207 protein-coding genes, 4 tRNA genes and 1 pseudogene (2 of these 212 only partly in view) are annotated in these 230,686 nt (G+C 57.9%); 68 read left to right on the forward strand and 144 right to left on the reverse strand.

Annotated features, from left to right (window positions below; all coding sequences use genetic code 11):
- Positions 1-2,980, forward strand: partial view of a bifunctional proline dehydrogenase/L-glutamate gamma-semialdehyde dehydrogenase PutA gene (gene putA / locus LRR79_RS12485; RefSeq protein ID WP_231757532.1) — the 3' portion only. 179 nt of this gene lie to the left of the window's left edge; 2,980 of the gene's 3,159 nt are visible here — the last part of the coding sequence; its start codon lies beyond the left edge, outside the window; it ends in the stop codon at positions 2,978-2,980.
- A gap of 66 nt (positions 2,981-3,046) precedes the next feature.
- Here the strand turns inward: putA and LRR79_RS12490 are convergent, their stop codons facing one another.
- The 7 genes from LRR79_RS12490 to LRR79_RS12520 form a co-directional block, all read right to left on the reverse strand.
- Positions 3,047-4,897 (reverse strand): purple acid phosphatase family protein, encoded by a 1,851-nt coding sequence (locus tag LRR79_RS12490; protein ID WP_231757533.1) that lies wholly within the window; start codon positions 4,895-4,897, stop codon positions 3,047-3,049.
- A gap of 224 nt (positions 4,898-5,121) precedes the next feature.
- Positions 5,122-5,517, reverse strand: coding sequence for a glycine zipper family protein (locus LRR79_RS12495; protein WP_231757534.1), 396 nt, complete (start codon positions 5,515-5,517; stop codon positions 5,122-5,124).
- 224 nt (positions 5,518-5,741) lie between these two features.
- Positions 5,742-7,058: an SAM-dependent methyltransferase gene (locus tag LRR79_RS12500; RefSeq protein WP_231757535.1), complete on the reverse strand. Its 1,317-nt coding sequence runs from the start codon at positions 7,056-7,058 to the stop codon at positions 5,742-5,744.
- A gap of 54 nt (positions 7,059-7,112) precedes the next feature.
- Positions 7,113-7,850 carry a DUF1365 domain-containing protein gene (locus tag LRR79_RS12505; RefSeq protein WP_231757536.1) on the reverse strand — a complete coding sequence of 246 codons (738 nt, stop codon included), beginning with the start codon at positions 7,848-7,850 and terminating at the stop codon, positions 7,113-7,115.
- The gene (locus tag LRR79_RS12510; protein WP_231757537.1) at positions 7,850-9,130 is read right to left on the reverse strand and encodes an NAD(P)/FAD-dependent oxidoreductase; all 1,281 of its coding nucleotides are present in this window, start codon (positions 9,128-9,130) and stop codon (positions 7,850-7,852) included. The genes LRR79_RS12505 and LRR79_RS12510 overlap by 1 nt, the downstream gene beginning before the upstream one ends.
- Positions 9,130-9,918, reverse strand: coding sequence for an SDR family NAD(P)-dependent oxidoreductase (locus tag LRR79_RS12515; protein ID WP_231757538.1), 789 nt, complete (start codon positions 9,916-9,918; stop codon positions 9,130-9,132). The genes LRR79_RS12510 and LRR79_RS12515 overlap by 1 nt, the downstream gene beginning before the upstream one ends.
- Positions 9,911-10,360 (reverse strand): nuclear transport factor 2 family protein, encoded by a 450-nt coding sequence (locus LRR79_RS12520; protein ID WP_231757539.1) that lies wholly within the window; start codon positions 10,358-10,360, stop codon positions 9,911-9,913. The genes LRR79_RS12515 and LRR79_RS12520 overlap by 8 nt, the downstream gene beginning before the upstream one ends.
- A gap of 197 nt (positions 10,361-10,557) precedes the next feature.
- Between LRR79_RS12520 and LRR79_RS12525 the strand changes: the two genes are divergently transcribed.
- The 3 genes from LRR79_RS12525 to LRR79_RS12535 all read left to right on the forward strand — a co-directional run bounded on the left by LRR79_RS12525 (position 10,558) and on the right by LRR79_RS12535 (position 13,338).
- Positions 10,558-11,178, forward strand: coding sequence for a sigma-70 family RNA polymerase sigma factor (locus tag LRR79_RS12525; protein WP_231757540.1), 621 nt, complete (start codon positions 10,558-10,560; stop codon positions 11,176-11,178).
- An 18-nt stretch (positions 11,179-11,196) separates the two neighbouring features.
- A complete protein-coding gene (locus tag LRR79_RS12530) occupies positions 11,197-11,892 on the forward strand; it encodes a ChrR family anti-sigma-E factor (RefSeq protein WP_231757541.1) in 696 nt (231 codons plus the stop codon).
- A 141-nt stretch (positions 11,893-12,033) separates the two neighbouring features.
- Complete coding sequence (locus LRR79_RS12535) at positions 12,034-13,338, forward strand: IS4 family transposase (protein ID WP_407665250.1); 1,305 nt, start codon at positions 12,034-12,036, stop codon at positions 13,336-13,338.
- Between the two features lie 43 nt (positions 13,339-13,381).
- On the opposite strand, the gene LRR79_RS12540 is transcribed toward LRR79_RS12535, so the two are convergent.
- Complete coding sequence (locus tag LRR79_RS12540; protein WP_231757543.1) at positions 13,382-16,906, reverse strand: indolepyruvate ferredoxin oxidoreductase family protein; 3,525 nt, start codon at positions 16,904-16,906, stop codon at positions 13,382-13,384.
- Between the two features lie 223 nt (positions 16,907-17,129).
- On the opposite strand from LRR79_RS12540, the gene LRR79_RS12545 reads away from it, so the two are divergent.
- Positions 17,130-17,612 carry an Lrp/AsnC family transcriptional regulator gene (locus LRR79_RS12545; RefSeq protein WP_231757544.1) on the forward strand — a complete coding sequence of 161 codons (483 nt, stop codon included), beginning with the start codon at positions 17,130-17,132 and terminating at the stop codon, positions 17,610-17,612.
- 60 nt (positions 17,613-17,672) lie between these two features.
- Here LRR79_RS12545 and LRR79_RS12550 read toward each other — a convergent pair whose 3' ends face one another.
- From LRR79_RS12550 to LRR79_RS12570, 5 genes are all read right to left on the reverse strand, one after another.
- Positions 17,673-19,907 (reverse strand): M3 family metallopeptidase, encoded by a 2,235-nt coding sequence (locus LRR79_RS12550; protein WP_231757545.1) that lies wholly within the window; start codon positions 19,905-19,907, stop codon positions 17,673-17,675.
- Between the two features lie 377 nt (positions 19,908-20,284).
- Entirely contained in the window at positions 20,285-20,962 is a 678-nt protein-coding gene (locus LRR79_RS12555; RefSeq protein ID WP_231757546.1) for a glutathione S-transferase family protein, read from the reverse strand.
- Between the two features lie 63 nt (positions 20,963-21,025).
- Positions 21,026-22,450 (reverse strand): class II 3-deoxy-7-phosphoheptulonate synthase, encoded by a 1,425-nt coding sequence (locus LRR79_RS12560; RefSeq protein ID WP_231757547.1) that lies wholly within the window; start codon positions 22,448-22,450, stop codon positions 21,026-21,028.
- 38 nt (positions 22,451-22,488) lie between these two features.
- Positions 22,489-23,685 (reverse strand): amino acid aminotransferase, encoded by a 1,197-nt coding sequence (locus LRR79_RS12565; RefSeq protein WP_231757548.1) that lies wholly within the window; start codon positions 23,683-23,685, stop codon positions 22,489-22,491.
- Positions 23,686-23,780: 95 nt separating this feature from the next.
- Positions 23,781-24,314 (reverse strand): MarR family winged helix-turn-helix transcriptional regulator, encoded by a 534-nt coding sequence (locus LRR79_RS12570; protein ID WP_051686858.1) that lies wholly within the window; start codon positions 24,312-24,314, stop codon positions 23,781-23,783.
- A 329-nt stretch (positions 24,315-24,643) separates the two neighbouring features.
- On the opposite strand from LRR79_RS12570, the gene maiA reads away from it, so the two are divergent.
- Positions 24,644-25,291, forward strand: coding sequence for a maleylacetoacetate isomerase (maiA, locus tag LRR79_RS12575; RefSeq protein ID WP_231757549.1), 648 nt, complete (start codon positions 24,644-24,646; stop codon positions 25,289-25,291).
- A gap of 1 nt (position 25,292) precedes the next feature.
- Here maiA and LRR79_RS12580 read toward each other — a convergent pair whose 3' ends face one another.
- Together LRR79_RS12580 and LRR79_RS12585 are read right to left on the reverse strand one after the other, a co-directional pair.
- On the reverse strand, positions 25,293-26,285 hold the full coding sequence (locus LRR79_RS12580) for a mechanosensitive ion channel family protein (RefSeq protein WP_231757550.1): 993 nt from the start codon (positions 26,283-26,285) through the stop codon (positions 25,293-25,295).
- Between the two features lie 12 nt (positions 26,286-26,297).
- Positions 26,298-27,221, reverse strand: coding sequence for a 2OG-Fe(II) oxygenase (locus LRR79_RS12585; RefSeq protein WP_231757551.1), 924 nt, complete (start codon positions 27,219-27,221; stop codon positions 26,298-26,300).
- A 377-nt stretch (positions 27,222-27,598) separates the two neighbouring features.
- Here LRR79_RS12585 and LRR79_RS12590 point away from each other — a divergent pair, with 377 nt between their 5' ends.
- Positions 27,599-28,129: an LEA type 2 family protein gene (locus LRR79_RS12590; protein ID WP_231760025.1), complete on the forward strand. Its 531-nt coding sequence runs from the start codon at positions 27,599-27,601 to the stop codon at positions 28,127-28,129.
- 55 nt (positions 28,130-28,184) lie between these two features.
- Here the strand turns inward: LRR79_RS12590 and LRR79_RS12595 are convergent, their stop codons facing one another.
- From LRR79_RS12595 to LRR79_RS12605, 3 genes are all read right to left on the reverse strand, one after another.
- On the reverse strand, positions 28,185-28,547 hold the full coding sequence (locus tag LRR79_RS12595) for a hypothetical protein (protein ID WP_231757552.1): 363 nt from the start codon (positions 28,545-28,547) through the stop codon (positions 28,185-28,187).
- A 67-nt stretch (positions 28,548-28,614) separates the two neighbouring features.
- Positions 28,615-29,169 carry a sigma-70 family RNA polymerase sigma factor gene (locus LRR79_RS12600; protein ID WP_231757553.1) on the reverse strand — a complete coding sequence of 185 codons (555 nt, stop codon included), beginning with the start codon at positions 29,167-29,169 and terminating at the stop codon, positions 28,615-28,617.
- A gap of 13 nt (positions 29,170-29,182) precedes the next feature.
- A complete protein-coding gene (locus LRR79_RS12605; protein ID WP_231757554.1) occupies positions 29,183-30,082 on the reverse strand; it encodes a DUF6249 domain-containing protein in 900 nt (299 codons plus the stop codon).
- Between the two features lie 242 nt (positions 30,083-30,324).
- Here LRR79_RS12605 and LRR79_RS12610 point away from each other — a divergent pair, with 242 nt between their 5' ends.
- Both LRR79_RS12610 and LRR79_RS12615 read left to right on the forward strand, forming a co-directional pair.
- Positions 30,325-30,954 carry a DUF924 family protein gene (locus LRR79_RS12610; protein ID WP_231757555.1) on the forward strand — a complete coding sequence of 210 codons (630 nt, stop codon included), beginning with the start codon at positions 30,325-30,327 and terminating at the stop codon, positions 30,952-30,954.
- Between the two features lie 136 nt (positions 30,955-31,090).
- Positions 31,091-31,387 carry a YebG family protein gene (locus LRR79_RS12615; protein ID WP_231757556.1) on the forward strand — a complete coding sequence of 99 codons (297 nt, stop codon included), beginning with the start codon at positions 31,091-31,093 and terminating at the stop codon, positions 31,385-31,387.
- A gap of 98 nt (positions 31,388-31,485) precedes the next feature.
- On the opposite strand, the gene LRR79_RS12620 is transcribed toward LRR79_RS12615, so the two are convergent.
- The 3 genes from LRR79_RS12620 to LRR79_RS12630 are packed head-to-tail and all read right to left on the reverse strand — an operon-like array spanning position 31,486 to position 34,630.
- Positions 31,486-31,878 carry an MAPEG family protein gene (locus LRR79_RS12620; protein ID WP_231757557.1) on the reverse strand — a complete coding sequence of 131 codons (393 nt, stop codon included), beginning with the start codon at positions 31,876-31,878 and terminating at the stop codon, positions 31,486-31,488.
- Positions 31,878-33,173 carry an amidohydrolase family protein gene (locus LRR79_RS12625; RefSeq protein ID WP_231757558.1) on the reverse strand — a complete coding sequence of 432 codons (1,296 nt, stop codon included), beginning with the start codon at positions 33,171-33,173 and terminating at the stop codon, positions 31,878-31,880. Before LRR79_RS12625 ends, LRR79_RS12620 begins: the two co-directional genes overlap by 1 nt.
- The gene (locus LRR79_RS12630) at positions 33,173-34,630 is read right to left on the reverse strand and encodes an amidohydrolase (protein ID WP_231757559.1); all 1,458 of its coding nucleotides are present in this window, start codon (positions 34,628-34,630) and stop codon (positions 33,173-33,175) included. The genes LRR79_RS12625 and LRR79_RS12630 overlap by 1 nt, the downstream gene beginning before the upstream one ends.
- 188 nt (positions 34,631-34,818) lie before the next feature.
- On the opposite strand from LRR79_RS12630, the gene LRR79_RS12635 reads away from it, so the two are divergent.
- Complete coding sequence (locus tag LRR79_RS12635; protein WP_231757560.1) at positions 34,819-36,456, forward strand: hybrid sensor histidine kinase/response regulator; 1,638 nt, start codon at positions 34,819-34,821, stop codon at positions 36,454-36,456.
- A gap of 26 nt (positions 36,457-36,482) precedes the next feature.
- On the opposite strand, the gene LRR79_RS12640 is transcribed toward LRR79_RS12635, so the two are convergent.
- On the reverse strand, positions 36,483-36,812 hold the full coding sequence (locus LRR79_RS12640; RefSeq protein WP_231757561.1) for a hypothetical protein: 330 nt from the start codon (positions 36,810-36,812) through the stop codon (positions 36,483-36,485).
- Between the two features lie 196 nt (positions 36,813-37,008).
- Here LRR79_RS12640 and LRR79_RS12645 point away from each other — a divergent pair, with 196 nt between their 5' ends.
- Complete coding sequence (locus LRR79_RS12645; protein ID WP_231757562.1) at positions 37,009-37,380, forward strand: YchJ family protein; 372 nt, start codon at positions 37,009-37,011, stop codon at positions 37,378-37,380.
- 177 nt (positions 37,381-37,557) lie between these two features.
- On the opposite strand, the gene LRR79_RS12650 is transcribed toward LRR79_RS12645, so the two are convergent.
- On the reverse strand, positions 37,558-39,024 hold the full coding sequence (locus tag LRR79_RS12650) for a hypothetical protein (protein WP_231757563.1): 1,467 nt from the start codon (positions 39,022-39,024) through the stop codon (positions 37,558-37,560).
- Between the two features lie 356 nt (positions 39,025-39,380).
- Here LRR79_RS12650 and LRR79_RS12655 point away from each other — a divergent pair, with 356 nt between their 5' ends.
- The gene (locus LRR79_RS12655) at positions 39,381-40,106 is read left to right on the forward strand and encodes a pseudouridine synthase (protein WP_231757564.1); all 726 of its coding nucleotides are present in this window, start codon (positions 39,381-39,383) and stop codon (positions 40,104-40,106) included.
- Between the two features lie 200 nt (positions 40,107-40,306).
- Entirely contained in the window at positions 40,307-41,365 is a 1,059-nt protein-coding gene (locus LRR79_RS12660; RefSeq protein WP_231757565.1) for an alpha/beta fold hydrolase, read from the forward strand.
- Positions 41,366-41,438: 73 nt separating this feature from the next.
- On the opposite strand, the gene LRR79_RS12665 is transcribed toward LRR79_RS12660, so the two are convergent.
- The 3 genes from LRR79_RS12665 to LRR79_RS12675 form a co-directional block, all read right to left on the reverse strand.
- Complete coding sequence (locus LRR79_RS12665) at positions 41,439-43,193, reverse strand: hypothetical protein (protein ID WP_231757566.1); 1,755 nt, start codon at positions 43,191-43,193, stop codon at positions 41,439-41,441.
- Between the two features lie 101 nt (positions 43,194-43,294).
- Complete coding sequence (locus LRR79_RS12670; protein ID WP_231757567.1) at positions 43,295-43,540, reverse strand: DUF6482 family protein; 246 nt, start codon at positions 43,538-43,540, stop codon at positions 43,295-43,297.
- Between the two features lie 99 nt (positions 43,541-43,639).
- Complete coding sequence (locus tag LRR79_RS12675; protein ID WP_231757568.1) at positions 43,640-44,440, reverse strand: ATP-grasp domain-containing protein; 801 nt, start codon at positions 44,438-44,440, stop codon at positions 43,640-43,642.
- 438 nt (positions 44,441-44,878) lie between these two features.
- Here LRR79_RS12675 and LRR79_RS12680 point away from each other — a divergent pair, with 438 nt between their 5' ends.
- Entirely contained in the window at positions 44,879-45,544 is a 666-nt protein-coding gene (locus LRR79_RS12680) for a hypothetical protein (RefSeq protein ID WP_231757569.1), read from the forward strand.
- Between the two features lie 173 nt (positions 45,545-45,717).
- Positions 45,718-46,197 carry a hotdog fold domain-containing protein gene (locus LRR79_RS12685; protein WP_231757570.1) on the forward strand — a complete coding sequence of 160 codons (480 nt, stop codon included), beginning with the start codon at positions 45,718-45,720 and terminating at the stop codon, positions 46,195-46,197.
- Positions 46,198-46,518: 321 nt separating this feature from the next.
- On the opposite strand, the gene LRR79_RS12690 is transcribed toward LRR79_RS12685, so the two are convergent.
- Positions 46,519-46,902, reverse strand: a complete 384-nt coding sequence (locus LRR79_RS12690) for a hypothetical protein (RefSeq protein WP_231757571.1) — start codon at positions 46,900-46,902, stop codon at positions 46,519-46,521.
- A gap of 185 nt (positions 46,903-47,087) precedes the next feature.
- On the opposite strand from LRR79_RS12690, the gene LRR79_RS12695 reads away from it, so the two are divergent.
- Positions 47,088-47,414 carry a hypothetical protein gene (locus LRR79_RS12695; RefSeq protein ID WP_231757572.1) on the forward strand — a complete coding sequence of 109 codons (327 nt, stop codon included), beginning with the start codon at positions 47,088-47,090 and terminating at the stop codon, positions 47,412-47,414.
- Positions 47,415-47,446: 32 nt separating this feature from the next.
- On the opposite strand, the gene LRR79_RS12700 is transcribed toward LRR79_RS12695, so the two are convergent.
- From LRR79_RS12700 to LRR79_RS12765, 14 genes are all read right to left on the reverse strand, one after another.
- Positions 47,447-48,478 carry an RES family NAD+ phosphorylase gene (locus LRR79_RS12700; RefSeq protein WP_231757573.1) on the reverse strand — a complete coding sequence of 344 codons (1,032 nt, stop codon included), beginning with the start codon at positions 48,476-48,478 and terminating at the stop codon, positions 47,447-47,449.
- The gene (locus LRR79_RS12705; protein ID WP_231757574.1) at positions 48,471-48,914 is read right to left on the reverse strand and encodes a sce7725 family protein; all 444 of its coding nucleotides are present in this window, start codon (positions 48,912-48,914) and stop codon (positions 48,471-48,473) included. The genes LRR79_RS12700 and LRR79_RS12705 overlap by 8 nt, the downstream gene beginning before the upstream one ends.
- Complete coding sequence (locus LRR79_RS12710) at positions 48,901-49,398, reverse strand: sce7725 family protein (RefSeq protein ID WP_231757575.1); 498 nt, start codon at positions 49,396-49,398, stop codon at positions 48,901-48,903. The genes LRR79_RS12705 and LRR79_RS12710 overlap by 14 nt, the downstream gene beginning before the upstream one ends.
- 12 nt (positions 49,399-49,410) lie before the next feature.
- The gene (locus tag LRR79_RS12715) at positions 49,411-50,250 is read right to left on the reverse strand and encodes a sce7726 family protein (protein ID WP_231757576.1); all 840 of its coding nucleotides are present in this window, start codon (positions 50,248-50,250) and stop codon (positions 49,411-49,413) included.
- A 228-nt stretch (positions 50,251-50,478) separates the two neighbouring features.
- Positions 50,479-50,555, reverse strand: a tRNA-Pro gene (locus tag LRR79_RS12720).
- A gap of 137 nt (positions 50,556-50,692) precedes the next feature.
- Positions 50,693-51,058, reverse strand: a complete 366-nt coding sequence (locus LRR79_RS12725; RefSeq protein WP_043315902.1) for a MerR family transcriptional regulator — start codon at positions 51,056-51,058, stop codon at positions 50,693-50,695.
- Positions 51,039-51,344, reverse strand: coding sequence for an integration host factor subunit alpha (gene ihfA, locus LRR79_RS12730; RefSeq protein ID WP_043315900.1), 306 nt, complete (start codon positions 51,342-51,344; stop codon positions 51,039-51,041). Before ihfA ends, LRR79_RS12725 begins: the two co-directional genes overlap by 20 nt.
- Before the next feature lie 132 nt (positions 51,345-51,476).
- Positions 51,477-53,861 (reverse strand): phenylalanine--tRNA ligase subunit beta, encoded by a 2,385-nt coding sequence (pheT, locus tag LRR79_RS12735; protein ID WP_231757577.1) that lies wholly within the window; start codon positions 53,859-53,861, stop codon positions 51,477-51,479.
- Positions 53,862-53,941: 80 nt separating this feature from the next.
- A complete protein-coding gene (gene pheS / locus LRR79_RS12740; protein WP_231757578.1) occupies positions 53,942-54,955 on the reverse strand; it encodes a phenylalanine--tRNA ligase subunit alpha in 1,014 nt (337 codons plus the stop codon).
- Positions 54,956-55,181: 226 nt separating this feature from the next.
- Entirely contained in the window at positions 55,182-55,541 is a 360-nt protein-coding gene (gene rplT / locus LRR79_RS12745) for a 50S ribosomal protein L20 (RefSeq protein WP_010131381.1), read from the reverse strand.
- Between the two features lie 36 nt (positions 55,542-55,577).
- Complete coding sequence (gene rpmI / locus LRR79_RS12750; protein WP_010131383.1) at positions 55,578-55,772, reverse strand: 50S ribosomal protein L35; 195 nt, start codon at positions 55,770-55,772, stop codon at positions 55,578-55,580.
- A 141-nt stretch (positions 55,773-55,913) separates the two neighbouring features.
- A complete protein-coding gene (gene infC / locus LRR79_RS12755; RefSeq protein WP_231757579.1) occupies positions 55,914-56,441 on the reverse strand; it encodes a translation initiation factor IF-3 in 528 nt (175 codons plus the stop codon).
- Between the two features lie 52 nt (positions 56,442-56,493).
- The gene (gene thrS / locus LRR79_RS12760) at positions 56,494-58,428 is read right to left on the reverse strand and encodes a threonine--tRNA ligase (RefSeq protein ID WP_231757580.1); all 1,935 of its coding nucleotides are present in this window, start codon (positions 58,426-58,428) and stop codon (positions 56,494-56,496) included.
- 207 nt (positions 58,429-58,635) lie between these two features.
- Positions 58,636-58,712, reverse strand: a tRNA-Val gene (locus tag LRR79_RS12765).
- Between the two features lie 207 nt (positions 58,713-58,919).
- Here LRR79_RS12765 and LRR79_RS12770 point away from each other — a divergent pair.
- Positions 58,920-59,891, forward strand: coding sequence for a DMT family transporter (locus LRR79_RS12770; protein WP_231757581.1), 972 nt, complete (start codon positions 58,920-58,922; stop codon positions 59,889-59,891).
- A 7-nt stretch (positions 59,892-59,898) separates the two neighbouring features.
- On the opposite strand, the gene uvrB is transcribed toward LRR79_RS12770, so the two are convergent.
- On the reverse strand, positions 59,899-61,908 hold the full coding sequence (uvrB, locus tag LRR79_RS12775; RefSeq protein WP_231757582.1) for an excinuclease ABC subunit UvrB: 2,010 nt from the start codon (positions 61,906-61,908) through the stop codon (positions 59,899-59,901).
- Between the two features lie 232 nt (positions 61,909-62,140).
- Here uvrB and LRR79_RS12780 point away from each other — a divergent pair.
- Both LRR79_RS12780 and LRR79_RS12785 read left to right on the forward strand, forming a co-directional pair.
- A tRNA-Asn gene (locus LRR79_RS12780) sits at positions 62,141-62,216 on the forward strand.
- Between the two features lie 105 nt (positions 62,217-62,321).
- Positions 62,322-62,397, forward strand: a tRNA-Asn gene (locus tag LRR79_RS12785).
- A gap of 153 nt (positions 62,398-62,550) precedes the next feature.
- Here LRR79_RS12785 and LRR79_RS12790 read toward each other — a convergent pair.
- The 13 genes from LRR79_RS12790 to gyrA form a co-directional block, all read right to left on the reverse strand.
- Positions 62,551-64,557: a polysaccharide biosynthesis protein gene (locus tag LRR79_RS12790; RefSeq protein WP_231757583.1), complete on the reverse strand. Its 2,007-nt coding sequence runs from the start codon at positions 64,555-64,557 to the stop codon at positions 62,551-62,553.
- Between the two features lie 81 nt (positions 64,558-64,638).
- The gene (locus tag LRR79_RS12795; protein WP_231757584.1) at positions 64,639-65,373 is read right to left on the reverse strand and encodes an MraY family glycosyltransferase; all 735 of its coding nucleotides are present in this window, start codon (positions 65,371-65,373) and stop codon (positions 64,639-64,641) included.
- A 405-nt stretch (positions 65,374-65,778) separates the two neighbouring features.
- Entirely contained in the window at positions 65,779-66,078 is a 300-nt protein-coding gene (locus LRR79_RS12800) for a ComEA family DNA-binding protein (RefSeq protein WP_231757585.1), read from the reverse strand.
- A gap of 170 nt (positions 66,079-66,248) precedes the next feature.
- Positions 66,249-66,959, reverse strand: coding sequence for an orotidine-5'-phosphate decarboxylase (gene pyrF, locus LRR79_RS12805; RefSeq protein WP_231757586.1), 711 nt, complete (start codon positions 66,957-66,959; stop codon positions 66,249-66,251).
- A gap of 52 nt (positions 66,960-67,011) precedes the next feature.
- Complete coding sequence (lapB, locus tag LRR79_RS12810) at positions 67,012-68,202, reverse strand: lipopolysaccharide assembly protein LapB (RefSeq protein WP_231757587.1); 1,191 nt, start codon at positions 68,200-68,202, stop codon at positions 67,012-67,014.
- A 1-nt stretch (position 68,203) separates the two neighbouring features.
- On the reverse strand, positions 68,204-68,512 hold the full coding sequence (locus LRR79_RS12815) for a lipopolysaccharide assembly protein LapA domain-containing protein (protein ID WP_231491409.1): 309 nt from the start codon (positions 68,510-68,512) through the stop codon (positions 68,204-68,206).
- A 97-nt stretch (positions 68,513-68,609) separates the two neighbouring features.
- Positions 68,610-68,918, reverse strand: coding sequence for an integration host factor subunit beta (gene ihfB, locus LRR79_RS12820; RefSeq protein ID WP_043315886.1), 309 nt, complete (start codon positions 68,916-68,918; stop codon positions 68,610-68,612).
- Positions 68,919-69,058: 140 nt separating this feature from the next.
- Positions 69,059-70,738 carry a 30S ribosomal protein S1 gene (gene rpsA, locus LRR79_RS12825; protein WP_231757588.1) on the reverse strand — a complete coding sequence of 560 codons (1,680 nt, stop codon included), beginning with the start codon at positions 70,736-70,738 and terminating at the stop codon, positions 69,059-69,061.
- 177 nt (positions 70,739-70,915) lie between these two features.
- Positions 70,916-71,593: a (d)CMP kinase gene (gene cmk / locus LRR79_RS12830; RefSeq protein ID WP_231757589.1), complete on the reverse strand. Its 678-nt coding sequence runs from the start codon at positions 71,591-71,593 to the stop codon at positions 70,916-70,918.
- Positions 71,594-71,670: 77 nt separating this feature from the next.
- Complete coding sequence (locus LRR79_RS12835; RefSeq protein ID WP_231757590.1) at positions 71,671-73,929, reverse strand: bifunctional prephenate dehydrogenase/3-phosphoshikimate 1-carboxyvinyltransferase; 2,259 nt, start codon at positions 73,927-73,929, stop codon at positions 71,671-71,673.
- A 15-nt stretch (positions 73,930-73,944) separates the two neighbouring features.
- Positions 73,945-75,048 carry a prephenate dehydratase gene (gene pheA, locus LRR79_RS12840; RefSeq protein ID WP_255874472.1) on the reverse strand — a complete coding sequence of 368 codons (1,104 nt, stop codon included), beginning with the start codon at positions 75,046-75,048 and terminating at the stop codon, positions 73,945-73,947.
- A 47-nt stretch (positions 75,049-75,095) separates the two neighbouring features.
- Entirely contained in the window at positions 75,096-76,175 is a 1,080-nt protein-coding gene (gene serC, locus LRR79_RS12845; RefSeq protein WP_231757591.1) for a 3-phosphoserine/phosphohydroxythreonine transaminase, read from the reverse strand.
- A gap of 192 nt (positions 76,176-76,367) precedes the next feature.
- Positions 76,368-78,941, reverse strand: a complete 2,574-nt coding sequence (gene gyrA / locus LRR79_RS12850; protein WP_231757592.1) for a DNA gyrase subunit A — start codon at positions 78,939-78,941, stop codon at positions 76,368-76,370.
- Positions 78,942-79,181: 240 nt separating this feature from the next.
- On the opposite strand from gyrA, the gene LRR79_RS12855 reads away from it, so the two are divergent.
- From LRR79_RS12855 to murQ, 5 genes are all read left to right on the forward strand, one after another.
- Positions 79,182-80,543 carry a TRZ/ATZ family hydrolase gene (locus LRR79_RS12855; RefSeq protein WP_231757593.1) on the forward strand — a complete coding sequence of 454 codons (1,362 nt, stop codon included), beginning with the start codon at positions 79,182-79,184 and terminating at the stop codon, positions 80,541-80,543.
- Positions 80,544-80,748: 205 nt separating this feature from the next.
- A complete protein-coding gene (ubiG, locus tag LRR79_RS12860; RefSeq protein WP_231757594.1) occupies positions 80,749-81,453 on the forward strand; it encodes a bifunctional 2-polyprenyl-6-hydroxyphenol methylase/3-demethylubiquinol 3-O-methyltransferase UbiG in 705 nt (234 codons plus the stop codon).
- Between the two features lie 18 nt (positions 81,454-81,471).
- Entirely contained in the window at positions 81,472-82,137 is a 666-nt protein-coding gene (locus LRR79_RS12865) for an HAD family hydrolase (protein WP_231757595.1), read from the forward strand.
- A 53-nt stretch (positions 82,138-82,190) separates the two neighbouring features.
- On the forward strand, positions 82,191-82,946 hold the full coding sequence (locus LRR79_RS12870; RefSeq protein ID WP_231757596.1) for a YciK family oxidoreductase: 756 nt from the start codon (positions 82,191-82,193) through the stop codon (positions 82,944-82,946).
- 131 nt (positions 82,947-83,077) lie between these two features.
- The gene (murQ, locus tag LRR79_RS12875; protein WP_231757597.1) at positions 83,078-84,061 is read left to right on the forward strand and encodes an N-acetylmuramic acid 6-phosphate etherase; all 984 of its coding nucleotides are present in this window, start codon (positions 83,078-83,080) and stop codon (positions 84,059-84,061) included.
- A 92-nt stretch (positions 84,062-84,153) separates the two neighbouring features.
- Here murQ and LRR79_RS12880 read toward each other — a convergent pair whose 3' ends face one another.
- Complete coding sequence (locus tag LRR79_RS12880; protein ID WP_231757598.1) at positions 84,154-84,486, reverse strand: hypothetical protein; 333 nt, start codon at positions 84,484-84,486, stop codon at positions 84,154-84,156.
- Between the two features lie 174 nt (positions 84,487-84,660).
- On the opposite strand from LRR79_RS12880, the gene LRR79_RS12885 reads away from it, so the two are divergent.
- From LRR79_RS12885 to LRR79_RS12900, 4 genes are all read left to right on the forward strand, one after another.
- Positions 84,661-85,131, forward strand: coding sequence for a hypothetical protein (locus LRR79_RS12885; RefSeq protein ID WP_231757599.1), 471 nt, complete (start codon positions 84,661-84,663; stop codon positions 85,129-85,131).
- 367 nt (positions 85,132-85,498) lie between these two features.
- The gene (locus LRR79_RS12890; RefSeq protein ID WP_231757600.1) at positions 85,499-86,650 is read left to right on the forward strand and encodes a sigma-70 family RNA polymerase sigma factor; all 1,152 of its coding nucleotides are present in this window, start codon (positions 85,499-85,501) and stop codon (positions 86,648-86,650) included.
- A gap of 118 nt (positions 86,651-86,768) precedes the next feature.
- Entirely contained in the window at positions 86,769-87,392 is a 624-nt protein-coding gene (locus LRR79_RS12895; protein WP_231757601.1) for an acyloxyacyl hydrolase, read from the forward strand.
- A 208-nt stretch (positions 87,393-87,600) separates the two neighbouring features.
- Complete coding sequence (locus LRR79_RS12900; protein WP_231757602.1) at positions 87,601-88,650, forward strand: glycosyltransferase family 4 protein; 1,050 nt, start codon at positions 87,601-87,603, stop codon at positions 88,648-88,650.
- 71 nt (positions 88,651-88,721) lie between these two features.
- Here the strand turns inward: LRR79_RS12900 and LRR79_RS12905 are convergent, their stop codons facing one another.
- Positions 88,722-89,903 (reverse strand): glycosyltransferase, encoded by a 1,182-nt coding sequence (locus LRR79_RS12905; RefSeq protein ID WP_231757603.1) that lies wholly within the window; start codon positions 89,901-89,903, stop codon positions 88,722-88,724.
- Between the two features lie 231 nt (positions 89,904-90,134).
- Here LRR79_RS12905 and LRR79_RS12910 point away from each other — a divergent pair, with 231 nt between their 5' ends.
- Positions 90,135-91,082, forward strand: coding sequence for a TraB/GumN family protein (locus LRR79_RS12910; RefSeq protein WP_231757604.1), 948 nt, complete (start codon positions 90,135-90,137; stop codon positions 91,080-91,082).
- Positions 91,083-91,364: 282 nt separating this feature from the next.
- Positions 91,365-92,618, forward strand: a complete 1,254-nt coding sequence (locus LRR79_RS12915) for an OprO/OprP family phosphate-selective porin (protein WP_231757605.1) — start codon at positions 91,365-91,367, stop codon at positions 92,616-92,618.
- Positions 92,619-92,696: 78 nt separating this feature from the next.
- Here LRR79_RS12915 and LRR79_RS12920 read toward each other — a convergent pair whose 3' ends face one another.
- Positions 92,697-96,287, reverse strand: a complete 3,591-nt coding sequence (locus LRR79_RS12920) for an indolepyruvate ferredoxin oxidoreductase family protein (protein WP_231757606.1) — start codon at positions 96,285-96,287, stop codon at positions 92,697-92,699.
- A 267-nt stretch (positions 96,288-96,554) separates the two neighbouring features.
- On the opposite strand from LRR79_RS12920, the gene LRR79_RS12925 reads away from it, so the two are divergent.
- Entirely contained in the window at positions 96,555-97,025 is a 471-nt protein-coding gene (locus tag LRR79_RS12925) for an Lrp/AsnC family transcriptional regulator (protein ID WP_010131435.1), read from the forward strand.
- A 103-nt stretch (positions 97,026-97,128) separates the two neighbouring features.
- Here the strand turns inward: LRR79_RS12925 and LRR79_RS12930 are convergent, their stop codons facing one another.
- Positions 97,129-97,638, reverse strand: a complete 510-nt coding sequence (locus LRR79_RS12930; protein WP_231757607.1) for a shikimate kinase — start codon at positions 97,636-97,638, stop codon at positions 97,129-97,131.
- Positions 97,639-97,661: 23 nt separating this feature from the next.
- Positions 97,662-98,384, reverse strand: coding sequence for an acyltransferase (locus LRR79_RS12935; protein ID WP_231757608.1), 723 nt, complete (start codon positions 98,382-98,384; stop codon positions 97,662-97,664).
- A 202-nt stretch (positions 98,385-98,586) separates the two neighbouring features.
- Here LRR79_RS12935 and LRR79_RS12940 point away from each other — a divergent pair, with 202 nt between their 5' ends.
- The gene (locus tag LRR79_RS12940) at positions 98,587-99,216 is read left to right on the forward strand and encodes a class I SAM-dependent methyltransferase (protein WP_231757609.1); all 630 of its coding nucleotides are present in this window, start codon (positions 98,587-98,589) and stop codon (positions 99,214-99,216) included.
- Here LRR79_RS12940 and LRR79_RS12945 read toward each other — a convergent pair.
- The 16 genes from LRR79_RS12945 to LRR79_RS13020 form a co-directional block, all read right to left on the reverse strand.
- Complete coding sequence (locus LRR79_RS12945; RefSeq protein ID WP_231757610.1) at positions 99,145-100,320, reverse strand: prenyltransferase/squalene oxidase repeat-containing protein; 1,176 nt, start codon at positions 100,318-100,320, stop codon at positions 99,145-99,147. The two genes, LRR79_RS12940 and LRR79_RS12945, sit on opposite strands and share 72 nt — an antisense overlap.
- Entirely contained in the window at positions 100,317-101,099 is a 783-nt protein-coding gene (locus LRR79_RS12950) for a class I SAM-dependent methyltransferase (RefSeq protein WP_231757611.1), read from the reverse strand. Before LRR79_RS12950 ends, LRR79_RS12945 begins: the two co-directional genes overlap by 4 nt.
- Positions 101,099-102,505 (reverse strand): glycosyltransferase family 4 protein, encoded by a 1,407-nt coding sequence (locus LRR79_RS12955; protein ID WP_231757612.1) that lies wholly within the window; start codon positions 102,503-102,505, stop codon positions 101,099-101,101. Before LRR79_RS12955 ends, LRR79_RS12950 begins: the two co-directional genes overlap by 1 nt.
- A gap of 249 nt (positions 102,506-102,754) precedes the next feature.
- Positions 102,755-103,567 (reverse strand): OmpW/AlkL family protein, encoded by an 813-nt coding sequence (locus LRR79_RS12960; RefSeq protein ID WP_231757613.1) that lies wholly within the window; start codon positions 103,565-103,567, stop codon positions 102,755-102,757.
- A 389-nt stretch (positions 103,568-103,956) separates the two neighbouring features.
- Positions 103,957-105,342 (reverse strand): glutamine synthetase family protein, encoded by a 1,386-nt coding sequence (locus tag LRR79_RS12965; RefSeq protein WP_231757614.1) that lies wholly within the window; start codon positions 105,340-105,342, stop codon positions 103,957-103,959.
- 89 nt (positions 105,343-105,431) lie between these two features.
- Entirely contained in the window at positions 105,432-106,781 is a 1,350-nt protein-coding gene (locus tag LRR79_RS12970; RefSeq protein WP_231757615.1) for an aspartate aminotransferase family protein, read from the reverse strand.
- Between the two features lie 382 nt (positions 106,782-107,163).
- Positions 107,164-108,381, reverse strand: coding sequence for a cyanophycinase (locus LRR79_RS12975; RefSeq protein ID WP_231757616.1), 1,218 nt, complete (start codon positions 108,379-108,381; stop codon positions 107,164-107,166).
- A 125-nt stretch (positions 108,382-108,506) separates the two neighbouring features.
- Positions 108,507-108,914, reverse strand: a complete 408-nt coding sequence (locus LRR79_RS12980) for a helix-turn-helix domain-containing protein (RefSeq protein ID WP_231757617.1) — start codon at positions 108,912-108,914, stop codon at positions 108,507-108,509.
- Between the two features lie 13 nt (positions 108,915-108,927).
- Positions 108,928-110,100 carry a beta-aspartyl-peptidase gene (gene iadA, locus LRR79_RS12985; RefSeq protein ID WP_231757618.1) on the reverse strand — a complete coding sequence of 391 codons (1,173 nt, stop codon included), beginning with the start codon at positions 110,098-110,100 and terminating at the stop codon, positions 108,928-108,930.
- Positions 110,101-110,118: 18 nt separating this feature from the next.
- The gene (gene yfcC, locus LRR79_RS12990; protein ID WP_231757619.1) at positions 110,119-111,630 is read right to left on the reverse strand and encodes a putative basic amino acid antiporter YfcC; all 1,512 of its coding nucleotides are present in this window, start codon (positions 111,628-111,630) and stop codon (positions 110,119-110,121) included.
- Between the two features lie 81 nt (positions 111,631-111,711).
- The gene (locus LRR79_RS12995; RefSeq protein ID WP_231757620.1) at positions 111,712-114,585 is read right to left on the reverse strand and encodes a TonB-dependent receptor domain-containing protein; all 2,874 of its coding nucleotides are present in this window, start codon (positions 114,583-114,585) and stop codon (positions 111,712-111,714) included.
- Between the two features lie 730 nt (positions 114,586-115,315).
- Positions 115,316-116,722 carry a Type 1 glutamine amidotransferase-like domain-containing protein gene (locus tag LRR79_RS13000; RefSeq protein ID WP_231757621.1) on the reverse strand — a complete coding sequence of 469 codons (1,407 nt, stop codon included), beginning with the start codon at positions 116,720-116,722 and terminating at the stop codon, positions 115,316-115,318.
- 229 nt (positions 116,723-116,951) lie between these two features.
- A complete protein-coding gene (locus LRR79_RS13005) occupies positions 116,952-117,260 on the reverse strand; it encodes a DUF6122 family protein (RefSeq protein WP_231757622.1) in 309 nt (102 codons plus the stop codon).
- Positions 117,260-117,934 carry a GntR family transcriptional regulator gene (locus LRR79_RS13010; RefSeq protein WP_231757623.1) on the reverse strand — a complete coding sequence of 225 codons (675 nt, stop codon included), beginning with the start codon at positions 117,932-117,934 and terminating at the stop codon, positions 117,260-117,262. The genes LRR79_RS13005 and LRR79_RS13010 overlap by 1 nt, the downstream gene beginning before the upstream one ends.
- 77 nt (positions 117,935-118,011) lie before the next feature.
- The gene (locus LRR79_RS13015; protein WP_231757624.1) at positions 118,012-119,124 is read right to left on the reverse strand and encodes a hypothetical protein; all 1,113 of its coding nucleotides are present in this window, start codon (positions 119,122-119,124) and stop codon (positions 118,012-118,014) included.
- 65 nt (positions 119,125-119,189) lie between these two features.
- Entirely contained in the window at positions 119,190-119,630 is a 441-nt protein-coding gene (locus LRR79_RS13020; RefSeq protein ID WP_231757625.1) for a VOC family protein, read from the reverse strand.
- An 88-nt stretch (positions 119,631-119,718) separates the two neighbouring features.
- On the opposite strand from LRR79_RS13020, the gene LRR79_RS13025 reads away from it, so the two are divergent.
- Both LRR79_RS13025 and LRR79_RS13030 read left to right on the forward strand, forming a co-directional pair.
- Positions 119,719-120,897 carry a hypothetical protein gene (locus LRR79_RS13025; protein WP_231757626.1) on the forward strand — a complete coding sequence of 393 codons (1,179 nt, stop codon included), beginning with the start codon at positions 119,719-119,721 and terminating at the stop codon, positions 120,895-120,897.
- A 68-nt stretch (positions 120,898-120,965) separates the two neighbouring features.
- Positions 120,966-121,691, forward strand: coding sequence for an SIMPL domain-containing protein (locus LRR79_RS13030; protein WP_231757627.1), 726 nt, complete (start codon positions 120,966-120,968; stop codon positions 121,689-121,691).
- 91 nt (positions 121,692-121,782) lie between these two features.
- Here LRR79_RS13030 and LRR79_RS13035 read toward each other — a convergent pair whose 3' ends face one another.
- From LRR79_RS13035 to LRR79_RS13045, 3 genes are all read right to left on the reverse strand, one after another.
- Positions 121,783-123,123 carry a metal-dependent hydrolase family protein gene (locus tag LRR79_RS13035; RefSeq protein ID WP_322790433.1) on the reverse strand — a complete coding sequence of 447 codons (1,341 nt, stop codon included), beginning with the start codon at positions 123,121-123,123 and terminating at the stop codon, positions 121,783-121,785.
- Positions 123,124-123,266: 143 nt separating this feature from the next.
- Entirely contained in the window at positions 123,267-126,050 is a 2,784-nt protein-coding gene (locus LRR79_RS13040) for a M16 family metallopeptidase (RefSeq protein WP_231757628.1), read from the reverse strand.
- Between the two features lie 266 nt (positions 126,051-126,316).
- The gene (locus tag LRR79_RS13045; protein WP_231757629.1) at positions 126,317-127,405 is read right to left on the reverse strand and encodes a Glu/Leu/Phe/Val dehydrogenase dimerization domain-containing protein; all 1,089 of its coding nucleotides are present in this window, start codon (positions 127,403-127,405) and stop codon (positions 126,317-126,319) included.
- A 368-nt stretch (positions 127,406-127,773) separates the two neighbouring features.
- On the opposite strand from LRR79_RS13045, the gene LRR79_RS13050 reads away from it, so the two are divergent.
- The 7 genes from LRR79_RS13050 (at position 127,774) to LRR79_RS13080 (ending at position 134,804) form a co-directional block, all read left to right on the forward strand.
- Positions 127,774-129,723, forward strand: a complete 1,950-nt coding sequence (locus tag LRR79_RS13050; protein WP_231757630.1) for a VacB/RNase II family 3'-5' exoribonuclease — start codon at positions 127,774-127,776, stop codon at positions 129,721-129,723.
- 145 nt (positions 129,724-129,868) lie between these two features.
- Complete coding sequence (locus LRR79_RS13055) at positions 129,869-131,341, forward strand: aminoacyl-histidine dipeptidase (protein ID WP_231757631.1); 1,473 nt, start codon at positions 129,869-129,871, stop codon at positions 131,339-131,341.
- A gap of 100 nt (positions 131,342-131,441) precedes the next feature.
- Positions 131,442-131,909 (forward strand): Cys-tRNA(Pro) deacylase, encoded by a 468-nt coding sequence (gene ybaK, locus LRR79_RS13060; RefSeq protein WP_231757632.1) that lies wholly within the window; start codon positions 131,442-131,444, stop codon positions 131,907-131,909.
- A gap of 58 nt (positions 131,910-131,967) precedes the next feature.
- On the forward strand, positions 131,968-132,606 hold the full coding sequence (locus LRR79_RS13065; protein ID WP_231757633.1) for an HAD hydrolase-like protein: 639 nt from the start codon (positions 131,968-131,970) through the stop codon (positions 132,604-132,606).
- Positions 132,607-132,649: 43 nt separating this feature from the next.
- The gene (locus LRR79_RS13070; RefSeq protein ID WP_231757634.1) at positions 132,650-132,961 is read left to right on the forward strand and encodes a YceK/YidQ family lipoprotein; all 312 of its coding nucleotides are present in this window, start codon (positions 132,650-132,652) and stop codon (positions 132,959-132,961) included.
- A gap of 130 nt (positions 132,962-133,091) precedes the next feature.
- Complete coding sequence (rdgC, locus tag LRR79_RS13075) at positions 133,092-134,084, forward strand: recombination-associated protein RdgC (protein WP_231757635.1); 993 nt, start codon at positions 133,092-133,094, stop codon at positions 134,082-134,084.
- Positions 134,085-134,279: 195 nt separating this feature from the next.
- Positions 134,280-134,804, forward strand: coding sequence for a DUF4136 domain-containing protein (locus tag LRR79_RS13080; RefSeq protein ID WP_231757636.1), 525 nt, complete (start codon positions 134,280-134,282; stop codon positions 134,802-134,804).
- 234 nt (positions 134,805-135,038) lie between these two features.
- Here LRR79_RS13080 and gndA read toward each other — a convergent pair whose 3' ends face one another.
- On the reverse strand, positions 135,039-136,559 hold the full coding sequence (gene gndA, locus LRR79_RS13085; protein ID WP_231757637.1) for an NADP-dependent phosphogluconate dehydrogenase: 1,521 nt from the start codon (positions 136,557-136,559) through the stop codon (positions 135,039-135,041).
- A gap of 277 nt (positions 136,560-136,836) precedes the next feature.
- On the opposite strand from gndA, the gene LRR79_RS13090 reads away from it, so the two are divergent.
- Both LRR79_RS13090 and LRR79_RS13095 read left to right on the forward strand, forming a co-directional pair.
- A complete protein-coding gene (locus LRR79_RS13090) occupies positions 136,837-137,361 on the forward strand; it encodes a PH domain-containing protein (RefSeq protein ID WP_231757638.1) in 525 nt (174 codons plus the stop codon).
- Positions 137,362-137,431: 70 nt separating this feature from the next.
- Positions 137,432-137,890, forward strand: coding sequence for an esterase/lipase family protein (locus LRR79_RS13095; protein WP_231757639.1), 459 nt, complete (start codon positions 137,432-137,434; stop codon positions 137,888-137,890).
- Positions 137,891-137,896: 6 nt separating this feature from the next.
- On the opposite strand, the pseudogene LRR79_RS13100 reads toward LRR79_RS13095, so the two are convergent.
- Positions 137,897-139,200 (reverse strand): annotated as a pseudogene (locus LRR79_RS13100) (IS4 family transposase).
- A 178-nt stretch (positions 139,201-139,378) separates the two neighbouring features.
- Here LRR79_RS13100 and LRR79_RS13105 point away from each other — a divergent pair.
- From LRR79_RS13105 to LRR79_RS13115, 3 genes are all read left to right on the forward strand, one after another.
- A complete protein-coding gene (locus tag LRR79_RS13105; RefSeq protein ID WP_231757640.1) occupies positions 139,379-139,645 on the forward strand; it encodes a hypothetical protein in 267 nt (88 codons plus the stop codon).
- A 118-nt stretch (positions 139,646-139,763) separates the two neighbouring features.
- Complete coding sequence (locus tag LRR79_RS13110; RefSeq protein ID WP_231757641.1) at positions 139,764-140,267, forward strand: DUF4832 domain-containing protein; 504 nt, start codon at positions 139,764-139,766, stop codon at positions 140,265-140,267.
- A 15-nt stretch (positions 140,268-140,282) separates the two neighbouring features.
- Positions 140,283-141,239, forward strand: a complete 957-nt coding sequence (locus tag LRR79_RS13115) for a mechanosensitive ion channel family protein (protein WP_231757642.1) — start codon at positions 140,283-140,285, stop codon at positions 141,237-141,239.
- Positions 141,240-141,244: 5 nt separating this feature from the next.
- On the opposite strand, the gene LRR79_RS13120 is transcribed toward LRR79_RS13115, so the two are convergent.
- The 11 genes from LRR79_RS13120 to cysM all read right to left on the reverse strand — a co-directional run bounded on the left by LRR79_RS13120 (position 141,245) and on the right by cysM (position 153,523).
- Positions 141,245-142,252 carry a tryptophan--tRNA ligase gene (locus LRR79_RS13120; RefSeq protein ID WP_231757643.1) on the reverse strand — a complete coding sequence of 336 codons (1,008 nt, stop codon included), beginning with the start codon at positions 142,250-142,252 and terminating at the stop codon, positions 141,245-141,247.
- Between the two features lie 85 nt (positions 142,253-142,337).
- A complete protein-coding gene (locus LRR79_RS13125; protein WP_231757644.1) occupies positions 142,338-143,447 on the reverse strand; it encodes a tRNA-queuosine alpha-mannosyltransferase domain-containing protein in 1,110 nt (369 codons plus the stop codon).
- Positions 143,448-143,475: 28 nt separating this feature from the next.
- Positions 143,476-144,360, reverse strand: a complete 885-nt coding sequence (locus LRR79_RS13130) for an NAD(P)-dependent oxidoreductase (RefSeq protein ID WP_231757645.1) — start codon at positions 144,358-144,360, stop codon at positions 143,476-143,478.
- A gap of 62 nt (positions 144,361-144,422) precedes the next feature.
- Positions 144,423-145,223, reverse strand: coding sequence for an undecaprenyl-diphosphate phosphatase (locus tag LRR79_RS13135; protein ID WP_231757646.1), 801 nt, complete (start codon positions 145,221-145,223; stop codon positions 144,423-144,425).
- A gap of 22 nt (positions 145,224-145,245) precedes the next feature.
- Positions 145,246-145,974 carry a tRNA (adenosine(37)-N6)-threonylcarbamoyltransferase complex dimerization subunit type 1 TsaB gene (gene tsaB / locus LRR79_RS13140; protein WP_231757647.1) on the reverse strand — a complete coding sequence of 243 codons (729 nt, stop codon included), beginning with the start codon at positions 145,972-145,974 and terminating at the stop codon, positions 145,246-145,248.
- Between the two features lie 268 nt (positions 145,975-146,242).
- Positions 146,243-147,013: a hypothetical protein gene (locus tag LRR79_RS13145; protein WP_231757648.1), complete on the reverse strand. Its 771-nt coding sequence runs from the start codon at positions 147,011-147,013 to the stop codon at positions 146,243-146,245.
- 281 nt (positions 147,014-147,294) lie between these two features.
- Positions 147,295-148,308 (reverse strand): ferrochelatase, encoded by a 1,014-nt coding sequence (hemH, locus tag LRR79_RS13150; RefSeq protein ID WP_231757649.1) that lies wholly within the window; start codon positions 148,306-148,308, stop codon positions 147,295-147,297.
- Positions 148,309-148,549: 241 nt separating this feature from the next.
- A complete protein-coding gene (gene adk / locus LRR79_RS13155; protein WP_231757650.1) occupies positions 148,550-149,203 on the reverse strand; it encodes an adenylate kinase in 654 nt (217 codons plus the stop codon).
- 250 nt (positions 149,204-149,453) lie between these two features.
- Entirely contained in the window at positions 149,454-150,284 is an 831-nt protein-coding gene (gene mazG, locus LRR79_RS13160) for a nucleoside triphosphate pyrophosphohydrolase (protein WP_231757651.1), read from the reverse strand.
- A gap of 30 nt (positions 150,285-150,314) precedes the next feature.
- Positions 150,315-152,567 (reverse strand): GTP diphosphokinase, encoded by a 2,253-nt coding sequence (gene relA, locus LRR79_RS13165; protein WP_231757652.1) that lies wholly within the window; start codon positions 152,565-152,567, stop codon positions 150,315-150,317.
- A gap of 53 nt (positions 152,568-152,620) precedes the next feature.
- Positions 152,621-153,523 (reverse strand): cysteine synthase CysM, encoded by a 903-nt coding sequence (gene cysM / locus LRR79_RS13170; RefSeq protein WP_231757653.1) that lies wholly within the window; start codon positions 153,521-153,523, stop codon positions 152,621-152,623.
- 225 nt (positions 153,524-153,748) lie between these two features.
- On the opposite strand from cysM, the gene LRR79_RS13175 reads away from it, so the two are divergent.
- Positions 153,749-156,664, forward strand: coding sequence for a response regulator (locus LRR79_RS13175; protein ID WP_231757654.1), 2,916 nt, complete (start codon positions 153,749-153,751; stop codon positions 156,662-156,664).
- Positions 156,665-156,687: 23 nt separating this feature from the next.
- Here LRR79_RS13175 and recO read toward each other — a convergent pair whose 3' ends face one another.
- The 7 genes from recO to LRR79_RS13210 all read right to left on the reverse strand — a co-directional run bounded on the left by recO (position 156,688) and on the right by LRR79_RS13210 (position 163,898).
- Positions 156,688-157,458, reverse strand: a complete 771-nt coding sequence (gene recO / locus LRR79_RS13180; protein ID WP_231757655.1) for a DNA repair protein RecO — start codon at positions 157,456-157,458, stop codon at positions 156,688-156,690.
- A 17-nt stretch (positions 157,459-157,475) separates the two neighbouring features.
- The gene (gene era / locus LRR79_RS13185; protein WP_231757656.1) at positions 157,476-158,387 is read right to left on the reverse strand and encodes a GTPase Era; all 912 of its coding nucleotides are present in this window, start codon (positions 158,385-158,387) and stop codon (positions 157,476-157,478) included.
- Positions 158,388-158,470: 83 nt separating this feature from the next.
- Entirely contained in the window at positions 158,471-159,151 is a 681-nt protein-coding gene (gene rnc, locus LRR79_RS13190; protein ID WP_231757657.1) for a ribonuclease III, read from the reverse strand.
- Between the two features lie 3 nt (positions 159,152-159,154).
- The gene (locus LRR79_RS13195) at positions 159,155-159,607 is read right to left on the reverse strand and encodes a DUF4845 domain-containing protein (RefSeq protein ID WP_231757658.1); all 453 of its coding nucleotides are present in this window, start codon (positions 159,605-159,607) and stop codon (positions 159,155-159,157) included.
- 24 nt (positions 159,608-159,631) lie between these two features.
- Positions 159,632-160,405, reverse strand: a complete 774-nt coding sequence (gene lepB, locus LRR79_RS13200; protein WP_231757659.1) for a signal peptidase I — start codon at positions 160,403-160,405, stop codon at positions 159,632-159,634.
- A gap of 96 nt (positions 160,406-160,501) precedes the next feature.
- Positions 160,502-162,307, reverse strand: a complete 1,806-nt coding sequence (gene lepA, locus LRR79_RS13205; RefSeq protein WP_231757660.1) for a translation elongation factor 4 — start codon at positions 162,305-162,307, stop codon at positions 160,502-160,504.
- A gap of 190 nt (positions 162,308-162,497) precedes the next feature.
- Positions 162,498-163,898 (reverse strand): DegQ family serine endoprotease, encoded by a 1,401-nt coding sequence (locus tag LRR79_RS13210; protein ID WP_231757661.1) that lies wholly within the window; start codon positions 163,896-163,898, stop codon positions 162,498-162,500.
- A 204-nt stretch (positions 163,899-164,102) separates the two neighbouring features.
- On the opposite strand from LRR79_RS13210, the gene mpaA reads away from it, so the two are divergent.
- Positions 164,103-164,852: a murein tripeptide amidase MpaA gene (gene mpaA, locus LRR79_RS13215; protein ID WP_231757662.1), complete on the forward strand. Its 750-nt coding sequence runs from the start codon at positions 164,103-164,105 to the stop codon at positions 164,850-164,852.
- 39 nt (positions 164,853-164,891) lie between these two features.
- On the opposite strand, the gene ycjG is transcribed toward mpaA, so the two are convergent.
- The 5 genes from ycjG to rpoE all read right to left on the reverse strand — a co-directional run bounded on the left by ycjG (position 164,892) and on the right by rpoE (position 169,288).
- Positions 164,892-165,872, reverse strand: a complete 981-nt coding sequence (gene ycjG / locus LRR79_RS13220) for an L-Ala-D/L-Glu epimerase (protein ID WP_231757663.1) — start codon at positions 165,870-165,872, stop codon at positions 164,892-164,894.
- A 207-nt stretch (positions 165,873-166,079) separates the two neighbouring features.
- On the reverse strand, positions 166,080-166,553 hold the full coding sequence (locus tag LRR79_RS13225) for a SoxR reducing system RseC family protein (protein WP_231757664.1): 474 nt from the start codon (positions 166,551-166,553) through the stop codon (positions 166,080-166,082).
- A gap of 16 nt (positions 166,554-166,569) precedes the next feature.
- Positions 166,570-167,607, reverse strand: coding sequence for a MucB/RseB C-terminal domain-containing protein (locus tag LRR79_RS13230; RefSeq protein WP_231757665.1), 1,038 nt, complete (start codon positions 167,605-167,607; stop codon positions 166,570-166,572).
- A gap of 70 nt (positions 167,608-167,677) precedes the next feature.
- The gene (locus LRR79_RS13235) at positions 167,678-168,376 is read right to left on the reverse strand and encodes a sigma-E factor negative regulatory protein (protein ID WP_231757666.1); all 699 of its coding nucleotides are present in this window, start codon (positions 168,374-168,376) and stop codon (positions 167,678-167,680) included.
- A gap of 297 nt (positions 168,377-168,673) precedes the next feature.
- Entirely contained in the window at positions 168,674-169,288 is a 615-nt protein-coding gene (rpoE, locus tag LRR79_RS13240; RefSeq protein ID WP_231757667.1) for an RNA polymerase sigma factor RpoE, read from the reverse strand.
- Between the two features lie 156 nt (positions 169,289-169,444).
- Between rpoE and nadB the strand changes: the two genes are divergently transcribed.
- Positions 169,445-171,088, forward strand: coding sequence for an L-aspartate oxidase (nadB, locus tag LRR79_RS13245; protein ID WP_231757668.1), 1,644 nt, complete (start codon positions 169,445-169,447; stop codon positions 171,086-171,088).
- A 17-nt stretch (positions 171,089-171,105) separates the two neighbouring features.
- Here the strand turns inward: nadB and LRR79_RS13250 are convergent, their stop codons facing one another.
- On the reverse strand, positions 171,106-171,486 hold the full coding sequence (locus LRR79_RS13250; protein WP_231757669.1) for a protein YgfX: 381 nt from the start codon (positions 171,484-171,486) through the stop codon (positions 171,106-171,108).
- A gap of 103 nt (positions 171,487-171,589) precedes the next feature.
- Positions 171,590-171,835: an FAD assembly factor SdhE gene (locus LRR79_RS13255; protein WP_231757670.1), complete on the reverse strand. Its 246-nt coding sequence runs from the start codon at positions 171,833-171,835 to the stop codon at positions 171,590-171,592.
- Positions 171,836-172,011: 176 nt separating this feature from the next.
- Here LRR79_RS13255 and ygfZ point away from each other — a divergent pair, with 176 nt between their 5' ends.
- Positions 172,012-173,073, forward strand: a complete 1,062-nt coding sequence (ygfZ, locus tag LRR79_RS13260) for a CAF17-like 4Fe-4S cluster assembly/insertion protein YgfZ (RefSeq protein WP_231757671.1) — start codon at positions 172,012-172,014, stop codon at positions 173,071-173,073.
- A gap of 52 nt (positions 173,074-173,125) precedes the next feature.
- Here the strand turns inward: ygfZ and ung are convergent, their stop codons facing one another.
- The 5 genes from ung to LRR79_RS13285 are packed head-to-tail and all read right to left on the reverse strand — an operon-like array spanning position 173,126 to position 176,626.
- Positions 173,126-173,848 carry a uracil-DNA glycosylase gene (gene ung / locus LRR79_RS13265; protein ID WP_231760028.1) on the reverse strand — a complete coding sequence of 241 codons (723 nt, stop codon included), beginning with the start codon at positions 173,846-173,848 and terminating at the stop codon, positions 173,126-173,128.
- 40 nt (positions 173,849-173,888) lie between these two features.
- On the reverse strand, positions 173,889-174,473 hold the full coding sequence (locus LRR79_RS13270) for a uracil-DNA glycosylase family protein (RefSeq protein ID WP_231757672.1): 585 nt from the start codon (positions 174,471-174,473) through the stop codon (positions 173,889-173,891).
- Positions 174,474-174,475: 2 nt separating this feature from the next.
- On the reverse strand, positions 174,476-175,510 hold the full coding sequence (locus tag LRR79_RS13275; RefSeq protein ID WP_231757673.1) for an esterase-like activity of phytase family protein: 1,035 nt from the start codon (positions 175,508-175,510) through the stop codon (positions 174,476-174,478).
- Positions 175,511-175,560: 50 nt separating this feature from the next.
- Positions 175,561-176,043, reverse strand: a complete 483-nt coding sequence (locus tag LRR79_RS13280; protein ID WP_231757674.1) for a YajQ family cyclic di-GMP-binding protein — start codon at positions 176,041-176,043, stop codon at positions 175,561-175,563.
- Positions 176,044-176,089: 46 nt separating this feature from the next.
- Positions 176,090-176,626, reverse strand: coding sequence for a YaeQ family protein (locus tag LRR79_RS13285; protein WP_231757675.1), 537 nt, complete (start codon positions 176,624-176,626; stop codon positions 176,090-176,092).
- A 96-nt stretch (positions 176,627-176,722) separates the two neighbouring features.
- Here LRR79_RS13285 and LRR79_RS13290 point away from each other — a divergent pair, with 96 nt between their 5' ends.
- The 4 genes from LRR79_RS13290 to LRR79_RS13305 are packed head-to-tail and all read left to right on the forward strand — an operon-like array spanning position 176,723 to position 179,703.
- Positions 176,723-177,367 (forward strand): LemA family protein, encoded by a 645-nt coding sequence (locus LRR79_RS13290; protein ID WP_231757676.1) that lies wholly within the window; start codon positions 176,723-176,725, stop codon positions 177,365-177,367.
- A 21-nt stretch (positions 177,368-177,388) separates the two neighbouring features.
- Entirely contained in the window at positions 177,389-178,138 is a 750-nt protein-coding gene (locus LRR79_RS13295) for a TPM domain-containing protein (RefSeq protein ID WP_231757677.1), read from the forward strand.
- Positions 178,139-178,180: 42 nt separating this feature from the next.
- Complete coding sequence (locus LRR79_RS13300) at positions 178,181-178,789, forward strand: TPM domain-containing protein (protein ID WP_231757678.1); 609 nt, start codon at positions 178,181-178,183, stop codon at positions 178,787-178,789.
- Positions 178,790-178,830: 41 nt separating this feature from the next.
- On the forward strand, positions 178,831-179,703 hold the full coding sequence (locus LRR79_RS13305) for a PDZ domain-containing protein (RefSeq protein WP_231757679.1): 873 nt from the start codon (positions 178,831-178,833) through the stop codon (positions 179,701-179,703).
- 79 nt (positions 179,704-179,782) lie between these two features.
- Here LRR79_RS13305 and lysS read toward each other — a convergent pair whose 3' ends face one another.
- Positions 179,783-181,276 carry a lysine--tRNA ligase gene (lysS, locus tag LRR79_RS13310; protein ID WP_231757680.1) on the reverse strand — a complete coding sequence of 498 codons (1,494 nt, stop codon included), beginning with the start codon at positions 181,274-181,276 and terminating at the stop codon, positions 179,783-179,785.
- Positions 181,277-181,542: 266 nt separating this feature from the next.
- A protein-coding gene (gene prfB, locus LRR79_RS13315) for a peptide chain release factor 2 (RefSeq protein ID WP_231757681.1) occupies positions 181,543-182,638 on the reverse strand; the annotation gives its coding sequence in 2 pieces (ribosomal slippage) (positions 181,543-182,565 and positions 182,567-182,638; 1,095 coding nt in all).
- Between the two features lie 251 nt (positions 182,639-182,889).
- On the opposite strand from prfB, the gene LRR79_RS13320 reads away from it, so the two are divergent.
- Entirely contained in the window at positions 182,890-184,011 is a 1,122-nt protein-coding gene (locus tag LRR79_RS13320) for a pectinesterase family protein (protein ID WP_231757682.1), read from the forward strand.
- A gap of 48 nt (positions 184,012-184,059) precedes the next feature.
- On the opposite strand, the gene LRR79_RS13325 is transcribed toward LRR79_RS13320, so the two are convergent.
- The 12 genes from LRR79_RS13325 to ffh all read right to left on the reverse strand — a co-directional run bounded on the left by LRR79_RS13325 (position 184,060) and on the right by ffh (position 195,904).
- On the reverse strand, positions 184,060-184,581 hold the full coding sequence (locus tag LRR79_RS13325; RefSeq protein ID WP_231757683.1) for a hypothetical protein: 522 nt from the start codon (positions 184,579-184,581) through the stop codon (positions 184,060-184,062).
- A gap of 45 nt (positions 184,582-184,626) precedes the next feature.
- On the reverse strand, positions 184,627-185,259 hold the full coding sequence (locus LRR79_RS13330) for a LysE family translocator (protein WP_231757684.1): 633 nt from the start codon (positions 185,257-185,259) through the stop codon (positions 184,627-184,629).
- Positions 185,260-185,269: 10 nt separating this feature from the next.
- Positions 185,270-186,178, reverse strand: a complete 909-nt coding sequence (locus LRR79_RS13335; protein ID WP_231757685.1) for a DMT family transporter — start codon at positions 186,176-186,178, stop codon at positions 185,270-185,272.
- Positions 186,179-186,247: 69 nt separating this feature from the next.
- Positions 186,248-187,978 carry a single-stranded-DNA-specific exonuclease RecJ gene (gene recJ / locus LRR79_RS13340; protein WP_231757686.1) on the reverse strand — a complete coding sequence of 577 codons (1,731 nt, stop codon included), beginning with the start codon at positions 187,976-187,978 and terminating at the stop codon, positions 186,248-186,250.
- 80 nt (positions 187,979-188,058) lie between these two features.
- Positions 188,059-189,450: a threonine synthase gene (gene thrC / locus LRR79_RS13345; RefSeq protein ID WP_231757687.1), complete on the reverse strand. Its 1,392-nt coding sequence runs from the start codon at positions 189,448-189,450 to the stop codon at positions 188,059-188,061.
- A 79-nt stretch (positions 189,451-189,529) separates the two neighbouring features.
- Entirely contained in the window at positions 189,530-190,837 is a 1,308-nt protein-coding gene (locus LRR79_RS13350) for a homoserine dehydrogenase (RefSeq protein WP_231760029.1), read from the reverse strand.
- Positions 190,838-191,145: 308 nt separating this feature from the next.
- On the reverse strand, positions 191,146-191,901 hold the full coding sequence (locus LRR79_RS13355; RefSeq protein ID WP_231757688.1) for a DsbC family protein: 756 nt from the start codon (positions 191,899-191,901) through the stop codon (positions 191,146-191,148).
- A gap of 310 nt (positions 191,902-192,211) precedes the next feature.
- Complete coding sequence (rplS, locus tag LRR79_RS13360; RefSeq protein WP_043315728.1) at positions 192,212-192,565, reverse strand: 50S ribosomal protein L19; 354 nt, start codon at positions 192,563-192,565, stop codon at positions 192,212-192,214.
- A 78-nt stretch (positions 192,566-192,643) separates the two neighbouring features.
- Positions 192,644-193,411, reverse strand: a complete 768-nt coding sequence (gene trmD, locus LRR79_RS13365; RefSeq protein ID WP_231757689.1) for a tRNA (guanosine(37)-N1)-methyltransferase TrmD — start codon at positions 193,409-193,411, stop codon at positions 192,644-192,646.
- Positions 193,411-193,977, reverse strand: coding sequence for a ribosome maturation factor RimM (gene rimM / locus LRR79_RS13370; RefSeq protein ID WP_231757690.1), 567 nt, complete (start codon positions 193,975-193,977; stop codon positions 193,411-193,413). Before rimM ends, trmD begins: the two co-directional genes overlap by 1 nt.
- Before the next feature lie 39 nt (positions 193,978-194,016).
- On the reverse strand, positions 194,017-194,256 hold the full coding sequence (gene rpsP, locus LRR79_RS13375) for a 30S ribosomal protein S16 (RefSeq protein WP_043315722.1): 240 nt from the start codon (positions 194,254-194,256) through the stop codon (positions 194,017-194,019).
- A 220-nt stretch (positions 194,257-194,476) separates the two neighbouring features.
- Complete coding sequence (gene ffh / locus LRR79_RS13380; protein WP_231757691.1) at positions 194,477-195,904, reverse strand: signal recognition particle protein; 1,428 nt, start codon at positions 195,902-195,904, stop codon at positions 194,477-194,479.
- A gap of 192 nt (positions 195,905-196,096) precedes the next feature.
- On the opposite strand from ffh, the gene LRR79_RS13385 reads away from it, so the two are divergent.
- Complete coding sequence (locus LRR79_RS13385) at positions 196,097-196,900, forward strand: cytochrome C assembly family protein (RefSeq protein ID WP_231757692.1); 804 nt, start codon at positions 196,097-196,099, stop codon at positions 196,898-196,900.
- Positions 196,901-197,004: 104 nt separating this feature from the next.
- Positions 197,005-198,273, forward strand: a complete 1,269-nt coding sequence (locus LRR79_RS13390) for an HlyC/CorC family transporter (RefSeq protein WP_231757693.1) — start codon at positions 197,005-197,007, stop codon at positions 198,271-198,273.
- Between the two features lie 15 nt (positions 198,274-198,288).
- Here LRR79_RS13390 and rnhB read toward each other — a convergent pair whose 3' ends face one another.
- From rnhB to rpsB, 15 genes are all read right to left on the reverse strand, one after another.
- On the reverse strand, positions 198,289-198,915 hold the full coding sequence (gene rnhB, locus LRR79_RS13395; RefSeq protein ID WP_231757694.1) for a ribonuclease HII: 627 nt from the start codon (positions 198,913-198,915) through the stop codon (positions 198,289-198,291).
- Positions 198,916-198,931: 16 nt separating this feature from the next.
- Positions 198,932-200,059 (reverse strand): lipid-A-disaccharide synthase, encoded by a 1,128-nt coding sequence (gene lpxB / locus LRR79_RS13400; RefSeq protein WP_231760030.1) that lies wholly within the window; start codon positions 200,057-200,059, stop codon positions 198,932-198,934.
- A 41-nt stretch (positions 200,060-200,100) separates the two neighbouring features.
- Positions 200,101-200,880 (reverse strand): acyl-ACP--UDP-N-acetylglucosamine O-acyltransferase, encoded by a 780-nt coding sequence (gene lpxA, locus LRR79_RS13405; protein WP_231757695.1) that lies wholly within the window; start codon positions 200,878-200,880, stop codon positions 200,101-200,103.
- Positions 200,881-201,063: 183 nt separating this feature from the next.
- Positions 201,064-201,501, reverse strand: coding sequence for a 3-hydroxyacyl-ACP dehydratase FabZ (gene fabZ, locus LRR79_RS13410; protein ID WP_043315703.1), 438 nt, complete (start codon positions 201,499-201,501; stop codon positions 201,064-201,066).
- A 90-nt stretch (positions 201,502-201,591) separates the two neighbouring features.
- Complete coding sequence (lpxD, locus tag LRR79_RS13415; protein ID WP_269455084.1) at positions 201,592-202,650, reverse strand: UDP-3-O-(3-hydroxymyristoyl)glucosamine N-acyltransferase; 1,059 nt, start codon at positions 202,648-202,650, stop codon at positions 201,592-201,594.
- 16 nt (positions 202,651-202,666) lie between these two features.
- Complete coding sequence (locus tag LRR79_RS13420; RefSeq protein WP_231757696.1) at positions 202,667-203,182, reverse strand: OmpH family outer membrane protein; 516 nt, start codon at positions 203,180-203,182, stop codon at positions 202,667-202,669.
- A gap of 120 nt (positions 203,183-203,302) precedes the next feature.
- On the reverse strand, positions 203,303-205,876 hold the full coding sequence (gene bamA / locus LRR79_RS13425) for an outer membrane protein assembly factor BamA (protein WP_231757697.1): 2,574 nt from the start codon (positions 205,874-205,876) through the stop codon (positions 203,303-203,305).
- Positions 205,877-206,072: 196 nt separating this feature from the next.
- A complete protein-coding gene (gene rseP, locus LRR79_RS13430) occupies positions 206,073-207,431 on the reverse strand; it encodes an RIP metalloprotease RseP (RefSeq protein WP_231757698.1) in 1,359 nt (452 codons plus the stop codon).
- Positions 207,432-207,440: 9 nt separating this feature from the next.
- Positions 207,441-208,697 (reverse strand): 1-deoxy-D-xylulose-5-phosphate reductoisomerase, encoded by a 1,257-nt coding sequence (ispC, locus tag LRR79_RS13435; RefSeq protein WP_231757699.1) that lies wholly within the window; start codon positions 208,695-208,697, stop codon positions 207,441-207,443.
- A 40-nt stretch (positions 208,698-208,737) separates the two neighbouring features.
- Positions 208,738-209,583: a phosphatidate cytidylyltransferase gene (locus LRR79_RS13440; RefSeq protein ID WP_231757700.1), complete on the reverse strand. Its 846-nt coding sequence runs from the start codon at positions 209,581-209,583 to the stop codon at positions 208,738-208,740.
- Between the two features lie 73 nt (positions 209,584-209,656).
- Positions 209,657-210,418, reverse strand: a complete 762-nt coding sequence (gene uppS, locus LRR79_RS13445; RefSeq protein ID WP_231757701.1) for a polyprenyl diphosphate synthase — start codon at positions 210,416-210,418, stop codon at positions 209,657-209,659.
- Positions 210,418-210,975, reverse strand: coding sequence for a ribosome recycling factor (gene frr, locus LRR79_RS13450; protein WP_231757702.1), 558 nt, complete (start codon positions 210,973-210,975; stop codon positions 210,418-210,420). Before frr ends, uppS begins: the two co-directional genes overlap by 1 nt.
- Entirely contained in the window at positions 210,968-211,708 is a 741-nt protein-coding gene (gene pyrH, locus LRR79_RS13455) for a UMP kinase (protein ID WP_043315683.1), read from the reverse strand. Before pyrH ends, frr begins: the two co-directional genes overlap by 8 nt.
- A gap of 449 nt (positions 211,709-212,157) precedes the next feature.
- Positions 212,158-213,021: a translation elongation factor Ts gene (gene tsf, locus LRR79_RS13460; RefSeq protein WP_231757703.1), complete on the reverse strand. Its 864-nt coding sequence runs from the start codon at positions 213,019-213,021 to the stop codon at positions 212,158-212,160.
- Positions 213,022-213,153: 132 nt separating this feature from the next.
- The gene (gene rpsB / locus LRR79_RS13465) at positions 213,154-213,903 is read right to left on the reverse strand and encodes a 30S ribosomal protein S2 (protein ID WP_231757704.1); all 750 of its coding nucleotides are present in this window, start codon (positions 213,901-213,903) and stop codon (positions 213,154-213,156) included.
- Between the two features lie 509 nt (positions 213,904-214,412).
- On the opposite strand from rpsB, the gene map reads away from it, so the two are divergent.
- The 8 genes from map (at position 214,413) to LRR79_RS13505 (ending at position 225,064) form a co-directional block, all read left to right on the forward strand.
- Entirely contained in the window at positions 214,413-215,183 is a 771-nt protein-coding gene (gene map, locus LRR79_RS13470; RefSeq protein ID WP_231757705.1) for a type I methionyl aminopeptidase, read from the forward strand.
- Positions 215,184-215,251: 68 nt separating this feature from the next.
- On the forward strand, positions 215,252-217,987 hold the full coding sequence (locus LRR79_RS13475) for a [protein-PII] uridylyltransferase (RefSeq protein WP_231757706.1): 2,736 nt from the start codon (positions 215,252-215,254) through the stop codon (positions 217,985-217,987).
- Between the two features lie 39 nt (positions 217,988-218,026).
- A complete protein-coding gene (dapC, locus tag LRR79_RS13480) occupies positions 218,027-219,214 on the forward strand; it encodes a succinyldiaminopimelate transaminase (protein WP_231757707.1) in 1,188 nt (395 codons plus the stop codon).
- Positions 219,215-219,267: 53 nt separating this feature from the next.
- Positions 219,268-219,921: an endonuclease III gene (nth, locus tag LRR79_RS13485; RefSeq protein WP_231760032.1), complete on the forward strand. Its 654-nt coding sequence runs from the start codon at positions 219,268-219,270 to the stop codon at positions 219,919-219,921.
- Between the two features lie 37 nt (positions 219,922-219,958).
- Positions 219,959-220,303, forward strand: a complete 345-nt coding sequence (locus LRR79_RS13490; protein ID WP_407665252.1) for an ArsC family reductase — start codon at positions 219,959-219,961, stop codon at positions 220,301-220,303.
- A 50-nt stretch (positions 220,304-220,353) separates the two neighbouring features.
- Positions 220,354-221,385 carry a 2,3,4,5-tetrahydropyridine-2,6-dicarboxylate N-succinyltransferase gene (gene dapD, locus LRR79_RS13495; RefSeq protein ID WP_231757709.1) on the forward strand — a complete coding sequence of 344 codons (1,032 nt, stop codon included), beginning with the start codon at positions 220,354-220,356 and terminating at the stop codon, positions 221,383-221,385.
- 398 nt (positions 221,386-221,783) lie between these two features.
- Positions 221,784-222,911: a succinyl-diaminopimelate desuccinylase gene (gene dapE, locus LRR79_RS13500; protein WP_231757710.1), complete on the forward strand. Its 1,128-nt coding sequence runs from the start codon at positions 221,784-221,786 to the stop codon at positions 222,909-222,911.
- 191 nt (positions 222,912-223,102) lie between these two features.
- A complete protein-coding gene (locus LRR79_RS13505; protein ID WP_231757711.1) occupies positions 223,103-225,064 on the forward strand; it encodes an alpha/beta hydrolase family protein in 1,962 nt (653 codons plus the stop codon).
- 171 nt (positions 225,065-225,235) lie between these two features.
- On the opposite strand, the gene LRR79_RS13510 is transcribed toward LRR79_RS13505, so the two are convergent.
- The 3 genes from LRR79_RS13510 to LRR79_RS13520 all read right to left on the reverse strand — a co-directional run bounded on the left by LRR79_RS13510 (position 225,236) and on the right by LRR79_RS13520 (position 226,990).
- Positions 225,236-225,634, reverse strand: coding sequence for a hypothetical protein (locus LRR79_RS13510; protein WP_231757712.1), 399 nt, complete (start codon positions 225,632-225,634; stop codon positions 225,236-225,238).
- 7 nt (positions 225,635-225,641) lie between these two features.
- A complete protein-coding gene (locus LRR79_RS13515) occupies positions 225,642-226,193 on the reverse strand; it encodes a flavodoxin (RefSeq protein WP_231757713.1) in 552 nt (183 codons plus the stop codon).
- Positions 226,194-226,474: 281 nt separating this feature from the next.
- Positions 226,475-226,990: a Spy/CpxP family protein refolding chaperone gene (locus tag LRR79_RS13520; protein WP_231757714.1), complete on the reverse strand. Its 516-nt coding sequence runs from the start codon at positions 226,988-226,990 to the stop codon at positions 226,475-226,477.
- A 270-nt stretch (positions 226,991-227,260) separates the two neighbouring features.
- On the opposite strand from LRR79_RS13520, the gene LRR79_RS13525 reads away from it, so the two are divergent.
- From LRR79_RS13525 to LRR79_RS13535, 3 genes are all read left to right on the forward strand, one after another.
- On the forward strand, positions 227,261-227,965 hold the full coding sequence (locus LRR79_RS13525) for a response regulator transcription factor (RefSeq protein ID WP_231757715.1): 705 nt from the start codon (positions 227,261-227,263) through the stop codon (positions 227,963-227,965).
- 3 nt (positions 227,966-227,968) lie between these two features.
- Positions 227,969-229,378 carry an ATP-binding protein gene (locus LRR79_RS13530; RefSeq protein ID WP_231757716.1) on the forward strand — a complete coding sequence of 470 codons (1,410 nt, stop codon included), beginning with the start codon at positions 227,969-227,971 and terminating at the stop codon, positions 229,376-229,378.
- A 151-nt stretch (positions 229,379-229,529) separates the two neighbouring features.
- Positions 229,530-230,228 carry an SRPBCC family protein gene (locus tag LRR79_RS13535; RefSeq protein ID WP_231757717.1) on the forward strand — a complete coding sequence of 233 codons (699 nt, stop codon included), beginning with the start codon at positions 229,530-229,532 and terminating at the stop codon, positions 230,226-230,228.
- Between the two features lie 69 nt (positions 230,229-230,297).
- Here LRR79_RS13535 and rluB read toward each other — a convergent pair whose 3' ends face one another.
- Positions 230,298-230,686 carry the 3' end of a 23S rRNA pseudouridine(2605) synthase RluB gene (gene rluB, locus LRR79_RS13540; RefSeq protein WP_231757718.1) on the reverse strand. 481 nt of this gene lie beyond the right edge of the window, so the window shows 389 of its 870 coding nt (coding positions 482-870); its start codon lies off the right edge, out of view; its stop codon occupies positions 230,298-230,300.

The raw sequence follows: 230,686 nt of genomic DNA on the forward strand, positions 1-230,686 counted from the left end.
CAGCAAGCGCGGGACACTAGACGCGTTTCTGCAGCAATTTGGACTTTCCAATAAGGAAGGCGTGGCACTCATGTGCCTGGCGGAATCCCTGCTGCGCGTACCGGATGCTGATACTGCAGACAAACTGATCGCCGAGAAAGTTCACTCCGGCAACTGGTCCAGCCACCGCGGTCAGTCGGACTCCCTGTTCGTCAATGCCTCCACCTGGGGGCTGATGCTCACCGGCAATATCGTCGAGCTGGACCCGGACATCACCGAAAAGCCTTCTACCTGGATGAAGCGCCTGGTCAGCCGCATGGGCGAACCCATGGTGCGGACCTCCATGATGCAGGCAATGAAGATCATGGGCGGCCAATATGTGTTGGGGCGCACCATCAAAGAAGCGCTGAAGCGCGGCCCGGCGGAAAACGCCCCCGGTACCCGCTTCTCCTTCGATATGCTGGGCGAAGGCGCGCGCACCATGGCCGATGCGCAGCGTTACTACGACGCCTATATGATGGCCATTGAAGCGATCGGTGCGGATAATACCAGGCGCGATTCATACGGAGATGCGGTGGAAGCCAACGGCATCTCCATCAAGCTTTCCGCCCTGCACCCCCGCTACAGTGAACTGCAGCGGGAGCGCGTCATGAGCGAACTGCTGCCCAAGGTGAAGGCACTGTGTGCAGCGGCAGCCAAGTACGACATGGGCCTCAATATCGACGCGGAAGAAGCGGAACGCCTGGACATCTCCCTGGATATTTTCGAGTCCCTTGCCCGCGACCCGGAACTGGCCAAGTGGCAGGGGCTGGGTTTTGTATTGCAGGCCTACCAGAAGCGCGCGCCACACGTTGCTGACTGGCTGATTGCACTGGGGCGGGATACCGGTCGCAAACTGATGGTGCGACTGGTAAAAGGCGCCTACTGGGACACCGAAATCAAACATGCCCAGCAAATGGGACTGGCGGACTACCCGGTTTATACCCGCAAGTGCCATACCGACCTCTCCTATCAGGTCTGCGCCAAAAAACTGCTGGATGGCCGCGATGCCATCTATCCGCAATTCGCCACCCACAACGCCTACACCGTTGGCCTGATTCTCGAGCTCGCCGGCGATGGCAACAACTACGAGTTCCAGCGGCTGCATGGTATGGGGCACCTGCTCTATGACCAGATTGAAGCGGTCCATGGCAAGCGCGTGCCGGTTCGGGTTTACGCTCCCGTGGGCGCGCACAAAGACCTGCTACCGTACCTGGTGCGTCGCCTGCTGGAAAATGGCGCAAACAGTTCCTTCGTCAACCGCTTTATGGATGAGAAGACGCCGGTGGAGGAGCTGGTGCAGGACACCCTCAAACAAAGCGAAGCGTGCAACCCCTACCGGCACCCGGAAATTCCCGTGCCTGCAGATATCTATCTCGGCCACGAGCCGCTGCCGCGGAAGAATTCAGCCGGTATCGAGCTTACCGATCCCTGCGCAGTGGAACCGCTGCTGCAAGCCGTGGAAGCCACACAGGATAAATCCTGGAGTGGCGGGCCGATTATTGATGGCACCGCCGCCGCAGCCGATCTACCGGTTGTAAACCCGGCCACCGGCGAAACCGTGGGGCACACCGCCAACGCCAGTGAAGCCCAGATCCAACAGGCGTTTGCATCCGCCGCAGAGCACCAGCGCGCCTGGAACCGCCTCGGTGGAAACGCCCGGGCAACGATTCTCGATAAGGTAGCGGATCTGTACGAACAGCATATGGATGAGCTGGTGGCAATGATCTGCCGCGAAGCCGGCCGAACACTGAACGATGGCATTTCCGAAGTACGCGAAGCCGTGGATTTCTGCCGCTACTACGCCAATGGCGCGCGCCAGCATTTCAGTACACCCACAGTGTTACCCGGGCCGACCGGCGAGAGCAATGAGCTGAGCCTGTGTGGTCGCGGTGTGTTTGTGTGCATCAGCCCCTGGAACTTCCCGCTTGCCATTTTCACCGGCCAGGTAGTTGCCGCCCTTGCCGCCGGCAACGGCGTGCTGGCAAAGCCCGCGGAACAGACACCGCTGATTGCCGCCCGCGCGATCCAGCTGATGCACGAAGCTGGCGTGCCGGGAGAAGTACTGCACCTGGTAACCGGCACGGGTGCCGCGGTTGGCAAACCGCTACTGGACGACCCGCGGGTGGCCGGTGTTGCCTTTACCGGCTCCACAGAAACCGCCAAGCACATCAATATGCAACTGGCCGCGAAAGATGGCCCGATCGTACCGTTGATTGCGGAAACCGGTGGCCAGAATGTGATGATCGTGGACTCCACTGCCCTGCCCGAGCAGGTGGTCGACGATGTCATTCAGTCCGCCTTCCTCAGCGCCGGCCAGCGCTGCTCCGCACTGCGGATTCTGTGCGTGCAGGATGTGATAGCAGACAATCTCCTGAACATGCTCAAAGGTGCCTGCGAAGAACTGACCCTGGGCGACCCGGCCAGACTGGAGACCGATATTGGCCCGGTGATTGATGAGAAGGCTCTGGGACTACTGGAGAAGCATCGCGAGCGCATGGCTCAGGAAGCCAAGCCACGGTTTTCCTTTGACCCGGCCAGACAGCCGGCCAGCGGCACTTTCTTTGGCCCGCAGGTGGTGGAAATTGAGGACTTCAACCTGCTCAAGCGCGAAGTATTCGGCCCCTTCCTGCATGTGGTGCGGTTCAAGGCAGAAGAGCTGGAAGATATGATCCAGCGGATCAATGCCACCGGCTACGGCCTGACCTTCGGCCTGCACTCTCGCATCGAAGGGCGCGCCGGCGCCATTTTCAAACGGGTGGACGCGGGCAACTGCTACGTAAACCGGGACATGGTTGGTGCCGTTGTTGGGGTCAACCCGTTCGGCGGTATGGGGTTGTCGGGCACGGGCCCCAAAGCAGGTGGCCCGCACTACCTGTTCCGTTTCGCCAACGAAAAAACCAAGACCATCAACACGGTCGCCACGGGTGGTAATACCCAGCTGTTTACACTGGGCCAGTAAACCCAAAAAAAAGCCCGGGGAGCTACTGCTCCACCGGGCCTTTTTTTGGTGAGCGCGAGACAGCGCTCACCGGTTTACCTGCACAGCACCTGCAGGTTTCAACAGAGAAAACTGATCAATCACCTTCCCCTGATCACTGATCGCACGGTATTCCAGTGAACCGCTTTGCGGATCCACATCAATGACCTGGTACGTCCGGGTGTTTACCGCACCGAAGGCCGCAAACTCCGGCAATTCCTGCTCGTACATCTTGGTCCCGGATACCGCCACCAGGTAGATGGTGCCCTGCTCGCCCTCCGCCACCGGCTCGTTTCCACGCATGGGCACCGTGCGCATATACGCGTGGTCATGCCCCTGGAAGGCAATATCCACATTGTGCTTATCGAAAATCGGGCCCCAGGTATCTCGGATCGACTTATTGTCGCGACCTTCGCGGGAGGCATAGAACGGATGGTGGTAAATCACCACCTTCCAGCGAGCATCGCTCTCCCCCAGCACCCGGTCCAGCCAGTCCACCTGTAATTCAGGCTCTACCAGGTGATAGTTGGAGTCCATCACTACGACAAGCAGATCCTGATACGTCACATGATAGGTGCGACCCGGGTCGAGCTTGCTGCTGCCGTTGTCCGGCAACGCGAACTGTCTGAGATAGAGAGTCGGATGTCCACCGTGACTGTCATGGTTGCCCAATGCCGGCACCACCATGGAACGATCGAACACAGAACTGCCCTCATGGAAGAACTGATCCCAGTTGTCCTGCTCTTGACCGTGGTCAATCAGGTCTCCGGCGATCATATAGAACCGCGCATGGGGGAACTCGAAATCCGCCTGGCGGATCAGCTGCCCCCAACGGTCCAGCCCATTCTGCGGGTCTCCCAGATAGACAAATGAAAACGGTTCACTTGGCGTCGCAGCGGCGGTACGGAATTCCCGGGGCTCCGTCCAGTGCTTCCCATTGTCTGTACTCACCGCATAGAGATAGTCGGTCGCCGGCTTCAGTCCCTCCAAAGCGACACGGTGCAAACGCACCACCGGGTCATTCACCACCTGACGGGTGCGAAGTTCCGAGAAACTGGACTTCTTGCGCATTGCGCCCTGCGCACCGCGAGCCAGGACATCGGCCTTTGGCGCCACCCACAGCAACCCCTGATCCACACTGTCATCGGTACGCCACTGCACGGTCGCACTGGTCGCCGGGTCACCCTGCCAGGTCAGCTGCAGATGATCGGGACGAGCCGACGATGGGTAGCGAGTTTCACGGAAATACCCCACAAAGCGGGAAACCAGCTCCCAGCTCTCGAAGCTGCGCAGTACCGGGAGCCCAGCCAGTGTTGACGGCAAGGTATTGAAATAGTCGTTGTCATCGATAAACGGCCTGCCGCCAATCTCGGCAATTTCCACATCCACCGCGGGCGTCAGCGGGGTAATCGATACCGCCGAGCGCCCGTGTGCCGGTGCGGCAAAAACGAGATATGGCTTGAGTTCCCCCGACAGACTCGGCACCCCTAAGCGAACCTCCCCTGCAGGCACCGCTTTGGACCATACGTGATAGGGATCCTCCTCATCCACGATAAAATCCAGCTCCCCACGCCGGGTAAACTGCTGGTCCACAAGCCAGAATGGGGTTTCCCCATATGAAGCATCAAATGCGACATAAATCACCGCATTGCGATCCACCTCAAATCGGGAGAATGCCGTACCGAGATAACGCCGCTCATCGGCAGTGAGAAAGTCCACCACCGACTCCGGTGTCAGAGCGATACGCTCCGCCGGTGACAGCGCCCGTGACATGCGGTCGATGATATGGGATACCCGCTCCTCCAGTTCGTCGTGAACGTTATCCGGGCTATCCGCTGCCACAGCCACCGTAGAACAGAGCAGCAACAGAGCCACAATCAGGTTAGAAAATAAACGCATAGAACCCCCCAAAAATAATGCGCAGATTCTAACGACATATTCGCGAAGGTGGCGTCAGGGATATGAATTTTTCATGGCAATTTGGTGACAGAGGGCGGAACCGAAGGCGGCGGCGCAACGAAAGATACGCACGCAAAAAAGCCGGGCATATAGCCCGGCGCAACATCCTGTGGTTTGCCGAATTACGAAACCACTGATTTCGCCCGATAGGGATTAATCAGGAGCTAGTTCAAGACGCGATACCCTCTTCCACGCAGGCAATTACGGGCGATAGCCCTCTCTTCTGCATGGGCACTACCTACACCGCTGACACCGCCAATCAGCCCGCCCGCGGCGGCGGCACCGGCGGCAGCACTACTGGTATCACCAATGATCGCCCCCAGAGCACCGCCCAGGAGTGCGCCACCGGCGGCGCGGGTGAATCCTCTGCGGCCCGCGTCATTGCGCGCGGCCATTGACATGGTTTTGCAGTCCGCCAGATCCAGCTGATATTGCCGCATATTGACGCCCTGGGTATCGATTACGATATCGCCTGCGCCGTACACCTGTTCCTGCTGGCTGGCACAGCCAAAAAGCGTGGCGGCACTAAGGCCTGCAGCGGCCATAAGTCGGAATTTCATTGGCGCCCCTCTTCACATTTTGTCGCCCGTGTCCTCTTAGGTTTAGACCAGCGTGGAAGATCGCGCCACGGTGGACTGGTAGTGAATTGCTATAAGGACACATGCGCTTAGAAGAGAGTGGCAAAAGAGGACGTGGCAGAAAAGGCGGACGGGCTGCAGAGGGGACCGAAGGCCCCTCCGGGTCTTGGTAGTGAGGCTGAGGGGCTGGCGAGTCACATAATAAGTCAGCGCAAGTCCGGCAACTTTCGGCAACGGGGCTTGGCAAAGGTGAATTGCGCGGTGCTGATCGCCCTTTCCAGGAATCCTCCTTCGCAATAGCACAGATAGAAATCCCACATGTTGATAAAGCGCTGATCAAACCCCTGCGCCCGGATTTCGTCGAGATGCTCGAAGAATTTGTCGCGCCAGGATGCGAGCGTTTTTGCGTAGTCGAAGGTGATATCGTCCAGACCGACTATCTGCATATCGGTATGCTCGGCGATATTGTTTGCAACTACCTGATTGGATGGCAGGCAGCCACCGGGAAAAATGTAACGCTGGATAAAATCAACGCTGTTTTTGTAAGATTCAAAGCGCTGATCCTGGATGGTGATGGCCTGCATCACCATAATGCCGTCGTCTTTCAACAACGCACTGCAACGGCTGAAAAAGGTTTTGTAGTACTGGTGCCCTACAGCTTCGATCATCTCAATGGACACGATCTTATCGTACTGTCCTTCCAGCTCCCGGTAATCTTTCAGTAACAGGGTGATGTGGTCCTGCAACCCCTCACGCTGCACCCAGGCTTTCGCGTATTCATATTGTTCCCGGGAAATCGTGGTGGTCGTCACGCGACACCCGAAATGCTTGGCCGCGTACACCGCCATCCCCCCCCAACCGGTACCGATTTCCAGTAAGTGATCTGTGGGCTTCAGCTGCAACTTTCGGCAGATCCGCGCCATTTTGAATTGAGAGGCCTCGGTCAGGCTCGCGCTTTCTGAAGGAAAAACTGCGCTGGAATACAACATGGTGGGATCGAGAAAAAGACCAAAAAAGTCGTTTCCGAGATCATAATGCGCAGAGATATTCTTCCGGGAACCGCGCAGCGAGTTCGCATTCAGACGATGCAGCCCCTTCAAGACAAGCTTGTGCAGAACACGCCAACGGGAATCCAGATCCTGCAACAGACCAATATTCGCCACCATCACACGAATCACCTGGACAAGATCCGGAGAGTGCCAGGCCGACTCCATATAGGCTTCCCCTGAACCGATGGTGCCATTGAGCATGACCTGGGTGTACGTGGACGGATGCGTGACGTAAATATGTGCTTCAATATCGGAAAAGCCCGGCGTCTGCCCGAACTGCAAAATGTCTTCCACACCAAACTTCTCATGCACATACAGTGTGCCCACGCTGAGGGATGCCAGCTTACCGAGCACCAGCTTGCGCGCGACCTGATCACGCCATGAGATGCGCACGGTAGCAGGTGCCTGAACTTCCGTATCCGCGGTGGACAGTTGTGTAGCGGTTTGGGCAATTTCTTTCTGCATCATATTCATGCTCAGTCAATATCCCCCGGATATCTCGTCGTTGTCAGTGTGGTGCGCGCTATCTTATGTCTTGGGGTGGGCGTAAAAAGGCACACGCTTGATCAGCAGCCTGAGTGCTTCCCAGTAAATAGCGCCTACCACTTTTACGGTAAAGAGCGGGTACTGGATCAGCTTGCGCGCCAGCACAGACGCCGATATTTCTTCGCGCTGTAAAGACATGCAGGCATCGAAAACCCAATCGCCCTCCTGCTCCAGACGAATACTTACGGTCAGCCGCCGGTCCGGGGTGGTACTTCGCCAGTGGTAAGTCTGCTCAAAAGGCATGAATGGCGAAACATGCAGTGCCTTGTCAAAGGTGGCTCGCTGCACCCTGCCGCCACCTACCGGCAACACATAACCATGGCGCTCGTTCCAGGGGGTGTTGTGTACATCCACCAGCAGCGTCTCCACCTCCTCGCCTTTGGCATCGAAACAGTAATAGATACTGATGGGATTCATGTTGTAGCCAAAGTATCGCCAGTTTGCGAGAAACGCGATGGGCCCCCTGGGGCGTTCACACAAGGCGCGCTCCACGTGGTCGCGCACAGCCTGATCGAGGGGAACCCTGGGGTCGCCAAAAAAGTCCTCACGGCAGAACCTGGCCGGGGCGAACTTTGACGTCGACCAGAGCCTGGACGCGCCCAGAATCTCCGGGAGTTCATCGAGAAAGGCAAACACCATAAACCCCTTGTAGCGGAAGCCGTGTTGCCTCGGCGTGAATCGGCGATGCTGAATCCAACCGGAGTAGATACCACTTCGCATCAGAACTCGGCTCCCAGCGCCCGCGCGACACGCACGCCACTGACCACACCATCTTCATGAAACCCGTTGGCCCAGTAGGCGCCACAAAACCAGGTCCGCCTGGTACCGTTAATCTCAGGCCAACGTGCCTGAGCACCGTTGCCCTGCACTGAAAACTGGGGATGCGCATACTCGAACCTTCCAATCACTTTGTCCGGCGCAATCAGGTGGTCGGCATTCAAGGTAACGCAGTAGGTTTTTTCCGTGTCTAGCCGCTGCAGAATATTCATGTTGTAGGTGAGCGCCGGCAGCGCGGCTTCGTCACCCTGCAGACGATAATTCCAGCTTGCCCAGGCGGACTGGCGCTTTGGAAGGAGTGTCTCGTCCGTATGCAGTACTACGGAGTTCATTTCGTAGGGGATCTGCCCGAGGACTTCCATTTCATTTCTGTCCGCGTCACCGAGAATCTGCAAAGCCTGATCGGAATGGCAGGCGAATATCACCTGATCGAACACTTCAGAGCGGACCTCTCCTTCTGCAGCGCGATACTCGAGTAGGACATTGTCCGTATTCCGCAACACCCTGGTAACCGGTGTGTTGAGGCGGATACGGTCCACAAAGCCACGTGTCATCGGCTCGATATAAGACCTTGACCCTCCCTTGATCACCCACCATTGCGGCCGGTTGAACAGATTGAACAGGCCGTGGTTATAGAAAAAGCGAATGAAGAAGTCGACAGAAAAATCCAGCATCCGCGCCATACTCGCCGACCAGATCGCCGACCCCATGGGAACCAGATAGCGCGACGCGAATTCATCGGAATAGCCATTGGAAACGAGATAACTGCCTAGCGTGGTATTTTCACCGAGCGCGCCCTCTTTCCAGTCCGCTACGGCATCCCGGTTAAAGCGGACAATGTCACGTAACATCCGCCAGTGACCGCCGTCGAGTAAATTCCGGCGCTGGGCAAAAAGCGCATTGAGGTTGTTGCCGGCATACTCAAACTCTCGTTGATTGCCACAGGGCGTGGCTGGCGCGGAGACGCTGAATCCCATATCCGTGGGTTGGTTTGCGACCCCAAGCTGGTTCATCAGCTTGATGAAATTTGGGTAGGTCCAATCATTGAACACGATAAACCCGGTATCTACCGGAATTGTCTGATGACCTTCGCGAACATCGATCGTGGCCGTGTGCCCACCCAGGCGGCCATCCGCCTCGAACAGGGTAATGTCGTGCGTCTCATGCAGCAGATATGCCGCCGTCAGTCCCGAGATGCCGCTACCGATGATCGCAATACGCATTACGCTTTCCTCAGTTTTTGAATTCTTGTCATACGGGGTGCAATCAGTCTGAACCAGACTGGAGAAAAAAAGCGCAGTAGTCGTAACGGCCAGCTCAGCCGCCGGGGGAAATCAATCCTATGCCGCCCTGCTTTGACACCGGAGAGAATGCGTTCTGCGGCTTTCTCCGGTGCCATTAGAAACGGCATATCAAAATCGTTCTTTCGGGTAAGCGGTGTATCGATAAATCCCGGACGGACAAGCACCGTGCGCAGGGAGGTCAAGGAGGTGTCTGCTCGAACCGCCTGCGTGAAATAGTCAACCGCCGCTTTGGAGGCCCCGTAGGCTTCCGCACGGGGAAAGCCGATCACCGACGACAGGCTGCCGACCGCGACAAAGACGGGCGCGCGACTGCCCCCCAGCAGGGGTAGCGAAGCCCGCAGTGTGTTCACCAGACCGAAAAAGTTCGCATCAAAAACTCTGCGGTAACTGTCGATGTCCAGTGTCAGGCCTTCGTCGTACTCACAGGTCCCCGCGCAGGCGATAACCAGATCCAGCTGATCGGTTATTTCCTGTAGGTCACTGGCTGCTGAGACCATGGATTGGTCGTTGCCCACATCGCAATCCAGCACCTTTACGTGGGTGGGCGCAGCCTGCTGAATCGCCAGCAACGGGGCCCGGTTACGCCCACTGATGATCACGAAGTGACCCTCGGCAATGAGCCGCCGTACCAGCGCCTCGCCGATGCCGGAACCGGCCCCCGTCACCCAGATATTGAGTTTGCTCGACCAGGTTGCCGCGTCAGCCATTTTCGCCTCCACTATCCCCCAACCGGCCCTTTACATGGCGTATGACGGTCCCCAGCAGCGGTACCTGCTCATACACCATGGCACCGAGGTCGTATACATCCTCATGGAAAATAACCTGTGTATCCCGCGCATCGATCTGAATCAGGGAGGCGCCGCGCAGGTGCAATTGCTTTCCCCCCTGCAGCTTCGGGTGCCGATAGTGCATGACCCACCAGAGACTGTGCCAGGTACCGGCACCGACTACCCGGTCGAACTCGAAACGGCACTCGTTCAGATTTTGAGACACCCCGGCAAAATAGGCCTGCATCGCCTGCAGCCCCTTGACCTCGTGTACCGGGTCGCGGAATACGACCGACTCCGCGTAGAGGTCGGCGACCGATTTCGCGTCTACCGTCAGGAAATTGGCATAAAGCGCTTTCAGTTTTGTAACCGCTTGCGACATAACGTTGTGCTTTCCTTCGCCAGTGGGTGTCTGGTCTGGTTTACGCTGGCGCCATCGGATTGGATTAACCAGCCCTCCCCCGGTATTACTCTTTATCACCACGTATTATGAGCCGCTGTGATCCATTCCGTGGCCGCCTGCGTAACAACGACCACAGAATAACCGTCAGGCAGAAAACGGAGGCCGGTTTAGCTATCATGGCCGCAACCAAACCCAATCAGGGCGGAGCCAGCAGCGTGCAGGTAACTGACCAGAAAAGAGACGATGAATGGAGCGGCCTTCTGGTGCGCGTAGGACGCGACCGGGACCGACAGGCGTTCGAGCGCCTATTCGGTCATTTCGCACCGTTAATCCGAGGCTTTCAGTTCAGTCGTGGCGGCCAGAGTTCGGCCCCCGAAGCGGCGGATGAGCTGGTACAGGAAGTCATGTTCCGAGTATGGACCAAGGCGCCCACCTACCGACCGGAGAAGGCGGCGGCGAGTACCTGGGTATTTACCATCATGCGGAACTGTCGCATCGACGCTCTGCGCAAGAGCAGTCGTCAGCCGGCGACCGATGAAAGTCTGAACGTGGAAGATATCTGGGACGACAGTCAGGACGAGCAACCGCTGGTATTTCTGCAGCAGACGCGCAACCAGCACGCCATCGCCGCGGGACTGGAGTCACTGCCACCAGAACAGAGTCACGTTATTGAAAAGGCGTACGTGGAGGGTAAATCCCACAGCGAAATATCCGAGGAGTTGGGCCTGCCACTGGGTACCGTCAAATCCCGGGTGCGCCTTGCCCTCAAAAAACTTCAAAGCACCATTTCCAGGTAAAGAGGTCAGCCAGGGAGTATGATTCACCACCATCCCGACAACAATTTATTGCTGGAATACGCCAGCGGCAGCCTCAACTGGGCGCACAGTCTGGTGGTTGCCGCACATATTCAGCTGTGCCCGCAGTGTGCGGCTCAACTGAAATTACTCAACGGTGTTGGCGGCAACCTTCTCGCCTCAGCAACGCCGACCCCATCGCTGGTGTGCGAAGAAGGCGATGTTTTCAGCAAGCTGATGCAACGCATTGATCAACAGCCTGAAACCGCGGACACGCGATGCCCGGATTCCGATCGCGGCACTCGCCCTGTGCGGGACCCGATTTTTGCCTCGGTACCGCCTGTAGTGCGCAAGTTGCTGGCGGATAACCCGGTGCTGCAGTGGCGTCGACTGTCCAAGGGATTGAAAGAAGCACGCCTGAAAACCGGACAGAGTGAACGTGAAGTATCGTTTCATCGCATCGCGCCCGGCAGCAAAGTGGCGGAGCACGACCACCGCGGCCGCGAAATCACCATGGTGCTGTACGGCAGCTTTTCCGATGCCGATGGCGTTTATACACCGGGCGACTTTCTGGTGCGAGAGCCGGGAGAGGTTCACCGTCCAACCGCCACACAGGATCAGGAATGTCTGTGCCTATCCGTGGTGGAGGCCCCGGTGGCTCTCACGGGGCTTATCGGGAAAATCGTCAATCCATTTTTGTCCATCAAGCCTCAGTAAACTGGCCCGACATGAAAAAGCCCGGAAAAACCGTAAGGCTGTTCACTTAAGCATTGCAGCCTAAGGTGGGGCCCCGGAAAATCCGGTTTTCAGATCAGGAAACCGGATTTTTTTGTGTCTCTTCAGCAGTCTCTCTTCGATATTGATGCCCTCCAGTCCTTCTGTGACCTGAGTACCTTCACCCAGAACATTCCCGTTGAATGGGTGGATTCCGCTCTGCAGTTATCCTCGCAAGCCACTATTCGCCGCCGTCGACTTCCCGCCGATCAGGTACTCTGGCTCGTGCTGGGCATGGCCCTGTTCAGGAATGAACCGGTCTCAGAAGTTGCCCGCAGGCTCAATATCTGTGCTCAGGGGCTCGCGAACGATAGCCTGTTGGCCCCAAGCGGGGTATCAAAGGCGCGACAGCGTCTTGGTGCTAACCCCGTTCAGTGGCTATTTCAACGTACCGGGGGGCACTGGGGACATGAGCGTTACCCCGAAGATGAATGGCGAGGATTGCAAGTTCTCGCTGTCGATGGCGCGCTGTTGCGCACTCAAGATACTCCTGAGCTGCGAGATCATTTTGGCTCCGGTAACACGAGCACAAACCGGCAAACTCCGTACCCTCTTATGCGCCTGATTGCTCTAATGAACGTACGTTCACATGTACTTCTGAATGCAGAACTAAGCCCTTACCGACGCAGCGAAATACGCCTGGCCGATGAGTTTATGAATCAGGTGCCGGAAGCCTCCGTAACCCTGTTTGATAAGGGTTTTTGGAGTGCAGACCTTTTGCTGCGGTGGGCGGATCAGAACACGCAACGCCACTGGCTGATCCCCGAGCGCAAAGGCCTGGTCAGTGAGACAGTGGAGGTCTACAACAAAAATGATCGACTACTGCGAATGAAGGTCTCCCCCCAGGCTCGGAAGCGCAATCCGGCCCTTCCCGAGTACTGGGAAGTTCGAGCAGTGAGCTACAAGCATAATGGCAAAAACAAAACGGTATTTACCTCGCTACCGGCAGATACTTACGGCACTAAAGCCGTCGCGAAGCTCTACCAAGAGCGCTGGGAAATCGAAATCGGCTTCCGTGACATCAAAAGTTCCATGCAGCACAACGCCGTCACCCTACGTAGCAAGACCGTGGAACTGGTTTATCAGGAAGTGTGGGGGCTACTGTTGGCGTACAACGTGATACGTCGAGAGGCAAGCCAGGCAGCGGTCGCTCACGGGGGAAACCCAGCCAGGATACGCTTTAAGTTCGCATGCCAGTATATTGCTGCGCAGCTGATTGTCATGGCCGCGGCTCAGCCATTATCAAGGACTGGAGCGCGCTTATCGGAGCTTAGGGCGGGGATTGGGAACCTGTTTTTAGAGGACCGTCCTCGGCCTTCTAGGCCGAGGACGGTAAAGATCAGCAAAACCCGCTATCCGGTGAATCGTCGTGCTGCTCCGCTTAAGTGAACAGCATTACGGAAAAACCGGGCTTTTTCTCAGCTGACTGGTCTCAGTGTCGCTCTGTCAGCATATTGCCGATTTCAGTACCGGCACCAGAATCCGTGAAGCGTGCGCGCAACTCCCGCCAGCGCAGCAGAACTTCATCCATTTTCCGGGCTCGTACATGTCCATAGCCACGCACCTTCTGTGGCAATAAAAGTAACTCTTCAGCCTGTGCCTGATTTGCAACCGATAGCGATCCGGCCACCAGCAGCACCGTCTCCCGGACCTCCCGCGCCCAGCGACGCTCACCGCGGCGCTCCGCCGTGTACCCAAAGACATCCAGCGGTGTACCGCGCAGGACTTTCCCTTTGGCCAGCCAGGGCAGAACGCGGCGCATCCAGCCGCCCAGCGTAACTTTCCGTATTCTGCCGCTGGCATTTGGGCGGGCAAGGAATGGCGGAGCCATCAGAAACTTCAGGGTGTAATCGCCGCTAAACGTCTCACGCAACTGTTGCTGGAAGCTTTCGCTACTGTAAAGCCGCGCGACCTCGTACTCATCTTTGTACGCCATCGCCTTGAACAGGCTTTGAGCGGCTGCGCGGCTTACCGGGAAGCGGGACCCACTGATGCGAGCCTCTGCCCTGCGGAGTCTGCTCAATGCCTGCTCGAAGGCGCGCGCGTACCCCGGGCTTTGGTACTCCCGCAGTTCGGCCGACAACCGTGCGACCAACTGATCGATGGTTTCCATCGGTTCTACCATTTTCACCACTTGCGCCGGAGTCAGGATCCGGTCGATCGCGCCGGGTGTTTCCGCCAGTAACCGGCCAGCACGGAATGCCCGCAGATTATTCTCCACCGCGACCCCATTGAGGGTGACCGCCCGCTCCAGGGCAGCACCGCTCACGGGCAATACCCCCTTCTGGCAAGCGAAGCCCAAAATCATCAGGTTTGCCGCAACCGTATCGCCAAACAGGGATTCCGCGTAGCGGTTGGCATCAATCCCGAAATACGCTCCCGCGACCGAACGGATACTGTCGGCGGTGGCGTCTGCAGGAAACGCCAGGTCGTTGTCACGCACAAACGCTGCAACCGGCACCTCGGCGGTGTTCACTACCGCGTTGATTTCTCCCTCGGCGAATTTGCTGCGCTGCGCGGCAGCGGTCACCATGTCACAGCCCAGCACCAGATGCGCGGCGCCATCGCGTATCCGGGCAGTGGTGATATCAGCCGGTGTACGACCGACTTTGACATGGGCCACCACAGCACCGTTCTTCTGCGACAACCCGGTAAAGTACAAAGTGGTGCTGCCCTTGTCCTCAAGGTGTGCGGCCATACCCAAGAGCGCGGCAACCGTGAGTACTCCACTGCCGCCGATACCGGCCACGAGAATATTGACGGTCTGATCCAGTTGCGGGGCCGGCGCGGGCCGCAGATCGTTGCAGGCCGCATCAATGGCTTGCGCCAGTGTCTTCACTTCCGGCTTTTTCAGCTCGCCGCCTTCCACGCGGACAAAGCTCGGGCAGAAACCGTCTGCGCAACGCATGTCCTTGTTACAGCTGGACTGATTGACCTGCCGCTTACGCCCGAACGGTGTCTCCAGTGGTTCCACCGCAATACAGCTGGACTGCACACTGCAGTCACCACAGCCTTCGCAGACACGGTGATTGATCAACAGGCGGCGTGACGGGTCTTCCATCTGGCCTTTTTTCCGGCGGCGGCGTTTTTCTGCTGCGCATACCTGCTCGTAAATAATGGCCGTCACCCCGGCGGTATCGCGCAGTTGCCGCTGAACATCATCCAGTGCATCACGATGAAAAATCTCCAGCGCAGCGGGTAATTGCGCCCGGTGTTGCCGCCAGTGGTCCGGGTTTTCGCTCACCAGGCACACCCGCCCTACCCCTTCTGCGATCAATTGTCGCGACAACGTGGGCACGGTGACTTCCGCATCGGTCGGCTGCCCACCGGTCATGGCCACCGCGTCGTTCAGCAGAATTTTGTAAGTAATATTGATGCGACTCGCCACCGCCTGGCGGATGGCAAGCAGCCCGGAATGGTTGTAGGTACCATCCCCCATGTTCTGGAAAATGTGCTTATCCGTGGAGAACCGATGCAGGCCCACCCAGTGCGCGCCTTCCCCACCCATGTGGGAGTATGTGTCCGTGCGCAGACCTTTACCCAGTGCCATGATATGGCAGCCAATACCGGCACTGCCGATACTGCCTTCGGGCAGCTTGGTCGAAGAGTTGTGCGGGCAGCCCGCACAGAAAATCGGCTCACGGGCCAGAAGCCCAGTAGCTTTCCCCGGAACAGTGGTGCCGAGTTTTTCCGCCAGCGGCACCAGTTTTTCTGCAAGCGCGGTATCCGCCAGCCAGCGGGTAATCGCCCTGGCCACTTGATCCGGGCCAAAGCCCCAGATCGCCGGCAGCAGGTCATTGCCATCTAGGTCTTTCTTGCCGACGACTTTCGGGCGGCGGGTGTCTTCCCAGCTGTACAGGAGATTCTTGATCTGGTCTTCCACCAGAGGGCGTTTCTCTTCAACCACCAGAATCCGCTCCAACCCGTCGGCGAATTCAGACATGCCGCGGGGCTCCAGCGGCCAGCTCATGGCGATCTTGCGAATGGCAATGCCAGCCTCAACGAGATCCTGTTCACTCAGATTGAGCAGCTTCAGAGCTTCCAGCAGGTCGCCGTGGGCCTTGCCCACCGTGACAATTCCGAAGCGCCGGCAAGGCGGCTCTACCAGGTTTTTATCGAGCTTGTTGGCATAGGCGAAAGCCCGCGCCGCCGGTAACCGCTCTTCGAGCATTCGCCGCTCGTACTCCATCCGCTCCGCCGGCCAGTTCAGGTGGGGATCGTAGTTGAGGCCGTGCGCGGGCAGCGGAAAGTCCTTCGGCGGAACAAACCGCGGCAGGCCGGGTACCTCGATAGACGCACCCGCTTCCACCGTTTCCGTAATCGTTTTAAAGCCGACCCAGAGCCCCGAGAATCGCGACAGCGCGATACCGGCAAGACCAAGGGTGAGATATTCATCGATTGTTGCCGGAAACAGCAGCGGCATCATCACCGACTCAAAAATCTGGTCGGTATTGTGGGAGAACATGGACGATTCAGCGGTGTGATCATCGCCGCACAGTGCCAGAACCCCACCGTGCCTGGAGGTACCCTGAATGTTGGCCTGGCGAAAGACATCCGCACTGCGGTCAACACCGTGACCCTTGCCATACCAGATGGAAAATACCCCATCGCGGGTCGCCTGGGCACGGTAGTGATCGAGCAGCTGGGTACCCCAGATATTGGTGGCACCCAGATCCTCATTGATACCCGGCTCGAAATGGATATCGCGGTCGGCGAGCAACTGCTTGTGTCGCCATAGTGACTGGTCGTACCCTCCCAGAGGCGAGCCGCGGTAGCCAGAAATAAACCCGGCGGTATTCAGCCCCGCCTGTTCATCGACGCGTTTCTGCATCAACGGAAGCCGCACAAGCGCGTCTATACCAGTGAGAAATACGCGTCCGCTATCGCGGGTAAAGGCAGCTTTCAGCGAGTATTCGCTATCAAAGCCCAGTTCCTGATCGCTTTCAACCATCGCCATCGTGGGGTACCTTCGCTGTTCTGTCGGTTACATCGACCGCCGCGCCGGTCACATTCGATGGGACCGCGCCGTTTATTGTTTCCCGTAAACTATCACCGGGAATACGGGCAGGTCATACCAAAATCACCACTTTTACGCTTTCAGACAGCCACAAATCACCACATACGATCAAATTTCTGCAATAATTGGGCCCTGAGACCAACCGAGACTGTCAGGTACCACCATGGCCTATTTACTGGATGCCATTGATAAGCACATTCTGGAGATCCTCCAGGAAGACGCCACCATCCCCAATATCGAGCTGGCAGAAAAAGTGTGCCTTTCCCCCTCGCCCTGCTCACGCCGGGTAAAAAACCTCCACGAACAGGGGTTTATCAAGCGCGCAGTGACGCTGCTGGAGCCGGATAAAGTCGGCTTGCCGGTCAGTGTATTTATCCAGGTGACCCTGAATCACCAGGTCAAAAAAGAGCTGCAGGATTTTGAGTCGACCATCGGACAGTGGCCGGAGGTGATGGAGTGCTACCTGATGACCGGTGATTTCGACTACCTGCTCCGAGTGGTGGTACCGAACCTGCACGCCTACCAGGAATTTCTGGACAAGAAACTGACGGAGCTACCCGGTATTGACCATATCAAAAGCAGCTTCTCTCTGAAGCAGGTCCGGTATCGCACCGAACTGCCCCTGGACCAGCTACTCGAAAAATAAGCCATAAAAAAAGGCCGCGATGCAATCACATCGCGGCCTTTTCCATTGCTGCCCGGAGGATTAATTTCCCGCAGCCGTTGTCGCCCCACTTTGTTTGTCACTATCTGAACCGGTAATCGGGAAGCCCCGATCACGCATCAGTGGCTCGATACCAGCATCACGACCACGGAAAAGCCGGTAAGCTTCTGCCGGGTCAATGGCGTTGCGCGGCGCAAACAGGTACTTCACCAACTTCGCCGCGACGTCCTTATCGTAAAAACCACCATCGGCCTCGGCAAAGGCTTCAGAGGCATCAGAGGTCAGCACATCTGCCCACATGTAGCCGTAGTACCCCGCTGAGTAACCTTCACCAGAAAAGATATGCCCGAAGTGCGGTGTGCGGTGGCGCATCACCAATTCAGACGGCATACCCAGTGCCTCGAGCGTTTCCCGTTCAAACTTGTCCGGATCAATGCCCTTCGGGTCGGTGGTGTGCAACTTCATATCGACCAGCGCAGAAGCCAGATATTCGGTGGTTGCGAAACCCTGATTAAAATTCGCCGCCTGTTTGATCTTGGCAACCAGCTCGGCTGGAATCGGCTCACCGGTTTTATAGTGCACCAGATAATTGTCGATGATGGGATCAGTGCTCAACCAACGCTCCAGCAGCTGTGACTGGAACTCCGTGTAATCCCGCACACCGCCATTGAGCGTGGGGTAGCTTACGTTGGACGCAAGGAAGTGTAGCGCGTGACCGAACTCGTGGAAAAAGGTTTCCGCGTCGTCCCAGCCAACAAGTACAGGCTCGCCCGGCGCACCCTTGATAAAGTTGGAGTTGTTGGATGCCAGTACGGTTTCTTTACCATCGAAGGTGGTGTGATCCCGGTACATACTCGCCCAGGCGCCAGAGCGCTTGCCGGTGCGCGCGAACGGGTCCAGATACCACAGGCCGATATGTTCGCCGGTGGTCTTATCGGTGACTTCCCATACGTTCACATCTTCGTGGAATACCGGCACGGTGCCCTCTTCCACTGGGGTAAACGCAAAATTGAACAGTTCACCGGCAACAAAGAACATACCCTCGCGCAACTTATCCAGTTGCAGGTACTGCTTCACCTCATCGGAATTCAGATCGTACTTCGCCTTGCGGACCTTTTCGGCATAAAAGCGGTAATCCCACGGCTGAATCTTGATACCGGCGTTCTCCGCATCGGCAACCGCCTGCATATCCGCCACTTCTTCATGCACGCGGGCAACCGCTGCAGGCCACACCGCTTCCATCAGGTCGATGGCATTTTGCGGATTTTTCGCCATTCGGTTTTGCAGCCGCCATTCCGCGTAGTTGTCGAATCCGAGCAGCGCTACACGCTCATCACGCAGTTGCAGGATTTCCGCGATGATCGCATTATTGTCGTGCTCATCGCCGTTATCGCCGCGACTGTAATAATTGGTCCAGACCTTTTCGCGCAGTGCACGATCTTCCGAATAAGTGAGGAACGGATCCATGGAAGAGCGTGTATTCTTGATCGCATACTTGCCCTTCTGGCCTTTTTCCTCCGCCATGGAAGCTGCAGCTTTGACGAAGGATTCGGGCAAGCCGGCGAGCTGGTCTTCCGTCAGGAAAAGATCGTAGCCTTCCTCATCAGCCAGCACGTTGTTGGCGAACCGGGTGTGCAGCTCGGCGAGGCGGGTATTGATTTCCGCGTAGCGCTTTTTCGCGTCCCCGGAGAGGGTGGCGCCGTTGGTGGCAAACTCATCGTATACCAGCTCAACCACGCGTTTCTGCTCTGCGTTCAGATCAGAGGTATCGCGCGCGTCAAACACCGCCTTCACACGCTGAAACAGCTTGTCGTTCTGTATGATCTTTGAATTGAATGCAGAAAGCTTCGGTGCCATCTCCGCTTGCACGGCGCGGAACTCCGGGGTGGACATGTTACTGCTCCAGATACCCCAGTAGGTAAATACCCGGCTCAGCGCTTTGCCGCTGCGTTCCATGGCCTCGATGGTATTGGCAAACGTCGGTGCTTCCGGGTTATTGGCAATCTTTTCAATTTCCGCCAGATTCTGTGCCATGCCGTATTCCAGCGCGGGCTTCAGGTCCTCGATCTTCATCTTGTCGAACGCCGGCACCCCGCCGTAGGGGCCGGTCCACTCCGCCAGTAACGAATTATTACTGACGACGTCCGCAACCACATCCGTCGAGGCACTCGCCTGCTCTGATGGATTGGCGGATACCGCCTGCTCGGACTCTTTGCTGCACCCCGCTACCGCAGCCAGGGCAGCGGTAATGGATATGGCGATCAACGTTTGACGCATCGACTCGATCCTCGTATCTATATGGTGATCTGAAATTTGTTATTAGATTTCGGTGTGACCGAGTGTACCCCGCGTTTTTAGATGTATCTACGATGGCACCACATGCTACCGATTCCCGTCGGCTCAGCATAAAAATGGCAGCACAATCCCCCATTGCTGACCAACATTTCGGTCAGTTCCACTGCGCCAGGGATACTTGATTAATTGATAACGACTTATTACGTGTATTCTTTTAACTCTAAGCAGAGGTATACATTGGGGCCGCAGTCAGCCGCTGGGCACGGATGCTCGAGATTGGCGGGAGAGTTGAATTTTGGGGTGCGGGTGGAAGGCGGGCAGCCTACCCGCGAAGGGAAAGAATACGGGGCTTGCGCCCCTCAGATTCTACGGTCTTCGACGATATCACCTACGGCCAGCAGCTCCTGGTCATGGCTCACTTCCCGCCAGGGCTCGCGGATGGCGTCACGCAGCCACGCCTGCATTGCGGGCAGCTCGCGCATATGCGCGGCATATGCCATGGCATCCTCACCCAATGTCAGCTGGTAACCAAACAGGCGGAAGACCACCGGGGCAAAAAATGCATCCACCGCGGTAAATTGATCACCGGCCAGGAAGGGGCCGTCAAAACGTTCCAGCCCCTGACGCCACAATTCTTCCAGACGGGTGAGGTCTTTCTGCAGGGCGCTATCGATCTGGTGCAGGGATACGGTTACACCGCAGTTCATACTGCATTGATTACGCAAGGCAAAAAAGCCCGCATGCATTTCTGCAGCCGCGCACCGGGCCCAGGCCCGGGCCGCTTTATCCGCAGGCCACACCGATGGGTGGGACTCGTAAAGGTATTCTGTAATCGCCAGAGAATCCCATACAGTGACGTCGCCATCTACCAGACAGGGCACCAGGCCGGTGGGAGAAAAGGCACGAAACTTGTCCCAACTCCCACCCTCATCAAAAGGCACCAGAACTTCCTCAAAGGGAATCTGCAGCTGTGTTGCCAGCAACCACGGCCGCAGAGACCAGGACGAATAGTTTTTGTTGCCGATATAAAGCTGCATCAATCTAGTTCCTTTTCCCTTGATCGTTCTCGTGCCCTTCCCTGCTCCTCAGCGGTGCCGGATTCACGCCTTCCCGTTTCGACCGTCCCGCAGCATTTCGGAAATGCAGAAAGCCAGCTCAAGCACCTGGTCGGCGTTCAACCGCGGATCACATTGAGTGCGATAGCAGCTGGCCAGATCCGCCTCAGAAATATCCCAGGCACCGCCGGTACACTCGGTCACATGCTGGCCGGTCATCTCCAGGTGGATACCACCAGGATGCGTACCCTCGGCACGATGCACTGCAAAGAAATCGCGGATTTCCCGCAGGATATTGTCGAAATTACGCGTCTTGAAACCACTGGAGGCCTTCTCGGTATTGCCGTGCATCGGGTCGGTACTCCACACGACAGAGCGCCCCTCCTTCTCCACGGCCCGCACCAGCGCCGGAAGCTTGTCACCCAGCGTGTCCGCCCCCATGCGGGTGATCAGCGTCAGTCGTCCCGGTTCATTATTCGGGTTCAGGCGATCGATCAGCTGAATCAGCTCATCGGTGGCCATATTCGGTCCCACTTTCACCCCAATTGGATTCCAGACGCCGGACAGGAATTCCACGTGGGCCGCGTCCAGCTGGCGGGTGCGCTCACCGATCCACAGCATGTGTGCCGAGCAGTCGTACCATTTGCCGGTCAGGCTGTCGGTGCGTGTAAGTGCCTGCTCGTAATTGAGCAACAGCGCCTCGTGCGAGGTGTACAGGGTAGTCTCGCGAATCGCCGGCGTATTTGCCGAGTTCACACCGCATACTGCCATAAACTCCAGAGCGTCCTGCAGGCGCTCTGCCAGTTGCAGGTAGCGATCGCGCTGGGGATTGTTTTCCAGGTAGCTCAGATTCCAGGCGTGCACCTGGTGCAGATCCGCGAGGCCGCCCTGCGCGAAAGCGCGCAGCAAATTCAGCGTCGCAGCAGACTGGTTGTAGGCGGTCAGCATCCGCTGGGGATCCGGTACCCGCGCCTGCTCGGTGAAGTCGATACCATTGATGATATCGCCCCGATAGCTGGGTAACTCAATCCCACCAACCGTTTCAGTATCAGCGGAGCGCGGCTTGGCATACTGCCCCGCCATACGCGCGACTTTCACCACCGGCAGGTTGCCGGCAAAGGTCAGCACGACCGCCATCTGCAGCAGCACTTTGAAAGTGTCACGAATACGATTGGCATTGAAATCCGCAAAAGACTCGGCGCAATCACCGCCCTGCAGCAAAAATGCCTTGCCTTCGGCGACGTCGGCCAACTGCCGGCGAAGCTCCCGGGCCTCTTCCGCAAACACCAGCGGCGGATACCCCGCCAACTGAGCCTCAACCGCCTGTACATCGCGTTGTGACTGATATTTTGGCTGCTGGTGCGCGGTACGCTGGCGCCAGCTGGCAGGGTCCCAGGGTTTTGCCAGTGATTCGCTCTGGGACTTCGACTCCTGTGATTCGGACACGGTGGCTTCTACCTCAACTTCCATTTTCGGCTAACTCTTAAATCGATGAATGTACCCTGTGATCAGGACTCTAACACTTCAGCAACGGACTCACAGAAATACGACATATTACTCTGGCTCAGACCCGCAATACTGATACGGCTGGAATCTACCATATAAATAGAATAATCCTGTTGCAGCTTCTGAACCTGTTCTGGAGTAATGCCGAGAAATGAGAACATGCCCTTCTGCTGCTGAATAAAGTGGAAGTCCCCCACCGCACCGGCTTTCTCCAGACTGTCCACCAGTCCTGAGCGCAGGCTGTTGATACGCTCGCGCATTTCCGTCAGCTCCGCCTCCCAGTTTGCCCGCAGGCCGGCATCCGTCAGGATGGATTCAACGATGGCGCCGCCGTGGTTGGGCGGCATGGAATAGTTGCCCCGCACGACATTCAACATCTGGCTTTGGCCGCGGTCCGCGGCGTCTGCGTCACGGTAGATGGCCATGGCCATCCCCACACGTTCGCGATACAGGCCAAAGTTTTTCGAGCAGGAGGCAGCGACCAGCATTTCCGGTACCGACTCCGCCATCAGCCGCAGCCCGTAAGCATCGGCATCCAGACTGTCGCCGAAACCCTGGTACGCCATATCGATAAACGGGGTAAACCCCTGTCTCTGGGCCATTTCTGCCAGAACCTGCCACTGTTCGCGGCTCAGGTCAGCACCACAAGGGTTGTGGCAGCAGGCGTGAAAAAGAACCAGCTCCCCCTCCCCGACGTTCTTCAGGGTTTCCACCATTTCATCGAACTTGAGGCTGCTGGTGGCGCGATCGTAATACGGGTAGCTCTTGATCTGTAGGCCGGCATTTCCCAGCAGCGGAACGTGATTCGCCCAGGTGGGGTCGCTCACCCAGATGGTGGCGTGCTCTTTGGCTCGATTGGCGAACTCCGCCAGGACGCGCAGTGCGCCGCAGCCGCCGGGCGTCTGCGCGGAGCGCACACGGTTGCCAACCAGAGCCGGGTGCCCTGCACCGAGCACCAGTTCCTGCATGGCGCTATTGAAACCGGGCGTGCCCGCCGGGCCGACATAGGCTTTGGTCTCTTCACTGCGCAGCAGGCGGGTTTCCGCTTCCTTCACCGCCTGTAATACCGGCGTGTGGCCCGCTTCATCTTTATAGACACCCACCCCCAGATCAATCTTGCGCGGGTTATCGTCGGCACGATAGGTGGCCAGCAGGCCGAGAATGGGGTCCGCAGGCAGGCTGCTCAGGTGGTCAAACATGGTCACTCCTGAAATTTGCGGCCGGTGTACGCACAACCGTACACCGACAAGTGAAGTCGGTTAAATGAATTTAACAATGGCTGAAGAAAAACGGATCAGTCGATCAGGCCGCGATTCGCCCAATCCTGCGCACGCGCCATCAGCTTTTCGATAATGCTGTCGAGCTGATTCCGCTCATCCGCAGAGAGCGACCCCATCAGGTCGTTCTCGTACTGCTGCGCCAGCGGTACGATCCGCTCGTACACGTCCCGCCCCAGTTCAGAAAGGTTCAGTACCTGACGGCGGCGATCCGCGAGGTCTTCACTGCGGGTGATATAGTCATTCTTGATCAGAATGGACACGGCCCGGCTGATCGCCACCTTGTCCATCGCGGTCTGCTCCACCAGATCGGCGGCGGAGAGATTGGGAAAGCGGCCGAGAATGGCCATTACCCGCCAGGCGGGAATGGTGAGATCAAAGCGCGCGCTATAGGCATCCGCAATGGCGTTACTCACCCGGTTCGACAGAACCGACAAACGATACGGCAGGAACTTCTCCAACCGCAGGTCGTCCGGACGCACAGCGTCGATGGGGTCACTGAATGCCCCGGTTTCGCTGTGAGTTTCACTATTGGTGGTGTCGTTTGTCATTGCGGTCTTTGTACCTGCTAGGAATCCGGTTGTACCAAATATCAAATGTAACTAAGATTGGTTTCAATTGTAACCACTGCCGCAGGAATTTTTCTGGCAGGGTGCTGCCGCTGACGGGGAGCGCCGCACGACTGGTGAATTTCCCACCAGCCTGATGCGCCTGTACAGCATCAAACGAAATTGGCCGCGCATTATACGGCGTCTCACGCCATTTTTGTCAGCCTTGCTGTAAGTTTACGCAAACTGTTTGCTCGGGCAATGGGGCTTGCCATCTGCCATCCCCCTACCCTCAGACAGAAGACTTTCCCATCGTTGAGGATATTCAGAATATGGAGCTTCACGGATACTTCCGCTCTTCCGCCAGCTATCGGGTGCGCATTGCCCTGAACCTGAAAGGTCTCGAGTACCAATACCGCCCGGTAAATCTGCTGAAAGGCGAACAGAAGGAAGAGCCGCACAAGTCCCTGAACCCCCAGGGCCTGGTGCCCGCATTGATTGACGACGGCCAGGTGCTCACCCAGTCCCTGGCCATCCTGGAATGGCTCGACGAACAGCATCCGCAACCCGCCCTGCTACCCGATGGCGCGCTGGCCCGCGCACGTGTTCGCGCCCTCGCCTACAACGTCGCCTGCGACATTCAGCCGGTTCAGAACCTGCGCGTGCTGAAATATCTGCAAGCGGAACTCGGTGCCTCGGACGAACAGAAAGTAGCGTGGATACGACACTGGATCGGTCTGGGGTTTGATGCACTGGAGGCCCAGCTGGCCCCACAGCTCAACGCGCAGAGCACCGCGTTTGTGGGCGGCGAAACGCCCGGTCTGTTTGAGTGTTGCCTGGTGCCACAAATCTACAGCGCAGAGCGATTTGGTGTCGCGGTGAGCGATTACCCGACCATTGCGCGCATCGGCGCCGACTGCGCCGCGCTGCCGGCGTTCGAGAAGGCGCGCCCGGAAAACCAGCCCGACAGCACGCTCTGATTCATCCCTGCGCCGATGTCGGCGCAGCAGGGCCATCCAGAGAGAGCGGTTCTTTGAACGTCAGGGTCCGATAGGGGAAGGGAATTTCCATACCTGCAGCGTCCAGCGCGCGTTTTACCGCGGCCACCACCTGGCCGCGAGACTTGCGCTCTTCCAACGGTGTGGAGCCCGCCCACCAGGTAATCTCGATATCAATACCGCTGTCGGCAAACGCGTGGGGGAAGACCTGGATAGGCTCATCGTCCCGCACCAGTTCGCAGCCCCTTACCGCCTCTTCGATCACCCCCACCGCAGCATCCAGATCCACGCCATAGGCCACACCTACCTTGATAGTGAATCGACGCTTGTTGCGGTCAGTAAGAATCTCGCAGGGATTTTTGAATAGAAACAGATTGGGAACGATCACCAGCTCCCCGGTCGTACGCCGGATGGCGGTGTTGCGCACCTCCACCGCCTCTACCCGGCCGGATACATTTTCACACTCAATCACGTCCCCGGCCTCGAACGGAAACCGCCACAGAATCAGGATGCCGGCGAAAAAGTTCTCGAAGATATCCTTGAATGCCAGCCCCACCGCCACCGACAACAGTCCCAGTCCCCCCAGTGCCTTCGCGGGGGTCAGCCCGGGAAACAGCACCATTGCGGTAAACAGCAGACCGATAACCCAGATAAAGATACGCACCAGGCGCACCAGCAGGTCTTGCAGCGATGGGCGTTGTGTGGTTTTTCTGGCAAAGCGGCGGGCGAATTTGCCGACCACGGTGGCAACCAACCAGGTCAGTAGCAGCATCACTACGCTGGCGGCAAAAAACGGGATATGCGCAAGAAAACCCTGCCAGATATTCAGCAGAGACTCGGATACGGTATCGACCACTTCACTGAATGACGAGGGGGCGACTTTGGCGAGTTCCAGGGAATCCGCCAGCTCTTTGGCCTTATCCGGATCCACCGGTGGATTCTGAACCAGCACCCGGTCTATGAGCATTCGGAGCATGGCCAGGTCCCGTCAGGATGCGCCGGACGTGTAATCCTGCATACGCAGCCACTTGGTCGCAATCCACTTCTCCCCGGCAACAACCGGACTGCCGCCATGCAGTGTCTGGTAGTCCAACGCTCCCCCGTCGCTGGTGTAGGAAAAAAACAGCCCCGCACCCTTTTGCGGCAGTACATCCAGCCCCACACGGGGAAATACCGTAGCGCCACCAGATGTCACATCATTGAGGTACATGATGAGCGTGCCGATGCGCTGCCCGCCGGAGCACAGAACACCGTGGTTGCCGGGCTTTTCCGGATTGAAAAAGTCGTAATGTGGGCGATATTCCGCGCCCACCTGATAGTTCAGGATCTGCAGCGGCTCACCGCGCGCCTCGGGTACCGCCAGAAGCCGTGCGATTCGCGCTTCGATTGCGGAGATCATGGGGGTTTCACCGCGACGGAAGTGGGTTCCCGAGCTGGTGCGGGTATCCCTCAGATCGAAAGATCCCCGGTCGGAATTCACCACCCGCGAGGGTTGCAGGTTGGGTTTCGACATCTCGACCAGTGCATCGCACTCGCTGTCTGACAGGAGATTGGCAAACAGGACGATGTTCGGCCTTTTCATGGCGAAGCGGACTTCTACCTGGCGGTCGCCCACATCTATCTGATTGCCGTCCGCGGCAAACTGGTGAAAACGTGCGTGCTTTTCGCTCCCCGGGGTGGTCACCCAGGGTGCGGAGGCCGGATGCTGCGCTTTGGCGGACCGGCCGGGCGCGCCGTCGGGTTCCCGGAGGCCCACCCCGTGATCAACAATGCATTGCTCTACGGCCTGGGAGATTCCCGGCTGGTAGCCGGCCTTCAGCAGCGCATCCACCATGACCGAGAGATGGTGCCCACTCTTTACCGCATTGCGGATCCACTGCTGTAGTTCTGGTTGAAGCTCTGCAAACTCCATTGGCGATCCCTGCCCATCCAAACGATCACATGAGTATAGCGCTCGGCCTCACAGATGGTTAGGCTTGCTAGGGAACCTCTGATCAAGTCCGTAATGCCTCAGCGTAACCTGAAGGTAGTAGCTGTTAGGCGCAGCACGCAGTGAATGGCCCGGTCCTTTACAAGGGCTGCAACGCAGCAGATGCTGCCTTCAGGTCGCGCCCGGAGGGGCTTTCAGAGCGGTTCACACTCTGCGTTGCGACTTCTCGAAAGGTCTAGACATTCCTGCGAAGCCACGCCTTGATTATGAACCGCTCTGAAAGCCTGAGGCATCACGGACTTGATCAGAGGTTCCCTAGCTGAGTTTCGGAATTTCTCAAGGAGTACGCATTGAATACCATGTTGGGCAGGAAAAGCCACCGGACACCGGGCCGCGCGCGCAGAATCACCCCCAGATTGCTCACACCGTGGGTTGTCCTGCTGCTGTTACCACTGATGCTGATTCAGGGGTGCGCGTCTCTGTCGCCGAACTTCGAGAAACCGGATGTTCAGGTCACCGCGGTGGAGCCATTGCCGAATAATCACAGTGGCGATCTGCGCTTTCGTATCCACTTGCGGGTCTTCAACCCCAACGACAGTGCGCTTGCCCTATCCGGGCTGTATTACACCCTGAAGCTGGCGGGACACAAGGTGATCACCGGCACCTCCAACAGTCTCCCGGTGATCCCGGCCTACGGACAGGAGGCCATTGTGGTGGACGCATCCGCCAACCTGATGGGGTCGATCATGGCGATGACAGAACTGGTGCGGTTGCAGGGAAACACGGTGCCCTATGAACTCGAAGCAAAGCTGGGACTGCAGAAGTCGATCCTGCCGGCGATACGGGTTTCGAAGCGCGGGGAGTTGCGCCTCAACCAGTATCAGAACTGAGCGGCAGCAGAATGTGGGAGACCAGAAACGTCTCCCCGGAAGAGATGCCCGCCCATCAGCGGCGGGCGGCCATTATACCGCCGGTCATCGCCACCAGGGACCCCAGGATCCCAAGGCCCACCAGGCTGTACAGGCTGATACTCTGTTCGGCCGCTGCCACCAGCACTTCCCGCAGTGGGAATTGCCAGCAGACAATCGCCGAGGCCAGCACTACGGCTGCATACTGGTAACGTGTGGCACGGCGCTCAGCGCGTTTGGCCGGTACCGGTGGCAACTCGGCCATCACCCGCTCACAGAAACCCTCATCGTCCAGATGCGGCTCACTGAATTGCAGCTGCTGGGACAACCAGGTGTCGAAGTCCGGCTCGCCGTCGCCCACGGGCCCGGCGGCGTGTACAACACCGTTTTTGACTACCATACCGTCCGATCCACCCCACACTTGCTGGGAATTGCCGTTTTGCGAATCTTTTGACTGTCTGTCGAAATCAGCCACTGACTACCTCCTCCCGCCAGGCCTGCAGCAGCGATTGCAGCTTTGACCGTGCGCGATTGACGTGGGATTTTACCGTGCCCAGCGGCAACTTCATAATGCTTGCCGCCTCCTCGTGGGAAAAGCCGCGCTGCATACACAGGTGCACCGCCTGCCTCTGGGCGTCACTCAATTCCCCCATAGCCGAATTCAGATCCCTGGCCATCCCCAGCTGCTGCGCTTCTTCGACGCTTTCCTGGGCCTGAGCGCTATCCACCGCCTCCTGGTCCACCACCGGGGCATTTTTGCGCTTGTGACTCATGACCAGATTGTAGGCAATGCGGTACAGCCAGGTGCTGAACCGTGCATCCCCACGAAACGCAGGCAGCGCCTTGTAGGCCTTGATAAAAGCCTCCTGCGCCATATCGTCGGCCAGACCCTGGTCGCCATCACACAGCTGACGGAGCGAGAAACGCAGCTGTGACTGATAGCGACGAACCAGCTGGGCATAGGCCCGCTGGTCTCCGTCTTCTACGACGCGCCTGATCAGATCCCCATCATCGAGGTTCATCTATCGGTTGCCCTTAACCCGCCTGTTTTTGGTCGTGCTTCCAGTTGACGTAGCGGGCGACCCCAATAAACAGCGGGATCAGGCCGAGGCTTCCCACATCCACACCAGCAGAAATCGAAAGCCAGATAAACACGGCGGCGCCGACAGCGATCAGGGTAATTCCCCGGTCTTTGGTGGTATTGGTGCCCTCCCGGTCCATGGCGTCCAGCAGCTCCGGCGGAATATCCCGGCCTTCGGAGACCATGCGGTTGATGTTCTCCATCAACAACTGCTTCTTGCGATAGTTATTGCGGGTCACCATCCACACGATCAGGATCGGCGTGCCGAACACGGCGATGATCGCCACAATGCCAATCAACCAGTCCATATCCGGCCCTCCCGAGCGCTGCTCTCTGACCTTGTCTTCACGAACCTCCACGTAAGCGCGCTCGTGCATGCGCTCCGCATGCTCCCGCGCCCGTTCCGCGCGCTCCCGGATGCGCTCGGCACGCTCCATGTCCGCCTTGATGCCGATGCTGATATTGCGCGGCACCGAATCCAGCGCCTGCTCTACCACAAGGCCCTTCTCGTCGAGAATGCCCTTTTCCTCCAGCTTTTCGTAAATCCGCTGGGTCACCTTGCCGCCGAAGGCCTCGCCGAGATCAATCTCGACATCGGCGTTTTCGCCATTCTCATCCCGAGTGTGGATGCGCAGGGTACCGTCGTCCTGGCGCAGGATGCGCACCTGTTTGGTCACCTCTTTCTCCACCGGCCTGGGCTCGATCGCGGGGGCCGGCGGCGTCGGCGGCTGCGGCGCAACCGCCTCTTCTTCCTGGGCCTGCAGGCCACCCGAAGCGCCCATTCCCACGGCGGCTGCCAGGACCAGAGCCCAGATATTCAGCGGGCCACGTTGCTTGGATTCATTCGCTCTCATTGGTGTTGTCTCGCTCTTACTGATCTGAGGCAAAGCAGGAGGTTGCCCCGGCCAAACTCTTGCGCGATGGTGACAGATAGACGAACTACCCCGACAGACCATCAATGGCGCAAGATTGTACCTTTTTTAGGCAACCGGTATCAGGTTCTGGGATACCCGGTGCCACTTTACCCTTCCCCTGATGGACGATGGCAGTACACCTTTTGGATGCAACTGACGAGAAATAATTGAAGGAGCACACCATGAACCCTCAATCAGCAACACCGGCAGCCCCGATTGAGTTCTGGTTTGGCAGCGCGGACCTGCACCATCCGCCGCCGGAACCCCTGCGAAAACGGTGGTTTCAGCGTAGTGACCGGTTTGATGAGGAGATTCGCAGCCGCTTTGGCACCGCGGTCGAGCTGGCCCTGAACGGGCAGCTTGCGTATTGGCGGGACACCCTGGTCGGCCAACTGGGTCTGATCCTGTTATGCGACCAGTTCACCCGCAATCTCTATCGCGGGTCGGCCCAGGCATTCGCCGGCGATGCACAGGCACTGGAAATCAGCCAGGCCCTGGTCCGCGACAACGCCCATACTCAACTGGGGCTGCACCAGCGCGCATTCGCCGGTATGCCCCTGGAGCACTCCGAGCTAGCGGAAGTCCAGAACCAGTCGGTGGCCTACTTCGATCAGATCCAGCGGGACTATGCCGCGAACAGCCCCGACAGCACTCAGAAGGATGCCAAAGCGGCGACGGAGTACTACCGGTTTGCCGTAGCCCATCAGAACGTCATTCAGCAGTTCGGTCGCTACCCCCATCGCAACCAGGCGCTCGGCCGGCAGTCCACGCCGGAGGAACAGGACTGGCTGGACAATGGTGGCGGTTTCTAGCTCTTCTCCCCCGCAGCACGTACACTGGCGCGGAATGTGGTGTTTTGCAGTTGACACTGAATATCCATACAGATACTGTATATCCATCCACATCAACGACACATAACCACAATACCAAGACCTCAGGAGGCCCAGTATGGCGGTAGTAGCCGTTTGGAAATGCGATAGAGACGGAGCCATGTTCGATAACAAAAAAGATGCCGAAGAACACGACAAGATGCTGGAACTTGCCGCCAACATCACCGCACTGATCGAGCGCAATATTGAGGGCGTGTCTGAAGAAGCGAGTGAAGAAATCGGCCTGATGCTGGCCAAGCGCCGCGAAGTTCTGGCCAAAGCCTGTAAAGGAAAGCCGGAAGAACTGCTCGCTGCAGAAGAGCAGGACGAACCGTCCAGCGACGAGAACGTCACGCCGCTGGCGGCAAATCAGTAATCCCCCCTGGACACCAATATTCTGGTTTCCATCCCTGTACTATGCCCGGCTTGCCGGGCTTTTTTTCACCTGCAAGCCGGTCACGATACCGCTGGATATCAGAGCGCGCTGACGATATTGACCACCGCCAGAATGATGATGACCAGCCAGGTCAGCGCAGTACCACCAAACCGGCCGGGGTGATAGCCCCCCTTGCCACCCACCAGACCAATGGCGTGCAGGATTCGCGCAAAAACCAGGGCGCCCCCGAGACAGTGCAGCCACACCGCAGATACCCCATTGATCTCCGCAACCAGTAACAGGATAAGTGCCAGGGGAATATACTCGATGGCATTGGCGTGAGCCCGTACCAGGACTGCACCCGCTTTATCACCGCCGGTGCCAATACCGACTTTTTTGCCGCGCCGGAAACGCACAACATTGAATGCCAGCGCAATCACCAGCAATGCACACAGACCGCCATAAAGCGCGGTAATTTCTACACTAATCATCAGTTTTTATATCCGTGTCCGGTACCCGCTTTGGGGTGTAAATAACGATCCCGCAACCGCGTAGAGCGATTGACGAGAGACTGGGGTTTGCCATCAATCAACACCAGTTCGGCAAAGCTGGTGACCTCCAGGGGATCACCACTCCACAAAACCAGTTCTGCAACACCGTCGGGAGCAAGGACACCCCCTTCGATACCAAAGATATCCGCCACATTGGCCGTGACCGCGCGGATACCCTCTTCGAAAGGCAATCCGTAAGCTACCGCGTTGCCCGCGGCCTGCCGGGACAGGTAGCTATTGTGGGAACCCGCGTAACCGGGGCCGCTAATCGCTACCGTCACACCGGCCCGATGCAACAACGCCGCGTTGTCCATTCGCGCGCCGAGCTTTTCGAACGCATCCGGGGTATTACCCAGCACATCCACCACCACCGGTACCCGTGCCGCGGCCAGCTGCTCGGCCACCATCCACCCTTCCGCGCCGCCAATAATAATCGGGCGGATCGGGAATGTGTTTGCCAGGGTGAGCACCTGCAGAATATCGCTGGCACGATCCGCACTGATCATCAACGGCTGCTCCTCCCGCAGTACCGGCTGCAGCGCCTCCAGATCGTCCACGGCGAAATCGAGTTCACGCCACTGCCCGCGGCGTATCTCGTCCCGGTTCTCCGAGTATTCTTTCGCCTGTTCCAGCGCGCTCTCCAGTTGCGCAAATGCCATCGCGCGGCTGCCGCCGGCCAGTTGCGCACCGTACTCACCGAAGTAAACCTTCTGTACCAGGTCTGCATTGATCACACTGTCGAAGTCGCCGGTGAGTTTGATGGCAAACCCCTGCCCGGCAAAGATCGAGTCTTCACTGGCCGGCACCACAACCGCCCGGGTCAGACCTCCGGCCCGATTAAACGGGATCAGAGTAGAGCGCGGGTTGAATGCCACCACCGGATTGAACGCAGCGCCGATGGACTGCTCGGCAATGGCACCATCGTTGGTGGACGCCGCTGCGCCGATTTCTGTCAGCCCCAGCGCGCTGCTGGGTGCGATCAGCCCCGGCGTCACCACCTTGCCGCGACCATCGATGATCAGCTCTGCCGTGGCATCACCGAGATCCTCCGCGATCTGCACAACCTTGCCGTCGCGCACCAGCAGGTCGCCACTTTCCAGGGTCCCCTGATCCGCGAGGGTCACGATTCTGGCATCTTTGATCAGAATGCTTTGACTGTGCGCCGACACCGCGAAACCAAACAGGCACATCAGAGAAACCTTCATACCGGCTCTCAACAGATTGGAAATTTCCATTAGCGCTCCCCTCCCTCTGGCAGACGCTCGCCTTCGGCGTCCAGGATGCCCAGTTCAAAATCGCTGTGCGGTTGCCGCGCAGGATCGTTGCGGTCGTACATCAATACGCCGTCAATAAATACCTGTTCCGCTTTCGCGTAAACACTGAAGGGGTTGGAGGACCAGACCACCACGTCCGCCATCTTGCCTTTTTCCAGGGTACCGGTGACATCATCAATGCCCAGTGCACGTGCCGGGTTGCGCGTCATCCAGGTAACCGCGTGGCGCGGCTGAATCTCGAAGCCAGCACGCTGGCCCGCCACCATCGCCTTGGCCGTCTCCTCATTGAGGTGCTGAATTCCCACTGCCGAGTCCGAGTGGATCATGGCGCAGGCCTTGGCCTGATCGACGATGGCAATGTTGGCCTCGGTCATGTCGAAGGCTTCGTGTTTGAACCCCCACCAGTCGGCCCACATTGCTGCACACACATTGTTCTCCGCCAGCAGATCCGCCACTTTGTACGCCTCCACCGCATGGTGAAAAGTCGATATCTGGAAATCGAACTCCCGGGCGATGTCCATCATGATGGCCATCTCCTCACCGCGGTAACAGTGGTTGTGCACCAGAATATCGCCGTTCAAAACGCCCGCCAGCGTTTCCATCTGCAGATCCCGGTCCGGGGCGTCGCCACCGTTGATGTAGTAGTTTTCCCACTTTTCCTTGTACGCCGCAGCTTCGATCCAGGCCTGTCGGTAACCGGCGACATTTCCCATACGGGTGGAGGGCAGACTGCCCTTGCCACCGTACACCCGCTTGGGATTTTCACCACAGGCCATTTTCAGGCCATAGGGAGCACCGGGAAATTTCATATCCTGCACACTGCGCCCCGGCACATTTTTCAGGGTCACACCGCGGCCCCCGAACAGGTTGGCCGAGCCGGGCAGAATTTGCAGGGTGGTCACTCCGCCCGCAAGGGCCAGGGCGAATTGAGGATCCTGGGTCCACACCGAGTGCTCCGCCCATACCTGTGCGGTATTCGGTGATGTCATTTCATTGCCGTCCTGGGAGGACTCGATCGCAGGCGCCGGGTAATCCCCCAGGTGGGAATGCACATCAATAATGCCCGGCGTCACCCACTTGCCCGCGCCCTCGATTACCAGACCTTTCCTGGGCGCCTTTAACTCGTCACCGATTGCAGCGATCTTGCCGTCTTTCAGAAGCAGGTCGGCTTTGAGCAGTTTTTCGCCAGTGCCAGTCAGTAAAGTCGCTCCGCGAATCAGTACCGGGGCAGCCTCGTCGGGTTGATAGGTACTGGGGAAATCTCCCTGGCGGGCAAAGTCCGGCCCATCGGCAGCCACATCTTTGTCATCGCCGCCACAGGCGGTGAGCATCCCCGCCAGCAAGGCTCCGCCGACGCCCAGTGGCAGGCGCAGCCGTCGCCATACCGAATCTTTTACGGATCTCCGAGTGAAGCGCATGCCCTTTCCTACCCCCTGAAATGTTATTAGGAAACGATGATCGTTATTTTCAAAGAACGCATAGATTCAACACCAATGTGATGGCTGCAGCAACTCGCCACTCCAGCGCCACAGAAACTGTATGTTTACTAGACAATTCGGCAAAGCCATGGTGCAATCGAGAAACGTTCCCAGGTTCCGGAAGGCAAATGGAAACCAGAATAAAAACAGGGGTCAATAACGCGGCAGCGGCGGATGGCCCGGCACCTGCAACACAGGAAAATTCGCAGGAGGTCTACGAAGCCCTGCGTAAAAGTGAAGAGCGCTACCGGGAGCTGGTGGAGCACGCCAATTCGATCATTCTCCGCTGGGACCGCAGCGGCGTGGTCACGTTTTTCAATGAGTATGCGCAGCGTTTTTTCGGCTACTGTGAAGAAGAAATCATCGGCAGGCATGTGGTGGGCACCATTGTGCCCGAGAACGAAAGCACTGGTCGCGACCTGCGGCCGCTGATGGACCATATCTGCAACCACCCGGAAGAGCACCGCTATAACGTCAACGAAAATGTCACCAAAGACGGCACCCGCGTCTGGGTCGCGTGGACCAATAAATTGCTGACCGATGACAATGGTGATGCCATCGGCGTGCTCAGTATCGGTACGGACATCACCAAACAGCGGTTACTGGAAGAAGAGCTGCGGCAAGCGCAGAAGATGCAGGCCATCGGCGAGCTGGCCGGTGGCATTGCCCACGACTTCAACAATATGGTGCATGGTATCGCCGGCTTTGCCGAGGTCATCAAGCAGACAACCTGTGATACCAAAATAACCGAGTACGCATCCCAGATACTGACCACCGCCCATCACGCCGCGGAACTGACCAAGCAGCTATTGACCTTCGCGCGCAAAGGCTCTTACCAACTGCACGACTGCAATACCCACGATATAGTGCGCGATGTCTGCGCCATGCTCGAGCGCACCATTGACCGCCGCATTCTGGTTCGCCAGGAGTTGCGCGCGGAGCTGCCCTACGTCAATGGCGACCCCTCGCAACTGAAAAGTGCGCTGCTCAACCTGGGTATCAATGCCAAAGATGCCATGCCGGCCGGTGGTCAGCTGGTCTTCAGTACCAGCAATATCGAAGTCACCGAGCCACTCGCCATTTCTGACTTTCAGCTTGAAGCCGGTGAATATCTGCGCATCAACGTCCGCGATAGTGGTACCGGCATGACGGAAGAAATCCGCCAGCGCATATTCGAGCCCTTTTTTACCACCAAGGCCAGCGGCCGCGGTGCCGGTCTCGGGCTGGCGGCCGTTTACGGTACCACCCACCTGCATCGCGGGGCGATCCAGTGTCGCTCGGAAGTCGGTAAGGGAAGCGATTTTGAATTGTATCTGCCGGTTATCAGCAATAGCCGCACGCAACATTGCCGCACGCAAACGGCACCCCACACCCGCACTATTCGCATGCTGCTGGTGGATGATGAAGCCATCGTACGCAGCTACTCAAAAACCCTGTTTGAAATGCATGGCCATCAGGTGGACACCTTTGCCTGCGCCGTCGAGGCGATAACCTACTATGAGCAGCATTTCAGAGAAATTGACCTGGTGCTCCTCGACATGATTATGCCGCAGATGGATGGGCAGCAGTTGTTTGCGGAATTGAAGCGGATCAACCCCGACATCAAGGCTCTGTTATCGACCGGTTACAGTGTCGAAAGCAAAGTGCAGGAGATTCTCGCCGAAGGCATTCTCGACTGCATTAAAAAGCCGTTTACCTACGACCAGCTGGAGCAGAAAATTTCTCTACTGTTCGCGCCGCACAGTGGCCAGGGCACTGATGGGTAAATACCGCGATGCACCGCGCCGGCGGATCAATAATGCAGGATCTTGATGACCGGCTCGCCATTGTCGCACTCCCCAACCACTTCGGGCTTGGAAATCAGCGACCCCGCCTGTCGGGGAATTCTCGAAGGATAAGGGGCGAGACAGGCGTAGTGGAAGTTGACCGACCAATTGCAGTAAATGATCCCGTCATCCTCATCATAGAAACGTTCCTGACAAAAGCTCAGATAGGGGCTCTGCCCTCCTCCCGGTTGCCCTGTCATTTCGCCACCCTCCGAGTCACTCTGGGCCGAAACCGGGCTGCCTGTCACGCATACCAGCATGATGCAGCCAAAAATCCACTGGTAGCAGCGATTCATAGGGAACCCTCTAACACTGTATTCCGCGGGCACACAATCACGGCGACACCGGTGAGGCCACCGGAACCTGCGCCTCTCCATTGAGCTTAGCAGGTCTGGCGCAAATATCCCCACAACCGTACGGGGACACTGACCTGCCAGTCTCGAGTCCAGCTGATATGATACGCCGTTCCCCTGAAGACGCTCCGAGGCACTGATGTCCAGCTCCTGCCCCTGTGGTACCGGTAAATCCATCGATCAATGTTGTGGCCTCTACCTGTCCGGTCAGACCTACCCCAACAATGCCGAAGCACTGATGCGCAGCCGCTACAGCGCCTATGTCACCGGTAATATTCCCTACCTGAAAAAAACCTGGCACCCGGACACCTGTCCGGAGCTGACCAGCGACGACCTTCACACGAGCTGGCTACGCCTGGACGTAATCAGGAGCAAAAAAGGACTGAAGAAGTCGGTGGTAGAATTCAAAGCGTGGTTTGATGACGGCGACTCGGAGCGCGCACTACACGAGATATCGCTGTTCAAACTGCACAAAAAGCGCTGGGTGTATGTGGGGCCACTGGATCAGTGACAACTGCTGCTGTAGTACGCCGACCACCTACTTCATCATCTCCTGCCGGGTTACCCGTGCGTATTCCTTTGCCCAGTGCACCACCGCCTCAGGAGCGAGATAAACCCGCCCCACTATAAATCAGCACACATAGCCCATGAAAACAGGCCTAAACCTGCTCAACCAAAAGAAGCCAGGCTACAGCGTGCACCCTGAAACAACGCCAATAACATTATCCTCATCTTCCATGCGCATCATGCGCGCCACCTTCTCCCCAGCATCCAACCCATGGTGGGTAACCACCAGATCGGAACGTTCCTCATCCCAGGAGCGCACCAAATCGCAGTCTGCTGCTCGCTCATCCACAAACACTTTATCTACAGCCACCTTGGAAAGTTGTGACCAATCTTCAACTTTGGCGCCCCATAGAAGCAGGCGACCATGATTATTGGTAAATTTCGGCAGCCCATCCAAAGTCCCATCGGTAAACTTCAGTTCGGAAATACTCTTCGGTAATGGTGCTTTAGCCATATCCACCATATTGAAATTGTTTATCTCAATATCCGTCAGATTCGTGAGCTGGAATAGCTCCGTTAGCGCAAGAGGAGATTCTTCATGGGCTGTACACGAAATCTTCTTGATCTCCTCCATAAAACGGAACCCCTTGTCCGAGGCAATGCTATCAATACATTTGGCGAGATCCGCATTGTCAAAATTTAATGACGCCACCGGTGTGTAACCGACCCGGGTTACATCCACCGCCAACTGGTACTCGCTGTACTTATCGGCCACCGTACCGGTAATACGAAAGGTAAAGGGCTTGGTGAGATCACTGCGATATGGCTCAGGCAATACCACCTCTAGCTCCTCATTAATCGTCACCCCACCACTCAATTGGACGCCCTCCAGATCCGAGACATCTTCAACATCGGTTGGCAAAAGTCGGTTGATCCAAATAGGTTGCAATGGAAGTACACTCTTCGATTTGGTGTACTTTTCTACTGTCAGATCGCCCGCAGATCGATGATCAAAATCGCCGCTTTCTGAATCGTTACTCTCCGCGAATTCCGAACGCTCGTCGAGCTCGGACTTTGTCATCCCCATCGCCGCTGGCACTTTACAGACCTTGAACATCTCCACCATATTGCTCATGCCGGCGGCAAAGGATTTTGGGGTAGCATTGAGTGCAACGATAATCGCGCCGCCCTCTTCCAAGTCTGCGCCCTTTAGCTGGCGCAACGCACTCGCAATCTGGCGCTTTTCGGCGATCGCCGTCTTCAGATTATCGGCAATTTCTGGGTGGTAGCACGGCGAATCCTGATCCAGCTTCCCAAACAGTGACTCGAGTTCCTGCTGATATTGAGTGGCCAGTGCCAGTGCGCTATCCATGTTTCCGGCTAACTTGTCGTACACGCCCGACTCTACTGCGGCCTTGGCACTACCGGTTTCGCTCACTGTGCGAGAAAGCTCTTCGACCAGCGCTCCATACTCATCCGCCAGTGCTCGATCCTTCTCCAGCAGTGTCTCTGTGCGCTCGGAGAATGCCTCAATTTCATCCAGCGTGTCGGTATCTGGTACACAAGCCGTCACCAGAACCGTAAAGAGCGTAACAGCAAACATTGAAAACCACTTCCGGAGGCACGGCAGCCCATCAATCAACATCATCACTTCCTTGTATAAACATGGTTAGTAAACAAACAAAACTTCCACTTGGTACGCTGTGTTAAAAACATCTACGCCAAGTCACCGACATGCTACACAAGTTATGCTGCAGAAATATAGAACCACCGCCAAGGACGCGTTAATAAGGACCATTTATGCGAACGAATCGCCAGAGAACATTGTCGTCTCCCGTTTCCCACGCCCTCACTGCCCAAGTACAACAAAGGCCGACACTATCTCTGCCAGACATTTGATCGCAAATGGCACCTTGCCAGGTGAAACCACCGGTATAATCGTCGAATATGAGTAAGACACACTTTATAATTCCACTCCGTTTCTAGCCGAGCAGCGCCTCGCCAATGACACCAGAGCCCCTCTTCGAAGACGACCACCTCATCGCGGCCTACAAACCGGAAGGCTGGCTGGTGCACCGCTCCGATATAGACAAACACGAAGACCGCATCCTGCTACAGTACCTGCGGGACCTGGTCGGTGTGCACCTGTACCCGGTGCACCGGCTGGACAAACCAACGTCTGGTGTGATCGTGTTTGGCAAAAGCGGAGAGGCAGCCGCCAAACTGCAGGGGCAGCTGGACAGTGACGCATCGATCAAACAATACCTGGCGATCTGTCGCGGTTACTGCCCGGAACAGGGCGTGATCGACCATCCGCTACCGCCGGTGGCCGACTTCAAACACCAGCGCAAGCGCCCAAAATCCGACCTTCCCCGCCAGGAGGCGATTACCCATTTCCGGCGCCTTGGCACCGTGGAGCTACCTTATTGCGTGGATCGCTACCCCAGCAGCCGCTACTCCCTAGTGGAAGTGGAGCTGAAGACCGGCCGCCGCCACCAGATCCGTCGCCACTTCAAGCACCTGTCGCACCCACTGATCGGTTGCCCGAAATACGGCAAGTCCACCCACAACCGCTTCTTCGCAGAAGAGCTGCAATGTGCAAGACTCTTGCTGCATGCCTATCGGTTGTCCATACAGCACCCAGAATCCAGTGAGCGCCTCGAGATTGTGGCACCGCCCAGAGGTTGTTTTGTGACATTGATTGAGCGGTTTGGATGGCCGCTGCCCTGAATGCGGCCCGTTTACAAAACTAGATCTTGCTTACACCGCGGGGCTCCTACTACGATGATGAATCGCTGAAATATCCTGTACTAATGGCACGATAATTCCATCGATTCGAGTAGAGAGGCTATACGCACTAGTGCCCCGGGCCTGGCGCCCGGGACCGGAATCAAGAACCAGAGCCAGACACAAGGAGAGCGAAACGCTTTATGGCTTTTTTAACTCGCAATCAATCACCACTGATCAATCACCTCGGCCAAGCCCTTCTCGCACTCGCCCTGACCCTCACATCCTCCCCACTAACCGCCGCCGAAAAACCCACCGTAGCCCCCCAGGATGCCCGCCTGAGCGATATGGACTACCACTACCCGGTCGAGACCTTTGCGTTCCGCGACCAGCAGCAGCCATTGGAAATGGTCTATATGGACGTACCGCCGGCAGCGGACGCCAATGGCAAAACCGTTGTGTTACTGCACGGTAAGAATTTCTCCGGCGCCTACTGGCAGAGCACCATCGATGCCCTCAGCAGACAGGGCTATCGGGTTATTGCGCCGGATCAGATTGGGTTTGGCAAATCCAGTAAGCCGGAGGGCTTCCAGTTCACCTTCCAGGCGCTGACAGACAGCACCAAGGCACTGCTGGACAAGCTCGACGTTTCCCGCGCCACCGTCGCCGGCCATTCCATGGGCGGGATGCTCGCCACCCGCTTTGCCCTGATGTACCCGGAAACCGTCGAAAAGCTGGTGCTGATCAACCCCATCGGCCTGGAAGACTGGAAGCGCTTCACCCCCTATCAGCCCATCGAGCAGGCCACTGCCCAGGAAAAACAGCAGACCCCGGAGAAAGTGAAAAGCTATATGACCGCCGCCTACTTTGACGGTAAATGGAAAGCGGCCTACGACCCGCTCCTGGCCATTCAGGCCGGCTGGACCATCGGCCCGGACGCCGACAAGATTGCGGAAATTGACGCGCGCACATCCGACATGGTGTTCACCCAGCCGGTGCTGTACGAATTCGGCGACCTGAAGGCCCCCACCCTGCTGATTATCGGCACCCGCGATCGCACCGCCATTGGCCGCAATCGCGCACCGGAATCCATCCGCGCCGATCTCGGCCGCTATGACAGACTGGGCAAAACAACCGCGCAGGCGATTCCGAATGCGCAATTGGTGGAGCTGGACGGCATCGGTCATGTACCGCAGTTTGAAGACTTTGACCGCTATATGGCCGCACTCACCAAATTTCTGAAAGCTCCCGGCAAGCAGTAAGCGCGGTTTAAAAGTCCGGGCGGTAAAACCCGGTGTGCCCGGACTTTAAACATTAAAAGGAAGCGATCGAATACTAGGGCGATCGCGTTCCGCAGAATTCCCGCTCACACCGGTTTTCGTAACAGTTCACCAGGGCGTCCCGTGTACAGAGAAAACTCTCGGCCGCGGCGCTCTGCTTACACTCCGCATTCGGGCTCCAACGAATCTCGGCCTTATAGCTACTCCCGCAAAACTCGGCCGCCTGATTCCGCAAATTGGTTTCCGCCAGGTCGATGGCCACGGATCGCTGATAATAGCTGCTGGAACTTCCGCTGAACGGGTAATCGCGCCCCGCTCCCACATAGGCATTTCCGCTCTCTTCTTCGGCACCCGTGGGCTCAGCTTCCTTGGCAGCGGCGACCGCTGCAGGGCTCGCCGTGTCGGGCCTATGCTGCACTTTCTTTCCCGCTTTCGAATCCGATTCCGAACCCGATTCCGCAGGTTTTCGCTCCGTATTCGACTTACCAAACGCCGGACGGGGCGCGGTTTGTGCACGGTCGACCATGGCACTGATCTGGCGAGACTGCTGTAACACCTGCGCATTGCGGTTGCTGATGGCGCTGAATGTCGACTGCCAGGTAGCCTGACTAAAGGCTTCCGCGCGCTGCTTTGACGCCGCCGCCCGTGCTGCTGCCTTTTCAATATTCGCCAGGTCGCGGTAGGCGCTTTCGATTCCCTCCGCAGCCTCGTCGATCCATTTCACCGCCTGCGGCACCACCTCCTGCGGCGGTATCATCTTGCGGCGAAGGGAACCGCTGGACTGAGCCCACAGCGCGCCCTCACGCTGCTGCAGCTGCGCAAATTGAGACTGGTAATTATTCAGGTCGTACCGCGCCAGCGCATCGCTCCGGCATTCCACGTATTCCCGGTTCAGGCGGATACGCTGTTCCACATACATCGGTGCCAATCGCTTATAGCGTTGACGGGACGACTGGTAATCTTTCGGACAACCCTGGGAAACGGCAAAAGCATCGAACAGGAGCGGTTCGACCTCTTCCCGCCAGAAGCGGCGATAGCGCGCATCTCCCTCACGGGCATCCGCCAGGGCGGCCCTGTTTTTCAGGTAATAATCGGTAAATGCCTGCTGTTGCTCCCGGGCACGCTCCCCTACTTCCACGGTCAACGTCGCCGTACCGGCAGAGCGCTTGCGTGCCGCAGCTGCCGTCTTCAGAAAGTACAAGCCACCCAACGAGCGGTCTTCCATCCGGCGTTTTACACTGGATGTGAGAAAGTTCAGATCTCGCATTTCCAGTTCTTCGATCTCGCGCTGGGCAAAGCAGGCATAGCAGTATTGCCAATCGGTAACCACGGCACCCTTATAAGGACCTGAAGGCGTTTGTGCGGGCAGCCCAAGGTCTTTCTGCTCACTGATATAGGCGCCCTGCTGGAGAAGCGTCTCTGCGCTTACATATTTCAGAGGGATGACCACATACCTGTAAAGCGGAATCGCCTGCGGTCCCTTTTTCATTTCCAGCCATGCCACCACCATCGGTGTTTTTGCCGACACCAGTTCGTCGGTGCTGCGCAAGCGCTTCACACTGGTAAATTCGGTTGTCCCATAGGTGGCCACCAGCACCGACCTGTCCGAGCGGAACTCGGCGTCAGAATCCTTGTGCCAGTCTGCCACCCATTGATCGATACGCGGCTTCTCACTGTGGTATGTCTCAGAAACCACCTGACGCGCCGGCGTACTACACCCGGCCACAAGGGCAGTCACGATATTGAGAATCAGAACGCCGAGGCAGGCATTCAGGCGAGAAAGGCGAGCAGAGGTATTTGACGAAGGCATTTACTGTGTCTTTGAGTTCGTTAGGTTTGGTTCAAAGACTACATCAGGGTTGATAGACGACACAATTTTCGGCGGCTGACACCGGTAGCGGATTTGCTGCGCTACCAGTTCAACTTGATCCGAAGGGGTGCGGTATCGTCGGTCAGGCCGCACATCTCTTCATAGGGTGTCTGCTGCTCCAGCCACACATCGTCCAGGCTCCGCCAGGCGAAGTGGTCCCGAATCTCTTCCAGGCAGTGAAACTTTTGTGGCGCGTTGTGGCGATCGGTAAGAAGGTGGGAACCGGATTCATCTACCGTCTTTACGATGTAAAATTGTCCTTCCAGCGAGAGTATCTGTAGGTCCATATTGCCTCCTACTGCGCTCAGCCAAAATACACGAGGCGCACCTTCAGCTTAGGGTGCCGAGACTACAACCGGAAATTTAGCGACCCACCGCAGCAAGCTTCACACAGATATGGAGCGGCCGGCAAACACTGGCATAGCAGCACGCTTGCCACCCACTTCCACACGTCCGGCCCCCACCAGTTCATTCCAGCGCGCCTTCAATACCCGGTAGTAACTGGCGGCGCGGATATCACCAAAGGCCCGGAGCGACCAGGCATCTTTCACCTGAACCAGCGCGGTATGCCCTCTCGCCATCACCCCCCAATCCATGGCAAAGGCCCGCGGCGCGGCAGGGTCGGCCTGAAATGCTTTCAGCGCCCTGTGCACCACGCGCATATCGATGGAAGGCCCCGGTGGACCGGCGTACTGGCCGCCCCCAACAATGACTCCGTCCACCACATACAGGCGGAACTCACACAACCACTCCACCACCTCGGAGGCGTACACATCCAGCGCAGGCGGCGCATAGTGCAGTGCATTGTTGTCGCACTCCGGGGAATAGACATTGCCCGGCACCAGCCCCCAGGCCATCGACTTGGCAAACGCCATTTCCCCACGTTGAACGCGGTTAAGCAGGTTTCCCACGGTGGTCGGCCATACGGCCCGGCGGAGATAGGGTCTTAGGGAGGCGGGATAGGGATCCAGAGAGGGCGGCGCCGCACCAAGGGTTTTCAATGCATCCTTGACCGCACCAACACAGCCTACCACCAGCTGCGCATACTTCAGGGAGAGCTTGCCACTGCAAATATCGAACGGCTCGAACACCTGGGTAGGTATCCGGTTGGCTGTGCAGTATTCCATGATGAGCTTGGACTCTACATCGAAACACCCGTCCAGGCCCTTTTCGACGAAAACGGCCATCTGCAATCCTGTGATTCTTTTTATCGAAGAACAAGTGTAGGCAGAGATTTGGTGTTGTGGGAAAAAAGCTGGGAACCAATGATGCTTTGCGCGCCAAACTAACAGCTAGGCTGTTCAATATACTTCGCCATGCCACCACACCTAGCACGTTTCACGGTTACCGATAACAGGACTCTGACCGCTTTATCAAATCCCTACGCCTTATCCTCGAGACTCTGAACGATCGTACCTGAACTCTCGATTCAAATCATGAAGCGACGGAGATAAAATTAAGCCTTAGAAAATCATTACGGAAAGCTATACAGAACGAAAATTGGCTGGCCGCGAGTACCGAGAGCCACCGCCCTCAGGTCAGCCCCAGCAGGAACGCATACGTTCAGAATCTCCTTAAATCTGCCCACCAAACTGCGGTTTCGGTACAGCCCTGAGGACGACATCATGCGATCATTATTAATTCTCTTTGCGGTAATGATTATTTCCGCCTGTACCGAAAAGTCCGGCAACCCGCATATCGAAAAAGCTATTTATACTGACAACTTCGCAGGACTCGTCGAGGTCGGAAAAAACTACAACGAGAGCAAATTCGACTACGAACTGGACACAAAAAATGGATCAGCGATCCAATTTCAGACCTGCGAGGACATCAAGCAGACCAAGGTAGGCGAGATCCGGGAAGATCAGTTCTCACTATTCACCATGTTGAACGTGAACTGCGAGGCGTTACAGCTCTACTTCTCTGCAGGTAACTCCCGAAAGTCATTCTTCCCCCCCGTACTTACCAGTGAGCTTATTCAGCAACTACCTGCAAACGCCACCCCGGATCTAGGAGGTGACCCATCGCCGGTATCAAATCAAGAAATAGCACAGGCTTTCCCCAACTCTGAAATAGTCGAAATAAGCCCAACAGTGGTCCGAAGTAACCTTGCTGGCCTTGATATTGACTATACCCTTCTGGCCAGAGGTGACCTGGATGGCGATGGCACGGAAGACTTGATCGTGCGTATGGATTGGAACAATCCCAATGCATTTGGCAATGGTTACGAAATGCTGCTAATTGGGGCAAACGAGCTGCGCACCAGACTGCTAAAGAGTCCTACCCACTGAATAGACTCAAACCGCCCAACCAGTCCATTTGCGCCAGAAAAAACTAATGGTAAAGCGCTGAAGAGAACAACTAGTGATACGGACAAGCCCATCGGGCAGTTTGACACTTAATCTGCGGGTAACAAAGGTGCAAGATAGGGAACCCTATGATGCCGCGAGTCACGAGATAGCAAATGACCTACGTACCCTCCAAAAGCCCAATTCTGAAACTCTGGAACACCCTGGGCGGCAATAGCCTAGGCCGCTGGCTGGTGAGCAAAATTGTCTGCTTCAATGCCCCCTACTTCAGCTCGATCAAACCGCGATTCACGCAGATACAGCCGGGCCTGGTTGAGGTGAAACTGAAGAAGCGCCGCGCAGTAGAAAACCACATTAAAACCGTGCACGCCATCGCCATGTGTAACGCTGCGGAACTGGCCGGAGGCGTATGCCTGGACGTATCCCTGAATGCCAATTTCCGCTGGATTCCGGTAGGCATGACCGTGCAATACCTGAAGATGGCCAAAACCGATCTGCGCGCCGTGTGCAAGGTCGACGACTTTCATTGGGATTCTGCACAGGATGTGGTGATGCCGGTGAGCGTATTTGATACCAACGGTGAGGAGGTCTTCCACGCGGATATCACAATGCGGATTTCTCCCAAGAAACAATAAGTTTCGCCGGCACAAAGGATCGTTGCGATAACTTACGCATTATCGATTTCGTCATTCCACTGTTGCTCGTAGCCTGCACGCTCCAGATACCCACCTAGCGTGCTATAAAGTTTCTCCGTCCAGTACTCCGACGTGCCCTCGCAAGGCAAGCTCCTCCCTGAGCAGATTTATTAACCATGGCCCAGAAAAACCTACTCAGATGTGTTGCTTCCTCCGCGGAACTTACGAAACCCCGGTCAAAAATAGCTAGCGTTTCTCCATCGTTGAGCAGATTTGCGAAAAACTTGGCGACAACTTTCTCTTCCTGATATTTGTACTCGATCATAGCGCTACTCCGGCATCTTCAATCACAGACATTCGATCTGCAATCCACTGCAATTTTTCTACTAATTGATGTACCAGCATTTTCTGTGTCACCGTTAAAAAATAGTGCCCCTTTTTACGTTCATCTGGCACAAATTCAAGCCCCGGCGGAATATCTGCGGTCTCAAGAACCCAATATACATGTACCGCAGCACCAGGATTGTGCTTCTGCTTCATTTTGTGCAAGCCTTTTAGGTGCTGCCAACTCGAAGAAAAAGACAGCCCCATCTGAGAATGCGGAAGTACCCACTGCAAGTCGGACGAAAGATACCAGTCTTTAACCCGCAAGCCATTGACTAGATCCTCACCAAGCGGTACATCTTCAGCATCATGTATAGCCAAGAACATAGACGTGTTAGAACGTCGGCACGGATCTCTATGGACAGGACGCGATCCAGAGCGCGATGCGCATTCGTGCCTGGGCGTCTACCGGGAAGATTCGCCAATTTCAGCAGATCGGCGGCCCCAGTGTTACCGCGTGGCGGGAGTCCCGCAGGCTTGCACATAGTGAGCATGCAGAAGCCGCTTTGGACTCAATAGATAGCGAGTTATTGAAAGGCCTCATCGAGGCTGCGGACAAAGGAAACTGGGAAACCTTTACCGAGCTGTCCGGCGGGCCTACTCCAGAACGAGCCAGCCTGCCGTTGCGGGCACTACACGTCGTCAAAAAAGGCTTGAACAAATACGGTCAAGAAGCTCAAAAATTGATCGGCCTGCTATTTCAGGCGAAATCGAGGGTCATCACTCGCTTTCACGAATGGACAGTTCGACCAGTTACTGAGCTCGAAAGTTGCGGAGCGGAAGCGGGAGCAATAGGAGGGGCGAATACCCCTCCCTTTGGGTACTGTCAATAACTGTACGGCCTACTAACTATAGGCCTTTGAACTTACGTATTCAGCGCATACTCGACACTTGCACCGGTGACGATATGTTTTCCGGGTTCAATAATCTCGAGCTTTTCGTCCCCAAAAAGGACCAAATTGGCGTGAGAACCATATGAACTCGCATATCGAATACCATTGAAGTCGGCAATATTTTTTAGAAACTCGCAAACAAACTGCGTGGGGACATATTCAAGGTGAGATTTTTCAGGAATTACTGGATTCGCAAGGTCACTCGAAAAACTCTCAAGCAAGTTCAAGTACTTGAGAGCTGGCACCATCCTCTCACCCTCAAACTTTAAGACAGATGCCATCACCTTTGGAGAGGTCAGGTCAATTACACGAAAGTCTTCTCGAACAAGAATCTCAGAGATGAAAACTGTTCCACCGATACTAGGGCGCACCTCTTTTACAGCCGTATCTTGATCTTCAGACACATATAGATACGAAATTCCCGCAGGGTTTGCGCGTCCATTAGAGGTTCTAATAGCTGGAGGTCGCCCCATTTCTTCTGCACTTAGCAGCTCATCCTCCGATAACCTTGTGCGATAAAACTGGTCGCCTTTGTAGTACTTCTTTTGAAGCTGAGAAATTAAGTCACCAAAAATCCCGTAATCATCTCCGCGCCGAGAAAATAACCCCCTATACTCTTCATACTGTGGGAAATACCTATTTCCGTGTTTAAGCTCTTTCTTAAAGCTACGCCACTCTTCTCTCTGACTCGCCACTTCTGAAGGCAACTCGTACATTTTACCCAGAAAATCATCACCAAGAATCAACGACAAAAAGGGCTTTGGGTCCCCCATACACGCGTTAAACAACTTGAATTCCGATGAGTATATATCGACAGCTGAAACACCATGCTCGCTTTCAATCAGGCACTCCGTGGTAGGCTCAAATAAATCTGCCAAGGCCATCACGTCAACGACCAGATTCCCCACTTCCCGACAAAAACTGCATTCACCAAAAGCGCCTTTAAACTGAATTTCTTCTTTTATCGCCAAGTCAGAAAAGCACTGGGTACAAACCTCAGCCACCTTCACTCTCCTTGAGGTAACCGCAAATAGTTTCTACATGATGCTTAATTGAAATTTTCTTGACGTGGCCAAGCCCTGGGAAATGCTTCTTCTCGTGTAAAGCTTCAAACTCTGCCATACCATCTGTCGCACTAAACATGCGAGGCTCAGCATTCATCTCATTTACAAGCTTACCCAACGCATCAAGAAACTTACCGCCAGGGTCCGTTGGAGACCTATCGTCATACGAAGAATAATGCCTAACATACATTTCATCGAAACGGTCTGCATTGATATACGAAGCATGAATAGTTACAACATATGCTGGGCCACCCCCCTCAGAAAAATCTTTCGGGAGAATAGTATAGTCACCGAAACCGACAACCTTCGGGCTTTCGCTATAAGTTACATGCAGGTAGGAAAAAGGGGATTCATCTTTATAATCAGAGTTTCGCAATTGCTTTTGAAAAAAAATCACCAATCAAGACAACATTTTCTAAGCTTCTAATCGCCGGAGGCGGCGTACTTTCGTCAACAATAGTATATTTTGCAGCACCAGATACCCCCACAATCTCCCGATCAACACCTCCTGTTACAAAAATCGCAAAATCCCCACTCAGAGCATCGATAACTCTTCTTGCCGCTTCATCCGAGGAGTCACGAAGCGCAACACATGGCAAAAATTTTAAATCGTTGCCAGACAACTCGGGCATCAGCTCTGACATGCCGCCTACAACATCACCAACAGTAGGATTAACAATCACTAGAGGGACAAAACCGCTTTCGTTTAACGATTTGATGGTAGAAATCAGCGGCCTTAACTTCTTCCGAACGGGTTCTATGACCGGACAAAAATTTTCCGGACTGACAACCCCAGAACTAAGAAGCTCTCGGAGAGCAAACAATTCAAATTGCTTACTCCTAAGTAGAGGAAAGTACATTACCACTCCCTGTTAAGCTTTATCCCTAAAAATGGAAATCAAATTTTTTTCTTGTTCTTGAGTAAATCGATAACTTACGGCCGCATTTTTCAAAGAAAATGGCATGAAATCAATTAAATGGTTTTTCACAGCTCTGTGTTTCTTGAGCATCGCTAGATAACCTTCCGCCAGATCATCTTCTTCAGCATCCAAGACCAACTCACGACACATTGAAAATAGTTGAGCGTTTGTAGCGGATGGCAACTTACCTGACACAAGAAATGCCAACTCCTGATACTCAGCCTTCCTCAGCGATTTAACTAGTGCCTCACGATCTATCCCGCCTTTCCGCCTACAAGGTTCCCTTACTTTTTTGAAGTAAGATCTATCCGAAAGAATAAGAATTCCCACCCCTTGTTCTAAAGTTTCAATTACATCAGAGCAATTTTTCTCAGAACAAACAACATACACTTCATCAAACAATTTTCGATACTGTTTAACTTGGTCATTCAGTCGAATAAGGGAGTCGTATTCCGTCTTAATTTCATAGCAAGTTGACTTACCATTTAAGATTACGCAGTCAGCTTTATTTGAACCAACCCGGAATTCAGAAAGCATGGTAGAGGTATTTACAGAGTGCCGCCCAAGCAGGTGACGAAGAACCAGAAAATTCTTGTAGATATATTCTGTTCTATAACCTCGATTGAGCTCGTTAAAAACTTCATTGAAAAATGATGTAAAGCTGGCAATTTTGGTTGTCGAAAACAGACTTCGCGAAACATACTCCACAAAGGAATAGTCACCCTCACTCAGCGAAGCCAAGCTCGAACTATTAAAAATTTTTGAGACTTCTTTGTAATTTATAGTTTTCATCGATTCACGGAAATCTCTCGCTCGTGAAGGAGCAACTTACACATCCATTCGAAGCTAATGCGAATTACATAAAAAGGCTCTCACTTGACAATCAAGCCAAAACGAAGACTACACCGCCAGTTTCTTCCCAACAAGAACTCAATCGGACTTAATGTGGACTTAAACACAAGACACAAAAAAGCCCGCTCTATTGGCAGGCTTTTAAGCCGTTGATATACAACGGTTTTATGGTCGGAGTGGCCGGATTTGAACCGACGACCACCACACCCCCAGTGTGGTGCGCTACCAGGCTGCGCTACACTCCGATGGAGATATAAATCGAGCGGTCAAAGTGACGTAAGTGCTTGATTTATAAGGGGCATCGCTTTGCGATGAGGCGCAAATCATACCGAAGTACGGTGGGAATGCAAGCCCGTTTTGCGCCTTTTTGACTCTGGTTAGATCAGGCTTCCACTTCCAGCAGTTCCAGCACACCTTCCAGCTCGGCGATCATCTGTGGGATCACCTGGTTCAACTGAACCGTCTGCACTTTCTCGGAGGTACCGCTTTCCATCTGCAGGCGTGCGCCGCCAATGGTGTAGCCCTCTTCGTACAGAAGTGCGCGGATCTGGCGGATGAGGATGACATCCTGGTGTTGGTAGTAGCGGCGGTTGCCGCGACGTTTGACCGGGCTGAGCTGCGGGAATTCCTGCTCCCAGTAGCGCAGTACGTGAGGTTTTACAGCACACAGCTCGCTGACCTCACCGATGGTGAAATAGCGTTTCCCCGGGATTACAGGGAGTTCGCTGTTATGACTCGCTTCCAGCATCTTCTTCTACTCGTGCCTTGAGTTTTTGCCCCGGCTTGAAGGTGACTACCCTTCTCGCGGAAATGGGGATTTCTTCGCCAGTCTTGGGGTTCCGTCCCGGGCGCTGGCTTTTGTCACGCAGATCGAAATTGCCAAACCCCGACAGTTTGACCTGCTCGTTATTTTCAAGGGCGTTGCGGATTTCCTCGAAGAAATATTCGACGATTTCTTTGGCTTCGCGCTTGTTGAAACCCAGCTCTTCGTACAACTTCTCGGCGAGCCCGGCTTTGGTCAGTGCCTCTGTCATTGGTTCCTGCCCAACAGATTCAGAGGCGTCGACTCCCGGTTGTTCAGCCTGGTACCGCGTTGGCTTGGAACCCGGAGGCAGACGCTCTCGGGATACGCGCGTCAGACTGCGTACCCCGGAGCGATTTCCGAATCAGCGCAGGCTGGCGTTGTATTTTTGTTCTAGTTCAGAAACAACCGCTTGCACGGCGGCATTGATTTCTTCGTCGTTAAGGGTGCGCGAGGGATGCTGAAAGGTCAAGCCCATGGCGACACTTTTTCTATTAAAATCAATGCCTTTGCCCTGATAGACGTCAAAAATATTGAAGTCAGTCAAAAATTCACCAGCGGCAGTGACCGCCGATTCAGCAAGCTGGCCGACCGGAGTGTCCACGTCTGCCAGTATGGCCAGATCGCGGCGCACCTCGGGGAATTTGGACAATGGAGCAAAGGCAGGAATGACCGCCTGCCCCAACCCATCCAGGCTCAGTTCAAACAGGAAGGCGCCTTTGGGCAGGTCGTAGGCCTTCTGCAGCTCCGGGTGCAGTGCGCCCAGTACGCCAACAGGCTTGCCGTTGCGCTGCAGCTCGGCACACTGGCCGGGATGCAGGGCCGCGTGTCGGGCAGGAACGAAGGTGAACTCCCCTTCTGCCTCGTAATGGGTCAGCAGTGCTTCCACATCCGCTTTGATGTCATAGAAGTCCACCAGATCCTTGGAGCCGGTCCAGCCTTCCGGCTGGCGGGTACCGTAGATCAGGCCGGCGAGCATACGCTCCTGCTGCAGTGCCTCACCCTCTTTACCGGGCACGAAACGCAGGCCGGTTTCAAACAGGCGCAGGCGGTCCTGCTGGCGGTTGAGGTTGTATTGCAGGGCTTTGACCAGGCCCGGCATCAGCGTGGTGCGCATTACGGAGAGCTCTGCGCTGATGGGGTTCTGCAGGGCTACAGGCTCTACTTCCGGGTCGAATTTGGCGGAGGCATCGCGATCGATAAAGCTGAAGGTGATGGCCTCTTGATAGCCGCGGGACAGCAGGGTCTGCTCCAGGCGGGACTGGGCCACATTGGCTTCGGCGCGCGGCACAATATCCAGAGACGCTTTCAAGGCGACACTGGGAATACGGTTGTAGCCGTAGACGCGTGCCAGCTCTTCCAGCAGGTCGGATTCGATAGCGATATCGAAACGGAAGCTGGGCACCAGGAAGGTCCAGCCTTCGCTGTCTTCAGCGATCTTTTCCAGGCCCAGGCGGGTGATGATCTCGACGATCTCGGCATCGCTCATTTCGATACCGAGACCACCGCTTACACGCTGGCGGCGCAGGGTGATATTGCGCTCCGCCGGCATGGCTTCGGTCACTTCACGCAGGTGTACCGGACCCGGTTCACCGCCGACGATCTCCAGCAGGAGCTGGGTAGCGCGCTCAATGGCTTTTTCCTGCAGGCGGTAATCCACGCCGCGCTCGAAGCGGTGGGAGGAATCTGTGTGCAGGCCGTAGGAACGGGCTTTACCGGCAATGGCCAGCGGGCTGAAAAAGGCGCTTTCCAGGAAGATGTCGTTGGTGGCCTTGGTGACGGAGGAATCCAGTCCACCCATGATGCCGGCAATGGCCAGTGGGCCCTTCTCGTCGGCAATCAGCAGGGTGTCGGCTTTCAGCTCCACTTCCTGTTCGTCGAGCAGGGTGAGCTTTTCGCCCTGCTCTGCCATACGCACCTTGATGCCGCCACTCAATTTGGCGAGATCGAAGGCGTGCATGGGCTGGCCCAGTTCCAGCAGAACATAGTTGGTGACATCCACCACCGGATCAATGCTGCGCACACCGCTGCGACGCAGGCGCTCCTGCATCCACAGTGGGGTTTGCGCGTCGATATTGATGTTGCGGATCACGCGGCCCACGTAGCGCGGACAGGCGTCTTCGGCGAGCAGGGAAACCTGCAGGCTGTCGTCGATCACCGGGGCAACCGCCTCGATAACCGGCGGGGTGACTTCGCAGCGGTTCAGCACACCCACTTCACGGGCGATACCGGCGACGCCGAGGCAGTCGGAACGGTTCGGGGTCAGGTCGACCTCGATGGTGCTGTCGTCCAGCTGCAGGTATTCCCGCAGGTCGGTGCCGGTAACGGCGTCTTCTGGCAGCTCCCAGATACCGTCGCTGTCGCCACCCAGCTCCAGTTCGGTCTGGGCACACAGCATGCCGAAGCTCTCGACGCCGCGCAGTTTGGCTTTCTTGATTTTGAAATCGCCGGGCAGCTTGGCGCCCACTAACGCGAAAGGAATCTTGATGCCGGTGCGCGCATTGGGTGCGCCGCAGACCACTTGCATCTCCCCTTCCGGGTGGCCTTTTACTTTACAGACGCGCAGTTTGTCGGCGTCCGGATGCTGTTCACAGGCGACGATTTCACCGACGACCACACCGGAAAATGCGCCGGCTACTGGCTCTACGGCGTCCACTTCCAGGCCCGCCATGGTGATCTGGTCGGCCAGCTGCTGTGCTGTCAGGTCCGGGTTTACCCACTCCCGTAACCAGGCGTTGCTGAATTTCATATCTGATCTCTAGCTATTTGTTTCTTGCGCGCTTTGCGCGGTTCACCCACACAGTGGGCTCCCAATAAATTGGATTCGATTTAGAACTGCTTGAGGAAACGCAGGTCGTTGTCGAAGAACAGGCGCAGGTCGTTTACGCCGTAACGCAGCATGGCCATACGCTCGACGCCGAGGCCGAAGGCAAAGCCGGAGTATTTTTCGCTGTCGATATCGCAGGAGGCGAAGACATTGGGGTGCACCATGCCGCAGCCGAGAATTTCCAGCCAGCCAGTGCCGGAGCACACGCGGCAGCCTTCACCGCCACAGTTGGTGCACTGGATGTCGGCTTCCGCAGACGGCTCGGTAAACGGAAAGTAGGACGGGCGGAATCGCACCGGTACATCTGCTTCAAAGAAGGCTTTCAGGAACTGGTCGATGCAGCCTTTCAGGTGGGCGAAGCTCACGCCTTCGTCAATCACCAGGCCTTCCACCTGGTGGAACATGGGCGAGTGGGTGACGTCGGAATCACAGCGGTACACGCGGCCCGGGCAGATAATGCGCAACGGCGGGTTGGTCTTCTCCATGGTGCGGATCTGCACGGAGGACGTGTGGGTGCGCAGTACCGTGGACGGATCGATATAGAAGGTGTCGTGCATCGCCCGCGCCGGGTGGTGGGCGGGGATGTTGAGCGCTTCAAAGTTGTAGTAGTCACCCTCCACCTCCGGGCCCTGCTCGACAGAGAAGCCGAGGCGCTGGAAGATCTCTTCGATGCGACGCAGGGTGCGGGTGATGGGGTGCATGCTGCCGTGGTCTTCACCGCGGCCCGGCAGGGTGACGTCGATGGTCTCTTTGGCCAGCTTTTCTTCAATGGCCGCCTTTTCCATCGCGGCGCGGCGGGCATTGATCGCGTCCTGCACCTGCTGCTTGGCTTCGTTGATTTTGGCTCCCGCCGCAGGACGCTCTTCCGCAGAGAGCTTGCCCAGACCTTTCAGCAGTGCGGTGATCTGGCCTTTCTTACCCAGGTAATCTACCCGCACCTGGTCCAGTGCGGCGAGGTCGCCGGCCTTTTCTACCAGCGCCAGCGCCTGCTCGGTGAGGGACTGCAATTCTTGCATTGATACTATCTCGCTTAAGGCTCGCTATTCGCTCGCTCTGACTCGTTCTGATCGATGAGTGACAATGAGTACTTATTTTCCGCAGCGGATAATAGCAGTCCACCGCGTCAGAAATTTGTTCTGTATAGACATTACAGATAAAAAAATAGGGAAGAGCCAAACAGCCCTTCCCTATTTTTAAAGCACAAATCCGCCCTTACGGGCCGATTTATTCTGCAGGCGCTAATTAAGCTGCCAGGGCTGCCTTGGCTTTTTCAACTACGGCAGCAAAAGCGGCTTTGTCGTATACCGCCAGATCAGCCAGAACACGGCGATCCAGAGCGATATCCGCCTTCTTCAGGCCAGCAATCAGTCGGCTGTAGCTCAGGCCTTCAGCGCGGGACTGGGCGTTGATACGCGTGATCCACAGAGCGCGGAAGTTACGCTTCTTAACGCGACGGTCGCGGTAAGCGTACTGACCAGCTTTGATGACTGCCTGCTTGGCTACGCGGAATACGCGAGAACGCGCACCGTAGTAACCTTTAGCCTGCTTCAGAATTTTCTTGTGACTACGACGCGCCACTACACCACGTTTTACACGGGCCATATCAATATCCTCTTAAAAACTTACGTGTGCAGCCAATTACTTGGCGCGCAGCATGCGATCGACCAGGGTGGCATCAGACTTGTTCAAAGTGTTGGTGCCGCGCAGCTGACGCTTACGCTTGGTGGTCATCTTGGTGAGGATGTGGCTCTTGTTGGCGTGCTTGTGCTTGTAGCCCGAAGCGGTCTTCTTGAAACGCTTTGCAGCGCCAGAATGTACTTTTGCTTTCGGCATTTTGTACTCCAAAGTAAATAATGACCCACGAATGGGCTTGTTTAATTGGCTACAGGCCGAGGCCTGTAACTGTGCGGGAGTGAGAAGGCAGCCGTCGCCCGATCACTTCCCGAAAAGAAGGTGCAGAGTGAACCCTGCGCCTTACTTTTTCTTTTTACTGGGCGCGATGACCATGATCATCTGGCGGCCTTCCATTTTCGGCCGCTGCTCCACAGTACCCAGCTCCTCGAGATCTTTCTCGATGCGCTGCATCATTTCCATCCCCAGCTCCTGGTGGGCCATTTCACGGCCACGGAAGCGCAGGGAGACTTTCGCCTTGTCCCCAGCTTCCAGGAAGCGGGTCAGGTTGCGCAGTTTGATCTGGTAGTCGCCGATATCGGTACCGGGACGGAACTTCATTTCCTTGATCTGCTGCTGCTTTTGTTTCTTCTTAGCCGCATTTTTAGCCTTCTTGGCCTCAAATACGTGCTTACCATAGTCCATGATTTTACAGACGATGGGATCGGAGTCCGAGGCAATTTCAACGAGATCCAGGTTGGCTTTCTGCGCGTGTTCCAGCGCCTCATCCAGAGAAACAATACCTACCTGTTCACCATCCGCACCGATCAGTCGCAGTTGCGACGCTTCAATCTGATCGTTGATACGGGCCTTTTTGGACTTTCCTTTCATATCTCGTTTAATAACACTCGTCTCCGGTAATTAATAAAAGTCTACTGGGCGCTTATTCAGCTGCGCCCTCAATAGACGAACGGCCGCGGCGATCCACATCCTGGCGGAGGAGCTCAAGGAAAGACTCGTAAGTCATGGTTCCGAGGTCCTCACCGCTACGTGTCCGCACGGCGACCGTCTGGTTTTCCACTTCCTTATCGCCGATGACCAGCAGATAAGGGACACGCTGAAGCGTGTGCTCGCGGATTTTAAAGCCGATCTTCTCGTTTCTCAAGTCAGCAGCGGCGCGGAAACCTTCTGCACCCAGCTTGGACTCGAGGTTTTTGCAGTACTCGGACTGGCGATCGGTGATATTCAGCACCGCCACCTGCTGCGGGGCCAACCAGGTCGGGAAGGCGCCCTCGTAGTTCTCGATCAGAATACCGATAAAGCGCTCGAATGACCCGAGGGTCGCGCGGTGCAGCATTACCGGGGTCTGACGAGAGCCATCTTCCGCCACATACTGGGCGTCCAGGCGGCCCGGCATGGAGAAGTCCACCTGAATGGTGCCGCACTGCCATACACGGCCGAGGCAGTCTTTCAGGGAGAATTCGATCTTGGGCCCGTAGAAGGCGCCCTCACCCGGCAGCTCTTCCCAGGGCAGATCCGCCGCATTCAGGGCGTCTGCCAGGGCTTTCTCCGCCTTGTCCCAGCTTTCGTCGGAACCGACGCGCTGTTCCGGACGGGTAGATAAACGATAGATCACTTCTTCGAAGCCGAAGTCTTTATAGACCGCGTGCAGCAGGTCCATGAACTCGGATACTTCCGACTGGATCTGGTCTTCGGTACAGAAGATGTGGCCATCGTCCTGCACAAAACCGCGCACACGCATCAGGCCGTGCAGGGAACCGGAGGGTTCGCTGCGGTGACAGGAGCCGAACTCCGCCAGACGCAGGGGCAGATCCCGGTAGCTGCGCAGGCCCTGATTGAACACCTGCACGTGACAGGGGCAGTTCATGGGCTTGATGGCAAACTGACGCTCTTCGCTGGTCAATGTGAACATGTCGTCGCCGAACTTGTCGGCGTGACCGGATTTCTGCCACAGGGAGAAGTCCACCAGCTGCGGGGTCTTGATCTCTTTATAGCCGCGCTCGCGCTGGCGCTCCCGCATGTACTGTTCAACGGTGCTGTACACGGTCCAGCCGTTGGGGTGCCAGAACACCATGCCCGGCGCCTCTTCCTGAATATGGAACAGGTCAAACTTCTTCGCCAGCTTGCGGTGATCGCGCTTTTCCGCTTCCGCGATACGGTGCAGGTACGCCTTGAGCTCTTTCTTGTTGGCCCATGCGGTGCCGTATACACGGGTCAGCATCTCGTTGTTGGCATCGCCACGCCAGTAGGCGCCGGCCACTTTGGTCAGTTTGAAAGCCTTCAGCTTGCCGGTGGACGGTACGTGCGGGCCGCGGCACAGGTCTTCAAAGTCGCCCTGGCGGTACAGGGAGATATCTTCGTTGGTGGGGATACTGGCGATGATTTCCGCCTTGTACTCTTCCCCCATCTCGCGGAAGTATTTGACCGCGTCGTCCCGGGGCAGCAAGCGACGGCTGACCGGAATATCTTCCTTGGCCAGCTCTTCCATGCGCTTCTCGATCTTCTCGAGATCTTCCGGGGTAAATTGCCGCTCGTAGGCGAAATCGTAATAAAAGCCGTCTTCGATCACCGGACCAATGGTGACCTGAGCACCCGGATACAACTGCTTGACCGCCTGGGCCAGCAGGTGCGCGGTGGAATGACGGATGATTTCCAGGCCTTCTGGCTGGCGATCGGTCACGATGGCCAATTCGGCGTCGTGATCGATAACAAAACTGGTATCCACTTCCTTGCCGTCGACGACACCCGCCAGCGCCGCTTTGGCCAGACCGGGACCAATATCATTGGCAACGTCGAATACGGAAACAGGATTGGAGAATTCGCGACGGGAACCGTCAGGGAGGGTAACAACAGGCATTGTTCTTCCTTTTGTTTCAGTGGCGATCCCTACGAAAGACCGCATGAGCAATTAGCGCTTGGCTAGCGAGAGCGGTGCATGGATGCACCGCCGCCGGGGGGAGCCCCGGCGCGAGCACTGAAAAACAAGCAAAATGACATTTTGTGCAGCTTTTTCAGTGCGACCTTTACCAAAAGACAGGACGTCTTTTTGTAAAGAGTAGGTAAATGGTAGACCCGAGCAGACTCGAACTGCTGACCTCTGCCATGTCAAGGCAGCGCTCTAACCAACTGAGCTACGGGTCTAAAGACTGACAACTGGAACCCGTAGAATACGGCCCCCGTTGCAGAGGACGCGAACTTTAGCACCAGCTTTTTTGCTTTTCAACTACCGAAAACAGAAAAAATTTCCGCTAATCAAGCACTTGGGGTATCGTGAGCCGACTGCAGGATGCAGCACAGAGACCGCGCACCCATTCCACAGGTCTCCCGCCGCCGGACACGAAGGATTTTATGAGCCCCCCTCCAACCGATAGCCCGATCAGCCGCAGCGGCTTTCTGCTGGCACTGGGCGCCGCCGCCCTCTTTTCCATCAAGGCGATCTTTATCAAGCTCGCGTATCGCTACGGCGTGGATGTGGAGACTTTCATTCTCCTGCGCATGGCCCTCGCCCTGCCGTTTTACATCGCCATCCTGCTCCTGCTGCGTCGAGGCGGACAGTGGCAGCCGGTGAGCGGGCAGAACGCGTTGATTACGATCGCACTCGGACTCTGCAGCTATTACCTGGCGAGCTTTCTCGATCTGCAGGGGCTGCGCTATATCAGCGCAAATTTCGAGCGACTGATCATCTACCTATACCCCACCCTGGTGCTGATGTTGGGCTGGCTGTTCCTGGGCAAATCCGCAACACCCCGACAGTTGCTGTGCCTGGCCGGGGCCTATGGGGGCATTCTGCTGATTTACTGGCAGGATCAGGATTTCAGCACCGGCGTACCAACCCCGGGCTGGGTACACCTTGACGGCGTCAGCTGGGGTGCACTGCTGACCTTTGGCAGCGCACTCAGCTTTTCGCTCTATGTGGCGTTCAGCGAGAAAGTGATCAAGACACTGGGGAGCCGGCAGTTCACCGCCCTGGCTATGCTGGCTGCAAGTGCCGCCATTGCCGTGCATTTTGCACTTCAGGGTGACTGGTCGCGCCTGCAGCAGCCATGGCCGGTTTACGGCTACGCGCTGGCGGTCGCGTTTCTATGTACGGTGATTCCGTCCCTGATGATGAGCGCCGCGATCCTGCAGATCGGTTCCGCCACCACCGGTGCCATTGGTACCTCCGGCCCGGTGGTGACACTGATCGCCGCAGCCCTGGTACTGGGAGAGCCGTTTACCGCGATGCATCTGCTCGGCATGGCGGTAATCATCGGCAGCCTGCTACTGTTGAAACAGCCCAGCCAACCCAAGGCTGCACCGGCCAGCAAGCAGACGAACTAGTGGCGCCTTATGGCGCCGCCTCTTTGAGCTTGGTGATCTCATCGCGCAACTTGGCGGCGGCCTCGAACTCCAGATTCTTGGCGTGGTTGTACATCTGCTCTTCCAGCTCCTCGATACGCGCCCAGCGCTGCTGATCGGTAAGCGGTTTCTGATCGGCTTTGTAAGCGGCGCCCTTCTCCGCAACTTTGCGGCGGGATTTGGGCACCCCGGGAGCGATGGCGCCCTCCATGATATCGGCAACACTCTTGCGAATCCCTTTGGGGGTAATGCCGTGCTCGGCATTGTGCGCCAGCTGCTTTTCCCGCCGGCGCTGGGTCTCCTCCAGCGCGCGCTTCATGGAGTCGGTGATTTTGTCCGCGTACAGTATTGCCCTGCCCTCCAGATTCCGCGCGGCACGGCCGATGGTCTGGATCAGTGAGCGATCGGAGCGCAGGAAACCCTCCTTGTCGGCGTCGAAGATGGCCACCAGAGAGACTTCCGGCATATCCAGCCCTTCCCGCAACAGGTTGATCCCTACCAGCACATCAAATTCGCCGATGCGCAGGTCGCGAATAATCTCCACCCGCTCTACGGTATCAATGTCAGAATGCAGATAGCGCACCCGCACGCCGCTCTCCTGTAGGTATTCGGTCAGATCCTCCGCCATGCGTTTGGTCAACACGGTAATCAACACGCGCTGATCCTTGTCCACGCAGCGGTGGATTTCCGACAGGGTATCGTCCACCTGTGTTGCCGCCGGGCGCACCTCCACTTCCGGGTCCACCAGGCCGGTGGGACGAACCACCTGCTCCACCACCGCCCCGGCGTGCTCCTGCTCGTATTTCCCCGGGGTCGCGGATACGAAGATGGTCTGCGGTGACAGATTCTCCCACTCTTCAAATTTCAGCGGCCGATTATCCAGCGCCGAGGGCAGACGGAAACCGTATTCCACCAGGGTTTCCTTGCGCGAGCGGTCACCGCGGTACATACCGCCGATTTGCGGCACGGTTACGTGGCTTTCATCGATAAACAGCAGCGCATCGTGCGGCAGATAGTCAAACAAGGTGGGCGGGGGCTGACCAGGATCCCGCCCGGACAGATAGCGGGAATAGTTTTCCACGCCGTTGCAGTAGCCGAGCTCCTGCATCATTTCCAGATCGTAACGGGTGCGCTGCTCCAGCCGCTGGGCCTCCAGTAGCTTATTGTTGTCGCGCATCTGCTCAAGGCGCTCTTTCAGCTCGCCCTTGATCTGATCAATGGCGTCGACAATGGTTTCTCGCGGAGTCACGTAGTGGGACTTTGGAAAGATGGTGATGCGCGGAACCTTCTGCAGCACCTCCCCGGTGAGCGGGTCGAACAGGGTAATTTCTTCGATCTCTTCATCGAACAGGGACAGGCGCACCGCCTCCAGGTCCGAATCGGCGGGATAGATATCAATGATATCCCCGCGCACCCGGTAGGTGGCGCGGCGGAAATCCGCATCGTTGCGGGTGTACTGCAGCTCAGCCAGGCGGCGCAGAATCGTGCGCTGATCAACGATATCGCCACGATCCAGGTGCAGCACCATCTTGAGGTATTTGTCCGGATCGCCCAGGCCATAAATCGCGGACACGGTCGCCACCACAATCACATCCTTCCGCTCAATCAGAGCTTTGGTCGCGGACAGCCGCATCTGCTCGATATGCTCGTTGACCGATGCATCCTTCTCAATAAAGGTGTCCGACGATGGCACATAGGCTTCCGGCTGGTAATAGTCGTAGTAGGAAACGAAGTACTCGACCGCGTTGCGGGGAAAAAACTCTTTCAGCTCGCCGTACAGCTGAGCGGCCAGGGTCTTGTTGTGGGCCATCACGATTGCGGGCCGCTGCAGGCGCGCGATCACGTTGGCCATAGTGAAGGTTTTACCGGAGCCGGTTACCCCCAGCAGTGTCTGATGCGCCAGGCCATCCCCCACCCCTTCAACCAGCGCCTCGATGGCGGCTGGCTGATCCCCTGCGGGCTCGTATTTACTGGCAACTTCAAAAGGACGGGTTTCCATGGGCCGACTACCACTCCGGTTTCGCTTCACACCCGGCACTCCGGGGTAGGAAATTGTAGGCGCACACCCCGGTGCGGGACAAATTCGGTGTTCCACCGGAGCGGGCGGCGAGAAAATAAACACTGCAAAATCAAAGGCTTATTTTTAGGTAAAAGGGTTGACCTGGTTTGGGGTGCTCTATAAGATACGCGCCACCTGACCGGGACGGCATTTGCAAGACCGATCAGACAGTTCCGCCTTAGCTCAGTTGGTAGAGCAAATGACTGTTAATCATTGGGTCGCTGGTTCGAGCCCAGCAGGCGGAGCCAATTTCAAAATGTTCGTAGCGACACTGAATTGCCACGAAGATTTTATTTAGAGCTATGCTCTTTCAGGGCCACCTTCACCAAGAGGCAGGCGCCCTAACCAAAAATTCCGCCTTAGCTCAGTTGGTAGAGCAAATGACTGTTAATCATTGGGTCGCTGGTTCGAGCCCAGCAGGCGGAGCCAAACAAAAAACCCCGTACCCTTACCGGTTACGGGGTTTTTTATTGCCTGTCACCTGCGGGACTTTGATCGGCACCGCCTGATCATCACCGGTATCCAGCACCAGGGAGCCTGTACGGGCTCCGGGGCACCCCCGAAACCCATTGAACTTGCTCGCTAGACTTCCGGCACCTCACCGGTAATCCGCTGAACCCGGCGACTGCCTGATGCAATTGGCAGCTGGCGCACCTCCGCCCCCTCGGACACATCCTGCGACGCAGCAATTCCGGACGCATTCGCTTCCGACAACTGTGTCCAGACCGTATCCACGAGCTCCTGTTTTGGCGTGTAGTCTTTCACCGCCTCAATCAGCAGGCGATGTACGGCAACACAATCCTGGCGCGCGCAGGCTTGCTTCAGCTCAGCCAAGCACGACTGCAGCTGATCACTGGGCAAGCGCTCTTCCTCTGCCCGCATGATCATCGGGTGATCGGTGCCGGCAACGGCATCCCCCAGCAACAGCTCCTCATACAGCTTTTCACCGGGGCGCAGGCCGGAAATCTGAATTTCGATATCGCCATCGGGGTTGGCCTCGTCGCGCACGGTGTGGCCCATAATCTGAATCAGACGGCGGGCGATATCCAGAATACGAACCGGCTCCCCCATATCCAGCACAAAAACCTCGCCCTTGCGCCCCATGCTTCCCGCCTGCAATACCAGCTGCGCTGCTTCGGGAATAGTCATAAAGAAACGGGTCACCTTGGGGTGAGTCACCGTCACCGGCCCACCAGCGTTAATCTGATCGGTAAACAGAGGAATCACGGAGCCGGAGGATCCGAGTACGTTACCAAAGCGCACCATACACACCCGGGTACGCCCGAAGCGGCGCCCGAAATCCTGACAGATCAACTCGGCCAGGCGCTTGGTTGCCCCCATCACGTTGGTCGGGCGCACTGCCTTATCGGTGGAAACCAGCACAAACTGCTCAACCCCACAGGCCTCGGCGGCCTCCAAGACAGAAAGGGTACCCAGCACGTTATTTTCCGCGCCCACTACCACGTTCTGCTCGACCAGCGGCACATGCTTATAGGCCGCCGCATGATAGATCGTCTGCACACCAAAGGACTGAATGATCTCACCCATGCGCTGGCGGTTGCGCACGTCGCCCAACAGCGCTGTCACTTCCACCTGCAGACCTTCATCCTGCTGCTGTTGCTGCAGCTCTCGCTCAATCTGATAGAGAGAGAACTCGGAGGACTCCAGCATGATCAGCTTGGTCGCTTCCCACTGGATGATCTGTCGGCAGAGCTCGGAACCAATGGAGCCACCGGCCCCCGTCACCATCACCACCTTGCCGGTGATGGATGCGGAGACCAGTTCTTTTTGCGGCTCGACCGGAGCGCGACCGAGGATGTTTTCGTAAATCTGGGCCACATCGGATACGCGGCCGGCGCTGTCCACCAACTCTTCCATACCCGGAATGACTTTCACCACGATACCGCGCTCACGCAGACTACGGGTGATCTCACGGCGGCGGCGCTTGGGCACTCCCGGCATCGCCAGCAGAATTTCGGAGATATCCCGCTCGGCAATCACATCAAGAATATTGGCTGGGCTGTAAACCAGTACGCCATCAATCAGCGTATTCTGCTTGGAGGCATTGTCGTCAAAAAAGGCGACGGTCTTGTACATCTCACCGTGCACCAGCCCCTTGTACAACTGCAGGCCGGCAGTGCCCGCGCCGTAGATGGCCACGCGGGTTTTGTGGATCTCCAGTGCCATCTGGTAATAGATACGCACCAGCCAGCGGGATCCACCCACGGTAATCAGGGCGAAACACCAGTAAATCACGGGCACCGATCGCGGAACACCGGCATAGGTGAGATAAGAAGCCACCGCGAGTACCACCGCCGACGCGGTAACCCCCTGTAGAACAGCGACAATCGCCTGCTGCCCCATGTAACGGATTACCGTACGGTACAGCCCCAGGCGAAGAAAAATAAAACTGCTGGAAATAAGCGTCATGGCCAGACACAGCGCCATGGCAGGTTCAGTCACCGTGCTGGCACCGTTAAAACGGATAGCCATGGCGAGCAAAAACGCAGCCGTGAGCATCAGCAGGTCATAGCAGAGCATCAAGAACGGCTTGTAGTTTTTCTGCGCAGCTTTATAAAAGCTATTCACCAACCCCCCAAAAAATTCCTTTACCGGGCACTATTGGCCCTTGCATAACAATAAACATCCGAAACTTCCTTTCCGGACTAATCACAACACTCCGGATGCTACCAGCAGCAGGGCCAGCAAAGACGTGCTCAACATCACGGCCAATTCGATAAACAAGGACGTTTTCACACCGTGCTTCAGCGCCATCCGCTGATAGAAATGCTGGCGATGCGCCTCCCACCAGCGCTCTTTACGCAGCACTCTGATCGCCAGGGTAGCCGAGGCATCCAACCAGAACGGCAGGAATACCAGCAGTGGAATCAGCACCCCAAAGGCCCCCTGCTGCCACCCCGCGATACTCACCGCAAATGCCGCCAGGCCAATGACTGTGGCCCCCGCATCGCCGAGGAAAATTTGTGCACGCGGCCAATTGTAGTACAAAAAAACGACACTACTTGTTGCGATCAGCAGACAAATACTTCCAATTTGCGGCACGTCTCGCAAGAAACAGATTACCCCAAGAGTCGCAAATCCGATCGCGGTCATACTGCCGGCAAAGCCATCCATGCCATCCATAAAGTTGTACAGATTGACAACCCATACACCGCCCAGCACCAGCAGCGGCCATAAAACCGACGACCAGGACCCAGAAAGCGGCGGGGCCAGCACATATAACAAAATGCCGACGGACAAAATCTGCACAGAAAAACGCACCCGCGCACTCAATGACCGCAGGTCATCTGCCAGAGAAATCACCAGCAACGCAACAAAGGCAAAAACAATGCCAGGATGAATTTCAGGCTGACTGAGCAGGAAACCGACCACGGCACCCGACAACAGGCCCCACCCACCGGTCCGCGGCACCGGTGTTTCATGCAGGGAGCGATGGTTGGGGGCATCCAGGGCAAACTCACCCAGACGCGTAAGTAGCAAGCGCAACACCAATGCAGTGACAGCAGCGGACGCTGCGCAAAAAAACAGCAATGACCACCAGCCGTGGTCAAAGTACGCCCCCATCAATGATCCCCGTCAAAACCCCGTAAATACTGACCATAGCGTCGACTTGCGCGCCAACCCAGTGCATTTTTTATTCGCGCTGAACTATATAGCTCGCTCCTTGTAACATCAAGGAAACCTGGCTTAACTCCCAGATGGGGCCCCGCAACAACAGGTCACGCTAGCCCACGACGCATATTTGCCCAAAAAAGAAACAGCGCCCTGAGGCGCTGTTTCGATACTTATTTACAACTGGATCCGATTTTTATTCTTCTCCAGCGTGGCTACGCCGATCCCTTTGATCTCCAGCAGCTCTTCGACACTGGAAAAGCTGCCGTTTTCTTCCCGGTACTGGACGATCAATTTTGCGCGAGCCTCACCCACACCATCCAGCGCAGCAGACAACTCCTCTGCAGTGGCGGTGTTCAGGTTCACCACCTGTACTGTCTGTGTCTGCGGTTCTTCTTCGGCGAATACCGCGGGCACATTGACCAGCAATATGGAAAGGGCAAACAGTACGGCAAGCGGGAAACGAAACAGTTTCATGGCAAATTCCTTTTCTTGTAATTGCACTAAGCGTTATGGTCTTCAATCCGTGGGACCACAAACCTCCCCAGGCGGGAGCACTCTATCAAACAATCCCCGGGCTTTTGACCCCTGAGCCATTACACGTTATTACAGCCGGTCACCGCATTTTACCCGTGGCGTAACCGGAGTCAGCTCCCTGCCAGCTCTTCGACGATCCCCTGCAACGCCACCGCGGGATCGTCCGCAGCGGTAATGGGGCGCCCGATCACCAGATAATCCGAGCCATTTCGTACCGCATCTGCCGGGGTGACGATACGACGCTGATCATCTGCCGCTGCGCCCGCCGGGCGGATACCCGGTGTCACCAGGGCGAAATCCTCGCCACAGGCGGTTTTGAGGGCGCTCGCTTCACGGGCTGAGCAGACCACGCCATCCAGGCCGCTCTCTTTGGTGAGCCTGGCCAACGCCACAACCTGTTCGTTCAGGCTTCTGCCAACCCCTACCGGAGCCAGTTCTTCCTCGGCGGTACTGGTCAGAACGGTTACCCCGATCAGCAATGGGCGCTTGGCGCCGAAAGGCTCCAGCGCTTCGCGCGCAGCACGCATCATGCGCTCACCGCCAGATGCGTGCACATTCACCATCCACACACCGAGATTGGCCGCCGCACGCACGGCTGCGGCAACGGTGTTTGGAATATCGTGAAATTTGAGATCGAGAAAAACCTGGAATCCCTGCGCCACCAGCTTCCGCACCAGCTCCGGACCGGCGATAGTGAACAGCTCTTTTCCGACTTTGACACGGCAAACTGCCGGATCCAGCTGCGCGGCCATCGCCAGAGCGTCGTCGGCATTATCGTAATCCAGAGCCACGATGACCGGAGAAGAAACAGATTCAGTCAATGAACACCTCAGTGTCAGATATTGGAGATTAAATTCGATGATCGGGCCGAGGCTACTCGCCCTCGATCCCTTTGACCGAGCGCACCGTATCCCAACGCTTACAGCTGGGGCAAAGCCAGTGCAGCTGATTGCCGGAGAAACCGCAGTGGTTGCAGCGGTAATGCGGACGGCTTGCGATCAATTGATCGATCAGGTTTTTCAGCAGGTACAGATTTTCCCGCGAGCGCCCTTCCGTACTATCGATATGCAGGTTGAGGAAGTGCCCCAGCCCACGCAGCGATGGGCGCAACGCCAACTGTTTACCCATAAACGCCGCCGCTTCCGCTTCACTCTGATGCTGGTGAATTCGCTCAGCCAACGCAATCAAAACGCTGTTGGTGGGGTGCTCTTTCTGCAGCGCCTCCAGGTAGCGCTCGAGCCCCCGCTCATCCCCCAGCGTCTCGTAGCAGGTAATCAGTAGCTCAAGGATTTCAGGGATATAGTCGGGATTCTGCCTGGGTACCCGCTCAAGCACCCGAATCGCTTCCTGTGGGCGCCCCAGTGTGTGCTCGAGGCGACCCAGCAACAGGTTGGCACGCACGGAGTGGCGGTCATAGCCCAGTGCTGCGTCGATGTGCTTGCGCGCGCTCAGATAATCCTTGCCGTTGATGGCCTCTTCCGCCAGTTCACAGCAGAAGTGCGCCTGTATCGGTGCCCATTCACTGGACAGGCGCTTGAAGCGGCGGCCATGCAACAGGTTTACCGCATGGATTCCCTTGGCCCATTCGCGCTCGTCCCGATACACCTCAACCAGATATTCCAGGCTGGTAGTGCGCAGCTCCGAGGAGGTCTCCACCAGCTCCTGGAGCAGGCGCTCGGCCCGGTCAAGCCAGCCCGCGGCAATATAGTCCCGCGCCAATTCCAGTTGCGCCTTTTGCTGACTGATGCGGTTGAGACTGGGGCGGGCAAGCAGGTTCTGATGCACCCGGATCGCCTGGTCGTGCTCGCCGCGCTTGCGCAGCAGATTACCGAGTGCCAGGTGGGTTTCGAGAGTGGCGGTGCTGACTTCGAGCGAGTCGATAAACTTTTCAATGGCGTCGCCGTGGCGCTCACTCAAAAGGTAATTCAGCCCCTGCGCATAGGACTGCGCCAGGGCCTGATGCTCATTGTTCTTGGCACCCTTTTTCTTGCCACTTTTGCGGCCGAGATACCAACCAATGGCGATGGCTGCAAAAATGAAAATGAAAAATGTCAGGTCGCTCAAACTACTCTCCGGCAACCTGTCGGCGGACGGTGTGCAGCTCGCGCTCGGTGCGCAGCAGTTGGCGCTCCAGCCCTTTTACCCGGCGCCGTTCGGTCCAGTAAGGCAACAGGCTGGCGAGGAACCCCAACAGAGCGCCAATCAGCAGGAAGCCGATCAGCCAGAAGCCCACACTGCCGGCAAACAATGGGTAACCGGCAAAGCGCGGCGTAATGCTCTCAGGGTTGTCGACCGCAAAATAGACACCCAGCGCAATACACGCCAAAGCCAATATCCCGAATAGCAGACGCGATATCCAGCGCAGAAATGACAAGCGAACCTCCGGTTCCGGAAGGAATGTGAAAATCTAAAAGTCCGTTACAGTGTTAGCCCACTGTGACCAGCTCGGCAATGGAATCCTCCTACGCGACTTATGCGTCCTCGTAGACATCCCGCTTCATCTGCTGGTTTACCCTATCCCTGAGCTCTTTTCCCGGTTTGAAGTGCGGCACATACTTGCCGGCAAGCTCGACGGAGTCACCGGTTTTGGGGTTGCGCCCGGTACGCGGCGCGCGATAGTGCAGAGAAAAGCTGCCAAAGCCGCGAATCTCTATGCGCTCCCCTTCCGCCAGTACACTCGACATGGTGTCCAGCATGACTTTGACCGCCAGCTCTACATCCTTAACCGGCAGCTGATCTAACCTCAGAGCGATCTTCTCGATCAGTTCAGACTTGGTCATGCAGTCCGCAATCCTTTCTAAGTCATTGATTATTCTGGAATAGCGGCAATCATCTAATAGAAAGCCGGACTGGGCAACCCCAGTCCGGCTTTCGCATAGCTTCAGCTCATTGAGCCAAAACTCTTAATAACAAGACTTTATCAGTCTTTGTTATTCATCTGCGCCTTGATCAGGTCACCGATAGTCGCCGGCTGAACCTGCTCAGCCTGCTTCTTGCTGTGATCCTTGATGGCTTGCTTCTCATCGTCCTGATCTTTGGCCTTGATGGAGAGGCTGATCACGCGGTTCTTGCGATCCACGCTGGTGATCTTGGTCTCTACTTCTTCGCCTTCTTTCAGGGCGTTGCGCGCATCTTCAACCTTGTCGCGGCTGATTTCGGAAGCGCGCAGTACGCCTTCCACTTCATCCGCCAGAGTGATGATGGCTTGCTTGGCATCCACTTCTTTGATGGTACCCATTACGATGCTGCCGCGATCGTTGGTGGCTACGTAATCAGAGAACGGATCGGATTCCAGCTGCTTGATACCCAGGGAGATACGCTCGCGGTCGGAGTCGATACCCAGGATAACGGTTTCCAGCTCGTCACCTTTCTTGAACTTGCGCACGGCGTCTTCGCCCGCTTCGTTCCAAGAGATGTCGGACAGGTGAACCAGACCGTCGATGCTGCCGTCCAGACCGATGAAGATACCGAAGTCGGTGATGGACTTGATCTTACCGGAGATCTTGTCGCCTTTAGCGAATTTACGCGCGAAGGCATCCCACGGGTTTTCTTGACACTGCTTGATACCCAGGGAGATACGACGACGCTCTTCGTCGATGTCCAGAATCATTACCTCGACTTCGTCGCCAACATTGACAACTTTGGACGGGTGAATGTTCTTGTTGGTCCAATCCATTTCGGATACGTGCACCAGACCTTCCACACCTTCTTCCAGCTCGGCGAAGCAGCCGTAGTCGGTCAGGTTGGTGACAACCGCCTTCACGCGGCTGTTCTCCGGGTAACGCTGCTTGATGGATACCCAGGGATCTTCGCCCAATTGCTTCAGACCCAGGGATACACGGCTGCGCTCGCGGTCGAACTTCAGTACTTTTACTTCGATCTCGTCGCCAACGTTCACGATCTCGCTCGGATGCTTGATGCGCTTCCAAGCCATATCGGTGATGTGCAGCAGGCCGTCGATACCGCCCAGATCTACGAAAGCACCGTAGTCGGTCAGGTTCTTCACGATACCTTTGATCGCCATACCTTCTTGCAGGCTGGCCAGCAGGGCTTCACGCTCTTCGCTGTTGGCGGCTTCCATCACGGCGCGACGGGAAACAACAACGTTGTTGCGCTTGGCGTCCAGCTTGATCACTTTGAAGTCGAGCTCTTTGCCTTCCAGGTGCGCGGTATCGCGAACCGGACGAACGTCTACCAGAGAACCCGGCAGGAACGCGCGGATGTTGGCAACGTCAACAGTAAAGCCACCTTTAACCTTGCCACTGATAACACCTTTAACCACTTCGTCTGCAGCGTGTGCAGCGTCGAGGATTTTCCAGGCTTCAGCGCGCTTGGCTTTTTCACGGGACAGACGGGTTTCACCGAAACCGTCTTCTACCGCTTCCAGGGCAACCTGTACTTCGTCGCCCACCTGCAGTTCCACTTCACCTTTGTCGTTCTTGAACTGGTCCGCAGGGATAACGCCTTCAGACTTCAGGCCCGCGTGCACGGTTACCCAGTCTTTGTCCACGTCGATAACAACACCGGTCACGATGGCGCCGGGTGCCATTTCTACGCTTTTCAGGCTCTCTTCAAATAGTTCAGCAAAGCTCTCGCTCATTACATTACCTATATAAGTGGACTCTACCGAGGGCGACGAAATAAGTGTCAACCGCCAGTGAAAGTCCCACCGCGCTGCCAGCACGCGGGTCGGATTACAACAACGGCCGGGCGATTCTGGCTGATCCCGGCCGTCATTGTTAAAAAACTGTTACTGGAAAGCGGTTCCCAGTGTGGCTCAACCGATGCGATTTTGTACCAGTTCGAGCACTTTCTGCAGAACATCATCTATAGCGATGTCCGTGCTATCCAGCACCACGGCATCATCTGCCGGGGCCAGAGGGGAGGCTGCGCGGTTCATATCCCGGTCGTCCCGGGCGCGGATGTCCTCCAGCAGGTCGCGGAGGCTAACAGAACCCCCCCTGCCCTGCAACTGAGCAAAGCGGCGGCGGGCGCGCTCTTCCGCACTGGCGGTCAGGAACACCTTGACCGGCGCGTCGGGAAACACTGTGGTACCCATATCGCGCCCATCCGCCACCAGTCCCGGCCATTCGCGAAAGTCCCGCTGTCGCTGCAGCAAGGCTTCACGCACGGCGGGTAGCGCCGCCACTTTGGAAGCAGCCATGCTGACCCGCTCCATACGGATATCCCGGCTGACGTCCTTGCCATCCAACACGGCACTGACTTCACCGCCGGCAATGGCGAAGCGGATATTCAGGTTCGCAGCAATCTCCGCCACTCTTCCCTCATCCGCCAGATCCACTTCCGCATTCAGCGCCGCCAGTGCCGTGAGGCGATACAGAGCCCCCGAGTCCAGCAGAACATAGCCGAGCCGGTCGGCCACCAGCTTGGCAATGGTGCCCTTGCCGGAACCGCTGGGTCCGTCGATGGTGATTACGGGGGCGTTGTTGGTCATTTCAGTCTCACGCACTTTGGTACTACTTTAGTTGGCCGTCACTGCCTTTGGCAGGTCTTCTGCCAACCCTCCGGCAACTAACCCTGGGAAACCACCCGCAGGTTCATCCCCGCACCCTTCGCCAGTTCGGCAAAATTCGGGAAGGAAGTGGCAACATTCGCACAGTGCTTGATGCGGATATCCGCACCCGCGCGCAGCGCCGCCACCGCGAAGGACATGGCAATACGGTGATCGCCGAGGCTATCCACCTCACCGCCACCGAATACCGCACCTTCACTGCCTTTACCCTGGATCACGATGCCATCCGGGGTTGGCCTGGCATCCACGCCAAGAATCTCCAGGCCGTCGGCCATGGCCTGAATACGGTCGCTTTCCTTTACGCGCAGCTCTTCGGCACCGGTCAGCACGGTCTCACCTTCAGCACAGGAAGCCGCAACAAAGATTGCCGGGAATTCATCAATGGCCAGCGGCACCTGGTCTTCCGGAATCTTGATCCCCTTCAAGGGCGCGTAACGCACGCGGATATCCGCCACCGGCTCGCCACCCACTTCTCGCGGATTCTCCAGGGTGATGTCCGCACCCATGGCACGCAGAATATTGATCGCGCCATCCCGGGTCGGGTTGATACCCACGTGCTGCAGCAACACATCGGAGCCCGGCGCAATGGAGGCCGCCACCATAAAGAAGGTGGCCGAGGAAATATCTGCAGGCACGTCGATATGACCGGCGGTCAATTTGCCGCCGCCTTTCAGGCTGGCGCGGGGGCCGTCGCGGAGCACTTCATAGCCGAAGCCCGTCAACATCCGCTCCGTGTGGTCCCGGGTCGGCGCCGGCTCGGTGGTGCTGGTTTCGCCATCGGCGTAGAGACCCGCCAGCAGCACACAGGATTTCACCTGGGCACTCGCCATGGGCAGTGTGTAGTCGATGGCTTTCAGCGTATGGCCGCCTTTGATCTTGAGCGGCGGACGCCCATCTTCACCAGTCTCCACAACCGCACCCATTTCCCGCAGCGGGTTGGCCACGCGATTCATCGGGCGCTTGGACAGGGATTCGTCTCCGGTCAGTACGGTATCGAATTTCTGCCCGGCCAGCAGACCGGCCAACAGACGCATGGAAGTACCGGAGTTACCCACGTACAGGGGACCGGGAGGGGCCTGCAGACCGTGCATGCCCACACCGTGAATGGTAACGCGACCATCGACCGGCCCTTCGATCACCACGCCCATATCGCGAAACGACTGCAGTGTAGCGAGCGCATCCTCCCCCTCGAGGAATCCTTCCACCTCGGTGACACCTTCCGCCAGGGAACCCAGCATGATCGAGCGGTGGGACATGGACTTATCGCCAGGCACCCGCAGATCGCCGTTGACTGCACCACCCGGTTGGGCAACAAAAGTAACTTCCTTCGCTTCCATAGTTTCCGTATACGCTTTTTTGGCCAGCATTTTGGTGAAATGATCCCGCGCCGCCTTGGCCCGGGTAAATACCCCCATCAACTGCTCGCTGTCGCCGCTGGCAATGGCACTGCGCAGTGAAGCCAGATTGGAGGTGTATAAATCAATGGATTTCAGAATGGCATCGCGGTTGGCGAGCATGATGTCCCGCCACATCACCGGGTCACTGGAGGCGATACGGGTGAAGTCGCGAAAACCGCCGGCGGCATAGCGAAAAATATTTTCGTTTTCCGCATCGTGGGCCAGGGTATCCACTAGACCGAAGGCGATGACATGGGGCAAGTGGCTGGTGGCGGCGAGCACCTCGTCGTGCTCGTCCACAGGCATACTCAGCACTTCCGCACCCACCGCTTCCCACATTTTCTGTATGCGGGCCACATGTTCACCCCCGGTACTTTCCAGCGGGGTGAGAATGATACGGTGCGCGATATACAGATCGTCGCGTGCCGCGGTCACACCACTTTTCTCTGAGCCGGCAATCGGGTGCCCCGGCACCAGAAACGCCGGCACCTCACCCCAGATATTCCTGGCCGCGGCAATCACACTACCTTTTACGCTGGCGCCATCGGTAATGGTGACACCTGCCGGCACTCGGTCTTTCAGTTGGGCGAAGACCGCCTCGACAGTCAGGGTGGGTACCGCAACGAAAATCACATCCCCGGGCTCCAGCTCCGGCAAAACGTCGGCAATATCGGTAACCGCGCGATCAACAACCCCCAACGCTACCGCCTGTTCGCAGGTCTGCGGGCGGCGAGCTACGCCGATGACTTCACGACAACCGCTGGCCGCCTTCAATCCCAGCGCCAGACTGCCACCAATCAACCCAATGCCGACTACAACCAGACGACCCACACCGGCCGCCGCATCCTGCCCTGTCGTCATCCCTGCTTCCGGCATTTACAGAACTCCGCGCGGGTAGGAGCCCAGCACTTTCATATCCGACGCACAGGCACCGACGTCTTTCAGAGCGGCAGCAATATTCTCGGTATCGCGGTGACCGACAAAATCAATAAAGAACACGTAGGTCCAGTTTCCGCTCTGGGACGGCCGGGTTTCCACCCGGGTCAGATCGATCTTGTGGGTCTGGAACGGCACCAGCAGATCGTGCAGCGCACCGGGCTCGTTGCGCATGGATACCATCAGCGAGGTTTTGTCGTCACCACTGGCGGGCACCACCTGGGTGCCAATAATCAGGAAGCGGGTGGAATTGTCCGGGCGATCCTCAATTTTTTCGTTGAGGATTTTCAGGCCGTACATATCCGCCGCCATATCCCCGGCAATGGCCGCCGCATTCCATTCACCCTTGACCCGCTTGGCCGCCTCCGCGTTGCTGGCCACCGCCACACGCTCCACGTTCGGGTAATAAGAGTCCAGCCATTTGCGACACTGTGCCAGGCTCTGGGCGTGAGAATAAATCCGGGTTATGGAGTCCTTGCGGGTGATATCGGAAATCATCAGGTGCTGGTGAATACGCAGCTCCACTTCTCCGCAGATTTTCAGGTTGGACGTCATAAAGTTGTCCAGGGTGTGGTTCACCACACCCTCGGTGGAATTCTCCACCGGCACCACGCCGTAATTTACTGCACCGGCTTCCACCTCGCGAAATACTTCGTCGATGGCCGCCAGTGGCTTGGATACCGCTGAGTGTCCGAAATGTTTGAGCGCCGCCTGTTGAGTAAACGTACCCTCGGGCCCCAGGTAAGCCACCTTCACCGGCTCTTCCAGGGCGAGACAGGCGGACATGATTTCGCGAAACAGGCGCGCCATCTCTTCGTTGGTCAGCGGCCCCTGATTGCGCGCCATGGCCTTACGCAATACCTGCGCTTCGCGCTCGGGACGGTAGTAGAGCGCATTTTCGCCGTTGTTTTTTTTGACCTCGGCCACTTCCAGCGCGCAGTTGGCACGCTCGGAAATCAGCCGTGCAATTTCGCTGTCGAGACCGTCAATACGGTCGCGCAGTTCGAGCAGGCGCTCATCCTGCTTGGGCTTCTCTTCAGACATAATTTTCGCCCTCTTACTCAATCCTTCCAATCAATTCTCGGCTGCGATCAGCCATGGCGCTGCTCGAAATCCGCCATAAAGGCAACCAGCGCTTCTACCGCCTCCAGAGGCACCGCATTGTACAGGGAAGCACGCATACCCCCTACCGAACGGTGCCCTTTCAGATTCAGCAAGCCCGCCGCTTCGGACTCCTGCAGGAACAGTTTGTCGAGCTTCTCATCCGCCAGCACAAACGGCACATTCATGCGCGAACGACTATCCTTCGCCACCGGACTGGAGAAGAAGTCGCTGCGGTCGAGAAAGTCGTACAGCAATGCCGATTTTTTCTCACTCAGTTCCGCCATGGCAGCGACGCCACCCTGCGCCTTCAGCCATTTGAACACCAGGCCGGACAGATACCAGGCAAAGGTCGGCGGCGTGTTATCCATGGAGCCACCGGCTGCGGCAATCTTCCAGTTCAGACTGCGAGGAATACCCGGCAATGCGCGATCCAGCAGGTCATCGCGCACAATTCCCACGGCAATTCCAGATGGACCGATATTTTTCTGCGCACCGGCATAAATAAAGCCAAATTTCTCCACCGGAATCGACTGCGACAGAATGCAGGACGACATATCCGCAACCAGCGGGCTTTTCACTTCCGGAATATAGGGGAACTCCACACCACCAATGGTTTCATTTGGCGTGTAGTGGAAATAGGCCGCGTCGTCACTTTCCTGCCAGCTGTCCGCCGCCGGCGCATAGCTGAAGTTGCGATCTTCCGAAGAGGCCACAATATTGACCTGGCCATACCGGCTGGCCTCCTTGATCGCCTTGTCCGCCCACTGACCGGTATGAATATAGTCGGCAGACTTGCTGCCAACACCGAGCAGATTCCAGGGGATCGCACTGAATTGCCCAGTGGCCCCGCCCTGTAAAAACAGCACTTTATAGTTGGCGGGAATGGCCAGCAGGTCCCGCAGGTCCTGCTCAGCAGTTTCTGCGACTTGGGTAAACTCCGGTGAACGGTGGCTCACCTCCATCACAGAACAACCCAGACCCTGCCAGTCCAGCAACTCTTCCTGTGCCTGCCGCAATACCGGGTCCGGCAACGCCGCAGGTCCCGCACAGAAATTAAACTTTCTCATCGACTCACTTCCACTGAGAACAACCATTAAACTTGGATAGATTCTTTGGCTTTAGACGCAAAGTTGAGATGAACAACCCGCCTTTTCACGCCTGTGATTACAGCCCTTTCGCCGCTAGCCACCTATCGGAAACTGGAGTCAAAAAAGGCCGCGATAATTCGCAGCCTTTTTGAGTCAAATCGGGTTCAGCGCTTACTCCTCGGCAGCGCCGCCTTCGGCCGCCTCACCCTCTTCATCCTCCGCTTCCTCAATACGCGCCAGACCAACCAGGTGCTCATCCCCCTTGAGGCGGATTACCCGGACACCCTGCGTATTGCGACCAAGGATAGACACCTCATCCACTCGGGTGCGCACCAGCGTACCCTGATCGGAAATCAGCATGATTTCCTCTGACGGGTGTACCTGACAGGCCCCGACCAGCGCACCGTTACGCTCGCTTTCCGCAATCGCAATCACACCCTGGGTACCACGTCCCTTGGTGGGGAAATCGGACGTCGCTGTGCGTTTGCCGTAACCGTTTTCAGTGACCATCATCACCGAGCCACCCTCTTCCGGAATCACCATGGCGATAACGTAGACGCCGTCGGCCATGCGGATACCGCGCACGCCACGGGAAATACGCCCCATGGAACGGACATTTTCTTCGGCAAAGCGGGCCGCCTTACCGGCGCTGGTCAGCAGCAGCACGTCCTGTTTGCCGTCGGTGACTGCAGTAGCCACCAGGCGATCGCCCTCTTCCAGCTCAATGGCCCGCAAGCCGACACTGCGGGGACGTGAGAAGGCGGTCAGCGGTGTTTTCTTGACGGTACCATTGGCGGTGGCGAAGAAAATAAAGTGATCTTCATCGTACTCAGACACCGGCATCAGGCTGCTGATACGCTCGTCGTCTTCCAGCGGCAGCATATTCACCATCGGACGACCACGGGAGGCGCGGCCGGCGGTAGGCACTTCATACACCTTCAGCCAGTACACCTTACCCTTGTTGGAGAAGCACAGAATGGTGTCGTGGGAGTTGGCAATCAACAGGTGCTCAACGAAGTCTTCGTCTTTTACCTGGGTGGCAGATTTACCCATACCGCCGCGGCGCTGGGCCTGGTAGTCCGCCAGCGGCTGACTCTTGGCGTAGCCACCGTGGGAAATGGTCACCACCTTGTCTTCCGGGGTAATCAGGTCTTCTACAGAAAGATCCTGACGGGAAGCCACGATGTCGGTACGGCGCTCGTCGCCGTACTCTTTTTCCAGCACTTCCAGCTCTTCGCGAATCACCTGCATCAGGCGCTCGGGACTGCCGAGGATCTCCAGATATTCGGCGATCTGCTCCAGGCGCTCGCTGTATTCCGCCAGCAGCTTGTCGTGCTCCATCCCGGTCAGGCGGTGCAGACGCAGCTCGAGAATGGCCTGGGCCTGTGCCGGCGAAAGGTAATAGGCACCGTCACGCATTCCGAATTCTTGCGGCAGATCGTCCGGGCGACAGGCGTCGGCACCGGCGCGCTCCAGGAACTGCTCGACCTCACCCACCGGCCAGCCTTTGGCCAGCAGCGCTTCGCGGGCTTCCGCCGGCGTGGCGGAGGACTTGATCAGCTCGATGACCGGGTCGATATTGGAGATGGCAATCGCCAGACCTTCCAGAATATGACCGCGCTCACGGGCTTTGCGCAGCAGATATACGGTACGACGGGTCACCACTTCCTGGCGGTGACGGATGAAGTATTCCAGCAGCTGCTTGAGGTTCAGCAGCTTGGGCTGGCCGTCCACCAGCGCCACCATGTTGATACCGAACACACTCTCCAGCTGGGTCTGTGCGTAGAGGTTGTTCAGCACCACATCGCCCAGTTCGCCGCGCTTGAGTTCGATGACTACCCGCAGGCCGTCTTTGTCGGACTCGTCGCGCAGCTCGGAAATACCTTCAATTTTCTTTTCTTTTACCAGCTCGGCAATCCGCTCGATCAGGCGCGCCTTGTTCAGCTGGTAGGGAATCTCGTGAATGATGATGGTTTCGCGATTGGTTTTATCATCGCGCACCACTTCCGCCTTGGCACGGATATAGATACGTCCGCGACCGGTGCGGTAAGCCATCAGGATGCCCGCGCGGCCATTGATGATCGCGCCGGTGGGGAAATCCGGGCCGGGGATATACTCCATCAGCTCATCGATGGTCAGCTCGCTGTTATCGATCAGCGCCAGACACCCCTTTACCACCTCACTCAGATTGTGCGGCGGAATGTTGGTGGCCATGCCCACGGCGATACCGGAGGAACCGTTGACCAACAGGTTGGGCACCCGCGACGGCAGGACTTCCGGCATCTGCTCGGAGCCGTCGTAGTTGTCGATGAAGTTGACGGTTTCCTTGTCCAGGTCGGACAGCAGCTCGTGGGCGAGCTTGTCCATGCGGATCTCGGTGTAACGCATGGCGGCCGCGCTGTCACCGTCGATGGAACCGAAGTTACCCTGACCGTCCACCAGCATGTAACGCAGGGAGAACGGCTGCGCCATACGCACGATGGTGTCGTACACCGCACTGTCGCCGTGCGGGTGGTATTTACCGATGACATCACCAACCACACGGGCCGACTTTTTGTAGGGTTTATTCCAGTCGTTTTTGAGTTCGTTCATTGCGTAGAGCACGCGCCGATGCACCGGCTTCAGACCGTCGCGCACATCCGGCAACGCACGGCCCACAATCACGCTCATCGCATAGTCGAGGTAGGATTGCTTCAGCTCTTCTTCGATATTGATCGGAGAAATTTCTTTGGCTAATTCGCCCATATTTCCAGGCATTCCTTATCGTTAACGCCGCCCGCGGGGGAGGCCCCGGCTATACCTGTCACCACCACCCTTCTCTGGGGGCGCACAGCAACAGGCTGGGAACTGGTGGGGCCAGCAAGTCACGGACCCCGATCAAGCGGGCGATTCTAGCACATCAGACGCCAAGTGCGGACTTGTTCGCGCACCTTCCCACAGTTAAAGTCTGCGCCTTCACAACGGAACAAAAAACACACAGCAGCCATGGCCAACCCCACCGCACCCGACCCAAAAGCGCACAACAAGCAGCCTATCGACACCCTGATTCACGCTCGCTGGATCATTCCAGTGGTCCCGGAAAAGCGATTGTACGAAAACTGCTCTTTGGCCATCCGCGACGGCATCATCACCGCCATACTGCCAAGCAACGAAGCCCGTAATCGCTTCACCGCCACAGAAGAGCTGCAACTCGGCGAGCAACTGCTGGTCCCGGGGTTGATCAACACCCACAACCACGCCGCCATGAGCCTGCTGCGGGGTTTTGCCGACGACTACCCGTTGATGACCTGGCTGGAAAAACATATCTGGCCCGCCGAACAGCAGTGGGTCAGCCCGGAGTTCGTCACCGACGGCACCCGACTCGCCATGGCGGAAATGCTCAGAAGCGGTACCACCACCTTCTCCGACCAGTACTTCTTCCCGGAAGCCACTGCCGCAGCCGCACGCGAAGCCGGAATGCGCGCCCAGATCGCCTTCCCCGTCATCGACTTCCCCAACAACTGGTCCCGAAACGGCTTTGATGCCATCGAAAAAGGCCTCGCCCTACGGGATGACTACCGCTCCCACCACCGGATCGGACTCGCTTTCGCCCCCCACGCCCCCTATACCGTGGGCGACGAAACCCTGAAGAAAATCGCCATCTACGCCGACGAACTGGGGATGTCCGTACAGATGCACCTGCACGAAACCGCCGGCGAAGTGGAGCGCGCGGTGGCCGACACCGGCCAGCGCCCCACCGAACGCCTCCACCGCCTCGGCCTGCTCTCCCCCCAATTCCTGGCCGTGCACATGACCGCACTCAACGACAGTGACATCGCCCTGATCCAGAAAACCGGCGCGCACATCAGCCACTGCCCGCGTTCCAACCTCAAGTTGGCCTCCGGATTCAGCCCGGTGGCAAAGATGCTCGAAGCCGGTATCAACGTATCCATCGGTACCGATGGCGCCGCCAGCAACAACGGCCTGGACATGCTCGCGGAAACCAACACCGCCGCCCTGCTCGCCAAAGCCGTCTCCGGCCAGGCCGACGCCCTCCCCGCTCACCAGGCCCTCGCCATGGCCACCATCAACGGCGCCCGCGCCCTGGGGGTCGACGACGTCACCGGCAGCATTGAAGTGGGCAAAGCCGCAGACCTGTGCGCCATCGACCTCAGCGCCCTGGAGCAACAACCCCTGCACGACCCGCTATCGCAGCTGATCTACACCGCCAATGGCCACCATGTGCGCAATGTCTGGGTCGCGGGCAAGCAACTGCTGAAAGACCGCGAACTCACCACACTCAATGAAGAAGAACTGCAGCAACGGGCGGCGAACTGGCGTGATAGAATCGCTGGTCTTAGCAATTAAGCCCGATCAACTGGATCCGCTTACGCAGCACAACTCTCAGAATTGAAGGCCGTGCTGGCGGGGGCTTCTCGCGGGACCGTCTGCGGCCTGGATGGCCGCAGCCGAGCCCCCATGGACGGGTTTACGGCGTGTCCCGCGAGAAGCCACCGCCAGCACGGCCGCCACAGGGCCATCTAAAAGCATCAACAATGGCGACCCATATCTGATGACCAACGTAGATCCGGCGGAAATCGCCAAATTTGAACAACTGGCCAGCCGCTGGTGGGACCAGCAGGGTGAGTTCAAACCCCTGCATGAAATCAACCCCCTGCGCGCCAATTACATCGATCAGCGCGCGCCCGTTGCCGGCAAAAAGCTGCTGGACGTGGGCTGCGGCGGCGGTATTCTCACCGAGGCCATGGCGCAGCGCGGCGCCGACGTCACCGGCATCGACCTCGGCGAAGCACCACTCAACGTGGCCAAACTGCACGCCCTAGAATCCGGCGTACAGATCGACTACCAGCGCATCCCCGTAGAAGAGCTCGCCGAACAGGCACCGGCCAGCTACGACATCGTCACCTGCCTGGAAATGCTCGAACACGTACCAGACCCATCTTCCGTAATCCGCGCCTGCGCCAGGCTCGTCAAACCCGGTGGCCACGTCTTCTTCTCCACCATCAACCGCACCCCCAAAGGCTGGCTGTTCGCCGTCGTCGGCGCCGAATACGTATTGCGCATGCTGCCCAAAGGCACCCACGAATACGGCAAATTCATTCGCCCGTCAGAACTCGGCCGCTGGGTGCGCGAAGCCGCGCTGCAAACCCGCGATATTACCGGTATGACCTACAATCCCCTCACCAAGCAGTACAAACTCAACCCGAGGGACGTCGACGTCAATTACCTGATGCACACCATTCGCCCGGCGGAATAAATTCAGAAGTACCTGACTATGAAAGCTGTACTCTTCGATCTCGACGGCACCCTGTTCGACACCGCCCCGGACTTCGTGGTGGTGCTCAATCAATTGCGCGACCAGGAACAGCTGCCACCACTGGCGGATGCCACCATCCGCGAAGTCGTCTCCAACGGTGCCCGCGCCATGGTACGCCTGGGTTTCGGGGTGGACGAAGGCGAAACCGGATTCGACATACTGCGCCAGCGCCTGCTGGATCTCTACCTGATGCACCTGGCCAAACACACGGTGCCCTTCCCCGGTATCGAGAAACTGCTCAATCAACTTGCGGAAAATGGTATTGCCTGGGGTGTTGTCACCAACAAGCCCTCGGCCTACACCATCCCGTTGATGCAGGCCTTTGCGCACCTGCCCACCCCCGGCGCCATCATCTGCCCGGACGATGTCACCCATCGCAAGCCTGACCCGGAACCCATTTTGCTTGCCTGCAGCCGCATCGGCTGCGACCCTGCGGAAGCCATTTACGTCGGCGATCACGAGCGCGACATTATGGCTGGCCGGGCAGCGGGTATGCCCACTATCGCCTGTAGCTACGGCTATATCGATACCGGTGACGACCCGGAAAACTGGCAGGCCGACCACCTCATCCACCACGCGGATGAAATCTGGCCGCTGCTGGAAAAACACTACCTGAACAAATAACTGCGATACGCAATTTCCCATCAAACACGCGATCAACGAGTCTGCATACAGCAATGTCCGAAACCATTTCTAATTACCAGGCACCCACCGACCTGCTCAAAGAAAAAGTCATTCTGGTTACCGGCGCGGGCGACGGCATCGGCCGGGTGGCCGCCAAAACCTTCGCGGCCCACGGCGCCACGGTTATTTTGCTGGGCCGCACAGTACCCAAGCTGGAAGCGGTGTATGACGAAATTGAAGCCGCCGGCGGTGCCAAGCCGGCCATCCTGCCGGTGGACCTTTCCGAAGTGCGCTGGGAAGAGCTGGAATATCTGGCCCAGGGCGTAGACCAGGAGTTCGGCCGCCTGGATGGCCTGCTGCACAACGCCGGCGTCCTCGGCCAGCGCACTCCCATGGCCAACTACCACTATGCCACCTGGCAGCAGGTGATGCAGATAAATGTGAACGCTGCTTTCGGATTAACCAAGGCCATGCTGCCTCTGCTCGAAGAATCGAAAGCGGGTTCAGTGATCTTCACCGGTTCCGGCGTAGGACTCAAAGGGCGCGCCTATTGGGGTGCCTATGCAGTATCCAAGTTCGCCACCGAAGGCATGATGCAGACTCTGGCCGATGAAGTGGAGGGTGTCTCCAATATTCGCGTCAACAGCATCAACCCCGGCGCCACCCGCACCAATATGCGCGCCGCGGCCTACCCGGCGGAAGATCCGGCCTCGGTGACCACCCCGGAAGACATCATGCCCACCTACCTGTATCTGATGGGCGATGACAGCATTGGCGTGAACGGCAAGCAGTTTAATGCCCAAGGCTGATTGCGCCCGTAGAGACCCCGGCAGCAGTGGTGCACTGCTGCCCGTCTGATTACACTTCCCCAATCTCGACCCGTTTCCATTCCAGGTCGACCGCCAGGTTCCGGGCATAAATCAATCGCCGGCGAGGGGATATGACCGACCACCGTTCCAAATCCATAGTCCGTTCAGGCCGTAGCGCCATACCCAGCCGTTCAGGCGACGCTGACAGAGAGAACCTGGGCGTACTCACCAGCGAGTCCCGCAACCCGGACACACAGGAAATCGACCTGCTCCCCACCCTGGGTATCCTGGAAAAAATCAACAATGCGGACAGCGGTGTCCCCGGTGTGGTGCGGCAGGTTCTGCCAGAAATCGCCGAAGCCGTGGACAGAGCTGTTGAGGCCTTCAAAGCTGGCGGCCGGCTAATCTATATGGGTGCCGGCACCAGCGGGCGCATCGGGCTGCTGGATGCGGTGGAATGCCCCCCCACGTACGGGGTTCCAGAGGGTATGGTGGTACCACTGATCGCCGGTGGCGAAGCAGCGGTGCACCGGGCCCAGGAAGGTGCGGAAGACAACCCCGCGTTGGGTGAACAGGACCTCCGCAGCATCAAGTTGACCCCGAAAGACATGGTTGTGGGGATTGCCGCCAGCGGCCGCACGCCCTATGTCACCGGCGGGTTGCGCTACGCCCGCGGCCTGGGTTGTACAACCGTAGCTCTGGCCTGCAATAAGAACGCCGCCATTGCCCGGGAAGCGGATATCGCGATCCTGCCAGAGGTCGGCCCGGAAGTGCTGACCGGCTCTACCCGCATGAAAGCCGGTACCGCACAAAAGCTGGTACTGAATATGCTCACCACAGCCAGCATGATCCGTATTGGCAAAAGCTTTTACAACCTGATGGTGGATGTAAAAGCCACCAACCAGAAACTGGTGGACCGTACCCGCCGTATTGTGGTCGAGGCGACCGGTGTCAGTTATGAAGAGGCGGACCAGGTGCTGGCCCGCTGCGATCACAACGCCAAGCTGGCAATCATGATGCTATTGAGCGGGCTGGAACGGCAGGAAGCGGAAGCGGCCCTGCACAAGGCCGACGGTTTTTTGCGTCTGGCGCTGCAGAACCTACAGCAACACTAAGCTCGATTTTTCCGGACAAAAAATACCCGGATCGCAAGGAGCCCTCACGCAAGCCGGGTATTCGCACATTGAAGAGAGAACCTCGGCGAGGCTTACTCCTCGCTGTGATCAATATCCTCGACCACCTCTTCCACCTCGTCGGCCATTTCATGCATTGCCTCTGAAGTCTCATCCAACGCATGCCCCATGGCTTCCGGCACGTCGGCAAAAACGTCTTCTTCGGCGGAGGCCATCATATCGCCAGCAGCGTCCTCGGAATGCTCTACCGCGGCCTCGGCTTCAGCCACGGCAGATTCAACCTCCTCAACAATCTGCTCTTCCTCGACCACAACATCCGTCTGCGGTGCAGTGGATTCAAGATTTGCGTAATAGAAGTAACCGCCCACGGCGGCAATGGCAATTGCGGGAATCAACAGCTTTTTCATATTCGGCCACACCCCTGAGAGTTGTTTATGATGTTTTATGATTTTTGTAAGCTCACGCCTCGAATATTCTTCCACGGTGTGCCAATTGGAAATGTGACAGGCAACTCAATTTACAGGGCGTAGCCCGCGAGACTGTTACACTATCCGCCGGACCCAACGAACGGACCTGACATTATGCGAAAAATAGGCGCCCATTCTTTACTGTGCCCCAGTGCTCTCCGGACCACCGCCTTTCTGCTTCTACTCGCACCGGTTTTTGCGTCACCACCTGCCAGTGCTGAAACCCTGGAAGACACGCTGCGCCGCTGCACCGAGTTCAGCAACGACCAAAAGCGACTCGCCTGTTTCGATAAAGCGGCGGCAAACCTGAAAGCGCGTGCCGAATTGCGCTTTGGTCATGAGGGGAAAGACATCGCCGAAGAGGCCCCAGAATCCATCTCGGCCACCATTACCAGTGCCGCGGAAGGCGCCCACGGGAAATTTACCTTCACACTGGACAATGGCCAGGTGTGGCGGCAAACCAGCAGTGGCCGCGCCATCTGGCGTGAAGGCGAGCAGGTCACACTGGAGCGCGGCGCCCTGGGGTCGTTTTTTATGCGCAAAGCCACCGGTGGCCGCTCCCTGCGGGTCAAACGTATCAAATAGCCACCCACGTCGGTAAAACCGCACCGTCAGGTGCGGTTATAACTGCCCCAAATAAGCCCCCTCCGCTTAACTGAAAACGCCTCTATAGGGCTTTTGCCTGTCAAAAAACGTGAAATCCCGGGAACGTGCGGGGTTTTGCCGCCTAAATACCCACCACTCCACGGTCCTTCCGGAATCAGTACTCGGGGGTCCGATTTTTTCAGGCGCTCGTTTCCACAAGCCGTGCGCGGTCATCTATAGTCAAGTGGTCCGCATGGCAATTTTTGCGCCATGCCGCGATCCTGCGAAAGGATGACGCCGGTAGTTTTACGGCAGCAGCGTGGTCCAAAAGGCACAACTGCGCTGCCTCAGCATAAGGTTCAGACTTTTGTCCCGAGTAAATATTGAAACAAGGGATGACCAGTGGCTGAAGGAAAATAGCAACAACGCAACCGGAAGCAGCTTCCATCAGGAAGACCCGGATCCATCCATGCAACCCCGCGCGGAGGCAATCGAAGAAGACTCAGGCTCAGAAGACTCCCTTGGCGATAACGTCGGCACGCCAATGCAGAATTACCTCAAGCATCTGTATCGGCTCGACCTACTGACCCCGGAAGACGAACACACCACCACCTGCCTGCTGCGGGAGCTGGAGGAAAAAATTATCGCACTGCTGCAAAAACGCGGTGTGACTCTGGTGGATTTACGCAGCGAAGGTGTCGAGCAACGGGGAAGTACCGGAGCCTATGATCACGGCCTGATTATCGCCAAGGCCGACGACCTGTTGGCCAACGGAAATATTTCCCAGCGCGATCGCAGTACGCTGCAAAACCTGATGAAAAAATTCAAGGCGCAGCGGAAGAAACTCATACAGTGCAACCTGCGCCTGGTGATTGCGATTGCCAAACGGTTTCGCAATCCATCGGTCCCGTTTATCGACCTGATTCAGGAAGGTAACGTGGGGCTCATGAAAGCGATCGAGCGCTTCAAACCGCAGATGGGTTACCGCTTTTCCACGTATGCGTACTGGTGGATACAACAGGAAATCCAGCTGACCTTGCGACGCAATGACGACCTGGTGCGCCAACCGGCCAACGTACAGGACGATTTGCGCAACATTTACCGGGCCATCAACCAGGTGCGCTCCGAGGGGCTTCCCGCCTCCGATGAAAATGTGGCGCGACAGACCGGGCTGGATCTGGAGCGGGTACAGAGCCTGTTGAAGTTGCCCGGCCCCACCGGCTCTCTGGATGACCCCATCTCCGATGACCAGAGCAGCACCCGTCTGGATTACGCGCCTGCCGGGGATATGTTCAATACCGACGAACTGGTTTCCAATCAGGAACTGGCACAACGTCTGCGGGATGCAGTGGCCAAACTGCCTTCCCGCCAGCGAACGGTTCTGAGCTTGCGCTACGGGCTTATCTCCGACCGGGATTGCTCTTTCCGGGTGATCGGTGAGCAACTGGGTCTTAGCCAGGAACGGGCACGGCAACTGCATTCCGACGCACTGCGCCAATTGAAACGCCAGTGGCGCTGACCGACTGACCGGTACAAACGGCAACAGGCCCCCGCCTGCGGGGCGCCTGCTTGCCTTCATTTCGATTCCGGCTAACCTTGTAATACTGCCTCTAACAGCGATAACTGGCGATTACATCATGCCCTATTCTTCCCCGGCGGCCTCAACGCCCACCTCGTTCCACTTCAACTGGAAGCATGTTTGCGCCCTGGTTGCGGCCGGTCTTTGCCTGCCCCTGAGTGCAACGACCGCCCACGCAGGTGCAGTGTGGCGCGATGGCACACAGGAATTGATCGTCAGTGGCGGTAAGGGGCTCGGAAGTGCGTTGATTCAGCAGAAATCCATCGCCGGATCCGACATGCTCGGGGTCAACTGGTCGTATCAATTTTACGACTACCCGGGCAACCACCATTTCCAGTGGTGGGCGCAGGTCAGCTATAGCCATATGTGGATCGACTACCAGGGGGAGGACCAGAAGCAGCAGATCTGGGAGTTGAAACCGGTGGTACGCTGGTACCCGCAACGCGAAGCACAGGGCCTGTTCGGTGAATTCGGTATCGGCGCCGCCTACCTGACCGAACGCAGCTTTGGTGCCATCGACCTGTCCACCAACCTCAATTTTTCACTCCACTTCGCCGGTGGGTATACGCTCGACAATGGGCACACCGTTTCACTGCGCTACAGCCACTTTTCCAATGGCTATACCAACTCGCCTAATCCCGGCTTCGATTTCGCGTCCTTGAACTGGCACGCCAAATTTTAACCGGCGGCGGTTATTATTCAGCCAGCTGACAAGCAACCGTCACATTAACATCAAATTTTTGTCACACCCCTGGGGGACAATAGCGCCATTCCTGAACCGTGCATGACGCGCGGTCAGTCTGGCGCCGTACCGATACCGCACCTGCGTGCCTATCCTGCCTGACACCCATCAACCAATCACGGCGCAAAGACACCGGACGTGTAGCCGTATGATTCAAAGTATCTGTCACCTGATTGCCAGCCGTGAACACGGCGGAATGGAAAAGCATGTGGCTGACCTGTCCCGCTGGCAGGCGCACAATACCGATGCACAGGTGGCGGTGATCGCCCACCCCCGCTACCTTCCCACACTGGATGAGCGCATCCAGTTTATTCCACTGAACACGGATCGCAGCCGTCATCACCCGAACCTGGTGTGGCGGCTAGCCAACCTGATTCGCCGGGGGGAGTACCAGATTGTTCATGGTCACGGTTCGAAATCCGCGCAACTCCTCGCCGCGGTGCAGCCCTACACAGAAACGCGCCAGATCATCACCCGGCACAATGTACGGCATCCCCGGGACAAGCTTGCCAGTGCTTTTGATGCGCGTATTGCAATCAGTGAAAACACCGTAGCCAACTCTAAACTGGACTGGAACATCATTCCCAACGGCGTCGAAGTTGCCGCAGAAGCCGCGGAACCCATCACCCAGCTGTCACTGACCAAAGAGCAACCGACACTGCTGGTTGCCAGCCGTCTGATCAAGGCGCGCGCGGTGGACAAGCTGATTGATGCGGTTGCTCTATTGCCGGGCGTACGGCTGATGGTATTGGGTGAGGGGCCGGAAAAAGAGAGCCTGCAACAGCAGGTCAAAACCCTCAGCAAGCGAGCACCGGGGCTTGCGGATTTTGAACAGCGCGTCGCGTTTTTTTCCGGGAACGGGGCCGTATCCCAATTTATGGAAGCGGCGGATCTCGTGGTCATTCCTGCTGAAACCGAAGGGACGCCCTACACGCTTATCGAGTCTTTACTGCACCAAACCCCGGTACTCGCCAACCGGGCTGGCAATGCCATCGATTACCTGCCCGAGCAGTACTTGCTGGAGACAGCGGAAGCCGAACATCTCGCAGAAAAAATCCGCAGTGCGTTACACAATCCAGCGCTGGCGGATGATTTTAGAGCACTGTACGAACGCGCCGCAGACAGCTTCACCCTGGACTCCATGGCCAAGGCTACCTGGCAGGTTTACACGCGCCTACTGCCTGAGGCCGTGGCCTGATCGACGGGCTGATGTAAAAGCAGTACGCGCCCCACTACTGCGGAAAGCCGCGCACCTCGGTCACTTCGCGGCTAGTCTGCTGCAGGTATTAACGTCGCACTCCCGGGCGATAACGCGTCAAACCATCGAACAGCTTGCGCCGTGGTTTCCGCCAGACTGAAACCGGTAAATTGTATAGGTTGGGTAGCATCCAGAATGGACACACTGGTGCGCGCCAGTCGCCCGATCGCGGCATCGTCCCCCTCCCCGGGCTCGGCCTCCGGCGGTACCCCCTGCGGAAAACACTGCTGTAACAGCTCCAGCCCGAGGCCAGCGTCCGCTACCGCAGGACAACCCATGGCCAGCGCCTCGCAGACAATCCGCCCGTCACTGAAGGCGGGGTCGCTCAGATCATAGGTAATGCGCGCACTGGCATAGAGCTCACGCATGTCCCGGCGCGCGCCGAGAAAAAGTACATGTTCGGCTAACCCCATGGCTTCGGCGCGCTTTTCCAGCCCGCGGGCAAACTTTTCCTGACCGGGTAGTGGCTCACCGACGATCAATCCAAACAGGTCTTCCCGGGTATTTTTCAGTTGCGCCAGCAATGTGAGAAATCGCTCCTGACCGCGCCCGGGACCAATATCACCGGGCAACATCAACCAGCTTCGACCTTCAATCTGAGGAAAACTGTTCAGCAGGCGATGTTGCCAATGCCCGGAGACCGGCGCGCGGTGATCCAGTTCGCGGGTATTTACCCCCCGATAGAGCACCTGTATACCGGCTCCGGCTGAATCGGGCGCGGACACCGGCAGAGAGAATCGCTGCGACAACTGCTGCGCGATTTCCCGGGATGATGCCAGAACCAGCTCACCGCGGGACACCGCCCCATTCATCCAGCCGCCACGGAACGCCCCACCACGGGGCCAACGATGCAGCGCAGTCACCAGGCGTGGGCGCACAGACTCCGGTAGCCGGGACCACGTCTTCCAACCGTGCCAGCTGCAAAGAGAGTCGCGGCACAACAGGATATCCGGCTGCACCACTTCCAGTTGCTGGCGCAATTTACGGTGCAAGCGCCGGTTGAGTAGCCCCTTGCGGTTTACCGGCAGTTCCAGGTGTTGGCAATTATGCAGGGTCAGGCGGGACACCAGTGTGCCACCGGCCGAAATTACCAAAGACTCGTGTCCCTGGCGGGCCAGCTCCTGAGCAAATTCCAGTGTTTCCTGGGCCAACCTGCCGCCGTCCATCGACGGTACCAATTGAACAATCCGCATGCGTCCTCGATCCTGACCGACTCCTGTCCTCACGTTGACATTGTACCGACAAATTCTGCGCCACAAGGCCCATTTTCACTTTCCCTGCAGCGGTTCACAAAACCCGCGGAATCCGGTCACCCTGCGCGCCCGAAAGCGGGGTATCATGGGTATGACCGATGGCGAAGCGGCCCGCACAGATTGTTGCAAGCCTGCAACCGGCCCCGATAAACGCAGTGAAAGGAAACACACATGGCATTTCTGAACCCACCCTCGATTTCGGTACCCGGCTTTACCGGGCGGCGTCACTTCGCACACTGGCTCGCCCGGTCAATTCTTTTCCTCTCAGCGGTTGTGCTGGGTGCAGGTTCAGCCCAGGCGGCGAATGATCGCGGCCTGCTGCTGGAAGCAACCAAGGGGGAAAAACGGGTTTATCTACTCGGGTCTATTCACCTCGCCGACGAGAGTTTCTACCCCCTGCGCGAAAAGATCGAGCGCGCGTATGCCATCAGCGACGCACTGGTGGTCGAGGCGGATATCCTTGCCATGGAGTCCAACCCGGCCTTGCAAATGAAAATCATGCAGGAGTCTGTCTACCCTGCCGGCCAGGAGCTGAAAGACCACATCTCTCCCGCGGTGTACAAACAGCTAAAGGACTGGCTGGCCAAACGGCAGATACCGGAGCAGAATTTCAGTCGCCTGCGCCCGGCAATTGCCATGATCACCCTCAGCATGGTGGAAATGCAGGCACGGGGGCTGGATCCCAACGCGGGCATTGACCGCCACTTCCTCAGCCAGGCGCACCAAAACAACGCCACCGTTCTGGAGCTGGAAAGTGTGCTGGAGCAGATCAAAATGCTGAACAACCTGGACGATCCGGAACTGTACCTGCAACAGACGCTGGAACAGGTTGCCGAGATGGACAGCTTTGTCCCGCGCATTACCAAAGCCTGGAAAAGCGGTGATCAGAACGACATCTACGATCTGGTGATCCGGGAAAGCCTGGACGAAAATCCGGAATACGCGCCGCTGATTGACAAGCTTTTCTACCAGCGCAACCGTGGCATGGCGGATAAAATCCGTGACTTTAGCGCCAATCACGACACCCTGTTTGTGGTCGTTGGTGCCGGGCATCTTGTCGGAGAAGGATCTGTTACCGAGCTGCTGAAAAAAGCCGGCTATTCAATCCAACAGATCTGAGCCCCCTCAGCCCGGCGACACTCGACAACGACCGGGCTCCCCCTCCCCCATTCTCTATGCAGCGTCGTTTTCTACGGCTGCTGCACCCGGTTGCCCTCCAGACGCGAGCGACTGGGTTTCAGTGAACTATTATCCCTTTGCAAAGTGGTGATCAGGGATAAGTGCGTTACGCCCGACTCCGCAGATGTTACGGAAATATTTCATTTCCGCCCGCGTTATGTTTCCATTGCGCCGCAAATTTTTTCACTATTCGTTTTCATGTTGTTGCGATCAGGAGTTTCCATGAAATCCTCAGGTACAGGGACGGTCGGCAAGGCGCTCGCTGTGGCCACTTATGGCCTGCTTTCCATTACCGCCGTCGCCGGCGAAGCAGAGAGCAAGGGCGGTCTGAAAATTACGTCTGACGACGGTAATTTTTCTGCCTCGCTTGGGGGGCGCATCCACTTCGATACCTACCTGTTTGACACCGATATCGAAGATCCCGTAAGCACTACGGAGTTTCGCCGGGCGCGCATCACCCTGAAGGGCAGTATCTATGACTGGAAATATGTGCTTGAACAGGACTTCGCCGCAGGGGATACCCATGCGGGATTTCGCGACGTGTTTATTGCCCATAAATTTCTGGATGGCGAAATTCGCATAGGCCAGTTCAAGCCCTTCCGCTCTATGGCGGAAATGACCAGCTCCAATGAAATCACCATGTTGGAGCGCCCTTTCTCCAGCGCCACCGGGCTCTACGACGGCTACCAGTTCCAACAGGGTATCGGCTGGACCGGCGTACTGGACTGCTTCACCCTCGGCATGATGGCGTTCAACCTGCGTGATGCCGCTCAATCCCGCAATGAAGGGGTGGGTGCTGCCGGCCGTTTGGCCTGGGCCCCGATCAATACCGACGAGGCGGTATTCCATTTGGGAACCTCCATCAGTTTTGAGAACGCCAACCGCAATTCCGGCGACCTATACGCCGAGGCGGATTATGCGGGACGCCGCGGCCCTTCCCAACTTATGGCACTGACCCCCGGGGACCTGGGTGAAGACGCCTCCTACGCCGGCTTTGAAATCGCCGGCAGCTACGGCCCGCTCTACCTGCAGGCAGAATATGCCATTGGGGAGTTCGAGGCAGATTACTATCTGACAGAAATCGACTTTGAAGACGAATTCGGCGCGCCACCACCCTTTTACTGCGACCCGATGTTCGGCTGTTATATCGACGATCAGTCTGTGCACACCTGGTATGTGCAGGGCAGCTGGATGATTACCGGTGAGCACAAGACCTACAGTAAAAAACGCGGCGCTTTCAATTCCGCCAAGCCCTCTGGCGACGGCCTCTGGGGCGGCGCCTGGGAGCTGACCGCTCGCTACGACACCATGGAAAACCGGGACATTCACAGCCTCGAAGCCAACAGTGCACAGATCGGCCTGAACTACTACGCCAATCGCAATGTGCGTGTGATGATGAATATGATTTTCGGGGATGATGAGTTTACCGGTGATGGCACCAACCAGTTCGGGATCCGCGTACAGATGGGCTGGTAATCCACTCTGTGATTTACCTTCCCAGAAGCACAAAAAAGCGAGCTGAGCAGCTCGCTTTTTTGTATTCGCTTTCCCCGATCAACCGACCTGCTGCGCCTTGGCCGGATCAAACACCTCCACCGGCGTTGCGTCAGGCACGTCCACCTTCGGGTTATAAAAGCGCTGCAGGGCGTGATTGCGCACCTGCTGCGCCAGTTTGACATTCTCTTCCTTGACAACGCCGTAGCCACGGATCTGGTCCGGATAATTCAGTAGCTCGATCGCCGCTGCGTGATTCTCCGCGTTCAACCGGCCAATCACCTCGTCAACAATCTTTTCGTACTCGGTAATCAGGCCCCGCTCCATTTTGCGCTCTGCAGTGTAACCGAACACATCCAGTACGCTACCACGCAGGAAGCGGAACTTCGCCAGCACCGCAAACGCCTTGTGCATCCAGCCACCAAACTTGAGTTTGCGCGGACGCCCGGTATTTTTATCAAACGGGCTCAGCAATGGCGGCGCCATATTGAATTCCAGCTCGAAATCCCCGGCAAAATTCTCTTTCAACGCCTCAATAAAACGGCCATCAGAATACAGGCGCGCCACCTCGTACTCATCCTTGTACGCCAGAAGTTTGGCGTAATTCCGCGCAACCACCTCCGCCAGCGCTTCACTGCCCGGCACCTTGAGGATTTCAGCGCTCTTCACCTTGTCGACCAGCGCGCGGTAGCGGCGCGCCAATGCCACACTCTGATAGCCGGTCAGGTGCTCCACACGATGCGCAACAATCGCCTCGAGGCCCTGAGGGAGCACCACCTCTTCCTCTTTCGACAACAGCTGATCCAGTGCCCTGCGGTCCGCCGCCGCCAGGCGCCCGGCTGCCAATCCCTGCAGGTTGCTCTCTACTGCCACACCATTGAGCCTGATGGCTTCCTGAATGGCTTCGAGCCCCAGGGGAATCAGGCCTTTTTGCCAGGCGAAGCCCAGCATGAAGATATTCGCGGCGAGGGTATCACCCAGCGCCGCCTTGGTCAGGGTATGCCCCTCCACCACGTCCAGCTCCAGCACCGCGTCTTTGATGGTATCGAGTACGGCCTGCGGCGAATGAATATCTTCTCGCCCCAGTACCGACGCAGCGGTTGGGCTCAGATGCGTGTTCACCACCGCGCGGCTGTGGGTTTCATCCAGCTTGGCGAGACTCGCCGACAGGTTGCCCGCAGCAATCAGGTCGCAGGCCATGAGCGCGTCCGCACGCCCATCGGAAATTCGCACCGCTTTCAGGGATTCCGGGCGGTCCGCAAAACGCACGTGGGAATACACCGCACCACCCTTCTGGGCGAGACCCGTCTGATCCAGCGTGCTGCAGGCTTTCTGTTCAATGTGCGCAGCCATGGCCAGCAACGCGCCGATAGTGACCACGCCGGTACCACCGACACCGGTGACCAGCAGGTTGAAGGGTTCACTCAAATCTGCCATCGGCGGCACGGGCAGTTTGTCCGCAGCCTGACAGAGCGCATCGCCAACTCCCGCGCGCTTGTTCAATTTTCCGCCTTTCACGGTCACGAATGACGGGCAGAAGCCATTGACGCAGGACATATCCTGGTTGCAGGCGGTCTGATTGATACGGCGTTTATCGCCCAGTGCGGTGGTGACCTTTTCCACCGCAATACAGCTGGACTGGGTCACACAATCGCCGCAGCCTTCACACACCAGTTCATTGATAAACGGGCGCCCTTCCGCTTTCGGCAGCAGCCCCCGCTTGCGCTTGCGTCGCAGCTCAGTGGCACAAGTCTGGTCGTAAATGATCACGGTGCAGCCAGGCTCTTCGCGCAGCTCTTTCATTACCGCCGGCATATGATCCCGATGGCGAATTTCGACTTCCGCGGGGAAACTGAGTGCGCCCTTGTACTTGTTGGTGTCATCCATCACCAGTACGACGCGCTTGACCCCTTCCGCCAGTACCTGCCGACAGATCATATCCGGGTGCAGCTCACCGTCGTGAGGCTGACCGCCAGTCATGGCCACCGCGTCGTTGAACAGAATCTTGTAGGTAATGTTGACCCTGGCCGCGACGGACGCGCGAATGGCAAGAATTCCGGAATGAAAATAGGTACCGTCCCCGAGATTCACAAATACGTGAGGCTCGCTAGTAAACGCCGCCTGGCCGATCCAGTTGACGCCTTCGGCGCCCATCTGGGTGAAGGTGTAGGTTTCACGATCCAGCCACTGGGCCATATAGTGGCAACCAATGCCCGCCAGGGCGCGACTGCCTTCGGGGACACGGGTGGAGCGGTTGTGCGGACAACCGGCACAGAACATGGGCAGACGCGCCACGCTGGAACCGGCCTGGGCTGAAATCCGCTCGGCCAGCGCGTCCAGCCGCATCAGACGGTGCCTGGCGCGATCGTGCAGTTTGTCTTCCCCCAGCAGGTAACCGAGCACCTGCGCCACCACCGCCGGCGACAGCTCACCGTACATGGGCAGCAGCGGTTTATCGTGCTCGTCCACTTTGCCGAGGATTCGCGGGAAATGCGGGTCCCGCAGATGCACGTTGTACAGCTCCTCTTTCAGCTGCACTTCCATCAGGCTGCGCTTCTCTTCCAGCACCAGCAGAGAGTCGAGTCCGCGGGCGAATTCCTGAATCCCCGGTACATCCAGGGGATAGGTCATACCCACTTTGAGAATACGGATACCGAGATCGCGGGCGCGCGCCTCATCAATCCCCATATCCTCAAACGCCTGCATCAGATCCAGGTGCGCCTTACCCGCAGTGACGATGCCAAGGGTGGCTTTGGGGTTGTCCAACACCAGTTTGTTGAGCTGGTTGGCGCGGGCAAAGGCCAGGGCCGCCGGGCGCTTGTAACGCCAAAGGCGCTCCTCCTGCTCGAGAGGGTTATCCTGCTTGCGGATGTTCAGCCCGCCCTCCGGGCGCTCGATTTCGGGGTATTCAAACGATACCCCGGCGGGGTCGACATCCACGGTGGATGCGCTGTCCATATTTTCCGCCAGGGTAATCATCGCCACCCAGCAGCCACTGAAGCGAGACAGTTCCAGGCCATAGAGACCGTAGTCCAGCACCTCCTGTACCGTGGACGGATTCAGAACCGGAATATGCATATCCACGAAGGCGAATTCAGACTGGCCGGGGTAAGACGACGACTTACAGCCGTGGTCGTCACCGGCGATGATCAGTGCCCCGCCTTTCGGCGAGGAGCCCGCCGCGTTGGCGTGACGGAAGGCGTCGCAGGAGCGGTCGACACCCGGAGTCTTGCCGTACCAGATTCCGCAGACACCATCGACCTCGGCCCCTTCAAACAGGCCCACCTGCTGCGACCCCCACACAGATGTCGCCGCAAGCTCTTCGTTGACACCGGGGGTAAAACGGATATTGAACTGATCGAGGAGTGTTTTGGCACGAGCCAGTTGCTGGTCGTAGCCACCGAGAGGGGAGCCGCGGTAGCCGGAAATAAACGTGGCGGTATTGAGACCCCGCGCCGCATCGATACGCATCTGGTCAATGGGCAGGCGCACCAGCGCCTGAATGCCCGATAACAGCACTCGCCCCTTGAGGGTGGTGTATCGGTCGTCAAGAGAGACGGCTTTCGCTGCCGTCGATTTGCCGCTGATCGCCTGATCCAGACCTTGTTGATCGTCGGACTGAGATCCGGTGTTCACCTTCTGCTCGTTCATACGCCTACTTCTTCCCGCTGATCGTTGAAGCACCGTCTTGGACACGGGCTTCCGCTAATTATTGTGATTCGGGACGCGCATCGCCGAAATTGGCGCCAGATTGATCGGGCCGGGTCTGTGCCGGCCAAGGCTGCCAAAGATAGCGACGGCGTGGTCAGGTCATACTAGTGCTTAAAGCGCATTGAAACATTGCTTTATTTACACGTTTGCACGTAAAATTATGACAGCCATCTCGGCCAATAGTGAAACTGTAGGACAGGAGTTTATATGAAGCGCTCAACCGACCTGGATGATTTCGACCGCAAGATTCTGAGGGCGCTGCAGGAGAACGCCGATTATTCCATGGCTGAGCTGGGAGACAAAGTGGGTTTGTCCCATACACCTTGCTGGCGCCGCATCAAGCGCCTGGAGGCCGAAGGTATCATCCGTGGCCGCGTCACCCTCCTGGATCCGCGCAAACTTGACCTGGGGGTCACAGTATACTGCTATGTCACCATACACAACCACGATGAAGATTCTTTGAATAATTTCGAGTCGGCGGTGCAGGATGTGCAGGAAGTGGTGGAGTGCTATTCCACCAGTGGTGACAAGGACTATGTCCTGCGTGTGGTGGTCGACAGCGTTGAGCACTACGAGCAGCTGCTGAAGCGCTCGCTGGTGCATCTGCCGAATGTGGCGTCGGTAAACTCTACTTTTGCATTGAAGCAGGTAAAGTACACCACGCAGTTGCCGCTCTAGGCGGGCACCCGCGGAGACCTCGATCACCGCTATGCCGGGCTTGCCCCGGCATAGCGGGCGTGGCGTTGCCGCCTTTCACAGGTTTTATCTGGCAAGTACGCGCCTAACGCGCCTCCAGCTTCGCAATCACCTGCCCCAACACCTGCTCCAGATCCTGCCCGTCACAATCCACCACAATATCCGCATAGCGGCGATAGAGCGCCTGACGCTCCTCAAACAGCGCCTCAAAGCTCTGCCCCGGCGCCTTGGCGATACCGCGACTTTCATAGTTGTGAATGCGACGGCGAAGCTCATCTGCAGAGCAATTCAGGAAAACCGCGGGACCAAAGGAAAGCAGGTTGCGCATTCCCTCTTCGCTGTATACGGCGCTGCCGCCGGTGGCGATGACATGGTTGGGTAACTCTGCTTCGGCGATGACCTCACCCTCGATACGACGCAGGTTCAGATAGTCGGTTTCGTTCATAATCTCCTGCAGGGTCTTATCCTCCCGCAGCTGAATCAAAACATCCGTATCCACAAAATCTTTCGCCAGCTCTTTCGCCAGTAACACACCCACCGTACTCTTGCCCGCCCCAGGCATCCCGATCAGTACCACACTGCCCTGTTTTTGCATTGTTATTCGATATCCAAACTGCGTTAATCCCCGCGCCGCGGCCACAGCAGTGACCTCAGCCAGCCCGACAGACTATTGCCTGTGAGCAGCATTTTATCTAATTCATCCAGGTTATGCGCCTGCCGGAAGCTGTCGGCGAACAGGGCTTCCCGGGTAATCATCCGCCGGCGGGGATTGATCTGCTTGATCGCCCGGGCCGGATTCCCCGCTACGACCGTATTGGCCGGCACGTCTCGGGTCACCACACTACCGGCACCGACCACCGAATTATCGCCAATAGACACCCCCTTACAGACAATCGCACTATCTCCTATCCAGACATTGTTGCCGATGGCAATCGGCGCGGTACAACGAAACGGCCGGGCGCGGTTATAGATTCCGTGCCAGTCGGAATCGGAGATATAGACATTGGCGGCGAGCATGCAGGCGTTGCCAAGGGTGATGGACTCTCCCGCCGAAATACGCACGCCCGGGGAGATCAGCACAAAGTCACCGATGCGGATATGCGCATCACCACCACGATGCCCCATGGCCGTGAGTCGAATACAGTTGTCCGGTGTGGAAATCAGGTGGGGGAAGTTCCCCAGGCGAATATTACTGCCGAAGACTTTGACCGAAGCCGGGTGCATGATTTCCGGTTCGCACCCAATGGCGTCAAACTGGGGCAGCAGAAAATGCCGGCAGCGCCAGTTACGGAAACTGATCAGCGCGCGCTTCAGCCAGTATGGTCTATGATCCTTTCGCATGGTGCGCCTTGTGCTTGCGGTGTCAGAGCGGTCGGGCAATTAGGGTTGCGCAACCATTGGCCACTCCCCCGACACCGGGTTCAGTTCTTATCGTGTAATCAATTTCCGCCAGGCAGACTGTCTTTCCTGCACATTGCCAAAGTGCGCGGTTGCACGTACCGTTTCGCATCCTGCAAGAATGGCCAATGAGAGATCCCACGCTATGCAAACCGCCCTTGAGATGAAGCTGCCCCTGGACATCACTACGGTTAAAGGCTTTCTCGCCGACGCGGAAGGCGAAGCCCTCTACCGGCTGGCTGCCAACGCCAGCGACCTGGGTCCCTGCCTGGAGGTCGGCAGCTACTGCGGAAAGTCCACCATCTACTTGGGCAGCGCCTGCAAACTGATGGGCAATACCCTGTTTGCGGTGGACCACCACCGGGGATCAGAAGAACATCAACCCGGTGAGGAATACCATGATCGCGAACTGTTCGATGACCGCAGCCAGCTGATGGACAGTTTTCACGCGTTCCGTACCAATATGCGGAGCGCGCAGCTGGAAGAGTACGTCGTACCGGTAGTCGCACCCACGGCGGTCGCCGCGCGCCACTGGAATACCCCTCTGGGGCTGGTATTCATAGACGGCGGCCACTCTCTGGAGGCTGCGCTCACCGACTACCGTAGCTGGTCTCGACATATCGTTCCCGGCGGCTATCTGGCCATTCACGATATTTTTCCCAATCCGGAAGACGGTGGCCAGGCACCTTTTGATATCTACAAACTAGCGCTGGCTTCCGGCCAGTTCGAGGCCCTCGAGATGGTGGAGACGCTCGGCATCCTGCGCCGCCTTTGAGGAAGGCGGCACCAGAGTCACGCTGGTAAACAGCTTACTGGCCGGCGTCAGCCCGGTCAGTGCATCCGCCGCCAGCAACATCGCCCCCACCGTCCAGGTTGTTTTTTCTTCCGGCCACACAGCACTGTCGCGATATACATACCCGGTCCAGTATCCGCCGTCCGTGTCCTGCCAGCGATGCAGGCCCCGGTAAAGCGTACGCGCTTTACCCGCTTCGCCCGCCGCCGCCAACGCCATGGTCAACTCGCAGGACTCGGCAACGGTCACCCAGGGTTCATCGTTGACACAGCGACACCCCAGCCCCGGCACCACGAACTCGCCCCACTTCGTTTGCAGGCGAATTCTGGCTGCCTCGCCACTCACGGCACCGGTCAACACCGGATAAAACCAGTCCATCGAGAACCGGTCCTTGCTTTCCCAGGTACGGTCAAATCGATGGGGTTTCTCGCGCAGGGCGGTTCCCAGCTTGTTTCTGGCCTCAACCCACCGGGGTTTGGCGTGTGCCAAAACCGCAGCGATATTGATCCCGCATTCCAGGCTTTTGTAGATGGAGGCGCAACCGGTGATCAGCGCATCCTCCATTGGTGCCCCCTTCTGGTCGACGGCCCATTGAATCTCGCCATGGGGCGATTGGAGGTTCAGCACAAATTCCAGCGCCGCCTCCACCATTGGCCAGTGGTCCTCGAGAAACCCCCGCTGCCCGTAGATCAGATAGTGATGCCAGACACCGGTAGCCACGTACGCAACAAAGTTTGACTCACGACGCTCGCCACTGGGACCGCTGCGGTCCGCCTCGCCATCGCGGTAGGCGGCCCACCAGCTGCCGTCGCGCAATTGTTTGTCTGCGAGCCAGCGGTAGGCTCGCTCGGCGGCCACGCGTTCCCCGGCAATACTCAACCCCATTGCGGCTTCCACATGATCCCAGGGATCTGCGTAGTGGCCCTCGAACCAGGGGATACAACCATCGGGCTGCTGCTGGGAAAGAATGTAATCCGCACTACTGCGTAAAAAGCCTTCCGGTATCAGGGGCAGCTCATGCCCCGCGGGTACGGCACCGCCAGGGGTTTCGCTGTCTACGGGCAGAGAGTCCAGACACCGGCTCATGCGGCCTGCTCCTGCCGCGCGTCATCCGTTTCCAGGGCAACCGGGGGCACTTCCTGGTGTGCGCGTTGCGTCACTGACGGCTTTACGAAATACAAAGCAATACTCTTACCGAGCAGCGGGTTCAATACGGTTTCCAACCATCGGGTAATACGCGGGCGCGCCATCATGTCCCATACCAGCATGCGGTGATATTGACGCACCACAGCCCTGTCATCCTGCCCCCAGAAAAGGCATTTGAGCCACCAGTAAGGGGCATGCAGCGCATGCGCTTTGTGGCGGGCAAAATAATTCAGCCCCAACCCTTCAATCGCTTGACGCAGTTTTTTCTCACGAAAAATCCGTATGTGCCCACCTTCCACCTGGTGATAGGCGTCAGACAGCTTCCAGCATACCCACTCCGGAAAAAACGACGGCACCGTTGCGGCAAAAACACCACTGGGTCGGAGAACCCGAAAAATCTCGTGGAGTACTCCCTGATAGTCTTCGATATGCTCCAACACCTCTGAGCAGATCACCACATCGAAAAACCCGGAGGGAAATGGCAGCTGCAGCGCATTGCCCACGCACAGCTGCAGACGACCAGTTTGCTGACCATTATCGGCGAAGGGCCGCGCGCGCTCTGCGGCAGTGGCCAGATCCGCGGGGCTTAGATCAACGCCAAAAATATCCACGCAATCGGTAATCGCAAAATGGATCGCGTGTCGGCCTTCTCCGCACCCCAGGTCCAAGACGCGCTGACCGGGCTGAAGGTTTAGCAATTTGGGGTCAACCGTAATCATCAGGCGGCCTCTCCCCGATCGGCCGTACCGGACGGATGCGATCCACTGCGATCAATTGCCGGCGTCGCAGTAACCCGAGCCACGGCGGGCACATCGGCAACCGCGTTGTTATCTGGCGCCACACTATTATTGATACCGGTGAGGATCTCCCGGTAATAGGCGACGAGACGCTGGGCGGCCACCTGCCACGAGAACTGCTCTTCGATCCGGCGGCGCCCCGCTTTACCCAGGGAGTCGCGTAATTCGGCGCTTTGCAGTAACTGTTCAATCGCGCGTACCAGTGCACCACTGTCACCGGCAGGCACCACAATGCCCGCATCCCCGACCACTTCCGGAAGGGCACCGCCATCGCTGGATATCACCGGCACACCACAGGCCATTGCCTCTCCGGCAGGCAAGCCAAATCCCTCATACAGCGACGGACAAACCACCATGCCCGCCGAAGCGTAGTGATGCACCATTTCTTCGTTGGAGATGCCGGAGACAAAGCGCACGCAGTCCTGCAGCTGTAATTCTTCCAGCAACGTTTCGGTGGCTCCGCCCGCTTTCAATTTCCCCACCACCAGTAATTCCAGCGCCGGGTAACGCGCACGTAGCAGCGCCATTGCCTGCAGTAGAAAACGCAACCCTTTCAGCGGCTGATCGGCGGAGGCCGTGGTCATAATGCGCATGGGGTTTTGCTCCACCCCTGGCTGAGGAGTGAAAATGCTGGTGTCGATGCCGTTGTAGATCAACTTGAGCTGCTGGGGAGCAACACCAAACTGCGCCACGATATCGTTGAGAGATTGTGTGGATACGGTGACGAGATGCTTGAGTTTGCGCGAGACTTTGATCTGCATCCCCAGAAAACTGTGCCAGCGGCGCACCAGCAACCGGTAGAACCAGTCCGGCGCAGCATCCAGTGCAAGTTGACGGTCTCTGGTGATGGGATGGTGAATGGTCGCAACCACTGGCAAGCCGGCTTTCTCAATGTCCAGCAGTCCGTAGCAGAGCGACTGATTGTCATGCACCACGTCGTAGCTCGCACCGTGCCGACGCAGATAGCGCGCCACGCGGCGGCCGAAGGTATAAGGCTCCACGACCCCCCCCGTCAGCTTGCCAAACCACTCGTAAAAGTCGGCCCAGCTCAACAGGTGTTTGAACTTCAGCGCGCGGGTCGGATTATCGTGCTCGTAGAGATTGAGCCCGGGCATCTTGATCAGCCGCACCCGCGGGTCCAGCTCCGGGTACGGCTGCCCCGAAATGACATCGACCCTGTGGCCCGCTTCAACCAGAGCCTTGCTCAGGTAGTGCAGGTAAACCCCCTGCCCGCCACAATGTGGGTGGCTGCGGTACCCCAATAAGCAGATATTCAGTGGCCGGGCGTCGGCCGATGGACCGTCTGTATGATTCCCCAAGGCGGTCATAATTTCCCCGTATTTATCGTTCTCGCTGGCGTCTGATCCGGTGCCAAGAAAGGCGAAGAATACACTGGCATGGTAATGACCGCTAGACAGAATCCGTCCACCTCCGGTGCAAGACTTGTCACCCCGCCCGCTTAGTCCGGGTTCCTGACCGAAAACCGCTGCGATCAGTTTTCGCCAACACAGGCACGACAAAGCCCCGGCCCGCCTGTTGGGCGCACCGGGGCAATGGTGTCTGGAGCACTTATCCGATCAGAAACTGAACTTATAACCCACGCCCAGGTTGAACACCCAGGAATCCATGTCCAGATCATCCCGGTAGCGGATAGATTCAATCGCGATGCCATTGCTCAGAATCACATCATCAACACCGATCTCGACTTCCGGGGACGCATCCACGTACATGGCGGAGGCATTGAACAACCAATTGGCATCACGACCAAACTCGATATCGATACCTACCTGTGCGGTCCAGCCCCAGGAGCTACCAAAATTCACCAGGCCCCGGTCTACACGATCAACGACCTGACCGTTGTCATTGGTGACGTCTTCGACAAATACCGGGCGCAGGAAATCCTGATCTATATCGGTGTAATTCACCCCGATGCCCACATAAGGCTGAACCCAACTTTCCACGCAGACCGGATACCAGTTTACAAACGCGCTGGTAATGTTGGTCTCGAAGTTGCCGAGACTGTCATAGCTGCGGAAATCAATATTTTCGCCAATCACATAAGTGGTGTAATCCGCGTCCAGTTTGGCAGCGCCCATATAGTTCAATTGCACCGCCCAGTGGTCCGCTACAAAGTAGGTGCCATTAATGAACCAGGTGGTATCGGAATCCAGATCCAGCGCGTCACCCAACTCCACTCTGATGGTTTCTTCCGGATCCAACGGGTCAATCACATCGACAAAAGAACGCTGGGAAAATGCGGAATTCTCCGGGTCCATGTATGCGGCGCCAACACGTACGATAAAATCGCCGGCGTTAAAATCGGCAAATGCCGGAGAAGCCGCACTGGCGGCGGCAATCGCCAGCGGCAGAAGTAGGGACTTGGTTCGCATGGGTAACTCCTTTTAACACGAAATGCTCCAGGGCCGCCGGGGCCACAGAATAAAAAGTGACCCGTGCGTGCGGTTAGTTTCAGTATAGGTGGAGTTTTCAGGAAATCAGCAAGTACTGACTAAGGTTTAACCCGCAAATGGGAAGAAATTTCTGCAAAAAGTTTTCAAGCAAAAAAAATGCCCGCCATAAGGCGGGCCAGATTTCTCGAACACACTTTCAGGAGGAGAGTTTTCGACCCACTGTGAACACAAGTGCACAGCTGTCTGTGTTTAGGTATAGCAGAGCAATTCCCCCTGCCACCCGTCCTGTCACCAAACCCATTGGGTCTGGGTCGCAAACCACGCCGGAAACTGCACCGGCAAAAAACGCGCAGCGACTTGTCGGATAATCAGACCCGCTGCAGGTAACTCTGATATTCCACATCGGTTACCCGGGCGGCGATCTCCGCCTGCTCCTGGCGCTTCAGCAATACAAACAGTTCAACAAACTCCGGATCCAGGTACTCCTGCCACAAAGCGCTGGACTCGAACTGTTTGAGGGCACCATCCCACGTATTGATCAGCTGCTCACTTTCCACCTGATAGGCATCGCCTTCAACCGGTGCCGGTGGCTGCAGCGTGTTCTCCAGCCCGTGGCAGACGCCGGCGAGAATAGCGGCGAGAACCAGATAGGCGTTGACGTCAGCCCCGGAAATCCGGTGCTCAATGCGGCGGGCTTTTGCGTCACTGGCGGGGATGCGGAAAGTCACTGTGCGGTTATCGTATCCCCAGCAGAGGTTAAGCGGTGCGTGACTGCTTTCCTGAAAACGCCGATAGGAATTGGCATGGGGAGCAAAGATCGCCATGGCGTCGTTGGCGGTGGCCATCATTCCCGCCACAGCGTGGCGCAACAACGGCGAACCTTCCTCACTCCCATCGTCGAACACGTTGTTACCATCTTTGTCGATCAGACTCATGTGTACATGCATGCCATTGCCGGCCTGCTCGCCAAAGGGTTTGGCCATGGCACTCACCCGTAACCCATGACTGCGGGCGACACCTTTTAACAGGCGCTTGAACAGCAGAGTCTGGTCGGCCACCTTGAGCGGGTCATCGCAGTGCAGCAGGTTAATCTCAAACTGCCCCGGTGCACATTCAGACAGGATCGAATCCGCAGGGACCCCCTGCGCCTCACAGGCTGCACGCACATCGGCAAAGAAATGCCGCTGGGCATCCAGCTCCGCGAGATCGTACACATCGGTGGACGGCACCAGGTCAGCGTCGTTATCACTGACCGGCCGCGGGCGGCCCAACGCATCGGCATCCTCTCGCAACAGGTAAAATTCGAGCTCGGTGGCACATACCGCCTTGTAACCAAGGGCGCCAAGCCGCGTGACGACTTTCTGCAACTGAGCACGGGGATCCGCGTAGAGCACACGACCGTCCGCCTCGTGCAGCTGCATATGCAATTGCGCAGTCTGTTCCCGGTGCCACGGCGCCAGGCAGATAGGGGAAACGGGATGGCAGACACCATCGCTATCGCCACTGGCAAATACCAGCGGACTGTCTTCAATATCACGTCCCCAGATATCCAGGCTTACCGCGCTGCGCGGCATCTGCAGGCCGCCGGCGAGCAGCTTCTTCGCGGAGTCGGCCGGCAGCCACTTACCCCGGGGCACGCCGTTGATATCAAAGGCAAACCCTTCGATCCACTTGAGGTCGGGATGCGCCTCGAGGAAAGTTTCCGACGGTTCCAGAATTTCCGCGGGCGGCTGATATTGTTGTTCTGCTGCCATAAAGGGATTCACACGATTGGTGGATGTTGGCTCTAAGAGCTGGCTGATTCGATCGCCCCCGCCGGTTTGCGGCGGGGGCACCGCGAAGTCTACGCCATGGCCTTGGCCGTATCATCCAGCGCACGACGGGCTTTTTCCACCAGTTCGTCGATCTGGGTGGTATCCAGGATCAGCGGCGGCGCGATGATCATGGTGTCGCCCGTGGCTCGCATGACCAGGCCATTTTTGATGCTCATATCCCGGCAAACCGCACCGGCGGTGCATTTGTCATCAAACCGGGCGCGACTGCCCTTGTCCTGCACCAGCTCCAGAGCACCAACCAGGCCCAGGCTGCGGGCTTCACCCACAATGGGGTGGTCCGCCAGCTCGGCCCAGCGCTTGGCCAAATACGGACCGGTGGTATCGCGTACCCTTTCAATAATCTTTTCTTCCCGCAGGATGTTCAGTGTGGCGATACCGGCCACGCAGGCGGCCGGGTGAGCGGAATAGGTATAGCCGTGGGTGAACTCACCGCCTTTGGCTTTGATCACTTCCGCCACGCGATCACTGACCATGGTGCCGCCAAGCGGGAAATAACCGTTGGTAACGGCTTTGGCGAAGGTCATCAGGTCGGGCTTCATGCCGTAGTAGTCGGCACCAAACCATTCGCCGGTACGGCCAAAGCCAAAGATCACCTCATCCATCACCAGCAGGATGCCGTACTGGTCGAGCACCTTTTTCACTTCCGGCCAGTAGGTTTCCGGCGGAATGATGACGCCACCGGCACCCTGAATTGGCTCCGCAATAAAGGCCGCCACTTTCTCCGGGCCCAGCTCCTGAATCTTCTTATCGAGGCTGCGGGCGGCGTGCACGCCAAACTCTTCCGGTGACATGTCACCGCCTTCACCAAACCAGTACGGCTGCTCGATATGCTCAATGTAATCCAGCGCCTGGAACTGCTTGTGCATGCCACTCATCCCCCCCAGGGAGGCTCCACCGATGGTTGAGCCGTGGTACCCATTTTTGCGGGAAATGACGATGCGCTTTTCCGGTTGCTCCAGCAGATCCCAGTAGCGGCGAATGATTCGCAGATTGGTATCGTTTGCCTCACTGCCGGAACCGGTAAAGAACACGTTGTTCATATGCGCCGGTGTCACTTCCGACAGCAGGTCCGCCAGCTCGATAGAAGGCACGGTCGTGCACTGGAAAAAGCTGTTGTAGAACGGCAGCTTGTTCAACTGCTCGTAAATGGCCTCGCTGATCTCACGGCGGCTGTAACCCAGGTTACAGCACCAGAGTCCCGACATGCCGTCGAGCATTCGGTGGCCGTCGATATCGGTGATATAGGCGCCCTCAGCGCTGGTGATCACCCGGGTGCCCTGTTTACCCAGATCGTGAAAGTCCGTAAACGGATGCAGCAGGTGCTCGCGGTCATGCTGTTGTAACTGGTTCTTGTTCATGAACTCACTCCTGATTCGAATGGCGCTGGCAGCGACCGGGACGATTTAGACACACCAAGACGGCCGCCGCAAAATGTGATCACATTTTAGGGGCAAGCACGGAAGCAGTGCAACTGCTATTCACTGGCCAGTCAGCTTTTGCCGTATACAGATACGCAATTAGCACAAGCGTAGTGCGAATCGAGGGTCAGTGGTTGCCCGCATCTGGCGAGCTAAGGGAGCGGCGCGGAAATAGAGAAAGAGGAAACAGCGGTGGAAGGCAATGAAAGAAGGCGCCGCGATAAGCATCACGCAGTAGCCGGTAACACCAACCAGTCACAGTTAGCCGCGGGGCGTTGCACCACCGCGGCCTGATTGGAACACCAAGGCCAGAAGCACGTGCTTAGTGGCCCAAGGCAACGGAAATCGTCACTGGCTCGATATCCATGGCAACACCCACTACCGAGTACTGATCTTTGGTACCGGAGCCATACCGCCAGTATCCGCGAGACTCGTCAGTCTGTCGAAACCGGAAGATAACTCCCCGCCCGCTCGTATCATCGAAGGAATAGCGGCGCAGCTCGCGCATTTCGCTATTGTCCAGCAACGAGAAACCCAACAAATGGTCCAGACGAGAATTCGCCAGGGCAATACCGCTTCCCTGAGTTGCGCGATAGCCAAAGGCTTCACTCCCCAGTGTCTGGCTGCCCAGAGCCGTCACCTTTCCATCTTCCCAATTCAGACTGTCCCCGGCACTCAGCACACTGATCTGAATACCCTTCACTGCAAACCCCTGCCCGGAATCATCTGTGCCGGTAAAGCGCGCATTGCGACCATCGGCCACCACCAGATTGCCTGCGCCGAGCACTTCCATGGTTTTGCCCTGCAGATCAACCAGCAGTGCCGTATCTTCATCAACACCAAAACCAATCTGCTGAAAGGACTCCGCACTGTGTCCCAGGGCACGCACCAGGCGGCCCAGGCGCGCCTTGCGATCAAAGTGTTGATCGACAATCCCGACCGGCAGAAAGCCCAAGCCACGACGCAGCAAAAGCTGCCCGGACTCCTGACTTTCCATGCCGGCGTATTCCGTCACTGCGGGTAAAGTCAGCGCGCTCAAGGAGTCACCAGCCGCGATCATGGTGTGGCTCATTATTGCCGCACCGGCACTCGTACCACCGACAACCGCCCCGCGTGATAATTGTGAGCGTATTGCGTTTAGAACCGGGGTGTCCTCCCCTTCCGCGGTCAACAGCGTATCCGTCGTTCTGGTCTGATCGCCACCAACGAACCAGATACCGCCGACATCCTGGAGACTGTCGGCCAGGTGCTGGTCTTGCCCACCATCGCGCCACTGGCTCTCGTCCACCGCCTCGGTTGACGGGTCGTCTTTGACAGCAATGGGCAGTATGCGCACCTCACCCTCAAACCCAAACGCGCGCAAATCGTCTGCAAATTGTTTGGCATAGTGCGCGGGCCGCCCGGACGCGGCGGGGACAATGGCCACAGTTGGGTAAGCGGCAGGGACTGAATCGATAAATGCCTGATAGACCGGCCGGTTATCACTGCGCAGGGCGCCACCCACAATCAGCAACCGTCCAGTGCCAGTTGCAGGGTTCACTCGAGAGTTCTCTCGCGCGTTACTTTCCGCCTTCGATGTTGCCGCGACATCCTGCTGCTCAGTGTTGCACCCAAGCGAGAAAATGCAGGCTGCCAACAAGCAAAGGCGAGACACAATTGAAACATTCACACACATAATTCCACTCGCAAGTAGTCTGAATTTACCGGTCGAAAGCAGTACCGATGAGCGACCTCTGCCCGCTCCCCCAGCATGCGCTCGGCGCGGGGGCTGCGCCCGTAGGTTTCGCGAAACGAGCGGCTGAAATGCGACGCGGAGCGAAACCCACACTGCAATCCCACCTCTTCAATGGTCAGCGCTGTTTCAAATAACAGTGCTCGCGCCCGCTGTAATCGCAATTCCCGGTAATAGCGCGCCGGCAATACCGCTTTAAAGCGAAAAAAAATACGCTCCAGCTTCTTTACTGAAATATTCAGGTACTCGGCCAACTCTCCTGTCCGCAATGGCTCGGAAAGATTGTTGCGCATCAGTACCAGGGCTTCTTCCAGTAATTGCTCGTCTCGTAATCTGGCCACGACTCCCCCTTATTTAAGAATCGCGCGATGTTGCGGGCCCCTGTCGGTCGAACAGCTGCCAGCGGCCACACGCCATCACATGGGTAATCAGAAACCGCTCCGGATCCACCAGCATCAAATCGGCATCGCGACCGGTGGCCACCTGCCCCTTGTGCTTGAGGCCAACCGCGCGCGCGGGATTGCGGGTCACCACCTGCAATGCCGTGGTTAGCTCCACACCCTCGTCTTTCACCGCGCGGCGCAACTCATCAAACAGACTGGCACTGGACCCGATTTCCAGATCCTGCAGCTGCCCCTGATCGCAAAAATTGGTCAAAGAGCCCTGGGCATCCGAGGAGAACGTCAATTGGCCCGCCGGCGCACCCTGCTCCAGGGCCATCTTGAGTGCGCGGCTCGCGCGCATTTCACCACTGGCCAGTATTTCATCGGTGGTCGATGTGGTGAAATCAATAAAACCACCAGCCCGGGCAAATTCCACACCGTGAGCCAGTAGTGACTCGTTGCGGTTCATATGGGTGGGGTAGAACTGGGTAATCGGTATCTCGGAGTTTTCCACCGCATCGAACAACGGCGTCAGGCGACCCGCGCCGTCACCCACGTGCACACTGACCACGCCCCCCTTGCCACTGAGCAGACCGGCCACGCGCGCGTCGGCGGCAATACGCACCAGCTCTTCGCGGGTAGGATGGGAAGAACGGTGATCGGAAATGGCCAGCTCACCCACACCAATCACGTTGCTGACCAGCATGATGTCACTGCGAACACTGCCCGTGAGGGTGTTCACCGGCACCTGGTAGGACCCCGTTTGCATGTAGCAGGTCAGGCCCAGGGCTTCGAGCGCACGTGCCTTGCCGTACATTTCGTTGAGCGTGCGGGTAATCGCATCGGTACCAAGCGCACCAATGACCGTGGTCACGCCGTTATACAGCGCATCCCGCACATCCAGCTCCGGGGTGCGCGAAGCAAAGCCGCCCTCCCCGCCACCGCCACTGATATGCACCAGGGTGTCCACCATACCCGGCATCAACCAGGCACCATCGGCATCGACCACATCGCCCAGACTGTGTGGCAACTCAATATTTTGATCGATCTTTGCGATCCGCCCACCAGCGACCAGTACATCGCAGAGACCCAATTTGTGGGGCGCAAAAACCTGAGCGTTTTTTATCAGTACGATTGAAGACATATTGAACAACTTAGAAATTTAAAAACCCGCCGCTGCAGCGATTATCACCGCCGTCGACGCGAGCAGGAAAAGTCCGGCCTGAAGTGGCAATACAAAGCGCACCCACACGCCCCAATCCAGGCGCGCGGCGCCCAGGCAACCCATCAGTGCTGCGGAGGTCGGAACAATAATATTGGTGAGGCCATCACCCAGCTGGAATGCCAGGACCGCGGTCTGTCGGGTAACCCCAACCAGATCCGCTAACGGTGCCATGATGGGCATGGTCAATGCCGCCTGGCCGGAGCCGGACGTAATGAAAAAATTGAATACGGTCTGAAATGCCAGCATAAACCAAGCCGAGACAGTGCCAGATACGTTAGAGAGGCCATTGCCCGCAGCATGCAAAATGGTATTCAGGATACTCGCGCCTTCGGGATCGTCACCGCCCAACAGCAGCACGATACCCTTGGCGAAAGCCACCACCATGGCTGCCGGCAGCAGTTGCTGCGCACCTTCCTTAAAGGCCGCCGCCGCCTTATTGGGTGTAAGGCCATTGAGCCCGAACAGAATCGCCACCGCAGCAATCACAATACCCATGGTGAAAAACTGCGAAGCAATTTCCGGCAGGAAATAACTGCGTTCCACGACGCCCCAGATCATCCACGCAATACCGGCCAGGAACAGCAGCAACACCCAACCATCGCCGCGCACCATGGTTTTCAAGGCACCAAGCGAGGTGGTCTTATCGCGGAATACGCGATCGGAGTTGAACGCCAGCGACTGATTCGGCCGCGCCTGTACACGGCGCGCGTACCATATGGTGTAGGTGGAAAGACCGACGGTGGCGATTAGCCACAACGCCATGCGCGGGATACTCCCGGACATCAGCGGCACCCCGGCGATACCCTGAGCAATACTTACTCCAAACGGGTTCATCCAGGAAGTGGCAAAGCCCACCTGAGTGGCAACATAAGTCACCAGCAGCGCCGTGATACTGTCGTATCCCATGGAAATCAGCAGAGGCACCAGGATGAGAGTGAATGGAATGACCTCCTCACCCATGCCAAATACCGCACCGCCCAGGGAAAACAGAAAACACAGAATGGCGAGATACCAGTGGCCCGCATCGCGATTGCGCGCAATCACCTGAAACAGACCGCGTTCCACAGAGCCACTGGCGAAAATCAGGCCAAAGGCACCGCCGGTGAGCAGAATAAACGCGAAGACACCAATAGACGCGCCCCACTTGGTGCCGGACACCATGCCCTCGAAGGCGAAATTGAGAAATCCAATACCGCCGCCCTCAGCAAACAATGACATGCCCGCGGGCGCATCACCCACTTGCTGGTAAGTGGCCGGATCGATCACCGTACGCTCACTGCCGTTCACCTGTTGAGTCACTGTCTCGAAGGTGCCCGCCGGAATCAAAAAGTTCAGCGCGAAAGCCAACAGGGCAACACCCAACAAGATCAGATAGGTGTCTGGCATGGACCAGGTTTTAATCGCCGAACGCTCGGTGTCGTGACTGGATTCCACTTCACTTGTGTGCATAAAGGGATACCGCAAATAAAAGAAAAGGTCGGCAGACCCGCAACCGCGGGCCTGCCGAGATCAGCTCCTGTGAAACGCTGATTAAAAGGCGTAGCCATAGCTCAGGGTATAGAAACGGCCCAGAGAGTTGTGGTTGAAGTGATCCACATTGGCTCCGGTACCCAGCACCAGCGGCGGCTCTTCATCCAGCAGGTTGTTGACCCGCAGGCTCAGCCAGCTGCCGTTGTCGAAGTCACGGGCAACACTGAGATCAAAGGTCAGCCAGCTGTCCACTTCCACGTTACCCTCATCATCGAAGTTTACGCGCGACAGGAAGTACTCGGCACCCGGCTCAAGGAGAGCGCCCAGAGTGCGAGAGTCCGGGTCATCACGGTAGCTGTGGGTGTAACGGGCGGACAGAGTGGTTGACCAGTCCTCGTAGCGCCAACGCAGGGAGCTGTTTGCCAACCAGCGTGGGTAGGTATAGTTGCCGGCCTCACTGACGATGCCCAGGGCATCCGAGGGAAGTTTGTCGAACTCAGCCAGGTAGGTGCCATCGAGAGTAAGACGGAAACTGCCCCAATTTTCAGTTTCAAAGTATTGGGTCAGCGCCATATCGACACCACTGGTCTTCTGCCAACCGAGGTTGGACAACTGGAAGTGAGCATCAACCACAAAACCAGAACCATCGACCTCGAGACCCGGCTGTCCAGTGGGCAGCTCACCCTCACCAACCACGGCGAAATCGCCGTTAAGGGCACGCAGGATGAAATCATCCTCTTCGACACCAATCAGGTTCTCGTGCTCGATATTCCAGTAGTCGATGCTAATTTCGGTATCGGCGGTCGGTTTCAGCAGGAAGCCCGCACCCCAAGTGGTCGCAGTTTCCGGCTCGAGATCATTATTGCTGACCGCTTCCGAAAGCAGTGCTTCGCCGGTTTCATCAGCAAAACCGTCACAGGCCTCGGGAGTCACACTGCAATCCACACGATAGCTCGACAACAGTGTACCGGCACCCACCTGAGCCAGCGACGGCGCACGGAAGGATGTAGACCAGTTGCTGCGGAAAATAATTGCATCGTTGAAGGCGTGGCGCAGTGCCACTTTCGGGTTGGCATCACCACCAAAGCTGTCGTAGTGGTCATAACGCAAGGCGACCTGCAGTTCCGTATCCGCCGCCAGCGGAATCATCTGCTCCATATACACCGCCCACTGGTTGCGCGATGCATCGGCAGAGGTGGAGCTGAAACCGAGGATCGGCTCAGGATTCAGAGTGGTAGAAACCGCATCTCCTGAGGGAACATCGACGACTGTCTCACGGCGGAACTCACCGCCAAACGCGACTTGAATCGCGCCAGCAGGCAGTTCGATCCAGCTGCCAGAAATATTACCGTCGATCGCGTAAAGATTGGATTCACCGCTGCGCTTGGCGTCGGTGCGAACGAACTGGTCAATGGCATCCACTTGATCGACCTGGCCACCAAATGGATTGTACCAAGCAGTAGTCTTGCCCAGATCTTCACAGGTTTCTCCGGAACCATAACTGGATCTGTTCGGGGACTGCATATCCACTTCCCAGCGATCAACTACAGTGCCGTCGGAACACAGATTACCAACCAATGCATTGATAAACGGCTCGGACTTATACAGTCCAGAGATTCCGCGCTGTTCAGACTCACTGCGCCCCACGTTGGCAGCAACTTCCCAGTTCCAGTCGTTCACCTCACCGCGCAACCCGGAAACCATACGCACCGACTGGTTTTCTACTTCAACAGCGCGTGCATCGGGGAACTTACCCCAGGCGAAAATGGGATAGCCATAAAAATCGGTAAAGTCGTAGGGAGCAAAACCTCGCAATTCCTGTTCTGCGGCAACATCCACAATATCCTGCGCCAGGGCTTCCGGCCACAGCGGACTTTCCGGGTCGACCGGAACATAGCTAAAGTTTGCAGGAGCGGAAGTTCCACGAGACTCGCTCGTCTGCATCATGAAAGTATTGAACCACTCCAGATTGTCGGAGATGTCGTAATTAAAAGTCGCTACAACACTGGCACTTTCGTACTCGTCCTGGGTCGCAGATACAGCGTTGGTGTTGAACTCACAGTACTCACCCAGACGACCGGTCTTGAGCTGGTCCGCTGGACACCCTGCGGCACCAGACTCAGCTTGGTCAAAGCTGATGCCATCGTTGTACAGGAAAAAGTCGTCGTTAAAACTTGGATAAGTACCCTGCTGGCTCGGACGTACGGAATTCGCTGTCAGTTGGCGATCGCGATCGTACATCGCTTTGCGCGAGAACAGGTCAACCACCACCATGGTATGGCTACGCTCACCTTCGCGGCCCCAAACCCAGTTCAGGTTGTATTTGCCTTCGTCACTACCGGCAGTGGAATTGCCGTGGGTCAGGGAAACTTCACTGCCAGTAAAGTCGTCGCGCAGAACAAAGTTCACCACACCGGCAACCGCATCCGCACCGTAGGTGGCCGCTGCACCGCTGGGCAGCACTTCCACACGCTCAATCGCAGACAGTGGGATGGAGTTTACGTCGACAAAAGATTCCTGGCCCTTGGCAAAAGAGCTGACCGAAACGCGACGACCATTTACGAGTACCAGGGTAGAACTTGCACCCAGGCCGCGCAGAGATACACCTGCGGCACCGACTGGGGTGCTACTGGAGAGCGCACCGGAAGTGGCGGTAGAGAATGTGCCGCTGCCGCCGCCGGTCTGAGATAGCTGCTGCAGAATCTCGATAGGGGATGTTGCGCCGGACGCTTCGATATCGTCGCGATTGATTTGAACGACCTGTACCGCGCCTTCGGCGTCCAGGCCCTTGATGTGGGTACCGGTAACCACCACTTCCTCTACCGCATCCGCGACTTGCGGTGCTTCCTGCGCGAAGGTCAGCGCACTGCCACCGACCAGTGAGCAACTAACGGCGAGGCGAATTGCTTTGTATAGCTGGGTTCTGTTATTCATTTTTATTCCCTCCAAGAGATCTACTCTGGTTTGCAATGATTATGAAATTTCTCTAGTTCTCTGCGAAACGTACTTTTCTACCGCACGCGCCTCGAAAGGCGGCAGACTTGACCGATCGTTCCGGAGGGGTCGGGCGCAATTTTTACAGCAGGCTTCCCGCAGCCGGCAACGCCGCGCGAGCAACCACAGGACAACCCTGACAGCAGTGTTAGGTAAGCAAATTAGGGGCGGAGATACTCCGACTCATAGCTTCCATGCACCCGGCAAACACAAACATCGTGCTTCACGGTGCCGCACCCTCGGTCAGACCGAGGTTTGGAAGCTACTCGTCGAACCACTCGCTGAGGTAGTAGTCGGAGGAGCAGCGCTGAACAGCAATGAGTTGAGTCATTTTGCTAATCGTCTTTGCGCTTGAATTTATTCTGGAGCCGCCGGTCACTATGACCAACAAAATTCACATATTTTTTATCACGCTGAAAAAAACCTGTAAAGCGTTTATTCGGCAGAGGAAGACTTCAACCCAGAAAAAAGTCACCGCCGAATATGCTGCGTTTTTCCTTGCAGAGAGGCGCGTTTTCCCCAGAAAACACAGAACCGTGCGCAATAGAGCGCGGCGGGCAAATTTTTCTAAGGAATGAAAATCTCAGCCTAAGCACTTTCGATGAAATGGCCGGGAAGCCATCTCGGCTCCCGGTACTAAGACCATACGGTCGGACTATGTTAAACCCGGTTACTCGTACGGCTGATTGATATAGAAGCTGGACGACCGCCCATCAATCCCAATGAGCTTTCCGTTCACGGTGGTCTGTCCCGTGAGAATATTGAACGCATCAAATTCGGAGAGCTTGTAGCGCACTACGTCTTCGTAGATGACCGGCTGACCACAAACCGCCTGGGTGCGACTGGTCTGTGCACCTTCCCGCAAGACATACACATGGCCGTTACCATCGACAACACCGTTACCGTCTTCGGTAAAATAGATAGATGTAGCCTCATCCACTCCAATGCCGCTGATGCCCGCAGGTAGTCCGGCCATAAAGGCCATCAGTCGACCCATACGGTCGCGCTCAGCGAAGTGGGTATCCACGATCACCGACTGCATCACCGGGGTGGTAAGAAAGTTTGAGGAGATGTTTATGTACTCATGGCAGAGATCGCTTACCGCCTCAGCGGAGTAGGCCCCAAGTACGCCATCCGGGTCATAGATGTGCTCAGACTGCACCGCCGCGCCAGCGGAAGTACCGCCCAGAACAGCACCTCTGGCGATCACATCATCGAGCGCCTGTTGTAGCGCAGTGCCCTGCCACTGATTGAGGTAATCGGACTGATCACCTCCAGCAATCCAGACAAACTCCGCGGAACGCACCGCCCACTCGACATAAGGATCGTTGGCATACTGAACGCGGTCGACCATGAGGGTCTCAACGGAATCTGCATTGAGCAGGTTTTTCAGGTAATCGTTGTAACCGTCACTCCCGCTGGTGCGCAACACAACCACATCACCACCACCCAGCTTGGGGGCAACACGCCGCGTGAAAGCGGCATCGACATCAGTACCGCCACCCATAACCAACAGGCCACCCTGGGATTGCGTGACACAGATGTCTTCGGCATTGCCCGTCATATAGTTTGTTAGACCACCGGGCTTACTGGGGCGAGAGCCAAGACCGCAGTCGTCACCACCACTACTGGAACCACCACCGGAACTGCCGCCACTACTACCGGAACTGGAGCCAGGGATTCCGTCCACTGTCAGAGTGTAATCACCGCGGCCTTTATAGCGGGTCACTTTCAGGGTGTAGAGTCCATCACCAGCCACGGACACACTGGCGGCTTCCGGCCGGTTGCTGGTTTCCGCGCTGTAGAGACGACTTGAGGCATCGTATAGGTGCCAGTCAAAGTCGTCACCACTGCTGTGGTCGAGGGAAATATTCAGAATCGACGCCGAAGTAACATCGAAGTGGTACCAGTCCTGATCGCGACGATTTGCAATGGAACCAGCAACCGGCTGTGCCGAGCAGACGGGGCCGCTGGCATCGGATTCCGAATCGTTGGACTCACTTTCTACAGAAATACAGGCCAGAGATACCTGACTCATTGCAGAAAGAATAAATAACGCGGCTAGCTTGCCTTTCATGGGCGCTCCTTGATAGTCGTTATTGTTGTGCTGCCGATTACATCCCCTACCCGCACTGCGTGAGGTAGGTTGGGTAGAGGTCTCGGGACACCTTTAATGAACGACACGGCGCATTGCCGGCGCAATAGCGAGGGATAAAACAGGCAAGTAGACGGAAAAATAAGAACATTATGGCAATTTTATGCGCCAATTCCGCATTTTATACACAGCAATCAAGGTCGCGTGCGGCTTAGATCCCGCAATCCAACGCATCGAGAAGCATATGCATAATCAAACCAATACCCAGCCAGCGCACAGGCTTCCAGGGAAGAAACATCATCGCACCGTACAGGGATATGGGGAGCATTTTATGGAGCGGATGGAAATTGATACTACAACGATCGGGATCGTAAATCGGAGTCGCCAGCAAATGATCCAGGTCCACCAGATTTGCCGCCAACATAAACAGCGCGGCTTTTTTCCAGTCGTCGCGAAAGAAAAACCAGGCAATGGCAAGAGGTACCAGGAAATGTAAAACAATATGCAAATAACTAAACATCAGTGCGGCATTAACTCTTCTGCGGAAATGGAACCCAGGCCTTCTTCAATATCCTGGCGAATGGCGGTGCGCACCGCCTGCTCATCTTTTCTGGCAATGGCCTCAACCAGGTCCTGATGTCGGTCCGGCAGCTCCTGCACACCGAAGCGCTGGAAGACCAGATGTTGCAACGGCGCTGTTTGTAGCCACAGACTTTCGATGAGGGACAGGATGATGTGGGGGCGCCCGAGGCGGTAGAGGGTAAAGTGAAACTCGAGGTTACCGGTCACGTATTCCTGAATATCGTTCTTTTCAAGGGCACCGGTTACCCGATCATCCAGCGCGCGCAGCGTCTCCAGTTCCGCGTCGCCAACATGTGGCAGAGCCTGTACGGCGGCTTGGCACTCCAGGGCCACCCGCGCCGCGCAGATTTCATCCAGCTTTTCCCGGGTCATGATGGGGACGGTGACCCGCCGGGTATCCGACAGCTCCAGCGCCCGCTCCGAGGTCAGGCGTCGCAGCGCCTCGCGCACCGGCATCGGGCTGCAATCCAGCTCCGCGGCGAGACCGCGAATGGTGATGGGGTTACCGGGCAAAAACTGGCCACGCAAAATGGCGTCCCGCACCTGGTAATAGACCCGCTCTTGCGTGGTGCGGAATTCTTCCTGCGGCTCGGTAAATTCGGCGTCTTTCACTGGCGGCCTTTCACTATTGTTCCTGCGGTGGAGGATTCAGCCCCACAGCCAGCAATACGTACCGCTAGTGCATGGGCCTAGGCGGACATAGCCAGCTTGTGCGGAGCCTGGTCACTGCCAACTTCAATCAGTTCGTTGGCAATGGCGCCAGTTTGCCACAATTCGAAGAAATCCTCCGCTACCTGTTTGCCCGCCTCGGTTACCGTGTTCCAGTATTTGAGGCGCTCTTCCGTCGACAGCTTTACGAAGTCGTCGCGGTCGGGAATCTTGCCGAAGGGCAGCTTTGCCACCCAGGACGGCGATGGCGCCACCAGTATGACATTCTCCATGGCACCCCCACGCACCCAGCGCCAACGCAGACTCTTGTCAAACCACCCCGGCACCATATACGGGAAGAAATGGGGGTAGAGCACCAGCCCTTGCGGGTGCTGGAAGCCGAGATCAAAGTGGTAATCGGTAATCCCGCCATCGCGGTAGTTGCCCGCCGGGGCTCCGGCTGGGGTGGGCACGCCGGCCATCACCAGGGGTATAGATCCGCTGGCTAGCACCGCCGGGCAGACGTTGTCCGCGCAGAGCCGGGTATTCACCGTACTGAGATTGCGAAACGCCACACTCGGCAGCTCTCCGGAATGAAACACCACCCGGTCCCAGAAGGCGCGCAGGCTGCGACGAGTGACCGCATTCGCCAGAGCAGACGCCAGCAGGGCCGGGCCCAACAGCGCTTTCCTTTCACTGGCCAGAGGCCCGCGCCCCCGTACCGTCACAAAGTGGCTGCGCCACACCGGATTACCCGCCACTTGCTGGGCACCCTCTTCCCCCAGCACATCCAACAGGATCTTTTCGCCAGCGCCAGTAATCTCGGCTGGCAACGGCCGGTCGCTGGCGTAGGTCTGGTTGACATAGCCGTACTCAAGTTTCTCCAGCGCCGCCATCGGGTTGGCGGTGGCGTAACACATGTTGCGAAAACTGCCGATCGACGAGCCGAGCGTCGCAATGGGCGTTTTGCGACCGCGGAAAAACTCACCGATCAAAACCCGGTCCAACTGGCTGATCGACAACCACTTGGGACCACCAGATGCCCCCACGAGGGTGGATACCATATCCTGGTTCAGCCCCTCGTCCCGCACCCGCCGGGCCGCGCCGGCACCGGCGAGGATCACACAGCTTCTGGATTTACTCCGATTTACCATTTTGACTCTCAGCTCACTACAGCCTGCTCAATTGTTGCAGCCACCGGCGCCCGGATGCGCGCCGGTTACCACTCGCCGGTATTTTCCATGGACGCCCAGGGTTCCTGCGGCGGCAGAGCATCACCCTTTTGCAGCAGTTCGATAGAAATGTTGTCCGGGGAGCGTACAAACGCCATATGGCCGTCCCGCGGCGGACGGTTGATGGTGCCCCCCATGTCCATCAGGCGCTGGCAGGTCTCATAGATATTGTCCACCCGGTAGGCCAGGTGGCCAAAGTTACGGCCGCCGGAGTAAGTCTCCGGATCCCAGTTGTAGGTCAGCTCGAGGCACGGGCGGGTGTCGACATCCGCCGTATCCTTGTCCCCGGGTGCGGCGAGAAATATCAGTGTAAAACGGCCTATTTCATAATCATTGCGTTTGACCTCGTACAGGCCCAGCTTGTCGCAATAAAATTCCAGGGACTTCTCCAGATCACTAACACGCACCATTGTGTGCAAATATTCCACTGCAACGCCTCCTTTGCGGGATTACAATCCCGGTACATCAAATAACGAGCGATAATTTAATCGCCCCACCAAAAGTTACCAGAGCGAAATGTATCAAAAATACTATCGACATTTTTTACAGGCCGCCCAAAAAGCGGCCTCCCCTGGCTGCGACCTGCCGGTCCTGCATATGGCCTGCCATTCCCACCACTACTGGGCGGACGTGACCCTGGATGCGGTAAACGCCTACTGGCAGGATGCCGCGACCATGGCCGACTCAAAGTGGGAGAAGATCTTCGGCGAGAAGATACCCGCCTTCCAGCGGGCTATCGCAGCCACGCTCAACCTGCCCGCACCCGAGCAGATCGCCCTGGCGCCCAATACCCACGAGCTGGTATTCCGACTGCTCAGCGCCTTCGACTTGGCTGAACCCCTGCGTATCCTTACCACCGACGGCGAATTCTACAGTTTTGCACGGCAATTGTTGCGTTTCGAAGAACTGCCCAATGTGCAGGTCACCCGCATCCCCACCCGGCCCTACGCCACCCTGGCGGAGCGGTTTGATGAAGAACTGCAATCCGGCCAGTACCAGCTCGCTTACGCCAGCCAGGTATTCTTTGATTCCGGCGTCGCCTTCCCCGACCTGCTGACACTCGCCGAGCGCAAGCCAGAAACCACGGAAATGGTGATCGATGGCTACCACGGCTTTTTTGCCCGGCCTACCGATCTCGCAGCTGTAGCGGATAAAGTGTTCTACACCGCAGGATCCTATAAGTATCTCGGCGCCGGTGAAGGCATGTGTTTCATGAGCATTCCCCTTGGGTGCCAACTGCGACCACTGAATACCGGCTGGTTTGCCGAGATGGCGGAGCTGGAAAACCGCGGCGAAGGCGTGGAATTTGGCAACGACTGGCTGCGCTTTGCCGGGGCCACCATGGACTACTCCCCCCTATACAAAGCACTGGCAGTGCTGGATCTCTACCAGCAGGAAGGGTTGACCGTGGACGTCATTCACCGGTATGTGCAGCAACGCCAACAACACTTCCTGCAAGCGATGGATGGGGCCGACCACCAGACGCTCAACCGGCACAACCTGATCGCCCACGATCTGGAGGATGGCCACGGACATTTCTTCACCTTCCGTTGCAGCAGCGCCGACGCTGCAGAACAGCTTCAGCGGGAACTCCGGAAAAAAAATGTACTGTGTGATCGACGCCAGCACCTGCTGCGCCTCGGCTTCGCCCTGTACCACCCGGAAAACGAAACTTTCACACGCCTGTTCACCTGATATTCATCTTTTTGGCGCCACAATGGCCGCCGTCACGAGAAGTACTATTGGCAACATAAGGATTCGCCATGCACAAGACCATGAAGCTTTTCTCCGCTGGCCTGATCGCGGGCCTCGCTATTTTTGCAACCGGATGTGGGAACGACGCTGAGAAGCGCCCCCAGGGTACACTGATCAGCATCTCCGCTCAGGGAGAGGCGAGCCAGGTGCCGGATATCGCGAATATCTCAGCCGGGGTGGTGACCGAGGCGGACGAAAGCCAGGCCGCCATGCAGGCCAATGCCGAGCAGATGGAAAAAGTCATGCGGGCCATCAAAAAAGCCGGCATCGATGAGAAAGATGTCCAGACCAGCGGTATCAGTCTCAATCCGCGCTACGACTTTCAGCCAAACCGCGAACGCAAAATCATCGCCTATCAGGCCCGCAACAGTGTCAGTATTACTGTGCGTAAACTGGATGACCTGAGCAAAGTGATCGACGCACTGACGGCCGAGGGCGCCAACCAGATCCACGGCCCCAGCTTCTCCATCGACGACCCGGAGCCCCTGCTGACAGAAGCCCGTGAAAAAGCCCTGAAAATGGCTCAGGTGCGGGCAGACGCTTACGCGGAAGCACTGGGTACCAAGGTGCGTAGAATCGTGAGCATTTCTGAGGGAAGCCACGGCGGTATGCCGCGCCCAATGGTAATGCGCGCTGAAGGCGCCATGGCCAAAGACAGTGCCAGCACGCCGGTGGCATCGGGGGAGACTTCGGTATCAGTGAATGTGGAACTGGTATTCGAGTTAGCCAAGTAAGACTTAGGGAACCTCTGATCAAGTACCTTGCAGCGGATGAGAAGGTGGCGCTACTGGGTAGCGCCACCGCCGCCAACCGAGTCCGAGCCCGCTACTCGGGCTGTTTGTAGACCTCACCACCTTTCATCACAAACCGGACCCGCTCCAGCGCGGTAATATCTTCCAAAGGGTTGCCAATCACCGCCACCATATCCGCCCACTTACCCGGTGCAATACTGCCCAGCTCATCCTGCACCTGTAGCAGCTGGGCTGCATTCCAGGTGGCGGAACGGATCGCGTCGGCCGGGCTCATGCCACCCTGTACCATCAGCGCAAACTCTTTGGCGTTGTCCCCGTGCCGACTGACCCCGGTGTCGGTGCCAAAGGCAATTTTCACACCCTTCTTGTGCGCCCGATGGAAGGTCTCCTGAATCAGCGGGCCGATTTTGGCCGCCTTGGTACGGACCAATTCCGGAAAGAAACCATCCACCGCAGCCTTCTGCGTGACCCAGTCACCAGCGAGCAGGGTGGGCACATACCAGGTGCCGTGATCCACCATCATCCCCATGGTTTCATCGTCCATATAGGTGCCGTGCTCGATGGAATCCACACCTGCGCGAATCGCCCGCTGCATCCCCTCTTTGCCGTGGGCATGCACCGCCACAGTAAAACCGTAGTCTTTGGCAGTCTCGACAACCGCTTCCACCTCATCCTGCATAAACTGCGGGTTCTGGCCACTTTTGGCCACACTCAGCACACCACCGGTCGCGGTGATTTTGATCAGATCGGCGCCGTCCTTGTATCGTTGACGCACCGCCTGCCGGGCGCTGGCCACCCCGTTGACTACCCCTTCCGCCGGGCCGGGGCTCCCCATCAGGTCATGCCGGTGTCCGTTAGTGGGGTCTGCGTGACCACCCGTCGTGGCGATGGACTTTCCCGCGGTATAGATTCGCGGCCCCACAATGTCGCCGCGGTTGATCGCATTGCGCAGGCTGACAGTCACGTTTCCACTATCACCGAGATCGCGCACCGTCGTAAAACCGGCCTTCAGGGTACGCTCAGCGGTATTGACCGAGCGCAGGGTGTAATCCGCCGGGTTCCAGGTAAAAGCCTCGGTATAGGTACGTGGCCCAAACTCATATGCGAGGTGGGTGTGCATGTCCATCAGACCGGGCAGAACAGAGAAGGCTCGGAGATCAATCACCCGCTCACCTTCCCGTTGATTGAACCCCCGCTCCACAGATTCCACCTTGCCATCCACAATGTGTACCGTGCGTTTTTTCAGCAGACGGCCCTTTTCACTGTCGAACAGCCAGCCTGCCTGCACGGCAATGTGTTGCGCCTGCAGCGAGGTGGCGAAGAATGTCAGAGTGACCGCGAGCATCACACGGAAACCGGGTAAACGGTTCATCTGGCGCCTCAGTCCGGTAAGAAGGTAGGTTATTTGGGTCATGGAATTTCCGGCCTTTACGGGGCCAAGCAGAGGCCGCCCCGGTATTATCGATTTTCAGGTCCGGTGCAATTTACCGTAATCCAAGACCATAAAAAAAGCCCGGAGCGGTATGCACCGGGCTTTATATGTGTAAAAACTGGCACTCAGTTGGTGGGTAACACCTCCACCGGCCCCAGGTTCAACGCCTCGATAGGCTTCTGGATTTTCTTCAGATCCCCCACCACCAACCAGGTAAACTGATCTGGGGCCAGGTATTGTTTTGCCGCCTGCTCCACCTGCTCTTTGGTCAGTGCCGCCACACGATCCGGGTAATCGGCGATATATTGCGCGGGCAGCCCCTTCTCCACCTGCCAGGCGATACTGGACAGCAACTGACCTTTGGTCTGGAATCGCGCACTCTGCTTCAGAACCTCGTCATCCTTGTAGTCGTTCAGCTCGCTGTCTTTGATCGGGCGCTTGCCGAGGTAATCCTGATACTCCTTAACCAACTCTTTCATGGCCGCAGCGGTCTTGTCCGTTTGCACAGGGGCCACCACGATATACGGACGCTGGGCTTCCGCGTCCATGGAAACAGCCCGCGCACCATAGGACCAGTGCTTGTCCTCACGTAGGTTCATATTGATACGCGAGGTAAATTTTCCGGCAATGGCCGAGGCCATCGCATCGAATGCCTCTGCGCCTTCCGCGCTCCAGGGCGGCATCACCAGGCCGGCCATGATATAGCTCTGCTGCGCGCCCGGACGATCCAGTAAATACACCCGCGGCTTCGGTGGTCTCTCGACCATCGGGATGTCCAGCGGTGGCAAGGCGTCCGCCGGCGCTGTCCAGTTTCCAAGAGTTTCATTCAGCAGCTTTTCAATTTCTGCGCGGGTAACATCACCAACCACAACCAGCTGTGCGTTGTCTGGGCGCAACCAGGTGCGGTGAAACTGCACCAGATCTTCACGGGTAATGGATTCGATCGCCTCGGGCGTCCCGGAGCCGGTGAGCGGGGCTCCGTAGGGATGATTTTCACCATACAGCAAAGGCGGCAATTTGCGCATTGCCAACCCCTGGGGTTGCGCCTCCTCCTGCCGAATGGCGTCGAGCCAATTGGATTTGACCCGCTTCAGATCCTCTTCCGGGAAAAGCGGGCTAGAAATCACATCACGAAACAACTCCAGAGATGGCTTCAGCTGGGACTTGAGCGCACTGAAACTCAGGGTGTTGTAGTCCAGCCCACTGCTGGCACCGATGCTTGCGCCCAGCTCTTCCTGGCGTGCGCTGAAGGACAGACTGTCGTACTCCCCCGCCCCCTCACTCAACATCCGCGCCGCCATCGAAGCCAGCCCGGGCGTTTCCCCGTCGGCGGCAGCACCGCTGCGGAACTGCAGGCTCATAAACACGGCGGGCGTATCGTGACGCTCAGCCAATACCACTTTCAACCCGTTCTCCAGAGTAAATACCTGCTGCTCCGGCAACGCCAGATCGACGGTTTTATCAATGGCCGGCAAGGCGCTGCGATCAACCTCCTTTCCGGAAGTGGAGTAATCCTCTTTGGGAGATATGATCAGGGTGAACTGCTCGGATGTCAGCCACTCCTGGGCGACATTCTGCACGTCGGCCTCTGACACCTTGGCGTAGTCATCCAACCCGTCGATCAGGGCTCCCGGATCACCATAGTAGAACTCTGAACGGGCGAGGATGTCCGTTTTGCCACCGAAGCCCCCTATTTTCTCCAACCCTTTTACCAGACTGGCAAACTCACTCTGCTTGATCCGGCGCAACTCTTGTGCATTGATGCCATTGCGCACGAACTCGTCCAACTCCTGATCAAGCAGCGTCTCCACGTTTTCTACAGACTGACCAGGCTTTACATCAACCATGATGATCAGCTGACCTGCCAGTTGTCGGCCATAGTAGAAAGCACTGACACTGGTGGCGACCTGCTCATCCCGCACCAGACGGCGGTAGAGCCATGAATTCTTGCGGTTTGCGAGCAGCGAGGTCATCAGGTCGAGCGCATTTTCTTCTTCGCTACCGATCGCCGGCACATTCCAGACTTTGTAAATACGCGTCTGGGGAACCTGATCGGTGATGACCTTGCGCTTTTCAACCTGCGTGGGCAACTCCCAGTTCTCGAGTTTCGGTGGCACAGCGGTGCTGGGGATATTGCCGAAATATTGGCGCGCCTTTTCCATGGCTTCGGCCACGGTAATATCACCGGCAATTACCAGAATCGCGTTAGCGGGCTGATAGTAATCAGTAAACCACTGCTTGACATCTTCCAGGCTGGCATTGTCCAGATCCTGCATAGACCCGATCGTGGTCCAGGAGTACGGGTGATCCGACGGAAAGGTCGCACGGGCGATTTCCTCGAACGCGGTGCCGTAGGGGGCGTTCTCGCCCTGACGCTTTTCGTTTTTCACGACACCGCGCTGTTCGTCCAGTTTTTCCTGACTGATCGCGCCCTTGAAGTGACCCATGCGGTCCGACTCCATCCACAGCGCCATATCCAGAGCACCGACAGGAACGGTTTCAAAATAATTGGTGCGGTCATTGTTTGTTGTGCCGTTCATATCGGTGGCACCGGAGCGCTGGAACGGTTCGAAATATTCCCCGGGGAAATTTTCCGACCCATTAAACATCAAGTGCTCGAACAAGTGGGCAAATCCGGTTTTGCCGGGCGGCTCGTCCTTGGACCCCACCTTGTACCAGATATTAATGGCGACAACCGGTGCCTTGTGATCCTCGTGCACGATCACCGTCAGGCCGTTGCTCAGCACCTCTCTGTGAAAGGGAAGCTCGATATCCGGCGCCTTCACAAACGCGGCATTTCCGCTGGCAGCCGCCTTGCTGCTGGCGGCCGCCTGCTTGTCCACGGTGAGCGCTTTGTGCACGTTATCTTCACTACTCGCGCTGCCCTGATGCCGATCACAGCCGGCCAAAGCAAACAGCAATAAGGATGCACACAAAGATAAAATCAGCCGGGAAAAACGCATATCCATTGTCTATTAGCCTGATTCTCTGGGAGCGCCACGAAAATCGAAAGGTCACTGGTGATGGGATTTTAGCGAATACTACGCGACTAACAGTGTAGGCAAAAAAGCGGGCGCCGTAGCGCCCGAAGAATACCTCACAGAGAGACGACATGTCGTCAGAGGAATACGGTAAGCCCTGACCTCGTGGGACAGGGCAAAATCAGGAAGGGAAATCAGGCAGCGGCAGAATCTGCGCCGTCCAGCGCATCTTTGTGGCCAAAGCGCTCTTCTGCAACGCGGTCAGCGACCTGAGCGGTGGTATCGCCCGTCTCATCGGCGCGCTGGAACACCTCGTCCATGGTGGTCGCGATACTTTCGATATGGGTCTTGACCTGAGCGGCGTCGTACTCCCCCTGCTCCTGACCCAATTGCTGGTAATACACATCAATGATGCCGCCAGCGTTGATCACATAGTCCGGGGCGTAAAGAATGCCGCGCTCTTTCAGAACCTGAGCGTGACGCTCTTCCGCCAGCTGGTTGTTCGCGGCCCCGGCAATGGCGCCCACCTTGAGGCGGTCGATAGTGCTGTCATTGAGGATGGCACCCAGGGCACAGGGGGCAAACAGGTCCACATCCAGATCGAAAATCTCGTCGGCGCCAACAGCGGTGGCGCCCAACTCATTCACTGCACGATCGATGTTGTCCTGGAAAATATCCGTGACAAACAGTTCGGCACCCGCTTCTTTCAGCAGTTTGCCGAGACGGAAACCCACATTGCCCACCCCCTGAATGGAGACCTTCATACCGTTCAGATCGGTGCGTCCCCAACGGTGGGTGGCGGCGGCCTTCAGACCTACAAATACCCCGTAAGCGGTGGACGGAGAGGGATCACCGCCGTGTTCCTGACCGGAAATCACACCGGATACATATTTACTGCGCTCGCCAATGATTTTCATATCGGCCACGCTGGTGCCACTGTCTTCCGCGGTGATATAGCGCCCCCCCAGGGTATTCAGGAAATCGCCCATGGCACGCAGCAGTTCCGGAGTTTTCTGCTTGCGCGGGTCACCAATAATGACCGACTTACCGCCACCCAGCTTCAGACCGGCCATAGCCGATTTGTAGGTCATGCCTCGGGACAGGCGCAGTACATCGTTCAGCGCTTCACCGTCATCCGCGTATGGCCACATACGACACCCGCCGAGTGCGGGACCTAGATTGGTGTTGTGCACCGCGATAATCGCTTTCAGACCGCTTTTGGCGTCATGATAAAAAGCAACTTCTTCGTGGTTGTCGTAGGCAGGATGGGAAAAAATACTCATTTGCATTCCTCTCCAGAGGGCGGAATTTCTACGGCGCCAGGCGCGGCCGATTTTGTCGGCACAACCCGCAACCGCGATTTATTGTAGGCCACTAAGAATATAGCCAGCAGACGCAGATTATCATTGCGATCTTTGCCGAAATTACCAGTCAGCCACCAAACACATCCTACTTTTACCGGCAACATAGGACAAGTCGTTCGCCAGCAACCGCGCAGGCGCACTGGTCACTTTTCATTCACCAGAATCCGCATTATTCCGCAGCAAGAGCGCCCGAAAACTGGTCTGGAAACCCTCGTCTGGTAGAATCCGCGCCCTGATGCGGTCTTCCGCCCACTCCCCTTTACCGACAGAGTTACAGAGATCTGGTTATGCTCAATGCCGACGCCCTCAAGCAGCTTTCCCAGCTGAAGACCGATATCCGCTCCACCAAGGAATTTGCTGAAGGCCGCGTGCGTGGCGCCAATGGCAAGTTTGGCTTTGTGGTCCTGGACGACGGGCGTGAGGCCTTTCTCCCGCCGGCGGAAATGGACCGGGTTTTTCCCGGTGACCGGGTAAAGGTGAGCCTGACCGAAGAAGACAAAGGCAAACTCTCCGCAGAGCTGGACAGCCTGATCGCTTCAGATCTCGACTATCTGGTGGGGCAATATGTGCAACGAGGGCAGGGTCACTTTATACAGCCCAACGAACACGGCCTTTCCCGCTGGATTTTCCTGCCCCCCAAGGCTCGCGGTAAAGCTCAGCCCGGGGAATTCATTGCCTGCAGTATCACCCGCCATCCGTTCAAGGACGGCAAATCCCAGGCGAAAGTCGAGAAAATTATCGGCAAACCGGATATGGCAGGCATCGAGCATGCCTTTGTTGTCGCACAGCACCGTTTGCCCAATGAATTCAGCCCCGCCGCCCTGGCCCAGGCCGAAGAAATTCCTGCACAACTGGCGGCAGTGTGTGCAAACCGCAAAGACCTCTCCGATCTGGGGTTTGTCACCATCGATGCCGAAAGCACCCGCGATATGGACGATGCCATCGCGGTCACCAAACGTGAGAGCGGCTGGGAGCTGCACATTGCGATTGCTGACCCATCCAGCCTGATCGAACCCGAAAGCCCCCTGGATAAAGAAGCGCGTGCGCGGGCCAACAGCGTCTATCTGGCGGGCGAGACCATCCCCATGCTGCCCGCCAACCTGTGTGAAAACAGCTTCTCCCTGCTCGCAGGAGAACAGCGCCCGGCCCTGGTGTTGCACATTGCAGTGGGCGAAGACGGCGCCCTGAACGGTTTTGACTACGAATTTGCTGCCATTCGCTCTCAGCACAAATTCAGTTACGCCCAGGTGGCCCGCTTTATTGACGGCGACGCCAGTGCGGTCCCGACAGAGCAGCATACGGCACTGGGCGAGCTGAATGCGTTGAGTAAGGTCCGTGCCCAGTACCGTGCCGGCCATTCACTGGTTATGGAAGATCGCCCGGACTACGACCTGATTCTGAATGCACAACGGAAAATCGAGCGCATCGAAAAGCAGGAGCGCTCTTCCGCACAGCGCATGGTGGAAGAAGCCATGCTGGCGGCCAATATCTGTGCCGGCGAAAAACTCGCCGCGCTCGGCGGCGGCTGCTTCTCGGTCCACCTGGGGTTCCGCGACGAGCGCATGGCGGAGATCCGCGCGCTACTGAAAGAGGCTATGCCCGAGTTTGCGGAACAGGACTTACACCAGCTGGATGTGTACCTGAATCTGGTCAAGACGCTCGAATCCCAAAGTGATGACGAGTCAAAGAATGTGCTGGCCGTCCTCAAGCGCATGCTGCGCCCTGGCGAACTGTCGGGTAATGCGGCTGCCCACCTGGGGCTGGGGCTGGCCCACTACGCCACAGTGACCTCGCCAATTCGAAAATTCAACGACCTGCACAATCACCGGGTATTGCGCGCCGCCGCCGACCAGGCCACCCTGCCCGCTTTCAACAGCGAAGACGGTGAATCACTGCAGCAGAGTGTCACTACCGGCAGGCAGGCGGATCGCGCGCTGCAGCAATGGCTCTACTGCCAGTTCCTGGAAAGCAAAACCGGAGAAGTCTTTACCGGTAAAATCACCCTGGTAAACGGCGCCGGCATCGGGGTCCGCCTCGACGACAATGGCATCAATGGGTTTGTGCGGTTTAACAGCAAAAAGAATCCCTTCGAGTTTGATGGCAAACGGTTGCGCATCACCCGTGGTGAAGAGCGTTTCCAGCTGGACCAGGAGGTACAGGTGAAAATTGCGGCAGTAGACACCGAGAAACGCCGCATTGCATTTGAGCTGGTCACCGAAACCGCGACTGCCAAATAAGGGCGCTTGCCGCCCTTTCCTGCCCGTCGGCAGCGCCCGGTCGCCGACACTGAAAGACAACACTTCCCGCCACGAGCCAAAAGCCCGTGGCCGTCATCGGCCCCACACCCCGGGGCCGGTGAACCACGTTCAACAAGGAAACATCATGTCGACCATTGCAGAACTGAACCCGACGCCACTGTGGAAACATTTCGCCAAACTGTGTGAAATCCCGCGCCCATCCAAGCATGAAGACAAAGTGGTGGCGTATATCGTCGATTTCGCGAAAAATCGCGGTCTCGACGTCAAGCTCGATCAGATCGGCAATATCATCATCAAGAAACCCGCCACCCCCGGTATGGAAGATCGCAAGACGCTGGCCATGCAGAGTCATGTGGACATGGTGCCGCAGAAAAATGCCGATACCGATCATGACTTTCTCACCGACCCCATCAAGGCCTACGTGGATGGCGAGTGGGTAACCGCTGACGGCACCACGCTCGGTGCTGATAATGGCATTGGCGTCGCGGCCATTCTTGCACTGCTGGAATCGACGGATATTCCTCACCCGCCGCTCGAAGCCCTGCTGACCATTGATGAAGAAGCGGGAATGACCGGCGCCAAGCACCTGCAGCCGGGCCATTTCGAGGCGGACCTGCTACTGAACCTGGACACCGAAGACGAAGGCGAACTGTATGTAGGCTGCGCAGGTGGCGTAGACGTCAATGTTTCCCTGCCATACACCGCAACCCCCATCGAGGCCGACCATCTGGCCTTCAAACTGAGCGTGCGCGGCCTGCGTGGCGGCCACTCCGGTCTCGACATCGATAAAGGGCGTGGCAACGCCAACAAGATCGCCAACCGCATTATCGACACGGCGCGGCGGCAGATCCCGGAATTGCGTATCGCCAGCCTTGATGGCGGCAGTCTGCGGAATGCCATCCCGCGGGAGTCTTTCAGCGTGATTACGGTATCGCAGGAGAACTCCGCTCTGCTCCAGGAGATCGCTCTGCAGACCAGCGCAGTGATCAAAGGCGAATTCGACAACGAACCCAAGCTGGATATCACCCTGGAAGCCACTGACACGCCGTCGAGCACAATGGACGTGGCAACTCAGGAAAAACTGATTCACTGTATCCGCTGCTGCCCCAATGGCGTTGAACGTATGAGCACCGCACTGGAAGGCATCGCCGACACTTCAAACAACCTCGCCCGCGTCGTGACGGAAACCACTGACAGCGGCAACAGCCAGGTTCGGATCCAGTGCCTGGTGCGCAGCCTTTCCGACAGCGCCCGTGACGAACACGGATTGAATGTCGCCGCCGCCTTCGCGCTCGCAGGCGCCGAGACCAGCCTCGACAACGCCTACCCGGGCTGGACGCCCAATATGCAGTCACCGCTGCTGGCGCTGATGAAACAGGTCTATCAGCAAATGGAAGGCAAGGCGCCGGAAGTCAAAGTGATTCACGCCGGCCTTGAATGCGGTTTGCTCGCCAAGCCTTACCCAAATTGGGACATGGTCTCCTTTGGCCCCACCATCCGCCGCGCCCATTCCCCGGAAGAGCGGGTACACATTCAGAGCGTGGCCAATTTCTGGGACTACTTTGTCAAAGTGGTTGCTGCAATTCCGCAGAAATAAACTGCATCTGCTTCAAACAAGGCCCGGCCAGCACGCTGGGCCTTTTTGTATTCCAGTAATAATCGGGGGAGAATAAGACAAACCGGATAGGTAGACCAATATGACTCCCGCAATCAAAGCCGCCGAAAAAGCGAAAGTGAAATTCCAGATTCACGAATATTCCCATGATCCGGCGGCGGAATCCTACGGCCTGGAAGCGGCGGAAAAGCTGGGGCTCGCACCGCAACGGGTGTTTAAGACCCTGGTGGTATCCCTGGATGGAAAATCGCTGGCGGTAGCGGTGCTACCGGTGGAAGACCAGCTCAATATGAAATTGATCGCCAGAGCCACGGGAGCCAAGAAAGCGATCATGGCCGATAAAAACGCGGTAACGCGCTCTTCCGGCTATGTACTTGGCGGTGTCAGCCCACTGGGACAGAAAAAGACATTACCGACGTTCCTCCACGTTTCCGCGGAGTCCGAGGACACTATTTTTGTCAGTGCCGGCCGCCGCGGGCTGGAGATCGAGCTGGCACCGGGCGATCTATTGCGTTTGACCCGAGGAACGTTTGCCTCGCTGACAAGCTGACCGCAGTAACCGAGCCCCGGAAAACTACGCAAGTCATAATGAGATTCAGGAGCAGTGTATGAGCACCTATGAATGGCTGTTGTTCGACCTTGACGGGACCCTGAGTGACCCTGCAGAGGGTTTCGTGAACTCCATGAACCACGCTCTGCAGTTCTACAACTATGCACCTCGGCCCGCCGCCCAATTGACCCCTCATATCGGCCCACCTCTGGAGGTGACCCTCGCACACCTCACTGGCTCCGCAGACCGCACCCACGTTCGCGCCCTGGTCGATAAATACCGCGAGCGCTACGGTGAAACCGGCTATGCGGAAAATACCCTGTACCCCGGCATCACCGACATGCTGCAGCAATTGAGCAGTATCGACGGCATTCGCCTCGGTGTGTGCACTTCGAAGCGGGCCGACTTTGCCAGCCGCATCCTCGAGCAATTTGAGCTACACCACTATTTTGAATTTGTCAGTGGCGGCGACGTGGGCGTCGCAAAATGGCAGCAGCTCGGGAAACTGATCGAAGAAAAGCGAATTGGTCAGCGCACCCTGATGATCGGCGACCGTCACTTCGATCTGTCCGCAGCCGCGCGAAACGGCCTGCCCAGTGCCGGCGTTCTCTGGGGGTACGGATCGAAGGAGGAACTCGACCAACACACCCCCGCCTACCTGTTCCATCACCCGTCCGAAATCCTGAACATTTTCTGACTTCTACTGTCCGACCGTGCACACCAAAATAAGAGGAAGCCTCGTGAAACGCTTTGCCCTGATCCTTTCCTTCGCCCTGCTCTCCGGTTGTGGCACCGTGACCACGCTGACCAGCTCTGACTCCGAAATCGCCCGAGACCTGAGACAGAAAAACTCCGGCTGTGTGAGTATGCCCCGGGTCTACAGTGGTGTTGCCTACAATATGTGCAAATTGAATTCCAATGGCACCTCCATTTACTTCGCCCCCCTGTTGGGCGTTTACCTGGTCGATAGCGTATTTTCAGCAGCCACCGATACCGTCGTACTGCCTTACACCATCTATGCACAGAATGAACAGGGCAGTGTAAACCTGTAGAATTTTCAACCGCTCTTCACCGGTTGCGCAAACGATCCGGGAACCACTGGTCTCGACTACGGCTGGTTCCCGCCCCACTTACATCGCATAATGCGCGGCCCAAATTCCAAACTGACTCCTGGCCTGCTGTATGTGGTTTAAGAACCTGCGCGTATACCGCCTCACCCGTGAATTCACACTTTCCGCCGAGCAATTGAACGAAATGCTCGAACCAGACACCTTCACCCCTTGTGGTAGCCAGGACATGGCCCGCTACGGCTGGGTACCACCTCTGGGACGCCACGGCACCGAGCTGGTTCACGCGGCCAATGGCTACCTGATGGTCTGCGCGAAAAAGCAGGAAAAAGTGATTCCCGCGGCGGTGGTGAACGAAAAAGTAGAAGAGATGGCTCTGGCCATTTCCGAGAAAGAAGCCCGCAGTGTCGGCCGTAAAGAGCGGCAGAACCTGAAGGACGAAGTGTTGCTGGAAATGCGCCCTAAGGCCTTCGCACGCTCCAGACTGCAGTTTGCCTATATCGACCCCAAAGACGGCTGGATTGTGGTCAACGCATCTTCGGCGAAGGCCGCCGAAGAGCTGCTGGAAAACCTCCGCGAAGCTATCAGCAGCCTTTCTGTCGTGCCGCTGACCGCGAAGAATATCCCCCAGCAATCCATGACCCACTGGCTCACGGCGCCGGAAGCCCCCACCCACTTCGAGTTCGGCCATGAATGCGAATTACGTGACCCGCAGGAGTCCGGCAGCGTGATCCGCTGCAAGAACCAGGATCTGTGTGCGGAAGAAATTCACAACCACCTTCTGGCCGGAATGCAGGTCCACAAGCTTGGCCTGATCTGGCGCGACGGCGTGGAGCTGATGGTGGACGATCAACTGGCCATCAAGCGGCTGAAGTTCAGTGACGCGGTCACCGAGAAAGCGGACAACGCCGACGCGGACAATGCGGCCCAGCGCTTCGATATTGAATTTTCCGTAATGACCCTGGAGATTTCTGCCCTGCTGAAGGATCTGCTCCGCGCCTTTGGCGGTCTCAATACGGATACCGCCAGCGTCGATGAGATCGTTGCCCGTGCGAGTCACGAAGAGCGCGCGCAGCAGCTCAGCAGTGAAGTAGAAGAAGTGGTGTAAAGCGGGCGAAAACTCGCCACTGGCGACCGCCCGGTTTCAGTGAAACTGTTCCGAGGCGGGAATACCAGTGGATACCTCAGAAGAATACCTCAGAGCGAGCCAGTGATCCTCAGACCGCGCTGAGACACTACGGATTCGCTGTGAGGTTCCCTAAGCTGGTCTCGGTATTCACTACCGAAGTCTCGGGGCTGGCCTATGAAATACTGGAAAACCCTCCAAAGATCCTTCCGTACCCTCCTCTCCTCAACGGCGCTACGGTCCCTCTTCCTCACCGGGTCTCTGGCCGTATCACTTACACTGACCGGTTGCGCCAGCCCGCCTGCGCACAATAATGCCGCTGCCACACTGGCTCAATATCGCACTTTTGGCCTCGCACCAGTGAGTGGTGGCAACGGACGCGCCATGTCGCTGGCACAGAACGAAGTTTCGCGGCAACTGATCTCCCGCGGGATGGTACCGAGCAGCAATCCCGATCTGCTGGTGACGGTACAGGTTCGCGCGTACCCGACACGTCAGATGCCGGTAGGTGCCCCATACGCCAGCGTAAGACAGTCCTCAACCGAGGGTATTCTGACAATCGACCTTGTTGATGCACGCCAGAAGCAACTGGTATGGCAAGGCCGTACGGTGGATCCGATCACCCGGGAAGTGCTGAATAATCCGCAACGGGCAATGGATAAAGCGGTGGATGAAGCCTTCAGAAGCCTTCCGTCGCGCTAGTGAACGGTCCCCTGATGGCCGCGAACTGCCGAATGCTGTTCATTGAACGCAGCTGAGGACGAAGGTGACGATACCGGGCGCGGTCTTTTGAGACCGTCACCGCCATAAATGGCGGTGCAGAGCCCCACGGATGGGTTTACGGCCTGTCTCACAAGGCCGCACCCGGGAGCGACGCCGCCACAAAATGACTTCAGTGAACGGCATCGCGCGAACAGCGGCCATTTATTGCGAGGATCAGACCTTCTTCATCGGCCGGCCGGACTCCCCCCAGAGGACGTGATACTTTTCCTGCTCTGGTTTATCCACGCGCGAGAAGGTGTGCGCGCCGAAGAAGTCCCGTTGTGCCTGCAGCAGATTGGCCGGGAGCGATTCGCGGCGGAAGGCGTCGTAGTAGCTAAGCGCGGAAGACAGCGCCGGGACCGGAATACCGCCGATGGTGGCATCGGCCACCGCGCGGCGCCAGTTACCCTGGTGGTTGGCGATCTGCTCGATAAAGAAATCATCCAGCAGTAGATTGGACAGTTTGACGTCCCGCTCGTAGGCGTCACTGATGGACTGCAGGAATACGGCACGGATAATACATCCGGCGCGCCAGATGCGCGCGATCTCGGCAAAATTCAGTTCCCAACCCTGCTCCCGTGCAGCCAGCTTCATCAGGTCGAAACCCTGAGCATAGACACAGATCTTTGCACAGTAGAGGGCGTCGTGGAGCTGCTCGATGACTTCTTTGCGCTTGTCCTCTGGCACCGGCGACACTTCCGGCCCCACCAGTTTTTTCGCCGCGCGGCCACGCAAAACCTTGCGTGTCGACAGGGAACGGGAGAATACAGCTTCCGCGATACTCGGCGCCGGACAGCCCACCTGCAGCGCTCCTACCGCAGTCCAGAGACCAGTGCCCTTCTGGCCCGCGCGATCGAGGATCACGTCCACCAGCGGCTCTCCAGTAACTGAATCCTTGGTGTCGAGGACTTCCGCACTGATATCAATCAGGTAGCTGTTCAGAACGCCCTTGTTCCACTCCCGCAACACACCGGCAATCTCCGCCGGCGTCATTTCCAGCGCACTGCGCATCACATCGTAGACTTCGCAGATCATCTGCATATCGGCGTATTCAATGCCGTTATGCACCATTTTCACAAAGTGGCCGGAACCAATCGGGCCGATATAGGCCGCACAGGGGTCCCCCACTTTCACCGGATTGCCCGGTTCGAAGCGCTCGATAGGCTGGCCAGTTTTTGGATCCACTTTGGCGGCGATCGCATGCCAAACCGGCTCGATCCGCGCCCAGGCGTAGCGGTCACCACTGGGCATCAGTGATGGCCCGAAGCGAGCCCCTACCTCACCGCCGGAGACCGCGGTGGTAAAGAAGATGAGCTTGCCTTCGTAGCGCTTGCAGCGCTGCACGGAGTCGGTCCACAGGCTGTTGCCAGTGTCGATGACGATATCGTCCGCCTGCAGACCCGCATCCAACAGCTTGTTGCACACGTCGTCTACCGGGGCACCGGCGGGCACCGAGAGAATCACCAGGTGTGGCGCCTTTACCCGGGAAAGCAGCTCGGTGTAGGAGTTGCATACCTCCACCCGCGGGGCCCTGTCGCCGCGTTCACGGGCATCCTGCTCAAGCAGTGCATCCAGCCGGCTGTGGTCGAGATCAAAGGCACACACACGGTATCCGTTATCCACCAGGTTGAGGATCAGATTCTTCCCCATTACGCCGGCGCCGATAAAGCCGATATCGCAGAGTGTTTCTTTCATGTAGATCTCCAGTGCACAGAGTTGGTTGCCGCGGGGCGGGCAGGCATGGTGCCCCTGCTCAAAGGGCGCGGAGTATAGCAATCGAACCGGCGCACCGGGAGCGCATTTTGCACCTGAGCCCATTGTAGTAACCACAAAGCACATTGACCGGTTTACACCCGGCGACAGTGGTTGCGGCCCATTGACTCGCGGGTAAACTGTCGTCAGGGCACCCGAGCCACCGCCCTGCTCTCTATTCAATTGCGTGGCGTACCACACCTGACCAGCGAGACAACGGATGGCCAGCCAACCACATAACGTGAACCGCACATTCTACCGGGCGCCCTGGAGCCGGCAGCTGCAACTGCTTACCCTTCTGTGCAGCGTCATCCTGCTGGGGATCAGTTTCGCGCTGCTACTGCATACCCCGGCGGAAGCACCGGCCATTTACCAGCTGGGTATCTGGATTCCACTGCTCACTCTGGTACTGAGTGCCGTGTTCGCGGTGCGCGGATATCAGCTGGAAGACCAGCACCTGTACATTGTGCGCCCCGGGTGGCGCAGCCGGCTGTGTCTGGCGCAATTACAGGCTGTGACTGTGGATTCAGCGGCCATGGACGGGTCCATCCGCCTGTTTGGCAATGGCGGCCTGTTTGCGTACCTGGGGCTGTTTAGAAACAGTAAACTCGGCCGCTATCGCGCCTATGCCACAGACACCGCCCGCAGTGTGGTGCTGCACCTGCCGACACAGACGGTAGTGGTCACACCGGACAACCCGTCGGAATTTGCCAGGCAAGCGGAAAAGTCGATTGCCATGGGCTGAACCCCGGATAAAAGCACGCCCCATGCAAGTACCGGATCATTTCATTCACCCCGTACGCGGACCTCGACAAATGAAAATGCTTACCGCTATTTTTCTGTCAGTGACCCTACTGCTCCCGGCACTGACCCGTGCCCATACAGGCGATTGTGTGATCCTGTTGCATGGACTGGCGCAGTCGAAAAACGCCATGAGAAAGCTGGATACCGCTATTTCAGCGGCGGGTTTTACTACGGTAAACGTGAACTACCCATCGACGGACCACCCGATCGAAGCACTGGCAGGCCCGGCCATTGCTCCGGCGCTGGATCGTTGCGCCGTCCTGACCGGCAGTGCGCAGCATCGGGACACCGCCGTCGCCTCCGGTTCGGTGCCTGCACCACGGGTTCACTTCGTCACCCACTCTATGGGCGGCATTCTCGTGCGCCAGTACCTGAGCAAGGTGAAAGTGGAAAATCTGGGGCGCGTCGTCATGCTGGGACCACCCAATCAGGGTAGCGAAGTGGTGGACAACCTCGGCCGGGTACCGTAATGCTGTTCACTTAAGCGGAGCGGCACGACGATTCACCGGATAGCGGGTTTTGCTGATCTTTACCGTCCTCGGCCTAGAAGGCCGAGGACGGTCCTCTAAAAACAGGTTCCCAATCCCCGCCCTAAGCTCCGATAAGCGCGCTCCAGTCCTTGATAATGGCTGAGCCGCGGCCATGACAATCAGCTGCGCAGCAATATACTGGCATGCGAACTTAAAGCGTATCCTGGCTGGGTTTCCCCCGTGAGCGACCGCTGCCTGGCTTGCCTCTCGACGTATCACGTTGTACGCCAACAGTAGCCCCCACACTTCCTGATAAACCAGTTCCACGGTCTTGCTACGTAGGGTGACGGCGTTGTGCTGCATGGAACTTTTGATGTCACGGAAGCCGATTTCGATTTCCCAGCGCTCTTGGTAGAGCTTCGCGACGGCTTTAGTGCCGTAAGTATCTGCCGGTAGCGAGGTAAATACCGTTTTGTTTTTGCCATTATGCTTGTAACTCACTGCTCGAACTTCCCAGTACTCGGGAAGGGCCGGATTGCGCTTCCGAGCCTGGGGGAGACCTTCATTCGCAGTAGTCGATCATTTTTGTTGTAGACCTCCACTGTCTCACTGACCAGGCCTTTGCGCTCGGGGATCAGCCAGTGGCGTTGCGTGTTCTGATCCGCCCACCGCAGCAAAAGGTCTGCACTCCAAAAACCCTTATCAAACAGGGTTACGGAGGCTTCCGGCACCTGATTCATAAACTCATCGGCCAGGCGTATTTCGCTGCGTCGGTAAGGGCTTAGCTCTGCATTCAGAAGTACATGTGAACGTACGTTCATTAGAGCAACCAGGCGCATAAGAGGGTACGGAGTTTGCCGGTTTGTGCTCGTGTTACCGGAGCCAAAATGATCTCGCAGCTCAGGAGTATCTTGAGTGCGCAACAGCGCGCCATCGACAGCGAGAACTTGCAATCCTCGCCATTCATCTTCGGGGTAACGCTCATGTCCCCAGTGCACCCCGGTACGTTGAAATAGCCACTGAACGGGGTTAGCACCAAGACGCTGTCGCGCCTTTGATACCCCGCTTGGGGCCAACAGGCTATCGTTCGCGAGCCCCTGAGCACAGATATTGAGCCTGCGGGCAACTTCTGAGACCGGTTCATTCCTGAACAGGGCCATGCCCAGCACGAGCCAGAGTACCTGATCGGCGGGAAGTCGACGGCGGCGAATAGTGGCTTGCGAGGATAACTGCAGAGCGGAATCCACCCATTCAACGGGAATGTTCTGGGTGAAGGTACTCAGGTCACAGAAGGACTGGAGGGCATCAATATCGAAGAGAGACTGCTGAAGAGACACAAAAAAATCCGGTTTCCTGATCTGGAAACCGGATTTTCCGGGGCCCCACCTTAGGCTGCAATGCTTAAGTGAACAGCATTACGGCCGGGTACCGGGGTTTCACTTTATTTTTGGCGACGCGGGGCTGCAACTGGGCACCGGAAAAATGAGCGTGCCGAACAAGCTCGGAGCGGCCAACTTTGATCTCGGTATTATCGCCGGTACGCGCAGTATCAACCCCACCCTGTCAACGATGCTGCCAGACCGGGACGACGGCAAGGTGAGCGTCGCGCGCACCCGCGTTGAGGGCATGGACGATCACCTGGAAATGCCCGTCACTCACGTATTTATGATGAAAAATCCCAAGGTGATTGCACAGGTCATCCACTATCTCCAGCATGGCAAGTTTGCGCGCGCCGCTGAAGACAACGCCCAGTAAACGCTGGATACAAGCCCACCTCTGCCAACACCCGCTGACATAGCCGATCACAGACGACTGAATTCGCACCCCGCAAACTACACTGAGTGGCTCAGACGTTTATCGAGCGGGGTATTCCGTGCAGCCAACGTACACGGCTTTTCAGAAACGGCTTCGCCCGGGCACCGCCCGGGTGCTTACCTGTCTGTTTCTTGTATCGCCCCCCCCACTTCTTCAGGCCCAGGAAGGACAGGCCTCCTCGCCAGTCCACCAGACCGTGGAAGCCCCGCGCTCCAGTGCGAAAAAGATCCAGCTACATAAACGGGCCAACAGTCCATTCGAATCCGCCGGTGTCAAAGGCAGTGTCACCGGCGAGAACGCCATTGAGTACCTGATAGAGGCGAAAACCGGGCAGTCCCTGGAACTGGATCTGCGCAGCGACCACGCCCTGGCCGGGTACCGGATTACCGCACCTGCGGCGCCCCGTGCGCTCCACCATGGCCAGGGCCGCCACTCGGTGTATTCCGGCACCCTGCCCCGGGATGGAACCTACCGGGTGCTTGTCTACCTTCTGGACGCCGCGGCGAAAAACGGGGATCGCGCGGAGTTTTTTCTGAATATCCGGATTCGGAATCCGGGCTGAAGCCAGGTGGCCGCAATGCAACAAAACCCCGGCGATAAAGCGAGTGAAGTCGATGCGGATCTGACGGAGGCCATTGGCCAGGTCGACAGTTGGGTGGATGGCGCCGTAAAACTGCTGCCGAATTTTGCCGTCGCGCTGGTTGTACTGATCGTTTTCTACGGTACCGGCGCTCTGCTCAAATTCCTGATTCGTCGCCACCTCAAACGCCGCGACCGCTCAAACCTCGGGGACGTACTGGGAGGCCTGGTGAAGTGGGGAGTCACGCTGGTAGGCCTGCTCCTCGCTGCAACCATCGTCATGCCGAGCCTGAAACCCGGGGACCTGATTGCCGGCCTCGGGGTTGGCTCTGTGGCCATCGGTTTCGCGTTTAAGGATATTTTGCAAAACTGGCTCGCCGGCCTGCTGATTCTGATCCGGCAGCCGTTTGAAGTGGGTGATCAGATCCAGGTATCGGACTACGAAGGGACGGTGAAGCGTATCGAAACCCGCGCAACCGTGATCAATACCTACGACGGCCAGCGCGTAATGATCCCGAACAGCGATATCTATACCAACGCGATCCTGGTGAAGACCGCCCGTGCCTTCCGGCGCAGTGATTACGAAATTGGTATTGGCTATAGCGACAATATCAGCGAGGCCTGCGATGTGATCCTGCAGACCCTTCGAGGGATCGACGGAATTGAAAAGAAACCGGCACCGGAGGCCCTACCCTGGGAGCTGGACGCAAGCTGGGTGACGATTCGCGCCCGCTGGTGGACCAATAGCCGGCAGACGGACGTCACCCACGTCCGTGCTCGCGTGATCGAAGCGGTGAAAGAGGCACTTGATGAAGCGGGCATTGATATGCCGTTTGAGACTCAGGTTCACCTGTTTCACGACCAGACCGATGAATCCGACGGACAACGGGGAGTGCAGCGGGAAGGATGGCCCGCAGGCAAGCGCACTGCGGACCCATCAAACAGAAATTCGTAGGTCCCTCAGCGGATTTTGCGGATACCCACTGCCTCGCGTAATTTCTCCAGAAACGGCGCCGAGTAAGCGCGCGCTTTCTCAGCGCCCTTTTCCAGCTCCAATTCAATCTGTGCCGGGTTTGCCAGCAGCTCGTTGTAGCGCTCACGGGCTTCGCCAATCTGACCATTGATCAGCTCAAACAGCTGCTTCTTGGACTCCCCCCAGGCGATACCGTCGGCGAACGCCTGACGCATCTCTGCAGTCTGTTCCGGGGTGGCAAAGGCCTGCCAGATCTGGAAAACGGTGGAGGTATCCGGGTCCTTCGGCTCACCCGGTTCCAGCAGATTGGTCTTGATCTTGTTAATGTGCTTTTTCAGCTGCTTTTCTGTCAGGAACAACGGGATGGTATTGCCGTAGCTCTTACTCATCTTGCGGCCGTCGAGCCCCTGCAGCACCGCCACGTTGTCGTCCACCACTGCCTCGGGCAGGGCGAAGTGCTCACCGTAGTGATGATTGAAACGCGCCGCAATATCGCGCGCCATTTCAATATGTTGAATCTGATCCTTGCCCACAGGAACCTTGTTGGCATTGAACATCAGAATATCCGCAGCCATCAGTACCGGGTAACTGTACAGGCCCATGGTGATACCAAAATCCGAATCCTGACCGTCATCGCGGTTGGCATCCACCGCCGCCTTATAGGCGTGAGCGCGATTCATCAGACCCTTCGCGGTCTGGCAGGTAAGCAGCCAGGTCAGCTCCGGAATCTCGACAATGTCGGACTGGCGATAAAACACCACGTTATCGGTGTTCAATCCCAATGCCAGCCAGGTTGCCGCAATCTCCCGGGTGGACTGGTGGACCTGTTCCGGGTCGTGACATTTGATCAGCGCGTGATAGTCCGCCAGAAAATAGAAAGACTGATTATTTTCGTCCTGACTGGCGGCAATGGCCGGGCGAATGGCGCCCACGTAGTTACCCAGGTGGGGAGTGCCGGTGGTGGTAATACCGGTCAAAACTCGCTGCTTACTCATAAGTCCTTGAAATTCCGTACTTAAAGTTGTCTGTCGGCTGATCTGAGGGCCGCATGATACCTGTTTCCAGCAGTGGGTTGTACGCTCACCGCACCTTCTGCTCTGCGCAGCTTCGCAACCGCGCTTCATAGACATCAGCCAGCGCTGTCCAGCTCAGACGCTGCACCTCAGGTACATCCAGTGGCTGGTTACCCTGTACGCGCCCGGCGCAGTCCAGCATCGCCGTACTCAGGCTGGCTGCGCAGGACGCCACATCGTCCCCGTAACGCCAGCCACCCTCTCCAAACCACTCCGGGTAGGCGAGGCTGTCCGGCGTCAGCGGCTGGCACCCCGCCGCCACAGCTTCCAGTACTGACAGTCCCTGGAAATCGTGCCGTGCGGTAGAGATCACCCCATGGCTTTCCCCCAGTAGACGCCGGTATTCAGAGAGTTCCGCCTGATAACCCCAGGCCCCGAGTGCTCCAAGATTTTCCAGCAACCTCCGTATCTGCACGAACTCTGGTGGCTGACGGCGGAATTGCTGACCAACCACATGGCAGGTAAACGGTATTTCTGCGCGCCCGAAATGGCGCAACGCCGCGAGCAAAATATCTGGCCCCTTGTCGTATTCCCAGCGGTGATTCCAGATAAACGTAGGCCGCGATGGCCTGGCCTGCTGCACTTCGAAGACGGTGCTTTCCAGCGGTACAGGTAACACACTGGATTTTTTTGCGATCTCATCGCAAATGCCTGGGGGCACCGCGTCGGGCAACCGGTTTAGCAGCTCCCCCGCCCCTTCCAGCATAGTGTTGCGGTTGTATTCCGAATTAAACAGCACCAGATCCGCACACAGGGCGGTGTAGATATTCAGTATCTGCGGCTCCACCGAGGCCACCGCATCTTCACTGCGCGGATAATCGAACTGATTCTCATGGAAATACACTGCCGTTGGCACCTGCGCCAGGGCGGGTACCAACCCCCGCAACGCCGCCAGATCGACCATCGACGTGGCGATCACCAGATCCCAGGACTGGGCCAACTGTTCCCGCGCCTCTCCCCGCCCCCAGCTCAGGCTATTACCGCGCACTCGCCAACTGAAAAATCGCGGTGGCAGGGTGAGCTGTGTCCATTGCCAATGCGGGAGGGCAGACACAAGGCCGCGCCGCCAGCGCTTGTGGCTGTCGGCGTCGTAGGCGGAAAGCAGGAGAACGTTCAAAACAGGCCGGTCAGCTCGGCAACATCACTTAGTCGAAATTTCGCAGATTGGTCAGCCTCGCAAACAGACTGGACGTATCCCAGCGGCCACCACCGAGCGCCTGTACCTCGCTGTAGAACTGATCCACCAGCGCGGTGACCGGTAACAGGGCGCCATTCTTCTGAGCTTCGTCCAGTACAATGGCCAGGTCTTTACGCATCCAGTCCACGGCAAAACCGTGTTCATACTCACCGGCCAGCATGGTCTTGTAGCGGTTTTCCATCTGCCAGCTCTGCGCTGCACCTTTGGAAATCACTTCCACCACCTGTTCTGGATCCAGACCGGCGGCCCTGGCGAAATGCAGCCCTTCCGACAACCCTTGCACCAGCCCGGCAATGCAGATCTGATTAACCATTTTGCACAACTGACCACTGCCCACCGGGCCAAGCAGGTTTACCGCACGGGCATAGCAGTTCAGCAGTGGGGTCACGCGCTGATAGTCCGCGTCTTCGCCACCGACCATGATGGTGAGCGCACCGTTTTCCGCGCCCGCCTGCCCACCGGATACCGGCGCATCCAGAAAGCCGATATTGCGTCCGGCAGCCTCAGCGGCGAGTACCCGTGCCACATTGGCGGATGCGGTCGTGTGATCGACAAACAGACTGCCAGCGGCCATTCCGTGAAATGCCCCGCTTTCTCCAAGGGTGACCTGGCGCAGGTCGTCGTCATTGCCCACACAGCAGAATACGAAATCGGCCCCCGCAGCCGCCTTGGCCGGAGTATCGAACGCTTCCCCGGCGTAGTGATCCAGCCACCGCGCGGCGCGGCTGGCTGTACGGTTATATACCTGAACCCTGTGCCCGGCGCGGGAAAGAAACCCCGCCATGGGAAACCCCATCACACCGAGCCCGATAAATGCCACTGTCGCTGTCATAGAAATTCCTGAACCTTGTGTGTTGCCGGCCGTACCACCCGATTACCGCCCCGGAAGCCGGATCAACGGGAAAAAATAAGCCAGATCAGGGCACCACCCAAAAGCAGCCGATAAATCGCAAAAGGTGCCATTCCGATACGACTGATGAATTGAAGAAAGAAGTGGATACAGAGATATGCGCTGATCCCGGATAGCACCACCCCCAGAAAAATACTTCCCCAGGGCACGGATTGGGTACCGAGCAGCTCGAGGGTCAGTAACAGAGCACTCAGGGAAATGACCGGGATCGACATCAGAAACGAAAAGCGCGCGGCCGCTTCCCGCTTCATCCCCAGCATCAGGCCCGCGGTCATGGTGATCCCTGAGCGCGACGTGCCGGGAATCAGAGCAATTGCCTGGGCGGCCCCGATCAGAAGTGCCTTCTTCCAGTTGAGCTGCCCGATATCATCGCGGCGCTTGCCATATACGTCCGCCCACCATAGCAGTAACCCGAAAAGGATAGTGGTGGCCGCAATCACCGCCGACGAGCGCAGGTGTTCCTCAATAAAGTCCTTGAACGCGAGCCCCACCAGGCCCGCCGGGATGGTAGCCAGTACAATCAGCCAGGCGAGTCGGCCGTCGTCGGAAAACTGGCCGCTTCTAAAACCACCAAGACCGTCGCAGATCAGCTGCCAAACGTCCTTGCGGAAATACACCAGCACCGCGATCAACGAGCCGAAATGCACCGCCACATCGAAGGCCAGCCCCTGATCAGGCCAGCCCAATACCTGATTTGGCAGAATCAGGTGCGCGGAGCTGGAGATGGGTAAAAATTCGGTAATTCCCTGAATGAGCGCCAGGATGACAATCTGAAAGGTTTCCATACTTTTCTACTGCGGTTGGATGTTATTTTGCCGGGCGAATGCGCTCGCGCTTCTTCCACGTGATTTCATTGCGCAGGTAGGCCGGCTCCAAAGCATCCGCAGAAACCGCGGCTCCCTGCTTCCACAGATCCGCGGCCAGTGCAGCAATATCCTGTGCGTGAATCGCGGCATCCAGCGTCAGCTGAGCCGGGTTCAGGTCAGCCAGCGGCGGATACTGCCAGCCAGGACCGGCGGCCAGTATCGGCGCACGGGGCTCGGACGGAGCAATATACTTGCCGGTAACCAGTGCAGACACCACCTGATCCGGTGCGGATACCCGATCTTCAATCTGTGCCACGCCCGGTTTGGCGGCGTCATAAAGGCCCCAGTAAACCTCCTGCATACGCGCGTCCAGCGCCGCCAGAACCGGGAGCGGCTTCGCAAGCCAGCCCGGATTCTCGCGCACTGCGCCGCGGGCAAGTGCCGACAGGCTGGACACCGGGACTACCGGCTTATCCGCGGCGAACGCCAGCCCCTGTACACAGCTGATCGCGATACGCAGACCGGTAAATGACCCGGGGCCCCTGCTGACCGCCAGTGCATCAATCTGGGAAAGGCTGGACTGCCCTTCCGCCAGTATCTGGTCCACCATAGGTAGCAAGCGGCGGGTGTGATCGCGCTCGGCACGGACAAAGGCCTCACGCACCTCGCCCTGATCGTAAAGGGCCACGGAGCAGGCGCCGGAAGTGGTATCAATAGCGAGGATTTTCAACAGACAGTCCTATTTTCCGTGTAGCTCGATGCGATTTCGCGACGCTCGGGGTGCCCAGTCGTGCTGGTGGCTTGCAGGGCCTGTACCAGCCCCGACCTCCCCCGGGGCAGGATCGCGCGCCGGTATTCCGGGCGAATTGTGGCACGGCCAGCTGTAAACGCAACTGGCGACCGCTTCGGGGAGCCATAAACAAAAAGCCCCGGAACCGGGTTCCAGGGCTTTCGGGTAGGGACCCGGGGAAGGGTCACACTAAATCAGTCACTACTGCTCACGCTTTTTTGGGCGGACGACCGCGGCGACCAGCCGCTTTTTTGACCTCTGCCTTGGGTGGGCGGCCACGACGGGCGGATTTTTTCGGCGTGGACTTCACGGATTTGGTTGCCGCTTTTCTCGCCGCCGCCTTTTTGGTGGTGGTGGATTTTTTCGGCCGGCCGGCCGATTTCTTCACCGCCTTCTTCTTACTGGCTTTCTTGGCCGCCTTCTTGGCTTCCGCCTTCGCCTTCGCTGCAGCCTTTTTCTCCATCGCCTTCGCTTTCGCGGCGGCTTTCTTCGCCGCGGCTTTCACCTTGGCGGTGGCCTTCTTCTCTGCCGCTTTTACTTTCTTGGCATCGGCCTTGGAACGGGACTTCTTCCAGCGGGCCTCGAAGGCTTTCAGCGCCTTACTCAGATCCTTATCCGCTTTACTGGATAATTTCTCGGCCAGATCAGAAACCGATTTTTTGGCAGACTCCTCTGCCTGACGCACGGCATCCATCGCATTGGCTTTCGCCAGACCCAGCTTGGCCTCGGCAAGCTTGGCGCGCTGCTCACGCAGCTTTGCATTGGCCGCTGTCAGCGACTTTTTAGCCGCCGCGGTGTTGGACTTTTGTACCCGGGCGCGGGCTTTACCAACGCGATCGAGCTGGGCATCCAGCGATTTCGCAGCGGCATCCACTGCTTTCTGGGCCTTGGTTACCACCGGTGAAGCGGTGACGGAGGCTTTGGCGGCCGGTTTTGCTACCCGTTTTGCCTTAGCCTTTTTCTTTGCGACTCGTGCCATCCCTTGTCTCCTCTTTCTCTATTAAAGAAGTCACTGTTCACACTGAATTGTGTATCGACCAAGCGTGAAGAATTGAGAGCAGCCCAGCCATTGAAAATGACACGGCTGTATCAAAGTTAATAAAAAAAAGAGGGTTTGCAAGAAAAAAAGATTAAAAACAACCAAATTTCACAAAAAATTGGATTTTTTTTGGGATTTCACAGAATTCTCACAGGAATACCGTCAAATCCCCAAAGATACTCCCCTCAAACGGAAGTCGGGAAGCACGGATTAATTTAATTTCAGCGCACAGGTTCCGGGAAGACGCCCGGCAAACGATCCCGTACCACCGCCTCCAACGCCCGCAAATGATCCTCGCGGGCGTTCAATGCTGGAATATATCGATACTCACTCCCCCCGGCATCAATAAAATTAGCGCGATTCTCTACCGCGATTTCCTCCAGGGTTTCGAGGCAGTCGGCGGAAAATGCCGGGCAGATGACATCCACACTGGCCACTCCGTTTTTCCCCCACTCGATCAGGGTTTTATCGGTATACGGCTGGAGCCATTCCGCTTTTCCGAAGCGAGACTGGAAGGTGATCTCCCACTTTTCCCGGGGCAGCTCCAGCACCTCAGCCAGACGTTCTGCAGTCCCACAACACTGGTCGTAGTAGGGATCACCTTTGCGAATATTTGCCTTGGGAATCCCGTGAAACGACATCATCAGTTTCTCGGCCGCGCCCTGCGCCGCCCAATGCTCGCGTACCGAATTGGCCAGTGCCTCAATATACAGAGGGTGCTGCCAGTACTCGTGGACTACGGAAATATCCGGCACATTGCGACTATTGCGCACGATCTCCGCCACCTGATCGTAGATCGCTCCAGTGGTGGTGGCGGAATACTGGGGATACAGGGGCAACACGGTGAACTGACGGACCCCCTCCCCGGACAGGCGGGTAACCGTATCCGCCAGCGAGGGGCCACCGTAGGTCATGGCGTAGGTTACTGTAAACTGGTCACTGACCGCGCTCAGCCGCTGCTGCAACAACGCCACCTGCCGCTGAGTGTAAAACACGATGGGGGAGCCACTGACATTCTCACCATCCAGCCCCTGATTCCAGATCTCCTCGTAAGCGGGGGCTATTTTGGCAGGGCGAAACGGCAACACGAAGAGGTTGAGAATCATGGCCCATAACGGGCGGGGGATCTCGACTACCCGAGGGTCAGAGAGAAACGCTTTGAGAAACTGTCGAACGGCCTTGGGGGTTGGCTCGGCGGGGGTCCCCAGGTTCATCAGAATGATTGCGTGCGCCATTTTGCGATACGCTCCTCTTTCGGCATAAATGCGGCTGGGCGGGATGGATGTAAAGTATTCCAGAAACCCGCAAAAAAGTATTTAACGGCTTTTTAAGCGAGCTGATAAATCATCACAATGGGATGCGGCGCCCCCAAGACGTCACCTGGGCTTCTCTCAGGCACAAAAAAAGCTCCCGAGGGAGCTTTTTTTCAGCGCACACAGGACGCTTTCGCGCCGCTGCAGCCAGTCATTCGCAGGATCAGCTCAGCGCTTCGATCACCTTCTCACGGATATCATCCATGGAACCGACGCCTTCCACTTTGCTGTACTTGGGCGCGGTCTCCGGCGCGCGCTTAGCCAGCTCGCGATAGAAACCGACCAGCGGCTCGGTTTGTTCATGGTATACCGACAGGCGATTGCGCACGGTTTCTTCCGTATCGTCGGCACGCTGCACCAGCGCTTCACCAGTGACGTCGTCCACACCTTCGTTTTTGGGTGGGTTGTATACCAGGTGGTACACGCGACCAGAACCCTCATGAACCCGTCGGCCAGACAGTCGTTTAACGATTTCTTCGTCATCGACCGCGATTTCCAGTACGTGATCAATGGCTACATCGGCATCCAGCAGTGCCTGAGCCTGGGGGATCGTACGAGGGAAACCGTCGAACAGGAAGCCGTTGGCACAGTCCGCCTGTGCGATACGCTCCTTCACCAGTGCGATAATCAGGTCGTCGGAAACCAGCTTGCCGGCAGCCATAACGTCCTTGGCCTGCAGGCCCAGGGGCGTTCCCGCCTTGACCGCGGCGCGGAGCATATCTCCGGTAGAAATCTGAGGAATACCAAACTTCTCGGTGATGAACTGGGCCTGGGTGCCTTTGCCGGCGCCAGGTGCGCCCAGAAGTATGATTCGCATAAACAGATAGTCTCCAGATCATGCCGAGGCAATTATTGATTATCCCAAGCCGGTGATTCCGGTGGCGCCCCGAGAAAAGAGCGCTACCTTACACTTTGCCCCCACACAGAACAAGCCCGCATGTGGTCAGGCCGAATCAGGTAATTTTTTTACAAATTTCCAGCTAATTAAAGCAGATCGCCTCTCTTCCCACGGAAATTGTTATTCGCCCGAAGGAGGCTGCCTGCTTCACCGAAGAATTCGGCCGCAGTCAACCGGTCTCCGGCCCCTGGTCGCGGGCGGTTTTCGCGGCATCCCACAGGCGATCCAGCTCTTCCAGGGAGACATCCGCCGGTTGCTGATCGCGCGCCGCGAGCGCCGCTTCCACCGCGCCAAATCGCTGCTCAAATTTCCGATTGCTCTGACGCAGCGCTGTCTCCGGGTCGAGCTTCAGATGACGCGCGACATTGACACAGGAGAACATCAGATCCCCCAGTTCCTCCCGCGCATGCGCCTGGTCGCCACTGGCGATGGCTTCGCGCAATTCACGCAGCTCTTCTTCAACTTTTTCGAGTACGCCGTGAATATCCGGCCAGTCGAAACCCACTTGCGACGCGCGTTTCTGCAACTTTGCCGCCCGGGTCAGGGCCGGCAATCCGGTGGCGACGCCAGCCAGTGTGCCGCCCTCCCCTTTTTTCGCCCGCTCGGCCGCTTTGATCGCTTCCCAGTTGGCTTTTACCTGCTGCTCATCCAGTTCCGCCGACTGATTTTCGCCGTACAGGTCTCCGGAAGGGAACACATGTGGATGGCGACGAACGAGCTTGCGCACCAGCGTATCGACGATACGGGAGAAGTCGAAGTGCCCGTCTTCGCGCCCTAATTGCGCGTAGAAAATCACCTGGAACAGCAGGTCGCCCAACTCTTCGTGCAGATGCTCAAAATCTTCCTGCTCGATGGCTTCCGCAACTTCATAGGCCTCTTCGATCGTAGAGGGCACTATGCTGGCAAAGCTCTGCTTGAGATCCCAGGGACAACCGCCATCGGGATTGCGCAGTTGCGCCATCAGATACTGCAGGTCTTCAACGCTGTAGGTTTGCTTCATATTCGGTTCGCTTTGCGGTGCCGTCCGGCATCAGTGCAGAATACGCCGCTTGGCAGAGGCCACATTGGGCAGCTGATTGATGCGGTGAAGCACCTGACTCAACTCTTCAAAGTTGTGGATCTCCGCGGTGATTACCATATCCACGGTGTGCTTGTGCTTGTTGGAATGGGTCTGCATCGCGGTAATATTGATGCGCTGGCTATCGAGCATGGTTGTCACATCCCGCAGCAGGCCATGGCGATCGTAGGCCTCCACCATGATTTCCACCGAATAGACCTCTGTGGGCTTCTCCGCCCATTCTACCTGCAGAATACGCTCGGGCTCCTCCGACTGCATACGCAGCATATTCGCGCAGTCCTTGCGGTGGATGGAAACCCCACGGCCGAGGGTGATGTACCCCATGATTTCATCACCCGGTAACGGATTGCAGCAGCGGGCGATATGCGTCAGCAGGTTACCGACACCGTCGATGTAAACATCGGCCTGCCCTTCCCGCGCCACCGGCGCAGTGAGGGACAGTACCGGTTCGCCCTTCTCGACCTTGATCATCCGCTGGGCGGCGTTCAGTACCTGTCCAACGCCGATATCCCCCGCACCGACGGCAGCGTAGAGGTCATCGAGCGAGTGCATATTGAGTTTTTTCGCCAGCTTTTCGAAATCAAAGTCCGCCAGTGCCAGGCGCTTGAATTCGCCATCCAGAATGGTGCGCCCCTCTGCCACATTCTGATCCCGCGCCTGCATCTTAAACCAGTGAATGACCTTGGCTCTTGCCCGCGAGGTGGTGATATATCCCATACTGCGGGAAATCCAGTCGCGACTGGGGGCCTCGCGCTTGCCGGTCAATATCTCCACCTGGTTGGCGGTCTGCAGCTCGTGGTTGAGTGGAACGATACGGCCATCCACCTTGGCCCCGCGGCAGCGGTGTCCGATCTCTGTGTGAATCTTGTAGGCAAAATCGAGCGGAGTCGCACCCCTGGGCAGATCCACCACGTGGCCATCGGGAGTGAATACATAAATCCGGGTATCCACATCACTCGCCTGCAGGTCATCCTGCAGTGGGTTTCCGCCCACTTCTTCATGCCAGTCGAGCACCTGGCGCAGCCAGGAGATTTTCTGTTCGTAACCGTCCTGACCTTCCAACTGACCGGATTTCTTATCCGTTCCTTTATACCGCCAGTGGGCGCAGACTCCGTACTCGGCTTCCTCGTGCATGGCAAAGGTGCGGATCTGGACTTCCAGCACCTTACGATCCGGGCCAATTACCGCGGTATGCAGCGAGCGGTAGCCATTCTCTTTCGGCGACGCGATGTAGTCGTCAAACTCGTTGGGAATATTGCGCCACAGGTTGTGCACGATACCGAGCACCGCGTAGCAGTCGCGCACTGTCGGCACCAGAATGCGCACCGCGCGAATATCATAGACTTGAGAAAAGCCAATATTCTTGCGACGCATCTTCCGCCAGATACTGTAGATATGCTTGGCGCGACCAAATACCTCGCCTTCAATATCCGCCTTGTGCAACTCGTTGCGCAGCAGGTTCAGTACATCGTCGATGTATTCCTGCCGGGCGAGGCGCTTCTCGTCCAGCAGGCGGGCAATCTGCATGTAGTCGTCGGGTTCGAGGTAGCGGAAAGCGAGGTCTTCCAGCTCCCACTTGATATGGCCGATCCCCAGGCGATGAGCGAGCGGCGCGTAGACGTCGGCCACCTCGCGGGCCACGCGACGGCGCTTGGCTTCATCGGCTTTTTTTGACGCGCGAATCGCGCAGGTGCGCTCCGCCAGTTTGATCAACGCAACCCGAACATCATCCACCAGGGCTACCAGCATCCGGCGGATATTTTCCGAGTGTTCCTCAACGGCGCCACTCTGGTTCTCTTCACCGGTGTCCGCACTGCGATTGCGGATCACCGCCATCTGCAAGACGCCGCGAATCAGCTTGGCGATGGTCTCGCCCATTTCGCTTTCAACGGTCTTCAGCGAAAGCCGCTTCTCCCGTACTGCGCGATACAGCATGGCCGCACACAGGGCTTCGCCGTCGATCTGCAGGTCCGCGAGAATCTCCACCATTTCCAGACCAGTAAGAAAACTGCTGGCGCCCTCCGCCCAGATATTCTCGGCCTCAATGGCTTTTTGCTCCGCTTCTTCGCTGATTTCTACAGCTTTGCGAAGATTGACGAGTGTGCCCCCGTCCAGTTTGGCGATCGCCTGTATATGGCGCAACCAGGCTTCCCGGTCCAGGGTCCCGTCTTCCAGACGCGGATAATTTTTTCTGACTTGTACCAATGGTCTAACTCGCGGTTACAAGGATCTTATTCTGATGCGATGGCTTGTCGAGTTCATGCATCCCGTTGGGCATCAAACAGACCGGAAGACAGATACCGATCGCCCCGGTCACAGATGATCGCGACGATGGTGGCATTCTCCACTGCTGCGGATATTTTCAGGGCCCCCGCCACGGCACCCCCAGAGGAGACACCACAGAAAATACCCTCTTCCCGCGCCAGGCGGCGCGTCATGGCCTCGGCTTCCGCCTGACTGATATCCATGACCCGATCCACTTCCTCGGGCACGAAGATCTTCGGCAGGTAAGCCTGGGGCCAGCGTCGGATTCCGGGAATGGACGAGCCTTCGGTGGGCTGCAGGCCAATAATCTGAACATCGGGGTTCTGCTGCTTCAGGTAGCGACCACACCCCATAATCGTTCCTGTGGTGCCCATGGAAGACACAAAGTGCGTGATCTGACCGCCGGTCTGACGCCAGATCTCCGGGCCCGTGCTGTCGATATGTGCGCTGGGATTGTCCCGGTTGGAGAACTGGTCCAGCACCAGCCCCCGGCCTTCCGCCTGCATTTGTAGTGCCAGGTCCCGCGCCCCTTCCATACCCTGTTCGGCGGTCACCAGGATCAACTCGGCGCCGTAGGCGGTCATCGCCGCCTTGCGTTCTTCGGTGGCACTCTCGGGCATAATCAGGATCAGGCGATAGCCCTTGATGGCCGCCGCCATGGCCAGTGCAATACCGGTGTTACCACTGGTTGCCTCGATCAGGGTGTCTCCCGGCGTAATCTGCCCGCGGGCTTCTGCGCGACTGATCATCGACAACGCGGGCCGGTCCTTCACCGACCCCGCAGGATTATTGCCCTCCAGCTTGAGCAGCAACGTATTACTGGTGTCTCCTTGCAGTCGCTGCAAGCGCACCAGTGGCGTATTGCCAACGCAGTCGGCAATCGTCGGATATTCCATAGTCAACTTCAGGTCCATCGCTTGGTACATAGAACGCGTCAATGGGCGTTTCAAGGGGCGGCCCATGGGATAGGCGGGCGCACATTCTACCTGCCCGCGGGCCTGGCTGCGAATCCGGACCCGAATACCTGGCCACTGACAAGGTTAAATGGGGCTGGTTTCTGCTGTCAGCGCAGGTAGAATCGGACAAAAATAACACAATCGATACAGGCGCGATCAGGCAACATGGTTCACCCCACCTCCTCAGATCCGACATCCACGTCGCAAAGCCGGCGCCGCAAAAGCAAGCGCAGACTGTCGCTGCGGGCGCTACTGTTCCGCTATGCCATGACCCCCGCGCTGATCCTGGCTGTACTGCTCTGCCTGCTGTTCACCCTGCAGCAAATGAGCGACCGGCGTGACCTGTTGTTGAGTCACTGTCGCGCAAGCGCCGAGCAGCTGGTGGAACTGATTCATCTGAGCGATGGCTACGCCTTCGAAGAGCGGATCCAGTGGCTGGACAAGAGCCTGATGGCACTGATGCTGGAGCGGGACATGATCCGCTCGGTACAGCTGTACCGGGCAGACCGGAACAGCGAGGGTGTCGAGGAGTTCAAGCTGATTTCCAGCGTAGGGCCGCGCCCGCGTACCACGTTTACTGCTGACGAACTGCGCGGCAAATCCGCGCATGTGCACGAGGACCTGAAAAGCCTGCAGGTACTGCAGCCCCTGATCGGCGAAGATGCCAACTGCTGGCTGAGCATTGAGCTGCACCGCCCCTACTTCCTGGTCGGCACCTATCAAGTGGCTCTGGTGGGGTTGGTGGGGCTGATCATCTGCAGCCTGGTGGCGCTGGTCTGGGCGGTGGCCATGTCGGAACGCGCCTCCCGCAGCATGGATCGGATCAAGGAATCCCTGCGCACGATCGGGACCGGTAAATTTGCTACCCGCGTCCCCAACTCCCACAACCTGGAGCTGTTCCAACTGGGGGAGGAAATCAACCAGATGGCGCGCAACCTGGCTGAGTACCACCGCGATTACCAGGAAGGGCTCCACCAGACCATGGAAGACCTGCGTCAGTCTCTGGACGCCATGGAAGAACAGAATATCGGGCTGGAAATCGCGCGTAAAAAAGCCGAGGAAAACAGCCGGGTGAAATCCACCTTCCTGGCCAATACCAGTCACGAAATCCGCACCCCACTCAACGGCATTATCGGATTCACCAACCTTTTGCTGAAAACAGAGGTCGATCAGCTGCAGCACGATTACCTGCAGACAATTCTGCGCTCTTCCGAGAACCTGCTTACGTCGATCAATGACATTCTCGACTTTTCCCGCATCGAATCCGGCAATCTGGTGCTCGACCACAGTCCCATGAACCTGGGGCAGGTATTGGAGGAAACACTGCAGATACTCGCGCCCTACGGCTACGAGCACAATCTGGAGCTGGTTCCCTTTGTCGATCCGCAATTACCGCCTTCTCAAATCGGCGATCCGCTGCGCATCAAACAGATCCTGACCAATCTGGTGAGCTCGGCGATCCGGTGCTCGGAAAACGGCAGTATTCCGGTACGGATCGCCGTGTTGAGTGGCAAGGAATCAGAGCTGATGGTCCGCATCAGTATTACCGACAACGGCAAGCGCTGTGACGAGCAGTGTCGCCACGAGCTGAGGCTAATGCTGACCGGCACCGCCAGTCAGCAGCAGTTGTCCAACAGCGGCATGGGGCTGGGTATTGCCCGGAACCTGGTGCAGTCCATGCAGGGGGAAATCAGTCTCGACGACAATGACCAGGGCGGCTGCACATACTGGATCCAGCTGCCGCTGACCATCGACCGCAATCGCATTGGCGTAACGCGCGAACAGTTCCCCGGCTGCCGCCTGCTGCTGGTGGACCCGAACCCCATGACCCGCCAGCAGATCTACCAGCAACTGTCTTACTGGCGTGCGGCCCCCCTGGAACACACCGATGGTGAAAACCTGGTGCCTGCCGTCGAGCAGATGTGGCGCCACGACGCCCTGCCCGACGGGCTTATTATCGACACGGCCCTCGCCGACAATGATTTCGACAATTTTATCAGTACTGTGCAGCAACTGATCGACACCTATCAGTGCCGGGTCATTATCCAGGGATCACCGGTGGATCTGCGTCGCTGCTACGACGCGCTGCGCACCCGGGTGCTCGCCTTCCTCGCCAAACCGGTCAGCCGCGAAGGCCTGTTGCGTGCTCTCAAGCGCGCGGTCCCTCAGCAGGCGCAGTCACGCCCACAGACCGGCACCTTTCCGGCTCTGCCCTGGCCCACCCAGCCCCGCGTTCTGGTGGTAGACGACTACGAAGCCAACCGACGCTTAATGGGTGAACTCCTCCGCGCCCAGCATATCGAAGCGACCCTTGCCGACAGCGGTGAGGAGGCACTGCGACTGTGGCGAGAGCAGCATTTCGATATGATCTTCATGGACATCCAGATGCCGGGGCTCGATGGCATCGCCACCACCCAGACGATCCGCAGCGAAGAGTGCGGGCGGCGCACGCCGGTGATCGCCCTTACCGCGCACGCGGGCACGGAAGAAAAGTCGCGGCTGCTGAGTGCCGGCCTCGACGACTACCTCAGCAAGCCGGTTAGCGAGAGCCAGTTGACGCACACGGTAAAACGCTGGATGGAAGTGAGCGCTCCCGGCGACACCGCGCGCCCGCTGACGACCCTGATGGAGCCGCGACTGGTAGACATCACAGAAAGCCTCAATCTGGCGAACCAGGATGGGCGGCTCGCGCGGGACCTTCTGCGCATGCTGCTGAAAGGACTGCACGAAGACGAGCAGGAGCTGGCCAGAATGGCGCAAAGTGGTGACTACCTGGCAATGTTCGAGCGCGTGCACCGGCTGCATGGGGGCTGCTGCTACTGCGGTGTACCGCGCCTGCGCACCGCCACCGAACAGTTACAGGAGCTGTTGCGACCATTGCAGGAGAAACAACCGAATAGCGGGTCGCCGACCACCCCTTCCGCCGTTGGTGAGCACCTGGACAGAACAGCCTTCGACGCAGCCTACCAGCTGGTGCGTAAAGAGGTGCGCGGGCTACGGGACTGGGCTGCAGACCAGGACCTGGATGCCCTGTTTGGGTTGGAGTGCGCAGAAAACTCCGCAGAGTCCCGGAGCAGCTGAAACCCGTCAATGCCGGGGGGAAATCAATCCGCGCTGTATACCTGACGGAACAGCTCGCGACTTTTCAGCGGGCGATGCCCGAGTAAGGGGCCCAACAACAGCCGGGTCAGACGTTTGGCATCGGCGAGCGGATGCCCCCGCCCCCCTTCGCCGCGCTCACATTGCGCACCCTCTGCAAGCCACTGCGCCACTTGCAATAGTTGCCCGCCGCCAAAATCTGCTCCGCGCGGTGTCTGCCCCGGCGGTATCACCACAGGAATGAACCCATCCTCCTGGGTCAACCGGTACACCCTGTCCGGCCGTATTACCGCCCCTTCGATGGCACAGTAATCCAGCTCCGGACAGCTACCCAACGCCTGCAACAGATGCAGCTCAAACAACCGCAGCGGTGGCTCCAGTTCCTCACTGGAATCACCGGACAACTCCGCCAACTGTTGCAGCAAATCCTGATACGCGGCGAAAACAGACACCAGGCTTTCCCCTTCCGGCATCAGCCGAACCAGCAACTCATTGGCGTACAGCCCCGCGTAGACCGCGCGCCCTTTCAGCCAGAGTGGCTGACCCGCGTTCTCCAGAGGCCCGAGCGTCTTGAGGTCGTGGCGCCCCAGCAGAGTCACCAGTAATGGCGTGAAGGGTTGCAGGGCGCGCTGGCGACGCTGCTTGTCACGGCGCGCGCCTTTGGCAATGCAGGCAATGCGCCCGTAATCCGGGGTCAACAGTTCCAGTATCAGACTGGAGTCCCGAAACGGGCGGGAGTGGAGAATATAGGCAGGTTGCGGAGGCAGCTGTTGCACGGCAAATTGCCGAAGGGTTACTGTTTATCGACGTAGCCGAGGCTGCGCAGCGCGCGCTCGTCGTCGGACCAGCCAGATTTCACCTTCACCCACAGGTTCAGCATCACCTTGCTGTCAAACAGCTTCTCCATATCCAGCCGGGCCTGCTGGCCGATCTGCTTGATGCGCTCACCCTTGGTGCCGATCAGAATGCGTTTCTGGCCGTTGCGTTCCACCAGTATTGCCGCACTGATGTGCAGCACTTTGCCTTCCTGGGAAAACTCTTCCACTTCCACAGTGACCGCATAGGGGATCTCCGCGCCCAACTGGCGCATCACCTTCTCGCGCACGATTTCTGCAGCGAGAAAACGGGAACTGCGGTCGGTAATCTGGTCTTCTTCAAAGAAGTGCATGCCTTCCGGCAGGCGCTCGACGATCACATCTTCCAGAGACTGCAGGTTGGAGGTACGCAGCGCTGAGATCGGCACGATTTCCGCATCCGGGAAGCGCTCCTGTAATGCCTGCAGCTGAGGGAGCAGCGCATTCTTATCCTGCAACTGGTCCACCTTGTTCACTGCGACGATCAGTGGACATTTGAGCCCTCGCAGCTTTTGTGCCACCAGCTCGTCCCCTTCGGTCCAGCGCGCTGGCTCCACCACAAAGACCACCACGTCCACATCCCGGGTGGAACTGATGGCCGCGCGATTCATATAGCGGTTGATCGCCTTTTCCTCCCCGGCGTGAAGCCCGGGGGTGTCCACAAAGATGATCTGGTGCTGCCCGTCGGTCTTGATCCCCAGCATATTGTGCCGGGTAGTCTGGGGCTTGCGGGAGGTAATACAGATCTTCTGCCCCAGCATATGGTTCAGCAGCGTCGATTTCCCCACATTGGGGCGGCCGACAATCGCGACATAGCCGCAGCGGGACGTGGAGGTATTGGGTTCGCTCAAGGGAATCTCCGAGCTGGTCGAATGGGCCCGCCGCGTGGCGGGCCGGTCAGTATTGGCAATGCGACTTGCTGCCGATTATAGGCTCAGCCCTGCCCGGTCAGTCGCGCGTAGGCTTCAGTGGCGGCGGCTTTTTCTGCCGCCCGGCGGTTTCCGGCAATACCCTTGGCGGGTTCGCTCAAGCCGGACACCCGGCACTCCACCACAAACTGCTGAGAGTGCTCCTCTCCCGCCACTTCTACCACGGTGTAATCCGGAAGCGGCTTCTGCCGGGCCTGTAACCACTCCTGCAGACGGGTTTTTGGATCTTTCGCGGTTTCCAGCGAAAGGCTTTGCAGGCGCGGCGCAAACCAGGCGAGAACCCGCTCCCGGGCCGCTTCAAATCCGGAATCCAGATAGATGGCGCCGATAATCGCCTCTACCGCATCGGCAAGAATCGAGGCGCGGCGATGACCGCCACTTTTCATTTCCCCTTCCCCAAGCCGCAGGCACTCGCCGAGCTCGAGCTCCCGTGCCACCTTGGCCAGAGTCTCGCCACTGACCAGTTGCGCACGCAGGCGACTCATCTGACCTTCACGGCCATCGGGAAATTTTTCAAACAGCGCCGCACTGATGGTAAACCCGAGAATCGAGTCGCCGAGGAATTCCAGCCGTTCATTGTTACGGCTGCCATGAGAGCGGTGGGTAAGTGCCAGGTCAAGCAATTCCGCCCGGGTAAACTGGTATCCCAGGCGGTTGCCCAACCGTTGCAGATGGAGGTCTGTCACCGGTTAATAGTCGTCTCGCTTGCGAAATTGCTCAAGATCCACGAGTGGCTCGCAGCAGAGCTCGGGCTTGGCAGTATTCAGTTGTTTATCGAATTTCATCACCACATCCACATTGTGGAACAGCGGTTGACGAAGCTCGTAGTTGATGCTGACCAGAGTACTGTCGGCACCGCGAATAATCCTGACCGAGTTGACCGGTTCACCACGCACGTTATTGATGGTGAAGAAGCGGTCCAGCTCGCGCTTGATTTCGGTATTGCTCATTTCGCGGATGCCCGCATTCTGAGACAGGGAATGCAGCCCCTCTTCGACGAAGTGCGCATCCACGTAGGCCGGCCCCATTTTGGAGACAACGGTCAAGCCAAAACCGAATACCGCAATAATCGCCAGCCAGCCCCAGTAGCTCATGCCCCGCTGGCCCGCCATGCTGCGTGAAATCTGTGTATTCAATGCCATGTCGATCTACCGATTGTTATCGTTTTAATCAATGCCCCCTACCCGGTCAAAGCTGGGTAGGCTCAGTAGTTTCTCCCAATGCATCCAGATTGCAAAGGCTTTGCCGACAATGTCTTCCTCGGGTACAAAGCCCCACTTGCGGCTGTCGAGACTGTTGTCACGGTTATCACCCACCATGAAATAGTGGCCTTCCGGGACTTTCAGGGTCCGGATATTACCAAACGGACCGGGGCGGCTCTGTTTTGCGGTCAGATGACGGTGCCCACCGAGGGTTTCCCATAGCAGCTCGCGGCCGGGGTTCTCCGTGTCGAAGCGGATAAACTCCTGGGGCATTGCCTCGCCATTGATGTACAGCTGGTTGTTCACGATACGAATCTCGTCCCCCGGCAATCCGATGACCCGCTTGATGTAGTAGGTCTCGTTCATGTGCGGAGGGAAGAACACCATCACATCGCCACGCTTGGGTTCGCCGATATCCATTACCTTGGTACGGCTTACCGGCAGGCGCAGGCCATAGGCAAACTTGTTGACCAGGATAAAGTCTCCCACTTCCAGGGTGGGATCCATGGAGGCAGACGGGATCTGAAAGGGCTCGACCACAAAGGAGCGCAGCACGAACACAATCGCCAGAACCGGGAAGAAAGACTTGGCGTACTCCACTGCCACCGGTTCCTGTACCGGCTGCCCTTTCGCCGCCTGCGCCTTGCGCCCGCGGGCGAGAAACAGTGCATCAAACAGCCAGATCACCCCTGTCACCACAACCAGCAACAGCAAAATTAGGGGGAAGTTGATATCCATTCAGTTGTCTCTTTCCGACTGCTTCTTATTGGATGTAGCCGGAGGTCACCCGGGACCCCGGCCACTGAACGTCAATTCTGCCAGATTATGGACGCATCAATTGTCCACTTTGAGCACCGCAAGGAAGGCATCCTGTGGCACTTCGACTTTGCCCAGCTGCTTCATACGGCGCTTACCGGCCTTCTGCTTCTCCAGCAGTTTCTTCTTACGGGTCACGTCGCCACCATAACACTTGGCGGTGACGTTTTTGCGCAGGGCTTTCACCGTGGTACGGGCAACCACCTGGCCACCGATAGCGGCCTGAATCGCCACATCGAACATCTGCCGTGGAATCAGCTCCTTCATTTTTTCTGCCAGGGCACGACCGCGTTGTTGCGCGTTGTCCCGATGCAGAATCACCGCCAGAGCGTCCACCCGCTCGCCGTTGATCAGGATATCAAGGCGCACCAGTTTTGCCGGGTCAAAGCGCACAAAGTTGTAATCCAGTGAGGCAAAGCCGCGGCTCACGGACTTGAGACGGTCGAAGAAGTCCATGACCACTTCACTCATGGGCAGCTCGTAGCGCAGGGAGACCTGCCCGCCCACATATTGCATATCTTTCTGGATACCGCGTTTTTCCACACACAGGGTAATCACATTACCCAGGTAATCCTGCGGCACCAGAATATTGGCTTCCACGATGGGCTCACGCATCTCTTCGATCTGCCCCAGGTCGGGCATGCGTGAGGGGTTATCCATATTGACGATATCGCCGTTGGTCAGTTCCACCTCGTAGACCACCGTTGGCGCAGTGGTGATCAGATCCAGATTGTACTCGCGCTCCAGACGCTCCTGGATAATCTCCATGTGCAGCATACCGAGAAAGCCACAACGGAAGCCAAAGCCCAGGGCGTCGGAGGTCTCCGGCTCGTAGAACAGGGAGGCGTCGTTCAGGGAGAGTTTGTCCAGGGCATCCCGGAAGGCTTCATAGTCATCAGAGCTTACGGGGAACAGGCCGGCATACACCTGCGGTTTGACCCGCTGGAAGCCCGGCAGCATTTCCACGGCATCCGAATCCTTGGCGTGCGTCAGGGTGTCGCCCACCGGCGCCCCGTGAATGTCCTTGATACCCGCCACAACAAAGCCCACTTCACCGGCCTTGAGCTCGCCGGTTTCCTTGCGCTTGGGGGTAAACACACCAACACTATCCACCACATGGGCGCGGCCGATGGACTTGGTGACGATTTTGTCTTTGTTCTTCAGGGTGCCCTGAACCACCCGCACCAGCGACACAACCCCCAGGTAGCTGTCGAACCAGGAATCGATAATCAGCGCCTGCAGCGGGGCTTCCACATCCCCTTGCGGCGGTGGTACCAGACGCACCAGGTCTTCCAGCACGTCTTCGATACCCAGACCGGACTTGGCGCTACAGCGGGTCGCCTCGGTGGCGTCGATCCCGATAATGTCTTCGATTTCTTCCGCGACTTTCTCCGGCTCGGCCTGGGGCAGATCCATCTTGTTCAGAACCGGGATCACTTCCAGGCCCTGCTCGATCGCGGTGTAACAGTTGGCGACGGATTGCGCCTCTACCCCCTGGGCCGCGTCCACCACCAGCAGTGCGCCCTCACAGGCCGCCAGTGAGCGGGATACTTCGTAGGAAAAGTCCACGTGCCCGGGGGTATCAATAAAGTTCAGCTGATAGGTTTTGCCGTCGCGGGCTTTGTAGTCCAGAGTCACGCTCTGGGCCTTGATGGTGATGCCCCGTTCCCGCTCGATGTCCATACTATCGAGTACTTGCGCCGCCATCTCACGGTCAGTCAGGCCACCACACACCTGGATAAAGCGGTCTGCGAGGGTGGATTTGCCGTGGTCGATGTGGGCAATAATGGAAAAGTTGCGGATATGGGAGAGATCAGTGGCCACTGCGAGGATAAAACCTTTTAAAAATCAGTGAGTTAATGGGCGGACCGGGCCGCGCTGTGGGCGCAAGTCTAACAGGTTGCGCAAAAAGTGCATCCAATCTGTCTACAACCCTCGGGACTGTTGGCCTCGGGCAAGTTGAGGGCATGGTGGTGCCCTCAGCTTGCGCCCCTCACATGATCTTTCGCCGCGGTCATTCCTCCTCGATCTGAATGGTGCGGAAGGTGGGCTGGCCGCCGCGGAAGAAGCGGATCGGCAGCAACTCGCCCTTCGGCAGCTTCTTCACCACCTTTTCGTAATCCGACAGGGACTCCACCTGCTCGAAACCCAGCTGAGCGATGATGTCACCACTGCGCAAGCCGGCATTGGCACCCGCCTTACCGGGCACCACCTGCTTCACCATGACTCCGCTTTCCACTCCCAGGCGCTGCTTGAGGCTGTCGGGAATCTCATCGACGACCAGCCCCAGACGGCCGCCCACATCACTGGTGGCCGGTGCACTGGCCTGCTGCTGACCGTCGTCATCACCCGGCAGCGCACCCACACGCACCTTCAACTTGCGCTCTTTACCTTCCCGCATCAGCAGCACCGGCACTTCCGCCCCCGGGCGGGTCCGACCGACAACGTGGGGAAGATCACCGGACATCAGGATCTTCTGGCCATCGAAGCGCATGATGATATCGCCCACCTGAATGCCGGCCTTGTCCGCTGGCGAACCGGCTTCCAGTTGGCCTACCAGCGCACCCGCGGGCTTGCCAAGTCCCATGGCGGTAGCGAGCTTGCGGTCCACATCCTGAATACCCACGCCCAGCCAGCCGCGATCGACCCGGCCCTTCTCTTTCAGCTGGGCAACCACGTCCTGGGCAAGACTCGCGGGAATCGCAAATGACAGGCCGATGGAACCCCCGCTGCGGGTGTAGATCTGGGAATTGATCCCCACCACTTCGCCGTTCAGGTTGAACAGCGGGCCACCGGAGTTACCCGGATTGATCGCCACATCGGTCTGGATAAATGGAACATAGTTCTCGCGGCTTTCGTTGGGGATGCTGCGCCCCATGGCACTGACAATGCCGGCGCTGGCGGAGTAATCCAGGCCAAACGGGGAGCCGATGGCCACCACCCACTCACCCACCTTGATGGTTTCCGAATCGCCCCAGCGCACCGTGGGCAGGTTTTCCCCTTCCACCTTCAGCAGGGCCAGATCGGAACGGGGATCGGTCCCCACCACCTTGGCATCGTACTCCCGGCGATCGGTCAGGGTGACACGGACTTCGTCCGCCCCGTCGACCACATGATTGTTTGTGACCACATAGCCATCATCGGAAATGATGAATCCCGACCCCATACTGGCTACCGGGCGCTGCTGGCGCTGACGGGGCTCCAGCAGGTGCCGAAAGATGTCTGGAATTTCCTGCTGGTACTGCGGCGGCATCGAATTGCGGGAAACGCGATTGCGCTCCACGGTGTTGATCTTCACCACCGCCGGCGAATTCTGCTCGATAAGGTCGGTGAGTTCCGGCAACCCGCGGGCAAACGCCGCAGTCGAAACAAGGAAACAAAGCGCAATCAAGAATTGCGAACAGCGTGCAACCATATGTGTCACCCCTGATAAGCCCTTTTACTAATATGCAGAAAATACATTTTGAATCCGCAGCCTTTTGGTTATCACTCAGTGTTATCCGCGAAGGCTGCTAAAACGGCCGGGAGCACCATAGAACCCCAGCCCGTGACACCCTATTAGTTGGGCATTACGTTAAAAAGTTCGCATTCCCCAGTGTAAAACAGTGTTAAGGATTGCATGACAGCCCCAAAACAACCTATCCGCCAACAGCCCCCCGCCCCTGTTCGCCTGCGACCGCGGACACAACGGGGCCTGTTCCATACACAGAGACTGCAATATGGCCAGTCCGCCCTGGGTGCGCCGCTATTCTACTTCCCCGCCGAGGCCTGCGATGAGAACACCGGGCTGGTGATGGCCGGCACCCATGGCGACGAAGTGGCCGCGGTGGTGACCCTCTCCTGTGCCCTGCGCTCTCTGGAAGCGGGCCTGTTGCGCCACCATGTGATACTGGCGGTCAACCCTGACGGCTGCCAGCTGGGGGTCCGTTCCAATGCCCGCGGCGTCGACCTGAATCGTAACTTTGCCACCATCAACTGGAAACCCGACGGTACCGTGTACCGCTGGAACAGCGCCGCGGACGAACGGGATGTCTATCTGTCCAGCGGCGACCGTCCGGGCTCCGAACCGGAAACCCAGGCCCTGTGCCGGCTGGTGCGGGAGTTGAACCCCGCCTGGATGGTTTCTATCCACGAGCCCCTGGCCTGCGTGGAAGATCCCCTGCAGAGCCCCCTGGGGCACTGGCTGGCGGAGCGTATCGAGCTGCCCCTGGTTACCGAACTGGGCTACCAGACCCCGGGATCCTTCGGCACCTGGTGTGCGGAAAACGAACACCCCTGCATCACTCTGGAATTTCCGCCGATTTCCGCAGACGTCGCCAGCGAGGAATACCTGCAAGTGATGACCGACCTGCTGTGCTATCGCCCGTGAGGATCGGCGGCCAGCAGGTTTCTCCCAACCCCGTTGCACTCAGGTCCAGAACACCCGTCCATCAATGAACTGTAGCGGGTTTACATCTTTCGCCAGCCAGGTGGGCCCATCCAGGTCGATAAAGCGCGCGCGCTCTCCAAGGGGCCAGGCCGCGCGAATTGCCCGCGACGTGCACAGCATACAGCCGAGCATCAGTTCGAACCCCTGGGCACTGGCCGTTTCAGCCAGCAACAGGGCCTCCTGCAGCCCACCGGTCTTATCCAACTTGATATTCACCATATCGTAGCGCCCCCTGAGTTTCGGCAGATCGGCGCGGGTGTGACAGCTCTCATCGGCACAGATTGGCAGCGGGTGCCGGAAGGTGCCCAGTATCCGATCCTCGCCCACCGGCAGTGGCTGCTCCAACATCGATACGCCCTGCTCGGCCAGCTTTTCACACAGCGCGGGCAAGCCCTCTGGCGACCAGGCCTCATTGGCATCAATCACCAGCTCGCACCCCGGTGCCGCACGGCGCACGGCCATCACCCGCTCCAGTATCTGCTGACGATCCAGCTTTAGCTTGAGCACCGATATACCGGCTCTGCCAGCGGCCAGCGCCGCCTCCGCCATGGCTTCGGGCTCGGCAATGACCAGTGTCTGTACCGTCGGCAACGATTCGGGGCCAGCAAAGCCATCGCCACTCGCCTTTGCCGCCCAGTCCGCCAGGGCACAATCCACGGCATTGCGCGCGGCGCCGGCAGGCATCAGAACCTGCAATTGATCGCGGGTAATGCCGCGCTGCAGCGCGGGCAATACCGAGTGGATTTCCGCGAGCACCGACTCCAGGCTTTCCCCGTAGCGGGGATATGGGGTGCACTCTCCAACCCCAGTCACGCCGCCGGAGTGGACTTCGACCACCACCACGCGCGCTTCGGTACGCGCGCCACGGGAAATCACGAAAGCCGTTTTAAGCGGCCAGCTTTCCGCGTAACACTGCCCCTCAAACCGCCGGGGCCTGTCTGCCGCTCCCTGCATTGCCATCCCTGCCTCTCCGGTCCACTCGATTATTACTTTGCGCTGCCGCGGTAGTGCGCACCAACGGGTCAGCAATCAGTGTAGAAACTGGTGGGGAATCAGCGGGCAAATCCCCGCATAAATCTGCGGAAAAGTGCAAAGAAACAGATAGCGGCGCGCGGTGCACCAGCGGACGGGAATTAGCGAGATAGGAAGGTGCCGCGCACCGTGCGTTCAGTGGACGGGCGAAACAGGGATGGCGCAGGGACTACCCTGCTCACGGCGCAGAAACTGGGGCTCATACGCAGAGTTGCCCCGCTGGAAATAACTGTAGAGGCGCACCATCACAGCGCCCGCTCCCAGACCGAGCGCGGCGCCGGCAATCGCCAGCGGCTCAGACCCCAGAGTCTGTCCGGCCAGGGCACCCAACACCAGCGCCACCAGTGGTGCCAGGTAAACCACCAGCGAACTGGTTGCCAGAGCGCGCTCTCCGATACCAATCACGACAGTGTCGTGCAGCTGCAGGGTCGCCATCTCAGCAGGAGGCACCTGTACCCGCACACGAGAGGCACTGGCCCAGAAATCACCGAGCAGGCCGGTGCCGCAGCCGGACTTGGCCGCACAGCCGTGGCAGCCGCTGCGCTGCACCGTTTCCACCCAGACGGCAGAATCTTCGATCGCAACGATTTTGCCACGCTCTTCAATCATGTGCTGACGCTTCCGGTTACCGTTTTTCGGTGACCGCCTTGGCCACCAGTTGCGCGGTATTGTCGGGGATTTCCCCTACGACTGTCACGGTATAACGGCTTCCGCCCACATCAATATGATCCATATACGCCACTGTGGCTCCGCGTACCGCCCTTCCCTTGTAATTCATATCCGGCAACTGCTGAACGAAAACAGTGAACGCACTGAGACCATCACTGAACACCAGCATCTGGCCATCCGCCAGAGTCTGCACGGCCACTGGCTTGAACCCGTCCGGGGCCCAACCCAGACGCCAGCGACTTTCCGCATCGGCGCAGGCGATGGCGCTGGGCTCTTCGCGCACCGAGGGCGAACGAGGCTGCAACTCACTGTCGGTCACCGGTGCCAGATCCAGTTCCACAAACTGAAACCTCTCCAGTACACGGCCAGCGGGCGCCACCAGCATTGACTTCAGGGGAAGACCGGTTTCCTTATCCACACTGATCACCATACCGAAGCGGTGCAGATCCCTGGGGCGCGCCTCGAGCACAACCGCTTCGCGATCGGCGATCCGCTCTTCCCCACGGATAAGAAACAGGTAATTGGACTGCACATCCTGCAACCCCGCAGCACTGTGCAGGCCGGGGCGCGACAGAGGAGTGCCGTCGCGATGACACTGGCGGTCTCCGCTGCGGGTCACCATTTCCCGGGGGCTGCCGGTGAGATAGCGAATGCGTTCTACCTGCTCGCCGTCACGAATGCCGTGCACCACCTCCAGGGTTTCCATGGAACCCACATGTTCGAAGGTCGCCAATCCACGGTACTCCAGGCTGGCGACCGCCTGCGCGAGCTTTGCCAGCAGAGCGCGGGTCACTGCCGCCGATTCGCTGGCAACCTGGGACGCCGAGGGTTTCTGCCCGCCAGCGGGCGCATCGCCGGTCGCGGCTTCGCGGTCCGCGTCCGTACTTTGCGCGCTCACACCGGGCACCGCAAATGGCGTGGCCAACAGCAAAAAAGCCAACAGCGAACTGTTGGCTTTGCGGATATTACGGGAGATCAGATTCGCCATATTCATGCTTGATTTCATTATGCATCGGTTCGTTGCGCACCCGGACGGAGCCGGTGTGATCCACCGGCCACCGCTCTTACTCTGACGGCCGTTCGCCGTAGGTGGCACGGGCGTGCGGCACCATACCCTGACTGCCCACACGCGCCGCCTGCTCAGAGTGCTCCACCATGACCCGGTTGAGATGTCGCATCAACTCCGGGGTGGGAACCATTTGCACCTGCGGTGCCGGGCCAACCCGCTGCTCCGGAACCAACTGGGGCGCGGTACTCACTGCACGGGTATTCAGTGTCGGGGCCAGGAAGCCGCTTGGCTGCGGCATGGAGGCCACCGGTGCCTGCTGTGGACGCTCGCTTTCCGCCACCAGGTCGTCCTGAGTTTGCGGAGCCTGCATCTGCTGCACTCCGAGCACCGCAGCAAACGCCACGGTTGCCGCCACGGCTCCGCGGGACAGCGGGCGCCACCAGCGGCTGCGCGTCACATCGTGATGGGTATCGTTGGCCGGTGCCGGCTCTGCAGACTGCAGCGGCGGCTCCTCGGCAATAGCGGCGGAAATACTGGCGGCGAGACCGAGATCGACCGGGGCTACCTTCTCACCGCGCATGACACTGGCGGCCAGCTGGTAACGGGACCAGCGCTCGTTCAATTCACCACCAGAAGCGCTGCTCGCGGCATCACTTTCTTTGAGCAGACGCTGAATTTCCAGCTCACTGGCTTCGCCATCCATAAAGGCGGATAGCGATTCATTCAGACGCTGCTGATGATTCCCGTGCGACATACGGGTCAACCCTCTTTCAGTGCAATTCTCTGGATGCTGTGGAACCTCTGGAAGCCGGGGCAGTGCACGGGCTGAATCAAAGGTTGCCTATTACATCCTGTTTGTTAATACGTCAGACCGGGGCCTGTCGGAAAAGTTTTATCTGGCAGGCAAATTTTGTGTGAATTCGTCGAAAATTTTATCTGCCGTCCCGGTCACAGGATAGATTTAGACCAGACGCCCTTCAGGGCCGGTGGTCTTGAAACAAAACTGACTAAAGAATAGCCAACGCCAACGCGTCCTCGCCTGTCAGCCCGCCTAACCGCGACCATCTACCGGTTCCGGTTCACCGGCCATTGTCGCCTGTACCGCACGATCAATGGATTCCCGCGCGCGGAAAATACGCGAGCGCACGGTACCTACCGGGCATCCCATCACCTCGGCGATTTCCTCATAGCTCAGCCCTTCCATCTCCCGCAGGGTTACCGCGGAGCGCAGATCTTCCGGGAGCTCGCGGATAGCGCGATGCACTGCAGCTTCGAGCTGGTCGCGGAACAGCTGGTTTTCGGGGGTCTCGTTGTCCCGCAGCAGGTCTGCGCCGGAATAGAACTCTGCATCCTCAAGATCCACATCCGAAGACGGCGGGCGGCGGCTGCGCGATACCAGATGGTTCTTGGCCGTATTGATGGCGATGCGATACATCCAGGTATAAAAAGCGCTTTCCCCACGGAAATTGCCCAGCGCCCGGTACGCCTTGATAAAGGCCTCCTGCACCACATCGTTTACTTCGGCGTGATCGTTGATATAGCGGCTGACCACCGCCATGATCTTGTGTTGGTATTTCAGCACCAGCAGGTCAAAGGCGCGCTTGTCGCCTTTCTGAACCCGCTCAACCAGCTGGCGATCACTTGGTGACGCCTGTTGCCCTGTCATCCCCTACTCCAAACCGCTGCTCTGGCGCCGGAGTGCGCCCAAGCCAAGCTTATTCTGTTGTGTCCAAGACACCGGATTTTGGTCATAAGTTCCTGACAAATCGGTAATTTTTGAAGATGGCGTATACTACGCGCCCCCAAATATGAATAAAACTCCATGCGAGAGAAGGCAAACGGATCTGTGACCCCCAACGAGAATCACTACGACGTCCTGGTTATTGGCAGTGGCGCTGCTGGCTTGACCCTGGCTCTGCACCTGGCAGAGCGCCACCGTGTGGCACTGCTTTCCAAACAGCGCCTGCAGGACGGCTCCACCTGGTTTGCCCAGGGCGGTATCGCCGGTGTACTGGATGAGGCTGACTCCGTAGACGCACATATAGCGGATACATTAGATGCCGGAGCCGGACTCTGCCACCCGGACGCGGTACGTTTTACCGTGGAAAACGGCCGCGACGCCATTCACTGGCTGATTAACCAGGGGGTAGATTTCACCCGCGAGGAAGATGGTGACTACCACCTGACCAAAGAAGGCGGCCACAGTCACCGCCGCATCATTCACAGTGCCGATGCCACCGGGCGCGCGGTACACAGCACCCTGATTGAGCGGGTACGCAGCACCCCCAATATCGACTGCTTCGAGCACCATATCGCGCTGGATCTGATACGCCAGCCGGACGCCTCCACCGGCCGCTTCCGCTGTGCCGGCTCCTACGTGTACAACAAGCAAACCGAAGAGGTCGAGGTGTTCCAGGGCAAAGCGGTGGTATTGGCCACCGGCGGCGCCGCCAAAGCCTACCTGTATACCAGCAATCCGGACGGGGCCAGTGGCGACGGTATCGCCATGGCCTGGCGCGCCGGTTGCCGGGTGGCAAATATGGAATTCAACCAGTTCCACCCCACCTGCCTGTACCACCCCAAAGCCAAGTCCATGCTGATTACCGAGGCGCTGCGCGGCGAAGGCGCCGTGCTGAAGCTACCCAATGGCGAGCGCTTTATGCACCACTTCGACAAGCGTGGCGAACTGGCGCCCCGGGACATCGTCGCCCGGGCTATCGACCATGAGATGAAACGCCTGGGCGCAGACTGCGTCTATCTCGACATCTCCCACAAGGATCCGGAGTTCGTGCGCGAGCACTTCCCAACGGTGTACAGGACCTGCCTGAAATACGGTATCGATATCACCCGCGAGGCCATACCGGTGGTTCCGGCCGCCCACTACACCTGTGGAGGCGTGATGGTGGACCAGCACGGTCGCAGTGATCTGGACCAGTTGTATGCCATCGGCGAGACCACCTTTACCGGCCTGCACGGCGCTAACCGCCTGGCCAGTAATTCTCTGCTGGAATGCGTGGTGTACGCGCGCTCCGCCGCCATGCATATCGACAGCACCATCGATCAGGTGGCACCGCCCAGAGCCGCCCTGGCCTGGGATGCATCGCGCGTGACCGATTCCGATGAAGACGTGGTGATCTCGCACAACTGGGATGAGCTGCGCCGCTTTATGTGGGACTTCGTGGGGATTGTACGCACCCGCAAGCGCCTGTTGCGGGCGGAGCACCGGGTGAAACTGCTGCAGCAGGAAATTCTGGAGTTCTACGCAAACTACCGCATCACCAGCGACCTGATTGAACAGCGCAATCTCGCAGTGGTATCGGAACTGATTATCCGCTCCGCCCTGGATCGCCGGGAGAGCCGCGGGCTGCACTATTCACTGGACTACCCGGGGCTGCGGGAACTGGCCATGGATACCATTCTGGTACCGGAAAACTTCGCGGATCAGCGACATTTTATCGGCCCCTGAAGCCACAACCGCTCCGCTCAGCGGGAATAGCGCAGAGCGACCAGCAGACGCCGCCAGTCATCCGCACCGGCGGCGTCCCGGGCGAACACCAGCCGCAAACGCCGCCCCTGCAGATCCCGCCCGTTGATCACGATCAGCCAGCGCCACAGGGTCAACTCCCCGGTCAGCTGAAATTCCCGCCGCGCGCCGCCGCGCCGGTGCCAATACCAACGTCGTTCCGAGGTGCTGAGGCGCCCCACATAGGCCTGCAGGCGGCGCCACTCCAGGACACCATACACCGCAATCACCGGCATCAACACGGCCACGGCAGGCCAGGGAAGGCGAGAAACCAGCAACAGGAGACTGGCCTGCAGAAGGACAAGGGGCAGAGAAATGTGCAGCAGACGCGACGGTGCCATCTCGCACACCAGTCGCGCGCTGCGCTCCACAGGCTGCGCTTTCGCAGACTGAGGCGGAGTGGCTGCAGCGGGGGAGACAGCGGGCGCGGAACGCCCTCCCGGGTTACTCCTGCAGGCCGGTGTTGTCGCGGATGATCTGGACAATATGCTTCAACTCCGGATCTTGCGGATCCTCCCGGCGCAAAAACCAGGCGAACAGGTCCTGATCCTGCTCGTCCAGCAGTCTGATATAGCGCTGCTTGTCGTCCTCGGAAAGCGTCTCGTACACATTCTCAAGAAACGGCAGCAGCACCAGGTCCAGCTCCAACATGCCGCGACGGCTGGCCCAAAACAGGCGGTTGCGATCCATACTTCGTACTCAAGCCACAATTCAAAGTGCGCGCAGTATAGCGGTAGTTGAAATCCCGCGGCAAAACCCCAAATTAGTCATCTACCCAGACGCAGCATGCCGCGTCACAGAAAACACCAGTCAAGCGGGTGGGCCCTCTCTTCTACCCCATCAATATTTCAGGCAGCGAGTTCAGCATGGATCAACAGCAGTGGCAGGATTTTCTCGGCAACCAGGGCGCAAGCTGGCAGAACGGCTCCGCTCTGTTCCCCGGCGGAGACAGCGCAGACGGCGGGCAGTTGCAACTGACGGATCTCAGCCCCATGGGCGCCATCTATGTAGCCGGCCCAGACAGCCAGAAATTCCTCCAGGGCCAGCTGACCTGCGATCTGGTTAACCTGCCGGACGAGCAACTCACCCTCGGCAGCCACTGCAACCCCAAAGGGCGCATGATCAGCGCCTTTTACGCCCTGAAAATCGAGCAGAGCGAATTCATTCTGCTGATGCCCCGAGACCTGATCGCCACCGCCCTCGCCGCCTTGAAAAAATACGCGGTATTTTTCAAGACCGAGCTCAGCGACGTCAGCGAACAGTATCGCTGGCTTGCCCTGTGCGGCCGTGACGCCTGCGGTGCGGCAAGCCAGCTGCTGAGTCTGTCCAGCAGCGAAGACAGTGATCTGCTCCCCCATCAGTTGCGCATATTCGACCACAACGGTCAGCGCGCATTGGCAGCGGGACTGAGCACGCACAATGTGGTGCTGCAGGTGCCGGCAGAGCAGGCAGCGGATTTATGGCAGCAACTCGCCAGTAACGGCGCTACGCCTGCCAGTTACCCCCAGTGGCTGCTGCAACTGGTGGAAGCCGGCACCCCCCTGGTGTACCGGAGCACCAGCGAAGAATTCATCCCGCAAATGGTCAATCTGCACCTGCTCGGCGGCGTCAGTTTCAAGAAAGGGTGCTATACGGGGCAGGAAGTGGTGGCGCGCATGCAGTACCTGGGCGCCGCCAAGCGCCGCATGTACCGGGCACAGATTGATAGCGGTGACGTGCCGGAGCCGGGGACAGAAATTTTTTCTGGCGAGGGTAAGTCCAGCGTGGGCAATATCGTTCTGGCCAGTCCGCAGAGTGGGGAAACCGTCCTGCTGGCGGTGCTGACCAAAAGCAAAGTCGCGGATGGGGAAAGCCTGCAGCTCAAGGACGGGCGCGTACTGGAAGTGCTTGAGCTACCCTACGATGCGGATTCGGATCCGCTCGCCTGAGTTCCGCAATCCCCCTGCAGGAGCGGGCTTGCCGGCTCCTGTATAATCTCATTTAGATCTCTACCGCAACCCGGCGCAAACCCTCGGCGTCCGGCAGCGCCCATTCGATCGGCGCTTCGCCCCGGCTCTGCAGATAGGCGTTGGCCTGAGAAAAAGGTCGGGTGCCAAAAAAGCCGCGGTGCGCCGACAGCGGCGACGGGTGCGGGCCACGCAGCACCAGATGTTTGCGGCCATCAATAAAGCTCCCCTTCTTCTGCGCGTAACTTCCCCACAAGATAAACACCAGTCCTTCCCGCTGCTCCGCAAGCGCGTGCACCGCGGCATCGGTGAACTGCTCCCAGCCGCGCCCCTGGTGCGCACCGGCCTTGCTTTCCTCTACAGTGAGAGTGGCATTCAGTAAAAGTACTCCCTGCTCTGCCCAGGGCTGCAGGCAACCATGATCCGGCACCGCAATGCCGAGGTCCGAAGCCAGTTCCTTGTAAATATTTTTCAGGGAAGGCGGTACCCGCACGCCGGGCATGACGGAAAAGCACAGACCGTGGGCCTGGCCCGCGCCGTGGTACGGGTCCTGCCCGAGAATCACCACTTTTACCTGATCGAAGGGGGTGGAATTGAACGCGTTGAAGATCTGTCCGCCCGGGGGAAAGATGGTCTTGCCCGCCTGTTTTTCCCGCAGCAGAAAATCGCGCAGCTCGCCCATGTAGGGTTTGTTGAATTCCGGTTCCAGCACGGAATACCAGGATGGGTGGATTTTAATATTCTCGGGGACCTGCATAAATTCTGTTCCCTGGCCGTAGGAGCCAGCCTGCAGGCTCCTACAAGATTTCATTGACCTGCGCGCGCAGCGCCGGCACCACTTCTTCTTCAAACCACGGCCGGCGCTTCAGCCACAGAGTATTCCGCGGACTCGGATGGGGCAGCGGGAAAAAACCGTGGGGCAACGCATCGGCATAGTGGCGCACGTTTTCTGTAATGCTGCCATACCAGTGAGGGAGATAGTAGCGCTGGGCGTATTGACCAATCAGCAGGGTCAACTGGATATTCGGCAACTGCTCGAGCAACCGCTGGTGCCAGGTCGGCGCGCATTCTGGGCGCGGCGGGAGATCGCCACCCTTACCGCGCCCGGGGTAGCAGAAGCCCATAGGCATAATGGCGATGTGGGATTCATCGTAAAAGGTCTCCCGATCCAGCTGCAGCCAGTCGCGCAACCGGTCACCGGAGGGGTCGTTCCAGGGAATACCGCTCTCATGGACACGTGTCCCCGGCGCCTGTCCAATAATCAGCAGCCGCGCAGATCTGGCCGCACTGACCACTGGCCGCGGGCCGAGGGGCAGGTTCGCCTCGCATAACCGGCAGGCGCGCACCTCTTTCAACAACAAATTCAGAGAAGAATCAGACAAGTTCAGGTTTCGCTACTGACATCCGGCAATTCGGAAATATCCGGGAACGCCAACTGTATCAGCAGCCCCCGCGCATCTTCTGGCGCTGCCGCACGAGCCACACCATTGTTATCCAGCACCACAAATATCCCCTGATCATTGATGGCCAGTCCTTCCCCTTTACCGAAACGCGTTTCCTGATAGACGTATTCCGCCCCCTCTTCCACATGCTGGTAGTGAATGCACCACTCGGCACGAAGGTTGTGGAGATTGCGCCGGCATACGGCGAACGCATTGCGCTCCAGAGTGAATAATCCCCCGTCATAGCAAGCCAGCCCAGTGAGATCTTCCGCGCGACCGCGAAAATCAAGGCCGGGCACTTCAGGCAGTGTGTAAAATGCGACGCCGACTGTGTCTTCGGGCTGCAGCTTCAGCAGCCCACGTGGCTGCCGCTCCAGCGCCACCCAGAAATCCTCGCCCGCTTTTACCAGGCCTTCGCTCTCCGCGTTCACCCGCTGCAGATATCCCTGCGCCTTTGCAGATTCGGACCAGCGTTGGGGCAGCCACCGCGCCTGCTTTGCCCCTGTATCCAGGCGCGCAATACGGTTGTGGCGCTCACTCAACAAATAGGTGGCTTCCCCATCGCAGGTGACCCCCTCAAAATCCATACTGAGCGGCGTACTGGCATAGTGAAGCGCGCGCGCCTTGACGCTGACCGGCTGATCATCGGGCAAAGGCGGGCGCGAGAAGACCGCGCGGGTCTCCAGCACAGCGCTTGCTGCCTGGTTGTTCACCGCCACGCGGTACAGGCGCTCGGAGGATTTATCGGCAACCGCGAGCAGCGCCCCATGGCAAAAACTCAGACCCGAGATATCCAGCCCTGCACTGCCATCCACCCACCAGGCATTCAGTAATTGCGCCCGCACAACCGGGGTTGTCGGTTGAGGGGATGGATGCGCCTGTGGGCTGGCGACTGCTAGTACCAGAGTGAGGAACAGAGACCCCTGTGCTCGGTGAAACAGCTGGCTCAGGCGGTGGGACAGATTGAGGTTGGTCAAGAGGTTCTCCTGGTGGAGAGTGCCACCTGCCAGTGGCCCATCCCCGGTTATCAATCGCGGAAGTTATTGAACTGAAGCGGCTGCTCCAGCTCTTTGCCCCGCAACATGGCAATGACTTGCTGCAGGTCGTCGCGCTTCTTGCCGGTAACCCGCACAGAGTCACCCTGAATTGCCGCCTGCACCTTCAGTTTTTCTTCCTTGATGATCTTAACAATCTTTTTTGACAGATCTTTGTCGAGACCATTTTTCAAAGTCACACCGACTTTCACCTGCTTGCCGGACTGCTCCTCTTCGCCTACCTCCATTGCCAGCGGGTCGATATTGCACTTGATTAGTGCCGCCCGCAGCATGTCGACCATCTGGTGTACCTGCATATCGGACTCTGCGCGCAGGGTCAGGGAAAATTCCCGCATCTCCACTTCAGCATCCACCCCTTTGAAATCAAAACGGTTGGTGATGGTGCGATTTACCTGATCTACCGCATTGGTTAGCTGGTGTTTGTCTACTTCAGAAACGATATCAAAAGAAGGCATGTTGAACTCCACTCTTAATAACCCCGGCGTTTCCGGGATTGGTCAATTATTTCCAGCGCTGAGGCTGAACTTCCACGGTTTGATTTTCACTGGCCAACCAAAGCTGTCCATCCTGAATAGTGGCCGTCAGTTCCATATTGCGCTCCGCCAGTGACGCCAGCGCAGAGCACTGCTCTGCCGGCAAGAAGAACACCTGCAGGTTATCGAACCGTGCGGTCGTGGCTTCCATTTTCTGCCACCACACAGGTGCCGTGCGCTGGCCATAGGCATAGATCGTCGCGTGTCGGGCCCGGCCGCAGGCCTTGCGCACCCGATCCTCTGCAGGCACCCCGACCTCTATCCAGTGCACAATCTCCCCACTCAGGGTGTGCTGCCACAAATCCGCTTCCTCGTCACTGGAAAGGCCGCGGGTAAACGCCAGTTGATCGCTCGCGTTCAACGCAAACGCCAGCAATCGAATCATCATACGCTCATCGGTCTCCGACGGATGGCGCGCCAGCGTCAACGTATGCTCTGCATAGTAGCCCCGATCCATATCGGCAATCTGTAACCGGGCCTTGAAGATAGTCGCTTTAAGTGCCATAACTCGTCTCTATCGCTTCAGCCGGAAAGATCTTGCGCAGATCTCCGGGATTGAAGGCTATTATTGTCTGGTTCGTAACCCACAGGGATGGAAGGAATGAACGCACCTACTATGTTATTTCGCCGGAAATACGCCGCTGTAATTTCTGACCCTCGCCCCTGGCAGCTGCTGCTTGTTATCCTGATGGCGTTCGGGCTGAGCGGCTGCGGCATCAACAACATTCCCACTTACGATGAAAGTGTGAAAGCCAACTGGGCTCAGGTGCAGAACCAGTACCAACGGCGCGCTGATCTGATTCCCAACCTGGTAAAAACCGTGAAGGCGTATGCCGCCCATGAGAGAGAAACCCTGGAAGCGGTCACCGAAGCCCGCGCCAAGGTGAACTCCATGCAGGTAAACTCCGACATCATCAATGACCCGGCCAAACTGCAGCAGTTTGAAGCGGCTCAATCTCAGCTCAGCAGCGCCCTGTCGAGGCTGATGGTCGTGGTGGAGCGCTACCCGGATCTGAAGGCCAACCAGAACTTCCTTGCGCTGCAGTCCCAACTGGAAGGCACGGAAAATCGCATCAGCGTTGCCCGCCGGGATTATATCGCCGCCGTGGAACGCTACAACCGCGAGATCCGCACTTTCCCGGGGCGTATCTGGCATGCGGTTCTCTACAGTGATATGCCCTTGCGCGACACCTTTGAAGCCACCTCAGAAGGTGCGGAGAAAGCACCAGAAGTCGACTTCCAGTAATTTCGACCACGGGGCCTGTTTATGACGATCCGGCGGATCGCACTGCTACTCCTTCTGTGCCCTGCCCTGCTGTGGGCGGTGGCGACTGTGGCCGATGTCCAGTTCCCCCCCCTGTCCGGCCGGGTAGTCGACAACGCAAACCTGCTCAGCCAGAGCACGCGTTACCAACTTACGGAACGCCTGCAGCAGCAGGAGAAGGCCACCAGCAACCAGATAGTGGTGGTTACCCTCCCCGACCTGCAGGGGCTCACCATCGAAGAATACGGCTACCAGCTGGGACGCCACTGGAAGATCGGGCAAAAAGACAAAGACAATGGGGCTCTGCTGATTGTGGCCCCTGCCGAGCGCAAAGTGCGGATTGAGGTGGGATACGGCCTCGAGGGCGCTCTGACCGATGCCATTTCCTCCAATATCATTCATACCAAGATTCTGCCCGAGTTCCGCAACGGCAATTTCGACGGGGGAGTGGTCGCCGGTGTCGACTCGATCATTGCGGCGATCAAAAACGAGTATGTTGCGGAAAGCACGGACACCAATGACAACCGCCGACTGGCGCTGCTGGTGGGCGTCTTCCTGCTGTTTGTGATGCTGCAGATTTTTGGCTCTTCCGTATTAGGTGCCCCTGCGGGCAGTAGCGGATACCGGCGCGGTCGTTACGGTGGCTATTACGGCGGTGGCGGCTTCGGCGGAGGCTCTGGTGGCTTTGGGGGCGGAGGCTTCGGGGGTGGAGGCGGCGGCTTCGGCGGCGGCGGTGCGTCCGGGGGCTGGTAGCCCCGAGTAATGGTAACGAACACTTTTTCAGCGGCTTGACTCATGCTTAATGCACAGGAAAAACGCCAGCTTGCCGAGACCATCAAGGCAGTAGAGTCCACCACGGATGCCGAGGTGGTGACGGTGCTGGCACGGCAATCCGACAACTACCTCTACATATCGACTTTGTGGGCGGCATTTATCGCTCTGCTGATTGCCCCACTGATGCAGTTTCTCCCCTGGTGGATTGAATACCAGCAGGCATTCACTCTGCAATGGATCCTGTTTATCGCCCTTGCGGTGCTGTTTCGCTGGCGCCCCCTGACCATGTGGCTGGTGCCGAAAAAGGTCAAATTCTGGCGCGCCGCCAATCTCGCCCGCCGTCAGTTTCTGGAGCACGAACTACACAGCACCAAGGACCGGCTGGGCCTGCTCATTTTCGTGTCACAGGCGGAGCACTACGTAGAAATTCTCGCCGATCGCGGTCTGGCAGAGCAGATTACCAATGAGAGCTGGCAGGAAATCGTGGAAAACTTCATCCGCGAAGTAAAAAAGGGCAAGACTGGCGAAGCCTTTGTGCACTGCGTCGAGAAATGCGGCGAGCTGCTCCAAGAAGCCGCACCTGCCACCGTCATCAAGAACGAGCTGCCCAATCATCTGGTACTTCTATAATCAAGCTACAGACGGCCGATTAGACGTTCACAGGTAACTCTATGCATCCCAGCGTGCAGACCTTGTATAAATACCGCGTTGCGCTGATTGCAGCGCTGCTACTGCTTGGTAGCGTTGCGGCGGCACAATGGATTTCCCAAGACTCCGGTCACGGGCACCCCGCGACCGCGCTGCCGCACCAATCGCACCCGCAGGAGGCACTGGAATCCCGCCTGACGTCTCTGGAGCGCACACTGGATCAAACCCTCAAAATCCAGGGGCAACTTCTCGAACTGGTCAATGAGTTGAGCACCCGCCTCGAACCGGATGCGCAACCGCCTCAAACCCGTCACGTCAATATGCATGCGGAAAATGCCCGCGCGCAGCAACCAGCCGAACAAAGCCGCCTACAGGCCATCAGAAACCGCTTCGAGCGGCAGCGACACAACCAGGTGCGGCAGCTTGTGGAGGCAGGCTTCAGCCACTCCCGGGCGACCGCCATTGTAGACAAGCAGGAGCGCCTGCAATACGAGCAGATGCAGTTCAGCTATGAATATCACCATTTGCAGGATAAGCGCTCGCAACGGGCTAAAGAGCTGCAGGAAAAACTTCAGACTTACAGCAATCCGCGACGGGTTTTTGAGCAGGAGCTAAACGCAGCGGAGTTTGAACAGTACCTCAATGCCTTCGGCGGCCGCACAGAAATGGAAATCGGTGATCTGATCGAATCCGCGCCCGCCTATGAGGCAGGTTTACGTCCGGGCGACAAGATTATCCGGTACAACAATCAACGGGTATTTCATATGGGAGACCTGCGCACCCAGGTCTATCAGGCAAAGCCGGGGGAGTCTGTGGCGGTGGAGATTCAACGCCAGGGCAGCTCTTCGACGGAAACGATTTACCTACCCGCGGGCCCACTGGGTATTCGCGGCTAGACAGCCGGAATGCGGATAAAAAAGGGGCGATGGCCTGGTGGCCATCGCCCCTTTTTTTGGGCGTTCTATTCGCGCAATTTTACTCGGCGGAAACTTCCGGGCGCATATGCGGGAACAACAGTACGTCGCGAATGGACGGTGAGTTGGTCAGCAGCATGACCAGACGATCAATGCCAATACCTTCACCAGCAGTGGGGGGCAGACCATATTCCAGTGCGCGGATATAGTCCGCATCGTAGTGCATGGCTTCGTCGTCGCCGGCATCTTTTTCGGCAACCTGGGCCTTGAAGCGCTCGGCCTGGTCTTCGGCGTCGTTCAACTCGGAGAAGCCGTTGGCAATTTCGCGGCCGCCGACGAAAAATTCGAAGCGATCGGTAACAAACGGATTGTCGTCATTGCGGCGCGCCAGCGGGGACACTTCGGTCGGATATTCGGTGATAAACGTGGGCTGGTCCAGGCGGTGCTCAACGGTTTTCTCGAAGATCTCGATCTGAATCTTGCCAAGGCCCCAGATTTCCTTGAGCGGGATATCCAGGCCTTCCGCGACTTTCTTCGCGCTATCGATATTGTCGATATCGGAGGCTTTCAGTTCCGGGTTGTACTTCAGGATGGAATCGAAAACACTGATACGGTCGAACGGCTGGGCGAAGTCGTAGCTGCTTTCCTGGTACTGAACGGTGGTGCTGCCCAGGACGTCGGTGCAAATACCGCGGATCATGTTTTCGGTGAGATCCATAAGGTCGTTGTAGTCCGCGTACGCCTGGTAGAACTCGAGCATGGTGAACTCGGGGTTATGGCGAGTGGACAGGCCTTCGTTACGGAAGTTGCGGTTGATTTCGTAAACCCGTTCGAAACCACCGACAACCAGTCGCTTGAGGTACAGCTCCGGCGCGATGCGCAGGTACATGTCGATGTCGAGCGCGTTGTGGTGGGTGATAAACGGGCGCGCGGTGGCGCCGCCGGGAATGACCTGCAACATGGGGGTTTCCACTTCCATGAAGTGGTTGTTGTTGAGGTAGCTGCGGATGTAGCTGATGACTTCGGAGCGGATGCGGAAGACGTCGCGGGACTCCGGAGTAGCGATCAGGTCTACGTAGCGCTGGCGGTAGCGCATTTCCTGGTCGGCGATACCGTGGAATTTTTCTGGCAGCGGGCGCAGGGCTTTGGTAAGCAGGCTGTACTCTTCGCAGTTGACGTAGAGGTCGCCTTTGCCGGATTTGTGCAGTGTGCCTTTGACGCCGACGATGTCGCCGATGTCCCAGGTGCCCCAGCGCTCTTTGATATCTTTCTGTGCGGTTTTGTCGGCGTACAGTTGGATGCGGTCGGAGACGTCCTGGATGACCATGAAGGGGCCGCGCTTGGCGAGGATTCGGCCGGCGACGCAGGCGGTGTTGCCTTCGCTTTCCAGTTCTTCCTTGGTCTTTTCACCAAACTCTTTTTGCAGGTCGGCGGCGAGGTGTTCGCGGCGAAAGCTGTTCGGGAAGGCGTTGCCCTTCTCGCGCATGGCGCTCAGTTTGGCGCGACGCTCGGCGATCAGTTTGTTTTCGTCTTGCTGAGTTGGTGTGTTGCTCATGATCTATCACACATTTTAAAAATGAATTTTTGTCGGACTTGCGAATCAGCATTGTGACTTCGTCGGGCAGTCCGCTTGGGAGCTCTGTTTCGAGACTGTGGCGGCCAAGCACCGGGGATTAAGATTCGAAACCGCTGTGAATACATCCATGTACGCTGCGTCGGCGACGTCCCTGTCGCCGACGCTTTCGAAACTTAATCCCCGGCACTTGCCCTTCGCTTCCAGCCAAATTACTTCGTTAGCAGGACACGAAGGCAAACTAGGCCTTAGAGGCCCGCCTTCAGGCTCGCTTCAATAAACTGATCCAGGTCCCCGTCCAGCACTGCCTGGCAGTTGCTGGTCTGGACGCTGGTGCGCAGGTCTTTGATGCGCTGGTCGTCCAGTACGTAGGAGCGGATCTGGCTGCCCCAGCCAATGTCGGATTTGCTTTCTTCCATCGCCTGTTTTTCGGCGTTGCGCTTTTGCATTTCCTGTTCGTAGAGTTTCGCCCGCAGCATTTTCCACGCTTTGTCGCGGTTCTGGTGCTGGGAGCGTTCGCTCTGACAGGCGACGACAATGCCGGATTCGATATGGGTCAGACGCACGGCAGAGTCGGTTTTGTTGACGTGCTGACCACCGGCACCGGAGGCGCGGTAGGTGTCTTCACGCACCTGGGATTTGTCCACTTCGATTTCGATGTTGTCGTCGATCTCCGGGGAGACGAAGACGGAGGTGAACGAGGTGTGGCGACGGTTGCCGGAGTCGAACGGGCTCTTTCGTACCAGGCGGTGGACGCCGGTTTCGGTACGCAGCCAGCCGAAGGCGTATTCGCCCTGAAAGTGGATGGTGGCACTTTTGATGCCTGCGACTTCGCCGGCGGAGGCTTCTTCCAAGGTGGTTTTGAAGCCGTGGGCTTCGCCCCAGCGCAGGTACATACGCAGCAGCATTTCGGCCCAGTCCTGGGCTTCGGTGCCACCGGAGCCGGCCTGGATGTCCAGGTAGGCGTTGTTGGGGTCGGTCTGGCCGGAGAACATGCGGCGGAATTCGAGGGTTTCCAGTTGTTGCTGGAGGTTTTCGAGTTCGCTGGCCACTTCGGCGACGGAGTCTTCGTCATCCTCTTCGACGGCCATGTCGAGCAGCTCGCGGCTGTCACTGATGCCGGTGTCGAGGTCGTCGATGGTTTTTACCACGGCTTCCAGGGAGGAGCGTTCACGCCCCAGGTCCTGGGCGCGGTCGGGGTCGTCCCAGACACTGGGCTCGGCCAGTTCCAGTTCAACTTCGGTCAGGCGTTCTTTCTTGCCAGCATAGTCAAAGATACCCCCTGAGAACGTCGGTGCGCTCTGCGAGGTCTTTCATCTGGTTAAGAAGCGGATTGATTTCCATAGATGCGTCGGCTTCTGTCGGTTAAATCGGGCGCGCATTCTACCTCAGTACGCGCTGGGAAATAAGGGCCCCGGGCGCGGTTCGGGTAACAAGATAGTGGAAGTTGGCTTGAGTGGGTGCGGTTTGCGGGGATAAAATGGCCTGACCAATAATAACATTGTATCAAGCCAATTATCAGGAGGATCCAGGGGATGCTATACCGCCTGTCCCAATCTGCGCCTTTGTTCAGCGGACCACCATCTTTCCCGACAATGAATGGCAGGATTTGTGCGTGGCTCACCATTCTGCTGAGCGCCACGACCCTTCTCTCACTGTCTGCCCGGGCGCACTACGATGCTGCGGTTGGCGCAGTGCCCGCGGGTACGGATGCTACCCGCCGGTTTGAGTCCATTCAGGCGGCGATTGACGCCGCTCCAAGCGACGGTAGCGCTCCCTTTTCCATTTTCCTGCCCGCCGGGGTGTACGAAGAAAAGGTACTGATCGACAAACCCAATGTGCATCTGCTTGGTACCGAACGGGACCGGACGGTGATTCGATGGGGCGACTACGCGGGTATGCCCGCTCCCGGGGCTGCAGTGGGCGCCACCGAGAAACTGGGCACCTTCGCCACCGCCACGGTAACCATCGAAGCCCGGGACTTTCGGGCAGAGAATCTGACCATAGAAAACAGCTTCGATTTTCTGGCCCAGGATGCCCTGCCCCAAGGCCACCCGGACAGAGTCAATGGTATGCAGGCGGTTGCACTGAAAACCGGCCTCAATAGCGACCGTGCAGCCTTTCGCAATGTGCGCCTGTCCGGCTATCAGGACACCCTGTTTGTACAGGGTGGCCGCAGCTATTTTGTCGACAGTGTGATTGAGGGCAATGTGGATTTTATTTTCGGCGCCGGCCAGGCGCTGTTTGAAAACAGCGATATTGTTACCCGCCCTCGCGGGACAGTCCGAGAAACCATGGGCTACGTGACGGCTCCCAGTACCGACATTGGCGATGAATATGGCCTGGTGTTTCTACACTGCCGGCTGTTGAAGGCTGAGGGAGTTCCCGCCAACTCCACACCGCTGGGCCGGCCGTGGCACCCCACCACCACCTTTGCCGATGGCCGCTACGCAGACCCCAATGCGGTTGGCGCCACGGTATTTATCCACTCCTACATGGACGATCACATCACCCGTACTGGGTGGGCATCGATGCGCGGCACCAGCCGCGACGGCAGCAAGTCCACGGTATTTACCCCGGAAAGCGCTCGTTTTTTCGAGTACCAGAGCCGAGGCCCCGGCGCACAGGTCAATGCCAATCGGCCACAGCTCAGCGAAAACGAAGCCGCGCAATTTTCGAAGGCGCGCATCCTGCGCGGGTGGGAGGCGCCGTTTTAAACGGTGCTCTGGAGCCGGGTTGCGCCGGCAATACAGCTCCCGGAGGACTCAGTAAACGGAAGAACTGCCACCGGATTGCACCTTGGGACAATCACCCAGCTGGTAGCTACCCGGTTTGGCCGGATCGAAGCCCAGTTCCAGAGCCGCATCGAGGAAATCCGACGGTATCCGATGCAACATCAGGTCGCCGGTAGCACCGCCGCAGACACTGGGGTACATACGGTCGGTTCGGGTCGCGCAGCGGCTTTCCTGAACCTTGATTCCGTTTTCGGCCAGCTGTGCCGCGCTGGCCTCGAGCGTGCGGCCGCCGCCCTCACACTGGCGATTACCCCGCGCCTGCATGACCCAGAGATTGCTGTTGTCGGTGGCGGCCTGATCTGCAGACGCTGAATCGTCGGTATCACCCTGGGCACTGTCTGGTGTCGTATCCGGTTGCTCCGCCGGCACCGGCCCTTCCCCCACGGTCGCTTTGTCACCGCCCGCCTCTGATGTTTTATGAGAGGCGTCGCAGCCCGTCACAATCACCGCCACAAAGGCCATGCACACGATATAGATCCAGGGTTGGCGCATTGCTGCTCTCCTTTTCCGGTTGCCGATCAAAATGCTCTATTCCGTTCAGCTTAGCGCGAGCCAACCGCCTACGCCCAACATCAGGGTGCCCGCAATTCGATTCATGAGCCTGACATTTTCTCCACGATGCAGCAAGCGACTCAACGTGCGCCCACCACTGGCGTAAATCAACATACATGTAAACTCGAGCAACAGTATCACACTGAGCAGCACCGCCATCTGCGGAACGACCGGCTTGCTCTGATTGATAAACGGTGGCAGCAGTGCAATAAAAAACGCCCAGCCTTTGGGGTTCGCCACCGCGGTAATGAAGCCCTGGGAAATCAGCGTCCATCGGGGTATGGCACTGGGGGCAGTCTCCGATGGCTGCACCAGAACCATCCTCCCCCGCGCGCGCCACATCTGTATCCCGAGGTAACCGAGATAGGCGGCCCCACAGTATTTAAACACCTGGAACGCCTGCGGGTATTGCAACATAAAAGCGGCAATACCCAGCACAGCGGCAATAGCGACCAGTGCCACACCACACAATTCACCCAGCATCATCCACAGGGTGCGCTTTACCCCGAAAGCCATTCCCATGGTCAGCGCCAATGTCATGCACATCCCCGGAGTGATGGACACGAAAAAAAAGGTCGGCACAAACAGCACCAAAACCGAAAAATCGATTACACCCATTGCCCAGTTCTCAGTGATGGGTGCCCGCATGCGCGCCGTAGCGGCTCAACAGCATCCCGGTGAGCATCAGACCGCAGCCGAGCAGTTCGTGGCCGGTAAACACCTCGTTCAGAATCAACCATCCGGCAATCAACGCAAACACCGATTCCAGACTCATGATCACCGTGGCGTGAGAGGTGGCGGCGTGACGAAGGCCCAGCAACTGGAAGGTAAACGCGATAGCCGTCGAGAAGATCATCATATAGGCAATCGGCCAGGCAGCATCGAGGGCCCCCTGCACGGTGGCATCTTCGATGGCCAGAGACGCCAGAGCAGAAAACAGGCCGCAGAAAAGAAACTGGATCGCTGCCAGGCGCAGAGCGTGATAGCGTTTTACCAACCGGTCTGCGGTCAGCACCTGCAGGGCAAACGCGAAGGCTCCGGAAAATACCAGCAGGTCGCCTATCATCTGCGACTCTTGGGAGAAGTCGCCGAGGATATAGAGGCCGATCAACGCGACACCGATACCCGCCCAGGTCCAGCGGTTGGTTGCTACACCTAAGGACAGGCCGATCACGGAGACCAACAGCATTTCCATCCCGGAAATAAATCCTGCACGCCCCGCGCCGGTATAAACCAGTCCCCACTGCTGCAGGGCAGAACCGAGGAACAGCCAGAATCCCAGAATGGCGCCGCCGGGCAGGCACTGGCGCCAACCCATCTTGATCCTTGTCCCCTCCTCCGGCGTGGCGACTTCTTTCCGTGAGGATAACCAGTACACCAGCGGTATCAGAATCAGCCCCCCAAGAAAGAAGCGCCAGGCGTTAAACGCCAGTGGGGGCAGATGCTCCATGGCCACTTTCTGGGGAACAAAAGCGATCCCCCAAAACAGCGCAGCCAGCAACAGCAGTAGTTCTGCGCGAGTCTGTTTTTGATGCATATAGATTCAGATAAGTTGAACTGGAGAAGCCTGCTTGCAGACGCCTTCAGAAACGGCCAATTAAAGGATTTACAGCGGGCTGATATGGCTGACCATCAGCTGCAGTGACTGCCGCCCACGGAATTCGTTGATATCCAGTTTGAATGCCAACTGGACTTTGTCCACTTGCGCCGGCCACAAATCCGTATCGATATTGAAGGCGATGGCGTCGATCGCCTGTTGTGGCGCGGCAACCGGTGCCACGGTCATTTTCAGGTGGCGCTCCCCCACGATACGCTGCTGCAACATCAGAAACTCGCCGTCGAATTCCGGCTCGGGAAATGCCTGCCCCCAGGGCGCGCAGGCTCGCAGCAAAGCGGCGGTTTCCATGGAAAACTCCTGGGGCTGGAGTTCGCCATCGGTTTCGATAATCGCCTGCAGCTGAGATTCGTTCAGACGACTGCGCACCGCCACCTCGAACGCATCGGTAAAAGCGGCGAGGTTCTCTGCCGGCAGACTGAGCCCCGCAGCCATGGCGTGACCGCCGAATTTGCTGATCAGCGTTGGGTGGGCAGCGGCCACATCGCTGAGTACATCGCGGATATGCAGGCCGGGAATGGAGCGCGCGGATCCTTTGACAAGGTTGTTATCACCGTCGGCGAAGGCAATCACCGGGCGGTGGAATTTTTCCTTGATGCGGCTGGCGAGAATCCCCACCACGCCCTGATGCCAGTCGCCATCGTACAGGCACAGACTCCACGGCAGGCCCTCCTCTGCCAACTGCAGTTTCTCCAGCGCGGCCATGGCTTCCCGCTGCATGCCGGCCTCAATCGCCTTGCGGTCGCGATTCAGGCTGTCCAGTTCTGCCGCCAGCTCCCGGGCTTCTTGCGGGTCCTGGGTCAACAGACAGCGAATACCGGTCCCAATATCGTCGAGACGCCCGGCGGCATTGATGCGTGGTCCGAGAATAAAACCGATATCGGTGGTGGACAGGCGGGTGCGATCGCGCCCGGCCACTTCCATGAGCGCCTGGATACCCGGGCGGCAGCGGCCCGCGCGAATACGCGCGATCCCCTGATGCACCAGCACGCGGTTATTGTGATCCAGGGGTACCAGGTCCGCGACGGTGCCCAACGCGACCAGATCCAGATACTCCGCCATATTGGGCGGGGCAATACCGGTCTCTTCAAACCAGCCCGTGGCCTGCAACGCACTTTTGACGCGACTGAGGAGATAGAAAATCACCCCGACACCGGCCAGGTTCTTGCTGGGAAACGCGCAATCGGGCTGGTTGGGATTCACGATCGCATCCGCCTCGGGCAGCACCTCGCCGGGCAAGTGGTGGTCGGTGACAATGACTTTGAGGCCCGCTGCACGCGCCGCATTTACCCCGTCGATACTGCTGATCCCGTTGTCCACGGTAATCAGCAGGTGCGGGCTGTATTCCTTCGCTACTTCGACGATTTCCGGGGTCAGGCCGTAACCAAACTCAAACCGGTTGGGCACCAGGAAATCCACTGGACCGGCGCCCAGGGCCCCCAGCGCCAGTACTGCGAGGGTGCTGCTGGTGGCGCCGTCGGCGTCGAAATCGCCAACGATCAGAATTTTCTGCTGTGCGCGTATGGCATCGGAAAGCAGCACAACCGCCGCCTCCAGACCACGCATGGACATGGGACTGTGCAGACGCGCCAGCTGGTGATCCAGCGCGTCGTCGCTGTGGACACCGCGGCCCAGCAGCACGCGCTGCAGAATTTCGGGGGTGGAGGACGTAAAACGGCCAGAGGACAAATCCACTGGCCGTCGTCGAATAATCGCGTTCATCGCATCCGGTCGTTCAGATTCCTGGGGTGCCGGTATCGCACCGGCTTTCCCAACATTCTACCCGGACAGCGACGCCGAGGTTAACCCAGGGCGTGCGCGATAAAATCGTGTACCGCAGAAAGCTCATTTGGCAGAACTTGTAACCGCTCCTCCCGCTCCAGCAGATCCTCCATATGGTGCGGCAGCGGCGCCTTGGTGCCCGGCAGCGCCTTGTCGACGGCCTCGCTGAATTTCGCCGGGTGCGCGGTGGCCAGGCAGACCATGGGTTCGGCACTGGACTTGCGCGCGCGGCGCGCGGCTTCCACACCAATCGCGGTGTGTGGATCCAGCAGGTACTCCGTGGACTCATACACATCGCGGATCACTTCCACGGTGCGCTCATCGCCAACCCGCTCCGAGGCAAACAGGGTGCGCGCTTTTTCCAACACGCTGTCATCGAGTTTCAGTGGCGCGCTGCGATCCGCCAGCAGATCGGCCACCGCCGCGCCGTCACGATCGTACAAGTCAAACAACAGACGCTCGAAGTTGCTGGACACCATGATGTCCATACTTGGCGACAGGCTGTGTACCAGCGGCTTGGGAGAGTGATCGTTGGCACTGATGCAGCGATGCAGAATATCGTTGGCATTGGTGGCGATCACCAGCTGGTTGATCGGCAAACCCATGCTCTTCGCCAGGTAGCCAGCAAAAATATCGCCGAAATTACCTGTGGGCACGGAGAAATTCACCGCCCGGTGCGGACCACCGAGACTCAGGGACGCGTGGAAGTAGTAGACGATCTGGGCCATGATCCGCGCCCAGTTGATGGAGTTTACCGCAACCAGGCGGCGACCGTCGGGCAGGAACCACTGATCGGCAAAGCTCGCCTTCACCATATTCTGACAATCGTCGAAGTTACCTTCGAGGGCGATATTGAATACGTTATCCGACAGCACCGAGGTCATCTGTTTGCGCTGCACTTCCGAGACGCGGTTGTGCGGGTGCATGATGAAAATATCGATATTGTCGCAATGGCGGCAGCCTTCGATCGCAGCAGAGCCGGTATCGCCAGAGGTCGCGCCCAGCACCACCACTTTTTCGCCGCGTTTTTTCAGCAGCAGGTCAAACAGCTGGCCGAGGAACTGCAGGGCAAAGTCCTTGAATGCCAGGGTCGGCCCCTGGAACAGCTCCATTACCCACTCGTTGTGGCCGGTCTGCACCAGCGGTGCAATGGCACTGTGGCGGAAGCTGCTGTAGGCACGGTCGATAATTCCGCGCATTTCGTCTTCGCTCAGGTCCTCGGAGACAAACGGCCACATGATGCGAAATGCCAGCTCCTGATAACTGAGGCCAGCCATATCCGCGATTTCCTCGCGGGTAAAGGTGGGCAATTTTTCCGGTACGTACAGACCACCGTCACTGGCAAGTCCGGTGAGAACGGTGTCGGCAAAGCTCAAGGACGGCGCGCGGCCGCGGGTGCTGATAAATTTCACAGTAATTCGATTTAGCGCAATTAATTAAATACATTCCGGCGAGCGGGTTGCGCTCGCCAGCTTAACGGTTGGCCATGGATCAGCCGAGAGGTTCGACGCGGATACGCACTACCGGCCCCTGAATACTGTCCAGGGCCTCGATCTGGTTCACCGCCTCCTGCAGCTGTGCCTCGCGAGCACGACTGGTCAGCAGTACCACCGGTACCAGCTCTTCATCTTCCGCCGGTTCGTGCTGGATCAGCGCTTCGATGCTGATGCCCTGCTCGCTGCAGATGGTCGCCACCTTGGACATGACCCCGGGCTTATCGAAAGCAGAAATACGCATGTAATAGCTGGTTTCCGCATCGCTCATGGGCAGCACGTCGTCCAGGTTACCCTGGCTGTCCTGGGTGACGCCTGCCAGTGGCACGCGCTGGTCCGGACGCACATTCAGGGTGCGCGACACGTCCACGATGTCGGCGATTACCGCAGACGCGGTCGCTTCGGCACCGGCGCCGGCGCCGTAATACAGGGTCGGGCCCACGGCATCGCCGTTAACCAGTACCGCGTTCATTACGCCATTCACATTGGCAATCAAGCGCCGCTGGGGAATCAGCGTCGGGTGTACACGCAGCTCCACACCGTCACCGGTGCGCCGGGCAATACCCAGATGTTTGATACGGTAGCCCAACTCATCTGCATACTGAATATCTTCCTTGGCAACGCCGCTGATACCTTCGGTGTACACCTTGTCGAAGGCCAGGGGCATCCCAAATGCCAGAGACGCCATGATTACCAGCTTGTGCGCCGCATCGATACCCTCTACATCGAAGGTGGGGTCTGCTTCCGCGTAACCCAGGGCCTGAGCCTGAGCCAGGGCCTCGTCGAAGCTACGTCCCTTCTCACGCATTTCGGTGAGGATATAGTTGCCAGTACCGTTAATAATGCCCGCCAGCCACTGTATGCGGTTGCCTACCAGACCTTCCCGCAGGGACTTGATAATGGGGATTCCGCCGGCAACGGCGGCTTCATAGGCGATGGTGACACCCTGCTCTGCGGCAGCGGCAAACAGCTCGTTGCCGTGCTCGGCGATCAATGCCTTGTTGGCAGTCACCACGTGCTTGCCGTTGGCGATGGCGGTCAGAACCAGCTCGCGGGCCACGGTGGTCCCGCCAATCAGTTCCACCAATACGTCCACGTCCGGATTGGTCGCTACGTCGAAAATATCGCGGGTGATATTCATCTGGCTGGTGTCGCAGTCGGGGTTGTCCCGGCGAGCACCAATCTGAACAATTTCAACCGGGCGTCCACAGCGCGCTGCGATTTCTTCGCAGTTGCGCGCCATAACATTGACTGTACCGCCACCTACGGTCCCGAGACCGCAAATACCGATTCGCACGGCGGGCACAGGGCCTGCCGCTGATAACTTTTCTGAGACCTGGGTGGCTTCGTCGGCGAATGCGCTCACAACTTCCCTCCGCGCATGACATGATCGTACACAGCGCAATAACTGGCGTAAAAATCGAAAAAAGGCCGACAACCTTACTGAGACAGAGGGGAAATTGTCAATTAAATTGCGCAAGCCGGCTAGAAGAACGCCAAACCGCACAGGCATTGACCCAATCCTGCCCACATACCCGCGTTTACCCTGCCAGAAACAACAGGGGCCGGCAAAAGCCGACCCCTGACAGGAAGCAACCGGTTGTGACTTCCGGCTCAGATCCCCAGCGCCTTAGCCAAAGTCTCCGGCGGTACATAGCCCGGCACCACGGTACCGTCCTCCATCACGATAGTGGGCGTACCACGCACATCGATTGACTCGTTGCCCAGCTTGTACTGCGCGGCGACCGGATTGTCCTTACATACCTTCAAGGGCACGTTTTTACGGTTCTTCAGGTCCGTCAGGGTCTTGTTGGGATCATCCGCACACCAGGCGGTTGCCACCTTGCGGTAACCCACGGAGTTGAGACCGGCACGAGGGAAGGCCAGGTAACGCACTTCGATACCCCGGCGATTCAGCTCGGGTACGTCGTCGTGCAGCTTGCGGCAGTAACCACAGTCTACGTCGGTAAAGACATAGATATGCGCCTTGGTCTCGCCTTTTGGAGAAAACACGATCATGTCGTCGAGGCTCTGGGAATCCATCACCTTCGCGCGGCTTTTACCCCGGCGCTGTTCAGACAGGTTCACAACCCGCTGCGGGGTCACTTCAAACAGGTCGCCAGCGATAAAGTGGCCGCCATCTTTGGATACGAACAGGACATTGCCGCCATTGATATCCACCTCATACAGGCCCGGCATGGCGCTTTCACGCACCTCACCAAAGCTGGCACTGGGGTTACTCGCCGCCAGTTTGGCCTTGATCTGCTTCGCCACATTGTCGTCGACAGCAACGGCGGACTGCCCCAGGAGCAGCGCAGTGGTGGCAACCAGTGCAGCGAGAGGCTTGAGTGGCTTGGCTAGAAAATTCATGTTGGGAGTTACTCCGGTGTTATTCGTCACTGTTGACCCGCGAAAAGGCCCTACTCAGACCCTACAGGCGGGCGCCGGTTCCAGCCCAGTATGGCATCGGACGGTATCCGCGGGATGGCATTGGCGCACGTTTGTCGCGTTTTACTACACAATCATCGCAAACGCGAACTCAGGTCACCCGTATGCCCGCCGGTCACTGGCGATTGACTGGCTGGATCACCATCATTGTGACGTTTCAGAGACCCGACCAATAAACCTCAGGCATAAAAAAACCGGAGCCAGGCTCCGGTTTTTTTTGAATAAGCAATGCTTACTTGGCCAGCTTCTCTTTGATTCGAGCCGCTTTACCAGTCAGGCTGCGCAGGTAGTACAGCTTGGCCTGACGAACGTCACCGCGACGCTTCACAGTGATGCTGTCAACCAGCGGACTGTGGGTCTGGAAAGTACGCTCAACACCAACACCGTGAGAAATTTTGCGCACGGTGAAGGAGGAGTTCAGGCCGCGGTTACGCTTGCCAATCACAACACCTTCAAACGCCTGCAGACGCTCACGGTTACCTTCTTTTACTTTTACCTGAACAACGATGGTGTCGCCCGGTGCAAAAGCCGGCAGTTCCGCTTTCAGCTGTTCGGTTTCCAGCTGCTGAATGATTTTGTTGGTCATTTGGAGTTCTCCAAAAGGGTTTTGTGTAGCCTCTCGGCTAGATGGCCAAATTACTCTCGCCTCCCGGCGAATTCGACGTTAATTCTGCTCCTCAGAACCAGACTCCTGCAGGAATTCATCCAGCAGTTGCGCCTGCTCCGGAGACAGCGCCAGTGACTCGAGCAGATCCGGGCGACGCTGCTGCGTCCGACCCAAAGCCTGCTTGAGGCGCCAGCGGCGAATCTTCTCGTGGTTACCGGAAAGTAAAACTTCTGGTACCGACCTGCCCGCGAATTCTTCCGGGCGGGTATAGTGTGGGCAGTCCAACAGGCCCTGGGCGAAGGAGTCCTCCACCGCAGACAGGTTGTGCCCGAGTGCACCGGGGATCAGCCGGGTTACCGCATCCACCAGCACCATGGCGGCGAGCTCGCCGCCACTCAGCACGTAGTCACCAATGGACCACTCTTCATCGATCAGGGTCTCGACGATACGCTCGTCAATCCCTTCATAACGGCCCGCCAGCAATACCAGATTGCCGCTGCCGGACAACTGCTCCACCCCCTGCTGATCCAGCTGCCGCCCCTGGGGTGACAGATAGATAGACGTCGTGGGACCAGTCTCCTCTGCCCAACTGCGCGCCTCCTGCAAGGCCTGGGAGAGAGGCTCCGCCAGCATCACCATGCCCGGACCACCGCCGTAGGGGCGATCATCCACGGTGCGATGGCGGTCACTGGTGAAATCCCGGGGATTCCAGCAGCGCACTTCCAGCAAACCGTCTTTTACTGCCCGGCCACTGATACCGTAGTCGGTCAGGGCCGCGAACATCTCTGGAAAGATGCTCACCAGCGCAATGCGCTTGGCAGCCATCAGAACTCCGGATCCCAATTGACGGTGATCACACCCTTGGTGAGATCCACACTGGTGATGTATTCGCCCGGGAGATAGGGAATCAGACGCTCGCGCCCGTCACTCCCCCCGCGCACCACCATCACATCGTTGGCACCGGTTTCCATCAGTCGCACCACTTCCCCAAAGGGCGTCTCGCGACCTTCAAACACACTCACCACCTGCAGGCCCTGCAGCTGATGCCAGTAGTACTCACCCTCTTCCAGCTGGGGCATTTCACCACCGATAACGGCAATGTCCCGCTGGCAGAACTGCGCGGCGACATCCCGATCGTCCACACCTTTGATGTGAATGATCAAGCCCTTGCCGTGATGCTTGCCAGCATCGATTTCCAGGGGCTGCCACTGGGCAGAGCCCTTGGTCACTGAAGAGGCGGCGGGATTGTGCAGCCACCACTGAGCATACTGCAGTATGTTTTCCATCGGTTCGGTATAGGAATGCACCTTTACCCAACCGCGCACGCCATACACCGAGGTAATGCGCCCTACCGTGACCAACTCGTCGCTAGTTACCGAACTTTCAGTCACAGGAACACCCCGGAATACAGCCAATCAGGGATCGAAGAATCAGGCAGATTCTTTCATCAGCTTGCTGACGCGATCAGACAGTTGCGCGCCCTGGCCTACCCAGAACTCAACGCGATCACGGTCGATGCGCAGGCGCTCTTCCTGACCACGTGCAACCGGGTTGAAGAAGCCAACACGCTCAATGAAACGACCGTCGCGGGATTTGCGGCTGTCGGTCACAGTCAGGTGATAAAACGGGCGCTTCTTCGCACCGCCACGAGCCAAACGAATGGTTACCATGTAGCTATCCTGTAGTTTCAACACTAACCGGTCAGGGATCTTGACCGGAACATCCCGCCTCTCGGCGGTATTCCAGACACCGCCGAGGCGGAAATCTGCTTTTAAATCAATGTTCAACGAGCCGGAGCTCGCTGAAAGGCGGCGTATTCTAATGTACGCAACCGGGTTTGTATAGCGGCGAATCCACCGCCAGCAACAAGTTATCGCCTGCGCGCAACCGCTACTTCTTTTTAAAGCCAGGCGGCAGGCCACCGGGCATCCCGCCCATGCCACCCATACCCGCACCACCCATGCCGCCACCGCCCATGCCGGGCATGCCCCCAAGGCCGCGCATCATTTTGCTCATACCGCCACCCTTGAGCTTTTTCATCATCTTGCCCATCTGTTTGTGCTGCTTGAGCAGGCGGTTCAGATCCTGAATCTGGGTGCCGGAGCCGGCGGTAATACGGCGCTTGCGCGAGCCACTGAGAATCTCCGGGTTGCGACGCTCATGGGGCGTCATGGAACTGATAATCGCATCCATACGGCGAAACTCTTTGCCCATGTCTGCCTGCTGCGCCGCCTGGGCCAGCCCACCCATACCGGGCATCTTGTCCATCAGTGCACCGAGACCGCCCATATTCTGCATCTGCTGCAGTTGATCGCGCAGATCTTCCAGGTCGAAGCCCTTGCCCTTCTGGACTTTCTTGACGAGTTTTTCCGCCTTCGACTTGTCAATGGTCTGCTCGGCCTGCTCGATCAGAGACAGGATGTCCCCCATGCCGAGAATACGGGAGGCGATACGGTCGGGGTGAAAGGTTTCCAGGGCATCGGTCTTTTCGCCGACACCGATAAACTTGATCGGCTTGCCCGTCACATGGCGCACGGACAGCGCGGCACCGCCACGGGCGTCACCGTCCGCCTTGGTCAGCACGACACCGGTCAGCGGCAGCGCATCGTTAAACGCACTGGCGGTATTCACCGCGTCCTGGCCAATCATGGCATCGATCACAAACAGGGTTTCCGCAGGTTCCAGGAACTCGTGCAGCTCGCGGATCTCGCCCATCAGCGCTTCATCCACGTGCAGGCGACCGGCAGTATCCACGATCAGCACATCGGCAAACTGTTTGCGCGCCGCATCCACCGCCTGACGGGCGATTTCCACCGGTTTCTGATCCGCTTCAGAGGGCTGGAACAGCGCCCCCACTTCACCTGCCAGGGTTTCCAGCTGTTTGATGGCCGCCGGGCGGTAGACATCCGCACTGACCACCATCACCTTTTTCTTCTCCCGCTCCTGCAGGTATTTGGCGAGCTTGGCCACGCTGGTGGTTTTACCGGCACCCTGCAGACCGGCCATCAGGATCACCGCCGGAGGTTGCACGGCGAGATTCAGCGGTGTGGCCGCCTCGCCCATCACCTTGACCAGCTCATCCTGTACGATTTTGACGAACTGCTGACCGGGATTGAGCGCCTTGCTGACTTTTTGCCCCACAGCCGCAGTGCGTACCTGCTGCACGAAAGCCTTGACCACGGGCAACGCCACGTCCGCCTCGAGCAGCGCCTTGCGCACTTCACGCAGTGTGTCGCGGATATTGTCATCGGTCAGGCGGGCCTTACCGGTGACCTTTTTCAGTGCCGACGATAATCGGTCGCTCAGGTTATCGAACATATCACCTTCTCAAATCGTAAAAGCCGGATTGGGGCATTCATACTGCGTACTTCAGTAAGTCTGTGGCGGTGTCGCTACCGGCTGCCACCCCAAAAACGCGGCAGTATAGCCCAGCCGGGCTTTCCAGCACAGGCGCGCTGTGACACACTGCCCGCCCGGACACATAATGAAACTGTAAGACGGACACACCCAATGGCGGCATTCGCCCACTGGATGGCTATCGCGCTCTATATCGCCACCACAGGTGTAGCGGCAGCTACCCTGTCTCGCCAATCGCAGACCACCAGACAACCCCTGTTGCTGGGTCTGTTCGCCTGCGCCCTGGTCGCCCACGCCATTTCTCTCAAATTTACCCTGATCACGGACAGCGGCTTTCGCTTCGACCTGCTCGCGGTCCTGTCATTGATTACCTGGTCCGTCGGCCTGCTGTTGCTCTGCCTGTCTCTGCGGCACCGATTGACACTGCTGATTCTCGCCACGGCCCCCCTGGCCGCACTGGCCGAGATGGGGGCCGTGCACGCCTGGGGCGGTGTGACGCCGCGCGCACAGATTTCACCGGGTATCGCCGCACACGCGTTTTTCTCCATTGCCGCCTATTCACTGCTGACCCTGGCCACCCTGCAGGCCATCTACCTCTACTGGCTCAATCAGCAGCTGCACAATCACCGCCCCGGCGGGATCAGCCGACTGCTCCCGCCTCTGCAGACCATGGAGAGCCTGCTGTTTGGCCTGGTGGCCTTTGGTCAGCTACTGCTCACCGCGGCACTGGTTACCGGCACGCTGTTTATTGACGACCTGTTTGGCCAGCATCTGGTCCACAAGACCGCGCTGTCATTCCTGGCCTGGATTCTGTACAGCATCCTGCTGTGGGGGCACTGGAAAAAAGGTTGGCGCGGCAACACCGCCGTGCGCTGGACGCTATCCGCCTTCGCCATTCTGATGCTGGCATTCTTTGGCAGTAAACTGGCCCTGGAAGTCATCCTGCCCCAGCAGTAAATCGCATCCGCGGATCAATGGCTGAGCCGTCGTAAAGTAACGAAAGTTGCGGGCTCAGCCGTTCTGATCCAATATCGCCCCATTCCAATAGAAAGAGCTCTCCCTTGAACGATCTGCCTCCCGGCCTGTTATTTGCTTTGATAGGCCTGTTGATAGTTATTTCCGCGTTTTTTTCCAGCTCCGAAACCAGCATGATGGCGCTGAACCGCTATCGCCTGCGCCATCAGGCGAAAACGGGGCACCGCGGCGCAAAGCGGGCTATGGAGCTACTCGCTCGCCCGGACAAACTGATCGGGGTCATCCTGATTGGCAACAACATCGTCAACATTCTCGCCTCGGTAATCGCCGGCGCCGTGTTTACCCGCCTCTATGGTGAAGCCGGGGTCTGGTATGCCACTGCAGCTCTCACCCTGGTGGTGCTGATCTTTGCCGAAATCACCCCGAAAACCATTGCCGCCCTGCACCCGGAGAAAGTCGCCTTTCCCGCCAGCATTATTCTGCGCCCACTGCTGTGGCTGCTGTCCCCCTTTGTGCGACTGATCGGCAGCGTGTCCAACGGACTGGCGCGCCTGGTCGGGGTGGAGGCGGACAAGGAAGCCGAAGCCGAACACCTGGCTCCCGAGGAGCTGCGCTCGGTGGTTTTTGAGTCCGGGGCCCTGTTACCCACCAAGCACAAAGGGATGCTGCTGAACGTGCTGGATCTGGATCAGGCGACGGTGGAAGACATCATGATTCCGCGCAACGAGGTCATCGGCGTGGACCTGGACAACAGCGCCGAGGATATCCTGCAACAGCTGGCAGAAAGCAGCTATACGCGACTGCCCGTCTACCGCGGCGACATCAACCATGTGGTGGGGATACTGCACCTGCGCCGTGCGGCCCAGATTCTGCGCGACGGACCCGAAACCCTGACTGCGGACACACTGAAATCCCATTTGAACGAACCCTACTTCGTCCCGGAAGCCACCCCTCTGCCCACCCTGCTGATGAACTTCCAGCAGAAGAAGCGGCGCATGGGGCTGGTGGTGGACGAGTACGGCGAGGTAATGGGGATTGTGACCCTGGAAGATCTACTGGAAGAGATTGTCGGCGACTTTACCGCGAGTCCGGTACCCAGTGACGATGAAGAAATCATTGAGCAGGACAACGGCTGGTACCTGGTAGACGGTGGCACATCCATTCGCGAGATCAACCGGACCCTGCACTGGGAATTGCCCACGGATGGTCCGAAGACCTTTAATGGCCTGATCATGGAACATCTGGAAAGCATCCCGGAGGGCAATATCAGCCTGTATATCCAGGATTACCTGATCGAGATCGTGGAAGTTTCGGACAAGATGATTACCAGCGCACGGGCAAAGAAAGCGGGCTAAGGCGCCCGCCACTGACTAAATCAGTTCCAGCTGCCGCTTTACCGGGGCAAAGCTCTTGCGATGAATCGGGGTGGCGCCGAGGCGTGCCAGCGCCTCCATATGCGTCTTGGTGGGGTACCCTTTGTGGCCCGCCAGGCCATAACCCGGGTAAATACGATCCAGCTCGACCATTTCCCGATCCCGGGTGACCTTGGCCAGAATAGACGCCGCCGCAATACACGGGACCCGGTCATCCCCCTTCACCACCGTATCGCAGGCGTAACGCCATTGGGGCTTGCGATTGCCGTCCACCAATACAAACTCCGGCTGCACGGACAACTGCTCCACCGCCCGCTTCATCGCCAGCAGGCTCGCGTGCAGAATATTCAGCTGATCGATTTCCTCCACACTGGCACGGGCAACGGCAAAGCTCGAGGCCTTTTCACGAATCTCATCAAAAAGTGCATCGCGCCGCTTTTCGCTCAGTTTTTTTGAGTCCGCCAGACCTTCCACCGGATTGTCCGGATCAAGTATCACGGCTGCCGCCACAACATCCCCCGCCAGGGGACCACGACCGACTTCATCGACCCCCGCAAGCAACGCGCCGGTATAGGAGCAGACATAGGGAGGTAAAACAGTTTTGGCCGAAGCTGATCTGGACATAGAAAAGAATACGAAATTACGGGTTCAGCAACGCACACACCGCATCTGCGGCTTTTTGCGAAGCGTTGCGGCGCAGCTCCTGGTGCATCTCACTGAACTCGCGGCGCAACTGATCACCGGCGAGCGGATCGTGAAAATAATTCAGCACTGCGGCACCCAGTGCTTCCGGCGTAGCGTCATCCTGAAGAATTTCCGGCACCAGCTCTTTGTGCGCCAGCAGATTGGGCAGAGACACCCAGGGGGTATGCAGCATACGCGAGAAAATCGCGTAGGACAGCGCCGCCATTTTATAGGCGACCACCATGGGCTTGTTCATCAACATGGTTTCCAGGGTCGCCGTCCCGGAAGCGATCAGCACCGCATCCGACGCCGCCAGCGCCTGTTGCGAGTTGCCGTCAATCATCGTCAGCGACAACTCCTGCAGCGCGGGCGCCTGTGCCAGTTGCTGCTCCAGTTGCGCGCGGCGCTCGCTACTCGCCGCCGGTAACACGAACTTGAGCCCTGGACGACGCTGCTGGCACCACAGCGCCGCCTGCAGGAATAACGGCCCCAGCAGGCGCACCTCTCCACCGCGACTACCGGGCAACAGCGCCACGATCTCATCCTGCTCGGTAAACCCCAGGGCGCGGCGCGCTTCCGCCACATCCACATCCAGGGGAATCTCATCTGCCAGAGGGTGACCGACAAACGTGACCGGCACCTGATGCTCACGATAAAAATCCGCCTCGAACGGTAGCAGCGTCAGCATATGATCAACCGCACGGGCAATCTTCTTGATTCGGCCACGACGCCACGCCCAGACCGAGGGACTGACATAATGCACCGTTGGTATTCCCGCAGCGCGTAACGCCTCTTCCAGGCCGAGATTAAAGTCCGGGGAATCGATACCAATAAAAATATCCGGCGGGTTGGCAATAAACTGTTCGCGCAGCGTACGCCGAATTTTCAGCAGTTCGGGCAGCCGCTTGAGAGGCTCCACCAGCCCCATGACCGACAGCCGCTCCATGGGAAACAGGGATTGCGCACCCAGTGCGAGCATGCGCGGCCCGGCAATCCCCACCACTTCAACAGAGGAAAACCGCTTTTGCAGCGCCGCGATCAATCCGGCTCCGAGAATGTCACCGGAAGCCTCTCCGGCCAGCATGCCGACCCGCAAGGTCCGGTTTCTATCCTGTGAACTGCCGCTCAACGGACAATTCCGCGATTGGAGTGCCGCAGGGAGTCAATCCACGGCTGAATCACTTCGGATTCCTGCCGCAGTTGCGCCAGAGATTCCAGGGCTTCATCCGCGGTCAGACCGCGTCGATAGACGATTTTGTAGGCTTTGTTAATCAGGGTAATTTCGTCTCGAGTGAAACCGCGGCGACGCAACCCTTCCGCATTGATGGTTTTGGCTTCCGCGGGATTGCCGGCCACCATGACGTAGGCCGGAACATCCTTGCCAATTCCCGCCCCCATGCCGGTAAACGCGTGTTCGCCAATGGTGCAGTGCTGGTGCACCAGAGTGTAGCCACTCAGGATAGCCCAGTCGCGCACGTAGACATGGCCGGCAAGCGCAACGTTATTCACCAGGATGGTATGATTACCGATCACACTGTCGTGACCGATATGCGCATAGGCCATCAGCAGATTATCGTTACCAATGGTGGTTTCACCGCGGTCCTGAACCGTTCCCCGGTGAATGGTGACTCCCTCGCGAATCACGTTGTTATCACCAATCACCAGTGTGGTTGGCTCCCCCTGATATTTTTTATCCGGGGTATCCTGACCAACGGTTGCGAACTGATAGACATGATTGTTCTTGCCGAGTTTGGTTGGCCCGCTCAGCACCACGTGGGAAGCGATCTGGCAACCATCGCCAATTTCCACATCAGGCCCCACAATACTGTACGGGCCAATCTGCACCCCATCACCGATAACTGCCGAGTCATCGACAATTGCGGTCGGATGAATACTGGTCTGCATGCTGTGGCTATCTCCTCACCGGCTCGATGGTTGATCGGCTGGCTTTAGCGAAGGATTACCTCGCCATGGCGCCAGAAACGACGACAATACTTTACCCGCGAATGGCGAATATAAAAAACAATTTGGTCACACTGTCCCATCGGGGATCCCCGCCTGAGCGTGTCACCCCCGTGGCAATCCGATTCAGATTTTCTTGACCGCACACAGGATGTCAGCAGAAGCCGCGAGACTGCCATCGACCGTTGCTTTGCCGGCAAATTTCCAGATACCGCGACGCTCAGACACCACTTCCGATTCCAGCTGCAGACAATCTCCGGGTACTACCTGACGTTTGAAACGCACATTGTCGATACCCGCAAACAGGTACAGGTAACCGTCTTCCGGCTTTTGCCCAAGGGTTTTAAATCCGAGGATTCCCGACACCTGCGCCAGCGCCTCCACGATCATCACTCCGGGAAAGATGGGCACTTCCGGGAAATGACCGTTGAACACCTCCTCATTGATCGAGATGTTCTTGTAACCTCTGATCGATTTGCCCTCTTCCAGCTCGACCACTCGATCCACCAAAAGGAAAGGATAGCGGTGTGGAAGGTATTGACGAATTTCCTGTACGTCCATCATGACGATTTGTCCCCAGAAACCACTTCGGGGCGCCGAACGCCCCGAATTTTCGATTAAATCTTGTATCTGCAACCGGTGGAGCAGGTTAGCCTATTCCTCCGCCTGCCCCTGCTGCTTGAGCGCGGACTCCAGCGCTTTCAGACGCCGGGCCATCTGATCCAGCTGCCCGTAGCGTACGGCATTGCGGCGCCAGCTACGGCTCTCCATAAAAGGCACGCCGCTGGAGTAAGAACCGGCCTCTTCGATGGATTTTGTAACCAGGGTGCGCGCAGTGACATGGCTGCGATCTGCGATGGTGACATGGCCAACAATGCCGGCACCGCCTGCAATGGTGCAGTGCTTGCCGATAACCGCACTACCCGCCACCGCCGAGCAGGCAGCCATGGCTGAGTAGTCACCAATCTGCACATTGTGCGCGATTTGCACCATGTTGTCGATCTTCACACCGCGTCCGATCACCGTATTGCCAAGCGCGCCACGGTCGATACAGGTACAGGACCCGATCTCGACCTCATCGGCTATTTCCACACCGCCCAGCTGATGGATCTTGGTCCATTGCCCCTGTGCCGGGGCAAAACCGAACCCATCGGCTCCGATGACCGTATTGCTGTGTACCGTACAGTCAGCGCCAATAAAACACCCGTGGTAAATCACCACATTCGGGAACAGACGGGAGCGGGCACCGATCTCACTTCCCTCACCCACTACGCAACCCGATCCGACAATAGCGCCCTGCCCGATTTTCGCATGGGCTTCGATCACTGCGCCCGGGCCAACACAGGCATCCGCAGCGACTTCCGCGCTGCCGTGGATAGTGGCTGACGGATCAATGCCCGGTGCCGGGGTAGGCGTGCGATCGTAAATCGCGGTCGCCATGGCAAAGGCCAGGTAGGGATTGGGAACAATCAGCGCAGTACCGGGGCATGATTCGACGTCATCCGCAGAAACCAGTACCGCACACGCCTTGGTCGTCGTCAGAAACCGACGGTAATTGGCACTGGCGAGAAAGCTGACTTCACTTTTCGCCGCATCCTGTAACGTATTGAGGCCAGTCGGCACCTGTTCGCCGCTGGCCCCAGCCGCCAGGCGCAACTCTGCCCCCAGCGCCTCAGCCAACTGCGCCAGCGTTGGCTGTGCATTCTTCATCATGGTCGCGCTGTCGAAATTACTTGGCAGCGTTCAGGCGCTTGACCAGCTCTTCGGTCAGGTTGGCAGTTTTGCCAGCGTAAACGGCGGCACTGGCGTCGAGTACCAGATCCAGCTTCTGCTCCTTGATTACCTCTTCCAGAGCGGCTTTCGCCTTCGGCAGCAGGTCTTTCTGCAGGTCCTGAACCGCCTGGCCCTCCATTGCACGCAGTTTCTTCACAGTGGTTTCGAAGTCGGAGCGCTTGAAATTGATCTTGCGCTGCTGCTCGGCCTTTTTCTCTTCCGACCAGGTCACACTATTTTTCTGTGCATCTTCCCCCATCTTCTGCACTTCCGCGCGGATGCTCTCGGCGCTGTTCTGCAGTTGCGAATACTCAGAGCTGGTCTTCAGGGCGTTGATCTTGGAGGTCGCCTTTTCAGTGCTCATGATCGCCGCCTGGATATTGACCACGGCCACCTTGGTCTGTGCGCTCACAGTGCCCGCAAACAGCAGGCCAGCCAACAGAATCGCACTCACTTTCACAAATTTGAACACTTTTTATTCTCCATATTTCTGTAAATTTACGGCCGCTTCCACAGAGGCCGTTTAGTCTGGAAGGCCGCCGCTCGCCGCTAGGAGTGAACCCTAAACAGTTGCGACGGCAATTTCCAGTGGTCAGAAGCTATTACCCAGTGAGAACTGGAATACTTCGATCTCGTCGTCTTCATTTTCCTGCAGAGCCTTGGACAGGCTGAAGGTGAGAGGACCAAACCCGGTAATCCAGGTGAGACCAATACCCGCAGAGACGTTGATATGATCGATATCGATGTCGTAACAGTTCAACTGTGAAACACCACAGTTGGTGCTGAATACGTTACCCGCATCGATAAAGAAGGCGGACTGCATGGAGCGCTGATCCTTGACGAACGGAATCGGGAAGATGATTTCCGCACTGCCTTCCACCAGGATATTGCCACCAAACGGATCTGGGCTACGGCTGCTCACCTGTGTCGTTTCCAGCTCGCCGGTTGCATCGTCCAGCACATAGCAGTATTCGGTGATATCACCGTCTGCGTTCACCGCGCACGGCGTGGTGCGATAATTCACCGCCGGGGTTGAACGGGGCCCCAGGGTATTGCGTTCGAAACCGCGCACAGAGCCAAAGCCACCGGCGTAGAAGTTCTCAAAGAACGGCAGCTCGTCGGTGTCACCGTAGCCTTCTGCATAACCCAACCGGGTACGCAGGCGCAGAGTCAGATCATTGGTCAACGGGCGGAAATACTGCCCGGTATAAATGAATTTGTAATATTCGAGGTCACCACCGGGCAGAGCGATCTCGATGGAGGCGCGCTGCGAGGCACCGCGGGTGGCAAGAATACCCCGGTTCAGGGTGGAACGGGCGTAAGAGGTGGTCAGGGACCATGAATCAAATTCATCGCCGTAGAGGTCAACGAAGCCATCCGGATTGGTATTCAGCAGACTGGTATCCACCGGCATACTCAGGTCCAGCGCCATACCATCGTCCACGGCCATCTCGAGCTCTTCGAGAATATCCGCCTCATCGTCGGAACTGATTTCTCCATTCACCCCGCTGATCGGAACCGGGCTGTCCTTGATTTCCTGAACAGAGCTGCTGTGGGTGCTCAGCTCCAGGTGATTGAATCCGATATTCAGACCAATGCGCGAAATCTCGGAAATCGGATAACCAAAGCTCAACCCGGCACCGTACGTGGTGGTGTTATAGCTGGACAGGTTGATCTCGGAGTAATCGCGCTCCTGGTAGAACACATTGAAACCGCGGCTGACACCGTCTGGTGTGAAATACGGATCGGTATAGGAAAAGTTAAGTACCGTCTGGTAGGTCGACGTGTTTACCGCAAAACCTACGGATTTACCGGTACCCAGCCAGTTGTTTTCCTGCACGTTGGCACCCAACACCAGGCCACTGCCCTGCGCATAACCTACGGTACCACCGATGGTGCCGGAAGGTTGCTCTTCGACCGTGTATTCCACATCGATCTGATCCGATGTACCGGGCACCTCGGTGGTTTCCACCTGCACTTCTTTGAAGTAACCCAGACGTTCCAGGCGCACTTTCGACTGCTCGATGCGGGCGGAGGATGCGGAGGCGGATTCCATCTGGCGCATCTCGCGACGCAACACGTCATCGGAAGTGCGGGTATTGCCGCGGAAATTGATCCGGCGCACATAGGCTCGCTTACCCGGGTCAATAAAGAAGGTCACCTTTACGGTTTTATCTTCTTTATTGGGCTCAGGAATGCCATTCACCTCGGCAAAGGTATACCCCTCATTACCCAGACGCTTGGTGATGTAATCGGACGTCGTGGTCATCAGCACCTGAGAGAAAGTGCGGCCATCACGGACCAGAATCAACCGGCGAATCTCTTCTTCCGATACGACCGGATCACCCGCCAGCTCAACTTCGGATACCTTGTAGACATCGCCTTCAGTAATGTTGACCGTAATGAAAACACTCTGCTTGTCCGGGCTCAGGGACACCTGAGTGGAATCGATTTTGAATTCGAGATAACCGCGGTCGAGGTAGTAGGACTCAAGACGCTCTAGGTCACCGGTCAGCTTTTCGCGGGAGTACTTATCATCACTGTTGAGCCAGGACAGCCAGCCGGTAGTCTGCAGCTCAAAAATCTCCGCCAGCTCTTCATCGGAAAACGCCTGGTTGCCGACAATGTTGATGTGTTTGATGGCGGCCACGGAGCCTTCATCCACCACAACCTTCAACTCTACCTGGTTCCGTGGCAGCTCTTTCACTTCTGTGGTGACACTGGCGCCGTAGCGGCCCTGAGCCACATACTGGCGCTGCAACTCCTGCGCCAGACCTTCGAGGGTCGCGCGCTTGAAAATCTGCCCTTCGGCCAGACCGTTGTCATTCATACCCTTGAGCAGGTCTTCGGTCTTGATCGCCTTGTTGCCGGTAATCTCGATTTTGGAAATGGCTGGGCGCTCGCGCACGGTGATTACCAGAACGCCATTCTCCCGGCCAATCTGGATATCCTGGAAATAGCCGGTGCGGAACAAGGCGCGGGTAGCACTCTGAATTTCAACACTTTCAATCTGGTCGCCAACCCGGACCGGTAACGCGGCAAAAACCGAGCCGGCGGATACACGCTGCAGCCCCTCAACGCGAATGTCATTGACCACAAACGATTGAGCGTAAGCAGCAATAGGCATTGCCAGGCTGAGGCTCGCCGCCTTCAGGAAATCTTTCATCTACTAATTCCGAGTGTTTATTCGCAATTCCATATGGGCAATAAGCCCGACATCACAGAGGCGCACGCCTCGCCAACCCCAACCGAACAGACCTGGCCGCAGCGATCGGACCGAGCGCTCCCCTCTTCTCTGGAGTCCCGTCAGGACCCCTCTGTATTCAACAAAATGTAGGACAGGGAGCGCGGGTAAAAATTCATTAAAGGCGCAGAATATCGTTATACAGCGCCAGGGCCATGATCCCGAGCACCATTGCCATCCCCACCTGCAGCCCGATCATCTGCACCTTTTCGGAGACAGGGGAACCCTTGATTGCTTCAATACCGTAGTAAAGGAGATGGCCGCCGTCGAGCACGGGAATCGGCAAGAGATTCAACACGCCAAGACTGATACTCAACAGTGCCAGTAATGACAGGAATGACTGCCAACCCGCGTCCGCCGAAGTGCCGGCAACTTTAGCAATGGTGATAGGGCCGCTCAAGTTACGGGTAGAGATCTCTCCAAACAGCAGTTTTTTCAGACTGTTCAGAGTAAATACCGTCTTGCTCCAGGTCTCCTCCAGCCCTTTGCTGAGAGCCCCGAGCACCCCGTAGTGGTAGCGACGCACCTTGTCCTCGGGCCAGGATGCGGATACCGGCAACACGCCGATGCGACCGATCTTCTCACCGCTGTCGAGGGTCACCAGATCCGGGGTGATGGTGACCACCTGCTCACTCCCATCACGCAGCACAGTAACCTGAACAGCCTCTTCGGGCCGCGCTTTGATATAGCTGGTCCATTGGTCCCACTCACTGAAGTCTCGGCCATCGGTGGCGACAATCTCATCCCCCGCCTTCAGGCCGCCCCTCTCCGCAGGACTGCCCGCAACCACCTGCGCAAGGGTCATACTGATACTCGGAATCCACAGTTTGACGCCGATCTCCTCCAGCGGATCGGGGACCTCCTGACCCGCGAGCCAGCGATCGATGTCCGCATACATGTGATACTCGAGGGTGGAATCGGGATAGCGCACGGAAAACTTGATATCCCCGGTGTCGCCCAGACGATTGGCCAGCCGCCAGTTGAGTGCCTGCCAGGTAGGGGTAGGGTGGTCGTCCACCGCGATGATCTCCTGCCCGGACTCCAGCCCGGCATAGGCTGCGATACTGCGCGGCTCCACCTGATCCACGATGGGTACCGGGCCGGAGGTGCCGCCCATAAACACGCCCCAGAAGAGTGCGATAGCCAAAAGAAAATTAAACACCGGGCCCGCAGCGGCAATCGCCATTCGCTGCCAGACATTTTTGCGGTTGAACGCGCTGTCCAGATCCTCTGGTGCCACAGTTCCTTCGCGCTCGTCGAGGAATTTGACATAGCCGCCAAGGGGAATCGCAGAGACGGTAAATTCCGTGCCATGACGGTCATAGCGGGAAATCAGACGCTTGCCGAAACCGACAGAAAAGCGCAACACCTTGACGCCACACCAGCGCGCTACGATAAAGTGGCCGAACTCGTGAAAGCTCACCAGTACGCCAAGGGCCACCAGTGCCCAGGCTGCAGTTTGAAGAAAATCTAACATGGGGTCAGTTTACATTGATCTCGTTTGCGGACGCTGTCCGTGGTAACTGTTGCCGCCAGCATCGTTCTCATGAACGCCGTTCAGTTCACTCAGCACTTCCTGAGCCCGCGCACGTGCTTCCCGATCAGCCAGTTCGACTGCTTCCAGGTCCACCAGTTCAAGCCTGTCGGTGGAATCCATGACCTTTTCAATCAGCACGGCGATCCCGGTAAACGGCAGTGCGCCCTGGAGAAATGCCTCGACGGCAACTTCATTTGCCGCGTTAAGCACGGTGGGCGCACTGCCGCCCTGCTCTATCGCCTCCCGCGCAAGGCGCAGGCAAGGGAAGCGAGACTCATCCGGTGCCTCAAAATCCAGGCGACCAGCACGAATCAGGTCCAGTGCACTTACGCCGCTGTCGATGCGCCGGGGAAACGCCAGCGCGTGCGCGATGGGTGTGCGCATATCCGGGTTGCCCATCTGCGCCAGCAGAGAACCATCCCGATACTGCACCATGGAATGCACAATGCTCTGTGGGTGCACAACCACCTGAATATCCGACGGTTGCGCGTGAAAAAGGTAGCAGGCCTCGATGAACTCCAACCCCTTGTTCATCATGGTGGCGGAATCTACAGAAATTTTGCGCCCCATAGACCAATTGGGGTGATTGCACGCCTCGTCCGGGGTGACGCGGTGCAGGCTTTGAGGATCCGCGGTGCGAAAAGGGCCGCCAGAGCCGGTGAGCAGAATCCGCTCCACGCCGGCATCCGCCAGATTGTGACAGGGATACGGCAGACACTGGAAAATCGCATTGTGCTCGCTATCGATGGGCAGCAGCGATGCGTCGCTTTCCGCCAACGCCGCCATAAACAGCGGGCCGGCCATCACCAGCGACTCCTTGTTCGCCAGCAGCACCTTCTTCCCTGCCCGCACCGCCGCCAATGTCGGTTTCAGGCCTGCAGCCCCGACGATTGCGGCCATAACAACCGCCACCTCCGGCGCTGACGCCACCTGGCACAACCCCTCAACACCGCTCAGCACTTCCGTGGTCAAGCCTTCCGCAACAAGCTCTTTGCGAAGCTGTGCCGCCTTATCCGTGTCCAGCACCACCGCAAACCGCGGCTTGAACCGGCGGCACTGCTGTGCCAGCTCCGCTACCCGCTCACGGGCGGTCAGCGCAAAGACGGAGTACTCCTTGGGGTGGCGGGCAAGTACATCCAGCGTACTCACGCCGATGGAACCGGTGGACCCGAGCACACAGACAGGTTGTGGGGTCATGGTTTGCATGAATTCGAAATACCTCTGCGCCCAGATCGACTAACGGATATTAAAGATATTTGGGCAATTCGCTGGCGAGCGCTGCCATGGTGAACACCGGCAAGGCTGCGGTAAGACTATCCAGGCGGTCCAGAATACCGCCGTGGCCGGGCAGAATACGGCTACTGTCCTTAATACCCCGGTGACGCTTGAACATGCTCTCCACCAGGTCGCCAATCACCGAAGCGAGCGCGGTGACCAACACGCCAATGGTAAACAACACCGTGTTCTTCGTAGGCAGGTCGAATGCAGCGGACACACCAAGCGCCAGAATCAGACAGGCCGCCAGCCCTCCGAAGAAGCCCTCCCAGGATTTACCCGGGCTGACTTCCCGCGCCAGCTTGTGTTTGCCGAACTTGCGCCCAACGAAGTAGGCCCCCACATCCGCGGCCACCACGACGGCCACCACAAACAATACTAACCAGGCACCGTGCTCCTGCCCCTGCAGAATGACAATGGACAACCAGGCGGGCACCAGCACGACCAGCCCGATCAGACCACGGGCCCAGCGATTCCCCCAAAGCATGGCGCTGGCCGGGTAGCCCTGCACCCAAAGAAAGGCCAGCGCCCACCATCCGCAGGCGACTGCCAGGATCTGGCGCGCGCGATCGGTATCGGGGCTGGAGAAGTCAAAATTGAAAACATAGCGGGCAGTGGCGATCAGCGCACAGCCCAGAGCGGCGAGAAATACAAAGCGCAGGGCACGATTCAGATTGGACAGATTGGCCCATTCCCAGCCCCCCAATAGAATGACGCCCGCAATTACGATGGAGAACCACTGCAGGGGCACAAAAAACAGCAGCCCCATAAAAAGAGCGACCAGCACCAGCGCGGTAATTATTCTTTGTTTTAGCACCGTTAAACCCTTAAAAAACCGTTAACTATTATCTCGGTAATCTGTGCTCGCTCACCTGACAGGTCTGGTCGTGTCAGGCTTGCGCCTCCAGACCATCCCCATTGCGCCCACCATAGCGCCGGTCACGCAGCCGGAAGGCATCCAGTGCCAGATCCAGTGCCGGCACATCGAAGTCGGGCCACAGCGTGTCAGTGAAATAAAATTCACTGTAAGCCGCCTGCCAGAGCACAAAATTACTGATTCGCTGCTCCCCACTGGAGCGAATCAGCAGGTCCACCGGCGGAAGGTCTGCCAGCTGGATATGTGCACCCAGGGCTTCTTCGTCAATAGAATCCGCAGCGCGCTGACCGCTGGCCACTTCTTCGGCCAGCACGCGCGCTGCCTGGGCTATATCCCATTGACCACCGTAGTCCGCAGCGATCACCAGCGTCCCGTTTTGCCCCTCGCGAGTCAATGCTTCCGCCTCGACGATGGCGCGCTGCACCCGCGAAGAAAAGCGGTCGCGACGACCGATGACACGCAGTCGAACACCCTGCTCCTGCATGCGCCGAGCTTCCCGGCGCAGATAGGAGTGGAACAGACTCATCAGCAGCTCCACCTCCTTGGGGGGCCGCCGCCAGTTCTCACTGGAGAAGGCGAACAGGGTCAGAACCTCAATATGACGTTCTTTACACGCCTCGATCAGGTCCCGGATACGCTCCACGCCCGCCTTGTGACCGGCGGAGGGTGACAAACCGCGGCGCGCTGCCCAACGGCCATTTCCATCCATGATGATGGCAACATGTCGCGGCCCCGCCTGCTCGTGTGCTGTCACACCAGTACCGCCTGAAGACATCAGATTTCCATCAGGTCTTTTTCTTTTGCCGCCAGCGCTTTTTCCACCTCGGCAATGTATTTGTCGGTCAGCTTCTGGATCTCGTCCGCTGCGCGACGCTCGTCGTCTTCAGAGATCTCTTTGTCTTTGACCAGCGCCTTTACTTCCGCCAGCGCATCGCGGCGGTTGTTGCGGATAGAAACCCGCGCACTTTCCGCTTCGCCTTTGGCCTGCTTGATGAAGTTCTTACGGGTTTCTTCCGTCAGCATCGGCATCGGAATACGGATAACCGCGCCGGCAGTGCTGGGGTTGAGCCCCAGATCAGACTTCATGATGGCTTTTTCAATGTCCGGAACCAGGTTCTTTTCCCAGGGAGTAACCGACAGGGTACGCGCATCTTCCACGGTGACATTCGCAACCTGGGACAACGGCGTATCAGAGCCGTAGTAGGACACCTGGATACCGTCCAGGATACTCGGGTGAGCGCGGCCGGTACGGATTTTGTTGAAGTTGGTGCCCAGTGCGTCAATGGCCTTACCCATACGTGACTCGGCTTGCTTCTTGATATCGTTAATCACGATTCACTTCCTCTTCGATCAGTGTGCCCTCTTCGCCACCCACAACAATGTTGAGCAGTGCGCCGGTCTTATCCATACGGAATACCCGCACCGGCATGTTGTGTTCGCGGCAGAGGCAGATTGCGGTTAGATCCATTACGCCGAGCTTCTTGTCCAGAACCTCGTCGTAAGTAAGTTGGTCGTAGCGGGTGGCGTCAGGCACCAGTTTCGGATCCGCCGAGTAGACACCATCCACTTTGGTAGCCTTGAGCACCATTTCCGCTTCAATCTCGATACCGCGCAGGCAGGCGGCGGAATCCGTGGTAAAGAAGGGGTTGCCGGTGCCGGCGGCAAAAATCAGCACTTCGCCGCGCTCCAGGTAACGGATGGCGGCGCGGCGGTCATAGTGGTCCACGATACCGCTCATCTGGATGGCCGACATGACGCGGGAGGAGATATTCGAGCGCTCCAGTGCATCGCGCAGGGCCAGGGCGTTCATGACAGTGGCCAGCATGCCCATGTGGTCGCCAGTCACCCGATCGAGGCCCGCAGCGTTCAGCGCGGCGCCACGGAACAGGTTGCCGCCACCGACCACCAGCCCGACCTGAACACCAATACCCACCAGCTGGCCAATTTCCAGGGCCATTTTGTCGAGCACTTTGGGGCTGATACCAAACCCCTGTTCGCCCATCAGCTCTTCTCCGCTGAGCTTTAACAGGATTCGCTTGTACTTGCGGTCTTTAATACCTGGCATCCCTTGTTCCTCAACTGTTACGGGCTAAATTCTGTGTTGAGACGCAACCGACGTTCCCGGTCGCGCCCGCCGAACATTACAACAAATTCGGCGCTTTACCTATGGCTATACCGATCTGGCCGGACTCAGAGTGCAGGAAAGCCTCGCCCACCTCCAATTTCGCTCAAATATCGAGCAGAAATCCCTAGTGGTCCATGCGAAAGTTCGGTAACTAAGGAGCACAGCCAAAGTGTTCAGATCAAGGCGAGAAAGCGTAGGAATAGTGGTTCTATTTCAAGCTTTCTCAACGCAGAGCTGGACGCTTTGGCGAAGCGAACAGTTACACAACTTTCCGCATGCACCACTAGTGGCCAGATACAACAGCGGGGCGCCCCGGACGTATTCTAACGAACACACCGGGAGCACCCCGCTGGCGCCAGCGACCGGACGGTCGCCGGCTGACGCAAGCATCAAGAGCTGGCTTTAACCTGAGCGGCTACTTCCGCAGCAAAGTCAACGTCTTCTTTCTCGATACCTTCACCCACCTCAAAACGCACGAAGCTGGCAACGTCGCCACCGGCATCTTTCACCAGTTTGCCGACGTTAACGTCCGGGTTCTTGACGAAAGGCTGTTCCACCAGGCTGTTTTCCTTGAGGAACTTCTTGATACGGCCGCCCATCATCTTCTCGACGATTTCGGCAGGCTTGCCTTCCATGTCCGGCTGCGCCTTGATGATGTCTTTTTCCTTCTCCAGCACGTCCGTCGGCATATCTTCCGGCTTAACCACTTGCGGGTTAACCGCGGTTACGTGCATGGCCACATCGCGCGCAGTTTCAACATCACCGCCGCTCAGGGCAACAATGGCGGCGATACGGTTGTTGGAGTGCACATAGGCACCCACGACCGGCGCTTCTACCAGCTGGATACGACGAACACCGATGTTCTCACCGATCTTCTGCACCAGCGCTTCGCGCGCTTCTTCCAGGTCACCTTCCATCAGTGCAGCCACATCTTCCTGACGGTCAGCAAACGCCTTGTCGACCACTTTGCCCACAAACGCTTTAAAGCCTTCGTCGCGCGCAACGAAGTCGGTTTCGGAGTTCACTTCAACCAGAACACCGTAGCTGCCGTCTTCGGCAACCTTGGCAGCAACAACGCCGTCAGCAGCAGTACGGCCAGCTTTCTTGGCCGCTTTCAGGCCGGAAGCCTTGCGCAGATCTTCAATCGCTTTCTCGATGTCGCCGTCTGCCTCATTCAGTGCCTTCTTGCACTCCATCATCGGCAGGCCGGTGCGCTCGCGCAGTTCTTTTACCATTGACGCGGTAATCGCCATGATTCAATCCTCGGGTTCAGATTCAAATTCTTTGTTGGATTTGAAAAAAAGGGGCCGGATAAGTGGCCCCTTTTCCCTGCAGCGTAACCGAAAAATGTTACACCGCCAGTAGCCTGCGGCTATAACTCCGAATTAGGAGTCCGCAGCTTGCTGATCGTCTTCTGCTTCAACGTATTCGCTTTGAGCAGCAGCGCCACCAGCTTCGGCAGTGCCCGCCAGAACAGCGTCAGCAACTGCAGTGGTGTACAGCTTGATGGCACGGATAGCGTCATCGTTGCCAGGGATAATGTAGTCAACACCTTCCGGGCTGCTGTTGGTATCCACGATACCGATCACAGGGATACCCAGCTTGTTGGCTTCCTGGATCGCGATGCGCTCGTGCTCAACGTCGATCACGAACAGTGCGTCCGGCAGACCACCCATGTCTTTGATACCACCGATGGAGCGCTCGAGCTTCTCCATGGTGCGGGTGCGCATCAGGGCTTCTTTCTTGGTCAGCTTCTCGAAGGTGCCGTCCTGAGACTGGGCTTCGAGATCGCGGTAACGCTTGATGGAAGCGCGGATGGTTTTGTAGTTGGTGAGCATACCACCCAGCCAGCGGTTGCTGACGTAGGGCTGACCTGCACGCTCGGCCTGCTCTTTGATGGACTTCTGCGCAGCGCGCTTGGTGCCAACAAACAGAATCTTCTTCTTCTGCGCTGCCATGCCTTTGATGACTTGCAGAGCGTCGTTGAAGGCCGGAACAGTGTGCTCCAGGTTGATGATGTGAATCTTGTTGCGAGCACCAAAGATGTATTCACCCATCTTCGGGTTCCAGTAGCGAGTCTGGTGACCAAAGTGGACACCAGCCTGCAGCATATCGCGCATGCTGACTTGCGGCATAATAAACCTCAATAACAATAGCGGAAGCCGACGACCAGAACGTCACGGTCGAGAACTTCCCGGGTTTGATCCTCCATATACCCCATTCTCCAATCCCCGGACCACCCCTCATAACTGAGAGATCAGTGACCACGAAGACACCCAGGACAATGTGCCGGTATATGTGCGGCGTTTGTTAAGGGCGGCAAAATTCACCACCCTTTGTTTAGTTTCACTCCGGGCACTGCCCAAAGCGGCGCGCTTTATACCACATTCCCGGAGAGGCTGGAAGTGTGACGAGCGCCACAGGGGAAATAATGGAGGGATTACAGCCACTCGGGTACCAGATCCGTCAAGCCGGTCACCTAATGCCCTGCCCCTGTAATTCCGCTACAATACCGCGCCGTTTCCGGACCCGGCGGAACAACCTGTCGTTTCAGGGTCCGGTTTGCGCCCGAAGTGCCGCCAGATCGCGCGCTTTTGCCCACAACACACTGTGAAGAACTAGCCACAAACCGTCGGGAAGATTCATGACCAATGCCGTAAAGACACCAGAGCAAATCGCCAAAATGCGCACCGCCGGCCGCCTCGCCGCCGAAGTGCTGGAAATGATTGGCGAATACGTAGTTCCCGGTGTCACCACGGAAGAGCTGGACCGCCGCTGCCATGACTACATCGTCAATGAGCAGGAGGCCATCCCCGCCTGCCTCGGTTACCGCGGTTTTCCGAAGTCCATCTGCACATCCGTCAACGAGGTGATCTGCCACGGCATTCCCTCTGAGTCCAAGGTGCTGAAGAAAGGCGACATCATCAATATCGACGTCACCGTGATCAAGGATGGCTGGTATGGCGACACCTCCAAAATGTACTTTGTCGGCAAGCCGGCACCACACGCCCAGCGCCTGGTCAAGGTAACCCAGGAATGTCTGTACAAGGCCATCGAGATCGTGCGCCCCGGCACCACACTGGGCGATATTGGCCACGTGATCCAGCAACACGCGGAAAAGAACTACTACTCGGTCGTCAAGGATTTCTGCGGTCACGGCATCGGCGATGTGTTCCACGAAGACCCGCAGATCCTCCACTACGGTAAACCAGGCACCGGACAGGTGCTGGAAGAAGGCATGACCTTCACCATCGAACCCATGATCAATGCGGGGAAACCGGGCAGCCGGGTACTGCGCGACGGCTGGACCGCCGTGACCGTAGATCGTCGCCTGTCCGCGCAATGGGAGCACACCATGGCGGTCACCAGTGACGGGGTGGAAATTCTCACCGCGCGCAAGGAAGAGTCATTCTGATTTCGAGCGCTCCTATGACATTATTCAGCGCTCGCGCTGGCCGACAGGGTTAACCGGATTCCGCACCTATGAATTCTATGCAGCTGGCGCAGTTACCGCATTTTGAAAAACCCCTGTTCTTCTTCGACCAGTCCCGGTTCCGGAGAGACCTGGCTGAGGGCGCCCGCCCCACCCTGGAGATATTCAAGGACGCGGTGGGCGCTGCAGACACGCATATGGCGCGTCGCTTCAGCGAGGGGGAAGACGTCCGCACTCTGGTCTACGAGCGCGCCCTTTTTGTGGACTGCCTGCTGCACTACGCCTGGCACCAGTTTCAGTGGCCCGGGTCCGTCAGCCTGCTGGCCGTGGGCGGCTACGGCCGCGGTGAGCTGCACCCCAAATCCGATATTGACCTGCTGATTCTCACCACTGAAAAGCCCGATGCGACCGTCGTCGACAATATCGAACGCCTGGTGGCCTTTCTCTGGGACCTGACACTCGACATCGGCCACGCGGTCCGCACCGTGGACCAGTGCATGGAAATGGCCGCGGAAGATATTACCGTCGCCACCAACCTGATGGAGTGCCGCACCATCGTCGGCAATCCCGCTCTGTGCGACGCGCTGGCCGAGCGTATGACGCCGGAGAGCCTGTGGCCCGCCGACCAGTTCTTCACGGCCAAATATGAAGAGCAGGAAGCCCGCCACAGTAAACAGCAGGGAGCCGAGTACAACCTCGAGCCCAATATCAAAAACGCCCCCGGCGGCCTGCGGGACATCCAGACGATCAATTGGGTGGCGAAACGCTATTTCCGGGTGCGCACGCTCAAGCAGCTACAGGGTAAAGGGTTCTTTACCGAGGAGGAGTTCGCCATCCTCCAGTCCGGCGAGGACTTCCTGTGGCGGGTGCGTTACGGACTGCACCTGCTGGCCGGGCGCCCGGAAGAGCGCCTGCTGTTCGATTACCAGCGGGAACTGGCACGGGATTTCGGCTACAAGGACAACGACACCCACCTTGCGGTAGAGCAGTTCATGCACACCTACTACCGCATAGTGATGGCCTTGCGGGAACTGAACGATGTGATGCTGCAATTCCTCGACGAGGTGATTCTGCAGCGGGGCACGCACCTGCCGGTGACACCGATCAACGAGCGCTTCCAACTGCGCGGCAACACGATTGAGGTAGCGGTCACCCGCACTTTTACCGAGCACCCCCCCGCCCTGCTGGAAATCTTTGTGCTGATGGCAAACAATCCGGAGATCCACGGCGTGCGTGCCTCCACCATCCGCCTGATGCGCGAACACCGCCACCTGATCGACGACCAGTTCCGCGCAGACGCGGCCAATGCGCGCCTGTTTATGCAACTGTTGCGCAGCCCCCGCGGCCTCTCCACGCAACTGACCCGGATGACCCGCTACGGCATCCTCGGCCGCTACCTGCCGGAGTTCGGCCGCGTCACCGGGCAGATGCAGCACGACCTCTTTCATATTTACACCGTGGACGCCCACACCCTGCAGGTCGTGCGCAATATGCGCGGCTTCCGCAGTGACGAGGCCTGGGAAAAATTCCCGCTGGCGGCAGAGATCCTGTCGCGGATGCGCAAACCGGAACTCCTGTATATCGCCGGCCTCTATCACGATATCGCCAAGGGGCGCGGTGGCGACCACTCCAAGCTCGGGGTGATCGACGCGGACGCCTTCTGCCGCCGCCACGGCCTGTCCGCCCGCGACCGCCGCTTGGTGTGCTGGCTGGTGGAGAAACACCTGCTGATGAGCGCGGTATCGCAGAAACAGGACATCACCGACCCGGAAGTGGTACATGCCTTCGCCGCCGAAGTGGGCGACCGCGAACACCTGGATTATCTGTACGCACTGACCGTGGCCGACATCAACGCCACCAACCCGGACCTGTGGAACAGCTGGCGCGCCAGCCTGATGCGCCAGCTGTATCAGTACACCCAGCGCGCCCTGCGCCGTGGTCTGGAGAACCCCATCGACCGCGATGAGATCTACGTGGAGACCCAGGCACAGGCGCGAAACATGCTGCGCGCCATGGGCGTGCCCAGCAACGCAGTGGAAGACATCTGGTCGGAAATGGGCGAAGACTACTTCGTGCGCGAAAGTGCCGACAGTATCACCTGGCACACTGCCGCCATCTATCAACTGCAGAAAGACCCGGCGCGGGACGAAGACAGCGATACAGTGGTGCTCACCCGCAACTCCGGTCCCGGTGAACACGACGGCGCTACCGAAGTGTTCGTCTACACCCCGGACAGACCCAATGTGTTTGCCGCGGTGGTCACCGGCCTCGACATGCTCAACCTGAATATTCACGACGCCCGCCTATACAGCTCCGCCGGGGGTTACACCCTGGATACCTTCTATGTACTGGACGAATCCGGGCAACCGCTGCTGGACGAGCCCCACCGCCTGGAACAGATCCGCAACACTCTGCAGAAAGAGCTGAAACTGGTGGAGGACTACTCCAAGGTAATCAAGCGACGTACTCCACGCCGTCTGAAAATGTTCCACCTGCCCAGCCAGGCCCATATCTCCACCGAGCCCGGCGACACTTACAGTACGCTGGAAATCACCAGTGCGGACCGCCCCGGGCTGCTCGCACGCATTGCGCGGATTTTTATTACCCACGACCTGCGCCTGCACAACGCGAAGATTTCCACCCTCGGGGAACGGGTGGAGGATATTTTCCATATCACCGATGCCGACGACCAGCCGCTGACCGACGACAGTCTGATCGAATTACTGGAACAGGCCATCTGTCAGGAACTGGACGCCCACCAGGCCACGCTGCCACCGCAGCCCTGAGACCGTCACCTAAAAAAAGCGCTTCGAGCAGACAAGAATATGAACCCGAATTTGCAACAGTTGCAGCCCTACCCGTTCGCCAAACTGGCGAAGCTGAAAGAGGGTGTCGAAGCACCGGCCGCACTGGCCCCCATCGCCCTATCGATCGGTGAGCCAAAGCACGCGCCGCCCACATTTGTACGCGATGAGCTGATCGACAATCTGGAAAAACTCGCCGCTTACCCGCTCACCAAAGGGCTCGACGCCTTGCGGGAGACCATCGCCAATTGGCTGTGCAACCGATTCAGACTCGCATCATTGAACGCCGACAGCGAAGTGATTCCTGTCAACGGTACTCGCGAAGCCCTGTTTGCCTTTGCCCAGGCAGTTGTGGCTCCGGGATCGAAGGTGGTGATGCCAAACCCCTTCTATCAGATTTACGAAGGGGCCGCGTTTCTCGCCGGCGCCTCGCCCTATTTCGTAAACTGCAATGCGGAAAACAGTTTCAAGCCCGACTTCGCGTCGGTGCCGGAAAGCGTGTGGCAGGAGTGCAGCCTGCTGTACCTCTGCACTCCGGGGAACCCCACCGGCGCGCTGTTGACGAGCGAAGACCTGCAACAACTGATCGCCCTGGCGGACAAATACGATTTCATCATCGCCTCCGACGAATGTTACTCGGAACTCTATTTCGATGAAGCCAATCCGCCTGTAGGCCTACTGCAAGCCTGCGCAGAACTCGGGCGCGATGACTACCGCCGCTGCGTGGTATTTCACAGCCTGTCCAAGCGCTCCAACCTGCCCGGCCTGCGCTCCGGATTTGTCGCCGGCGACGGTGAAATTCTGGAGAAATTTCTGCTGTACCGCACCTACCACGGCTGCGCCATGCCGGTACCGACGCAGTACGCCTCTGTTGCTGCGTGGCAGGATGAGCAGCATGTGATAGAAAACCGGGAACTGTACCGCCAGAAATTCGACGCGGTACTGGAAGTCCTCGACGGCTGCCTCGAGGTGCAAAAGCCCGAAGCGAGTTTTTACCTGTGGCCGCGCGTCGGTGACGGCGAGGCCTTCGCCCGCGAACTGTTCCGGCAGCAGCACATCACGGTGCTCCCCGGTGCTTACCTGGCCCGTGAGGCCAGCGGCGTAAACCCCGGCGCGGAGTATGTGCGCATGGCTCTGGTGGCCACTCTGGAGGAGTGTATCGAAGCGGCGAAGCGCATCCGCAGCTTTTGCGGAAATAATCCGTTGTAGGAGCCCGCTCGCAGGCGAATAACATGACCGAAGAAATCGCAGTAAAGAAAAACCTGCTCAAACAGGAACGCGTGGACTATATCCTCCACCGGCTGGAAGCGCTGTACCCGGAAACACCGGTACCTCTGGACCACTTCGATGCCTACTCTCTGCTGGTGGCGGTGCTGCTATCCGCCCAGTGCACCGACGAACGGGTTAACCAGATTACCCCGGCGCTGTGGGAACTTGCGGACAACCCCTACGACATGGCCAAGGTACCAGTGGAGAAAATCCGCGAAGTGATCCGCCCCTGTGGGCTGTCACCGCAAAAGTCCAAGGCGATTAAGAAGCTGTCGGAAATTCTGGTGAACGAATACCACGGTCAGGTACCGGAAAATATGGCAGCGCTGGAAACCCTGCCGGGGGTCGGCCACAAAACCGCCAGCGTGGTCATGGCACAGGCCTTTGGCCACCCGGCATTCCCGGTAGACACCCACATCCACCGACTGGCCCAGCGCTGGGGCCTCACGTCCGGCAAGAATGTGGCGCAAACGGAAAAAGACCTGAAGCGGGTTTTTCCGCGGGAAAAATGGAACAAGCTGCACCTGCAGATCATCTTCTATGGCCGCGAATACTGCTCGGCCCGGGGCTGTGACGGCACTGTGTGTGAGATCTGCACCACCTGCTATCCTGCGCGCAAACACCCCAAGAAAACCAGAAAAGCCTGATCCAACACCATCAGACGCAACAGCAACGGAACAAATGATGATTACCCTGTACGGCATCAAGAACTGTGACACCGTCAAAAAGGCCCGCAAGTGGCTGGAACAGAATAAAGTGGAGTACACCTTCCACGATTTCCGCGAAGACGGCATGGGCAGCGTCCCCCTGGCCCAGTGGCTGGAAGCGTTCGGCTGGGAGCAGGTGCTGAACCGCCGCTCCACCAGTTGGCGGGCCCTGGATGAGACACAAAAAAATGGTATGGACAACAGCAGCGCCCAGGCACTGGCCCTGGAGACCCCAACACTGATTAAACGCCCGGTAATGACGAAAGGCGCCGAAACGCTATTCGGCTTCAAAGCCGACAGCTACGCCAGCTTCGTTCAATAAACCCGGGCAACGCACATCAAGAAATTCAGACTCACGAAAAGGAAACCATCATGAGCAATCTGTACAGCATTGGCTTCGGCGTCGGCACCTGCAATAGCAAGGGCGAGTGGCTGGAAGTCTACTTCCCGCAACCGCTGCTGAACCCCAGCGAAGAAGTGGCCAAGGCCGTGACCGGCACCCTCGATATCAGCGGCGGCAACGTCTCTGTGGCCCTGGAAGAGGCCCAGCTGCAGCCACTGGCGGACCAACTGGCCAGTGCCGGTGCCGAGGAACAGGCGGCCATCCTGCGCCAGTTCGCCGGCAGCCAGCGTCCGCTGGTCGCGGTGGTTCTGCACAGCGATGACGCCCCGCAGTCTGCACCGGAGTCCTACCTGAAGCTGCACCTGCTGTCCCACCGTCTGGTCAAACCCCACGGCACCAAGCTGGACGGCATCTTCGGCCAGCTGGCGAATGTGGCCTGGACCAACCAGGGCGCCATTGACCTGGCGGAACTGCCCCAGCGCCAGCTAGAAGCGCGTCTCAAGGGCGAGCTGCTGGAAGTGTCCTGCGTGGACAAGTTCCCGAAAATGACCAATTACGTCGTACCTGCCGGTGTGCGTATCGCCCACACCGCCCGTGTTCGTCTGGGTGCCTACCTGGGCGAAGGCACGACCATCATGCACGAAGGGTTCGTGAACTTTAACGCGGGCACCGAAGGTCCGGGCATGATTGAAGGCCGGATTTCTGCGGGTGTATTTGTTGGCGCCGGCTCTGACCTCGGCGGCGGCAGCTCCACCATGGGCACCCTGTCCGGCGGTGGTAATATCGTAATTTCCTTGGGCGAAGGCTGCCTGCTCGGCGCCAACTCTGGCACCGGTATCCCCCTGGGTGACCGCTGCACCGTAGAGTCCGGCCTGTACATTACTGCCGGCACCAAAGTCGCCCTGCTGGACGACAAAGGTGAAGTGGCAGAGTCCGTAAAAGCCCGCGACCTCGCCGGCAAATCCGACCTGCTGTTCCGCCGCAACTCTGCCACCGGTGCGGTTGAATGCCTGACCAACAAAAGTGCCGTCGAGTTGAACGCTGAGCTGCACAGTAACTAATTTTTCGTCGCTACCGGGTCCATTTGGTTGCCGCCCTGTGGCGGCAAAGCACCTGGTGGAACATTTCGGAATCGCTGTAAATACATCCCTGTACGCTCCGGCGGTGCCATCCCTGGCACCGACGGTTCCGAAATGTTCCACCAGGCACTTTACCTTCAGTCGAAGTTCAGCACTTCGCATAGGAAAGCCAGGCAACCAATCGAACCTATTCGGAAAGTTGCGTTTCAATGCGAAGGCCTGCCTGCCGGGGGCTGTTCGCGAGACCTTCTGCGAGAGGGACCTCGCAGAAGAGCCCCCATGGATGGGTTCACGGCGTGTCTCGCGAACAGCCACCGGCAGGCAGGCCGCCCCACAACCGGAACAGTGCTCCCGATACCACGGAGCCAGTAGAAACTCTCATGACCCCGACAGTACAACTTACCTGCGACCTGATTAGTAAAAGATCCGTAACCCCTGAAGACGCGGGCTGTATGGACTTGATGCTCGAACGCCTGGAAAAAATCGGCTTCAAAACCGAACACCTGCGTTTTGGCGACACCGATAACTTCTGGTCCGTGCGCGGCGAAGAGGGCCCACTATTCGCCTTCGCCGGCCACACCGACGTGGTGCCCACGGGCCCGGAAGAAAACTGGAAGTACCCTCCGTTTGAACCACAAGTAGTCGACGGCATGCTGTACGGCCGTGGCGCGGCCGATATGAAAGGTTCACTGGCCGCCATGGTGGTCGCCTGTGAAGAATTTGTCGCCGCACACCCAGACCACAAAGGCCGCATCGCCTTTCTGATTACCAGCGACGAAGAAGGCCCGGCCAAACACGGCACCGTGAAAGTGGTCGAATGGCTGGAAGCCCGCAACGAAAAAATTGACTGGTGTCTGGTTGGCGAGCCCTCCAGCACCACCCTCGCCGGCGACGTGATCAAGAATGGCCGGCGCGGCTCTCTCGGCCTGGAGCTCACCGTATTTGGTATCCAGGGCCATGTGGCCTACCCGCACCTGGCAGAAAACCCCGTGCACAAACTGGCCCCGGCGCTGGCCGAACTCGCTGCGGAAGAATGGGATCAGGGCAACGACTTCTTCCCGGCCACCAGCTTTCAGGTCTCCAATATCAATGGCGGTACCGGTGCCACCAACGTGATCCCCGGAGATGTGAAAGTGGTATGCAACTGGCGCTTCTCCACAGAAACCACCGCCGAAGCGCTGGAAAGCCGTGCCCGTGCCATTTTCGATAAACACGGCCTCAACTACGAAGCCAACTTCAACCTCAGCGGACAGCCCTTCCTGACCGCCGAAGGCCCACTGGTTGAATCCGCACAGGCCGCCATCAAGAAAGTGACCGGTCGTGAAACCGAACTCTCCACCGCCGGCGGCACCTCCGACGGCCGCTTTATCGCACCCACCGGGGCACAGGTGGTGGAACTCGGGCCAGTGAATGCCACTATCCATAAAGTGGATGAGTGTGTGAAAGCTGAAGATCTCGACCTGGTGAAAGACATGTACCGGGAGATATTGAAAGGCCTGCTGGCGTAAACCCACGCACAGGAAGGCATGACCTTGCTCGCACCGATGTCGTCCGACCGGAATTCCAGTAGACTGACGTCTTGAGGATCGACCGGTTTCGATCGTCTAATGACAGATACGGGCGGCCGTGTGCGCAAGGTGGTGTACTGACCGATGCAACGGTTTCCCCTGGACATCTTTCCGTAGTACATGGAGTCATCATGCGCTTTCTTTCCGCAATGACCATCGCGCTGCTCGCGTTGGTCAGCCCTCTTGCCGCCACCACTGCCGCTGTTCCCCTCGAAGACCTGATCCGCCACCCGGAAATTCATCAGGTAAAAATTTCCCCCACTGGATCACATATGGCTGTCGCTCGCAGCTACGAGGGCGAGCGGGTACTGGTGATCATGAGTCTGTCCCCACTGAAAATCACCGGGTCCCTGCGGTTCCGCGGCAAAGAGGAAGTGGGCGAGTTCTACTGGGCAAATGATGAGCGGGTGGTGGCCGAGGTCATGAGCCGTCGCGCGGCGCTGGAAGCGCCCGTCAATTACGGGTCACTGTTCGCGATAAATGCGGATGGCAGCCGTGGGAAAAATATTTTTGGTTATGCCGCCGGCGAGCAGCAACTGGGAACCCGGATCAAGAAAGCGGAAGCAACTTATGCCCATGCGACCATTATTGACCCGCTGGTAGACGACAAGAACGAGATCCTGATCTCCACGTCCCCCTGGGCCCGGGACTTTGAAAGCCATGGCGACGTGCACCGGCTGAATATTTACACCGGGGTACGCAAAGAAGTCGTTGGCCTGCCTCAGGTTGGCGGACGCGCATTTACCGATGGCAAGGGAAACCTGCTGTTTGCCAATGGTACCAATCGCGAGAACAAGTACGAACTCTACGGGAAAGCCGACAACGGCTGGACTCAGATCACTCACCCTCTCCTGCGTAGCGCCTACCCGGTGGGATACGACCATGCAAACAGCACAAGCTACCTGGTAGTCGACACCCCCGAGGACACGGAAACCCTGGTCACCTGGGATGGGAAAAAGAACATCGTCAAAAAGGTGCTGCAACACGAGATTGCCGATATCAGCGATATCATCCGCCACCCGCGCACCCAAAAGCCCCTGGGGGTCTACCTGAATCCGGACTACCCCACGGTACAGTTTTTTGATGAAGGGGAAGGCTTTGCTCCTTTTTACCGGGGTTTGAAAAAAGCCTTCGAGGGCTACCATATCAGTTTCACCAGTTTTACCCGCGACGGGAAAAAAGGTGTACTGCAGGTGTCTGGGGATCGCTTACCCAGCGATTATTTTCTTGTGGATCTGGCATCCAAAAAAGTAGACTTCCTGCTCTCTTCCGCGGACTGGCTGGATCCGCAAAAACTGAATCCCATGCGCGCAGAGTCCTTTGAAGCCTCCGATGGTCTGCGCATCAGCACATATCTCACCTTCCCCGCGGGAACTGAAGAATCCGGCAAGCTGCCCATGGTGGTCATGCCCCACGGTGGCCCCCACGCACGGGACTTCTGGGGTTACACCCGGGATGCACAGATTCTGTCACAGAACGGCTATCTGGTTCTGCAGGTCAATTTCCGCGGTTCTACCGGATTCGGCAACCAATTTCTGGACGCGGGCAAAAATGAATGGGGCGGTGCCATCCAGCGAGACATTGCCGAAGCGGTACAGTGGGCAGTAGCGCAGGGTCATGCGGATGCTGATCGCGTGTGTATCTACGGTGCCAGTTTTGGAGGCTACTCGGCACTGATGAACCCGATCCGCTACCCGGAACTGTATCAGTGTGCCGCCGGCTACGTCGGTGTGTACGATCTGGAGCTACTGTACAAGAAAGGGGATATTCGCCGGCGCGATCGCGGGGTCGCCTTCCTGGGTGAAACCATTGGCCAGGACCCAGAAGTCATGCGTGCCAACTCTCCGCTGTATCACACGGACAAACTGAACCTGCCACTGCTTATCATTCACGGAGCGGAAGATGAGCGCGCGCCGGTGGCCCATGCGGAAGCGATGCTGGAAGAGCTGGAAAAAAATGGCAAACCGGCCAAGTCCCTGATCGTTGCGCACGAAGGACACGGTTTTTATAACGAAGACAATCGACGTCTGATGTACACCCAGTTGCTCAGCTTTCTGGATGCCAATATCGGGGTTGGCGCAGCGGAACAGTAGTCGCGAGAAAAATCGATGCGCCGTGATGGCTGCCCTCCACGGGGGTGAACCCGTGGCGGTGCGCCACCGGGAATGGCCGGTCCTTTACAAGGGCTGCAACACAAGGGCTGCAACGCAGTAGATGCGGCCTTCAGGTCACGCTGAGGCATTACGGATTTGATCAGAGGTTCTCTAGTGTAACCGACCGTGCCGCGCCGTGGGTTCAGGCTGGTGGTGACCATCGTAGCCGTGGGCCATGACAAAATAGTAGAGCACCTGCTCTTCGCCATCCGCCTCCGCCATCAGGTCGAAAATCACTTCGTCTTTGTCGCCCGGCGTCAGGCGCACGGAGCTGACCAGGTCCGGCTCGACGAAAACCTCCCCAATCAGGCGCTTGCCGCGCACCAACTGGACCAGCAGCGTGCGGGGATTTTCCTGGGTAAAGCGCCAGTGGAAGTCGTCGTCATCGTACAAAATCGAGTCTGGTGTTCCGGCACGCAGGATGCAATTACAGTGGTCCGCGAGCCACGGCCAGAATTCCTGTAACGCCATGGACCCCGAGGCGGCGGTTTGCCTTTCCGTTTGCTGCATGGTGGGCTCAATCCTCAAGCACTGCGACGCTGTCGGCGCCGCCTTCAAGACCAAACTCTTCCGCAATCTGTCGGCACCATTCATTCAGCCGCGCCGCGGTCATTTCTTCCTGCTGGTCCTCGTCGATGGCGAGGCCGACAAACAGGTTCTGACCGGTAATTTCCGCCTTCGAGGCGTCAAATTCGTAGCCCGCGGTAGACCAGAGGCCGATGATGGTGGCCCCATTGGAAACAATCACATCGTGCAACATGCCCATGGCATCGAGAAAATAGTCTCCGTAACCAAACTGATCACCGAGGCCGAACAGGGCTACGGTCTTGCCAGTGAAATCGATTTCCTGCACGTCTTCCCAGAAATCCTCCCAGTCCGACTGGATCTGGCCGAAATCCCAGGTGGGAATACCGAAGATCAGCTGCTCATACTCGGCGATTTCCAATTGGGTAACGTCCGCAATATCGTGGACCTCCACCCGGTCTTCCCCCAGGCGCGCTGCGATGCGCTGGGCCACACCTTCGGTGTTACCCTCGTCGCTACCGTAAAACAGGCCGATTTTGCTCACTGTATATCCTCAACTGCCAATAACTGCCCAGAGCAGCACGATACAGATGGCAGAATCCGACCGGCGCTCATGGGGCGGGCATTTTCCCAACAATAAGCGGGTTCAGCAAGGCGCAGCGGCGTTCCCGGTATGGCGGCGCCCCAAACAAAAAAGCCCCTGCAGAGCAGGGGCATCAGGGGTGGTCCCACCGGCGGTTGGGGTGGATGCCGGCGAGTCCTCTGCTGCAGGCGCAGCAGGAAGGTGTGACTGACTGATATCACATGAACATGAGAGGCAAGCGCTTAACCGCCCTGTTTTTCCGCGCGGCGGGCTTTGCGCTCTTCAAAGCGCGCCTTGCGCTCCGCTTTCAGCTCTTCCAGCTTGGCTTTCTGTTCGTCGGTAAGGATCGCCTCAAACTGCTGACGCTTCTCATGCATACGCTGCATTTTCGCGACTTCCAGCTTGCCGAGTTGCGCTCCCAGGCTGTCCAGTGTCGCCTGATCGGCGCCGGACTCGATCGCGTCGCGCAGCTGTTTGTGCAGGTCGCGCATCGCCTTGCGGTCCGCCTTGCGCGCCTCTTTACCGGCATCGCGGTCGGCTTTCAGCTGAGCCTTCTGACCCTCGGTAAGATTGAGTTCCTCCGCCAGGCGCTCGAACATGCGCCCCTTGTGATCACCGCGGTGGTGTTCACCCTTGTGATGACGCGGGCCCGGCTCTCCATCGGGGAAGGCCATCACCATGCCAGAGGTGGTCAGTGCGCTACCCAGAATCAGGGTACCAGCGAGAGTTTTCCAATTGTTCTTAGCCAGATATTTCATAGTGAATTCCTCATTTAACGCAGTGCTGTAGGGCAAACCACCTGGCCACTTTGTGTATCCCGTGTGCCGATGCGTGGATTTGCGTGTTTTCCGAGTCGGTAGGTGCATACTAGGCTCACCCACTGTAAATAGGGGCTAATGGCGGTAAACATTTGTTAAGAACGGTAAAACCCACAAACCGAATTCCCGATTCCCCGGCGTACTGCGCATATAATTCCCCCAACCACTGAGCAGTAACCCTGCACCACCCGGAAATGAGAGCGCTATTTCATGAGTCATATCCTGCTGGTAGACGACGACACTGAACTGACCGAGTTACTGGAAGAATTTCTAGTCGGAGAGGGATTCGAGGTCACCGTGGCCAATGACGGCGGCCGCGGTCTGGAGCTGGCGCGCAGCGTACCCTTCGATGCCCTGGTTCTGGACGTAATGCTGCCGGTACACAACGGCTTCGACGTTCTGCGCAAGTTGCGGGAAGACTCGGCCAACCCGGGCCATTCCCTGCCGGTGGTGATGCTCACCGCCAAGGGAGATACCGTTGACCGCATCGTCGGCCTGGAAATGGGGGCCGATGATTACCTGCCCAAACCCTGTAATCCGCGCGAGCTGGCCGCGCGCCTGCGCGCGATACTGCGCCGGGGGCGCAACGAGTCAGACCCCGGCAGCGACGACCTGGTCAATGGCCCTCTCCGACTCCTGCCCCGGGAGCACCTGTGCCAGTGGAACGGTCAGCCGGTCAATCTCACCGGCGCGGAATTTTCCGTACTCAAGGTGCTGACCGAGAGCGCCGGCCAGGTGGTCAGTAAAGAAGTGCTCACGCAACAGGCCCTGGGGCGCAAGCTGATGCCCTACGACCGCTCGATTGATGTCCACGTGAGCAATATCCGCAAAAAACTCACGGAACAGGGCGCGAGCCGGGAGCTGATCATCAATATCCGCGGTGCCGGCTATATGCTGACCCGCACCCAGGGCTGATCCATGAGCAGTCTGTTTGGACGCATTTTTTTCGGTGCCTGGCTCACCGCCATCATCATGGTGTTGGCAGCGGTGTATATCACCCATATCCGCGAATTCGGCGATCCCGCCCAGCGGGATCGCTGGGAAGGCCCGGAGCTGTTTCGCGAGATAACCCATAACCTGCGCATGACCCGCCGCCATGGTGTGGAGTATTTCCGCCACTGGCTCGATCAACAGCCGAAAGATGTGCAAAAACGCGTGTACGCCATCGATGGATCCGGCCAGGAAATACTGCACCGCGCCATCCCCCAGGATATGGCCCCCCTGTTTGCCGGCCTGAATTTCCGCAACCGCGAAGCCCGCGGGCTGGTAGACCGAAAGCCCAGCGTGGGCTTTTTTGTGCACCAACGGGGCGGTGAGACCCTGCGCGTGGTATTCATCGCCGGGAAAAGCAAAGAAGAGCTGCTACTGCGATTTATTCTGCGCAGCTTCTGGCCGATCCTGGTACTCGCCACCCTGGCGTCCGGCCTGGCCTGCTACCTGCTGGCACGTTACCTGAGCAAGCCTCTGGACAACCTGCGGGTAGCCACCCGGCGCGTTGCCGCCGGCGACCTCAGTTACCGGGTAACGCCGACCCTACGCGGCCACGGTCGTGAGCTGGGTGAACTGGCTGCAGATTTCGACTCCATGACCGCGCAACTTCAGGAATCCATGGCCGAGCAGCGCCGCCTGATCAAGGACGTGTCCCATGAACTGCGCTCCCCCCTCGCCCGCCTGCAGGTGGCACTGGGGATCGCGCGGCAGAAACAGGTGGCGGAACTGGATCCGGAACTCGACAAGATCGGCAAGGCGGCGGATTACCTCGAGGATATTATTGCGGATATTCTGTCACTGCCCGTCAGCGGAGACGCGCAGCGACCGCTGGATGACGTGGTGGAAATCAACGGCCTGCTGCAGGCACTGAGCGATGAATTGCAGGATGAAGCCGCCCGTAAACAGGTATCGGTTTCCCTGCGCGGCGAAGGTAGTGAGCTGTTGGTAGCCACCCGCGGCAGCTCTCTTACCGCCGCATTGGAGAACATCCTGCGCAACGCGATCAAATACAGCCCCGAGGGCGGCCAGGTGACCGTCTCGGTGAAAACCCTGGCACCCAGTGCGGCGGACCAGGGTGCCGGCGACAGTAGCGGACACTGTCAGATACAGGTTACCGATTCCGGCCGCGGCGTTCCCGAATCGGAGCTACAGGCCATTTTCCGCCCCTTCTACCGCACCGACGAAGCCCGCAGTCGCGAGAGCGGGGGCTTCGGACTGGGGCTGGCGATCGCCCAGCGCACCGTTGCCCAGCACCGGGGGCAGATCGACGCCTTCAATGCGCCCGCCGCGGGCCTGGCCGTACGCATCACGCTCCCCCTGCTGGATACCAGCTTCTAGTGGACGAGAGGGGGAACACTATTCCTCCCCTCGCCCGCTGGCGAAGCGGAAATTCTCTCAGTACACTTTCCTGCAGGCTTCGCTGGCCGGTGTTTTCGCAGTCCTCCACCGCCACCATTGTGCCGTCGTTCAATCCTACGGGGGGTTCTCCATGCGCTGGTTACTGTACATTCTGGTTTTTCTCGCCCTGCTGGTACTGGCTGGCTTCCTCTTCCCGCGCGTCGCCACTACAGAGCGCAGTGTGTATATCGCCGAGCCTCCAGAGGCCGTGTTCCCTTACCTGAACAATTTCCGCAACTTCAACAAGTGGTCCCCGTGGTACCAGATTGATCCGGAAACCGAATACGCCTATGAGGGCTTCCCGGAAGGTAACGGCGCCATCATGCGCTGGAACAGCGACAACCCCAGTGTGGGCAGCGGCTCTCAGACCATCACCGCCAGCGAACCCTACTCGCGGGTCGCCACCGACCTGGATTTCGGCACCCAGGGTCAGGCCAAGGCGGAATTCACCCTGCAGCCACAGGGCAGCGGCACCAATGTGACCTGGTCATTCGAATCAGAGATGGGCGGCAGCCCCATCGCCCGCTGGATGGGGCTGATGGTCTCGCGCATGGTAGGTAAGTCTTTTGAGGACGGCCTGCAGAAGCTGAAGACCCTGGTCGAGTCCGAGGCCAGTGCCGGCACGCCACCGGTTTCCGCCGACGAAGCGGTTCCCTCAGATGGTGGCAATATCGAGCCGGAGGTCACTGACCCGGGGATGGAGAACGAGATCATCGAAGGGGACGAACTCGAGGTACCTGATTCCGACGGTGATGCCATCGAGGATTTCGAACAGGACGAACAGCCCTGAACAGGCGCCACCGGCAGCACACCAGGCACAAAAAAGGCAGCCAAACTGCCTTTTGACGACCTTCGCTGATCAGTGGCTATTGCGCTTGGGCACCCGCCCGCCCGCCGGTACCGGGGACTTGCGCAGCTTGCGACGCTGACGCTGCAGCACCTCTTTCTCTGCCTGGGTCAGTGCGCGCTGGCCCAGCTTGGGCAGACCCGCGGTGATACACAGGTCATCAATTTCCCGGGGCTCCATTTCAATCCACTGACCCACACGTACATGGGAGGGAATAAATACACTGCCGTAGCGCACCCGCTTCAGGCGGCTGACCCGCACCCCCTGGGATTCCCACAGGCGGCGCACTTCCCGATTGCGCCCCTCCATCACCACGCAGTAAAACCAGCGGTTGGTGCCTTCACCACCGCTCTCCACAATATCGGTGAAGCGCGCTTCACCGTCATCCAGCGCCACGCCCT

Source organism: Microbulbifer elongatus (genome assembly GCF_021165935.1).
GTDB lineage: Bacteria > Pseudomonadota > Gammaproteobacteria > Pseudomonadales > Cellvibrionaceae > Microbulbifer > Microbulbifer elongatus.

Coding starts and splice junctions, on each gene's coding strand:
- LRR79_RS12490 (WP_231757533.1), bottom strand. CDS start 4,897: ATGCGTTTATTTTCTAACCTGATTGTGGCTCTGTTGCTGCTCTGTTCT.
- LRR79_RS12495 (WP_231757534.1), bottom strand. CDS start 5,517: ATGAAATTCCGACTTATGGCCGCTGCAGGCCTTAGTGCCGCCACGCTT.
- LRR79_RS12500 (WP_231757535.1), bottom strand. CDS start 7,058: ATGAATATGATGCAGAAAGAAATTGCCCAAACCGCTACACAACTGTCC.
- LRR79_RS12505 (WP_231757536.1), bottom strand. CDS start 7,850: ATGCGAAGTGGTATCTACTCCGGTTGGATTCAGCATCGCCGATTCACG.
- LRR79_RS12510 (WP_231757537.1), bottom strand. CDS start 9,130: ATGCGTATTGCGATCATCGGTAGCGGCATCTCGGGACTGACGGCGGCA.
- LRR79_RS12515 (WP_231757538.1), bottom strand. CDS start 9,918: ATGGCTGACGCGGCAACCTGGTCGAGCAAACTCAATATCTGGGTGACG.
- LRR79_RS12520 (WP_231757539.1), bottom strand. CDS start 10,360: ATGTCGCAAGCGGTTACAAAACTGAAAGCGCTTTATGCCAATTTCCTG.
- LRR79_RS12525 (WP_231757540.1), top strand. CDS start 10,558: ATGGCCGCAACCAAACCCAATCAGGGCGGAGCCAGCAGCGTGCAGGTA.
- LRR79_RS12530 (WP_231757541.1), top strand. CDS start 11,197: ATGATTCACCACCATCCCGACAACAATTTATTGCTGGAATACGCCAGC.
- LRR79_RS12540 (WP_231757543.1), bottom strand. CDS start 16,906: ATGGCGATGGTTGAAAGCGATCAGGAACTGGGCTTTGATAGCGAATAC.
- LRR79_RS12545 (WP_231757544.1), top strand. CDS start 17,130: ATGGCCTATTTACTGGATGCCATTGATAAGCACATTCTGGAGATCCTC.
- LRR79_RS12550 (WP_231757545.1), bottom strand. CDS start 19,907: ATGCGTCAAACGTTGATCGCCATATCCATTACCGCTGCCCTGGCTGCG.
- LRR79_RS12555 (WP_231757546.1), bottom strand. CDS start 20,962: ATGCAGCTTTATATCGGCAACAAAAACTATTCGTCCTGGTCTCTGCGG.
- LRR79_RS12560 (WP_231757547.1), bottom strand. CDS start 22,450: ATGGAAGTTGAGGTAGAAGCCACCGTGTCCGAATCACAGGAGTCGAAG.
- LRR79_RS12565 (WP_231757548.1), bottom strand. CDS start 23,685: ATGTTTGACCACCTGAGCAGCCTGCCTGCGGACCCCATTCTCGGCCTG.
- LRR79_RS12570 (WP_051686858.1), bottom strand. CDS start 24,314: ATGACAAACGACACCACCAATAGTGAAACTCACAGCGAAACCGGGGCA.
- maiA (WP_231757549.1), top strand. CDS start 24,644: ATGGAGCTTCACGGATACTTCCGCTCTTCCGCCAGCTATCGGGTGCGC.
- LRR79_RS12580 (WP_231757550.1), bottom strand. CDS start 26,285: ATGCTCCGAATGCTCATAGACCGGGTGCTGGTTCAGAATCCACCGGTG.
- LRR79_RS12585 (WP_231757551.1), bottom strand. CDS start 27,221: ATGGAGTTTGCAGAGCTTCAACCAGAACTACAGCAGTGGATCCGCAAT.
- LRR79_RS12590 (WP_231760025.1), top strand. CDS start 27,599: ATGTTGGGCAGGAAAAGCCACCGGACACCGGGCCGCGCGCGCAGAATC.
- LRR79_RS12595 (WP_231757552.1), bottom strand. CDS start 28,547: ATGGTAGTCAAAAACGGTGTTGTACACGCCGCCGGGCCCGTGGGCGAC.
- LRR79_RS12600 (WP_231757553.1), bottom strand. CDS start 29,169: ATGAACCTCGATGATGGGGATCTGATCAGGCGCGTCGTAGAAGACGGA.
- LRR79_RS12605 (WP_231757554.1), bottom strand. CDS start 30,082: ATGAGAGCGAATGAATCCAAGCAACGTGGCCCGCTGAATATCTGGGCT.
- LRR79_RS12610 (WP_231757555.1), top strand. CDS start 30,325: ATGAACCCTCAATCAGCAACACCGGCAGCCCCGATTGAGTTCTGGTTT.
- LRR79_RS12615 (WP_231757556.1), top strand. CDS start 31,091: ATGGCGGTAGTAGCCGTTTGGAAATGCGATAGAGACGGAGCCATGTTC.
- LRR79_RS12620 (WP_231757557.1), bottom strand. CDS start 31,878: ATGATTAGTGTAGAAATTACCGCGCTTTATGGCGGTCTGTGTGCATTG.
- LRR79_RS12625 (WP_231757558.1), bottom strand. CDS start 33,173: ATGGAAATTTCCAATCTGTTGAGAGCCGGTATGAAGGTTTCTCTGATG.
- LRR79_RS12630 (WP_231757559.1), bottom strand. CDS start 34,630: ATGCGCTTCACTCGGAGATCCGTAAAAGATTCGGTATGGCGACGGCTG.
- LRR79_RS12635 (WP_231757560.1), top strand. CDS start 34,819: ATGGAAACCAGAATAAAAACAGGGGTCAATAACGCGGCAGCGGCGGAT.
- LRR79_RS12640 (WP_231757561.1), bottom strand. CDS start 36,812: ATGAATCGCTGCTACCAGTGGATTTTTGGCTGCATCATGCTGGTATGC.
- LRR79_RS12645 (WP_231757562.1), top strand. CDS start 37,009: ATGTCCAGCTCCTGCCCCTGTGGTACCGGTAAATCCATCGATCAATGT.
- LRR79_RS12650 (WP_231757563.1), bottom strand. CDS start 39,024: ATGATGTTGATTGATGGGCTGCCGTGCCTCCGGAAGTGGTTTTCAATG.
- LRR79_RS12655 (WP_231757564.1), top strand. CDS start 39,381: ATGACACCAGAGCCCCTCTTCGAAGACGACCACCTCATCGCGGCCTAC.
- LRR79_RS12660 (WP_231757565.1), top strand. CDS start 40,307: ATGGCTTTTTTAACTCGCAATCAATCACCACTGATCAATCACCTCGGC.
- LRR79_RS12665 (WP_231757566.1), bottom strand. CDS start 43,193: ATGCCTTCGTCAAATACCTCTGCTCGCCTTTCTCGCCTGAATGCCTGC.
- LRR79_RS12670 (WP_231757567.1), bottom strand. CDS start 43,540: ATGGACCTACAGATACTCTCGCTGGAAGGACAATTTTACATCGTAAAG.
- LRR79_RS12675 (WP_231757568.1), bottom strand. CDS start 44,440: ATGGCCGTTTTCGTCGAAAAGGGCCTGGACGGGTGTTTCGATGTAGAG.
- LRR79_RS12680 (WP_231757569.1), top strand. CDS start 44,879: ATGCGATCATTATTAATTCTCTTTGCGGTAATGATTATTTCCGCCTGT.
- LRR79_RS12685 (WP_231757570.1), top strand. CDS start 45,718: ATGACCTACGTACCCTCCAAAAGCCCAATTCTGAAACTCTGGAACACC.
- LRR79_RS12710 (WP_231757575.1), bottom strand. CDS start 49,398: ATGTACTTTCCTCTACTTAGGAGTAAGCAATTTGAATTGTTTGCTCTC.
- LRR79_RS12715 (WP_231757576.1), bottom strand. CDS start 50,250: ATGAAAACTATAAATTACAAAGAAGTCTCAAAAATTTTTAATAGTTCG.
- LRR79_RS12725 (WP_043315902.1), bottom strand. CDS start 51,058: ATGCTGGAAGCGAGTCATAACAGCGAACTCCCTGTAATCCCGGGGAAA.
- ihfA (WP_043315900.1), bottom strand. CDS start 51,344: ATGACAGAGGCACTGACCAAAGCCGGGCTCGCCGAGAAGTTGTACGAA.
- pheT (WP_231757577.1), bottom strand. CDS start 53,861: ATGAAATTCAGCAACGCCTGGTTACGGGAGTGGGTAAACCCGGACCTG.
- pheS (WP_231757578.1), bottom strand. CDS start 54,955: ATGCAAGAATTGCAGTCCCTCACCGAGCAGGCGCTGGCGCTGGTAGAA.
- rplT (WP_010131381.1), bottom strand. CDS start 55,541: ATGGCCCGTGTAAAACGTGGTGTAGTGGCGCGTCGTAGTCACAAGAAA.
- rpmI (WP_010131383.1), bottom strand. CDS start 55,772: ATGCCGAAAGCAAAAGTACATTCTGGCGCTGCAAAGCGTTTCAAGAAG.
- infC (WP_231757579.1), bottom strand. CDS start 56,441: ATGAAAGGAAAGTCCAAAAAGGCCCGTATCAACGATCAGATTGAAGCG.
- thrS (WP_231757580.1), bottom strand. CDS start 58,428: ATGCCTGTTGTTACCCTCCCTGACGGTTCCCGTCGCGAATTCTCCAAT.
- LRR79_RS12770 (WP_231757581.1), top strand. CDS start 58,920: ATGAGCCCCCCTCCAACCGATAGCCCGATCAGCCGCAGCGGCTTTCTG.
- uvrB (WP_231757582.1), bottom strand. CDS start 61,908: ATGGAAACCCGTCCTTTTGAAGTTGCCAGTAAATACGAGCCCGCAGGG.
- LRR79_RS12800 (WP_231757585.1), bottom strand. CDS start 66,078: ATGAAACTGTTTCGTTTCCCGCTTGCCGTACTGTTTGCCCTTTCCATA.
- ihfB (WP_043315886.1), bottom strand. CDS start 68,918: ATGACCAAGTCTGAACTGATCGAGAAGATCGCTCTGAGGTTAGATCAG.
- rpsA (WP_231757588.1), bottom strand. CDS start 70,738: ATGAGCGAGAGCTTTGCTGAACTATTTGAAGAGAGCCTGAAAAGCGTA.
- cmk (WP_231757589.1), bottom strand. CDS start 71,593: ATGACCAACAACGCCCCCGTAATCACCATCGACGGACCCAGCGGTTCC.
- LRR79_RS12835 (WP_231757590.1), bottom strand. CDS start 73,929: ATGACGACAGGGCAGGATGCGGCGGCCGGTGTGGGTCGTCTGGTTGTA.
- pheA (WP_255874472.1), bottom strand. CDS start 75,048: ATGTCTGAAGAGAAGCCCAAGCAGGATGAGCGCCTGCTCGAACTGCGC.
- serC (WP_231757591.1), bottom strand. CDS start 76,175: ATGAGAAAGTTTAATTTCTGTGCGGGACCTGCGGCGTTGCCGGACCCG.
- gyrA (WP_231757592.1), bottom strand. CDS start 78,941: ATGGGCGAATTAGCCAAAGAAATTTCTCCGATCAATATCGAAGAAGAG.
- LRR79_RS12855 (WP_231757593.1), top strand. CDS start 79,182: ATGGCCAACCCCACCGCACCCGACCCAAAAGCGCACAACAAGCAGCCT.
- ubiG (WP_231757594.1), top strand. CDS start 80,749: ATGACCAACGTAGATCCGGCGGAAATCGCCAAATTTGAACAACTGGCC.
- LRR79_RS12865 (WP_231757595.1), top strand. CDS start 81,472: ATGAAAGCTGTACTCTTCGATCTCGACGGCACCCTGTTCGACACCGCC.
- LRR79_RS12870 (WP_231757596.1), top strand. CDS start 82,191: ATGTCCGAAACCATTTCTAATTACCAGGCACCCACCGACCTGCTCAAA.
- murQ (WP_231757597.1), top strand. CDS start 83,078: ATGACCGACCACCGTTCCAAATCCATAGTCCGTTCAGGCCGTAGCGCC.
- LRR79_RS12880 (WP_231757598.1), bottom strand. CDS start 84,486: ATGAAAAAGCTGTTGATTCCCGCAATTGCCATTGCCGCCGTGGGCGGT.
- LRR79_RS12885 (WP_231757599.1), top strand. CDS start 84,661: ATGCGAAAAATAGGCGCCCATTCTTTACTGTGCCCCAGTGCTCTCCGG.
- LRR79_RS12895 (WP_231757601.1), top strand. CDS start 86,769: ATGCCCTATTCTTCCCCGGCGGCCTCAACGCCCACCTCGTTCCACTTC.
- LRR79_RS12900 (WP_231757602.1), top strand. CDS start 87,601: ATGATTCAAAGTATCTGTCACCTGATTGCCAGCCGTGAACACGGCGGA.
- LRR79_RS12905 (WP_231757603.1), bottom strand. CDS start 89,903: ATGCGGATTGTTCAATTGGTACCGTCGATGGACGGCGGCAGGTTGGCC.
- LRR79_RS12910 (WP_231757604.1), top strand. CDS start 90,135: ATGGCATTTCTGAACCCACCCTCGATTTCGGTACCCGGCTTTACCGGG.
- LRR79_RS12915 (WP_231757605.1), top strand. CDS start 91,365: ATGAAATCCTCAGGTACAGGGACGGTCGGCAAGGCGCTCGCTGTGGCC.
- LRR79_RS12920 (WP_231757606.1), bottom strand. CDS start 96,287: ATGAACGAGCAGAAGGTGAACACCGGATCTCAGTCCGACGATCAACAA.
- LRR79_RS12925 (WP_010131435.1), top strand. CDS start 96,555: ATGAAGCGCTCAACCGACCTGGATGATTTCGACCGCAAGATTCTGAGG.
- LRR79_RS12930 (WP_231757607.1), bottom strand. CDS start 97,638: ATGCAAAAACAGGGCAGTGTGGTACTGATCGGGATGCCTGGGGCGGGC.
- LRR79_RS12935 (WP_231757608.1), bottom strand. CDS start 98,384: ATGCGAAAGGATCATAGACCATACTGGCTGAAGCGCGCGCTGATCAGT.
- LRR79_RS12940 (WP_231757609.1), top strand. CDS start 98,587: ATGCAAACCGCCCTTGAGATGAAGCTGCCCCTGGACATCACTACGGTT.
- LRR79_RS12945 (WP_231757610.1), bottom strand. CDS start 100,320: ATGAGCCGGTGTCTGGACTCTCTGCCCGTAGACAGCGAAACCCCTGGC.
- LRR79_RS12950 (WP_231757611.1), bottom strand. CDS start 101,099: ATGATTACGGTTGACCCCAAATTGCTAAACCTTCAGCCCGGTCAGCGC.
- LRR79_RS12955 (WP_231757612.1), bottom strand. CDS start 102,505: ATGACCGCCTTGGGGAATCATACAGACGGTCCATCGGCCGACGCCCGG.
- LRR79_RS12960 (WP_231757613.1), bottom strand. CDS start 103,567: ATGCGAACCAAGTCCCTACTTCTGCCGCTGGCGATTGCCGCCGCCAGT.
- LRR79_RS12965 (WP_231757614.1), bottom strand. CDS start 105,342: ATGGCAGCAGAACAACAATATCAGCCGCCCGCGGAAATTCTGGAACCG.
- LRR79_RS12970 (WP_231757615.1), bottom strand. CDS start 106,781: ATGAACAAGAACCAGTTACAACAGCATGACCGCGAGCACCTGCTGCAT.
- iadA (WP_231757618.1), bottom strand. CDS start 110,100: ATGTCTTCAATCGTACTGATAAAAAACGCTCAGGTTTTTGCGCCCCAC.
- yfcC (WP_231757619.1), bottom strand. CDS start 111,630: ATGCACACAAGTGAAGTGGAATCCAGTCACGACACCGAGCGTTCGGCG.
- LRR79_RS12995 (WP_231757620.1), bottom strand. CDS start 114,585: ATGAATAACAGAACCCAGCTATACAAAGCAATTCGCCTCGCCGTTAGT.
- LRR79_RS13000 (WP_231757621.1), bottom strand. CDS start 116,722: ATGAAAGGCAAGCTAGCCGCGTTATTTATTCTTTCTGCAATGAGTCAG.
- LRR79_RS13005 (WP_231757622.1), bottom strand. CDS start 117,260: ATGTTTAGTTATTTGCATATTGTTTTACATTTCCTGGTACCTCTTGCC.
- LRR79_RS13015 (WP_231757624.1), bottom strand. CDS start 119,124: ATGGTAAATCGGAGTAAATCCAGAAGCTGTGTGATCCTCGCCGGTGCC.
- LRR79_RS13025 (WP_231757626.1), top strand. CDS start 119,719: ATGTATCAAAAATACTATCGACATTTTTTACAGGCCGCCCAAAAAGCG.
- LRR79_RS13030 (WP_231757627.1), top strand. CDS start 120,966: ATGCACAAGACCATGAAGCTTTTCTCCGCTGGCCTGATCGCGGGCCTC.
- LRR79_RS13035 (WP_322790433.1), bottom strand. CDS start 123,123: ATGACCCAAATAACCTACCTTCTTACCGGACTGAGGCGCCAGATGAAC.
- LRR79_RS13045 (WP_231757629.1), bottom strand. CDS start 127,405: ATGAGTATTTTTTCCCATCCTGCCTACGACAACCACGAAGAAGTTGCT.
- LRR79_RS13050 (WP_231757630.1), top strand. CDS start 127,774: ATGCTCAATGCCGACGCCCTCAAGCAGCTTTCCCAGCTGAAGACCGAT.
- LRR79_RS13055 (WP_231757631.1), top strand. CDS start 129,869: ATGTCGACCATTGCAGAACTGAACCCGACGCCACTGTGGAAACATTTC.
- ybaK (WP_231757632.1), top strand. CDS start 131,442: ATGACTCCCGCAATCAAAGCCGCCGAAAAAGCGAAAGTGAAATTCCAG.
- LRR79_RS13065 (WP_231757633.1), top strand. CDS start 131,968: ATGAGCACCTATGAATGGCTGTTGTTCGACCTTGACGGGACCCTGAGT.
- rdgC (WP_231757635.1), top strand. CDS start 133,092: ATGTGGTTTAAGAACCTGCGCGTATACCGCCTCACCCGTGAATTCACA.
- LRR79_RS13080 (WP_231757636.1), top strand. CDS start 134,280: ATGAAATACTGGAAAACCCTCCAAAGATCCTTCCGTACCCTCCTCTCC.
- gndA (WP_231757637.1), bottom strand. CDS start 136,559: ATGAAAGAAACACTCTGCGATATCGGCTTTATCGGCGCCGGCGTAATG.
- LRR79_RS13090 (WP_231757638.1), top strand. CDS start 136,837: ATGGCCAGCCAACCACATAACGTGAACCGCACATTCTACCGGGCGCCC.
- LRR79_RS13095 (WP_231757639.1), top strand. CDS start 137,432: ATGAAAATGCTTACCGCTATTTTTCTGTCAGTGACCCTACTGCTCCCG.
- LRR79_RS13115 (WP_231757642.1), top strand. CDS start 140,283: ATGCAACAAAACCCCGGCGATAAAGCGAGTGAAGTCGATGCGGATCTG.
- LRR79_RS13120 (WP_231757643.1), bottom strand. CDS start 142,252: ATGAGTAAGCAGCGAGTTTTGACCGGTATTACCACCACCGGCACTCCC.
- LRR79_RS13130 (WP_231757645.1), bottom strand. CDS start 144,360: ATGACAGCGACAGTGGCATTTATCGGGCTCGGTGTGATGGGGTTTCCC.
- LRR79_RS13135 (WP_231757646.1), bottom strand. CDS start 145,223: ATGGAAACCTTTCAGATTGTCATCCTGGCGCTCATTCAGGGAATTACC.
- LRR79_RS13145 (WP_231757648.1), bottom strand. CDS start 147,013: ATGGCACGAGTCGCAAAGAAAAAGGCTAAGGCAAAACGGGTAGCAAAA.
- hemH (WP_231757649.1), bottom strand. CDS start 148,308: ATGGCGCACGCAATCATTCTGATGAACCTGGGGACCCCCGCCGAGCCA.
- adk (WP_231757650.1), bottom strand. CDS start 149,203: ATGCGAATCATACTTCTGGGCGCACCTGGCGCCGGCAAAGGCACCCAG.
- mazG (WP_231757651.1), bottom strand. CDS start 150,284: ATGAAGCAAACCTACAGCGTTGAAGACCTGCAGTATCTGATGGCGCAA.
- cysM (WP_231757653.1), bottom strand. CDS start 153,523: ATGGAATATCCGACGATTGCCGACTGCGTTGGCAATACGCCACTGGTG.
- LRR79_RS13175 (WP_231757654.1), top strand. CDS start 153,749: ATGGTTCACCCCACCTCCTCAGATCCGACATCCACGTCGCAAAGCCGG.
- LRR79_RS13195 (WP_231757658.1), bottom strand. CDS start 159,607: ATGGCATTGAATACACAGATTTCACGCAGCATGGCGGGCCAGCGGGGC.
- lepB (WP_231757659.1), bottom strand. CDS start 160,405: ATGGATATCAACTTCCCCCTAATTTTGCTGTTGCTGGTTGTGGTGACA.
- LRR79_RS13210 (WP_231757661.1), bottom strand. CDS start 163,898: ATGGTTGCACGCTGTTCGCAATTCTTGATTGCGCTTTGTTTCCTTGTT.
- mpaA (WP_231757662.1), top strand. CDS start 164,103: ATGACAGCCCCAAAACAACCTATCCGCCAACAGCCCCCCGCCCCTGTT.
- ycjG (WP_231757663.1), bottom strand. CDS start 165,872: ATGGCAATGCAGGGAGCGGCAGACAGGCCCCGGCGGTTTGAGGGGCAG.
- LRR79_RS13225 (WP_231757664.1), bottom strand. CDS start 166,553: ATGATTGAAGAGCGTGGCAAAATCGTTGCGATCGAAGATTCTGCCGTC.
- LRR79_RS13230 (WP_231757665.1), bottom strand. CDS start 167,607: ATGAATATGGCGAATCTGATCTCCCGTAATATCCGCAAAGCCAACAGT.
- LRR79_RS13235 (WP_231757666.1), bottom strand. CDS start 168,376: ATGTCGCACGGGAATCATCAGCAGCGTCTGAATGAATCGCTATCCGCC.
- rpoE (WP_231757667.1), bottom strand. CDS start 169,288: ATGACAGGGCAACAGGCGTCACCAAGTGATCGCCAGCTGGTTGAGCGG.
- nadB (WP_231757668.1), top strand. CDS start 169,445: ATGCGAGAGAAGGCAAACGGATCTGTGACCCCCAACGAGAATCACTAC.
- LRR79_RS13250 (WP_231757669.1), bottom strand. CDS start 171,486: ATGGCACCGTCGCGTCTGCTGCACATTTCTCTGCCCCTTGTCCTTCTG.
- LRR79_RS13255 (WP_231757670.1), bottom strand. CDS start 171,835: ATGGATCGCAACCGCCTGTTTTGGGCCAGCCGTCGCGGCATGTTGGAG.
- ygfZ (WP_231757671.1), top strand. CDS start 172,012: ATGGATCAACAGCAGTGGCAGGATTTTCTCGGCAACCAGGGCGCAAGC.
- ung (WP_231760028.1), bottom strand. CDS start 173,848: ATGCAGGTCCCCGAGAATATTAAAATCCACCCATCCTGGTATTCCGTG.
- LRR79_RS13280 (WP_231757674.1), bottom strand. CDS start 176,043: ATGCCTTCTTTTGATATCGTTTCTGAAGTAGACAAACACCAGCTAACC.
- LRR79_RS13285 (WP_231757675.1), bottom strand. CDS start 176,626: ATGGCACTTAAAGCGACTATCTTCAAGGCCCGGTTACAGATTGCCGAT.
- LRR79_RS13290 (WP_231757676.1), top strand. CDS start 176,723: ATGAACGCACCTACTATGTTATTTCGCCGGAAATACGCCGCTGTAATT.
- LRR79_RS13295 (WP_231757677.1), top strand. CDS start 177,389: ATGACGATCCGGCGGATCGCACTGCTACTCCTTCTGTGCCCTGCCCTG.
- LRR79_RS13300 (WP_231757678.1), top strand. CDS start 178,181: ATGCTTAATGCACAGGAAAAACGCCAGCTTGCCGAGACCATCAAGGCA.
- LRR79_RS13305 (WP_231757679.1), top strand. CDS start 178,831: ATGCATCCCAGCGTGCAGACCTTGTATAAATACCGCGTTGCGCTGATT.
- lysS (WP_231757680.1), bottom strand. CDS start 181,276: ATGAGCAACACACCAACTCAGCAAGACGAAAACAAACTGATCGCCGAG.
- LRR79_RS13320 (WP_231757682.1), top strand. CDS start 182,890: ATGAATGGCAGGATTTGTGCGTGGCTCACCATTCTGCTGAGCGCCACG.
- LRR79_RS13325 (WP_231757683.1), bottom strand. CDS start 184,581: ATGCGCCAACCCTGGATCTATATCGTGTGCATGGCCTTTGTGGCGGTG.
- LRR79_RS13330 (WP_231757684.1), bottom strand. CDS start 185,259: ATGGGTGTAATCGATTTTTCGGTTTTGGTGCTGTTTGTGCCGACCTTT.
- LRR79_RS13335 (WP_231757685.1), bottom strand. CDS start 186,178: ATGCATCAAAAACAGACTCGCGCAGAACTACTGCTGTTGCTGGCTGCG.
- recJ (WP_231757686.1), bottom strand. CDS start 187,978: ATGAACGCGATTATTCGACGACGGCCAGTGGATTTGTCCTCTGGCCGT.
- LRR79_RS13355 (WP_231757688.1), bottom strand. CDS start 191,901: ATGAATTTTCTAGCCAAGCCACTCAAGCCTCTCGCTGCACTGGTTGCC.
- rplS (WP_043315728.1), bottom strand. CDS start 192,565: ATGACCAACAAAATCATTCAGCAGCTGGAAACCGAACAGCTGAAAGCG.
- trmD (WP_231757689.1), bottom strand. CDS start 193,411: ATGGCTGCCAAGCGCATTGCGCTGGTGAGCATCTTTCCAGAGATGTTC.
- rpsP (WP_043315722.1), bottom strand. CDS start 194,256: ATGGTAACCATTCGTTTGGCTCGTGGCGGTGCGAAGAAGCGCCCGTTT.
- ffh (WP_231757691.1), bottom strand. CDS start 195,904: ATGTTCGATAACCTGAGCGACCGATTATCGTCGGCACTGAAAAAGGTC.
- LRR79_RS13385 (WP_231757692.1), top strand. CDS start 196,097: ATGGCGGCATTCGCCCACTGGATGGCTATCGCGCTCTATATCGCCACC.
- rnhB (WP_231757694.1), bottom strand. CDS start 198,915: ATGTCCAGATCAGCTTCGGCCAAAACTGTTTTACCTCCCTATGTCTGC.
- lpxB (WP_231760030.1), bottom strand. CDS start 200,059: ATGCTGGCCGGAGAGGCTTCCGGTGACATTCTCGGAGCCGGATTGATC.
- lpxA (WP_231757695.1), bottom strand. CDS start 200,880: ATGCAGACCAGTATTCATCCGACCGCAATTGTCGATGACTCGGCAGTT.
- fabZ (WP_043315703.1), bottom strand. CDS start 201,501: ATGATGGACGTACAGGAAATTCGTCAATACCTTCCACACCGCTATCCT.
- lpxD (WP_269455084.1), bottom strand. CDS start 202,650: ATGATGAAGAATGCACAGCCAACGCTGGCGCAGTTGGCTGAGGCGCTG.
- bamA (WP_231757697.1), bottom strand. CDS start 205,876: ATGAAAGATTTCCTGAAGGCGGCGAGCCTCAGCCTGGCAATGCCTATT.
- rseP (WP_231757698.1), bottom strand. CDS start 207,431: ATGTTAGATTTTCTTCAAACTGCAGCCTGGGCACTGGTGGCCCTTGGC.
- ispC (WP_231757699.1), bottom strand. CDS start 208,697: ATGCAAACCATGACCCCACAACCTGTCTGTGTGCTCGGGTCCACCGGT.
- uppS (WP_231757701.1), bottom strand. CDS start 210,418: ATGTCTTCAGGCGGTACTGGTGTGACAGCACACGAGCAGGCGGGGCCG.
- pyrH (WP_043315683.1), bottom strand. CDS start 211,708: ATGCCAGGTATTAAAGACCGCAAGTACAAGCGAATCCTGTTAAAGCTC.
- tsf (WP_231757703.1), bottom strand. CDS start 213,021: ATGGCGATTACCGCGTCAATGGTAAAAGAACTGCGCGAGCGCACCGGC.
- rpsB (WP_231757704.1), bottom strand. CDS start 213,903: ATGCCGCAAGTCAGCATGCGCGATATGCTGCAGGCTGGTGTCCACTTT.
- map (WP_231757705.1), top strand. CDS start 214,413: ATGACCAATGCCGTAAAGACACCAGAGCAAATCGCCAAAATGCGCACC.
- LRR79_RS13475 (WP_231757706.1), top strand. CDS start 215,252: ATGAATTCTATGCAGCTGGCGCAGTTACCGCATTTTGAAAAACCCCTG.
- dapC (WP_231757707.1), top strand. CDS start 218,027: ATGAACCCGAATTTGCAACAGTTGCAGCCCTACCCGTTCGCCAAACTG.
- LRR79_RS13490 (WP_407665252.1), top strand. CDS start 219,959: ATGATTACCCTGTACGGCATCAAGAACTGTGACACCGTCAAAAAGGCC.
- dapD (WP_231757709.1), top strand. CDS start 220,354: ATGAGCAATCTGTACAGCATTGGCTTCGGCGTCGGCACCTGCAATAGC.
- dapE (WP_231757710.1), top strand. CDS start 221,784: ATGACCCCGACAGTACAACTTACCTGCGACCTGATTAGTAAAAGATCC.
- LRR79_RS13505 (WP_231757711.1), top strand. CDS start 223,103: ATGCGCTTTCTTTCCGCAATGACCATCGCGCTGCTCGCGTTGGTCAGC.
- LRR79_RS13510 (WP_231757712.1), bottom strand. CDS start 225,634: ATGCAGCAAACGGAAAGGCAAACCGCCGCCTCGGGGTCCATGGCGTTA.
- LRR79_RS13520 (WP_231757714.1), bottom strand. CDS start 226,990: ATGAAATATCTGGCTAAGAACAATTGGAAAACTCTCGCTGGTACCCTG.
- LRR79_RS13525 (WP_231757715.1), top strand. CDS start 227,261: ATGAGTCATATCCTGCTGGTAGACGACGACACTGAACTGACCGAGTTA.
- LRR79_RS13530 (WP_231757716.1), top strand. CDS start 227,969: ATGAGCAGTCTGTTTGGACGCATTTTTTTCGGTGCCTGGCTCACCGCC.
- LRR79_RS13535 (WP_231757717.1), top strand. CDS start 229,530: ATGCGCTGGTTACTGTACATTCTGGTTTTTCTCGCCCTGCTGGTACTG.